216 protein-coding genes and 1 CRISPR repeat array (2 of these 217 cut by a window edge) are annotated in these 222,822 nt (G+C 69.8%); of the genes, 120 read left to right on the top strand and 96 right to left on the bottom strand.

The genetic code is table 11. The features are described 5' to 3' along the window. Positions 1-168, top strand: partial view of a hypothetical protein gene (locus tag ABEA67_RS02485; protein WP_345460378.1) — the 3' portion only. The gene continues 252 nt to the left of window position 1, outside the view; 168 of the gene's 420 nt are visible here — the last part of the coding sequence; the start codon falls outside the window, past its left edge; the stop codon is at positions 166-168. A gap of 10 nt (positions 169-178) precedes the next feature. Here ABEA67_RS02485 and ABEA67_RS02490 read toward each other — a convergent pair whose 3' ends face one another. The 3 genes from ABEA67_RS02490 to ABEA67_RS02500 form a co-directional block, all read right to left on the bottom strand. Then, positions 179-1,114 carry a DMT family transporter gene (locus tag ABEA67_RS02490; RefSeq protein ID WP_345460381.1) on the bottom strand — a complete coding sequence of 312 codons (936 nt, stop codon included), beginning with the start codon at positions 1,112-1,114 and terminating at the stop codon, positions 179-181. 87 nt (positions 1,115-1,201) lie between these two features. Then, entirely contained in the window at positions 1,202-1,705 is a 504-nt protein-coding gene (locus ABEA67_RS02495; RefSeq protein WP_345460383.1) for a pyridoxamine 5'-phosphate oxidase family protein, read from the bottom strand. 65 nt (positions 1,706-1,770) lie between these two features. Beyond that, positions 1,771-3,030 (bottom strand): MFS transporter, encoded by a 1,260-nt coding sequence (locus ABEA67_RS02500; protein ID WP_345460385.1) that lies wholly within the window; start codon positions 3,028-3,030, stop codon positions 1,771-1,773. A gap of 101 nt (positions 3,031-3,131) precedes the next feature. Between ABEA67_RS02500 and ABEA67_RS02505 the strand changes: the two genes are divergently transcribed. After that, positions 3,132-3,434, top strand: coding sequence for a hypothetical protein (locus ABEA67_RS02505; protein WP_345460387.1), 303 nt, complete (start codon positions 3,132-3,134; stop codon positions 3,432-3,434). Positions 3,435-3,511: 77 nt separating this feature from the next. On the opposite strand, the gene ABEA67_RS02510 is transcribed toward ABEA67_RS02505, so the two are convergent. The 5 genes from ABEA67_RS02510 to ABEA67_RS02530 all read right to left on the bottom strand — a co-directional run bounded on the left by ABEA67_RS02510 (position 3,512) and on the right by ABEA67_RS02530 (position 8,147). Next, positions 3,512-3,796, bottom strand: coding sequence for a MarR family transcriptional regulator (locus ABEA67_RS02510; RefSeq protein WP_345460389.1), 285 nt, complete (start codon positions 3,794-3,796; stop codon positions 3,512-3,514). Positions 3,797-3,809: 13 nt separating this feature from the next. Next, the gene (feoB, locus tag ABEA67_RS02515) at positions 3,810-6,047 is read right to left on the bottom strand and encodes a ferrous iron transport protein B (protein WP_345460391.1); all 2,238 of its coding nucleotides are present in this window, start codon (positions 6,045-6,047) and stop codon (positions 3,810-3,812) included. Further along, positions 6,044-6,274: a FeoA family protein gene (locus tag ABEA67_RS02520; RefSeq protein ID WP_345460393.1), complete on the bottom strand. Its 231-nt coding sequence runs from the start codon at positions 6,272-6,274 to the stop codon at positions 6,044-6,046. Before ABEA67_RS02520 ends, feoB begins: the two co-directional genes overlap by 4 nt. A gap of 168 nt (positions 6,275-6,442) precedes the next feature. Then, entirely contained in the window at positions 6,443-7,198 is a 756-nt protein-coding gene (locus tag ABEA67_RS02525; protein ID WP_345460395.1) for an RluA family pseudouridine synthase, read from the bottom strand. A 34-nt stretch (positions 7,199-7,232) separates the two neighbouring features. Further along, entirely contained in the window at positions 7,233-8,147 is a 915-nt protein-coding gene (locus ABEA67_RS02530; protein ID WP_345460396.1) for a complex I NDUFA9 subunit family protein, read from the bottom strand. Positions 8,148-8,267: 120 nt separating this feature from the next. On the opposite strand from ABEA67_RS02530, the gene ABEA67_RS02535 reads away from it, so the two are divergent. Further along, on the top strand, positions 8,268-10,556 hold the full coding sequence (locus tag ABEA67_RS02535) for an endonuclease MutS2 (protein ID WP_345460398.1): 2,289 nt from the start codon (positions 8,268-8,270) through the stop codon (positions 10,554-10,556). 122 nt (positions 10,557-10,678) lie between these two features. Then, positions 10,679-11,647: a hypothetical protein gene (locus ABEA67_RS02540; RefSeq protein ID WP_345460400.1), complete on the top strand. Its 969-nt coding sequence runs from the start codon at positions 10,679-10,681 to the stop codon at positions 11,645-11,647. Between the two features lie 549 nt (positions 11,648-12,196). Here the strand turns inward: ABEA67_RS02540 and ABEA67_RS02545 are convergent. Continuing rightward, the gene (locus ABEA67_RS02545; protein ID WP_345460402.1) at positions 12,197-12,379 is read right to left on the bottom strand and encodes a hypothetical protein; all 183 of its coding nucleotides are present in this window, start codon (positions 12,377-12,379) and stop codon (positions 12,197-12,199) included. A 68-nt stretch (positions 12,380-12,447) separates the two neighbouring features. On the opposite strand from ABEA67_RS02545, the gene ABEA67_RS02550 reads away from it, so the two are divergent. From ABEA67_RS02550 to ABEA67_RS02660, 23 genes are all read left to right on the top strand, one after another. Beyond that, the gene (locus ABEA67_RS02550) at positions 12,448-13,569 is read left to right on the top strand and encodes an MFS transporter (protein WP_345460404.1); all 1,122 of its coding nucleotides are present in this window, start codon (positions 12,448-12,450) and stop codon (positions 13,567-13,569) included. A 156-nt stretch (positions 13,570-13,725) separates the two neighbouring features. Continuing rightward, positions 13,726-14,214: a GreA/GreB family elongation factor gene (locus ABEA67_RS02555; protein ID WP_345460407.1), complete on the top strand. Its 489-nt coding sequence runs from the start codon at positions 13,726-13,728 to the stop codon at positions 14,212-14,214. A 94-nt stretch (positions 14,215-14,308) separates the two neighbouring features. Beyond that, positions 14,309-15,862: a lysine--tRNA ligase gene (gene lysS / locus ABEA67_RS02560; protein WP_345460410.1), complete on the top strand. Its 1,554-nt coding sequence runs from the start codon at positions 14,309-14,311 to the stop codon at positions 15,860-15,862. Positions 15,863-16,054: 192 nt separating this feature from the next. Further along, positions 16,055-17,398 (top strand): ROK family transcriptional regulator, encoded by a 1,344-nt coding sequence (locus ABEA67_RS02565; protein WP_345460413.1) that lies wholly within the window; start codon positions 16,055-16,057, stop codon positions 17,396-17,398. Beyond that, on the top strand, positions 17,395-18,630 hold the full coding sequence (locus ABEA67_RS02570; protein WP_345460416.1) for an ABC transporter substrate-binding protein: 1,236 nt from the start codon (positions 17,395-17,397) through the stop codon (positions 18,628-18,630). The genes ABEA67_RS02565 and ABEA67_RS02570 overlap by 4 nt, the downstream gene beginning before the upstream one ends. Before the next feature lie 126 nt (positions 18,631-18,756). Then, complete coding sequence (locus tag ABEA67_RS02575) at positions 18,757-19,848, top strand: carbohydrate ABC transporter permease (protein WP_345460419.1); 1,092 nt, start codon at positions 18,757-18,759, stop codon at positions 19,846-19,848. 55 nt (positions 19,849-19,903) lie between these two features. Next, positions 19,904-20,770, top strand: a complete 867-nt coding sequence (locus ABEA67_RS02580; protein WP_345460422.1) for a carbohydrate ABC transporter permease — start codon at positions 19,904-19,906, stop codon at positions 20,768-20,770. Positions 20,771-21,003: 233 nt separating this feature from the next. Next, a complete protein-coding gene (locus ABEA67_RS02585) occupies positions 21,004-22,170 on the top strand; it encodes a sensor histidine kinase (protein ID WP_345460425.1) in 1,167 nt (388 codons plus the stop codon). 103 nt (positions 22,171-22,273) lie between these two features. Continuing rightward, positions 22,274-22,673: direct repeats of the CRISPR family, unit length 37 nt; unit sequence GTTTCAATCCTCAGCCCACCCGAAGGCGGGCTGCAAC. Between the two features lie 353 nt (positions 22,674-23,026). After that, positions 23,027-23,362, top strand: a complete 336-nt coding sequence (locus ABEA67_RS02590) for an NADH-quinone oxidoreductase subunit A (RefSeq protein WP_345461776.1) — start codon at positions 23,027-23,029, stop codon at positions 23,360-23,362. A gap of 118 nt (positions 23,363-23,480) precedes the next feature. After that, entirely contained in the window at positions 23,481-24,017 is a 537-nt protein-coding gene (locus ABEA67_RS02595) for a NuoB/complex I 20 kDa subunit family protein (protein WP_345460428.1), read from the top strand. An 11-nt stretch (positions 24,018-24,028) separates the two neighbouring features. Beyond that, on the top strand, positions 24,029-24,658 hold the full coding sequence (locus ABEA67_RS02600) for an NADH-quinone oxidoreductase subunit C (protein ID WP_345461779.1): 630 nt from the start codon (positions 24,029-24,031) through the stop codon (positions 24,656-24,658). Between the two features lie 96 nt (positions 24,659-24,754). After that, positions 24,755-25,966 (top strand): NADH dehydrogenase (quinone) subunit D, encoded by a 1,212-nt coding sequence (gene nuoD / locus ABEA67_RS02605; protein ID WP_345460431.1) that lies wholly within the window; start codon positions 24,755-24,757, stop codon positions 25,964-25,966. After that, complete coding sequence (locus ABEA67_RS02610; RefSeq protein ID WP_345460434.1) at positions 25,963-26,427, top strand: hypothetical protein; 465 nt, start codon at positions 25,963-25,965, stop codon at positions 26,425-26,427. The genes nuoD and ABEA67_RS02610 overlap by 4 nt, the downstream gene beginning before the upstream one ends. Positions 26,428-26,429: 2 nt before the next feature. Then, positions 26,430-27,044, top strand: a complete 615-nt coding sequence (nuoE, locus tag ABEA67_RS02615) for an NADH-quinone oxidoreductase subunit NuoE (protein ID WP_345460437.1) — start codon at positions 26,430-26,432, stop codon at positions 27,042-27,044. Then, entirely contained in the window at positions 27,041-28,381 is a 1,341-nt protein-coding gene (gene nuoF / locus ABEA67_RS02620; RefSeq protein ID WP_345460440.1) for an NADH-quinone oxidoreductase subunit NuoF, read from the top strand. The genes nuoE and nuoF overlap by 4 nt, the downstream gene beginning before the upstream one ends. Before the next feature lie 109 nt (positions 28,382-28,490). After that, positions 28,491-30,671: an NADH-quinone oxidoreductase subunit NuoG gene (gene nuoG / locus ABEA67_RS02625; RefSeq protein WP_345460443.1), complete on the top strand. Its 2,181-nt coding sequence runs from the start codon at positions 28,491-28,493 to the stop codon at positions 30,669-30,671. 102 nt (positions 30,672-30,773) lie between these two features. Continuing rightward, positions 30,774-31,940: an NADH-quinone oxidoreductase subunit NuoH gene (gene nuoH, locus ABEA67_RS02630; protein ID WP_345460446.1), complete on the top strand. Its 1,167-nt coding sequence runs from the start codon at positions 30,774-30,776 to the stop codon at positions 31,938-31,940. Between the two features lie 141 nt (positions 31,941-32,081). Next, entirely contained in the window at positions 32,082-32,621 is a 540-nt protein-coding gene (nuoI, locus tag ABEA67_RS02635; protein ID WP_345460449.1) for an NADH-quinone oxidoreductase subunit NuoI, read from the top strand. A gap of 118 nt (positions 32,622-32,739) precedes the next feature. After that, positions 32,740-33,333 carry an NADH-quinone oxidoreductase subunit J gene (locus ABEA67_RS02640; protein WP_345460452.1) on the top strand — a complete coding sequence of 198 codons (594 nt, stop codon included), beginning with the start codon at positions 32,740-32,742 and terminating at the stop codon, positions 33,331-33,333. Next, entirely contained in the window at positions 33,333-33,635 is a 303-nt protein-coding gene (gene nuoK / locus ABEA67_RS02645; protein WP_129119405.1) for an NADH-quinone oxidoreductase subunit NuoK, read from the top strand. Before ABEA67_RS02640 ends, nuoK begins: the two co-directional genes overlap by 1 nt. Positions 33,636-33,642: 7 nt before the next feature. Beyond that, positions 33,643-35,577 carry an NADH-quinone oxidoreductase subunit L gene (gene nuoL, locus ABEA67_RS02650; protein ID WP_345460455.1) on the top strand — a complete coding sequence of 645 codons (1,935 nt, stop codon included), beginning with the start codon at positions 33,643-33,645 and terminating at the stop codon, positions 35,575-35,577. Between the two features lie 106 nt (positions 35,578-35,683). Continuing rightward, positions 35,684-37,108, top strand: a complete 1,425-nt coding sequence (locus ABEA67_RS02655; protein ID WP_345460458.1) for an NADH-quinone oxidoreductase subunit M — start codon at positions 35,684-35,686, stop codon at positions 37,106-37,108. Further along, positions 37,109-38,557, top strand: a complete 1,449-nt coding sequence (locus tag ABEA67_RS02660; protein WP_345460461.1) for an NADH-quinone oxidoreductase subunit N — start codon at positions 37,109-37,111, stop codon at positions 38,555-38,557. An 87-nt stretch (positions 38,558-38,644) separates the two neighbouring features. On the opposite strand, the gene ABEA67_RS02665 is transcribed toward ABEA67_RS02660, so the two are convergent. Together ABEA67_RS02665 and ABEA67_RS02670 are read right to left on the bottom strand one after the other, a co-directional pair. Beyond that, positions 38,645-40,102: a CHASE2 domain-containing protein gene (locus tag ABEA67_RS02665; RefSeq protein WP_345460463.1), complete on the bottom strand. Its 1,458-nt coding sequence runs from the start codon at positions 40,100-40,102 to the stop codon at positions 38,645-38,647. After that, on the bottom strand, positions 40,086-41,630 hold the full coding sequence (locus tag ABEA67_RS02670) for a FecR family protein (RefSeq protein ID WP_345460465.1): 1,545 nt from the start codon (positions 41,628-41,630) through the stop codon (positions 40,086-40,088). The genes ABEA67_RS02665 and ABEA67_RS02670 overlap by 17 nt, the downstream gene beginning before the upstream one ends. Before the next feature lie 68 nt (positions 41,631-41,698). On the opposite strand from ABEA67_RS02670, the gene abc-f reads away from it, so the two are divergent. Both abc-f and ABEA67_RS02680 read left to right on the top strand, forming a co-directional pair. Continuing rightward, positions 41,699-43,579 carry a ribosomal protection-like ABC-F family protein gene (gene abc-f / locus ABEA67_RS02675; RefSeq protein ID WP_345460468.1) on the top strand — a complete coding sequence of 627 codons (1,881 nt, stop codon included), beginning with the start codon at positions 41,699-41,701 and terminating at the stop codon, positions 43,577-43,579. 34 nt (positions 43,580-43,613) lie between these two features. Then, the gene (locus ABEA67_RS02680; RefSeq protein WP_345460471.1) at positions 43,614-44,192 is read left to right on the top strand and encodes a hypothetical protein; all 579 of its coding nucleotides are present in this window, start codon (positions 43,614-43,616) and stop codon (positions 44,190-44,192) included. 188 nt (positions 44,193-44,380) lie between these two features. Here ABEA67_RS02680 and ABEA67_RS02685 read toward each other — a convergent pair whose 3' ends face one another. The 5 genes from ABEA67_RS02685 to ABEA67_RS02705 form a co-directional block, all read right to left on the bottom strand. Then, the gene (locus ABEA67_RS02685) at positions 44,381-45,727 is read right to left on the bottom strand and encodes an erythromycin esterase family protein (RefSeq protein ID WP_345460474.1); all 1,347 of its coding nucleotides are present in this window, start codon (positions 45,725-45,727) and stop codon (positions 44,381-44,383) included. Positions 45,728-45,731: 4 nt separating this feature from the next. Next, positions 45,732-46,394 carry a phosphoribosyltransferase gene (locus ABEA67_RS02690; protein WP_345460477.1) on the bottom strand — a complete coding sequence of 221 codons (663 nt, stop codon included), beginning with the start codon at positions 46,392-46,394 and terminating at the stop codon, positions 45,732-45,734. A 95-nt stretch (positions 46,395-46,489) separates the two neighbouring features. Next, a complete protein-coding gene (locus ABEA67_RS02695) occupies positions 46,490-47,161 on the bottom strand; it encodes a nucleoside/nucleotide kinase family protein (protein WP_345460480.1) in 672 nt (223 codons plus the stop codon). Further along, positions 47,158-48,393: a toxic anion resistance protein gene (locus ABEA67_RS02700; protein WP_345460482.1), complete on the bottom strand. Its 1,236-nt coding sequence runs from the start codon at positions 48,391-48,393 to the stop codon at positions 47,158-47,160. Before ABEA67_RS02700 ends, ABEA67_RS02695 begins: the two co-directional genes overlap by 4 nt. Before the next feature lie 358 nt (positions 48,394-48,751). Then, entirely contained in the window at positions 48,752-49,363 is a 612-nt protein-coding gene (locus ABEA67_RS02705; protein ID WP_345460484.1) for a flagellar hook assembly protein FlgD, read from the bottom strand. Positions 49,364-49,447: 84 nt separating this feature from the next. Between ABEA67_RS02705 and gatC the strand changes: the two genes are divergently transcribed. From gatC to ABEA67_RS02730, 5 genes are all read left to right on the top strand, one after another. After that, positions 49,448-49,738 (top strand): Asp-tRNA(Asn)/Glu-tRNA(Gln) amidotransferase subunit GatC, encoded by a 291-nt coding sequence (gene gatC, locus ABEA67_RS02710; protein WP_345461782.1) that lies wholly within the window; start codon positions 49,448-49,450, stop codon positions 49,736-49,738. Between the two features lie 70 nt (positions 49,739-49,808). After that, positions 49,809-51,086, top strand: coding sequence for a serine--tRNA ligase (serS, locus tag ABEA67_RS02715; protein WP_345460486.1), 1,278 nt, complete (start codon positions 49,809-49,811; stop codon positions 51,084-51,086). A 524-nt stretch (positions 51,087-51,610) separates the two neighbouring features. After that, the gene (locus ABEA67_RS02720; RefSeq protein ID WP_345460489.1) at positions 51,611-53,554 is read left to right on the top strand and encodes an endonuclease; all 1,944 of its coding nucleotides are present in this window, start codon (positions 51,611-51,613) and stop codon (positions 53,552-53,554) included. A gap of 60 nt (positions 53,555-53,614) precedes the next feature. Beyond that, entirely contained in the window at positions 53,615-54,361 is a 747-nt protein-coding gene (locus ABEA67_RS02725; protein ID WP_345460492.1) for a hypothetical protein, read from the top strand. A gap of 115 nt (positions 54,362-54,476) precedes the next feature. Further along, positions 54,477-54,881, top strand: coding sequence for a hypothetical protein (locus ABEA67_RS02730; RefSeq protein WP_345460495.1), 405 nt, complete (start codon positions 54,477-54,479; stop codon positions 54,879-54,881). Between the two features lie 24 nt (positions 54,882-54,905). Here ABEA67_RS02730 and ABEA67_RS02735 read toward each other — a convergent pair whose 3' ends face one another. Continuing rightward, positions 54,906-55,202 carry a hypothetical protein gene (locus tag ABEA67_RS02735; RefSeq protein ID WP_345460497.1) on the bottom strand — a complete coding sequence of 99 codons (297 nt, stop codon included), beginning with the start codon at positions 55,200-55,202 and terminating at the stop codon, positions 54,906-54,908. A 510-nt stretch (positions 55,203-55,712) separates the two neighbouring features. Here ABEA67_RS02735 and ABEA67_RS02740 point away from each other — a divergent pair. From ABEA67_RS02740 to ABEA67_RS02770, 7 genes are all read left to right on the top strand, one after another. After that, positions 55,713-56,237, top strand: a complete 525-nt coding sequence (locus tag ABEA67_RS02740) for a hypothetical protein (protein ID WP_345460500.1) — start codon at positions 55,713-55,715, stop codon at positions 56,235-56,237. A gap of 10 nt (positions 56,238-56,247) precedes the next feature. Beyond that, positions 56,248-56,871, top strand: coding sequence for a ComF family protein (locus ABEA67_RS02745; RefSeq protein ID WP_345461786.1), 624 nt, complete (start codon positions 56,248-56,250; stop codon positions 56,869-56,871). Positions 56,872-56,942: 71 nt separating this feature from the next. Further along, on the top strand, positions 56,943-57,461 hold the full coding sequence (locus ABEA67_RS02750) for a hypothetical protein (protein WP_345460503.1): 519 nt from the start codon (positions 56,943-56,945) through the stop codon (positions 57,459-57,461). A gap of 214 nt (positions 57,462-57,675) precedes the next feature. Beyond that, positions 57,676-59,457, top strand: coding sequence for a translational GTPase TypA (gene typA, locus ABEA67_RS02755; RefSeq protein WP_345460506.1), 1,782 nt, complete (start codon positions 57,676-57,678; stop codon positions 59,455-59,457). A 189-nt stretch (positions 59,458-59,646) separates the two neighbouring features. Beyond that, positions 59,647-60,594, top strand: coding sequence for a hypothetical protein (locus tag ABEA67_RS02760; RefSeq protein ID WP_345460509.1), 948 nt, complete (start codon positions 59,647-59,649; stop codon positions 60,592-60,594). 92 nt (positions 60,595-60,686) lie between these two features. Beyond that, positions 60,687-61,205 carry a hypothetical protein gene (locus tag ABEA67_RS02765; RefSeq protein ID WP_345460512.1) on the top strand — a complete coding sequence of 173 codons (519 nt, stop codon included), beginning with the start codon at positions 60,687-60,689 and terminating at the stop codon, positions 61,203-61,205. A 277-nt stretch (positions 61,206-61,482) separates the two neighbouring features. Further along, a complete protein-coding gene (locus ABEA67_RS02770) occupies positions 61,483-61,680 on the top strand; it encodes a DUF1540 domain-containing protein (protein ID WP_345460515.1) in 198 nt (65 codons plus the stop codon). A gap of 112 nt (positions 61,681-61,792) precedes the next feature. On the opposite strand, the gene mntE is transcribed toward ABEA67_RS02770, so the two are convergent. Together mntE and ABEA67_RS02780 are read right to left on the bottom strand one after the other, a co-directional pair. Beyond that, positions 61,793-62,680, bottom strand: a complete 888-nt coding sequence (gene mntE, locus ABEA67_RS02775; RefSeq protein WP_345460518.1) for a manganese efflux transporter MntE — start codon at positions 62,678-62,680, stop codon at positions 61,793-61,795. Between the two features lie 59 nt (positions 62,681-62,739). Continuing rightward, entirely contained in the window at positions 62,740-63,192 is a 453-nt protein-coding gene (locus tag ABEA67_RS02780; protein ID WP_345460521.1) for a hypothetical protein, read from the bottom strand. A gap of 88 nt (positions 63,193-63,280) precedes the next feature. Here ABEA67_RS02780 and ABEA67_RS02785 point away from each other — a divergent pair, with 88 nt between their 5' ends. Beyond that, positions 63,281-65,515 carry an ATP-dependent helicase gene (locus tag ABEA67_RS02785; protein WP_345460524.1) on the top strand — a complete coding sequence of 745 codons (2,235 nt, stop codon included), beginning with the start codon at positions 63,281-63,283 and terminating at the stop codon, positions 65,513-65,515. A gap of 22 nt (positions 65,516-65,537) precedes the next feature. Here the strand turns inward: ABEA67_RS02785 and ABEA67_RS02790 are convergent, their stop codons facing one another. From ABEA67_RS02790 to ABEA67_RS02815, 6 genes are all read right to left on the bottom strand, one after another. After that, on the bottom strand, positions 65,538-65,999 hold the full coding sequence (locus ABEA67_RS02790; protein ID WP_345460527.1) for an NUDIX domain-containing protein: 462 nt from the start codon (positions 65,997-65,999) through the stop codon (positions 65,538-65,540). Positions 66,000-66,059: 60 nt separating this feature from the next. After that, positions 66,060-66,521, bottom strand: coding sequence for an NUDIX domain-containing protein (locus ABEA67_RS02795; protein WP_345460530.1), 462 nt, complete (start codon positions 66,519-66,521; stop codon positions 66,060-66,062). Then, entirely contained in the window at positions 66,518-67,963 is a 1,446-nt protein-coding gene (locus tag ABEA67_RS02800; protein ID WP_345460533.1) for a hypothetical protein, read from the bottom strand. Before ABEA67_RS02800 ends, ABEA67_RS02795 begins: the two co-directional genes overlap by 4 nt. Positions 67,964-68,023: 60 nt before the next feature. Beyond that, positions 68,024-69,136 carry a vWA domain-containing protein gene (locus ABEA67_RS02805; RefSeq protein WP_345460536.1) on the bottom strand — a complete coding sequence of 371 codons (1,113 nt, stop codon included), beginning with the start codon at positions 69,134-69,136 and terminating at the stop codon, positions 68,024-68,026. Positions 69,137-69,221: 85 nt separating this feature from the next. Continuing rightward, complete coding sequence (locus tag ABEA67_RS02810; RefSeq protein ID WP_345460539.1) at positions 69,222-70,247, bottom strand: ATP-binding protein; 1,026 nt, start codon at positions 70,245-70,247, stop codon at positions 69,222-69,224. Positions 70,248-70,272: 25 nt separating this feature from the next. Then, a complete protein-coding gene (locus ABEA67_RS02815; RefSeq protein ID WP_345460542.1) occupies positions 70,273-70,737 on the bottom strand; it encodes a DUF2726 domain-containing protein in 465 nt (154 codons plus the stop codon). A 360-nt stretch (positions 70,738-71,097) separates the two neighbouring features. On the opposite strand from ABEA67_RS02815, the gene ABEA67_RS02820 reads away from it, so the two are divergent. The 3 genes from ABEA67_RS02820 (at position 71,098) to ABEA67_RS02830 (ending at position 76,357) form a co-directional block, all read left to right on the top strand. After that, the gene (locus tag ABEA67_RS02820) at positions 71,098-74,154 is read left to right on the top strand and encodes a heterodisulfide reductase-related iron-sulfur binding cluster (RefSeq protein ID WP_345460545.1); all 3,057 of its coding nucleotides are present in this window, start codon (positions 71,098-71,100) and stop codon (positions 74,152-74,154) included. Between the two features lie 118 nt (positions 74,155-74,272). Next, on the top strand, positions 74,273-75,124 hold the full coding sequence (locus tag ABEA67_RS02825; RefSeq protein ID WP_345460548.1) for a DegV family protein: 852 nt from the start codon (positions 74,273-74,275) through the stop codon (positions 75,122-75,124). Continuing rightward, positions 75,125-76,357: a serine hydrolase gene (locus tag ABEA67_RS02830; RefSeq protein WP_345460551.1), complete on the top strand. Its 1,233-nt coding sequence runs from the start codon at positions 75,125-75,127 to the stop codon at positions 76,355-76,357. It abuts the gene before it with no gap. 9 nt (positions 76,358-76,366) lie between these two features. On the opposite strand, the gene ABEA67_RS02835 is transcribed toward ABEA67_RS02830, so the two are convergent. Then, complete coding sequence (locus ABEA67_RS02835; protein WP_345460554.1) at positions 76,367-77,383, bottom strand: DHH family phosphoesterase; 1,017 nt, start codon at positions 77,381-77,383, stop codon at positions 76,367-76,369. 275 nt (positions 77,384-77,658) lie between these two features. On the opposite strand from ABEA67_RS02835, the gene ABEA67_RS02840 reads away from it, so the two are divergent. From ABEA67_RS02840 to ABEA67_RS02855, 4 genes are all read left to right on the top strand, one after another. Next, positions 77,659-78,327, top strand: a complete 669-nt coding sequence (locus ABEA67_RS02840) for a hypothetical protein (protein WP_345460557.1) — start codon at positions 77,659-77,661, stop codon at positions 78,325-78,327. 45 nt (positions 78,328-78,372) lie between these two features. Then, positions 78,373-79,005 (top strand): HAD family hydrolase, encoded by a 633-nt coding sequence (locus ABEA67_RS02845; protein WP_425557143.1) that lies wholly within the window; start codon positions 78,373-78,375, stop codon positions 79,003-79,005. A gap of 155 nt (positions 79,006-79,160) precedes the next feature. After that, positions 79,161-79,937: a TIGR00282 family metallophosphoesterase gene (locus ABEA67_RS02850; RefSeq protein ID WP_345460563.1), complete on the top strand. Its 777-nt coding sequence runs from the start codon at positions 79,161-79,163 to the stop codon at positions 79,935-79,937. A gap of 15 nt (positions 79,938-79,952) precedes the next feature. Next, positions 79,953-82,448, top strand: coding sequence for a phosphoenolpyruvate carboxylase (locus ABEA67_RS02855; RefSeq protein ID WP_345460566.1), 2,496 nt, complete (start codon positions 79,953-79,955; stop codon positions 82,446-82,448). Here ABEA67_RS02855 and ABEA67_RS02860 read toward each other — a convergent pair whose 3' ends face one another. After that, positions 82,449-82,997 carry an inorganic diphosphatase gene (locus ABEA67_RS02860; RefSeq protein WP_345460569.1) on the bottom strand — a complete coding sequence of 183 codons (549 nt, stop codon included), beginning with the start codon at positions 82,995-82,997 and terminating at the stop codon, positions 82,449-82,451. A gap of 105 nt (positions 82,998-83,102) precedes the next feature. On the opposite strand from ABEA67_RS02860, the gene ABEA67_RS02865 reads away from it, so the two are divergent. The 6 genes from ABEA67_RS02865 to miaB all read left to right on the top strand — a co-directional run bounded on the left by ABEA67_RS02865 (position 83,103) and on the right by miaB (position 90,643). After that, entirely contained in the window at positions 83,103-84,557 is a 1,455-nt protein-coding gene (locus ABEA67_RS02865; protein ID WP_345460572.1) for an alpha-amylase family glycosyl hydrolase, read from the top strand. A gap of 218 nt (positions 84,558-84,775) precedes the next feature. Beyond that, positions 84,776-86,401 (top strand): chloride channel protein, encoded by a 1,626-nt coding sequence (locus ABEA67_RS02870; RefSeq protein WP_345460575.1) that lies wholly within the window; start codon positions 84,776-84,778, stop codon positions 86,399-86,401. A gap of 23 nt (positions 86,402-86,424) precedes the next feature. Then, positions 86,425-87,624, top strand: a complete 1,200-nt coding sequence (locus ABEA67_RS02875) for an amidase (protein WP_345460578.1) — start codon at positions 86,425-86,427, stop codon at positions 87,622-87,624. A gap of 146 nt (positions 87,625-87,770) precedes the next feature. Then, entirely contained in the window at positions 87,771-88,574 is an 804-nt protein-coding gene (locus tag ABEA67_RS02880) for a hypothetical protein (RefSeq protein WP_345460581.1), read from the top strand. 119 nt (positions 88,575-88,693) lie between these two features. Further along, positions 88,694-89,185, top strand: coding sequence for a hypothetical protein (locus ABEA67_RS02885; protein ID WP_345460584.1), 492 nt, complete (start codon positions 88,694-88,696; stop codon positions 89,183-89,185). Between the two features lie 78 nt (positions 89,186-89,263). After that, positions 89,264-90,643 (top strand): tRNA (N6-isopentenyl adenosine(37)-C2)-methylthiotransferase MiaB, encoded by a 1,380-nt coding sequence (miaB, locus tag ABEA67_RS02890; protein WP_345460587.1) that lies wholly within the window; start codon positions 89,264-89,266, stop codon positions 90,641-90,643. Positions 90,644-90,840: 197 nt separating this feature from the next. Here miaB and ABEA67_RS02895 read toward each other — a convergent pair whose 3' ends face one another. The 9 genes from ABEA67_RS02895 to ABEA67_RS02935 form a co-directional block, all read right to left on the bottom strand. After that, positions 90,841-91,413 carry a cob(I)yrinic acid a,c-diamide adenosyltransferase gene (locus tag ABEA67_RS02895; RefSeq protein WP_345460590.1) on the bottom strand — a complete coding sequence of 191 codons (573 nt, stop codon included), beginning with the start codon at positions 91,411-91,413 and terminating at the stop codon, positions 90,841-90,843. Positions 91,414-91,496: 83 nt separating this feature from the next. Next, complete coding sequence (gene malQ / locus ABEA67_RS02900; protein ID WP_345460593.1) at positions 91,497-93,002, bottom strand: 4-alpha-glucanotransferase; 1,506 nt, start codon at positions 93,000-93,002, stop codon at positions 91,497-91,499. Positions 93,003-93,228: 226 nt separating this feature from the next. Further along, positions 93,229-93,699, bottom strand: coding sequence for a transcription elongation factor GreA (locus tag ABEA67_RS02905; RefSeq protein ID WP_345460596.1), 471 nt, complete (start codon positions 93,697-93,699; stop codon positions 93,229-93,231). A gap of 188 nt (positions 93,700-93,887) precedes the next feature. Further along, positions 93,888-94,964 carry a type IV pilus twitching motility protein PilT gene (locus tag ABEA67_RS02910; RefSeq protein WP_345460599.1) on the bottom strand — a complete coding sequence of 359 codons (1,077 nt, stop codon included), beginning with the start codon at positions 94,962-94,964 and terminating at the stop codon, positions 93,888-93,890. Beyond that, the gene (panC, locus tag ABEA67_RS02915; protein WP_425557144.1) at positions 94,961-95,845 is read right to left on the bottom strand and encodes a pantoate--beta-alanine ligase; all 885 of its coding nucleotides are present in this window, start codon (positions 95,843-95,845) and stop codon (positions 94,961-94,963) included. Before panC ends, ABEA67_RS02910 begins: the two co-directional genes overlap by 4 nt. Then, the gene (locus ABEA67_RS02920) at positions 95,842-96,210 is read right to left on the bottom strand and encodes a phage holin family protein (protein ID WP_345460602.1); all 369 of its coding nucleotides are present in this window, start codon (positions 96,208-96,210) and stop codon (positions 95,842-95,844) included. The genes panC and ABEA67_RS02920 overlap by 4 nt, the downstream gene beginning before the upstream one ends. 412 nt (positions 96,211-96,622) lie before the next feature. Further along, positions 96,623-98,239 carry an alpha-amylase family glycosyl hydrolase gene (locus ABEA67_RS02925; protein ID WP_345460605.1) on the bottom strand — a complete coding sequence of 539 codons (1,617 nt, stop codon included), beginning with the start codon at positions 98,237-98,239 and terminating at the stop codon, positions 96,623-96,625. A 97-nt stretch (positions 98,240-98,336) separates the two neighbouring features. Continuing rightward, complete coding sequence (locus ABEA67_RS02930) at positions 98,337-98,696, bottom strand: hypothetical protein (RefSeq protein WP_345460608.1); 360 nt, start codon at positions 98,694-98,696, stop codon at positions 98,337-98,339. 51 nt (positions 98,697-98,747) lie between these two features. Then, positions 98,748-99,353, bottom strand: coding sequence for a septum site-determining protein MinC (locus ABEA67_RS02935; RefSeq protein ID WP_345461791.1), 606 nt, complete (start codon positions 99,351-99,353; stop codon positions 98,748-98,750). A gap of 85 nt (positions 99,354-99,438) precedes the next feature. On the opposite strand from ABEA67_RS02935, the gene ABEA67_RS02940 reads away from it, so the two are divergent. Both ABEA67_RS02940 and ABEA67_RS02945 read left to right on the top strand, forming a co-directional pair. Further along, positions 99,439-99,825 carry a S1 RNA-binding domain-containing protein gene (locus ABEA67_RS02940; RefSeq protein ID WP_345460611.1) on the top strand — a complete coding sequence of 129 codons (387 nt, stop codon included), beginning with the start codon at positions 99,439-99,441 and terminating at the stop codon, positions 99,823-99,825. A gap of 147 nt (positions 99,826-99,972) precedes the next feature. Then, positions 99,973-101,244 (top strand): S1C family serine protease, encoded by a 1,272-nt coding sequence (locus ABEA67_RS02945; RefSeq protein ID WP_345460613.1) that lies wholly within the window; start codon positions 99,973-99,975, stop codon positions 101,242-101,244. Between the two features lie 574 nt (positions 101,245-101,818). Here the strand turns inward: ABEA67_RS02945 and ABEA67_RS02950 are convergent. Continuing rightward, positions 101,819-102,097 carry a hypothetical protein gene (locus ABEA67_RS02950; RefSeq protein ID WP_345460616.1) on the bottom strand — a complete coding sequence of 93 codons (279 nt, stop codon included), beginning with the start codon at positions 102,095-102,097 and terminating at the stop codon, positions 101,819-101,821. A gap of 96 nt (positions 102,098-102,193) precedes the next feature. On the opposite strand from ABEA67_RS02950, the gene ABEA67_RS02955 reads away from it, so the two are divergent. Further along, complete coding sequence (locus ABEA67_RS02955) at positions 102,194-103,150, top strand: PH domain-containing protein (protein ID WP_345460619.1); 957 nt, start codon at positions 102,194-102,196, stop codon at positions 103,148-103,150. After that, positions 103,110-103,889: an aminoglycoside phosphotransferase family protein gene (locus tag ABEA67_RS02960; RefSeq protein WP_345460623.1), complete on the top strand. Its 780-nt coding sequence runs from the start codon at positions 103,110-103,112 to the stop codon at positions 103,887-103,889. Before ABEA67_RS02955 ends, ABEA67_RS02960 begins: the two co-directional genes overlap by 41 nt. Here the strand turns inward: ABEA67_RS02960 and ABEA67_RS02965 are convergent. Then, complete coding sequence (locus tag ABEA67_RS02965; RefSeq protein WP_345460625.1) at positions 103,886-104,689, bottom strand: [LysW]-aminoadipate kinase; 804 nt, start codon at positions 104,687-104,689, stop codon at positions 103,886-103,888. The genes ABEA67_RS02960 and ABEA67_RS02965 overlap by 4 nt on opposite strands. A gap of 102 nt (positions 104,690-104,791) precedes the next feature. Between ABEA67_RS02965 and ABEA67_RS02970 the strand changes: the two genes are divergently transcribed. Then, on the top strand, positions 104,792-105,385 hold the full coding sequence (locus tag ABEA67_RS02970) for an AAA family ATPase (protein ID WP_345460627.1): 594 nt from the start codon (positions 104,792-104,794) through the stop codon (positions 105,383-105,385). Positions 105,386-105,389: 4 nt separating this feature from the next. Here the strand turns inward: ABEA67_RS02970 and ABEA67_RS02975 are convergent, their stop codons facing one another. The 4 genes from ABEA67_RS02975 to ABEA67_RS02990 all read right to left on the bottom strand — a co-directional run bounded on the left by ABEA67_RS02975 (position 105,390) and on the right by ABEA67_RS02990 (position 108,143). Further along, positions 105,390-106,583: an MFS transporter gene (locus ABEA67_RS02975; protein ID WP_345460630.1), complete on the bottom strand. Its 1,194-nt coding sequence runs from the start codon at positions 106,581-106,583 to the stop codon at positions 105,390-105,392. Between the two features lie 260 nt (positions 106,584-106,843). Next, on the bottom strand, positions 106,844-107,155 hold the full coding sequence (locus tag ABEA67_RS02980) for a GNAT family N-acetyltransferase (protein WP_345460633.1): 312 nt from the start codon (positions 107,153-107,155) through the stop codon (positions 106,844-106,846). Continuing rightward, positions 107,152-107,721, bottom strand: a complete 570-nt coding sequence (gene yjjX / locus ABEA67_RS02985; protein WP_345460636.1) for an inosine/xanthosine triphosphatase — start codon at positions 107,719-107,721, stop codon at positions 107,152-107,154. The genes ABEA67_RS02980 and yjjX overlap by 4 nt, the downstream gene beginning before the upstream one ends. Positions 107,722-107,732: 11 nt before the next feature. Beyond that, positions 107,733-108,143, bottom strand: a complete 411-nt coding sequence (locus ABEA67_RS02990; RefSeq protein WP_345460639.1) for a damage-inducible protein DinB — start codon at positions 108,141-108,143, stop codon at positions 107,733-107,735. Positions 108,144-108,478: 335 nt separating this feature from the next. On the opposite strand from ABEA67_RS02990, the gene ABEA67_RS02995 reads away from it, so the two are divergent. The 5 genes from ABEA67_RS02995 to ABEA67_RS03015 all read left to right on the top strand — a co-directional run bounded on the left by ABEA67_RS02995 (position 108,479) and on the right by ABEA67_RS03015 (position 113,736). Next, complete coding sequence (locus tag ABEA67_RS02995; protein ID WP_345460642.1) at positions 108,479-108,925, top strand: response regulator; 447 nt, start codon at positions 108,479-108,481, stop codon at positions 108,923-108,925. 87 nt (positions 108,926-109,012) lie between these two features. Further along, positions 109,013-110,383 carry an MFS transporter gene (locus ABEA67_RS03000; protein ID WP_345460645.1) on the top strand — a complete coding sequence of 457 codons (1,371 nt, stop codon included), beginning with the start codon at positions 109,013-109,015 and terminating at the stop codon, positions 110,381-110,383. Then, on the top strand, positions 110,380-111,825 hold the full coding sequence (locus ABEA67_RS03005; RefSeq protein ID WP_345460648.1) for a nicotinate phosphoribosyltransferase: 1,446 nt from the start codon (positions 110,380-110,382) through the stop codon (positions 111,823-111,825). The genes ABEA67_RS03000 and ABEA67_RS03005 overlap by 4 nt, the downstream gene beginning before the upstream one ends. Beyond that, entirely contained in the window at positions 111,822-112,769 is a 948-nt protein-coding gene (locus ABEA67_RS03010) for an adenylyltransferase/cytidyltransferase family protein (protein WP_345460651.1), read from the top strand. The genes ABEA67_RS03005 and ABEA67_RS03010 overlap by 4 nt, the downstream gene beginning before the upstream one ends. A 43-nt stretch (positions 112,770-112,812) precedes the next feature. Next, a complete protein-coding gene (locus tag ABEA67_RS03015; RefSeq protein ID WP_345460654.1) occupies positions 112,813-113,736 on the top strand; it encodes a ferritin-like domain-containing protein in 924 nt (307 codons plus the stop codon). 70 nt (positions 113,737-113,806) lie between these two features. Here the strand turns inward: ABEA67_RS03015 and meaB are convergent, their stop codons facing one another. After that, on the bottom strand, positions 113,807-114,754 hold the full coding sequence (gene meaB, locus ABEA67_RS03020) for a methylmalonyl Co-A mutase-associated GTPase MeaB (protein ID WP_345460657.1): 948 nt from the start codon (positions 114,752-114,754) through the stop codon (positions 113,807-113,809). 97 nt (positions 114,755-114,851) lie between these two features. On the opposite strand from meaB, the gene ABEA67_RS03025 reads away from it, so the two are divergent. The 3 genes from ABEA67_RS03025 to ABEA67_RS03035 all read left to right on the top strand — a co-directional run bounded on the left by ABEA67_RS03025 (position 114,852) and on the right by ABEA67_RS03035 (position 118,159). Continuing rightward, complete coding sequence (locus ABEA67_RS03025) at positions 114,852-116,273, top strand: aldehyde dehydrogenase family protein (RefSeq protein ID WP_345460660.1); 1,422 nt, start codon at positions 114,852-114,854, stop codon at positions 116,271-116,273. A 328-nt stretch (positions 116,274-116,601) separates the two neighbouring features. Continuing rightward, positions 116,602-117,300 carry a GntR family transcriptional regulator gene (locus ABEA67_RS03030; protein WP_345460663.1) on the top strand — a complete coding sequence of 233 codons (699 nt, stop codon included), beginning with the start codon at positions 116,602-116,604 and terminating at the stop codon, positions 117,298-117,300. Beyond that, on the top strand, positions 117,293-118,159 hold the full coding sequence (locus ABEA67_RS03035) for a sterol desaturase family protein (RefSeq protein ID WP_345460666.1): 867 nt from the start codon (positions 117,293-117,295) through the stop codon (positions 118,157-118,159). The genes ABEA67_RS03030 and ABEA67_RS03035 overlap by 8 nt, the downstream gene beginning before the upstream one ends. Before the next feature lie 10 nt (positions 118,160-118,169). Here ABEA67_RS03035 and ABEA67_RS03040 read toward each other — a convergent pair whose 3' ends face one another. From ABEA67_RS03040 to scpA, 4 genes are all read right to left on the bottom strand, one after another. Beyond that, positions 118,170-118,463 (bottom strand): hypothetical protein, encoded by a 294-nt coding sequence (locus ABEA67_RS03040; protein WP_345460669.1) that lies wholly within the window; start codon positions 118,461-118,463, stop codon positions 118,170-118,172. A 36-nt stretch (positions 118,464-118,499) separates the two neighbouring features. After that, positions 118,500-118,700 carry a hypothetical protein gene (locus ABEA67_RS03045; protein ID WP_345460672.1) on the bottom strand — a complete coding sequence of 67 codons (201 nt, stop codon included), beginning with the start codon at positions 118,698-118,700 and terminating at the stop codon, positions 118,500-118,502. Positions 118,701-118,835: 135 nt separating this feature from the next. Further along, positions 118,836-119,342: a hypothetical protein gene (locus ABEA67_RS03050; RefSeq protein WP_345460675.1), complete on the bottom strand. Its 507-nt coding sequence runs from the start codon at positions 119,340-119,342 to the stop codon at positions 118,836-118,838. A 57-nt stretch (positions 119,343-119,399) separates the two neighbouring features. After that, on the bottom strand, positions 119,400-121,547 hold the full coding sequence (scpA, locus tag ABEA67_RS03055) for a methylmalonyl-CoA mutase (protein ID WP_345460678.1): 2,148 nt from the start codon (positions 121,545-121,547) through the stop codon (positions 119,400-119,402). Between the two features lie 369 nt (positions 121,548-121,916). Here scpA and rpe point away from each other — a divergent pair, with 369 nt between their 5' ends. Together rpe and ABEA67_RS03065 are read left to right on the top strand one after the other, a co-directional pair. Next, positions 121,917-122,606 carry a ribulose-phosphate 3-epimerase gene (rpe, locus tag ABEA67_RS03060; protein ID WP_345460681.1) on the top strand — a complete coding sequence of 230 codons (690 nt, stop codon included), beginning with the start codon at positions 121,917-121,919 and terminating at the stop codon, positions 122,604-122,606. Beyond that, entirely contained in the window at positions 122,603-123,328 is a 726-nt protein-coding gene (locus ABEA67_RS03065; protein WP_345460683.1) for a 2-phosphosulfolactate phosphatase, read from the top strand. The genes rpe and ABEA67_RS03065 overlap by 4 nt, the downstream gene beginning before the upstream one ends. A 40-nt stretch (positions 123,329-123,368) precedes the next feature. Here the strand turns inward: ABEA67_RS03065 and ABEA67_RS03070 are convergent, their stop codons facing one another. After that, complete coding sequence (locus ABEA67_RS03070) at positions 123,369-123,716, bottom strand: VOC family protein (RefSeq protein ID WP_345460685.1); 348 nt, start codon at positions 123,714-123,716, stop codon at positions 123,369-123,371. Positions 123,717-123,817: 101 nt separating this feature from the next. On the opposite strand from ABEA67_RS03070, the gene nspC reads away from it, so the two are divergent. Then, a complete protein-coding gene (nspC, locus tag ABEA67_RS03075) occupies positions 123,818-125,047 on the top strand; it encodes a carboxynorspermidine decarboxylase (RefSeq protein WP_345460688.1) in 1,230 nt (409 codons plus the stop codon). A gap of 321 nt (positions 125,048-125,368) precedes the next feature. Here nspC and ABEA67_RS03080 read toward each other — a convergent pair whose 3' ends face one another. Further along, the gene (locus ABEA67_RS03080) at positions 125,369-126,643 is read right to left on the bottom strand and encodes a DUF4384 domain-containing protein (RefSeq protein WP_345460691.1); all 1,275 of its coding nucleotides are present in this window, start codon (positions 126,641-126,643) and stop codon (positions 125,369-125,371) included. A gap of 213 nt (positions 126,644-126,856) precedes the next feature. Here ABEA67_RS03080 and ABEA67_RS03085 point away from each other — a divergent pair, with 213 nt between their 5' ends. After that, the gene (locus ABEA67_RS03085) at positions 126,857-127,246 is read left to right on the top strand and encodes a hypothetical protein (protein WP_345460694.1); all 390 of its coding nucleotides are present in this window, start codon (positions 126,857-126,859) and stop codon (positions 127,244-127,246) included. 89 nt (positions 127,247-127,335) lie between these two features. Beyond that, complete coding sequence (locus ABEA67_RS03090) at positions 127,336-128,292, top strand: alpha/beta hydrolase (protein WP_345460697.1); 957 nt, start codon at positions 127,336-127,338, stop codon at positions 128,290-128,292. Between the two features lie 13 nt (positions 128,293-128,305). Here the strand turns inward: ABEA67_RS03090 and ABEA67_RS03095 are convergent, their stop codons facing one another. Next, positions 128,306-129,076 carry a DUF554 family protein gene (locus tag ABEA67_RS03095; RefSeq protein ID WP_345460700.1) on the bottom strand — a complete coding sequence of 257 codons (771 nt, stop codon included), beginning with the start codon at positions 129,074-129,076 and terminating at the stop codon, positions 128,306-128,308. A 342-nt stretch (positions 129,077-129,418) separates the two neighbouring features. Beyond that, positions 129,419-130,375, bottom strand: a complete 957-nt coding sequence (locus ABEA67_RS03100) for a leishmanolysin-related zinc metalloendopeptidase (RefSeq protein WP_345460703.1) — start codon at positions 130,373-130,375, stop codon at positions 129,419-129,421. A 454-nt stretch (positions 130,376-130,829) separates the two neighbouring features. Here ABEA67_RS03100 and ABEA67_RS03105 point away from each other — a divergent pair, with 454 nt between their 5' ends. Together ABEA67_RS03105 and ABEA67_RS03110 are read left to right on the top strand one after the other, a co-directional pair. Continuing rightward, positions 130,830-131,033: a helix-turn-helix domain-containing protein gene (locus ABEA67_RS03105; RefSeq protein WP_345460706.1), complete on the top strand. Its 204-nt coding sequence runs from the start codon at positions 130,830-130,832 to the stop codon at positions 131,031-131,033. A gap of 31 nt (positions 131,034-131,064) precedes the next feature. Next, positions 131,065-131,784: a serine/threonine-protein kinase gene (locus ABEA67_RS03110; protein WP_345460709.1), complete on the top strand. Its 720-nt coding sequence runs from the start codon at positions 131,065-131,067 to the stop codon at positions 131,782-131,784. Here the strand turns inward: ABEA67_RS03110 and ABEA67_RS03115 are convergent. Together ABEA67_RS03115 and ABEA67_RS03120 are read right to left on the bottom strand one after the other, a co-directional pair. Then, a complete protein-coding gene (locus ABEA67_RS03115) occupies positions 131,776-132,843 on the bottom strand; it encodes a phosphotransferase enzyme family protein (RefSeq protein WP_345460712.1) in 1,068 nt (355 codons plus the stop codon). The two genes, ABEA67_RS03110 and ABEA67_RS03115, sit on opposite strands and share 9 nt — an antisense overlap. Then, positions 132,840-132,965 (bottom strand): hypothetical protein, encoded by a 126-nt coding sequence (locus tag ABEA67_RS03120; RefSeq protein WP_345460715.1) that lies wholly within the window; start codon positions 132,963-132,965, stop codon positions 132,840-132,842. Before ABEA67_RS03120 ends, ABEA67_RS03115 begins: the two co-directional genes overlap by 4 nt. 63 nt (positions 132,966-133,028) lie before the next feature. Here ABEA67_RS03120 and ABEA67_RS03125 point away from each other — a divergent pair, with 63 nt between their 5' ends. Further along, complete coding sequence (locus tag ABEA67_RS03125) at positions 133,029-134,015, top strand: ion channel (RefSeq protein ID WP_345460718.1); 987 nt, start codon at positions 133,029-133,031, stop codon at positions 134,013-134,015. 167 nt (positions 134,016-134,182) lie between these two features. On the opposite strand, the gene ABEA67_RS03130 is transcribed toward ABEA67_RS03125, so the two are convergent. Both ABEA67_RS03130 and ABEA67_RS03135 read right to left on the bottom strand, forming a co-directional pair. After that, a complete protein-coding gene (locus ABEA67_RS03130) occupies positions 134,183-134,914 on the bottom strand; it encodes a DivIVA domain-containing protein (protein ID WP_345460721.1) in 732 nt (243 codons plus the stop codon). After that, positions 134,911-135,585, bottom strand: a complete 675-nt coding sequence (locus ABEA67_RS03135) for a YggS family pyridoxal phosphate enzyme (protein WP_345460723.1) — start codon at positions 135,583-135,585, stop codon at positions 134,911-134,913. Before ABEA67_RS03135 ends, ABEA67_RS03130 begins: the two co-directional genes overlap by 4 nt. A 314-nt stretch (positions 135,586-135,899) precedes the next feature. Here ABEA67_RS03135 and ABEA67_RS03140 point away from each other — a divergent pair, with 314 nt between their 5' ends. The 5 genes from ABEA67_RS03140 to ABEA67_RS03160 all read left to right on the top strand — a co-directional run bounded on the left by ABEA67_RS03140 (position 135,900) and on the right by ABEA67_RS03160 (position 143,183). Further along, complete coding sequence (locus ABEA67_RS03140) at positions 135,900-138,431, top strand: BamA/OMP85 family outer membrane protein (RefSeq protein WP_345460726.1); 2,532 nt, start codon at positions 135,900-135,902, stop codon at positions 138,429-138,431. Between the two features lie 457 nt (positions 138,432-138,888). Continuing rightward, positions 138,889-140,439 carry an Rqc2 family fibronectin-binding protein gene (locus ABEA67_RS03145; protein ID WP_345460729.1) on the top strand — a complete coding sequence of 517 codons (1,551 nt, stop codon included), beginning with the start codon at positions 138,889-138,891 and terminating at the stop codon, positions 140,437-140,439. Positions 140,440-140,597: 158 nt separating this feature from the next. Next, positions 140,598-140,960 (top strand): aspartate 1-decarboxylase, encoded by a 363-nt coding sequence (panD, locus tag ABEA67_RS03150; RefSeq protein ID WP_345460732.1) that lies wholly within the window; start codon positions 140,598-140,600, stop codon positions 140,958-140,960. A gap of 293 nt (positions 140,961-141,253) precedes the next feature. Further along, a complete protein-coding gene (locus ABEA67_RS03155) occupies positions 141,254-142,618 on the top strand; it encodes an HD-GYP domain-containing protein (RefSeq protein ID WP_345460735.1) in 1,365 nt (454 codons plus the stop codon). Position 142,619: 1 nt separating this feature from the next. After that, positions 142,620-143,183 (top strand): type I phosphoribosyltransferase, encoded by a 564-nt coding sequence (locus tag ABEA67_RS03160; protein WP_345460738.1) that lies wholly within the window; start codon positions 142,620-142,622, stop codon positions 143,181-143,183. Here ABEA67_RS03160 and ABEA67_RS03165 read toward each other — a convergent pair whose 3' ends face one another. Next, complete coding sequence (locus ABEA67_RS03165; RefSeq protein ID WP_345460741.1) at positions 143,184-144,092, bottom strand: carbohydrate kinase family protein; 909 nt, start codon at positions 144,090-144,092, stop codon at positions 143,184-143,186. Positions 144,093-144,209: 117 nt separating this feature from the next. Between ABEA67_RS03165 and ABEA67_RS03170 the strand changes: the two genes are divergently transcribed. From ABEA67_RS03170 to ABEA67_RS03190, 5 genes are all read left to right on the top strand, one after another. Then, a complete protein-coding gene (locus tag ABEA67_RS03170) occupies positions 144,210-145,124 on the top strand; it encodes a histone deacetylase family protein (protein WP_345460744.1) in 915 nt (304 codons plus the stop codon). 131 nt (positions 145,125-145,255) lie between these two features. Further along, complete coding sequence (locus tag ABEA67_RS03175; RefSeq protein ID WP_345460747.1) at positions 145,256-145,888, top strand: Crp/Fnr family transcriptional regulator; 633 nt, start codon at positions 145,256-145,258, stop codon at positions 145,886-145,888. 72 nt (positions 145,889-145,960) lie between these two features. After that, entirely contained in the window at positions 145,961-146,995 is a 1,035-nt protein-coding gene (locus tag ABEA67_RS03180) for a DNA double-strand break repair nuclease NurA (protein ID WP_345460750.1), read from the top strand. A gap of 41 nt (positions 146,996-147,036) precedes the next feature. Next, positions 147,037-148,812, top strand: a complete 1,776-nt coding sequence (locus ABEA67_RS03185; RefSeq protein ID WP_345461794.1) for an ATP-binding protein — start codon at positions 147,037-147,039, stop codon at positions 148,810-148,812. 2 nt (positions 148,813-148,814) lie between these two features. Next, entirely contained in the window at positions 148,815-149,297 is a 483-nt protein-coding gene (locus ABEA67_RS03190) for an AAA family ATPase (protein ID WP_345460753.1), read from the top strand. Between the two features lie 25 nt (positions 149,298-149,322). On the opposite strand, the gene pdxR is transcribed toward ABEA67_RS03190, so the two are convergent. Next, positions 149,323-150,786 (bottom strand): MocR-like pyridoxine biosynthesis transcription factor PdxR, encoded by a 1,464-nt coding sequence (pdxR, locus tag ABEA67_RS03195; RefSeq protein ID WP_345460756.1) that lies wholly within the window; start codon positions 150,784-150,786, stop codon positions 149,323-149,325. Positions 150,787-150,803: 17 nt separating this feature from the next. Here pdxR and ABEA67_RS03200 point away from each other — a divergent pair, with 17 nt between their 5' ends. The 7 genes from ABEA67_RS03200 to ABEA67_RS03230 all read left to right on the top strand — a co-directional run bounded on the left by ABEA67_RS03200 (position 150,804) and on the right by ABEA67_RS03230 (position 156,384). Then, positions 150,804-151,247 carry a carboxymuconolactone decarboxylase family protein gene (locus ABEA67_RS03200; protein ID WP_345460759.1) on the top strand — a complete coding sequence of 148 codons (444 nt, stop codon included), beginning with the start codon at positions 150,804-150,806 and terminating at the stop codon, positions 151,245-151,247. Further along, the gene (locus ABEA67_RS03205; RefSeq protein WP_345460762.1) at positions 151,244-151,600 is read left to right on the top strand and encodes a cupin domain-containing protein; all 357 of its coding nucleotides are present in this window, start codon (positions 151,244-151,246) and stop codon (positions 151,598-151,600) included. The genes ABEA67_RS03200 and ABEA67_RS03205 overlap by 4 nt, the downstream gene beginning before the upstream one ends. Then, positions 151,597-152,043 carry a GNAT family N-acetyltransferase gene (locus ABEA67_RS03210; RefSeq protein WP_345460765.1) on the top strand — a complete coding sequence of 149 codons (447 nt, stop codon included), beginning with the start codon at positions 151,597-151,599 and terminating at the stop codon, positions 152,041-152,043. The genes ABEA67_RS03205 and ABEA67_RS03210 overlap by 4 nt, the downstream gene beginning before the upstream one ends. Then, complete coding sequence (locus tag ABEA67_RS03215; RefSeq protein ID WP_345460768.1) at positions 152,040-152,654, top strand: pyridoxamine 5'-phosphate oxidase family protein; 615 nt, start codon at positions 152,040-152,042, stop codon at positions 152,652-152,654. The genes ABEA67_RS03210 and ABEA67_RS03215 overlap by 4 nt, the downstream gene beginning before the upstream one ends. Further along, the gene (locus ABEA67_RS03220; RefSeq protein ID WP_345460771.1) at positions 152,651-153,526 is read left to right on the top strand and encodes a DMT family transporter; all 876 of its coding nucleotides are present in this window, start codon (positions 152,651-152,653) and stop codon (positions 153,524-153,526) included. Before ABEA67_RS03215 ends, ABEA67_RS03220 begins: the two co-directional genes overlap by 4 nt. A gap of 77 nt (positions 153,527-153,603) precedes the next feature. Beyond that, positions 153,604-154,845, top strand: coding sequence for an aspartate aminotransferase family protein (locus ABEA67_RS03225; protein ID WP_345460774.1), 1,242 nt, complete (start codon positions 153,604-153,606; stop codon positions 154,843-154,845). A gap of 135 nt (positions 154,846-154,980) precedes the next feature. Next, entirely contained in the window at positions 154,981-156,384 is a 1,404-nt protein-coding gene (locus tag ABEA67_RS03230; RefSeq protein ID WP_345460777.1) for an MATE family efflux transporter, read from the top strand. A 49-nt stretch (positions 156,385-156,433) separates the two neighbouring features. Here ABEA67_RS03230 and ABEA67_RS03235 read toward each other — a convergent pair whose 3' ends face one another. From ABEA67_RS03235 to ABEA67_RS03265, 7 genes are all read right to left on the bottom strand, one after another. Then, positions 156,434-157,177: an ABC transporter ATP-binding protein gene (locus tag ABEA67_RS03235; protein ID WP_345460780.1), complete on the bottom strand. Its 744-nt coding sequence runs from the start codon at positions 157,175-157,177 to the stop codon at positions 156,434-156,436. Next, positions 157,174-158,007: an ABC transporter permease gene (locus ABEA67_RS03240; RefSeq protein ID WP_345460783.1), complete on the bottom strand. Its 834-nt coding sequence runs from the start codon at positions 158,005-158,007 to the stop codon at positions 157,174-157,176. The genes ABEA67_RS03235 and ABEA67_RS03240 overlap by 4 nt, the downstream gene beginning before the upstream one ends. Positions 158,008-158,011: 4 nt before the next feature. Then, complete coding sequence (locus ABEA67_RS03245; protein WP_345460786.1) at positions 158,012-158,974, bottom strand: ABC transporter substrate-binding protein; 963 nt, start codon at positions 158,972-158,974, stop codon at positions 158,012-158,014. 89 nt (positions 158,975-159,063) lie between these two features. Then, on the bottom strand, positions 159,064-160,236 hold the full coding sequence (gene sat / locus ABEA67_RS03250; RefSeq protein WP_345460789.1) for a sulfate adenylyltransferase: 1,173 nt from the start codon (positions 160,234-160,236) through the stop codon (positions 159,064-159,066). Between the two features lie 291 nt (positions 160,237-160,527). Beyond that, positions 160,528-161,307, bottom strand: a complete 780-nt coding sequence (locus ABEA67_RS03255) for a phosphoadenylyl-sulfate reductase (protein ID WP_345460792.1) — start codon at positions 161,305-161,307, stop codon at positions 160,528-160,530. Then, the gene (cysC, locus tag ABEA67_RS03260) at positions 161,304-161,849 is read right to left on the bottom strand and encodes an adenylyl-sulfate kinase (RefSeq protein ID WP_345460796.1); all 546 of its coding nucleotides are present in this window, start codon (positions 161,847-161,849) and stop codon (positions 161,304-161,306) included. The genes ABEA67_RS03255 and cysC overlap by 4 nt, the downstream gene beginning before the upstream one ends. Next, entirely contained in the window at positions 161,846-163,420 is a 1,575-nt protein-coding gene (locus ABEA67_RS03265) for a nitrite/sulfite reductase (RefSeq protein WP_345460799.1), read from the bottom strand. Before ABEA67_RS03265 ends, cysC begins: the two co-directional genes overlap by 4 nt. Before the next feature lie 233 nt (positions 163,421-163,653). Between ABEA67_RS03265 and ABEA67_RS03270 the strand changes: the two genes are divergently transcribed. Continuing rightward, positions 163,654-164,481, top strand: coding sequence for a hypothetical protein (locus tag ABEA67_RS03270; RefSeq protein WP_345460802.1), 828 nt, complete (start codon positions 163,654-163,656; stop codon positions 164,479-164,481). 20 nt (positions 164,482-164,501) lie between these two features. Here ABEA67_RS03270 and ABEA67_RS03275 read toward each other — a convergent pair whose 3' ends face one another. Beyond that, positions 164,502-164,969 (bottom strand): Rrf2 family transcriptional regulator, encoded by a 468-nt coding sequence (locus ABEA67_RS03275; protein WP_345460805.1) that lies wholly within the window; start codon positions 164,967-164,969, stop codon positions 164,502-164,504. A gap of 82 nt (positions 164,970-165,051) precedes the next feature. Then, positions 165,052-165,906 (bottom strand): DUF1028 domain-containing protein, encoded by an 855-nt coding sequence (locus ABEA67_RS03280; RefSeq protein ID WP_345460808.1) that lies wholly within the window; start codon positions 165,904-165,906, stop codon positions 165,052-165,054. Between the two features lie 87 nt (positions 165,907-165,993). Between ABEA67_RS03280 and ABEA67_RS03285 the strand changes: the two genes are divergently transcribed. Further along, the gene (locus ABEA67_RS03285; protein ID WP_345460811.1) at positions 165,994-166,725 is read left to right on the top strand and encodes a 3-keto-5-aminohexanoate cleavage protein; all 732 of its coding nucleotides are present in this window, start codon (positions 165,994-165,996) and stop codon (positions 166,723-166,725) included. Then, positions 166,725-167,540 carry an orotidine-5'-phosphate decarboxylase gene (gene pyrF, locus ABEA67_RS03290; RefSeq protein ID WP_345461797.1) on the top strand — a complete coding sequence of 272 codons (816 nt, stop codon included), beginning with the start codon at positions 166,725-166,727 and terminating at the stop codon, positions 167,538-167,540. Before ABEA67_RS03285 ends, pyrF begins: the two co-directional genes overlap by 1 nt. A 194-nt stretch (positions 167,541-167,734) precedes the next feature. On the opposite strand, the gene ABEA67_RS03295 is transcribed toward pyrF, so the two are convergent. Together ABEA67_RS03295 and ABEA67_RS03300 are read right to left on the bottom strand one after the other, a co-directional pair. Continuing rightward, a complete protein-coding gene (locus ABEA67_RS03295) occupies positions 167,735-168,199 on the bottom strand; it encodes a MarR family winged helix-turn-helix transcriptional regulator (protein WP_345460814.1) in 465 nt (154 codons plus the stop codon). 13 nt (positions 168,200-168,212) lie between these two features. Then, positions 168,213-168,488 carry a transporter suffix domain-containing protein gene (locus tag ABEA67_RS03300; RefSeq protein ID WP_345460817.1) on the bottom strand — a complete coding sequence of 92 codons (276 nt, stop codon included), beginning with the start codon at positions 168,486-168,488 and terminating at the stop codon, positions 168,213-168,215. A gap of 107 nt (positions 168,489-168,595) precedes the next feature. Between ABEA67_RS03300 and ABEA67_RS03305 the strand changes: the two genes are divergently transcribed. After that, positions 168,596-169,051: a DIP1984 family protein gene (locus tag ABEA67_RS03305; RefSeq protein WP_345460820.1), complete on the top strand. Its 456-nt coding sequence runs from the start codon at positions 168,596-168,598 to the stop codon at positions 169,049-169,051. A gap of 501 nt (positions 169,052-169,552) precedes the next feature. On the opposite strand, the gene ABEA67_RS03310 is transcribed toward ABEA67_RS03305, so the two are convergent. Next, positions 169,553-170,830, bottom strand: coding sequence for a replication-associated recombination protein A (locus ABEA67_RS03310; RefSeq protein WP_345460823.1), 1,278 nt, complete (start codon positions 170,828-170,830; stop codon positions 169,553-169,555). A gap of 97 nt (positions 170,831-170,927) precedes the next feature. Here ABEA67_RS03310 and ABEA67_RS03315 point away from each other — a divergent pair, with 97 nt between their 5' ends. From ABEA67_RS03315 to ABEA67_RS03325, 3 genes are all read left to right on the top strand, one after another. Then, complete coding sequence (locus tag ABEA67_RS03315; protein WP_345460826.1) at positions 170,928-171,602, top strand: DUF1345 domain-containing protein; 675 nt, start codon at positions 170,928-170,930, stop codon at positions 171,600-171,602. A 70-nt stretch (positions 171,603-171,672) separates the two neighbouring features. Beyond that, positions 171,673-172,911, top strand: coding sequence for a hypothetical protein (locus ABEA67_RS03320; RefSeq protein WP_345460829.1), 1,239 nt, complete (start codon positions 171,673-171,675; stop codon positions 172,909-172,911). Between the two features lie 17 nt (positions 172,912-172,928). Then, positions 172,929-173,195: a hypothetical protein gene (locus ABEA67_RS03325; RefSeq protein WP_345460832.1), complete on the top strand. Its 267-nt coding sequence runs from the start codon at positions 172,929-172,931 to the stop codon at positions 173,193-173,195. A 60-nt stretch (positions 173,196-173,255) separates the two neighbouring features. Here the strand turns inward: ABEA67_RS03325 and ABEA67_RS03330 are convergent, their stop codons facing one another. From ABEA67_RS03330 to ABEA67_RS03340, 3 genes are read right to left on the bottom strand one after another with little or no spacing between them, the layout of a single operon-like run. Continuing rightward, positions 173,256-174,689, bottom strand: coding sequence for a phytoene desaturase family protein (locus tag ABEA67_RS03330; protein ID WP_345460835.1), 1,434 nt, complete (start codon positions 174,687-174,689; stop codon positions 173,256-173,258). 49 nt (positions 174,690-174,738) lie between these two features. Next, entirely contained in the window at positions 174,739-175,917 is a 1,179-nt protein-coding gene (locus tag ABEA67_RS03335; protein ID WP_345460837.1) for a M28 family peptidase, read from the bottom strand. A 54-nt stretch (positions 175,918-175,971) separates the two neighbouring features. After that, on the bottom strand, positions 175,972-176,640 hold the full coding sequence (locus tag ABEA67_RS03340) for a hypothetical protein (protein WP_345460840.1): 669 nt from the start codon (positions 176,638-176,640) through the stop codon (positions 175,972-175,974). 52 nt (positions 176,641-176,692) lie between these two features. On the opposite strand from ABEA67_RS03340, the gene ABEA67_RS03345 reads away from it, so the two are divergent. The 5 genes from ABEA67_RS03345 (at position 176,693) to ABEA67_RS03365 (ending at position 181,436) form a co-directional block, all read left to right on the top strand. Continuing rightward, positions 176,693-178,645: a protein kinase domain-containing protein gene (locus tag ABEA67_RS03345; protein WP_345460843.1), complete on the top strand. Its 1,953-nt coding sequence runs from the start codon at positions 176,693-176,695 to the stop codon at positions 178,643-178,645. A 126-nt stretch (positions 178,646-178,771) separates the two neighbouring features. Then, on the top strand, positions 178,772-179,098 hold the full coding sequence (locus tag ABEA67_RS03350) for a Sec-independent protein translocase subunit TatA/TatB (protein ID WP_345460846.1): 327 nt from the start codon (positions 178,772-178,774) through the stop codon (positions 179,096-179,098). 125 nt (positions 179,099-179,223) lie between these two features. After that, positions 179,224-180,486, top strand: a complete 1,263-nt coding sequence (locus ABEA67_RS03355; protein WP_345460849.1) for a DUF4127 family protein — start codon at positions 179,224-179,226, stop codon at positions 180,484-180,486. 231 nt (positions 180,487-180,717) lie between these two features. After that, complete coding sequence (locus ABEA67_RS03360; protein ID WP_345460852.1) at positions 180,718-180,912, top strand: hypothetical protein; 195 nt, start codon at positions 180,718-180,720, stop codon at positions 180,910-180,912. Between the two features lie 20 nt (positions 180,913-180,932). Next, complete coding sequence (locus tag ABEA67_RS03365) at positions 180,933-181,436, top strand: hypothetical protein (protein ID WP_345460855.1); 504 nt, start codon at positions 180,933-180,935, stop codon at positions 181,434-181,436. Here the strand turns inward: ABEA67_RS03365 and ABEA67_RS03370 are convergent. From ABEA67_RS03370 to metG, 5 genes are all read right to left on the bottom strand, one after another. Continuing rightward, entirely contained in the window at positions 181,411-182,265 is an 855-nt protein-coding gene (locus ABEA67_RS03370) for a DMT family transporter (protein ID WP_345460858.1), read from the bottom strand. The genes ABEA67_RS03365 and ABEA67_RS03370 overlap by 26 nt on opposite strands. Beyond that, positions 182,266-183,003: a glucodextranase DOMON-like domain-containing protein gene (locus ABEA67_RS03375; protein WP_345460861.1), complete on the bottom strand. Its 738-nt coding sequence runs from the start codon at positions 183,001-183,003 to the stop codon at positions 182,266-182,268. It abuts the gene before it with no gap. Positions 183,004-183,120: 117 nt separating this feature from the next. Then, positions 183,121-184,446, bottom strand: coding sequence for a gluconeogenesis factor YvcK family protein (locus ABEA67_RS03380; protein WP_345460864.1), 1,326 nt, complete (start codon positions 184,444-184,446; stop codon positions 183,121-183,123). Beyond that, on the bottom strand, positions 184,443-185,300 hold the full coding sequence (gene rapZ, locus ABEA67_RS03385; protein WP_345460867.1) for an RNase adapter RapZ: 858 nt from the start codon (positions 185,298-185,300) through the stop codon (positions 184,443-184,445). The genes ABEA67_RS03380 and rapZ overlap by 4 nt, the downstream gene beginning before the upstream one ends. 111 nt (positions 185,301-185,411) lie before the next feature. After that, complete coding sequence (metG, locus tag ABEA67_RS03390; protein WP_345460870.1) at positions 185,412-187,454, bottom strand: methionine--tRNA ligase; 2,043 nt, start codon at positions 187,452-187,454, stop codon at positions 185,412-185,414. A gap of 408 nt (positions 187,455-187,862) precedes the next feature. On the opposite strand from metG, the gene ABEA67_RS03395 reads away from it, so the two are divergent. Together ABEA67_RS03395 and ABEA67_RS03400 are read left to right on the top strand one after the other, a co-directional pair. Next, a complete protein-coding gene (locus ABEA67_RS03395; protein WP_345460873.1) occupies positions 187,863-188,585 on the top strand; it encodes an SDR family oxidoreductase in 723 nt (240 codons plus the stop codon). 85 nt (positions 188,586-188,670) lie between these two features. After that, on the top strand, positions 188,671-190,011 hold the full coding sequence (locus ABEA67_RS03400) for a nucleotidyltransferase family protein (RefSeq protein WP_345460876.1): 1,341 nt from the start codon (positions 188,671-188,673) through the stop codon (positions 190,009-190,011). Here ABEA67_RS03400 and ABEA67_RS03405 read toward each other — a convergent pair. Further along, on the bottom strand, positions 189,965-190,879 hold the full coding sequence (locus ABEA67_RS03405; protein WP_345460879.1) for a phosphoenolpyruvate carboxykinase (ATP): 915 nt from the start codon (positions 190,877-190,879) through the stop codon (positions 189,965-189,967). The two genes, ABEA67_RS03400 and ABEA67_RS03405, sit on opposite strands and share 47 nt — an antisense overlap. Beyond that, on the bottom strand, positions 190,876-191,127 hold the full coding sequence (locus ABEA67_RS03410) for a PqqD family protein (RefSeq protein ID WP_345460882.1): 252 nt from the start codon (positions 191,125-191,127) through the stop codon (positions 190,876-190,878). The genes ABEA67_RS03405 and ABEA67_RS03410 overlap by 4 nt, the downstream gene beginning before the upstream one ends. A 181-nt stretch (positions 191,128-191,308) precedes the next feature. On the opposite strand from ABEA67_RS03410, the gene ABEA67_RS03415 reads away from it, so the two are divergent. From ABEA67_RS03415 to ABEA67_RS03435, 5 genes are all read left to right on the top strand, one after another. Then, positions 191,309-191,503: a hypothetical protein gene (locus ABEA67_RS03415; protein ID WP_345460885.1), complete on the top strand. Its 195-nt coding sequence runs from the start codon at positions 191,309-191,311 to the stop codon at positions 191,501-191,503. A 13-nt stretch (positions 191,504-191,516) separates the two neighbouring features. Continuing rightward, positions 191,517-194,996, top strand: coding sequence for an ExeM/NucH family extracellular endonuclease (locus ABEA67_RS03420; RefSeq protein WP_345460888.1), 3,480 nt, complete (start codon positions 191,517-191,519; stop codon positions 194,994-194,996). A 78-nt stretch (positions 194,997-195,074) separates the two neighbouring features. Beyond that, on the top strand, positions 195,075-195,419 hold the full coding sequence (locus ABEA67_RS03425; RefSeq protein WP_345460891.1) for an inorganic diphosphatase: 345 nt from the start codon (positions 195,075-195,077) through the stop codon (positions 195,417-195,419). A gap of 9 nt (positions 195,420-195,428) precedes the next feature. Further along, the gene (locus ABEA67_RS03430) at positions 195,429-196,121 is read left to right on the top strand and encodes an SDR family oxidoreductase (protein ID WP_345460894.1); all 693 of its coding nucleotides are present in this window, start codon (positions 195,429-195,431) and stop codon (positions 196,119-196,121) included. Positions 196,122-196,131: 10 nt separating this feature from the next. Then, positions 196,132-197,094, top strand: coding sequence for an NAD(P)/FAD-dependent oxidoreductase (locus tag ABEA67_RS03435; RefSeq protein ID WP_345460897.1), 963 nt, complete (start codon positions 196,132-196,134; stop codon positions 197,092-197,094). A gap of 25 nt (positions 197,095-197,119) precedes the next feature. Here the strand turns inward: ABEA67_RS03435 and trpD are convergent, their stop codons facing one another. From trpD to trpE, 4 genes are read right to left on the bottom strand one after another with little or no spacing between them, the layout of a single operon-like run. Then, positions 197,120-198,190, bottom strand: coding sequence for an anthranilate phosphoribosyltransferase (gene trpD, locus ABEA67_RS03440; protein WP_345460899.1), 1,071 nt, complete (start codon positions 198,188-198,190; stop codon positions 197,120-197,122). Then, the gene (locus ABEA67_RS03445) at positions 198,187-198,840 is read right to left on the bottom strand and encodes an anthranilate synthase component II (protein ID WP_345460901.1); all 654 of its coding nucleotides are present in this window, start codon (positions 198,838-198,840) and stop codon (positions 198,187-198,189) included. Before ABEA67_RS03445 ends, trpD begins: the two co-directional genes overlap by 4 nt. Further along, positions 198,837-199,217, bottom strand: coding sequence for a four helix bundle protein (locus ABEA67_RS03450; RefSeq protein ID WP_345460904.1), 381 nt, complete (start codon positions 199,215-199,217; stop codon positions 198,837-198,839). Before ABEA67_RS03450 ends, ABEA67_RS03445 begins: the two co-directional genes overlap by 4 nt. 21 nt (positions 199,218-199,238) lie before the next feature. Beyond that, the gene (gene trpE / locus ABEA67_RS03455; protein WP_345460907.1) at positions 199,239-200,663 is read right to left on the bottom strand and encodes an anthranilate synthase component I; all 1,425 of its coding nucleotides are present in this window, start codon (positions 200,661-200,663) and stop codon (positions 199,239-199,241) included. 239 nt (positions 200,664-200,902) lie between these two features. Between trpE and ABEA67_RS03460 the strand changes: the two genes are divergently transcribed. Beyond that, positions 200,903-201,550: a class I SAM-dependent methyltransferase gene (locus tag ABEA67_RS03460; protein ID WP_345460910.1), complete on the top strand. Its 648-nt coding sequence runs from the start codon at positions 200,903-200,905 to the stop codon at positions 201,548-201,550. A 15-nt stretch (positions 201,551-201,565) separates the two neighbouring features. Here the strand turns inward: ABEA67_RS03460 and ABEA67_RS03465 are convergent, their stop codons facing one another. The 8 genes from ABEA67_RS03465 to hisB all read right to left on the bottom strand — a co-directional run bounded on the left by ABEA67_RS03465 (position 201,566) and on the right by hisB (position 208,938). After that, complete coding sequence (locus tag ABEA67_RS03465; protein ID WP_345460913.1) at positions 201,566-202,204, bottom strand: PepSY-associated TM helix domain-containing protein; 639 nt, start codon at positions 202,202-202,204, stop codon at positions 201,566-201,568. After that, positions 202,182-202,730, bottom strand: a complete 549-nt coding sequence (locus tag ABEA67_RS03470; RefSeq protein ID WP_345460916.1) for a DUF2271 domain-containing protein — start codon at positions 202,728-202,730, stop codon at positions 202,182-202,184. The genes ABEA67_RS03465 and ABEA67_RS03470 overlap by 23 nt, the downstream gene beginning before the upstream one ends. Positions 202,731-203,363: 633 nt before the next feature. Next, the gene (locus tag ABEA67_RS03475; protein ID WP_345460919.1) at positions 203,364-204,326 is read right to left on the bottom strand and encodes an FAD:protein FMN transferase; all 963 of its coding nucleotides are present in this window, start codon (positions 204,324-204,326) and stop codon (positions 203,364-203,366) included. 2 nt (positions 204,327-204,328) lie between these two features. Next, positions 204,329-204,604 carry a hypothetical protein gene (locus tag ABEA67_RS03480; protein WP_345460922.1) on the bottom strand — a complete coding sequence of 92 codons (276 nt, stop codon included), beginning with the start codon at positions 204,602-204,604 and terminating at the stop codon, positions 204,329-204,331. Continuing rightward, complete coding sequence (locus ABEA67_RS03485) at positions 204,601-206,514, bottom strand: 1,4-alpha-glucan branching enzyme (protein WP_345460925.1); 1,914 nt, start codon at positions 206,512-206,514, stop codon at positions 204,601-204,603. The genes ABEA67_RS03480 and ABEA67_RS03485 overlap by 4 nt, the downstream gene beginning before the upstream one ends. A gap of 100 nt (positions 206,515-206,614) precedes the next feature. Then, positions 206,615-207,670 (bottom strand): sodium:calcium antiporter, encoded by a 1,056-nt coding sequence (locus ABEA67_RS03490; protein WP_345460927.1) that lies wholly within the window; start codon positions 207,668-207,670, stop codon positions 206,615-206,617. Positions 207,671-207,727: 57 nt separating this feature from the next. Beyond that, a complete protein-coding gene (gene hisH, locus ABEA67_RS03495) occupies positions 207,728-208,354 on the bottom strand; it encodes an imidazole glycerol phosphate synthase subunit HisH (protein ID WP_345460930.1) in 627 nt (208 codons plus the stop codon). Then, positions 208,351-208,938 (bottom strand): imidazoleglycerol-phosphate dehydratase HisB, encoded by a 588-nt coding sequence (hisB, locus tag ABEA67_RS03500; protein ID WP_345460933.1) that lies wholly within the window; start codon positions 208,936-208,938, stop codon positions 208,351-208,353. The genes hisH and hisB overlap by 4 nt, the downstream gene beginning before the upstream one ends. A 448-nt stretch (positions 208,939-209,386) precedes the next feature. Between hisB and ABEA67_RS03505 the strand changes: the two genes are divergently transcribed. The 3 genes from ABEA67_RS03505 (at position 209,387) to ddrA (ending at position 212,967) form a co-directional block, all read left to right on the top strand. After that, positions 209,387-210,952 (top strand): S8 family peptidase, encoded by a 1,566-nt coding sequence (locus ABEA67_RS03505; protein WP_345460936.1) that lies wholly within the window; start codon positions 209,387-209,389, stop codon positions 210,950-210,952. 95 nt (positions 210,953-211,047) lie between these two features. Further along, positions 211,048-212,223: a serine protease gene (locus ABEA67_RS03510; RefSeq protein ID WP_425557145.1), complete on the top strand. Its 1,176-nt coding sequence runs from the start codon at positions 211,048-211,050 to the stop codon at positions 212,221-212,223. Between the two features lie 135 nt (positions 212,224-212,358). Continuing rightward, a complete protein-coding gene (gene ddrA, locus ABEA67_RS03520) occupies positions 212,359-212,967 on the top strand; it encodes a single-stranded DNA-binding protein DdrA (RefSeq protein WP_345460939.1) in 609 nt (202 codons plus the stop codon). Between the two features lie 446 nt (positions 212,968-213,413). On the opposite strand, the gene ABEA67_RS03525 is transcribed toward ddrA, so the two are convergent. The 4 genes from ABEA67_RS03525 to ABEA67_RS03540 are packed head-to-tail and all read right to left on the bottom strand — an operon-like array spanning position 213,414 to position 217,598. Then, positions 213,414-213,893, bottom strand: coding sequence for a hypothetical protein (locus ABEA67_RS03525; protein WP_345460942.1), 480 nt, complete (start codon positions 213,891-213,893; stop codon positions 213,414-213,416). Positions 213,894-213,918: 25 nt separating this feature from the next. Beyond that, on the bottom strand, positions 213,919-216,408 hold the full coding sequence (gene hrpB, locus ABEA67_RS03530) for an ATP-dependent helicase HrpB (RefSeq protein WP_345460945.1): 2,490 nt from the start codon (positions 216,406-216,408) through the stop codon (positions 213,919-213,921). A 21-nt stretch (positions 216,409-216,429) separates the two neighbouring features. Beyond that, entirely contained in the window at positions 216,430-217,140 is a 711-nt protein-coding gene (locus ABEA67_RS03535; RefSeq protein WP_345460948.1) for an HAD family hydrolase, read from the bottom strand. Then, complete coding sequence (locus ABEA67_RS03540; RefSeq protein WP_345460951.1) at positions 217,137-217,598, bottom strand: Lrp/AsnC family transcriptional regulator; 462 nt, start codon at positions 217,596-217,598, stop codon at positions 217,137-217,139. Before ABEA67_RS03540 ends, ABEA67_RS03535 begins: the two co-directional genes overlap by 4 nt. Positions 217,599-217,761: 163 nt before the next feature. Between ABEA67_RS03540 and ABEA67_RS03545 the strand changes: the two genes are divergently transcribed. The 3 genes from ABEA67_RS03545 (at position 217,762) to ABEA67_RS03555 (ending at position 221,126) form a co-directional block, all read left to right on the top strand. Continuing rightward, positions 217,762-219,237, top strand: coding sequence for a KamA family radical SAM protein (locus ABEA67_RS03545; RefSeq protein WP_345460954.1), 1,476 nt, complete (start codon positions 217,762-217,764; stop codon positions 219,235-219,237). Between the two features lie 240 nt (positions 219,238-219,477). Then, positions 219,478-219,771 (top strand): hypothetical protein, encoded by a 294-nt coding sequence (locus ABEA67_RS19400; RefSeq protein WP_425557146.1) that lies wholly within the window; start codon positions 219,478-219,480, stop codon positions 219,769-219,771. Continuing rightward, positions 219,768-221,126 carry an acetyl ornithine aminotransferase family protein gene (locus tag ABEA67_RS03555; protein ID WP_345460957.1) on the top strand — a complete coding sequence of 453 codons (1,359 nt, stop codon included), beginning with the start codon at positions 219,768-219,770 and terminating at the stop codon, positions 221,124-221,126. Before ABEA67_RS19400 ends, ABEA67_RS03555 begins: the two co-directional genes overlap by 4 nt. Before the next feature lie 80 nt (positions 221,127-221,206). On the opposite strand, the gene ABEA67_RS03560 is transcribed toward ABEA67_RS03555, so the two are convergent. Further along, positions 221,207-221,665: a peroxiredoxin gene (locus ABEA67_RS03560; protein ID WP_345460960.1), complete on the bottom strand. Its 459-nt coding sequence runs from the start codon at positions 221,663-221,665 to the stop codon at positions 221,207-221,209. A gap of 88 nt (positions 221,666-221,753) precedes the next feature. Here ABEA67_RS03560 and tilS point away from each other — a divergent pair, with 88 nt between their 5' ends. After that, positions 221,754-222,822: the 5' portion of a tRNA lysidine(34) synthetase TilS gene (gene tilS, locus ABEA67_RS03565; RefSeq protein ID WP_345460963.1), read on the top strand. It continues 713 nt past the right edge of the window; 1,069 of the gene's 1,782 nt are visible here — the first part of the coding sequence; its start codon is at positions 221,754-221,756; the stop codon falls past the right edge of the window.

The following is a 222,822-nucleotide window of genomic DNA, read 5'->3' on the forward strand; positions in this document are numbered from 1 at the left end:
CCGTCCGCCCCTCCCGCCAACTTCACCTGGAGCGTCGGTGCGCCGCCTGCTCAGGCCCCGGCGCAGAACGCTGGGCAGAGCGGGAGGAGCGACCCGGAGGCCGAACGCCAGGAGGACCCGGAAGGGGAGGCGAACCAGCCCCTGTTCATCGACATCAAGCTCGACTGAGTGGGTTATGTCAGCGTCCTGCCGCCTCCGCTCGCGCTTCCGCCGCTGAGGAACGGGGCCAGTTGGCGAGCGCCGCTCCGGCCAGGATGACCAGCGCCGCCAGCCATACCCCCGGCGGCAGGCGTTCGTGCAGCACGCCCGCGCTCAGCAGCAGGGCGACGGCGGGGGCCACCGTGTTCCAGACACTCGTTCTGGCGGCCCCCAGCACCCGCGCGCCGTTGGCCCAGGCGACGTAGGCGACAACGTTCGCCCCCAGCGCGCTGAGGATGATGCCGGCCCAGCCCCAGGCGGGCACCGCGCCCGGTGGCGTGAGGTGCGGGAGCGCCCAGACCACATACGGCACGCATCCCAGCGCAAGGCTGAAGGCCACGAAGGGAGTCGCGCCCAGCCGCGCGGTGAGGGGCCGGTTCCAGAGGGTGTACAGCGCCCAGGTGCCCGCCGCCGCGAGAACCCAGGCGAAGCCGCCGGGGGTGACGGCCATGCCCGGTTGCCGCGTGCCCAGGAGCAGCCCCAGCAGGCCCGCAAAGGCCAGCGTCACCCCGCCGATCTGCCGCCCCGTGGCCCGCTGCCCCAGCAATAACCCCAGCGGCACCACCAGCACGGGCACGATGCCGTTCACCAGCCCCGCCACGCCCGCCGGGTTGGCCCGGATAGCCGTCAGAAAACACGCCTGAAACAGGCTGTTGCCCAGCAGCCCCACCAGCGCCACCTGCCCCCAGGTCCGCGCGTCCCAGCGGGGCCAGCCGTGCGCGCGCACACTCAGGCCGACCAGCACGACCCCCGCCAGCACGAAGCGGCCCAGATTGATCGTCTCGGCGTTCAGGTGACCGCGCACCAGCAGCGCCTTGAGCAGCACCACGTTCCCGCCCCACAGGCAGACGGTCAGCATCACCCCGGCCAGCGCGCGTCTCGTCTGGGCCGGGGTGGTGGGGGGTGTGGCAGTCATGGGCGCAAGGATACGCCCTGGCTGGGAGGGGGCAGGGAAAAGGGAGCGCGGGCTGCTCGCCTCACGCTCCCGCCACGTGCCCCGCGCTCAGAGCTTCACGGTGTCGTTGTTGCCCATGTCGGTCGCGGGCTTGCCGGTCACGGCGGCACGGGCCATCTGGAAGAGGGCCTTCATGCGCCCGCTGCCTTCCCAGTATTCGGCCCCCTGCGCCTCGATCTTGATCAGCTGCACGTTGGGGTCGTCGATGCCCTGGGGAAAGTACGCCTTGTAGAAGTCGCTCCACAGTTCTTCCAGCTTGGCGCGGTCCTCCACGAGCTGCGCCGTGCCGCCCACGCTGACGTAGTTGTTCTTGCCGGGGTCCGAGTAGCTGACGTTCACCTGGGGCCGCTCGCCCATGCACTGCACCTGCTCGGTGTCCTTGCCGCCGATGAACCAGATGTCGCCGTCGAACTCGGTCTGCTGGGTGGTCATGGGGTGGGCCTTGAGGTGGCCCTCGGCCGTCGTGACCGTCAGCATGGCGAACTTGACATCCTTGATGATGCTCGCCAGCGTCTTGATGCCTTCCTCGCGGGTCGGTTGCTCGTTGCTCATAAAGTGAGCATTCCACGTTCCCTGCCGCTGCTTCTGGCAGAAGGGGCACCGTCTAAAGGTTCCCGTCAGGTTGCGTGAGCGCGGGTGTGGGCCGTCTCCGGCACGTTGCGCACCAGCACCACGCCTGCCAGAAAGAACAGCGCCGCGATGCCGAAGACCAGCGTGTAGCCCAGATTCCCGCCCTGCGCGTTGCCCCAGTCCAGCAGCGCCCCCTGCGGCGCACTCGAAAGCTGCGGCGCGACAAAGGCCACGTGCCAGATGCCCATGTCGCGGGCGTAGCTGCTCGCGCTGGGCATGGCGTCACTGCCCAGCGCCCAGTCCACACTCGTGAACGCGCCGAAGCCCAGCCCGAAGAACACCGCCAGCGCGAGCGCGACTGGGTAGCTCGGCGCGACCAGCAGCAGCAGCGCGGCCAGGGCCATCGCCGTGCCCGCCACATAGATCACCGGCTTGCGGCCCACCCGGTCACTGACGCGCCCGCCGATCAGCGCCGACACGATGCTGCCCACGATGATGCACAGCAGCATGATGGACGTGCTGGTTCCCGCGTCCCGCTGCCGCAGAACATCCACGTTGTAGTACTGGAGGAAGGGCTGCACGCTGTACTGCCCCAGCGCGAACAGCACCCGCGTCACGAACACCCACAGGAAGGGCTGATACGCGAAGAGCTGCCGCCAGGAGAGGGTGGGGCCTCCGCTGGCCTGGGTCGGCGTGTCCACCGACGCGGGCACGCCCCGCAGCGTGATCAGCGCGGGGACCGCCAGCATCAGCGCAATCAGCACAAAGGACACCAGCACCGGCAGTTTCAGCAGGCCCACCACAAAGGCCGCAACCGCCCCCAGCAGTTGCCCGACCGCCTGAAGCAGCCCCATCACGCCGCTGTAGCGTCCGCGCTCCTCCGGGGCCACGAGCTGCGGAATCAGCGCGCTGTAGGGCGCAGTGGCGTAATTGTTCCCGAACTGCACCAGCAGGAAGCCCAGCACGTACACCCAGAACCCACCCATGCCCCCCAGTGTCGAGGCCGCGAAGGCCATCACGGCCAGGCCGGCCAGGTTCACGCCCAGGCCCAGGCGGATATACGGCAGCCGCCGCCCGGTGCGGTCACTGCGCGCCCCGATGATGGGCGGCAGCACCAGCGCCATCACCGCGCCGACGGCCGTCAGCACGCCCAGATACGTGCCTTTCTGTTCCTGGCCCACGAAATGCACGACGTTGGCAGGCATCAGGATCAGCAGCAGCAGCAGCCAGTGAAAGGCCGTGCCGAACCAGAACGCCGACAGAACCCACGGGTTGACGCGCGGGGCCGCAGAGGAGAGGGTGGTCATGTGCGGCGAGTATAAGCCCCTCCTTTACCCCCTCTTTACGCGCCCCCCAGCCTGTGGCGAGAACAGCAGTTCGGGTGGGGGCGCTCACGCAGACTGCCCGCATGACCGCACGCCTGAACCTGCAAGACGCCCTGACCGCCTTTCGCGCCGCCTTCACCTACGAGCACCCGGAAGGCATCACCATCACCCCCCAGGTGGAGGACGGAAAGTTGCGCGTCGAGGTCCGCGCGCCCGACGTGAACACCACGCGCGGCTTCGACGTGGTGGCCGAGCCGCTGGAGTCCGAGGAGCGTGACGCCGCGCAACTGGGCGAGGACATCGCCCGCGTCGTGGAGCAGGAACTGATGTACGGGCAGCTTCCCGCCGTGGGCGAGGACGGGGCCTACCGGCGCATCGTGGTGTGAAGACAGAGGGAAGGGGGCGGGCCTGTTCATTCGGTCCGCCCCCTTCGTTTGTCCCGTCAGCCCCGTGGCTGTGGCCCTCAGCCCAGCCGCTTCAGGTACGCCTCGCCCCGTGTGGTCAGCCGCAGCAGGTGCAGCGGCGCGGCCTCGCCGCCGGCATTGCGGCACATGCTCTTGAGGGCGCAGGGGCCGCAGGCACAGCCTTCCGTCTGGGGCGCGGCCTCCTGCACGTAGCCGCCGGCCTGGAGAGTCCGCAGCATCCCCGCGAGCGCGGCCTCACTGCTGCCCAGCGTGCGTGCCAGTTCGGCGGGGGTGCGTGGCTCGCCCGCCACCGCGCCCAGAATGGCGGCCAGGGGGGCGGTCACAGCAGCCCCCTCATCACAGCAGTCTCTGGGCCAGTTGGTACACCAGGAACGCGGCCACCCAGGCGGTCGCCAACTGGTACGCCACCGTCGTCCAGGCCACCCGCCGCCCGTGTTCCTGCGCGAGCGCGCCCACGGTGGCGATGCAGGGCGTGTACAGCAGCACGAACACCAGATAGGCCAGGGCACCGGCCGGGGTAAAGGCCCGCGCGAGGGCGGCGGCCAGCGGCGTTTTCGCGTCGGCGCTGGTGTCGGCCCCCAGGCTGGGCAGCGCCAGGACCGTCGGGATGGCCGAGACGCTGGCCTTGATGGCGTCCCAGGTGGCCGTCAGCGCCTGCCCTGCGCCCGCGAGCAGGCCCAGCGGCTGGGGCGCGGCGGCCTGCTCGCCCAGGTAAATCTGCCCCAGCGTGCCCACCACGACCTCCTTGGCAATGAAGCCGGGCACCAGCGCCCCGGTCGCCTGCCAGTTGCCGAAGCCCAGCGGCGCGAAGACGGGCAATGCGGCCTCGCTCACCCGCCCGAAGAGGCTGTCCTGCGGGGGCACCGTGGCGAACTTGCCCCCGGCCACGGCCGGGAGCGCCAGCAGCAGCCACACCACCGCGACGGTCGCCAGCACGGTCGTCCGGGCGCGCCTCGCAAAGCTCGCGGTGCGCCGCCAGGCGTGCTTCCACAGCACCTTCCAGGCCGGGAAGCGGTAGGGCGGCAGCTCCAGCAGCACCCCGCCCCCCTCGGCGGGCAGCGAGGTCCGGCGCAGCAGCAGCGCGAACGCAAAGGCCACCCCCATGCCCAACACGTACAGCGCCCACACGATCCAGCTCCCGTGGCGCGGGAACAGCGCGGCGGCGAACACCACGTACACTGGCAACCGCGCCGAGCAGCTCATGAAGGGCAGAATCATGCTGACCAGCACACGGTCGCTGCGGCGCTCCAGCGTGCGGGTGGCATACACGGCGGGCACGTTGCACCCGAAGCCCAGAATCAGCGGGATAAAGGCCCGCCCGTCCAGCCCGATGCCGCGCATGGCCCGGTCCATCAGGAAGGCGGCGCGCGCCATGTAGCCGCTGTCTTCCAGAAAGCTCATGGCGAGGTACAGCACCAGCAGCGTGGGCAGGAAGCTCAGCACCGTCCCCACGCCGGGGATGATGGCCCCCACCACCAGGTCGCGGGCCAGCGGGAACCAGCCCAGCGCGGCCGTGGCCCACCCGCTCACCGTGTCTTGCAGCGGTCCCCCGATCAGGTCCACGAAGGGCGAGGCCACGCTGAAGGTCAGGCGGAACACCAGCAGCACCAGCGCCAGGAACAGCGGAATGCCCAGCAGCGGGTGCAGCGCCAGCCGGTCCAGCCGCTCGCTCAGCGTCCGCCGCGCCTCCGCCTGCGGAACGGCCACCCGCGCCAGGTCCCCCGCGCGGGCGTAGCGCGCCTCCGCAATCTCGATCAGCGCGTCCACGCCGCCGGTGTCCAGCGCGGCCAGATGCGCGTCCGCCGCGTCCAGCAGGGCCGCATGTCCGGTGGCGGCCAGCCGTCCGCGCACGCTGGGGTCGCCCTCCAGCAGCGCCAGCGCGAGGTAACGGTGCGCGTGGGGCGGCAGGGTGGGAAGGTCGGCCATGCGTGCGGTGAGGTCGTTCGCGGCGGCCTCGACCGCCTCCGGGTAGCGCACGCCGATGCCCAGCGTGGCCCCCCCGAGCGCCAGGTCGAGCAGCCTTCCCGTGCCGTCACCCCGGCTCGCCACCGTCTCTGCCACCGGCACGCCCAGCGCCCGCGAGAGGGCCGCTGCGTCCACCGTCAGGCCCTTGTCGCGTGCCTCGTCCACCAGGTTCAGCGCGACCGCCAGCGGCACCCGGAAGTCCAGCAGTTGCAGCGTGAGGTAGAGGTTGCGCTCCAGATTCCCCGCGTCCAGCACGTTGATGACGGCGTCGGGGGCCTCGTCCAGCAGGGCCGTGCGGGTGATCAGTTCCTCCGGCGTGTGGGGGCTGAGCGAGTACGCGCCGGGGAGGTCGAGCAGGTGGACCGAGCGCCCCGCGTGCGTCAGCCGCGCCTCGCGCTTCTCCACCGTCACGCCCGACCAGTTGCCGACCTTGAGCCGGGTGCCCGCCACCGCGTTGATCAGGGTGGTCTTGCCGACGTTGGGGTTGCCGACGACCACCACGCGGGGTTCGCGGGCCGCACGCAGCTTTTCCAGGGTGGCGGCGCAGGCGGCCTCGTCGGGCAGGTGCAGGCCCGGCGGGGGCGAGGCGGGCGGGGGCAGCACCGTCATGCCCGCACCCGGATGCCGCGCAGGTCGTCCGCGCGCAGGGCCAGGTCCGTCCCGTTCACGCGCACCTCCACCGGGTCGCCCATCGGGGCGCGGCGCACCACGGCCACCCGCGCCCCCCGCACGAAGCCCAGTTCCAGCAGCCGCCGCCGCAACGGGTGCCGGGGGTCCAGCGTCACCACATGCGCCGCCTCGCCCGGCTTCAGTTCATTCAAGGTCCGCTCGTCCATCTCGCCCCCTATACCCGACCAGTCTAATCAGCATTGTGGGAAAGGCAAGGGTAGAAGAAGGCGGAAGGCGGAAGGCGGAAGGCGGAAGGCGGAAGGCGGAAGGCGGAAGGCGGAAGGCGGAAGGCGGAAGGCGGAAGGCGGAAGGGCCGTGAAGCCTTTCACTAACTCCTAACCCCTAACTCCTAACCCCTTCCAGAACGCCTGCAAATCCGGCGCGAGCGGCACCTCCGCCGCGAACTGGGCACCCGCCCAGGGAAAGGCGATGCGGGCCGCATGTAGCGCCTGCCGGGGCAGCAGCAGCCGTGCGGTGAGTTCGGGCGTCTGGCCGGTCTGCATGAAGTCTAAAAAGGCCTCGGGGTCGCGCCCGTAGATCTTGTCGCCCACCATCGGCAGGCCCAGGTGCGAGAGGTGTGCGCGAATCTGGTGCAGGCGGCCCGAGCGGGGGGCGGCCTCCAGTAGCGTGAAGCCTCCCCGCCGTTCCACCACCCGGAAGTCGGTCACGGCGGGTCGCCCGTCCGGCACCACCGCCTGCCGGATGACGACCCGGTTTGCCCCACCCAGCCCCAGGTCCCCCAGCGGCGCGTCCAGCGTGTGCCGCTCCCAGCCCGGCGAGCCATGCACGACGGCGAGGTACGTCTTGCCCACCAGATGCTCCTTGAACAGGGTAAAGAACCGGCGGGCGGCGTCCGCGTCGCGCGAGAGCAGTTGCGTGCCGCTCGTCTCGCGGTCGAGGCGGTGGGGCGGCGCGAGGCCAGCTTCCCCCGTCTCCGCCTGCATAAAGGTCAGGATATCCGGCACGTCCACCCGTGCCCGCACCGGATGCGTGAGCCACAGCGCGGGCTTGTGGACCACGTAGAAGTCGGGATGCTCCACCACGACGCGCGGCTTCTCGGTGGGCGGCAGGAGGGGAGCGCGGGCGGTCACGGGAGGCAGGGTAGCAGGGGAGGGGACATCCGGCTTAACGCCTCCTCGCCGCCTCCACAATTTGCGGCAGCCTCTCGGGCAGGCGGTGCATGGGCAGGTCGAACACTGTCCGCGCGGGTTCGTTGGGCGCGGTATTGCCCGCCTTGAGCATCGCGTACTGGTCGCGGGTGATGGGCGGATGCGGGAGGACCTGCATCAGCGGCACGGCCAGATTCATCAGCGCGAGGGGCACCGGCATCACGGGCCGGTGCTGCCCCAGCGCCGCCTGCTCCTGGTCGAGCAGCTCGCGGAAGGTGTACTCCTCCGGGCCGGTCAGGGCGTAGGTCTGCCCGGCCGTCTCCGGCCTGTCCAGCGCCCCGGCAAAGGCCAGCGCCACATCCTCCACGCTGACCGGGCGAAAGGGAAAGGAGCCGTCGCCAATCTGCGGCACGACGGGCGCGGCCGTGACGAGTTCGCGCAGCACCCGCCCGAAGAAGTCGTCGCCCACCCCGAACACCAGACTGGGCCGGAAGATGGTCCAGGCCAGCCCGCTTTCCCGCACCAGGCGCTCGGCCTCGCCCTTGGTGGCGCTGTAGCGGCTGGCGCTTTGCTCGTCCGCGCCCAGGGCGCTCATGTGCAGGTAGCGGGCGCGGCGCGGGGTGGCGGCCAGCACGTGGCGGGTGCCCTCCACATGGACCCGCCCGAAGGTCTGTGCCCCCTCCTCCTGGATGATGCCCACCAGGTGAATCACCGCGTCCGGGTCGGCCTCGCCCACCGCGCGCAGCACGCTGCCGGGGTCGGTCACGTCCAGCGGGAGGCCCCGCGCCCCCGGCAGCGCCTCGCCCCCCCGCGACCCGGCGAAGACGGTGTGCCCCCGCCCCACCAGTCCCTGCACGATGGAACGTCCGACAAAACCCGTTGCTCCCGTGACGAGGACGCGGTGGGGACCTGTTCCGGAAATGGCAGTCATACCCTATTGCCCTACATTTCGGGGGGCGGGACCGTAAGCGGGCGTGCAGCTTTCCCAACCTTCCCTAAGCCACCCGGCGCACGTTCACCGGGCGGGTGCGTTGTTATCCTCCTGGCTGACATGCCGTTCGCCCCCCGTGCCCTGACTGCCCTCGATTTTCCCCGTATCCGTGACGCCCTCGCGGAGCGCAGCGCCACGTCGCTGGGCGTCGAGCGGGCGCGGGCGCTGCTGCCCTCCGACGACGCGGAGCGCATTGCCCGCGAACTGGACGAGGTGGAGGACGCCCTTTTCGGCGTGAGCCTCAGCCTGGGCGGCATCCAGGACATCCGCGAGCTGCACGCGCGCGCGCAGGAGGGCCGGGTGCTGTCCGGCCAGGAACTGCTGAACGCCGCCTATTCCCTCGACGGCGCTATGACGGTCCGGCGGGCCATCAACGCCAACTCGCGCGGGCCGCTGCGGGAGGTGGCGCTGGGCCTGGGCGACCACAGCGAACTGGTGCGCCGGGTGCTGGGGTCGCTGGACCGTGACGGGGCGGTGCGCGACGACGCCAGTCCCCGTCTGCGCGACCTGCGCAAGCGTATCGAGCCGCTGCGGGGCCGCATCCGCGAGAAACTGGCCGCGACGCTCGAACGCTGGGCGGACGTGCTTCAGGAACACATCGTCACCATCCGCCGCGACCGCTACGTGCTGCCGGTGCAGGCCAGCCGGGTGGGGCAGGTGCAGGGCATCATCGTGGACGCCTCCGCGACCGGGCAGACGTATTTCGTCGAACCCGCCGCCGTCACGCAGCTCAACAACGAACTCACCCGCCTGATTCTGGACGAGGAGGCCGAGGTCCGGCGCATCCTCACCGAACTGTCGGGCCTGCTGGCCGCCGATGTGGACGTGCCGATGACCCTCGCCACGCTGGGCGAACTCGACCTGATTGCCGCCAAGGCCCGCCTCGCCCGCGACTGGCGGCTCAACCGGCCCCAGCCCGCCAGCGACCACACCTACGACCTGCGGGAAGCCCGCCACCCCCTGATTGAAAATCCGGTGCCCAACGACATCGAGCTGGGCGCAACCAAGCTGCTGCTGATCACCGGGCCGAACATGGGCGGCAAGACGGCCACCCTCAAGACGCTGGGCCTCGCGGTGCTGATGCACCAGTGCGGGCTGTACGTGGCGGCGGCCTCCGCCCGGCTGCCGGTGGTCCGCGACGTGCTGGTGGACATCGGGGACGAGCAGAGCATTGAGGCGAGCCTGTCCACCTTCGCCTCGCACCTCAAGCACCTGCGCTTCGTGCTGCGCCACGCCGCGCCCGACACGCTGGTCCTGATCGACGAGCTGGGCAGCGGCACCGACCCCGCCGAGGGGGCCGCGCTGGCGCAATCCCTCATCGAGACGCTGCTGGCGCAGGACGCGCGGGGCATCATCACCTCGCACCTCTCGCCCCTCAAGCTGTTCGCGCTGGAGACGCCCGGCCTCCGGAACGCCAGCATGGGCTTCGACGTGGCGACCCTCGCTCCCACCTACCACCTCCAGGTGGGGCAGCCGGGCCGCTCCTACGCGCTGGCGATTGCCCGGCGCATGGGCCTGCCCCAGAATGTGCTGTCGCGCGCCGAGGACCTGCTCGGCCCCGACGCCGGCCTGATGGAGCGGATGCTGGAGGGCCTGGAACGCGAACGCGCCGACCTCGCCACCGAGCTGGAGGAGGCCTCGACCGCCCGGCGCGAGGCGGAGGCCGAACTGGCCCGCGTCCGCCAGGAACGCGAGACGCTGGAGCAGAGGCGGGGGGAGATGCTGGCCGAGGCCGCGCAGAAGGCCGAGAGCCTGTACGCCGAGGCCATCGAGCGCGTCCGCAGCCTGCGCGCCCGCGCCCAGGAGGACAGCGCCCGCCCCCGCGTGATGCAGGAGCTGCGCGAACTGCGCTCGGCGGCGCAAAAGGCCAGGCCCGCGCCCCCCGCCCCCCGCGAGGAGCGCGGCGACCCCATCCGGGTGGGCAGCAGGGTGGACGTGCCCGCCTACGGCGCGACCGGCCAGGTGCTGGAACTGCGCGGCGACGACCTGGTGGTGCAGCTCGGCGTGATGAAGGTCGGCGTCAAGCGCCGCGACGTGCGGCTGAAACAGGAACCCAAAGCGCCGGCCCCGCGCCCCAGCTTTGCCGGGACCCGGCCCAGCACCTTCCAGAACGAATTGCAACTGCGCGGCCTGGGTGTGGAGGAGGCCGTCGAGGAACTGCGGACCGCCATCACCGAGGCGCAGGCGCTCAGGGAAACGCCCCTGCGGGTGGTCCACGGCAAGGGCCAGGGCGTGCTGCGCCGGCTCCTGCGCGACTACCTCAAGACCGACAAGCGCGTCGAATCCTTCCACGACGCTGAAGCCAACCAGGGCGGCCACGGCGTGACCATCGTGAATGTGCGCACCTGAGCGCAGGTTGTGATCTTCAATTATCGCACTGCCTGATGCCCGCGTCAGAAACCTGTCCAGAACACTTTCATCAAAGTGACCCGGCAGGCGGGCAAGATGCTGGGGTGTCGAACCGAACCCACATGACCATGAAGATTGGGGCCGCAGCCCTGGTGCTCAGCGCCCCCGCAGGGGCGGCGGCCCAGGACACGGCGGCTCCGGCTCCGCTCTTCCGGCTCCCCCCCAACTACATCTCGCGCTTCGGTGGGACCGAGACGCTGGCTGACAGTGCCACGGGCTTCGGCGTCCGCGGCTTCCCGCTGCCCTTTACGCAGGACATCCGGCTGAACCTCGCCAAACGGCCCAACTATTGGGAGTACGCCCTCTCGACTCGCCTGAACGACACGACCTTCGCGGCCGGTGTGTTCGACAACGGTGCGGCAGCGAAGGCAGGCATTCCCCGCCTGGACGTGAACCACGACCCCTGGAAGGGCGTGCAGTACCGCGGGCTGGTACAGGGCAACGGGGCCTCTTCCCGGTTCACGGGCGGTTACGCCTTTACCGCCTTTCAGGACCGGGTGCGTGTGTTGAACAACGTGGGTGTGGCATATCAGGGTACGGCTGTTGCGCCTTACACCCAGACCGAGGTGTATGGAAACTATGGCCGGTCGTTCGGCAAGGTGAACGCCAGCATCAACAGCACAGGGCGCGTGTTTACCCTTCCAGTGCAAAAGGAAGTGCAGGGCAGTATCGACGTGACGGTGGCCGGCAACGTCTCGCCGGTGGAAGGGTTGACCCTGGAGGCCTCGCACCTCGAACGTTTTACAGCGGGTAAGATCACCACGATTCCTGATCTGAACCTGGCCCGCTACTACGAGACGAACGCGGCCATCACCTACCGCCTGCCCGTATCCGAGCCTAATCAGTTCGGCGTGGGCGCGGTGCGTACCCGTCTGACCAACAACTCCGACAAGTACACCTACTGGCGCAACGATGTGCTGTTCCGTGCTGGGAACTTGCCCGTCCTGATTGGACCCAGCGTCGGCTATCAGTGGTCGCCCGCCGGAACACCCAACCAGGTGCTCTTCGGCGTGTCGATCCTGGGCAAATGAGTTTTTAAACCGGCTGCTCCCCTAGACCTGCATGGGGACTGGTTGAGCTGGTGGGGCGGACAGGGACGTATGGGGTTCCTGTCCGCCCCACTGCTTTGGAGTGTTCGTTAGGGCGGCGCTCCGTTGCGTTGCCGCATGTCTGAGACTGATTCCGATTGAAGGGTGTTGAAAACACCCGGAAATCCGACCAGAGGGAGAAGGAACAAGAGCGGATTTCGGGAGATGGATGAACAGGCGGTGCCCTCCCGACTGTTCAGGAATTGGACGGAATCCGTATGAGAGCCTGTTTTAAAAGGTTGGCGGATGCCCTCATTTCGCCGTAGAACACGAGCTTTTTGCTCCTCCCTCCTTGCGGGGGAGGCTGGGACTGGTACAGCTCCACAGGAGAGGGGGAACGGGCATGCCCTCCCAGCGCACTCCGCCTGTAATGGAGACCCTTCTAAAACACGCTCTCAGGCGTCCATTCCACTGCACGTGCCCTTTATGCGCCCCGCCCTAAATTCCGGATTGCCGTGGAAAGGCTTTTCTTAAGCCTACGCAGTTTGGTGACTACGCCAGCAGGTCTACGCCAGCCTGACCCCCCTCCGGCTGCGTCGCCGGTTCGCCGTCATCCACCGGAACGCCCTGCCTGGGCAGGTCGGTGGCCTGTGGAACGTTCCCCTCGGGGTGCTGCTGCTCCTGCTCGTCTGCGCGGCGGTGTTCGGCGTCGGCGTAAGGGTCAGGGCGGGTCATGCCGCAGGGTAGGGGAGGGGGGAGTCACTGCGGGAGCGGTTGTCTGGCTGTGCTAGGCTCCCTGGCCGATGGGTGCTCCTCCTGCCGCCGCTTCGCGCCTGACGCCCACCATGCTGGCACCGGGGGCCGTCGCCTTTCTGACGCTGGGGGTGCTCCAGGCGATGTACGGGGCGGCCTTTCCGCTGTTCCAGGCCCGCTACGGCGTGGGCCTCGGGGTGGTGGGCTGGGTGGCGAGCGCGCATTTTCTGGGTTCGGCGGTCGCGCCGCCCCTGGCCGGCGTGGCCCTGATGCGCGTCAGTGTCCGCGCGGTGGTGATGGTGAGCGTGCTGGTGCTGGCCGCCGGGGTAACGGTGGTCGCCCTGGCTCCCACCTGGCCCGCGGCGGTGGGCGGGGCGCTGGTGGGGGGCCTCGGGCTGGGCGGGGTCAGTGCGGCCCTGAACGCCGCCTATGCCAGCCTGGGGACGCGGGCGGTGAACCTGGTCAATGCGGTCTTCGGGCTGGGCAGCATCCTGTCGCCGCTGCTGGTGCTGTCGCTGGGACCTGCCTCGCTGGCCTGGCCGTTTCTGGCCGTGGCGGGGCTGGCCCTGGGTACCCTGCTGGCAGCGCGGGTCTGGGGGGTCCCCGGGTTGCGTCCCCCGGACCGGGCTGCGGCTCCCGTACAGCCCGGCTTAGGCTTCGTGCTGTTTGCCCTGCTGATCGGTCTGTACGTGGGGCTGGAGGTCGGTTTCGGCGCGTGGCTGGCGCGGCATCTGGAGGCGCTGGGCACGGCCCGCCCTGCCCTGGTGCTGAGCGGGTACTGGGCGGGCCTGACTGCCGGGCGCGTCCTGACCGGACTGCTGGGGGGGCGTGTTCGTCCGCCCGCGCTGGTGCTGGGCGCGGCGCTGCTCGCGGCGCTGGCCGCCCTGGCCGCGACCCGGCCCCTGCTCGCGCCGGGAGCCTATGTGGTGGCCGGGCTGGCCCTCGGCCCCATCTTCGGGACCACGCTGGCCTGGATGACGCGCAGCCTCCCCGCGCGGTGGGTGCCCTACCTGCTGGTGTCGGGGTCGGTCGGGGGCATTCTCGCGCCCGCCGCGCTGGGCCTGCTGGTCGCCCGCAGCGGGACGGGCAGCATTCCCCTGGCCCTGGCCGGGCTGGCGCTGCTTCTGACGGGCGTGGTGGGCCTCACGGCCCGCGTGACGCGACAGCGCTGATGCGGCTTGAGACGGAGGCTGTCCAGATGGACCTGTCACTTTTCCGTTGCCCCTGAAACGGGCGTGTGGCAGAATGCTCACCGATTCTCAGAAATCCGTTCCTCTTGTTCCCGCACTCCCCAGACCCACAGGGCAGACCCACAGCGGAGGTCAGAAGTGGCACAGGCGACCCGGCAAGTCAGACTCACGCGCGAGGGCTTCGAGCGCCTTCAGCGCATGCTTACGCAGGAGCAGGCCCGCCTGCTGGAAGCGACCCGCATCCTGCAAGAACAGATGGAAACCAGCGCCGATTACGAGGACACCGGCCTGGAAGACGCCAAGCGCGAGAAACTGGGCATCGAGGCCCGCATCGAGGAACTCGAAGACACCCTGGCCCGCGCCACCCTGATCGAGGAGCATGAGAACGACGGCCGCGTCGAACTCGGCGCGGTGGTCACCCTGAACAACGAGACGACCAAAAAGGCCATGCGCGTGCAGGTCGTCAGCGCCCCCGAGGCGACCGTCCTGGGCGGCAGCCTCCCCCGCATCAGCGAGGAAAGCCCCGTCGGCCGGCAACTGATGGGCCGCAAGAAGGACGAAACCTTCGTCGTGAACCTGGAAAACGGCAAACAGGTGAAGTACCGGGTGCAGGACATCGAGTATTAGGGCGGGAGGCAGAAGGCAGATGGCAGAAGGCTTTGGACCCTTTGCCATCTGCCTTCTGCCCTCGGCCTTGCGCCTCCCCCCTATACTTCCCCCCATGTCTGGCGACCACACCCCCGACGACCGCCGCGCGGGCCTGCACGAGCAGACCGTCAGCCGCCTGAACAACCAGGACGCGCTGCGCGAGGCGGGTTTCGAGACGCATCCCTACAGCTACCCGCAGACGCACCACGCCCGCGACGTGCTGGCCGCCCATCCCGACGCCGAGCCGGGGCAGGAGTGGCCCGAGGAAACCTACGCGCTGGCGGGCCGCGTCACGCTGATGCGGCACATGGGCAAGGCCGCCTTTGCCGACCTGACCGACGAGGACGGGCGCATCCAGCTCCACTTCAGCAAGCAGGACACCGAGCAGTTCGACGCTTCCAAAAAGATTGACCTGGGCGACATCATCGGCGTGACAGGCTTTCCGTTTGTCACGCGGACCGGGCAGCTCACCCTGCGCGTGAAGTCGTGGCAGCCGCTGGTCAAGAGCCTGCACCCCCTGCCCAGCAAGTTCCACGGCCTGCAAGACGAGGAGTTGCGTGCCCGCCGCCGCTACCTGGACCTGATGGTGACGGAGGGCGCGCGGCAGAAGTTCCAGGCGCGCAGCCGCATCATCCGCTACATCAGGAACGAGCTGGACGCGCGGGGCTTCATGGAGGTGGAGGGGCCGACCCTCCAGGTGACGGCGGGCGGCGCGGAGGCCCGGCCCTTCATGACGCACCACAACGCGCTCTCGCACGACTTCAAGCTGCGGATCAGCCTGGAGCTGTACCTCAAGCGGCTGCTGGTTGGCGGCTTCGAGCGCCTCTACGAGATCGGGCGCGTGTACCGCAACGAGGGCATCGACCGCACCCACAACCCCGAGTTCACCATGCTGGAACTGTACTGGGCCTACGTGGACTACTCGGACATCGCCCGGCTGGTCGAGGATCTGCTCAGCGGGCTGGCGCAGGAGCTGCACGGCTCGTACCACTTTGACTATGGGGGCGAAACGCTGGACTTCACGCCGCCCTTCGCGCGGGTGGACTACGTGGGGGCGCTGCGCGAACATGTGCCGGGGCTGGACTTTGACCCCCTGGACCTGGATCGCCTGCGCGAGTTCAGCGACGCCCGTTTCCCTCAGTGGAAGGACGTGCCCGCCTACAAGCTGCTCGACAAGCTGTTCGGGGAGTTCGTGGAGCCGCTGCTCACCAATCCGACCTTCGTGATGGACCACCCGGCGGTGATCAGCCCGCTCGCCAAGGCCCACCGCACCCGCCCCGGCCTCACCGAGCGCTTCGAGGTGTTCTGCTCGGGCTTTGAGCTGGCGAACGCCTTTTCGGAGCTGAACGACGCCTTCGACCAGCGTGACCGCTTCGAGGCACAGTCCGCCCGCCGTGACGCCGGGGACGACGAGGCCCACGCCCAGGATGAGGACTTCCTGCTGGCCCTGGAATACGGCATGCCGCCCGCCGGGGGCCTGGGCATCGGCATCGACCGCCTCGCCATGCTGCTCACGGGCAGCGACTCCATCCGCGACGTGCTGCTGTTTCCGCTGCTGCGCCCCGAGGGCCAGGGCCGGGCCGAAGCCGGGGAGGAACCCGGCGCGGAGCCGTCCGGCGAGGGTTGAGCGTCACGGTTGACCGGGCCGGAGGGGAAGACCTTCCGGCCCGCTTCATGGGTGGCTTCCTGACCGGGGGAGTTAATTAGTTCATTTGACAAACAAAATTGGCGAGGCGCACCATGAGGGCCTCAATCAGGTTTCCCCGTCCGCCGCTGGCGGCTTTTCCCCGGTCCCTTCCCGCTTTCCGGAGTTGGTGTGATGTCTTCTGCTGCCCTGCCTGACACCCTGGACCTGGCCGCGATTCGCGCGCGCCATACGCTGCTGCTGCTGAACCGGCTGTGGCAGGGCGACCGGGCGCGGGTGGACCTGGCGCGGGAGCTGGGGCTGTCGCGCAGCGCCATCAGCTCCATCGTGACCGAGCTGCTGGAGGCAGGCCTGGTGCAGGAGGTGGGGCCGCGGCTCAGCGGGTGCGCCGGGGGCCAGGGCAGCGGGGGCAAGAGCGGGAGCGGGCAGGTGGGCCGCCGCGCCACCCTGCTGGCCCTGAATGCCCGCGCCGCGGCCCTGCTGGCCGTGGACCTGGGGGCCAGCCACGCGCGGGTCGACCTGCTGGACCTGCGCTGCACCACGCTGGCGAGCCGCACTGCCCAACACGACATCCTGCGCGGCCCGGCGGCCACCTACGCGCTGCTCTCACGCCTCGCGCGGGCCGTGCTGGCCGAGGCAGGGGTGCCCCGCGAGCAGGTGGCGGGCGTCGGCGCGGGCGTACCCGGCCCGGTGGATCACGCTACCGGCTGCGTGGTGCAGCCCCCCAACATGCCCGGCTGGGACGGCGAGAACGTGATGGCGGGGCTGGAGGAGGCCCTCGGCCTGCCCACCCGCGTGGACAACGATGCGAACCTGGGGGCGCTGGCCGAGACGCGCTTCGGTGCCCACCGGGGGGCCTCGGATCTCATCTATGTGAAGGCCGCGACGGGCATCGGGGCGGGCGTGTTGCTGGGGGGGCGGCTGCACCGGGGCGTGCGGGGCGGCGCGGGCGAGATCGGGCACATCAGCATCAACGAGCAGGGGCCGGTGGGCCGCAGCGGCAATCCCGGCAGTCTGGAAAGCTACGCGGCGGCGCAGGTGCTGGTCGAGACGGCCAGAACGCGCCGCGCCGCGGGCACGCCCTCCACGCTCCCCGACCCCCTCACGCTCGCGGACCTGCTGGCCCACGCGGGCACGGACCCCCTCGCCCGCGCGGTCTGGGCCGAGGCGGGGCATCACCTCGGCGTGGCGATCAGCACCGCGCTGAACCTCTTTAACCCCAGCGCCGTCGTGATCGGCGGGCGGCTGGCGCAGGCGGGCGAGGTATTTCTGCACCCCCTGCGCGAGAGTGCGCTCAGCCGCACCATGCGGATCAACGCGGGCGGTACCCGCATCGACCTCAGCACGCTGGGTGCGGACGCTGGGGTGCTGGGCGCGGGCGCGATGCTGCTCGACCACCTCTTCACGCCGCTCGGCCTGCGCCACCTCTACCGGGTCGCCGGGTCGGGCCGGGGGCCACCACAGACCCCGTCCGCCGCCCCGCTCCCGCTTCCCCACTCCCCCGGAGGAACCCTATGAAAAAAGCTCTTCTTATCGCCGCCGCCCTCGCCGTCACGTCCACCGCCGCCGCCGCGGGCAGGCTCGAAATCTTTTCCTGGTGGTCGGGCGACGAAGGTCCCGCCCTCGACGCCCTGGTCAAGCTCTACAAGCAGAAGTACCCCAGCGTGAACGTGGTCAACGCCACCGTCGCGGGCGGCGCGGGCACCAACGCCAAGGCGGTCCTCAAGACCCGCATGCTGGGCGGCACGCCCCCCGATTCCTTCCAGGTTCACGCCGGGCAGGAACTGATCGGCACCTGGGTGGTGGCGAACCGCATGGAAGACCTCAGCAGCCTCTTCAAGTCCGAGGGCTGGAACAAGGCGCTGCCGCAGGACGTGATCGACCTGATCTCCAGCAAGGGCGGCATCTGGAGCGTGCCCGTCAACGTCCACCGCAGCAACGTTATGTGGTACAACCCCGCCAAGCTCAAGGCCTGGGGCGTGACCCCGCCCAAAACCTGGACCGAGTTCCTGACCACCTGCTCCAAGCTCAAGGCCAAGGGTGTGACCGCGCCGCTGGTCGTCGGTGAGAACTGGACCCAGCAGCACCTCTGGGAAAACGTGATGATCGGGACGCTGGGGCCGCAGGGCTGGAAGGACCTGTGGGCCGGGAAGCTCAAGTTCACCGACCCGCGCGTCTTGCAGGGCTTCACCAACTTCGGCAAGGTGATGGACTGCGCCAACAAGGACGCCAGCGGCCTGAGCTGGCAGCAGGCCTCCGACCGCATCGCGGACGGCACCAGCGCCTTCAACATCATGGGCGACTGGGCGGCCGGGTACTTCACCACCACCAAGAAGCTCAAGCCCAACACCGGCTTCGGCTGGACCACCACGCCCGGCACCAGCGGCACCTTCGTGATGCTGGCCGACTCCTTCGGGCTGCCCAAGGGGGCCAAGGACCGCGCCGAGGCGATCAACTGGCTCAAACTGCTGGGGAGCCGAGCTGGGCAGGACACCTTCAACCCCCTCAAGGGCAGCATCGCCGCCCGCACCGACTCCGACCTGAGCAAGTACAACACCTACAGCAAGAGCGCCGCCGCCGACTGGAAGAAGAACAAGATCGTGGGCAGCATGGTCCACGGCGCAGTCGCTCCCGAGAGCTTCACGAGTGCGTTCGGGGCCATCATCGACCAGTTCGTCGCCAGCAAGAACGCGCAGGGCGCTGCCGCCGCCGCACAGCAGCTCGCGGACCGCGCGGGCATCGGCAAGTAAGAGCCGGGACGTGGTGCGCGGTAGGCGGTACGCGGTGCAGGTTCCCGCGCACTGCGTACCGCGCACCGCTGACCAGAAAGGAGGTGACCCCACCTGAAACGCCTCTCCCGTGACCGCTTATGGTCCATGCTGGTGCTGCTGCCCAGCATCCTGCTGCTGGCCGTGTTCGTCTACGGCTTTATTGGGCGCACCGTGTACGTCAGTCTGACCGACTGGGGCAACGACCCCGCGCAGGCGCTGGCGACCAACCCCATCATCCGCTGGGTGGGCCTCGCCAACTATCAGGACCTCTTTACCGGTTTCCTGCAACTGCGCTTCCGGCAGGAACTGGTCAACACCATCTTCTTCACGCTGTTCTTCATCCTGGGCTGCCTGGGGCTGGGGCTGGGCCTGGCGCTGATCCTCGACCGTAACCCGAAGGGCGAGGGGCTGTGGCGCACCATCTTCCTGTTCCCGATGAGCCTGAGTTTTATCGTGACCGGCACCATCTGGCGCTGGATGCTGCAACCGCAGGGGGGCCTGAACCAGTTCCCCACGGTGCTGGGGTTGCCTGCCGGGTCCTTCGGCTGGCTGAGCAGTACGGGTGCCATCTGGAAGTTCGACTGGAACAAGCTGCCGCTGCTGACGGCGGGTGTCGTCGCGCTGGTGCTGGTGTGGGTGGCGGTGCGCGCGGCCCGTGCCGGGGACCGCACCCGGACCATCGTTGCCGGGCTGTGCGCCGCGCTGCTGCTGGGCTGGGCACTGTTCGTCGGGCCGAACGTCAAGCTGCTGCCCGCGCCGGAACCGCACGGCTTCAACCTCGCCCTGATCGGCATCATCCTCGCCGCCGTGTGGCAGATGAGCGGCTACACGATGGCGCTGTATCTGGCCGGGCTGCGCGGCATTCCCGAGGAACTGCGCGAGGCAGCGCGGGTGGACGGCGCGAACGACTTCGGCATGTACCGCCACGTCATCTTCCCGCTGCTGGCCCCCATCACGCTCAGCGCGATGATCATCCTGGGGCACATCAGCCTCAAGATCTTCGACCTGGTGTACGCGATGGCCGGGCCGGACAACACCTACACCAGCGTGCCCGCGCTGAACATGTACCTCACCTCCTTCCGCCAGAACCAGTTCGCGCTGGGTGCGGCGATCGGCACCATCCTGCTGATTCTGGTGGCGTTCGTGATCGTGCCGTACCTCAGCAGCGCGTTCCGCGGTGAGGAGGGCCACGCATGAAGCGGGGCGCAGAAGGCAGCAGGCAGAGGGCAGAAGGCCCGGGGGAGGCCCGTCCATGACCACCACCGTTCCCGCCTCCACCGTGCAGCCCGCCCCCGCCTCCCGCAAGACGGGCCTGGGCCGGATTGGTCTGTACGTCTTGCTGGTGATCGCCGCGCTGTTTTTCCTGCTGCCGATCTACCTGCTGGTAGCGACGGCCCTCAAGACGCCGGACGCCATCAATCTGGCGACGACCTGGCAGTGGCCGCGCGCCCTGAACTGGGCCAGCTTCGCGGATGCCTGGGCCAAGATCGGCGGCAACGTCGGCAACAGCCTGTTTCTGGCCGTCGTGTCCACCATCCTGGCCGCATTTCTGGGGTCGCTGAACGGCTACGCGCTGTCCAAGTGGCAGTTTCGCGGTGCGAACATCCTCTTCGCGCTGATGCTGTTCGGGATGTTCATTCCCTATCAGGCGGTGCTGATTCCGCTGTTCCAGTTCGTCAAGTCGCTGGGGCTGTACGGCAGCATCTGGGGACTGATCCTGGCGCACGTCGTGTACGGCCTGCCGATTACCACCCTGATCTTCCGCAACTACTACGCCGAGGTGCCCGACGCGCTGGTGGAGGCCGCCACGATTGACGGCGCGGGCTTCTGGAGCATTTACCGCCAGGTGATCCTGCCGCTGAGCGTGCCCGCCTTCGTGGTGGTGGTGATCTGGGAGTTCACGCAGGTCTGGAACGAGTTCCTGTTCGCGGCCACGCTGACCAACACCACCTCGCAGCCCGTCACCTACGCGCTGTCGCAACTGGCGGGCGGGCAGGCGGTGAGCTGGAACCTGCCGATGGCGGGCGCGATTCTGGCGGCGCTGCCCACCCTGCTGGTGTACATCCTGCTGGGGCGCTACTTCGTGCGCGGCCTGCTGGCCGGGAGCGTCAAGGGGTAGGAGAGGAGACCGCTACATTCTTTCCGGCGCGCCGCCTGGGTTCGGGGGCGCGCTTTTTGCTGCCGTTGCAGGGTGACACGAATTCCGGTGGAGCAGGTATGCCCTCCCTGCGAAACCCGGCTGCAAGGAGCAGGAACAAGGACGGCTTCCGGAACGGCTGGGGCCGGAGTCCCTATGATGTGGCATATCTGACGTCCCGGACTGGGCGGCGACAGTAGACTGCTCGGCACCTCATGCCCAGTGCCGACTTTCAGGTGGCTCCTTCCCCAGTGGTATTCGTGGTGTCCCACGACCGCGCGCGGGCCGACCTGCTCGCGCCCGCCCTGGGGCAGGCCCAGGTCCACGCCATCCCCGACGCCGAGACGTTGCTGCGCGAGGCCCACGTCCATCCGCCCGCGGTGGCGCTGCTGTATGCCGATACGCGCGGCGTGCCGCTGGCCGAGGTGCTGCCGCTGCTGCGTCAGCGCGCCGAGCTGGCGGGCACCCAGTGGATCGGGGTGGGCAGCGCGGGGCTGGGGGCGCTGCTCGCGGCGGGCGCGGACGCCCTGGTCAGCGACGCCACGGCCCCGGATGCCCTGGCCCTCCAGGTGCGCAACCTGCTGACCCGTGCCGGGCAACACCGCGAGCTGGAGGGCCGGATTGCCCAGCTTCAGCGCCGCCTGGACGACTGGGAGCACGAGGAGCGCGTGCGCGACCAGCTCGTGCATATGCTCGTCCACGACCTCAAAAATCCCATCGCCGCCGTGATGGGCCTGCTGGAAGTGGTCGGGGACGACGACCGTGTGCCCGACGACAGCCGCGAACTGGTCAAGGTCGCCCGAGACGAGACGCAGCACCTGCTGCACCTCGCCGTCAACATGCTTGATGTCCGCAAGATTCAGGCGGGCAAGATGAACCTGCGTCCCGAACTGGTCTTCAGCCCGATGTTCGAGGAGGTGATCGAGCAGGCGCGCGGCGACGTGGGCAGCGGCCTGCGCGAGCGCCACATGCGGGTGGAGGTCGCCCCCGGCCTCAGCCCCACCCGCGCCGACCCCGAGATCCTGCGCCGCGTGCTGGCCAACCTCATCAGCAACGCCATGAAGCACACCACCACCGGCGGCGTGATTCAGGTCAAGGTCTGGCAGGAGGGTGACGAAACGCGCGTCCTGGTCTGTGACGATGGCGAGGGCATTCCCGCCGAGGACCTGCCCAACCTGTTCGCCGCCTTCGAGCAGTCCCGCCTGACCCTGCATGGCCGCTTCGATACCGGCATGGGCCTGGCCTTTTGCAAGCTGGCCGTCGAGGAACACGGTGGCCACATCTGGGCCGAGTCCGAACGGGGCCGGGGGTCGACCTTCACCTTCACCCTCCCCCTGGCCCAGGACAGCGACGAGGAAGATTTCGTCGAGCTGCTGAGTTAGGGAAGGGGGAGGTAGACCAGGGGCCGCTGTATCTGCTGCGTTAGCCCACCCGAAGGCGGGCTGCAGCCGAACCGAGTCGGCAGGACACCGCACCAAGACCGGTGTTTCAATCCTCAGCCCACCCAAAGGCAGGCTGCAACCCAGGCCCTCGTCGCCGGTCAGGCGGAAAGTGCGGTTTCAATCCTCAGCCCACCCGAAGGCGGGCTGCAACCCAGGCGCGGTTCTTGTCCTCCGCCTCGACGTCCTGTTTCAATCCTCAGCCCACCCGAAGGCGGGCTGCAACGCAAGCGGCCCATCTGTCAGGGGGATGACAGCAGAGGTCATGTTTCAATCCTCAGCCCACCCGAAGGCGGGCTGCAACGGAGCATGTTCGGGTCGGCGTGCCAGCGGGCGTTTCAATCCTCAGCCCACCCGAAGGCGGGCTGCAACGAAACTGACGCCCGAGCGCCGCAATGCCAGGGCCGGTGTTTCAATCCTCAGCCCACCCGAAGGCGGGCTGCAACAGTAGTGTTGCTTTTTTGCGTTGAGAGCGCAACTTTCCTGCCCGGAAGCGCGAACGTACCCGCAGATGGAGGACCACTCCAGCGCCCTCCCCGCTCGCGGATGGGTTTGCTGGCGCTGCACCTCTCTTTTGGGGGAGCGCGAACCCCCCAGGGTTCCGGCGCTGCGTGACGTTCGCGCTCCCCCAAACGCTTTTCCGTGCTAGAACTGTGGCGTACCACAAGTCGGTTGCAGATTCGGTTCGTCAGGCCCGCATCTCTTTTTTTCACTGCTTTCGTGCGTTTTTTCACAAGCTGTGTCAGAAAGAGGCGAGGGCAGAAGGGAGACTCCCATCGAGTACGCGAATTTCGTGATCATGCTGCTGGTCGCGCTGGGCATCGGGGTGCTGGCGGTCGTCGCCAGTGCGCTGCTAGGGCCGAAAAAGGCCACGCGCGCCAAGCTGATGGCCTACGAGAGCGGCAACGACCCCGAGGGCGGTGGCGTGGGCACCGGCCAACGCTTCCCGGTGCATTTCTACCTGGTCGCCATGCTGTTCATCGTCTTCGACATCGAGACGGCCTTTTTCTACCCCCTCGCGGTGGCGTACCAGAAGCTGGTGCCCTTCGCCTTCTGGGAAGCGGTGACGTTCGTGGGGCTACTGCTGGTGGGGTACTTCTACATCCTGAAAAAAGGGGTGCTGGAATGGGCGTGAGGGATGCAGAAAGCAGAAGGCGGAAGGCTGATGGCCGAGGAACTTTTTGCCTTCTGCCATCAGCCTTCCGCCCTCTGCAACAACTGGACTTGCAAAGCCGCGAAGCGGAGGCTTGCACATGGCCCTGAAGGAACTCTTCGACCGCGACTGGCAGGAACTCGAATCCGAGGGGGTCCTCTTCAGCAGTCTGGAAAAGCTGGTGGCGTGGGGGCGCAGCAACAGCCTGTGGCCCGCGACCTTCGGGCTGGCGTGCTGCGCCATCGAGATGATGAGCAGCACCGATGGGCGCAACGACCTCAGCCGCTTCGGCTCGGAGGTGTTCCGCGCCTCGCCGCGGCAGGCAGACGTGATGATCGTGGCCGGGCGGCTTTCCAAGAAGATGGCCCCGATCATGCGCCGGGTCTACGACCAGATGCCCGATCCCAAGTGGGTGATCAGCATGGGGGCCTGCGCGAGTTCGGGCGGCATGTTCAACAACTACGCCATCGTGCAGAACGTGGACCATGTGGTGCCGGTGGACGTGTTCGTGCCCGGTTGCCCGCCCCGCCCCGAAGCCCTGATCTACGCCGTGATGCAGCTTCAGAAAAAGGTGCGCGGCGAGGCCTACGACGAACGCAGCCAGGAACTCCCGATGGTGGAGGCGTGGACAAGGTGACGGGGACAGAGATGCCGGAACAGATCGTCGTCACCACGGCGGCGGGGACGGGCCGGGACGCGACCGCGCTGATGGCCGAACTCGGCCTGACCGCGGAGGGCGGCACCGAACCCACCGCCGCCCTCCCCCCCGAGCGGCTGCGCGAGGTGGCGCTGGCCCTCAAGGAACGCGGCTTCATGCTGATGGACACGGTGGGCGTGGATTACGGGGCCTACCCGGAGCGTCGGCCCGCCCGCTTCGCCGTCCTGCACAACGTCTACCACCCCGAGGACCACCGCCGCCTCTTCCTGCGGGTCTGGCTGGACGACGGGCAGCCGCTGGACAGCCTGTATCCCGTGTGGCGGGCGGCGAATTACCTGGAGCGCGAGGTGTACGACCTGCTGGGCGTGGAGTTCGTGGACCACCCCGACCTCCGCAAGATTCTGACGCCCGACGACCTCGAAGGCCACCCCCTGCGCAAGGATTTCCCCATCGGGGAGTCGCCCACGATGTTCCGCGAGGGCCGCTTTATCGACCCCGCCGCCTTCCGCGCAGGCCTCAGCGGCCAGAACGCGGGCCTGACCGGCTGGCGCGGCGAACTGCGCCGGGGCCAGGGCGAGGACCGCGTGCCGCCGGTGATGCCGGAAGGGGGGCCGAAGTGAGAAGGACAGGAGGTGGGGCGCAGTGCGCGGTGCGCAGAAAGGTTCTTTCACCGCGTCCTGCGTCCCGCGTACCGCGCACCCCCCGGAGGTCCCCCCATGACCGCTGAACCCCTCACTCCCCCGGCCGGCGGTGCCCTGCTGCACACCGAAATCATGAGCCTGAACGTGGGGCCGCAGCATCCCTCCACGCACGGCGTGCTGCGGCTGGTGGTGGACATGGACGGCGAGTACGTCCGCCGGGTCACGCCGCACATGGGCTACCTGCACACGGGGTTCGAGAAGACCTTCGAGCACCGGACCTACCACCAGGGCGTGACCTACGCGCCGCGCACCGATTACCTGCACTGCTTCGGCCACGAACTCGCCTACGTGCTGAGCGTGGAAAAGCTCCTCTCGGCCGAGGTGCCGGAGCGGGCCACCACCATCCGCGTGATTCTGCACGAGCTGGGGCGCATCCACTCCCATCTGGTGTTTGTCGGAACGGGCCTGCTTGACCTCGGCGCGCTGACGCCCTTCTTCTACGCCTTCCGTGAAAAGGAGGCGTTGCAGGACCTGTTCGAGGCGGTATGTGGCTACCGGATGAATCAGGGCTACTTCCGGGTGGGCGGCCTCGCGCGCGATGTCCCGGAAGACTGGCCCGCCCGCGTCGCCGCCTTCCTCGACCCCTTCGAGCGTGGCGTGGACGAGTACGAGACGCTGTTTGCCAGGAACCCGATTTTCCTCGACCGGGCGACCGGCGTCGGCGTGATTCCGCGTGATGTGGCGATTGACCTGGGGCTGACCGGGCCGAACCTGCGGGCCTCCGGCGTGCCCCTCGACAACCGCAAGGCGAACCCCTACTGCGGCTACGAGACCTACGATTTCGAGGTGCCCTACTCCACGGCTGGAGACAGTCTGGCCCGCTTCCAGCTCCGACTGATGGAGTTCCGGGAGAGCGCGAAGATTGTCCGGCAGGCACTGAAGCGCCTCACGCCCGGCCCCATCAAGGACCCCAACCGCAAGATTTCGCTGCCGCCGCGCCCCGAACTCGAAACCAGCATGGAGGCGGTCATCCACCACTTCAAGCTGGTGACGGAGGGCTTTCACCCGCCTGTAGGCGAGGTCTACGTGCCCACCGAATCGGCCCGCGGCGAGGTCGGCTACTACATCGTGTCGGACGGCGGCTCGATGCCCTACCGCGTCAAGATTCGCGCGCCCAGCTTCGTGAACCTGCAAGCCCTGGAGTACGCCTGCGTGGGCGCGCAGTTCGCGGACCTGATCACGATTCTGGCGACGATTGACCCGGTGCTGGGGGATGTGGATAGGTGAGCCATCTCAGTGTCACGGGTTCGGACGTGAGGCGTGATTTGCTTTCTGATCTCCTCTTGGGAGGCGTGCCTGGAGTGGTGCTCCTGTGCTACTCCGCCGCAGTCGTGAGCGGCAGCTTCGTGGTGTTGGGGCAAGCGCCGTTGAAGGGCTGGGGCTGGGCTGCGCTGATGTTCCTGGCCGGAACGCTGGGCATACTCGCCTGCCTTTCGCTCCTCGCCGTGCTGCTGCGGTTTGCTCAGGGGACCCAGGCATCGCTCAAGCCCCGAATGGCCGCCTCCTTGCGCTGGGGTTTGGTGATGGGCATGGTCCTGGCCGCTGCTGTGATCCTCCTGCTCGTGTTCGACCTCTTCCAAAGGGAAACGGGCGTGGACGGCACCACGGCGCTGATCTGCGCGTTGTTTCTCGCTCCCGCTGTGGTTGCGGCCAAGTACATCCGGGTACTTCAAAAGGTTGGAGGCTAGGCTTGACCTACTTCGCAGACAAACAACTCCTCGTCACCGACATCTTCAGCCGCTACCCTGCCACTCCGCAGGGCCGCCGCTCGGCGCTGATGCCGCTGCTGCGGGAAGTGCAGGACGCGCTGGGGTACGTGTCGGAAGCGCACATGGCCGAAATTGCCAGGCTGTGCGGCACGACCGCCACCGAGGTCCGCTCCGTCATGAGCTTCTATTCCACCTACCATACGCTGCCGACCGGGCGGTACCACCTCCAGGTCTGCTCGACGCTGATGTGCGCGCTGGCGGGCAGTGATGAGCTGTGGGACCACCTCGTCTCGGTGCTGGACGTGCAGCCGGGCGAGGTGACGGCGGACGGACGCTTCAGCGTGCAGAAGGTGGAATGCCTCGGCTCCTGCGGGACGGCCCCGGTAGTGCAACTGAACGACGAGGGCTATTACGAGCAGGTCACCCGGACGAAGTGTGACCGCCTGCTTGCCGCCATGCGCGCCGATGCCCCGCCCCCACCCGACAACCCCGTCCCTGTCACCGTGCGGGAAGACGGGCGGCAGATGACGGCCAAGGGGGAGCGGGTCGGGGCCAGCATCCACGACCTCGCCCCACTCGCCGGAGGTGAAGCGTGACCGTCGCGGAACCCGCCCCCAAACCCATCACCAGCGGCAAGGACCCCCGCTTTGCCCCCACCCTCTACGCCCACGTCGGGCAGCCGGAAAGCTGGACGCTCGACTACTACCAGCGTCACGGGGGGTATCAGGCGGTGCGCCGGGCCTTTGCGATGGGACCGGACGCCGTCATCGAGGAAGTCAAGAAATCGGGCCTGCGCGGGCGCGGCGGCGCGGGCTTCGCCACCGGGCTGAAGTGGTCCTTCATGCCGCTGAACGACGGCAAGCAGCACTACATCATCTGCAACGCCGACGAGTCCGAGCCGGGCAGCTTCAAGGACCGCTATCTGCTGTCGGAAGACCCGCACCAGCTCATTGAGGGGATGCTGATCGGCGGCTACGCCATGCGTGCCTCGGTGGGCTACATCTACATTCGCGGAGAGTACGTCCACGCCGCCGAGCGGGTGTGGGCCGCCATCCACGAGGCGCGGGCGGCGGGCCTCCTCGGCAAGAACGTGCTGGGCAGCGGCTTCGACTTCGACCTGCAAGTCCACCGGGGGGCCGGGGCGTACATCTGCGGCGAGGAAACCGCGCTGATGAACTCCCTGGAAGGGCTGCGCGCCAACCCGCGCCTCAAGCCGCCCTTTCCCGCCGCCGCCGGGCTGTACGGGATGCCCACCACCATCAACAACGTCGAAACCTTCTGCGCGGCCACCCAAATCCTGAAGTACGGCGCGGACTGGCACGCCCGCATGGGCACCGAGAAGAGCAAGGGCATGAAGCTCTTCCAGATTTCCGGCCCGGTGCGCCGCCCCGGCGTGTACGAACTCCCGCTGGGCACCACCTTCCGCGAACTCATCTACGACTGGGCAGGCGGCCCGCTGGAGGACATCAAGGCCGTCATTCCCGGCGGCTCCAGTTGCCCGATGCTCCCCTGGGACGACAAGACGCTGGACACGCCGATGGACTACGAGAGCGTGGCCGCCGCTGGCTCCATGCTCGGCACGGGCGGCGTCACCCTGGTTCCCCGCGCCGACTGCATCGTGAACGTCACCTGGAATTTGGTGCGCTTCTACGGGCACGAGTCCTGCGGCAAATGCACGCCCTGCCGCGAGGGCATCAGCGGCTGGATGGTGCGGATGTACGAGAAGCTCGTGCGCGGCCACGGTCAGCCCAGCGACGTGCAACTGATCCTCGACATGAGCGACAACATCGGCGGCCGGAGCTTCTGCGCCCTCGCGGACGCCTGCCTGGGGCCGGTGCTGAGCAGCATCAAGCTCTTCCGCGAGGAATACGACGTGCTGGCGCAGACCGGGCAGGCGATGTATTCGGCGCGGTCGCGGTGGAGGGAGTCGTAATGCAGATGGCAGAAAGCAGATGGCAGATGGTGAAGGGAGCTGAAGCAAAGGCGTTCATGGCCTTCTGCCTTCTGCCTTCGGCCATCTGCGCCCGCCCCAAGGAGCAACCATGAAAGTCGTTGTCGACGGCATCCCCCTCGACCTCCCGGCGGGCACCAGCGGCATCGACGCCGTGTTCGCCGCCGGGCGGGACGTGCCGTATTTCTGCGCGCACAGTTACCTCTCGCCGGTGGGCGCGTGCCGGATGTGCCTGGTGGAATCCGGCTCGCCGCGCAAGGGCAAGGACGGGAACTTCGAACTGGACGAGAGCGGCCAGCCCAAAATTTTCTGGTTCCCCAAGCCGATGGCGGCCTGCACGATGCAGGCGACCGACGGGATGCATATCCGCACCGCCAAGACCTCGGACGTGGTGGCGAAGGCGCAGGCGGGCATGATGGAGTTCACCCTCCTGAACCACCCGCTCGACTGCCCCACCTGCGACAAGGGCGGCGCGTGCGAGCTGCAAGACCGCGCCTTCGAGTACGGCTACGGCGCGAGCCGCTTCGGCTTCGACCGCCGCCACGCCGACAAGCATTACCCGCTCTCCGACTTCGTGATTCTCGACCAGGAGCGCTGCATCCACTGCAAACGCTGCGTGCGTTACTTCGAGGAAGTGCCGGGCCAGGAGGTGCTGGACTTCATCGAGCGCGGCGGCCACACCTTTATCGACACGGAGGAAGGTGGCCTGCCCACCGGCTTCCAGGGCAACATCACCGACATCTGTCCGGTGGGGGCGCTGCTGGACAACGTGGCCCGCTTCCGGGGCCGCAACTGGGAATACGACCACACGCCGACGACCTGCACCCTCTGCCCGGTCGGTTGCTCGATTACGGCCGACGCGCGCAATGGACGCCTGGAGCGCGTCGTCGCCCGCGAGAACCGCGAGGTGAACGAGGTCTGGATTTGCGACGCGGGCCGCTTCGGGCACGTCTTCGCCTCGGAGGACCGTCTGACCGTGCCGCTGGTGCGCGTGGACGGCGAATTGCGGCCTAGTGACTGGGACGGGGCCATTCTCGCCATCCGCCGCGGCCTGACCGGAATGAACCCAGCCGACCTCGCCCTGTACCTGAATGCCGACAGCACGCTGGAGGAGGGGGCGGCGCTGGAGACCCTCGCGGGGCTGACGGACACACCCTCGGTGGACCACTGGCCGCGCTACGCGGCGAACGTGGAGACGACTGCCACCCTGACGGACGTGGCGACTGCCGACGCTGTCATTGTGCTGGGCGCGGACCTGGGCGAGGAAGCCCCGGTGCTGGAACTGCGCGTGCTGGAGATGCTGCGCGGTGGCATCCTCCCGCCCGAGTTCCCGCACGGCACCGCGATTGCCGACCTGCGCCTGGTGGAACGCCCCACCCGCCACCCCGAACGCCTCGCGGTCATCGGTGGCGAGTCGCGGCTCTCGGCCCATGCCGGAATGCGCGTCTCCGCCAACGGGCACAACGCCCTCGCCCGGCTGATGAGGCCCGACACCGACGACCTGCGCGCGGCGGCAAAGCTCCTTGCGGAAGTGAAGAAGCCGGTGCTGATTCTCGGCGCGGACGTGCTGAACACCGTCACGCGGGAGTTCACCGCGCAACTGGCCGACCTCGTGACCCGGACCGGCGCGAAAGTGCTGCCCATCTCCGCCGGGCCGAACAGCAAGGGGCTGGCGCACCTGAACCTCGTCCCGCGCGCCGGAGGCCTCGGCTATGACCGGCTGGAGGAGGCACGGGCGGCGTTCATCTCGCGGCTGGACCCCGCCACTCACGGTCTGCCAGGGCGCGCACGCGGCTTCACCATCGTCCACGACACGCACCTGACTGCTACGGCGCGGCTGGCCGATGTGGTCCTCCCCGCCGTCACCAACTACGAGAAGCGTGGGACGACCGTGAACCTCGAAGGCCGCCTCCTCCCGCTGCGGCAGGCGGCGCTGAGCGCGGGCGAGGGGGCCGACCTGATCCGCACGCTGACCGCGCTGGCCGAGGCGCTGGGCGTCCGCACCCGCATCCGCGGTCTGAAGTCGGCGCAGGCCCTCCTGGCGGACCGCCTGGGCGTAGACCTGACCGACCTGCCGGAGAGCGGCGTCATTCGCCCGCTAGGCGTGACGTTCACGGCCCCCGCCCTGCCACACACTCCGCAACTCTGGAAGGAGCGGATGCACGCCAACCCCGAGCGGCGCGGCAGCCGCGTGCCCGACCGCGCGGACCGCATCGCCACCTGGCAACTGACGGGACAGGACGGGGCACTGCCGGTGGGGGGGGACGACTGATGGGGGAGCGGTCAGCTTTCAGCCGTCAGCCATCAGCCAGGGAACGGGCCTTCTGCCTTCTGCCTTCTGCCACCTGCCTTCTGCCCTCCGAAGGAGTCCCCCATGCCTGACTGGCTCGCCCAGCTTCTCATTACCCTGCTCAAGGCCGTGCTGGTGGCCTTTGCGCTGCTGACGACCTTCGCGTACATGACCCTGATCGAGCGGCGGTTGCTGGCGCGGATGCAGATTCGCGTGGGGCCGAATCGCGTGGGGCCGGGTGGCCTGCTGCAACCGCTGGCGGACGCCATCAAGAGCATCTTCAAGGAGGACCTCAGCGTCACCCTGGCCGACAAGCTGGTGTACACGCTCGCGCCGATTGTCGCCATCGGCATGGCGCTGACGGCCTTTGGGGGGATTCCCGCTGGGCCGCCCCGCAGCCTGTTCGGGACCGACCCCTGGGTGTACCAGCTCGACGCGGGCATTCTTGCGCTGCTGGCGCTGACCAGCATGGGCGTCTACGGCATCTTTCTAGGCGGCTGGGCGTCGGGCAGCAAGTACCCGATTCTGGGCGGCCTCCGTTCCAGCGCGCAGATGATCAGTTACGAACTCGGCATGGGCCTGAGCGTCCTGGGCCTGCTGATGCTGGTGGGCAGCACGTCCTTCGTCCGCCTCGTGGAGTGGCAAGCCGCGAACGGGTGGTTGATTCTCTTTCAGGTGCTGGGCTTCGCGCTGTTTCTGGTCAGCTCCTTTGCCGAAACCAACCGCACGCCCTTCGACCTGCCCGAGGCCGAACAGGAACTCGTGGCCGGGTACCTGACCGAGTATTCCGCGATCAAGTGGGCGCTGTTTCAGATGGCCGAGTACGTGAACATGATCACCGCCTCCGCCATCATGGCGACCCTCTTTTTCGGTGGCTACCGGGGGCCGGTGTTCCTGGACGGTCTGATTCCCGGCATCTCCGGCTGGCCGATTATCTGGCTAGTCGTGAAAATCGCCTTCTTCCTGTTCCTGTTCATCTGGGTGCGCGCCACACTGCCCCGCCTGCGCTACGACCAACTCATGCGCTTCGGCTGGAAGCTGGTGCTGCCCGTCGCCCTCGCCAACACGCTAATGACCGCCGCCTTCCTCGCCTTCGGGCGCGGCGTGGGCCTGTGGCTGCTGGCCCTGCTGAGCCTCGCCGGACTGCTCCTCCTCTTCGCCCTGAGCGACCGCGTGCGCGCCCTGTGGAACACGCCCACGCAGCGCCGGGAAGCGGAAGGCGCGCGGGTTCGCCCGCTGGGGGGCGACTGATGGGGCGCAGCGACGGTCTGGACACGCAGTTTTCATTCAGGGCAGCCAGCGACCAGCAGCCAGCTTCCAGCCAGCGTGGGCTTTGGCCTTTGTCTGCTGTCTGCTGGCGGCTGGAAGCTGGCGGCTCCCCCGGAGGTTCACATGGGCGTTCTTGACATCGCCAAGGGCATGGGCGTCACCCTCGGCAAGCTCTTTCAGAAGCCGGTGACGGTCAGTTACCCGGAGCAGCGCGCGACGCTCCAGCCACGGTTTCGCGGGCGGCACGTCCTGACCCGCCATCCGGGGACCGGGCTGGAAAAGTGCATCGGCTGCTCGCTGTGCGCCGCCGTCTGCCCCGCCTACGCCATCTACGTGGAGGCCGCCGAGAACGACCCGCTGAACCCCACGAGTCCCGGCGAACGCTACGCGAAGGTCTACGAGATCAACATGCTGCGCTGCATCTTCTGCGGCCTGTGCGAGGAAGCCTGCCCGACCGGCGCGGTGGTCCTGGGCAACGAGTTCGAGATGGCCGACTACCGCTACCGCGACTTCGTGTACGGCAAGGAAGACATGCTCGTGAGCGTGGAAGGCTCCCTGCCCCAGCGCCGCGAGGCCGCCCGCACCGGCAAACCCGTCCGCCTCGGCTTCCAGGTGCCCCAGGGACCGAGGCCGGAACTGGAGGGGGTGGAGTACCCGAGATGAAGAGGCAGATGGCAGAAGGCCGATGGCAGAGGGCACCCCGCGCACCGCGCACCGCGTCCCGCCTCCCACAACCCACAACCCACAGCCCACAACCCACACCCACCCTACGGGTGCGCCCATGATCGCCTTCATCCTCCTGGGTGCCCTCGCGCTGGTCGGCGCGGTCATCACCGTCGCGGCGCGGAATGCGGTTCATGCGGCGCTGGGGCTGGTGGGCACGCTGCTGAGCGTGGCGGGGCTGTTTGCCAGCCTGAATGCGGGGTTTCTGGCGGCGACGCAGGTGATCGTGTACGCCGGGGCGATCATGGTGCTGTTCCTGTTCGTGATCATGCTGCTGAACGCGAACCAGCCGGTGCGCGGGCGTGACCCAGTGCCGTTCGTGCGGGAGCTGGCGGGTATCGGCGGGGTGGTGCTGGCGGGGGCTTTTGCGGTGCTGGCCTTCACCTACCGCGACCCGCGCTCGCTGGCGGAGGGGGCGGCGGCGTTGCGGGGCGGCAACGCGGGGCCGGTCGGGGAGGTGCTGCTGACGCGCTTCCTGCTGCCCTTCGAGGCGGTCAGCATCCTGCTGCTGGTGGCGATTGTGGGGGCCATTGCGCTGGTGCAGCGGCCCGTGCCGCAGCCCGACGGCGTGACGGATGCGGAGGGCGCGGCGCTGCCCACCTCGCCGGACCTCCAGACCGAAACCCTGGTGCCGGAAAGGGGGCGTGCCTGATGGCCCCCACCGCCTACTACGTCGCCCTGTCGGGCCTGCTCTTTGCCATCGGCATGATCGGCGTGCTGACGCGGCGCACCGCGATCATGATTTTCCTGTCGGTGGAGCTGATGCTCAACGCGGCGAACCTCGCGCTGGTGGCCTTTGCCCGCGCCTGGGGCGACCTGACCGCGCAGACCGCCGTCTTTATCGTGATGACGCTGGCCGCCGCCGAGGTGGCGATTGGCCTCGCCATCATCGTGTCCATCTTCCGCAAGCGCGAGACCACCAACGTGGACGACCTCGCCACCCTGAAAGGCTGAGTGGCGCGTGCCCCTGTACCTGCTCCCCCTCTTTCCGCTGCTCGGTTTCGCGCTGCTGATGCTGTTCCCGCGCCTGTTTCCCGGCCGGTCGGCGGGCTGGCTGGGGTCGGCCACGGTGCTGGCGAGCTTCGTCGTCGCCGTGCTGCGGTATCTCGGCCAGACGCAAACGCCCGCCCACGAGGTGCTGTGGACCTGGCTGCCCAACATGGCGCTCAACGCCAACCTCGCCGTCGGCTTCTACCTCGACCAGCTCAGCGCCCTGATGGCCCTGATCATCACCGGCGTGGGCTTCCTGATTCACCTCTATTCCATCAGCTACATGGGCCATGACCCCAAGTTCGCGCGCTTCTTCGCGTTCCTGAACTTCTTCGTGGCGATGATGCTGATCCTGGTGCTGGCCGACTCCTATCCCCTCATGTTCGTGGGGTGGGAAGGCGTGGGTATGGCCTCCTACCTGCTGATCGGCTTCTGGTTCAGCGGGCGCAACTCGGAGGCGTCCAACCGGGACCTCCGCGAGGCCAGCGACCGCGAGGGTGTCGCCAACTCCAACGCCGCCCGCAAGGCCTTCATCATGAACCGTATCGGGGACCTGGGGTTCATGCTGGGGATGTTCCTGCTGTACAAGCTGTACGGCACGCTGGTGATTCCCGAACTGGCCGGGCGGGTGGCGGGCGCGCAGGTGGCCCAGGCGGGCATTGAGCTGGCCTGCCTGTTCCTGCTGGTGGGCGCGGTGGGCAAGAGCGGCCAGCTTCCCCTGACGACCTGGCTGCCGGACGCGATGGCTGGCCCCACCCCTGTCTCAGCCCTCATCCACGCGGCCACGATGGTCACGGCGGGCGTGTATCTGATTGCCCGCAGCCACTTCCTGTACGACCTCGCGCCGACGGCCTCGACGTGGGTGGCTTGGGTGGGTGGCCTCACCGCGCTCTACGGGGCGCTGTCGGCCCTCAACCAGCACGACATCAAGAAAATCCTGGCGTATTCCACCGTCTCGCAGCTCGGGTACATGTTCATGGCGGTGGGCCTGCACGCCTACTCGGCGGGCGTGTTCCACCTGCTGACCCACGCCTTCTTCAAGGCGCTGCTGTTCCTGTCGGCGGGGGCCGTGATTCACGCCCTGCACGAGGAACAGGACGTGCGCGCGATGGGCGGGATGCGGAAGTTCATGCCCTTCACGCACGTGGCGGCGTTGATGGGCGTCCTCGCCATCTCGGGCATTCCCATCTGGAGCGGCTTTTTCAGCAAGGACGCGATCCTGGCCGCCGCCTTCACCGCTGACCCGCTGCTGTACGTGGTGGGACTGGGCGTGGCGCTGCTGACCGCCTTCTACATGGGCCGCTGGTACTTCCTGGTCTGGCGCGGCCCGTACCGTGGTGGAGCTGGCCGCGGCCACGTCGCCCACCCCCACGAGGCCGACGGGCTGATGAAGGTGCCGCTGGGCATCCTCGCCGCACTTGCCACCCTCGCCGGATTCCTGAATATCCCGGCCTTCCTGGGGGGCGGGCACGCTTTCGACACCTACCTGGGCCGCGCGATTCCCCTGCATCCGCACGAGATTCCGGTGGCGACCGAGTGGCTGCTGACCGCGCTGGCGGTCCTGGCGGGCGTCGGCGGCCTGCTGTGGGCGCTGGCCGAGCATCGCCGCCGCGCCCTGGCGAATGGGCCGCTGGGGCAGGCCAGCAGCAACGCGCTCTACCTCGACCGCGTGTACGACGGCCTGTTCAGCTTTCCCAGCCGCGCCATCGCGGAAGGGCTGGACGCGGTGGACCGGGGCGTGGACAGCACCCTGGGCGGAATTGCCCGCAACAGCGCCGCGCCCGGAGGCCTCTTTGCCCTCTGGCAGAGCGGCTTCGTGCGCGCTTATGCGGTGTCAATGCTGCTGGGAACGGCGCTGATTATCGGGTACTGGGCGCTGAAGACGATTGGGGGGGGTGGGTTGTGAGGGGGGCGCGGTACGCGGGACGCGGTGCGCGGGATGACGCCCCGGCTCTGCGCTCTTCTCTGGACCGTTTGACCGTCAGACCGTTCGACCTGCCCGGAGGGCACGCATGATTCACCTGATGATTTTCCTGCCCCTCCTGGGCAGCCTGCTGCTGCTCGCCACGCCGAAACGCTGGCGGGAGGAGGTCGCGGGGTTTGTCGCGGCGCTGACGCTGGGCCTCGGCCTGCTGATCTGGCGGGGGGGCGGGGCGGAGCTGTTCAGCGTGAACTGGGTGCCCGCGCTGGGCGTGACGTACTCGGTGGCGCTGGATGGCGTGAGCCTGACGCTGGCGCTGGTGACGGCCTTCATGTCCTTTATCGCGGTACTGTACGCCGCGCGGCGGGTGGAGAACCCCGGCACGATGCTCTCGCTGGTGCTGGCAATGGAGACGGGGCTGCTGGGCATCTTCGCGGCGCGCGACCTGGTGCTGTTCTACGTGTTCTTCGAGGACGCGCTGCTGCCCGCCCTGCTGATGTTGGCGATCTACGGCAAGCCGAACCGGATGCGCGCGCTGGTGAAGTTCGCCGCCTACACGCTGTTCGGCAGCCTGCTGATGCTGCTGTCCATCATCGGCGTGAAGTATTACGGGGGCAGCCCCACCTTCGCGCTGGCGGACCTGGTGCAGTACCCGGTGCGGGGCGCGTCGCAGACCTGGCTCTATCTGGGCTTCCTGGCGGCGATGGCGGTCAAGCTGCCGCTGTGGCCGCTGCACGCCTGGCTGCCCGACTTTCACGAGCAGAACCACGACAGCGGCGTGCCGGACGTGATGGGCACGCTCTACAAGGTGGGCGGCTACGGCCTCTTCCAGTTCGCGCTGCCCCTCTTTCCCGACGCCAGCCTGGAATTGCGCCCGATCCTGATGGGCCTGGCGGCCTTCACCGCCCTGTACGCGGCCTGGATCGCCTTCCGGCAGACGGACTGGAAACGGCTGCTGGCCTACGCGGGCCTCTCGCATATGGGCTTCGTGGCGCTGGGGGTGTTCAGCCTGAACGAGACGGCGACCATCGGGGCGATGTACCTGCTGGCCTTCCAGAATGTGTACACGGGCGCGCTGTTCCTGGCGGTCGGGATGTTGCAGGAGCGGGTCGGCAGTGTCCACACGCGCGTGGGCGGCGTGATGACGCAGGCGGGCGCGCTGGGCGGGATGACGCTGGCGCTGTGGTTCGCCTCGATCGCGGTGCCGGGGCTGGCCGGGTTCGTGGGCGAGTTCAGTGTGCTGCTGGGCGCGTATCAGGTGCAGCCGTGGCTGACCTTTGTCGCGGGTCTGTCCACCATCGCCGCGGCCGCCTATGCCCTGACCGCCTTCCAAACGACCTTCTGGCAGGGGCGGCCGCTGGGCGGGGTCCGGGTGGCCGACCTGCGGCACACCGAGTGGCTGGTGCTGGGGCTGCCGCTGGCGGTCGCCCTCTTCTTCGGGGTGTACTCGGCCCCGGCCCTGAACCTGATCCAGCCCGCCGTGCGCGGTGTTCTCGCGGCCCTGGGGGGAAGTTGAATGCTGACCGTTCCTGAAGTCCACCTCGCGCCCATGCTGCCCATCCTGATCGTGCTGGCCGGGGCACTCGCCAGTACCGTGCTGGGCTTTTACCTGCCCCGCCGGGCGCTTACCATCATCAATCTGGTGCTGCTGGTGCTGAGCGGCGTCAGCATGGGCACGCTCTGGAACAGCGGCGCGACGGCCTTCGGCGGGTCGCTGCAAGCCGACAACGCCGCGATTCTGCTGGGGCTGACCATCCTGATCGGCAGCGCGATGACGCTGCTGGTGAGCCTGGACACCGCCTACCGCGCCCGCGTCAGCTTTCCGGAGTTCGACGCGATGCTGATGTACGCGATCACCGGCACGCTGCTGATCGCCTTTTCCGGCGACCTGATCACCCTGCTGATCGGCCTGGAGGTCATGAGCCTCAGCGGGTACGTCCTCGCCACCTTGCAGGAGTCGCGCCCGGCGGAGGAATCGGGCCTGAAATACTTCCTGCTGGGGGCGGCGGGCAGCGCCATCCTGATCTACGGCATCGCCTTCGTGTACGGCGCGACCGGCAGCCTGAACTACGCCGAAATCGCCGCCCGAACGGCGGGCCTCACGCCGGGGAACCTCGGCGTGCTGGTCGGCGGGGCGCTGCTGATGCTGGCGGGCTTCGCGTTCAAGGTCGCGCTGGCCCCGTTCCACCAGTGGACGCCGGACGTGTACAGCGGCGCACCCACCAGCGTGAGCCTCTTTCTGAGCACGGTCGTGAAGGTGGCCGCCTTTGCCGGAATGCTGCGCGTGTTCGGCGGGGCGCTCCAGAACGCGCCGGGCTGGGCGGCCGTCCTCCAGATTCTGATCGCCGTGACGCTGATCGTCGGGAACGCCGCCGCGCTGTTCCAGACCAACTTCAAGCGAATGCTGGCGTACTCGGCGGTCGCCCACACCGGCTTCCTGGCCCTGACGCTGCTGGGTACGCCGGGCGTGGGCGGCGCGGCGCTGGCGTACTATCTGCTGATCTACACGCTGATGACCGCCGCCGCCCTCGCCATCGTCGCGGCGTTGCAACGCAGCGAGAGGGGCATGGAGATCAGCGACCTGCGCGGCCTGTACTACCGCCACCCGGCCTACGCGGTCGCGCTCGCGGCGTGCCTGGCCTCGCTGGCGGGGCTGCCGCCCTTCGCGGGCTTCTTCGGCAAGTACCTGGCGTTTCAGGCGGCGCTCCAGAGCGGGTACGTGTGGCTCAGTGTCCTCGCCGCCCTCGCCAGCGTCGCCGCGCTGGTGTACTACCTGCGCCCCGCCATGCTGATGTTCATGCCCGACCGCACCCCCGCCCGCGAGTACGCCCACGGCGAGCGCACCGCCACCACCTTCACGGTCGCGCTGGGTATCATCGGCGTGACGGTGCTGGGCATCCTGCCCAACCTCTGGTACGGCTGGGTGGCGAATCCGGCGATCTGGGGGACACTGGCGGGGAGGTAGGGGGGAAGCTCTCAGCCCTCAGCCCTCAGCCGTCAGCGAGATGCTGGCGGCTCCTTTTCGTCTTGCTGAAAGCTGATGGCTCCCCCCCTAGCCCCCTTGTTCCTGCTGGTACTTCCGGCGGTACCGGCTGCGGCTGGCGGCCTCGACCAGTTCGGTGGGGGTGCGGACCTCGGGGCTGGTGGCCGCGCCGCCGACGCTGGCGCGCAGGGGCAGGTCGCGGTAGCTGAAGTCTTCCAGGGTCTGCTGCACGCCCTCGGTCAGCGCGTCGAGGTCGCGGGGGCCGGTGTTGTCCAGCAGGACGGCGAACTCGTCGGGTCCCCAGCGGAAGACCATGTCGCCCCGGCGCTTGTGGAGCTGGAGACGGGCGGCCAGCGCGCGCAGCACCTCGTCCCCGGCGGCGCGGCCATAGGTTTCGTTCACCCGGCGAAAACCGCTGAGGTCCACCAGCAGCAGGCCGATGGGGCGGCCCTCGCGGCCCGGCCAGCGGTGTTCGACGGCGCGGGTAAAGGCCAGGCGGTTGCCGAAGCCGGTCAGGGGATCGCGGGTGCCCAGGTTGCGCAGGGTCCACCAGCGTTCCAGGGCCACCAGCGCGGTGCTCAGTATCGCGGCCAGCGAGACGGTCATGCCCGGAAACATCACGTTGACCAGCCACAGTGGCACCGCGAGGGCCAGCGCCGCGAGCGCAATCACGAAGCCCCACAGCCCGCGCACCAGCACCGCCAGCACCGCGACCGTCACGCACAGCAGCAGCGTGAGCCACAGCGGCAGCCGCAGCAGCGGCGGGGCTAGCAGGGTGGAGACGGCGCGGGCGTGCAGCAAAACAGCGGGCGTGGCCTCACCCGCCGCGTCACGCCGGGGGGGCTGGGGCAGGCTCTCGGCGGTCAGGCCGATCAGCACGACCCGTCCCTGGAGGTCCCCGAAGCGCACGTTGCCGTTCACCACGTCCCGGAAGGGAATCACCGACAGGTGGGCCGGGTCACTGCGAAAGAGGCGCAGCAGGCGCGGCGTGGTGTCCAGCGGAACGGGCTGCCCCGCACTCACCGCGAGCTGCCGCGCGAAGCTGGGCCGCAGCCTGCCCCCCTCCGGGTAGGCGGTCTGGAAGGTGCGTACCGTGCCGCCCGGTCCGGCATCGAGCGTGCTGACGCCCAGCGGCGCGCGCCAGCCCGCCGGCAGGCTCGGCCGCTCGCCGGGCCGGACGGCCAGCACCACGTTGGGCTGCGAGAAGACCTCCGCCAGCCCCGCCTCGTTCTGGGCCAGGTCACCCAGGCGCAGGTCCAGGCCGATGGTCTGCACCCCGGCCTCGTCCAGGGTCCGCAGGGCCTGGCTGTACAGGTCGCGCGGCCACCCGCTCAGCCGGCCGTAGTCGCGCAGCGAGGCGTCGTCGATGCCGACCACCACCACCCGTGGGTCGGGCGGGCTGGGCAGGGCGCGGTTGAGGGTGTCCCACAACCGGCCGTTGTCCGGCAGCAGCAGTGCCAGCCCCACCGCGAGCAGCGCCGCCGCCGGAACCGTGTAGCGCGTGAGCCGCTCAGGGGAGGACCGCATGGGCCTCGTTTCCCGCGGCGTCCCGCACCGTCAGGCGCACGGGCGTGCCGGGAGCGGGGGCGGGCAGGGGAAACTGGAAGGTGCCGCTGCCCCCCGTCAGCGCCACGGTGCGGCTGAAGCTCTCGCCGCCCAGGTCCACGGTCACGCCGACGGAAGCCCGGTCCGTCCCGGCCTCCTCGTCCCGCACGGTCCCGCTGACGGTCAGCAGGCTCCCGGCCTGTTCGGCCCCCAGGTCCGACAGCACGGGTGGCGTGCGGTCCAGCGTCACCCGCAGCGTCCGCGTGCGCACCTGGCCGCGCCACTCGGCCCGCACCACGACGGTGTGGGGACCCTCGGTCAGTCCGGGGGCCGTGTCCAGCCGGAAGCGTCCGCCCCCCAGGGAGGTCAGCGGGAAGCTGCGCCGTCCCATCTGGGCCGTCACGCGGGCGGCGGGCAGGCTGACCGCGCTCAGGGTCAGGTCGCGCAGGGGGAGCGTCACCGGGTCCACCACCAGGGTGAGGGGCTGCGCGCGCTCGGCGTCGAGAGCCGGGTTGGAAGGGCCGGGCGTGCCGGCCAGCACGGCTCCCGCCGTCCCCGTCTGCCCGCCGAAGACCCGCACCAGCCGCCCCGCCTCCACCTGGAACACGCTGCCCCGCGCGGCCGTGCTGCCGATGGCGGGGCTGGCCGGGGCCGCCTGGGTGCTGGACACCACGTTCCAGGCGCTGCCGCGCGTGAGTTGCAGGGTGGTTTCCGGGCCGCGGGCGGTGCGTTCGTTGCCGCGCACGGTCAGCTCGCTCTGGGCCTGGAGCCGCAGATACCCGCCGCCGGAAAAGCCGACCTCCGCCCAGGCCCCGCCCCCGGTGGTCAGCCGCTCGCCGGTTTGCAGCACCTCGCCCACCCCGGCGATCTTGCGGGTTCCCCCGCTGGCGACATACACCGGGCCGCGCGTGGCCTGCACCGTCGCACTGCCCGGCCCGGTAAACGCTGCGGCGTACCACGGGTCCGTCTCGGCAAAGGGCGTGACCTGCCCGGTTTTCAGCGCCACCTGCTGCCCGGCCCCCAGCCGCACGACCCGCGATCCCAGCGCGAGGCGGGCGCTGCCCCCTAGCAGGGCCACCCGCCGCGTCCCGTCCGCCAGGTCCACCCGCGCCTGCGCCCCCCGCTCCAGCACCAGGTGGTTGCCCAGGACATGCACCCCGACCGGCCCTCCCAGCAGAAACTGGCCGCCCCGCAGGTCCGCCTCGCCCTGGCTGACCCGCAGTTGCGATCCGGGGCCGACCAGCAGGGTTCCCGACCGGCCCCCCGCCGTACTCGCCAGCCACGCGCGTCCCCCCGGCGTCCCGCTGGCCGTGCGCAGGCCCAGCCGGACCGGCGTGCTGCCACTCACCGCCCGCCACGTGCCGCTGCTGTCCTGCACCTCCACCCGGCCCAGAGCCTGCTGCACGGTGAGCGGTGCGCCCTGTGCCCCGGCCAGCAGGCCCGAACCCAGCAGCAGGGCCGCGAGAGCCGGACGCAGGGGGAGCGCGGGGAAGCGGGCGTCGGCTCTCATCCCCCCCAGTCTACAAAATGAGCTGGCCCTGTCGTGGGAGAAGGCGGGCAGAACGTATACTGCGGGGCGTGCTTGTCGCCGTTCAGGACGTTACCAAGGAGTACGGACCGCTCACCGTCCTGTCGGACCTCACCTTTGCCGTGCAACCCGGCGACCGTGTCGGGCTGGTCGGCCGCAACGGGGCAGGCAAGAGTACGCTGCTGGGGCTGCTGACCGGCGAGGTGCTGCCGGACGGCGGAACGGTGCGCCGCGCCCCCGGTGTCCGTGCCCGCGCGCTGAGGCAGGACCCCACCTTCCCCGCAGGTGCGACCGTGGACAGCGTGCTGGACGCCGCCTTCCACGACCTCGACGCGCTGGAGGCCGAACTCGCGGCGGCGGCCGAGGCGATGGGCAGCGGCACCCCCGAGAGCGTGCTGCACCACGAGGAAGTGCTGGAACACTACGTGCGCCGCGGCGGCTTCGAGCGCCGCAGCCGCAAGGAGGCCGTGACGCTGGCCTTCGGCTTCCGGGGCCGCGAGCAGGACCCTGTCGCGGGCCTCTCGGGCGGCGAGCGCACCCGCCTGGGCCTGGCCGCGCTGCTCGTCGAGAACCCTGACGTGCTGCTGCTCGACGAGCCGACCAACCACCTCGACATCGTGATGGTGGAGTGGCTGGAAGGCTTCCTGAGCCGCTATCCCGGCGCGGTGCTGGTCATCAGCCACGACCGCGCCTTTCTGGACGCCGTGACGAACGAGACGGCCTACCTGCGCGGAGGCGGCCTGAGCGTCTACAAGGGCGGCTACACCACCTTCCGCGAGACGCTCGACGCCGAACTCGAACAGCAGGCCGCCCGTGCCGAGCAGGACGCCAAGCAAATTGCCAGCCTGCAAGCCAGCGCCGACCGCATGAAGGTCTGGGGCCTGGGCATGAGCAAGCTCGCCCGCCGGGCCAAGGCCATGCAGGCCCGCGTGGACCGGATGCAGGCCCGCGCGACCGCCGCCCCCCCACCCGAGGAACGCACCACCCGTATCACCTTCCATGCCCCCGAGAGCGGCGACGTGGTGCTGGACGCCCGGCACCTCACCAAGACGCTCGCCGGGCGGACCCTCTTCCGTGACGTGAACGTGCAACTGCGCCGGGGCGACCGGGTGGCGATCATCGGGCGCAACGGGGCGGGGAAGACCACGCTGCTGCGTGCCCTGCTGGGCCTGATTCCCAGCGATGACCCCCGCGCCCGCGTGCTCACCGGGGCGCGCGTCAGCGTGGGCTACTACGACCAGGCCCTGCGTGGCGTGGACCCCGCTGAAACCCTCTACGACGTGGCGCGCGAGTACGTGCAGAAGGACCACGAGGCCCACACCCTGCTGGGCACCTTCATGTTCCCCTTCGACCAGCACGACAAGCCCGCCCGCATCCTCTCGGGCGGCGAGCGCGCCCGCCTCGCGCTGCTCAAGCTCGCGCAGGAGGATCACAACCTGCTGGTGCTGGACGAGCCGACCAACCACCTCGACATGGAGATGGTGGAGGCGCTGGAAGACGCGCTGGGTCACTACACCGGCACCCTGCTGATGGTCAGCCACGACCGCGCCTTTATCGAGGGCCTGGCCGACCGCATCTGGCTGATCGAGGACGGCCAGTTCTACGAGTATCCCGGCTGGGAGGACTACAAGGCCAAACACCGCCCCGCGCCGCCGGAAGAGGTGAAGGCCGAGGCCAAACCTGCCCCGAAACCCGCCGCCCCCAAGGGCAAGGGCCTGTGGCATCTCAAGCGCGAGGTGGAGGCCATCGAGGCCGACATTGCCCGCCTGGAGGCCGAACTCATGGACGCCCAGGTGGCCCTCGCCAGCGCCGCGCCCGACGCCGATTTCGTGACGCTGGGCCAGGCGGCGCATGACCTCGAAGCGCAACTCACGGCAAAGATGGAAGCCTGGGGCGAGAAACAGGCCGAGGTGGAGGCGCGGGGGGGGTAAGCGGGGGGTCAGCGCGTCCCGGCTATCCTGAGGAATGCGTCCCCTCATGAGCGTGCTGGCCGGGCTGCTGGCTGCGGTACCCACCCAGGCGCAGGCGAACTCTTACCTCGCCCCCCGGCCGCTGCTGGTCGGGTCGGACTATGGCTCCTACGGGTTCAAGCTGCTGCCGCGCGGTGTGGACGAGAGCCGGGCCTCGGCGCGGGAAAGCTGGGGCGAACTTGTGCAGCTTCAGCCGGATGGTACCCTCAAGACCCTCTGGAAACGGCGGCTGGTCAATACCCCCGCCCGCGTGTACCTCAGCCCCCGCGGGCAGGTGGTCACCCTGGACAACCACGCTGGCTATGGCCGCCCCCGTCACGCCGTGGTGATCTACGACCTTCAGGGGCGGGTCACGGCGGACCTGAACTTCGCGGAGGTGGTGCCGAACGCTGCCGACTGCCGCGCCTGTGGCTCCATGGACGGCCCTTTCCTGAGCTGGGGTTATCAGCCCAAATGGGTCTTCTACGGGAACGACGTGCATCTGGCCCTGCGGGACGATAGGGGACAGGGACCGACCATCAACCTCGTCACCGGGAAACTCAAGACGCTCTGGAACGGCGGGCCTCGTCCCTGAGGGTGTGTTTTAAAAGGGTCCCCATTACAGGCGGAGTGCGTTGGGAGGGCCTGCCCGTTCCCCCCTCTCCTGCGGAGTTGTACCAGTCCCAGCCTCCCCCACAAGGAAGAGCAAAAAGCTCGTGTTCTACGGCGAAATGAGGGCATCCGCCAAACTTTTAAAACAGGCTCTGAGGGTGTGAAAGAGCCTCACTCCCCCGTCGGGAAGGTGTCGGGCACCTCTCCCTCCTGCTCATTCCCCGCCGTTCCGTCCAGCGGCACCACCGCGCTCGTCTCGTCGAAGTAGAGCAGGGCGTCGTACATGTCGCTCAGGCGGGTGTGGACGTAGTGGCTCCAGCGCTCGGTTTCCGGGCGGTAGATGACGCCGATGAAGCGTTGCAGACGCTCGTCGCGCAGGCCATCCGTCCCGGCGTTCTGCCCTCGCAGGTCGAGCCAGAAGTCACCCCCTCCGACCTCGTGCAACAGGTCCTCGACGCTGCCGGGGAGGCCGGGGCGCACGCGCTTGGTGCGGGCGGGTTCGTCCCAGTCGTCCGAGGCGGTGACAGTGCCGTGGTGTGTGCTCTGGCCGATGATGAACGTCTCCTCCGGCCAGCGCTCGCGCACGAGCTGCCCCACATTGAGTTCGCCGCGCAGCCAGCCCATCTCGCTGGCGCGGGCGTCCCCCAGGTGCGAGTTGTGTTCCCAGACCACGATTTTCTGCGGGCGGCCCTGGCTCTCGCCGTGCCCGGCCAGAGCTTCGAGCGTCTCGGCCATATGAGAATCGCGGATATTCCAGGACTCGTCGCGGCCCCGGAACATCGACCGGTAGTAATTCTCGGCGTTCTTCGCCAGGCGCGCGTTCTGCTCGGCGTAGAAGCGTTCGTCCTCGCCCAGCGGCCCCTGGCTCAATTCCGCCTCGCGCCGCTGGAGTTCGAGGAGCTGCTGCACGGCGGCGTCCTCGCAGGGTTCCCGGCGGCCGTATTCGGTGGCGTAGCCGTAGGCCTGCGGGTTTTCCCCGAACTGGTCGAAGCAGGCGTAGCGCTTCCTGGCCCGCTGCGCTGCCTCCGGGTCCACCTCTTCCAGATACTCGACCACCGCGTTCATCGAGCGGTGCAGGCTGTAGAGGTCCACGCCGTAGAACCCCGCCGGGGCGTCCGGATGCCGCTCGTTGTGGTCGCGCAGCCACTCCACGAACCCCTGCACGTCCTCGTTGCGCCACATCCACTTCGGGAAGCGCTGGAAATCGCGCAAGGCTTCCAGGGCACTCTCGTCCTCGCCCTGGCCGCGCACGTAGCGGTTCACGCGGTAGGCGTCGGGCCAGTCGGCCTCCACTGCGACCGCCGTGAAGCCCTTTTCCTCGATCAGCCGCCGGGTCAGCCGTGCCCGCTCGCGGTAGAACTCGTGGGTGCCGTGCGAGGCCTCGCCGATCAGCACGAAGCGTGCGTCCCCGATGCGGTCCAGCAGTTCGTCGTAGTCGCTCGATGCCCCGGTCAGGGGGCGGGCCGCCTCACGCAGGGCCTGAAGAAGGGCAGCTTCGGGGTGGGTACGCTGGGTCATGGTTTCACTCCTTCTCTGAAGGTGAGGCGGCGCGCGTCAGTGCCTCGCGCACCTCCTCGTCGCTGGTCTGGTGAAAGTCGCGGTAGAACTGGCCCACCGCCACGAAGTCCGGCGGGGTGAGGAGGCACACCACCTCGTCGGCCTCCGAGCGCAGCGCGCGGCAGACCTCGGGCGGGGCGACCGGCACGGCGACCACCACGCGGGTGGGGGAGAGGGTGCGCAGCGCCTTCAGTCCCGCCCGCAATGTCGCTCCGGTGGCGATGCCGTCGTCCACCAGCAGCACCGTGCGGCCCTGGATGAGGGCGGGCGTGCGCCCCTCGCGGTAGGCGCGTTCGCGGCGGGCGAGTTCGGCCTGTTCGCGCTCCTCAACGGCGGCGATGGCCTGGGGCGATACCCCTGCGCGGCGCACCACATCCTCGTTCAGGACGCGCACGCCGCCCGAGGCGATGGCCCCCATCGCCACCTCCTCGTACCCCGGCACGCCGAGCTTGCGGACCAGGAACACGTCCAGGGGTGCGCCGAGGGCCATGGCCACCTCGCAGGCGACGGGTACGCCGCCGCGCGGGAGGGCCAGCACGGTGGTGTCGGGCCAGGCGTGCAGGGCAAGGAGCCGGGATGCGAGCTGCCGTCCGGCGTCCCGGCGGTCGAGAAAGCGGCCTTTGGGCATGGGGAACCTCGCCCCGATTGTCGTCGCCCCTGCCGGACGCTGCCAGCCGGATGCGCTTCATGGCCTGTTGGCGGGGCGCTCATGCCCTGCTCTATTCAGGTTAAGGTCGCGGCCCGGACCACGAACGGCGCATCCAGGTCGCCCTGGTCCACCACCACGCCCGCGTGTTCCCACGGCTGCGCCTCGCGGAAGTACAGGCGATTCCCCTCCACGTAGCGGCGGTTGGACTCTGCACGCGGGTCGGGGGAACCGTAGCCCGGCCCCCGCGCCGCCCCACGGGGCACGGAAATCTCGAAGTCCACCTGCAGGAAAATGGAGTCGTCCCACACGTCCCGCAGTTCCGGGCGGTGCAGAAACAGCCCGTCGAGAAGCAGGAGGCTGCCTTCTGCGGCGGTCTGCTCCGGGGTCTCCAGCGGGGCGTCGGCGGTGTGGTCGAAGATGGCCGTCCGGTAGCGCCGCGAGCCACCCGGCCCCAGCGGGTCCAGCAGCGCCGCCCGCAGGCCCGGATAATCGTAGGAATCGCGGTAGAAGCCTTCCGGCGAGGTGCGGCCCCGCCGGTAGCGCACGGCTCGGGGCGCATGAAAGCCGTCCACGGACGCGCGGATGACCGTCCGCCCCCGCGCCCACAGCACCTCCGCGAGTTCGTCGGCAAAGGTCGTCTTGCCTGCGCCGTCCACACCGTCGACGGCCACGCGCAGCATCGGGCGGGCAGGTTGGGCCTCCAGCCGGTCGGCGAGGGCGTGCAGCAGGGCGGCCCGGCGGTTCAAAGCTTCAGGTCCCCCTTTTCCGTCACGTTCAGCCCCTGCGCCACCTCGCGCGAGGCGCTTTGCCGCTCGCGGTCGAGGTACGTCTGGGCGTGACCCACCTCACGGTCGAGGACCTGAATGGTGTCCCTGAAGCGGTCGAGGGCCTGGGTGCGGTAGGTGCTGATGGCGTCGAGCGCGCCGTACACCTCGCGGAAGGCGGCCTGGATAACCTGCGGGTCCACCGTCGCGCTGCCCGCCTGCTTCTGGATCTCGGTGGACTGCTGGCGCAGCAGGCTGGCGGTCGAACCGATCATGCGCCCGGTCGTGTCGTTGAGCGCGGTGACCTGTCCCAGCACCGCCTGCTGGGTGCCGAGGGCCTGTGCGACCATGATGGCGGTTCGCAGCGCGCTGACGGTGGTGGTGGTGGCCCGGTCCACGCCCTTGATCAGTTCGAGGTTGTTGCGCCGCACCAGGTCCAGCGCGAGGTAGCCCTGAATCCCCACTGCCAGTTGCGTCAGCAGGTCGGTCACGCGCTGGCGCACGGCAAAGAGGAGTTCCTCGCGGACGAGGCGGGCCTTTTCGGGGTCGCTCTGTTCCAGTGTGGCGAGCCGCCCCGTCAGCGCGTCGTCCACCGCCTTGCCGACGTGGGCATACTGCCGCAGCTTCTGCATCGTCTCCCAGAGGTGGACCTTTTCCGTCTCGATGCTGGCGTTGTCGCGCCGCAACTCGTCCTGGGAGCGGTAGAGCGTCTCCAGGATGGCGTTCAGGTGGCTCTGGGCGCTCTGGTAGCGGTCCAAAGCGTTCTGCGCCTTGCGGCCCCCCGGCAACTTGCCGAAAAAGCCGCGCACGGTCGGCGTGCGGCTGGGGTCGAGGTCCTCCACCGTGCGGCGCAGGTCGGTCAGGCCCTTCAGGATGTCGCTGCCCTCGGCCAGTGCCCCGGCTCTGGTCGTCCGCAGCGGGCGCTCCAGCATCCGGCTCGACACCTGCGCCGCCGCGCGCTGCTCGGGCACGCCCAGGTTATGCACGGCGTCCAGCTTGCGCTTGAACTCGGGGCTGTGTGTTCCCGCGTGCAGCACGTCCTCCACGAAGGCGCGGGCCAGCGTGTCCAGCCGCGCGCGGTCCTCCTCCGAGAGGGGCACCATATCCGGCGCGTCCTGCGCGGGGACGGCGGGGACGGCCTCGGGCGCGTGCAGCAGCGAGTCGGGCGGCGTGAGGGGACCAGATTTGGGGGAGCTGGGCTTGTCGGCGCTCATGTCCCACAGTACGCGCCGCGTGGGTGAGAGGTTGCACGCTAGGGCGGCGCTCAGAAAGGTTCGGCAACCTTTCTGAGCCGAACGGAGTGATACGGATTCCGTCCAATTCCTGAACAGTCGGGAGGGCACCGCCTGTTCATCCATCTCCCGAAATCCGCCCTTGTTCCTTCTCCCTCTGGTCGGATTTCCGGGTGTTTTCAACACCCTTCAATCGGAATCAGTATGAGAAACCGTGATGAGGGTGGCGCGCAGTGGAGTGGCCGCCCAGGACTCGCGGCAACGGAACGGAGCGCCGCCCTGGGACCACAAAAGCGCCCCCTCACCGCCGGACAGAGGAGGGCCTGTCTGCCGCCGGGGGTCAGCGCAGCGTGACCTGCACGGCAGGGGGCCGGATGCTGACCTGACGGTCCCAGAAGGCCGCGCGCAGCGTATAGGTGCCCGCGGGCAGCGGGTTGCCGCTCGCGTCCTTGCCGTCCCAGCGCAGGGTCAGCACGTTCCCCGTCTCGCCCGGAGCCACGTCGGTGATCACCAGTTGCATGGTGCAGACGGTGTTGTTCACCACGGGCCGCACGATGTTTCCGGCGGCGTTCAATACCTCGAACTTCAGATCACATGCGCCGTGTTCGAGGTGAATCGGCGTCTGCCCGGTGTTGGTGAGTTGCAGCGTCCATTCGCCCGTCGTTCCCCTGGTCAGCGTGGCGGGGCCGCGCAGGGCCGCCTGGTGCGCCTGTCCCAGCGCGGGACCGACGGGCAGGCTGGAGGGGGCGGGGCTGGGAGTGGTGCTGGGGACGGTGGTGGGCGGGGTGACGGGTGCGGTGGGTGTCACGGGTGCGGGGGCAGGCAGGGCCGGTGCGGGAGCGGGGGCGGGCGTCGCCGCACCGGGGGGCAGGGCCGGGATGTCGTTCACACCGATGGCACCGGCCAGGCTGCCCCAGGTCAGGGCCAGCGTCAGCAACAGTCTGGAAGTCATGCCCCAGCGTCTCCCGCCGCCGCTGACCGTGTATGAGTCTGCCTTCAGGCCACCCGTATACTCCCTTTCATGATGAATCCCGTCATGATCGACGAGGCCCAGGTCGAACATCTCGCGCGCCTCGCGCGGCTGGAACTTACCCCGGAGGAGCGGGAGGCCATGCGCTCGGACCTCAACAGCATCCTGGGCTACTTCGAGCAGCTCAGCGCCGTGGACACGGAGGGCGTGGAGGAGATGCAGCGCCCGGTGGACCTCGTGAACGTGCTGCGGGACGACCTGCCCGGCGAGGCGTTTACCCCCGCCGTCGTCGCTGCCCTCGCCCCCGAGATGCAAGGCGGCTTTGTGCGCGTGCCCCGCACGGTGGAGGCCGACTGATGGCTGGCCTGAAGCTCAGGGGCGGCCCCTCGCTTTTCTTGCAGACGGCTGACCGTCTCTGGAGGCTGTGATGCTCGACCTCAAATTTATCCGTGAGAACGCGGGGTCCGTGAAGCACGCCATCGAGGTCAAGGGCGTGAATCTCGACCTCGACGAGCTGCTGCGCCTCGACCGCGAGCTGGTGGCCCTCAAGCAGCGCGTGGAGGCGATGCAGACCGAGCGCAACGCGAACGCGAAGCTGGTCCCGAAGGCCACCCCCGAGGAACGCCCCCACCTGCTCCAGAAGGGCAAGGACCTGGCCGAGGAACTCAAGGGCCTGGAGCCGCAACTCCGTGCCCACGAGGACCAGCTCCGGCAACTGCTGCTGCGCGTGCCCAACATCCCGCACCCCAGCGTGCCGGTCGGCCAGGACGACTCCGAGAACGTCGAACTGCGCCGCGAGGGGAAGCTGCCCGAGTTTTCCTTCCCGCCCCTCGACCATGTGGAACTCCTCGAACGCCAGGGCTGGGCCGACCCCGAGCGTGTGGCGCGCGTTTCGGGCAGCCGCTCCTACCTGCTCAAGGGCGACGCGGTGCTGCTGGAGATGGCCGTGCTGATGTTCACGATGGACTTTCTGCGCGGGCGCGGCCTCACGCCGCTGAGCACCACCGCGCTGGTGCGCCCCGAAACCCTGGTCGCCTCGGGTCACTTTCCCGGCGGCGAGGATCAGGTCTACAAGATCGAGGGCGACGAGCTGATGCTGGCGGGCACGGCCGAGGTTCCGGTCAACAGCCTGTACGCGGGCGAGCAGCTCCAGAGCGACCAGTTGCCGCTGGCCTACGCCGCCATCAGCGCCGCCTTCCGCAGCGAGGCGGGGTCGGCGGGGCGGGACGTGCGGGGCCTCATCCGCGTCCACGAGTTCCGCAAGGTCGAGCAGTACGTGCTGACCCACGCCGACGAGGCCGAGGCGCTGCGCTGGTTCGGCGTGATTCTGGAGAACGCTGAGGCGCTGCTGCGGGCGCTGGAGCTGCCCTACCGCGTGGTCCAGAACTGCACCGGCGACATGGGCGCGGGCAAGGTGCTGATGTACGACATCGAAACCTGGGTGCCCAGCGAACAGGTCTACCGCGAGACACACTCCTGCTCCTACCTGGGCGACTGGCAGGCCCGCCGCACCGGCCTGCGCTACCGCGACGAGGGGGGCAAACTGGTCTACGCCCACACCCTCAACAACACGGGCATCGCCGCCCCGCGCATCCTGGTGCCCCTCCTCGAAAACCACCAGCAGGCCGACGGAACCATCCGGGTGCCGGAGGCGCTGCGGCCCTACCTGGGCGGGCGCGAGGTGCTGGGCGTGCCGGTGCGGTAGCCCCATCTGGCGTGCCCTGGAACCATGCTGGGGCACGCCGGATGGGGCTAGAATCAGGGTGTCCCGTAAGGGACGGGGCGCATGACAACCGGGGAGAGCGAGGGGGAACAACGAACGGAGCGTGGAAGCGCCCGGATCGTGACTCCGGGCGCTTCGGAAAGGGGGTGGTACGTGGAGACTAACCATCGTAAGCGTACCAAAAAACCCCGCCGGAAGCCACTGAAGCCTGCTGAAATTGCCGCGATTCTCGTGGCGCTCGGTGCGGTTCTCAGTGGCCTGGCGGCCCTTATTCAAGCCCTGAGATAAGCCCTCTCGCCGCCCCGGTTGCGCCTACTTTACTTGCTTTCAAAGGGTCGGGCTACGTTGCCTGGCCCTTTTTTCTGTAGTTTGTTCCACACGAACGGGCGCTGGTGTTGGCTCCCGCGGGGGGTGCGGGCAGTCCCGCTGCCTGGCTGGGCCACCGGGTGGACGTGACTAAAGCTTTCCGCCGTTACCCTCCTCACCCTGGCCCGTTAGCCTGACGCATGGACATTCCGCGTGAGGTGCTGGCACAGACGCAGGCCCGCTTCGTCCGCCGCGACCCGGAGCGGGGGCAGTGCCAGGCCCGGCTGGACGCGGGGGGACCACTTGCTGCCGACTCGCAGGCGCGGGTGGAGGCCCGCCTGACCCGTCTGGGTGTGCCCCTGGCCGATGCGCGGGCCATCACCGAGGGGCAGGCGGATGCCCTGACCGTCGCCGCCCGCCTCCCCGAGGACACCCGGCTCCCGCTAGAGCGCGTCATCGGCGCGAACGACCTCTTGGGGGTGGCGTACCTGGACCTGGCGCGGTCGGCCTCGCGGGCGGTCGGACGCATCGTGCTGAAAGACGGGCGGGGGCGCACCCTGGGCTACGGCACCGGCTGGCTGTGCGGTCCCCACACCATCCTGACGAACCATCACGTGCTGGAGGACGCGGGTGCCGCGCGCACGTCCGTCATCGAATTCAACTACGAGCTGCGGGCCGACGGCACCCTGCGCGACCGGGTGACGCTCAGCCTCGACCCCGACGCCCTCTTTCTGACCTCCGCGCCGCTGGACTACTCGCTGGTGGCGGTGCGGGGCGACACCTCCGCCTTCGGCTGGCTGCCCCTCTTCGGCACCACTGGCAAGGTGCTGGTGGGCGAGGCCCTGAGCATCATCCAGCACCCCAGCGGCGAGCCGAAGCAGGTGGCGCTGCGCGAGAACCGGCTGGTGGACCTGCTGCCCGACTTCCTGCATTACGAGACGGACACCGCGCCCGGCTCCAGCGGCAGCCCCGTGTTCAACGACACCTGGGAGGTGGTGGCGCTGCACCACAGCGGTGTGCCCCGCACCGACGCCCAGGGCCGCACCCTGCGCCGTGACGGACAGCCCCTCCAGCCCGGCGACCCCGACACCCTGATCGACTGGCTCGCCAACGAGGGTGTGCGCATCAGCCGCATCGTGGAGGACCTGCGCGCCAGGCCGGATGCTGCCGGAAATGCCCTGGTCGCGGAGGTGCTGGCCGCCAACCGCCCGCCCGTGGTGGGCACGCCCGAAATACGGAGTGGGGCCGAGGCCGCCCGCGTGCTGGACCTGGGCGCTGTCACTGTGGGTGCGGACGGCGTAGCGAGCCTGCCCGTGACCCTGCGGCTGCGGGTGGGTGGGGGAGAGGCGGGACCCCCTGTCCCGGTTCCGCCACCTGTCCGGCCCTACCTCGACCCGCAGGATGCCGAACACGCGGCGGCCTACTACGCGGGCCTCCCGGAAGGCGGCACCCCGCAGGCCCGCTTCCTGGCCCTGTCGGAACTCGTGACGCGCACCCATGTCCGCACGCCCGGCTACGACCCGGCGGACGAGCTGTACCCCTGGGTGGACCTTTGGCCGGACGGGAAGCTGCGCAGCCTCTATTCGGCCCGCGAACACACCCCGCAGGAACTGATCGCTGCCGACCGCGCCGCGCAGGAACGCCGCACTGCCCTCGCCGCCCGCGAGAGCCTCAGCGTGGAGGCGCTCGAAGAGGCGCTCCTGTACAACTGCGAACACGTGGTGCCGCAGTCGTGGTTCGGCAAGCGCGAGCCGATGCGCGGCGACCTGCACCACCTCTTCGCCTGCGAGCCGGGGTGCAATTCCTTCCGGGGCAACACGCCCTACTTCGACTTCCCCGACTACGGGGAGGCCCTGCGCAGCGACTGCGGGCGGCGCGACCCCGGCGAGTTCGAACCCGCGCACGGCAAGGGGGCGGCGTCCCGCGCCACCCTCTATTTCCTGCTGCGTTATCCCGGCGTGGTCCGGCAGTACGGCGAGCGGCACCTGCAAACCCTGCTCGCCTGGCACGCGGCCGACCCGCCCGCCGACTGGGAGCGGCACCGCAACGCGGCCATCTTCGCCCGCCAGGGCAACCGCAATCCCCTGATCGACCATCCGGAGTGGGCGGCAGAGGTGGCCTGGGGCGAGGGGCTGGGGCGCTAGGAAGGAAAAGACACCGCAAATTCTGCCCTGCCCGCCGTTCCCACCTGTTAACGTGCGGGCATGAAGCGTGTGTTGATGCTGGGCATCGCGGCCCTCGGCCTGGTGGGCTGTCAGCAGTCGCCGCGGCCCACGACGACCGAGTTGCCCCCCCTGCGCCAGAGCTTTCTGGGCGAGGCCCTGAACCTGTCGGGCACGGCGTCAGACTGGCCCGCCGGGCAAACAGCTGAGATTCGCCTGGAGCAGCAGGCCGTGGGGATGGTCGGGGAGGACGGGCACTTCAGCGTTATGGCCGAGGTGGTCCCCTCATATACCCGGCCCGCGGTGGAGGCGCTGCTGCCCCTCCCGACGTTCGCGGAACAGGAAACCTGTGCGCCTGGAACATTCGCCACGTCGGATGCGGCGGCCCGCGTCTCCTGGTCCGCCGACCTGCTGCTGTTTCCGAGCGCGCCCAGGAGCCTCGCGCCGCAGCTCTCGCCGGTGCCGCCGTTCCCCGCGCTGCGGCGCTCCCCGGAAGGGGGCCTGAGCTGGGACTGGGATAAGCCTCACCCCCTCCTGGTCTACTCGGACCGTGACGTGCGGCTCAGCGGCTGGAAGGTCTGCACCGGAAAGTACGGGACGACCTGGCACGCCCCCGGCACCTGGCAGCAGACGTTTCTGGTCAACGTGCAACTTCGCCGCGGCTGGAACGACGTGACCATGACGCGCAGGGAAGTGGGGAAGGAAACCTATACCCTGACCGTCGAGGGAAGTGACCCCGGGTCGCCCGTCCCCTGGCGGTACAACGGGGTGCCATTCTCCCGGCCCTGACCCGACTTTCCCCCTTCTCGCTCTGCCCGGATGGAATCACGGCGTGAACGATTCCATCGGAGGCGGTATCACCTCCACCGCTTGACGCCCGCCTTCTGCGCGCTACCCTCCTGTTATGGCGACCCCTCCCACCTCTGCCCGCACCGACAAGGGGGTGCGCGGCTTCGACCTCGACCTGCACGTCACCTTTGCCCGCCCCCTTTCCCGCGACGCGGCTCTGGGCGTGCTGCGCGCCGCTGAGGGCTTCACGGTGGACCTGTATGCGCCGCACGGCGACCTGGGTGCGTCCGTCCCCTCCGCCCGGCTGACCGGGCCGTTGCGCGACCCGGAGGCGGTGCGCGCCGTTCTGACCGCCTGGCTCCAGGGCGAGGCGCGGGCGGTGGAAGTCGGCCTGCACGGCTTTCTGCGCTCCTCCACCGGGCAGACCGACTGGGTGCCCTGGCGGCGCAACCTGGTGTTGCCCCGCGCGGACGTTCACCGCGTCGCCTTCGAGGAAGGCGTGAAGTACGTGCTGGAATAAGCTGTGCTGGCGCGCGGGATGGCGTCAGGCGCTGAGCGGCAGCACCAGCGCCCGCGCCTTGACCGTTCCCTCCGCCTGCGGGCGCAGCACCAGGACATGCAGGCGCACGTCGGGGCGCAGCAGATACGGGAGGCAGCCGTGGGTCAGGGCCAGCAGCGCCCGGCGGGCCTGGGCCTCCGCGTCGTCGCCGTGAGGGAGGCCACGCAGCACCAGCACGGCCCGCTCGCCGCTGGGGTTGGTCCAGACGTCCACCGTGCTGAGCCGGTCCACGCCCCGGTGGTCGCGGTATTCGAAGGGATGGGCCTGTCTGAGGAGCTGCATTCCTCTTCACTCTCCTGGCGCGGGGGGGCGGAGTCAGGCCACGGGTGCCTCGCCCCGGCCTGGCTGAACTGTCATTACGTCGCTCAGCCTACGGGGCGAACATGAGGCCTTTGTCCCGTCGCCCAGCCGAACGGCGCAACGTCCCCTAGGGCGGTGCTCTGTTACGTTGCCGCGTGTCCTAGGCAGCAACTCCACTTCACGCCGCCCTTACCACGGCTTCTCACTTCGTCCGGCCCAGCAAGGTTCGACAACCTCAGGCAGGCTTTTATCTCAACTGGGTTCAGGACGCCTCTGGCAGAGAAGAGTCGATTCGCTGATGCCTTCACGTGTTCGCTCTTTTGACCCTCTCCCGCAGGGGGAGAGGGCGTTGCGAAGCAACGGGTGAGGGGGCGTGTGACCCGCCAGGCCCCTCACTCCGGGCCAAGGAAGCCCTCGCCTCCGGTTGAGATAAAAGCCTGCGACAACCTTTCGGAGCGCCGCCCTGGGGGTCATGCCCTCTAGAATGGCGGGATGAGCGCGGAGGGCGTGGGGGAGATGCTGCGGGAGTTCCAGGGGTATGTCCTGGCCTACCGCCTGCGCGCGGCGGTGGGTGGGCGTGTCCGGCCACCGGGGGAGCGGCTGAGTGTCGCGGAGTACGCGGCGCGGCGGCTCGAACGCCAGGACCTCGCCCGGCGGCTGGTCCGCGAGGGCCTGGACCCCCGGCTGTTTCAGCGGCTGGAGGCCCTGTCGGACGAACTGATGTTCGGCTTCTGGCTGAACCCCGCCGAGGTCGCGGCCTTTCTGCGCGCGGCGCTGCGCCAGGGCGGACACGCGGCCCTGGGCGACCCGGCGGCCTTTGCCGCGCTGCTGACCCCCAGCGAGCAGGCGCGGCTGGGCGACCTGGGCGTGCGGCTGGTGTGCGCCCACCACCTCACCTGCCTGTCGCTGGCCGCCCCCCTGCTCGACCCCGACGCCCTGGCGGACGTGTGGCAGCGTGTGGAGGCGACCACGCCGCCCCTGTTCGTCGACGAACTCGCACTGGCTGGGGAGGTCTAGCGTGCCCGCCGTGCCCGACCTGTTGCGGGCGCTGCTGCCGCGCCGCTGTCCCGGCTGCAACCGGCAGCTCGGGCGGGAGGCGGGCCTGTGTGCCTCCTGCCGCGCCGGGCTGATCCCCCGCCTGGAGGCCCACTCGCCCCTGTCGGCCCGTTCCGCCCCGCACCTCGTCACGCTGGGGCCGTACCGGGGCGTGTCCCGGCGCGCGGTGCATGCCCTGAAGTTCGGCGGCGCGCGTGACCTGGCCGGAGTGCTGGGTGGGGCACTGGCCGCCGGGGTTCCAGCCGCGTGGCAGGTCGGAGCGGTGGTCCCCGTGCCGCTGCATTCCCGGCGCGAGCGGGAACGGGGGTTCAACCAGGCGGCGCTGCTGGCCCAGGCGGTCGCGGCGGCCCTGGCGGTGCCCTGTGTCCCGGCCCTGCGCCGCACCCGCGCCACCGCGCAGCAGGCCCGGCTGCACGCCCACGAGCGGACGGCGAACCTCGCCGGGGCCTTCCAGGCCGACGCCCGGCGTCTGCCCCCCGGCCCAGTCCTGCTGGTCGATGATGTGATGAGCACCGGCAGTACCTTAAAGGCCTGCCGGGACGCGCTTCAGGCGGCGGGGGTGGGTCAGGTATACGTGGCCGTCGTCGCGCGCTGAGGGGCTGGCCTGATGTGGGGCTGATGCTCGGCGTTGGGGCAGACTCATCCCGCTGCGGTACGGTAGGGGTCATGAAGGCTTTCCTGCCCATTTCCCTCGGCGCGGCCCTGCTGGGCGGTGCGCTGTCCGGCACCGCGGGCGCACAGACGCTGGTGCCCTTCAAGGATGCCCGCCTGCCCTTTACCGTCAGCCTGCCCAAGGGCTGGCTCGGCGTGAAGTTCGACGACGGGGCGAGTGGCGTGAGCCTGGTGTCCTCCAAGCAGCCGCCCGCCGCCATGATCCGGCTGCTGTTCATGCCCAAGAACGGCAAGCCCGCCGACGTGAACGCCGAGTTCCGCAACTTCGAGGCGGGGGTCAAGCAGACTGGCGGCACCCTCACCCAGCTCAGCAGCAAGGCCGCGCGCTACGGCGGCGTGGGCGGCACCGAGCGCGAGTACAGCCTGACCCACCCCAAGGGCAAGCTGCGCCTGCGCATCTGGTTCGGCAACGGGGCCAGGAACCTCTACTCCTTCCAGATCACCGATACCCCCGAACGCTACGCCGCCAGCAGCGCCCTGTTCAGCAAGGTGCTGGCGAGCGTGCGCTTCTAACCACCCGCCCGCCTCGGCTCCGGCAGTGTGACAGGCCCCTGACGCGGGGGCCGCCTCATCTGTTAGAATCTTTTTTTGGGTGTCCCGCCCACGCCAGCCCTTCCGACGAGATGGTCCGAAGAAGAGCCGTGCGGCGGGCTTTTTCGTGCCTACGAGAGCAGAAGGCCAAAGGCTGAAGGCTGAAGGCTAACCGCTCCAAGTTAAGGGAGCAGATATGGAATACCGCAACATCGCCATCATCGCGCACGTCGACCACGGCAAGACCACGCTGGTGGACGGCCTGCTGAAGCAGACGCTGGAACTCAAGCACGGCGAGGAAATCGCCGAGCGCGCGATGGACAGCAACGACCTCGAACGCGAGCGTGGCATCACCATTCTCGCCAAGAACACGGCCGTGGAGTACAAGGGCGTCAAGATCAACATCGTGGACACGCCCGGACACGCCGACTTCGGCGGCGAGGTGGAGCGCGTGCTGGGCATGGTGGACGGCGCGCTGGTGCTGGTGGACGCGGCCGAAGGTCCCATGCCCCAGACCCGCTTCGTGCTGCGCAAGGCACTCGAACTGGGCCTCAAGCCCATCGTGGTGATTAACAAGATCGACCGCCAAGACGCCCGCCCGGAGGAAGTCGTCAACCTCACCTTCGACCTGATGGCCGAACTGGGCGCGAACGACGATCAGCTCGACTTCCCGATCCTGTACGCCATCGCGCGTGAGGGCAAGGCCTTCCGCGACCTGGACAACCCCCAGGACGACATGCACGAGCTGTTCGACATGGTGCTCGAACACATCCCCGCCCCCAAGGTGGACCTGGACGCGCCCTTCCAGATGCTCGTGACCAACCTGGACTACTCCGAGTACCTGGGCCGCATCGTGCTGGGGCGGGTGCAGCGCGGCAAGGTGAAAAAGGGCGAGTTCGTGCAACTGATCCACAAGGACGGCACGATGACCAAAACCCGCGTGGTGCAGCCCTTCACGCACCTGGGCCTGCGCCGCATCGAGGTGGACGAGGTCGGGGCCGGGGACATCGTGGCGCTCGCGGGCATCGAGGACGCGCAGATCGGGGAAACGGTGGCCGATCTGGCCGACCCCGAGGCGCTGCCCATCATCACCGTGGACGAGCCGACCGTCTCCATGCTGTTTCAGCCCAACACCAGCCCCTTCGCGGGCAAGGAGGGCAAGTACGTCACCTCCCGCCACCTCAACGACCGCCTCAAGCGCGAGGTGATGACCAACGTGTCGCTGAAGGTCGAGGAAGTCCGCCCGGACGAGTTCATCGTGTCGGGCCGCGGCGAGCTGCACCTCAGCATCCTGCTGGAAACCATGCGCCGCGAGGGCTACGAGGTGCAGGTGGGCAGCCCCCAGGTGATTGTGCGTGAGATCGACGGCGTCAAGCACGAACCGGTCGAGCACCTCGTCATCGACGTGCCCGAGCAGCATTCCAGCACCGTGATCGGCGTGCTGGGCGCGCGCAAGGGCCAGATGGTGAACATGGAGCCGCAGGGCAGCCGCGTGCGCGTGGAGTTCAAGATTCCCAGCCGCGCCCTGTTCGGCTTCCGCACCCAGTTCCTGTCCATGACGCAGGGCGAGGGCATCATGAGCCACATCTTCGACGGCTACGCGCCCTGGGCCGGCGAACTCAAGACTCGCCAGAACGGCTCGCTGGTCAGCATGGAAGACGGCGTGGCCTTCGCCTACTCCATCTTCAAGCTGCAAGACCGCGGCTCCTTTTTCATCGACGCCGGGCAGGACGTGTACGTGGGCATGATTGTGGGCGAGAACGCCCGCGAGCAGGACATGAACGTCAACGTCTGCAAGAACAAGAAGCTCACCAACGTCCGCTCGGCGGGGGCCGACGAGGCCCTGACCCTGGTTCCGCCCAAGCGCCTCTCGCTCGAAGACGCGCTGGAATACATCGCGGACGACGAGCTGGTGGAGCTGACGCCGCAGAGCATCCGCCTGCGCAAGAAGGTGCTGAACCCGAGCTTCAGGAAGTAATCGCCGCCCGCAGGGCCGAGCTAAGCGAGAAGCGAGGAGACCCCCAGGCCGCCCTGGGGGTCTTTTTACTCATGAAAAAGCAGGGGCTGGGGCGAAATGCTCTGGCCCCCTTCGCTTTGTGGGGAACTCTGGCCGGCCGGGAAGCGTAACGTGGGGCATGTCTGAGGGAATACCGGGGGGAAAGAGGCCGTGTTAGGTGCGCTGGGTTGGGTGGTGCAGCCGCTGGCCGCTCTGGCGCTGGCCTTTTATGCCTCGGTGATCTTCGGGCGGCGGGGCCGGGAGTGGCAGCCGGTGGCGCTGGCGGCGGGGCTGCTGGTCCTGCTGGCGGTGCTGGGGGCGGGCTGGGTCGTTCATCCGGCGGCGGGGATGCTGCTGGGGTTTTTCGGCACGCAGGCCTTTCACCGCTGGCGGGCGCACTGGCCCGCGCTGCTGGTGGGCCTCGTCGCGGGCGTGTTCTTCATGGCGCTGGACGCCGGGTGGCTGCTGATCCCGCTGGCCGTGATGGGCATGATCTGGCTGTTGACCGCCGCTTTTGCCTGGATGGGTGAAAAGAATGCCGCTCCCCTCGGCCCGCCGCCCTCCCTCCCGTCCCTCCCCGAACAGGCGGGTGGGTTGCCGGTGGGCGATTTCGGTTCCCGCGCCGGGAAGGTGGCCACCAGGGAAGCCCGCCGCGAGGCCCGCAGGCAGGCCAGGGCCAGGCTGGAAACGCCGCCCCCCGCGCCCCCGCCTGCCGCCCCCGACCTCTTCGGCACGTTTCTTCACGACGAGCGTCTGCCGGGGGAGGCCCGCGCGCAGCTTGCCGCCCTGAACCTGCGGACCCGCGAGGCCCTGGCCGCCCTGGACCGGCTGGGCCAATCGGGCAGCGAGGCCGCGTATCTGGCCCGCGCCGTGCGTGACGAGTACGCGCCCACCGCTGTCCAGGCCTACCTCAAGCTGCCGCCCACGCTCGCGGGGACCGCGCCCCTTCAGGACGGCAAGACGGGCCGCGACCTGCTGCGCGAACAGCTCGATATTCTGCTGAACGCCGTGCAGGACATCCTGGCGAACACGGCCCGGACCGGCGGCCAGGACCTGCTGACCCACCAGCGGTTTCTGGAAGACCGCTTCCGCAAGGCCAGGGGCGACTTGGAGGTGTAGCCGCCGAGCCTGGCCTGCTTGCCTGGACAAACAGGGCAGCCGTCCTGTTTTCTCGGCTTGATTTCTCTATCCTGAGTCCAGGACTCGGGATTATGACCAGAACCTTCACTGCTCCCGCCACTCAGGCGCATACCCACACCGACCCCCGCACCCGCTCGCTGCTGCTGGCCGCCGAGGCCGTGCTGGCGCACCTGCACCCGCGAGCACCGCTGCGACTGGAGCAGGTGACCCTGGAAGGTGGCGTGGCCTTCGCGGCCCAGCTGCATCCCCAGGCGCTCGCCACCAACCGCGCGCTGCTGGAGGAAGTGGTGCTGGTGGCCCTCGCTGGGGCGGCGGCGGCGCGGCTGCTGGGCGTATCTCTGCCGGAAGGCGCAGGGAGCCGGGATGCCCGTGCCCTGCTCGCATCGGCCCTCACGCAGCCCGAGGAGGCCGAGGTGCAGGACGCCTACCTGACCGTGCTGGAGGCGCGCGCCCGCGCTGCCCTGCGCCACCACTGGGCGGAAGTGGAAGTCGTCGCGGCGGGCCTGCGCGAGCAGGGCACCCTGGGCGCACAGGCCGTCGCGCACCGGGTGGCCTGCGCCCAGGGCATCCGCAGCACCTTGATGAACTGATACGGATTCCGGTTGAACAGTGATGCCATAACTGGGAAACCCGACTGGAAGGACTCGCAGAGCTGCGCAGCAGAGAAGGAAAAGGACGGATTCCAGAATGGAGTGAGCCTTCGGCGTTTTCCCGAAGGAGAACGGCTGGGGCCGGAATCCGTATGACACCCCTGCGACAAAGAAAGGCAAGCGGAGAAGTCAGATTTGTAGGCCAATCTTCATTTAGGGGGTGCTGTTACGGTTGCTTCTGCCGCTTCGGCGCACGCTGCCCGCAGGAGGCCACACCATGAACGACACCCGCAACAACCAGCAGAGCAGCATCGTGGGGCGCTGTGACGCCACCAGCTGCCGTTACAACGAGCAGCACGAGTGCCACGCCGGGCAGATCGAGGTCGCCATGAGCGGCCAGATGGCGCAGTGCCTGACCTACACCCCCGAGGAAGGCATGGGCGACAGCCAGCGCCCCAGCCAGAGCACCCACTAAGACCGCAAGGCGGGAAGGCGGCCAGGAGAGCAATTCTGGCCGTCTCCCCGACTTTTTCTATATGACCACACCCCCTCTGGCTACCCCTGCTGACAGCTGAACGCTGAACGCTCTACAACACCAGCACCCCGTGATGCTTGGCCTTGTCCTGCGGCTCGACGTGGATGGTCACGCTTGCGCCGGGCAGTTCGGACTGGATGGCGTCTTCCAGGCGGTCGCAGATGGCGTGGGCCTCCTGCACGCTCATGGTGCCCGGCACGACGAGGTGGAACTCGACAAAGGTCATGCTGCCCGCGTGCCGGGTGCGGAGGTCGTGCATTTCCAGCGCGCCCTCGGCGTGTTCGCTCATCACCTGGCGAATGCGGATCTCGGTCACCGGATCCACCCCCGCATCCATCAGGCCGCCCACGCTCTCGCGCATCAGGCCCCAGCCGCTCCAGAGGATGTTCACCGCCACCAGCAGCGCGAGCAGCGGGTCCAGCCAGTGCAGCCCGGTGAGGCCCGCCAGCAGCACCCCCACCAGCACGCCGACGCTCGTCACCACGTCCGTCAGGATGTGTTTGCCGTCGGCCAGCAGCGCCGGGGAGCGCGCCGCCCGACCTTCCCGCAGCAGCACCCCGGCCCACAGCGCGTTCAGCACCCCCGCGCCCAGGTTCACCAGCAGCCCGGCAGGGGCCGCGTCCACCGCGCGGGGGTGTTGCAGGGCCGGAATCGCCTCCCGCGCGATACTGACGGCCGCCAGCACGATCAGCACCCCCTCGGCCACGGCGCTGAAGTATTCCGCCTTGCTGTGGCCGTAGGGATGATTGGCGTCGGCGGGGCGGGCCGCCACCCGCAGGGCGATCAGGGCGGTCAGTGCCGCCGCCACGTTGATGATGCTTTCCAGCGCGTCCGAGTACAGCGCCACGCTTCCGGTCAGCAGGTAGGCCAGGAACTTGAGGCCCAGCACGACGGCGGCCACCACCACGCTGCCCAGGGCAATCTTCGTCGTGCGGTTCATCCGGCGAGGCTAACAGGGTTAGGCGCGGCGAAAGGCGGCACCGGGCGGGGGACAGCAGATCACGCCGGGGGCAGGGCCACGTGCCATTCTGCCTTGAGCTGCCCATCCTCGATGTTCAGCACGGTCAGCGCGGAATTGCCGATGCTGTTCAGAGTGGCGTTGGCCCGGACCGTCTGGCCGGTCTTCATGCAGGTGAAGGTGGAATCCAGGCCGCCCAGGTTGACGTGCGTCGTGTTGAGCAGCTCGTACCGCCCAGCCTGCCGCAGGAGCGCGGCCCGGCCTTGCAGGTCGACGGGGACAAACGACGCAGCAGAGCTGTCCGTGGGCAGATACCTGAGGACCTTCTCCGGGTTGCCGCTGACCCAGACTAAGGCCGCCTCGTTCCACTTCACCTCGCCGCAGGCTGCCAGAACGTCGGCGCTGACCGTCACACTGACAATCTGAACGACGGTCATGGGTTGATTGCAACTGGCGAGGGGCGCGAGGAGCAGCAGAGGGAGAAGGCGGCGCATATGCGAAGGTAACACTGCTCATGCTCCCAGTCTGCCCAACAGGTGTGGGTTACGTCCTCAACATAACCCCACCTGCTAGACTCCCTGGGTGACTTCTGTGCCGGACCTGCCCGAATCCTCCCTGCTTTCCCAGCTCAACCCCAACCAGGCGCAGGCGGCCGACCACTACACCGGCCCCGCTCTCGTCATCGCGGGGGCGGGCAGCGGCAAGACGCGCACGCTGGTCTACCGCATCGCGCACCTGATCGGGCACTACGGCGTGGACCCGGGCGAGATTCTGGCCGTCACCTTTACCAACAAGGCCGCCGCCGAGATGCGCGAGCGGGCCAAACATCTCGTCAGCGGGGCGGACCGGCTGTGGATGAGTACCTTCCACAGCGCGGGCGTCCGCATCCTGCGGGCGTATGGCGAGCACATCGGATTGAGGCGCGGCTTCGTCATCTACGACGACGACGACCAGATGGACATCCTCAAGGAGATCATGGGGTCCATTCCCGGCATCGGCCCAGACACCAATCCCCGCGTGCTGCGCGGCATTCTCGACCGCGCCAAGAGCAACCTGCTGACGCCCGCCGACCTGGACCGCAACCCCGAGCCGTTCATCAGCGGCCTGCCGCGCGAGGCCGCCGCCGAGGTCTACCGCCGCTACGAGGCGCGCAAGAAGGGGCAAAACGCAATTGATTTCGGGGATTTGATTACCGAAACCGTGCGGCTCTTTAAGGAAGTGCCCGCCGTCCTTGACCGCGTGCAGGACCGCGCGAAGTTCATCCATGTGGACGAGTATCAGGACACGAACAAGGCCCAGTATGAATTGACGCGACTGCTGGCAAGTAGAGACAGGAACTTGCTTGTGGTGGGAGACCCTGATCAGTCGATATATCGCTTTCGCGGTGCTGACATCCAGAACATCCTCGACTTTCAAAAAGATTACCCCGACGCCAAAGTCTACATGCTGGAACACAACTACCGCTCCAGCGCCCGCGTGCTGACCATTGCCAACAAGCTGATTGAAAACAACGCCGAGCGTCTGGACAAGACCCTCAGGGCCGTGAAGGAAGACGGCCACCCGGTCCTGTTCCACCGCGCGACCGACCACCGCGCGGAGGGCGATTTCGTCGCGGAGTGGCTGACGCGCCTGCACGGCGAGGGCCTGAAGTTCGCGGACATGGCCGTGCTGTACCGCACCAACGCCCAGTCCCGCGTGATTGAAGAATCGCTGCGCCGCGTGCAGATTCCGGCCAAGATCGTCGGCGGCGTGGGCTTCTATGACCGGCGCGAGATCAAGGACGTGCTGGCCTATGCCCGCCTCGCCATCAACCCCGACGACGACGTGGCCCTGCGCCGCATCATCGGGCGGCCCCGCCGCGGCATCGGGGACACGGCGCTGGAGCGGCTGATGGAGTGGGCGCGGGTGAACGGCACGTCCATCCTGACCGCCTGCGCCAACGCCCAGGAGCTGAACATCCTCGACCGGGGCGCGCAGAAGCCGGTCGAGTTTGCCGGGCTGATGCACGCCATGAGCGAGGCCGCCGACAACTACGAACCGGCGCAGTTCCTGCGGTTCGTCATCGAAACCAGCGGCTACCTCGACCTGCTGCGCCAGGAAGGCCAGGAGGGGCAGGTGCGGATGGAGAACCTCGAAGAACTCGTGAGCGCCGCCGAGGAATGGTCGCAGACGAACGAGGGCACCATCGGGGACTTTCTCGACGACGCCGCGCTGCTTTCCAGCGTGGACGACATGCGCGCCAAGCAGGAAAACAAGGACGTGCCCGAAGACGCCGTGACCCTGATGACGCTGCACAACGCCAAGGGGCTGGAGTTCCCGGTGGTGTTCATCGTGGGCACCGAAGAGGGCCTGCTGCCCAGCCGCAATGCCCTGATCGAGCCGGGCGGCATCGAGGAGGAGCGCCGCCTCTTCTATGTGGGCATCACGCGCGCGATGGAGCGCCTGTTCCTGACGGCCGCGCAGAACCGGATGCAGTACGGCAAGACCAACGCCACCGAGGACAGCCGGTTTCTGGAGGAAATCGAGGGCGGCTTCGACGCGGTGGACCCCTACGGGCAGGTCATCGACTACCGCCAGAAGACCTGGAAGGACTACCGCCCGACTGTTCCCACCCGCCCCAGCGCCGTCAAGAACACCAGCCCCATGACCGAAGGCATGGCCTACCGGGGCGGCGAGAAGGTCACGCACCCGAAGTTCGGGGAGGGGCAGGTGCTGGCGGTGGCGGGCGTGGGCGAACGGCAGGAGGTGACGGTGCATTTCGCCTCGGCGGGCACCAAGAAACTGCTGGTGAAGTTCGCCAACCTAACGAAGGTTTGAGGGAGCGGCCAGGCGAGGACCCTCAGCCCCGCTCCACCAGGTGCCGCACCTCGCCCGTTCCCGTCCTCAGGAACTGCGTCAGGGCGAGCGGGTACACGGGCCGGGTCACCACCTCGGCCAGCGGAATCCAGTCATAGAAATAGTCGGCATTGTCCAGCACGGTAAAGCGCCCGTCCGGGAGTTCGGGCGGCGCGTCCATGCGGAAGTAGAAGCCGAGTTCATGCTGCCGCTTGTGGGGCGGGCCGAAGAAGTTCTCCAGCACGCCCACCAGCCGCAGCGGTCCGGGCTGGACGCCCGTTTCCTCCAGCCATTCACGGGCCGCGCAGGTGGTGATGTCCTCGTCCGTTGAAAGCGCCCCGCCGGGCAGGAACCAGAAGCCCAGCCCCTCCGCCGTGTTCGCCAGCAGCCGCTCACCCCTCACGCAGAGAATGGCGACGCGCACGCTGAACTTGAGGCCACCGAGGGGCAGGCGAATGTCGGTCATGGGGGCAGTCTGCCGGGTGGGGCAGGCCGGGGCGTCGGCCTTTTGGCGGAGGGCGGCCCGTCACTCCCGGTTGACGATGTGCCGCACGCTGCCTGCGGGCACGTCCAGCAGGTCGCGCACCGGCAGCGGCACGACGCGCCTTTCCCGCACCTCGGCCAGCGGGAGCCAGAGGCAGGTGACGTTGGGATTGTCCCTGACCGTGAAAGAGGTTGGGGGCAAGTCCGCCGGGGCCTCCATCTGGTAGAAGAACTCCAGGGCATGCCAGCGCCTGCCGGAGAGGGAAAAGAAGTTCTCGACCACCCCCACCAGACGCAGCGGCCCGGCGGGGAGGCCTGTTTCCTCGGTCCATTCACGGGCGGCACTTTCGGGCGTGGCCTCGTCAATGGTGACGGCCCCGCCGGGCAGATACAGGAAGTCCACGTCTTTTTCGGCATTGACCAGCAAATGACCGTCCCGCAGGCAGACAATCACCGCGCGGGTGCAGAAGATGAAGTCACCGATGGGCAGCCGAAGGTCAGTCATTTCCTGACGCTCGCAGGTTCGGGGCCGGGGGGCATCCGCCAACTGGCCGAGGCCGCCACCTCCGCCCGCACGCTCCCGTCCGGGTCGTGGCGGAGCTGTTCGCGCAACTCTTCCGGCAGGTCGTCCCGTCCGGCCACCGCCAGCCGCACGCCCTCGTCGGGGTCAGTGGCGAGAGCCGGGAGTAGACTCGCCGGGAGGTCACGCTGGCGGGCGGCGGCGCGGCGTACCCCGGCGTTCGGGTCGGCGGCCAGGGCAGCCACCACTCCCTCCCCCGGCGCTGCGGCATAGGCGACCGCGCGGCGCACCTCTGCTTCCGGGTCGGCGGCGAGGCGGGCCAGCCTCTCCGGGCCGAGGTCGGGCCGCACGGCGAGGATGGTGCGGACAGCGGTGTCGGGGTCGGTCAGCAGCAGGTCCAGCACGGCGGGCGTGAGGCCCTCGGCGCTGGCGACGTGCAGGCGGATGTCCTGCTCGGGGGCGCGGGCCAGGGCCAGCACTGCGCCTTCCGGCAGGTCGTTGCGGTCCAGCAGGGCGCGGCGCACCGTTTCCGACTCGTCGCGGGCCAGGCGGGCGAGCAGTTCGGGGCGGGCGTCGGGGCGGCGGGCCAGGGCCGCGCGGACCTCGGGGTCGGCGTCATGTTCGGCCTGCTCCAGCCAGGTGGCGGGCACGGTCCAGGCTTGCAGGGCCGCGCTCCGCACGGGCGGCTGCTCGTGGGCGGCCAGCCACTCGCGCACATTGCGGGGCAGGTCCACCCGCCGCGCCAGGGTCGCCAGCACGTCCGCGTCCCCGTCGGCGGCCAGGGTGAGCATGCAGTCCAGCGGCAGGTCGAGCCGCCGCGCCACGCTGGCCCGGACTGTGCCGTGCGCGTCACCTGCCAGCGTCCGCAGCACGTCGCCGGGCAGGTCGGTGCGGGCGGCGACGGCCTTGCGCACGTCGTAGTCGTCGTCGGCGGCGAGCTGGCGCACCAGAGGCTCGGGGAGGTCGGCGCGGCCCGCCACCGCCTCGCGCACCTGCCATCCGGCGTCCTGCCCGAGCGCCTCCACCCGCTGCGCGCTCAGGTCGGGTCGCGCCGCCAGCGCCGCCCGCACGCCGTAGTCCTCGTGCCGCGCCGCCCCGTCCAGCACCCACCCCGGCACGTCCGGCAGGGCCAGCAGGGCCGTGACGCCCTCGGCCGGGAACACGCCCAGCAACCCTGGCCGGGCCAGGCGCATCAGCGGGAGGCCGGGGTTGTCCAGCACCTCGCGGGGGAACATCGGGGCGAGCGTGCCCAGCACCTCTGGCGGCGTGTTCGGGTGCCGCGCTGCGAGTGCCCGCACGCGGCTGTCGGGGTGCGCACTCAGGCCCGCGAGCATGTCCGCCGTCGTCCGCGCCGCGCCCGCCACCTCCAGCGCCCGGTCCACACCCAGGGCGGTGAGGGTCCGGGGGTCGAGTTCCGAGAAGGTCATGGGGGCAATATCGCAGATGGCGGATGGCAGAAGGCAAAAGGCGGATGGCAGAAAGCGGCCTCATTCCCCCAGGCGCAGCACGTCCCCGAAGGGAAAGCCCTCGTCCTCTAGCCCGCCGGGGGGCACCACCCAGAGGGTCGGCATTCCGGGGGCTTTTTCGGGAAAGTCCCCGTAGCCGTCCGTCAGGTAAATCAGCACGTCGGGTTCGTGCGTGTCGGCCAGCCCGAAGATGGGGCGGAAGTCGGTGCCGCCGCCACCCACGGGCGCGGGAATCGCGTCGCCGGGGCGCAGGTCGTAGGGGCCGTAGGCTTCCGTGTCCGCGTAGTAGAGGATGGCCTTCACATGCGGGTAGGCGCCCAACACGCCCTGCACCTCGCCCACGAGGGCACGCACGGCCTGGTCGTCCACGCTGCCGGACGTGTCCACCGCGACCAGTGCCGTCAGCGACTCGTCGTCCAGCGCCTCCAGATAGAGGCCGCGCCCCACGAAACGGCGGTCGAAGCCGCCGAAATCCACCGGCGTCCGCGCCAGGAAGCGCCACAGTTGCGCGCGCCAGTCCAGCCGGGCGGGGGAGAGGCGGGCCAGTTCGCGGTGCGCGCCGAGCGGGTCGTCGCCCTTGCCGCCGCTCATCGCGTCCACGCTGCGCGCCTGGGCGAGGGCCTGCTGCCACTGCCGCGCGGCCTGCGGCCCCGATTTGCTGCCCTTCGGCGGGGCGTCGGAGGGGGGGCCGTCCAGCAGGTCCTCCCCGGCCTCGTCGCCTTCCCCCTCGGCCTGCCCCTCCAGCGCGGTATAGACCTCCTCCACGCTGAGTTTTTCCAGATGCTCGTCGCGCCCGTTCTGGGGAGGGGTGGGCAGGCCCGCCGCCGCGACCATCCCGTTCACAATCAGGTCGGCGGCCCGGTTCCAGCGTTTCTTCTCGCGTGGCCCTCGCCGCTGCACATGCGAGAGCGCCGCGTGCAGCACCTCATGCAGCAAGAGGCCGTCCAGCACGTCGGGCGGCAGGCTGGCCGCCACCTCCGGATTCACGTATACTCGCTCGCCGTCCGTGCCCACCGCCAGCACCTCCCGCGAGGGCACGAACTCCGCGTGCAGCAGCAGCGTGGCGAAAAAGGCCGACTTGCCGCGCAAGCGCAGCCGCGAGCCGGAGATGAGGTGGTGGAAGTCGGGGGTCATGCGCGCCTCCGGCGCGGGAGGCGGGAGGCGGTACGCGGTGCGCGGGACAAAAACACTGCGTACCACGTACCGCGCACCGCGTACCTCATGCCCCCTCCGCCAGCGCCAACGTCCCCTGCACCAGTCCCGCCAGCCGCTCGTCGCGCCCCAGCAGCCCGGCGAGTTCGCCCAGTTGCCCGATGGCCTGGAACTTGCTGACCAGGGTGGCGACGTACAGTTGCAGCCATTCCGGCCCGGCGGCGTCCGCGAGCCAGGTAAAGGCGTGGAAGGCCTCGTCGGCATCGGCGGCGCGGGCGGCGAGGCCCACCACGGCGGCGTACCGCACGCTGGGTTCGTCGGGGAGTCTCAGGCCGGTGCCCTGGCCGCGCAGCACCAGGCCCAGGTCGGGGAGTTGCTCGTACAGGCGCACGAAGGCGCTGAACTCGGCCCCGGCAGCCTCACCGATGGCGGGAGCCACGTCCAGCCCGGCGCGGTGGAGGTGCGAGGCCATCTCCCAGGCGCGGGGGCTGGGCCAGGCGGGTTGCGCGGGGTCGAGGTGGTGCAGCAGTTCCGGGCGGAAGGTGAGGAAGGCGATGACGTGTTCGTGCAGGCCGCGCCCCAGGGCATACGCCCGCCAACTGTCGAAGTCGGGCCGCACGGTCAGGTGCAGGAAGCGGTTGGCGAGCGGCGCGGGCATGTCGAACACGCTGGCGCGGTCCTCCTTGCGGTTCCCGGCGGCCCAGACAAACCAGCCCTCCGGCAGTTCGTAGCTGCCCACCTTGCGGTCGAGGATCAGTTGCTGCGCCATCCCCTGCATGGTGGGCGGGGCCATGTTCACCTCGTCCAGAAAGAGGATGCCGTGGCCGCCCCGGGGCAGGAACTCCGGCGGATACCACCGGCTTACGCCGCTGCCCTGGCCGTCCGCCTCCGGCACCGGCAGGCCGCGCAGGTCGGTGGGCGCGAGCTGCGAGAGGCGCACGTCCACGAAGTCCAGGCCGTGCTTGCGCGCCACCTGCGCCACCACGCTGCTCTTGCCCACGCCGGGCGGCCCCCAGATCATCGTGGAGAGCTTGAGTTCCCCGTTCACCAGGGCTTCGAGGTACGTTTGCAGTTCGGCGGGGGTGAGGCTCACAGGCAGAGGGTAGCGCGTGGGGCGGTCAGCGGCGGAGGGCGGGCAGGTCCGCTTGCAACAGGGGGCCGAGTTCCGCCGCCGTATACGTCCGTGAGGGCAGGCGCACCAGCTTCAGCCCCGCCGAACGGAAGGCCACGTCCTTCACCGCGTCGCGGTGCTGCTGTTTCTCGTTCTGGTGCGAGCGGCCATCGAGTTCCAGGGCGAGAACCGGGCGGTAGGCCGCCGCGCTGTCCACGATCAGGAAGTCCACGTGCTTGTCGCGCAGCCGGGCATAGACCGCCCCGCGTTGCGTGTCCGCCGTGATTTTGAAGAGGTCGTTCAGGCGCACGTTCGGGAACACGCGGTAGGGCGTGGGCGCGAGCACCTTTTCCAGCGTCCCGAAAAAGGCGTTCTCGTCGCGGCTGAAGAAATACCGCTTGACCTCCAGCGGGAGGGTGTCGGGCACGGTGGCTTGGGGAGGTTCGGCCGTGGGGGCGGCTTTTTCCCTCATCCCGAACAGACTGGCGAGGCAACCGAGGGGCATAGGGCGGTGCCCAGAAAGGTTCGACAACCTTTCTGGGCCGAACGAAGTGAGAAACCGTGATAAGGGCGGCGTGAAGTGGAGTTGCTGCCCAGGACACGCGGCAACTTAACGGAGCGCCGCCCTAGGCCTGAGCTTACCGGGCTGTCCCACGCGGCGTGACCGCAAAGTGGCGGCGCGGCCCGCTCCCCTGGCCCCTCCCCCGCGTACACTGAGACACCTTCCGAGTGCCCCGCCGCTGCCCGCTATACTTTGACCGAGTTCAAATTTCCGGGTTCGACGGACTGGTTCAAAAAAGTGTTGCCCCACGCCTAATCCGAGGAGACGCTCTTGCTGCCGCTGATTCACAAAATCCTGTTCTTCGTGTTCGCCCTGATCGCCGGAGGGTTCGGCCTGTGGGGCTTTTACCGCCTGTATCTGCGGATTCGCCGTGGCGCACCTGCCTCCGAGGTTCGCTGGAACGAGCTGGGGTCGCGCCTGTGGTACGCCGTCAAGACCTCGCTGACGCAGGAGCGCACCTTCCGCCGCCGCCCGGTCATCAGCGTGCTGCACGCCTTCATCTTCTACGGCTTCGTGTACTACATCGCCGTGAACCTGGTGGACGGGCTGGAAGGGTACTTCCACTTCACCATCCTGTCCACGAATCCGCTGGGCGCGTTGTACAACATCCTGGCCGACCTCCTGAGCTTCCTGGTGCTGGTCGGCGTGATCGGGCTGGTCATCCGCCGCCTCTTCACCACCAGCAAGCGCGACTTCCGCTTCACGGAAAAGACGCTGCTGCACCCGCTCGTCAAGCAGGGCTACATCAAGCGCGACAGCCTGATCGTCTCCGCCTTCATCACCTTCCACGTGGGCAGCCGCATCCTGGGCCAGGGCGCGAAGATGGTGCAGGAGGCGCGCGAGTTCGGGCATTACGATGCCTTTCAGCCCGTGTCCAGCGCCATCGGCGGCACGCTATTCGGCGGGCTGAGCGACCAGGCGCTGGAGGGCTGGCGCATCTTCGGCTTCTGGGGGGCGCTGGGCAGTGTGCTGGCGTTCCTGGCGTACTTCCCCTTCACCAAGCACATCCACATCTTCATGACGCCGGTCAACTATGCGCTCAAGCGCCCCGTCGGCACGGGCGTCCTCCCCCCCATGAAGGGGCTGGAGGAGGCGATGGAGGCCGAGGACCCCAAGCTGGGCGTGGAAAAGCTCGAAGACCTCGAATGGCCCCGCCTGCTGGACGCCTACGCCTGCATCCAGTGCAACCGCTGCCAGGACGTGTGCCCGGCGAACGCGACCGGCAAGGCGCTCTCGCCCGCCGCGCTGGAAATCAACAAGCGCATGGAACTCAACGTGATTGGCGCGCACCCCAGCCCCTTCACGCTGAAGCCCGCGCCCTTCGAGAGCGGCGCGAGTACCGCCCATCCCCTCCTCGAATACGCCATCAACGAGGAATCGGTCTGGGCCTGCACGACCTGCGGCGCGTGTATGCAGGTGTGCCCCGTGCAGGACGAGCAGATGCTCGACATCATCGACATCCGCCGCCATCAGGTGATGGTCGCGGGTGAGTTCCCGCCGCAGCTTCAGACGGCCTTCCGCGGCATGGAGCGCGCCAGCAACCCCTGGGGCATCTCCAGAGACAAGCGCATGGAGTGGGCCGAGGGGCTGAAGGTGCCCACCATCGACGAGAACCCCGAACCCGACGTCATCTACTGGGTGGGTTGCGCGGCCAGTTACGACCCCGGCGCGCAGAAGGTGGCCCGGTCCTTCGTGCAACTGCTCGATAAGGCCGGGGTCAATTACGCGGTTCTCGGCAAGAAGGAAGCCTGCACCGGCGACAGCGCCCGCCGCGCCGGGAACGAGTTCCTGTACCAGACGCTTGCCGCCGAGAACGTGGAGACGCTCAACACCGTGCGGCCCAAACTGATCGTTGCCACCTGCCCGCACTGCATGAACATGATCGGCAACGAGTACAAGCAGCTCGGCGGGCACTACCAGACCATCCACCACACCGAGTACCTGGAGACGCTGGTGGCGGCGGGCCGGTTGCCCCTCGCGCAGCTTCAGGACGACGTGACCTACCACGACCCCTGCTACCTGGGCCGCCACAACGGCGTCTACGACGCGCCGCGCGCCCTGATTACCCAGATGGCGGGCGAGGTGCTGGAGCTGGAGCGCAGCCGCGACAATTCGTTTTGCTGCGGCGCGGGCGGCGCGCAGTTCTGGAAGGAGGAGGAAGAAGGCCGCGAGCGCGTCAGCGACAACCGCTTCCGCGAGATTCAGACCCGCCTGGACGCGGCGGCCGACAACGTGCGCGCCTATGAAAGCGGCGAACCCCAGAAGGTGCTGGCAGTAGGTTGCCCCTTCTGCAAGTCGATGATGAACTCGACGCCCGAAAAGGCGAAGCGCGACGACATCGTGGTGAAGGACGTGGCCGAGCTGATGCTCGAAAGCGTGCAGCGCGCGACCGGGGAATGGGTGGCCCCCACCGCCGCCCCCGAAAACACCCTGGAGGAGTCGCCCGAGCCGGTGGTGCCCAACACCGAGCTGCCGATGGACCGCACCGGGGCCGCGCCGTCGGCCGGTTCGCCCGTGACCGGCGTGACGAACGCTGACGTGATTAACGCGCAGCCCGGCAGCCCGGTGAATAACCCGGACACCGACCCGGAACCGCAGGCCGCCGCGCCCAGCCCGGTCACGTCCAGCTCTGCCGATTCGTCGCCGCGCAGGGCGTGGAAGCCGAAGGGGGAAGCGGCCAGCGACCAGCCGCCCGCCGCCAGCGAGACGCCCGCCTCCGACGCTGCTCCGGCGCGGAAAGCCTGGAAGCCGAAGGCTGGCAGCGATGACGTGAGCGCCGCGCCCGTGGCCGAGGCTCCCGCTGCTCCGGCGGAACCGGCGGAAGGTGCCGCGCCTGCCTGCAAGGCCTGGAAACCGAAAGCCAGCGCCGACGACGTGAGTGCCGTGCCGGTGACGGAAGCCGTCAGCGGTCAGCCGTCAGCGGTCAGCGGGACGGACGCGGCCCCGGCTGCTCCTGCCCGCAAAGCCTGGAAGCCCAAAAGCGAAGATTCCGCGACTGCTGCACCAGAACAGGCCCCCGCCGAACCTCAGCCTGCCGGCGAGCGGAAGAAGTGGGCACCGAAGGGGAGCGGCACGGCGGCGGAGGCGACGCCTGCCCCCAGTGCAACCCCGGAAGCCCCGGCCGCTCCTGCCGAGGTCAGCGTGGCTGAAGCTGCCCCCATATCAGGCGAGCGCCCCAGATGGCAGCCGAAGGCCAGGGCAGCGGCTCCCACCCCCGAGTCTGCCGAAGCTGTGGCCCCCGCACTTGCGGAGGAAGAGAGCCAGGCCGCAACCCCCGAGCCGGGCGAGGGCGGCCGCAAGAAGTGGGTCCCCAAGAAGAAAGACTGAGCGCCCCTGGCTCGCATGGAACGCCGTCCGCTGGGGCGGCGTTCTTTCTTCAGGCTGGTCGCTGGCGGCTGGAAGCTGGCCGCCCCATCCCCAGACGACCCGCGTTAAGATGGCGTTCATGACCATCGCCATCGTCACGGACTCCACGAGCGACCTCGGCCCCGGGTTGCTCGCGCAATACGCGATTCGCAGTGTGCCGCTGTACGTGCTGTTCGACGGCAAGATGCACAAAGACGGCATCGACATCACGCCCGCTGACCTGTTCCGGGGCCTCAAGGAGGGCAAGAAGACGCCCAGCACCTCCCAGCCCAGCCCGGCGGAGTTCGCCGCCGTCTATAGCGAGGCGCTGGAAACGGCCGATCAGGTGCTCAGCGTGCATATCAGCGGGCAACTGTCGGGGACGGTGGGCAGCGCGCGGCTGGCGGCGCAGGACTTCGGGGGCCGGGTGACGGTGGTCGACAGCCGCTCGGTCAGTATGGGACTGGGGATGCAGGCCCTGCGCGCCGCTCAGCGGGCCGCCGAGGGCCGCAGCGTGCCCGAGATCGTGGCCGAACTGGAGCGGGTGTCGCAGCAGGCCGATATCCGCTTCACCGTGGACACGCTGGATTTCCTGAAGATCAACGGGCGGATTGGTGGGGCGGCGGCGCTGCTGGGCGGCCTGTTGAACATCAAGCCGATCCTGGTCGTGAAAGACGGGCGGGTCGAGTCGGGCGGGCGCGTGCGCGGGCACAAGAAGGCGATGCAGGACATCGTGGACCATGTCCGCAAGTACGTGGAGGCGCATGCGCAGAGCGGGACGCGGGTGGCCTTCCTGTCCACCGTGGGCGGCGAGGAGTACCTGCGCGAGGTGCGCGCGGGCCTGAGCGGCGTGCCCTTCGAGGACCTGGGGGACCACCAGCTCGGGGCCGTGGTCGCCACGCACGCGGGGCCGGGGACCGTCGGCGCGACGCTGGAACCCGTCACGGTCTGAATGGGGTCTCCTCCTCCTGCCCTGCGGAACAAGGGCCGGTATTTCCTCGCGGCGCTGGCGCTGGCGGGGGGCCTGTGGGCCTGTCGCCGCCCGGAGACGGTGCCGGCCACCGCGGCGGCACCCGTCCCCCCGACCCCGACCACCCCGGCTCCGGCCACTGCGTCGCCGCCCGCCTCCCGGGCCGCCGCCCAGCCGCTGCCGTCGGGCTGCCTCGCCCAAGCCCCCGCCGCCCAGCCTGCCCCGCCGCCGCCCCAGCCCCTCAGTGGGCGGCTGGGCCTGTGGGTGGCGGAGGTGGACCCGGCCACCCTGCGGCCCCTGCGCGCCGTGGCGACCCATCCCGACGAGGTGTTTCCGCTGGCGAGCACCTACAAGCAGGCGGTGCTGTGGGCGGTGCTGCGGCAGTTCGACGCGGGGGCGCTGCTGCCCACGGAGCGCTTCGACGTGACCCGCGAGAACCAGAGCCTGGGGGATTACCCCTATGACGACACGAACGTCAAGGACCTGACCATCCGCATGATCCAGCACAGCGACAACACCGCGACCGACATCCTGCACCGGCGAGTGGGGCTGAAGGCGGTGCAGGCGCTGGCCGACGACCTGGGCCTGTGCCACACCCGCCTGATTCTGCCCACCAAGGCGTGGTGGGTGGCCGAGGCGGGCCTGTCGGACACCTTCAACGGCACGCACCTCTGGGAGACGGCCACCGGCGAGGACCGCGAGCGCCTGGCCGCCGCCATCGACGCCGACGCGCAGAAGTACCGCTTCGACTACCTCCAGCGCCGCCTCGACGCCTATTTCGAGGGGGACGCCGACCCGGCGAACGACCTGCGGGTGCACAACCTCAGCACCCCCTACGAGTTCGCCACCCTGCTGGCGCACGAGTACCTGCGCCCCGGCCTGAGTCCGCGCGCCCTGAAGTGGCAGCACGAGGTCGCCGCCCTGGGCTTCGGCCGCTCGGCGCTGAGGGCGGAGGCCGCCCACAACGTCGCCGCCTTCTACGGCAAGGGGGGCAACGGCTGGCGCATCCTGACCTACACCGGCTACTTCCAGACGAAGGACGGCCGCCACGTCGTCTACGCCTTCATGCAGCACGGCTCGGACCAGACCTACACCATGCCGAACACCCGCCGGGCCTTCGCCTGGATCAACGCGGGCGTGGATGCCCTGCTGGGCGAGCAGAAGCCCGCGCCGACGGAAGGGAAGGCCCCGGCCGTCCGGCCCGCTGTGCCGTAAGGGTGACGTTCAGCCAGCCGTGGCCGCCGCGTCCGCGCGGGCGAGTTCGGCGGTGATGGCCTCGTCCAGCCGGGCGCGCACCTCGGGGTAGGGGAGGGTCAGCGAGGCCCCCGCGGCCGGGACGTGCCCGCCCCCGCCCAGCGCCACGGCGATATTCTGCGCGCTCACCCCGTCCCGCGAGCGCAGGGAGAGCTTGACCCGGTCCCCGTAGTCCTTGACCATCACGGCGAGGACCGATCCCTCGGCCCCGCGCAGCAGGCTCACGTAGGATTCCACGTCCTCCCAGGAGGCCCCGGTCCGCTCCAGCATGGAGGCGTCCACCCGGGCCAGCACCACCCGGCCCCCGTGCAGGAATTCCAGCGTGTTCAGCACCTCGCGCAGCAGCGTGTAGTAGCTGCGGGGGCGCTGGCCGAGCTGGTCGTTGAGCCAGCCCAGCCGTGCCCCGCAGGCCCGCAGGCGGGCGGCGACCTCGAAGGTCCGCGGCGTCACGCTGTCGAAGCGGAAGGAGCCGGTGTCGGTGTTCAGGCCCAGCATCAGCGGTGTGGCGATGGCCTCCGACCAGGGCACCCCCAGCGCGTCCACCACGTCGGCCACCATCATCGCGGTGGCGGGCTGGCCGGGGTCCACCACCAGGGCGGCGGCGCGGCGGGCGTTGGTGCCGTGGTGATCCACGTTCACCACCTCGCCCGTGAAGGTGCTCAGGTCGGCCCCTGCCACCCGCGCGGGGTCGTTGTTGTCCACGTCCAGCACGGCGGCCAGGGCACCGGCGGGCCACGCCGTGAGCGGCGCGCTCAGCTCGCCCTCTTTCGGCAGGAAGCGCAGGTAGCGCGGCGCGTCCAGCGGGGCCACCACCGTCTTGCCCAGCGCCCGCAGCGCCCGCGTCAGCCCCAGCACGCTGCCCAGCGCGTCCCCGTCCGGGTTCTCGTGCGAGAGGACCACGATGGGGCCGGGGTGCATCTTCAGTTTCGCCGCGACGGCCGCGACATCCTGGGCGTAGTGGGGGGCGGCCTCGTTGATGCCGGTCATGGGGCCGAGTATACGGGGAGGGTCAGAAAGCGGCGTCAGGGGAAGTGAGACGAAATTGCGTTGATTCCCTGGAATCAACCGGGCAGAGCAAGTGGCAAAAAGGACGGGATGGCGGCGATGGACCAAGAGCGGGTGAGCCTACGTTTCTCCTGGCAAGAAAGGTAAGGGGCCGCCCCTGAGCCTGTGGCCCCTGGAGAACCTTCGGTGCCGTCCCGGATGTTCTGGAATCAGAGCCATCCCGTGTGAGAACCCGCCCCCGCGCTATGCTGCCGGGCGTGCCGACACGTCTGGACCTGGCCGCCCTGACCGCCGACGAGCTTCAGGCGCTGCTCGGCGAGGGGGCCGCCCAGGGCTGGCTGCCGGAGGTGAGCCGCGCCCGCCTGGAGGGCCGGCCCCTCGCCGGGCCAGTCCTGCACCCTACCCTGACCTTCGAGGCCCTGGAGGAACGCCCCTGGGGAGCCACCCCGGAGCAGGCCCGCACCCTGGCCGCGCTGGACGGCGAGTTGCGGGCGGCGGGGGCCGAACCGCTGGGCGTGTTCTACGTGCCGCTGCTGAGCGAGCTGCGCCACCAGCGCGCCTCCCTGTTCGCGCCGGAGGTGGCCGCCGCGCTGCGCTGGAGCGAGACGCCGGATTCGCCGCGCGCCGCCCGTCCCCTGGTGCAGGCCGTGACCTGGCTGCGTGACCGGGCCAGCGGCGTGGCCTGCGTGTTCAGCACGACCGCCGACGCGCGGCCCGCCCCGGCCCTCAGCGAGGAGGTGGATGTGCGCGTCCTCCCCGGCGCTGGTCCCGCCGAACTGCTCGCCGCGCACCGGGCCGCCACGGCGCGCCACGGGCGGGGCGGGCGGGTGGCGGGGCTGGAGGGCTGGGTGCGCGCCTGGCAGGAACTGCACGCGCTGAACGTGGCCGCCTGGACCCGGCGGGGCCTGCTGCTCGACGAGGACTAGTCACGCCCCGCTGACCCGGTTCGGCCCTGCGCCAGAATGCCCCGCATGACCCCTTCCCCCCGGCCCGCGCCCCGTCACGTCGCCTTCGACTGGGGCGGCGTGTTTACGGTCGGCACCTTCGACGGGCGCAGCACGCAGAACATGGCCGACCGCAGCGGCGTTCCGGTGGCCCGGGTGCGCGAGAGCTACTTCCGGCACGTGCGGCAACTGGAGGTCGGGGAATGGACCCTGCCGCAGTTCTGGGACGTGATGCAGGCCGAGACGGGCATCACCCTGCCCTACGCCGACTTCGAGGCGCTGTACCTGAGCAGCATCCATGACAACCTGCCGATGTACGCCACGCTGGAGTGTCTGCCCGCCGGAGTCCGGGTGGGCCTGCTGAGCAACAACTACCCGGTCGTCAGCGACCACCTGCGCCGCGACCCCCGCTTCGCCCGCTTCGACGCCCTGGTCTTCAGCAACGAACTGCGCCAGAAAAAACCCCACCCCGACGCCTTTGCCGCGCTGGCGGAGGCAATGGGCGTGCCCGCCCCCCAGGTCGCCTTCGTGGACGACGTGCAGGAGAATATCGAGGCGGCGCGGTTGGCGGGCTTCCACGGCCTGCTCTACCACCACGAGCGCCATGCCGAGTTCGAGCGCGAGCTGGGGGCGTGGCTGGGGGTGCCCGTCGGCGCTTGAGGGTGTGAGGAGAGGTTGACAGCCCCGCGACAGCCTTCCAGGAAGGCCCGGCTTCGACTGCCGCCACGATCCGTTCCCGCAGGTCAAGCCCGTATCCCCGCCCCCCGACAATTCCCCGCATGGTCTCATTCTGAGAACTGCTCTAAGGTTGGGCCATGCTTCGCGTGCTGTTTGTGGGAGACGTGTACGGCCAGCCGGGCCGCCGGGTGCTGAGTGCCCATCTGCCGACCCTCCGCCCGGATTTCGATTTCATCATCGTGAACGGCGAGAACGCTGCCGGGGGCTTCGGCCTGCATCGGGAGGCCGCCGAGGCCATCCTCAAGGCGGGGGCCGACTGCATCACGCTGGGCAACCACGCCTGGCACCACAAGGACGTGTACGCGCTGATGCTCGACGAGGCCCTCTATCCCCTGGTGCGGCCCCTGAACGTCTCCGACCCCGGCACGCCGGGCATGGGGTGGCGGACCTTCGAGGTCGGCGGAGAGCGGCTCACGGTGGTGAACGTGCTGGGCCGCGTCTTCATGGAGGCGGTCGCCAATCCCTTTCTGGCGCTGGACGAGCTGCTCTTGCGGCCTGACCTGGGCAGCGTCTTTGTGGACCTGCACGCCGAGGCCACCAGCGAGAAGGCGGCGCTGGCGTGGCATCTGGACGGGCGGGTGGCCGCCGTCATCGGGACGCACACGCACGTGCCCACCGCCGACACCCGGATTCTGCCCGGTGGCACCGCCTTCCAGACCGACGCGGGCTTTACCGGCCCCACGAACAGCATCATCGGGGCGGACCCCGCCGCGCCCATCCAGAAGTTCCTGACCGAGCGCCCCCACCGCTTCGCCGTCGCGGGCGGCCCGGCGGAGCTGAACGGCGTGATTGTCCAGATAGAGGGAGGGAAGGCGCTGAGCATTGAGCGTTACCGTTACGTCGAGGAGGCCTGAAATGGGGCGAGCAACGTGGGGCTGAGCAGTGACGTGAACGTGCTGGGGCGCACGCTGGGGCAGGTGCTGCGCGAGCAGGAGGGCGAGGCCTTTTTCGAGCTGGTCGAGCGGGTGCGGGCGCTGGTGCGCGAGGTGCGGGCCGGGGGCGACGACACCGAGCTGCGCGCCCTCCTGGCCGGGCTGGACGCGCGGGACGCGGGAAACCTGGCGCGCGCCTTCACCTGGTACTTCCAACTCGTCAACCTGGCCGAGGAGTACGAGCGGGTGCGCGTGCTGTCGGGGACGCGGGGCGTGCGCCCGCAAAGCATCGAGCAAGCCCTCACCGAGCTGAAGGCCCAGGGGGTGACGGCGGGGGAGGCGGGGGCGCTGCTCGCCCGGCTGGACCTGGGCCTCACCTTCACCGCCCACCCCACCGAGATGCGCCGCCGCACCGTCCGCAACCACCTCGTGGAGGTGGCCCACGACATCCCGCACCTGGACGGCGAGGGGCTGGAGCGGGTGGCCGCGCACGTGGAGGCGCTGTGGCACACGCCCGAGCTGCGCCGCCTCAAGCCCACCGTGCAGGACGAGGTGAAGGGCGGCCTGAGCTACGTCGCCTCCATCGCACAGGCCCTCCCCGAGTTGCAGCGCGACCTCACGCGGGCCTTCCGGCAGGTCTACGGTCAGGAGACGGACGCCCGGCTGCCCCTCAGCTTCAGCTCGTGGATGGGCGGTGACCGCGACGGCAACCCCTTCGTGACGCCGGAGGCCACGCGGGAGGCGCTGGCCCTGCACCGCGAACGGGCGCGCGAGCTGCTGCTGGCTGCACTGCGTCAGGCCTACACCGACCTCAGCCAGGCGGGGCTGGAGGGCGAGGCGGACGGCGAGGCGGGCCAGGAACCCTATCGGCGCGAGCTGCGCGACCTGCACAACGCCATCCGCGACGGGCAGCCGGTGGACCTGGTGCCCCGGCTGGAGGCGCTGAAGGTCCGCCTGGAGGAGGACGGGCAGCACCGCACGGCCGACCTGCTCCTCACGCCGCTGCTGACGGTGGCGCGGGTGTTCGGGCAGCACCTCGTCAGCCTGGACCTCCGCGAACACAGCGCGCAGACGGGGGCGGCGGTTGCGCGCCTGCTGGCCGAGGCGGGCGTGGAGCCGGACTACCTGAACCTCCCCGAACACGCCCGGCAGGACGTGCTGACCCGCGAGCTGCGCTCCCGCCGCCCGCTGTGGCCCGCCGGGGAAGCCCTGCCGGAGGAGCTGGAAACCGCCATCGGCCCCATCCGCGAGGTGCAGGCGGCCACCCGCCTTGCCGGTCCGCGGGCCTTTGGGCGCTACGTCATCAGCATGAGCGAGAGCGTCAGCGACGTGCTGGAGCCGCTCCTGCTGGCCCGTGAGGTGGGCTTCCGTATCCTGCCGGTGCCGCTGTTCGAGACACTGGACGACCTGACCCGCGCCCCCCAGATCGTGTGGGAGCTGCTGAGCGTGCCCGAGTACCGCGCCCTGCTGGGCGAGGGCGTGCAGGAAATCATGCTGGGCTACAGCGACTCCAACAAGGACGCGGGCTTCCTGGCCGCCAACTGGGCGCTGCACGAGGCCCAGCGCAACATCAGCGACGTGTGCCGCCGCGCGGGGGTCCGGTGGCGCTTCTTCCACGGGCGCGGCACGTCCATCGGGCGGGGCGGCGGCCCGGCCTCGCGGGCGATTCTGGGTCAGCCCGCCGGGACCATCGACGCGGGCCTGCGCATCACCGAGCAGGGCGAGGCGCTGGCGGACAAGTACAGCCACCCGGTGCTGGCGCGGCGCAATCTGGAACAGGCCCTCTACGGCCTGCTGCTGGCCGCTGCCCGCCCCGCTGGGAACCCGCCCGCCGAGTGGACCTCCGCCATGACCCGCGCGGCCCAGGCGAGTGCGGCGGCCTACCGCGCCCTGGTCCACGACCCGGATTTCCTGCCCTTCTTCGAGGCCGTCACGCCCATCCACGAGATTGCTCGCCTGAACATCGCCTCGCGGCCGGTGCGCCGCCCCGGTGCGCCCACCCTGACCAACCTGCGCGCCATTCCCTGGGTGATGAGCTGGACGCAGAACCGCGCCAACCTTCCCGGCTGGTATGGCCTGGCCGAGGGCCTCAAGGAAATCGGCCCCGACCTCGCCCGCCAGATGTACCGCGAGTGGCCCTTTTTCCGCACGGTGCTGGACAACGCCCAGATGAGCCTCGCCAAGAGTGACTTCCTGATCTTCGCGGAATATCTGCGCCTCTCGGGCGAGCACCGCCTGGCCGGGCAGCTCCGGGCCGCCTACGACGAGACGGTGCGGCTGGTGCAGGAGGCCGTGGGCGCGGAGTTGCTGGAGGGCGAACCCCGCTTGCGCGAGAGCATCAAGCTGCGCAACCCCTACATCGACCCGATTCACCGCATTCAGGTTGAGCTGCTCCAGCGCGCCCGCAGCACTGAGGAGGGGCTGGACGAGTACGAGCGGCCCCTGCTGCTCAGCCTCCAGGGCATCGCGGCGGGGGTGCGGAACACGGGGTAGTTACTGACCTGCCTGTCCCCGCCGCAGGGCCTCGCTGCCTTCCCGCACGAGCTGCGCCGCGCGGTTGGGGCCACGCACGGCGAGCACCTCGAAGCCCTTGCCCTTGGCGGCGTTGTAGTTGACGAAAAACTGCTGGAGCTGCTCGACCACGCGGCCGGGCAGCCCGTCCACGTCCCTGACCTGCTCGTACAGGTGCGATGTCTCGGCCACCGCGAGCAGGCGGTCATTGCGCACCGTCTGGCCCTTCTCGGTCTGCTCGGCCTCCATTACTCCCAGCAGGCGCACCTGCATCAGGCAGCCCGCGAAGGTCGGCTCATCCGTGAGGACCAGCACGTCCAGCGGGTCGCCGTCCTCGCCCAGCGTCGAGGGCACGAAGCCGAAATCCAGCGGAAAGGTCATGCCCTCGGCCAGCAGGCCGCCCAGCTCGAACAGCCCCGACTCCGGGTCGTAGTCGAACTTGCTGCGCTTGCCCTTGGGCGTCTCCACAATCGCGCGGCAGGTCTTTTTCTCGGCGTCGAGCCGGTGCGGAAGCTTCGTCAGGTCAGGCATGGCGGGATGGTAGCGGGGGTGGGGGGGCGGGGGGCAGATGGAAAAGCTTAAGCTCCAGCGGCAGAAGCTCTCTGCTCCCGTCCCTCTACCCTTAGCATGTCTCTCATGCGCCGCCTCCCTCTCCTGGCCGCCCTGCTTACCTCACTGGCGGGTGCGCAGACCCCGCCGCCTCTGCCGTCCTTCGAGGGACAGGTCATCTATCAGGTGATGCCTGACCGGTTCGCGGATGGCGATAAGGCTAACGACATGGGCGTCAACCGCTCGGACCCACGCGCCTGGCACGGTGGCGACCTGGTGGGCCTGACGGCGAGGCTGCCCTACATCCAGAGGCTGGGGGCAACGGCCGTATGGCTCACGCCGATTTACCGGCAGCAGACGGCCAATTCCTTCGACACTTCGCCCTATCATGGCTACTGGCCCGCCGATTTCCGCGATGTGGACCCGCACTTCGGGACGCTGGCCGACTTCGGCGGCTTCGTGAAGGCGGCGCACGGGGCGGGGATGCGCGTGGTGCTCGATCAGGTCATCAACCACTACGGCTACGAGGCGGCGGCGGTGAAGGAGCATCCGGGCTGGTTCAATAGTCACGCCCAGTGTGATGCCAGCAGGAACAAGGACGTGGATTGCCCCCTCGCGGGCCTGCCGGACCTGCGGCAGTCGAACCCGGAGGTGCGGGCGCTGCTGCTGAGCAATGCCGACTTCTGGCGCGGGCAGGGCGTGGACGCCTTCCGCTACGACGCCATCAAGCACGTGGAGGGGCCGTTCCTGAAAGAACTGCTCGCCCGTGACCGCGCCGCCGGAACCTGGACCCTGGGCGAGTGGTACGGCGCAGACACCGGGACGGTCGCGGACTGGCAGCGGGCGGGTTTCGACAGCCTGTTCCTGTTCAGCCTGCAAGGAGCGATGGCCCAGAGCATCATGGGCGGGCAGGGTCTGGGCCGGGTGGCGGCGGTGCTGGACCGGCAAAAGGAACTGCCCCGGCCCGGCGAGGTGGCGCTGTTCCTCGACAACCACGACATCGCACGCTTCGCCCAGGGGTCGCTGTTCGAGGACCAGGCGCAGGCCCGCACCCGCTACGCCCTGCGCGCCCTGATGACCCTGAAGGGCGTGCCGGTCCTCTGGCAGGGCACCGAAATCGCCATGCGCGGCGGCCCCGACCCCGACAACCGCCGCGACATGCGCTTCGAGGAAGGGTGGACGCCCGCCGAAAAGGCCGTCTTCGACGCTGCCCGTGACGCCATCGCCGTGCGCAAGGCCAGCCGTGCGCTGAGCGTGGGCAGCCAGACGCTGCTGCCCGTTCCCACCCCCCTGCAAGACGACCTCCTGCTGCTGACCCGCGAGGCCGGGGGCGAGCGGGTACTGGTCGCCTGGCACAACGGCCGGGCCAGAAAGACCTACAGCGTGCGCCTCGGCACCCTGGGCCTGAAAGCGGATGCCCAGGCCCTCACCCGCAGCCTGTTTGCTGGGCAGGACGCCAAGCTCAGCGTGAGCGGGGGCTGGCTACACCTGAGCCTGCCTGCGGGGGACGTGGCGGTGTTTGAAGTAGGGGTTAGGCGTTAGGTGTCAGGGGGTAGGGAGAAATGCTTTAGCACAAGCTTCTTTCCCTAGGGCGGCGTGCAGTGGAGTGGACGCCTGAGACATGCGGCAACGCAACGGAGCGCCGCCCTTTTTGCGCTTCTCGCTTCGCTCGGATAGGTTGCCAAAAAGCGGCAACCTTTCTGCGCCCGCCCTAACCCCTAACCCCTCACGCCTGACCCCTCCTGCTACCATGCTTCCCGATGCGTTCTCCGCTGCCCCGTGCCGTCCTGACCCGCCTGGAAACCGGACGGCTGGTGGTGCTGAGCGTGCTGCTGGGGGCGCTGGTGGGCGGGCTGTGCATCCTGCTGCGGCTGGCGCTGGAGGCGCTGCTGCGGCTGGGCGTGCAGGTGACGGGCTACACCCCCCCCGGCACCCCCGGCGAGGGCGGGCTGCTGATGGCCTTTGGCGACGCGCTGCCCTGGGGCCTGCTGGCCCTGCCGGTGGTGGGGGCGGCGTATGCCTGGCTGCTCCCGGCGGAGGCAGGCGACCCCCTCACGCAACTGGTACGCGGCTACCACGCGCGGGGGCAGTGGCCGGGTGTGGCGGTGCAGCTGCGGACACTGGTGGGGACGGTGCTGGGGTACGTGACCGGGCTGCTGGTGGGCCGCGACGCGCCCTTCACGCTGCTGGGGCAGCTGGGCACGCGGCTGCTGGGGCAGGCCACCCGGCTCGACGCCGTGGAAACCCGCGCCCTCACGCTGGCGGGGGCGGCGGCGGGGCTGGGGGCGGTGCTGCATGCGCCGCTTGCTGCCGCCGTCCTGATCGCGGAGGTGCTGTACCGCCGCTTCGAGTTCGAGTTCGAGGTGCTGATGCCCTGCGTGCTGGCCGCCGTGACCGGCTACGCCGTGTACGGGGCGGCCTTCGGGTTCGAGCCGCTGTTCAGCGTGCAGGTGTTGCAGATGCCGGGGCTGGCGCAGTTCCCGGCCTTCCTGGGCGTGGTCCTGGCGGTCACGCTGGCGGGCTGGGCGTCCCTGCTGGCCTGCCGGGTGCTGCCCCAGACCTGGACCTCCGGCTCTTGGCGTCCGCTGCTGGGCGGCGCGTTCGGGCTGCTGACCGCTGCCGCAGCGCTGTGGAGCACCCCCGCCGTGCTGGGCGACGGCGCGGGTTGGACGCAACTGGGCCTGTCGGGGTTCCTGGGGCCGGAAGCCGTGGGCTACGGCGCGTGGCGCTGGCTGCTGCTGGCGCTGGGGGCGCGGCTGGCCTTTGGCGGGGGCGTGCTGCCGTCGGTGGGGGTGGGCAGCCTGCTGGGCACCGGGCTGGGCACGCTGCTGGGCCTGGACCCGGCGGTCACGGCCCTGATGGGCGGCGTGGCCTTTCTGACCGTCACGCTGAACGTGCCCGTCGCGGCGGCGCTGCTGGCGGTCGCCTGGGGCGGGGACGCGCTGCTGCCCGCCGCCCTGCTCACGGCGGGGCTGGCCCATGTCCTGAGCGGCGAGTCCGGGCTGTTGCCCGCCCAGGTCCGCTCGCGCGCGGCGAGTGCCGTCCCTGCCGGGCCGCCCCTGCTGCCGGACGGCATCCGCTTCGTGCCCCGGCGCGCCCCGGCCACGCCCCTGCACGCGCCCGCCGAGGGGGGCGAGAATGCCCTCCCGACCCTGACCGCCGAACAGGAACTCTACCGCCGCGGCGTGCCCCCCGGTTGGCTGGGCGCGCGGCTGGCGGTCCTGGCCCTGCCGCCCGGCGTGGAGGTGGTGGGCATCGTCCGCGACGGCACCGTGCGCCTGCCCCGCCCCGAACTGCGCCTCACCGCCGACGATGAACTGGTCTTCCTGGCGCGGCCTGAGGCGTACGCCGCGCTGGAAGGCGTGCTGCGCCTGCCGGTGGGGTAGGGGAGACACGTTACCGTGGGGCCATGACTGCTGGCGACTCACCCACCTTCCCGCCCTTCCCGGACCCGCAGCGTGCCTGGGCCTACCTCCCGGCGACTCCCCTCGCCGGGGCGGCGGGCGGACCCCTTGGCGGCCTGACCTTCAGCGTGAAGGACCTGTTCGGCGTACCGGGTTGGCCGCTGCACGCCAGCACCCGTGCCCCGGTGCCCGACCCCGGTCCCAGCGTGCTCGTCCGCCGACTGCTGGCGCTGGGGGCCAGCGCCGTCGGCAAGACCCATCTGCACGAAATCGCGCTGGGCATCACGGGCATGAACGGCTTTGGGGGAACGGCGCATCCCTTCCTGCCGGGGCGCGTTCCGGGCGGCAGCAGCAGCGGTGCGGGTGTCAGCGTGGCGCTGGGGCAGGTGGCCGGAAGAAAGGTGGATTTCGCCCTGGGCACCGACACGGGCGGCAGCATCCGCGTGCCGGCGGCGTGGTGCGGCGTGGTGGGCTACAAACCGACAAAGGGCCACCCGGCCTGGAGTACAGAAGGGGTGCTGCCCCTCTCCGGCACCTGCGACCACGCCGGACCCCTCGCGCGCGACGTGGCGACGGTGGTGCGTGTGCAGGAGGCGTTGACCGGACAGGCGGTGGAGCGGCAGGCATGGCAGGGCGTCCGGGTGGGCCTCTGGCTCCCCGAGGGCTGGGTCACGGAGCCGGTGCGCGAGGCTGTCCTGGCCTTTGCCGCTCGCCTGACAGAACGGGGCGCATCGGTGGAGGCCGTCACCTTCCCGGAAGTGCTGGACGCCTACTCGCCCATCGTGCTGAGCGAGGCGGCGCGGGTTCACGCCGGGGCGCTGCGGCGGGAGGACCCCGGCTTTCTGCCCTTCACCCTCGCCTCGCTGCGGCAGGGGCAGGCGCTCACGGAGGCGGAGGTGGCGGCCGCGTTCGAGCGCCGCGCCGCCTACCGTGCCCTGCTCGACGACCTGCTCTCCCGCTTCGACGTGCTGCTCGCCCCCACCGTCCCCACCCCACCGCCCCTGGTCGGGCAGGACGAGGTGGACCTGCCGGAGGGCCGCCTCCCCCTGCGCCGCGCCACGTTGCGCCTCAACACCCCCTTCAGCCTGCTGGGTGCGCCCACCGTCGCCCTGCCCACGTCCGTCCCCTTCGTGGGCGTGCAACTCGTGGGCCGCCACGGCGAGGACGACCGCCTGCTGGGCCTAGCGCTGGGGCTGGAGGGGTAATACGGATTCCGTCTGTTGCGTTTACCCATCGGAAAAGAGCCGATTTGCAAACTCCACGCCCGGAACCCGTTTTTCTCCCACTCGCTCTGCTCGGATGGAATCACTGCGTCAACGATTCCATCGGGGTCCGTATTAAGGTGGGGGCCATGAAGACCCTTGTCCTGGCCGGTCTGCTCTTGCTCTCGTCCGCGCAGGCCGAGGTCCTGAAGTGGGGCAATCTCACCGTGACGGTCACGCCCCGCCCGGAAGGGAACTACGACGCCGAGGCGCAGGCGGTCGTGAAGAACGGCAGCCGCACCGTCCTGACCGTCCGGGGGTGGAATGTGGCCGCGGAACTGCAACCGCTGCGGCCCGGCGGCCTGCCGGAACTGGTGTTGACCACCTTCTCCGGCGGGGCGCACTGCTGCTCGGTGAACTACGTGTTCACCCAGGACGGGGGCCGGGTGGAGAACCTCGCGATCCTGGACAGCGGCAACTACGGGGTGCAGTTCGCGGACCTGAACGGCGACGGCACGAAGGAACTGCTGTTCGCCAGCGACAGCCTCGCCTACTACGACTGGTCCTACGCCGCGAGTCCGGCCCTCCGCACGGTCCTGGGCTGGGACGGCGTGCGCTTGGCCGACCGCACCCGCGCCTACGCCTACGTCCCCGCCCAGGAGGCGGCCCGCAACCTCCGCGACCTGTTGGGCACGCTGGGTCAGCCTGACGCCTTTCCCGACGACCTGAAAGCGCGGCTGGGCGGCTACTACGCCAACATGATTCTCGCCGGACAGGGCGTGCAGGCCGAAGCCGTGCTGAGGGCGCAGGTGTTCCCGAAATCCCCCGCCCTGCACGACTGGTTCCGCCAGAACCGCACCGGCCTCATCGACGCCACCTACGCCCAGCCCGAGGGCCGCGTGCGGGCGGTCAACAGCACCACTTACCCGCTGAAGGACCCGAACGAACCCTAGCGGGGGCAGGCAGCGGCCAGCAAGCAGAGGCTGAAGCCTGGGAAAGCTGGCCGCTGGAAGCTGGATGCTGGCCGCCCCCACGTCAGACACTCTTCATGAGTGCTGCTTAAGCTGCGCCCATGCGCCTGAACGTCCTTCCGCGCCTGCTGGCCGCCGCTGCTTTACTGCCCGCCCTGACCGGCTGCGCCTTTGGGGCGTATATCGCCGGCAATACGCCGCTGGAACGGGCCGTCAACGGCACCTATGAGGGTGTCGGTGTGGGGGGTACGGGCCGGGTGCCCTACCGCCTGATTCTGAGTGTGCAGGAGCGGGAAGGCCGGGCCAGCGGCGTTATCACCAACCTGGAAAGCCGCAAGGCCTACGCCCTCAGCGGCAAGTTCCAGCGGGTGGGGGCGGGCGGCAGCCTCGACGTGAACCTCTTCGAGAACGGCGACAAGCTGCGCGGCACCCTGCGCGCCGAGATTGCCGGGACCAAACTCAGCGGAACGCTGCGAACTGTCCTGCTGGGCAAGGAGTTGCTGGGCTACGTCGTGAATCTGGAAAAGCAGGTGCCGGGTGCGTCCCCCACCCCCGCCAACGTGCCCCTCTCCCCGGCACCGACCACGCCCTGAACGCTAGAATCTCCCCCGCCCGCCTCATGCGGCGTGAAAGGCCCCGGAATCCCTCCGTCAGGCCAGGGGAGAAGACAGATGAAGGCACACCTCATAACCTACGGCTGCCAGATGAACGAGTACGACACCCATCTGGTCGAGTCCCAACTCGTGAGTTTCGGCGCGGACATCGTGTCCAGCGTGGACGAGGCCGACTTCGTGCTGGTGAACACCTGCGCGGTGCGCGGCAAACCCGTGGACAAGGTCCGCTCACTGCTGGGCGACCTGCGCAAGCAGAAGGCGCAGCGCCCGCTGGTGGTCGGCATGATGGGCTGCCTCGCCCAACTGGAAGAAGGCCAGCAGATCGCCCGCAAGTTCGAGGTGGACGTGCTGCTCGGTCCCGGCAGCCTGCTCGACATCGGTAAGGCGCTGGAGGCGAACGAACGTTTCTGGGGCCTGCAATTCAAGGACGAGCTGCACGGGCACATCCCCCCGCCCCCACAGGGCAAGCTGCAAGCGCACCTCACCATCATGCGCGGCTGCGACCACCACTGCACCTACTGCATCGTGCCCACCACGCGCGGCCCACAGGTCAGCCGCCACCCCGACGACATCCTGCGCGAGCTGGACATGCAACTTGCCGCCGGGGTGCAGGAGGTCACGCTGCTGGGGCAGAACGTGAACGCCTACGGGGTGGACCAGGGCGCGCGGCTGGCCGGGTATCCCTCCTTTGCCGACCTGCTGCGGCTGGTGGGCCGCTCGGGTGTGCGCCGCATCAAGTTCACCACCAGCCACCCCATGAATTTCACGGAGGACGTGGCCGCCGCGATGGCCGAGACGCCCGCGGTGTGCGAATACGTGCACCTGCCCGTGCAGAGTGGCTCCAGCCGCGTGCTGCGCCGCATGGCCCGCGAGTACACCCGCGAGAAGTACCTGGGCCACATCGCGGACATCAAGCGGCACATGCCGAACGTGGTGCTGGCGACCGACATCATCGTGGGCTTTCCCGGCGAGACGGAGGAGGACTTCCAGGAAACGCTCAGCCTCTACGACGAGGTCGGCTACGACAGCGCCTACATGTTCATCTACTCGCCGCGCCCCGGCACGCCCAGCTACAAGCACTTCACGGACCTGCCGCGCGAACTCAAGACCGAACGCCTCCAGCGCCTGATTGTGCGGCAGAAGGAGTGGAGCGCCCGCAAGAACGCCGCCCAGGTCGGCACCGTTCAGGAACTCCTGCTGCGCGGCGATGCCCACGACACCGGCTTCCTGGAAGGCCACACGCGCGGCAACCACCCCACCGTCGTGCCCAAGGCCCTCGGCGCGAGCGGCCCCGGCATCTACCACGCCCGCATCGAACACGCCACGCCGCACATGCTGTATGGCCGCCTGATCAGCACGGACGGTCAGGATTTGCCTGAGCTGCCCCGGTTCAACCCCGAGGCGGCGGCCCTGAGCAGCCCCTTGCAGATGGTGTAGAGGCAGAAGGCGGAAGGCAAATGGCAGAAGGCCGGGGCAGTTCTATAGGGCGGTGCCCAGAAAGGTTGCCGAACCTTTCTGGGCCGAACGAAGTGAGCAACCGTGATAAGGGCGGCGTGAAGTGAAGTTGCGGCCCAGGACACGCGGCAACGGAACGGAGCGCCGCCCTAAGCTCCGGCCCTCTGTTGCTCGTTCGCCTATCTTCGCTTCTTCACCGTCCACGCCTGCTCGTTCATGCCCGCCGCCTGGTTCGCTGCCCGCGCCATCACGAACAGCAGGTCGGACACGCGGTTGAGGTAAATCTGTACGTGTTCCCCCACCTCCTCCTCGGCGGCGAGGCGAATCACCTCCCGCTCGGCGCGGCGGGCGACGGTGCGGGCGACATGCAGGGCGGCGGCGGTGGGCGTGCCACCGGGATGTACGAAGCCGGTGAAGGGCGGCGCGCCTTCCTGATAGCGGTCGATCATCGCTTCCAGAAAGGCGGCGTCCTCCGCGTCGATGCGGCTGAGATTTTTCGCGTAGGGGCTGTCCTGCCGGGTGGCGAGGTCGGCCCCCAGGTCGAAGAGGGCGTTCTGGAGGTACTCCAGGTCGCTGTCCAGCGCGGCGTCGGGCTGCGCCTCGCGCGCGTTATGCGCCCGCGCCAGCCCCAGCACACTGTTCAGTTCGTCCACCGTGCCGTACGCCTCGACCCGCGCGTGCGCCTTGCTGACCCGGTCCGCGCCGTACAGGCCGGTGGAGCCTTTGTCGCCTGTTCTGGTGTAGAGCTTCATGGGGGGAGGATAGTACGCGGGGAGCGGTGCGCGGGATAAAGAGCGGCCTTCCCTGCGTACCGCGCACCGCGTCCTGCCTCCCTTTACACCCTCCCCGCCTCCGCCGTCACCCCCCGCAGCCTCTCCGCCAGGTCCGGGCGCAGGTCCGCCGCGAGATACCGCCAGGTCCAGTTCTGGGGGCCGGTGGTGCCGGGGAGGTTCATGCGGGCCTCGCTGCCCAGGTTGAGCACGTCCTGGAGGGGCACGACGGCGAGGTTGGCGCGGCTTTCCTGCGCCATCCCGAGCAGTTGCCACGCGAAGGTGTCCTCGTTGGGGTCGCTGTGGGTGTAGACGCGGAAGTTATGTTTTTCCATCTCGTCGGCGTGCTGCCACCAGCCGCGCGAGGTGTCGTTGTCGTGGGTGCCGGTGTAGACCACCTGATTGACCCTGAGATTGTGCGGCAGGAAGTCGTTCACGCTGAAGTCGCCGCCGCCGAACGCGAATTGCAGCACGGCCATGCCCGGCAGCTCGAAGTCGTCGCGCAGTTTCTCCACGTCGGGTGTGATGACGCCCAGATCCTCAGCGATGATGGGCATCTGGCCCAGCGCCTGCTGCACGGCCTCCAGCATCGCGTGTCCCGGCGCGGGCACCCAGCGCCCGTGAATGGCCGTCTCGGCCGGAAAGGGAATCTCCCAGTACGCCGCGAAGCCCCGGAAGTGGTCGATACGGATGAGGTCGTACAGCTTGAGGCTGCCGCGAAAGCGCTCCACCCACCAGCGGAAGCCGTCGCGTTCCATCACGTCCCAGCGGTAGAGGGGATTGCCCCACAGTTGCCCCGTCTCGCTGAAGTAGTCCGGCGGCACGCCCGCGACCACGGTGGGCTGGCCCTGGTCGTCGAAATAGAACTGCTCGCGGTTCGCCCAGGCGTCGCTGGAATCCATCGCCACGAAAATGGGGATGTCTCCAATCACCTGCACGCCGCGTTCCCGCGCGTACTCGCGCAGCGCCCGCCACTGCCGGAAGAACAGGAACTGGATGAACTTCACGCGCTCGCTGGGGGCGGCGAGGCGTTCACGCGCGGCGGCCAGCACCTCCGGCACGCGGTCGCGGCTGCCGGGGTCCCAGGCGTTCCAGGGCAGGCCCCCGTGCGCCGCCTTGAGGGCCATGAACAGCGCGTAGTCGTCCAGCCAGGCGGCTTCCTCGGCCTTGAACGCCTCGAATTCAGGCTCCAGCGCCGGGGCGTCCCCGAAGGCGAAATGGGCATAGGCCCGCTCCAGCATCTGGTTGCGCCATACGTACTGCTGCCCGAAGTCCACCCGCCCCGGTTCGAAGCCCGGCAGCGCCGCGAAGTCGCTGTCCTGCAAGAGGCCCTCCTCGCGCAGGGTCGTCAGGTCGATCAGGTAGGGATTGCCCGCAAAGGCGCTGAAGGCCTGGTAGGGGCTGTCGCCGTACCCGGTCGGCCCGAGGGGCATCACCTGCCAGTACGTCTGGCCGGCCAGCGCCAGCCAGTCCACGAAATGCCGGGCATTCTGGCCGAGTTCCCCGATTCCGTACGGACCGGGAAGGCTGGTGGGATGCAGCAGCACGCCGCTGGAACGTTTGATCATCATGGAGAATCCTCCGGTGGCGGGGGCGGGAAGCGGGCTGGAAGTGATTCCAGCGAGAATGGTGGCATTGTACCGGGCGGGGGAGGGGTGGCTATGAGCCAGGAGCTTTGAGCCATGAACAGGCACAGGGAAGCCTCAGCGGTTGCCGTGGCCCTCTGGCGCGGACTCCGTACGGCAGCAGGGGGGCGGAGCCTGCGCCCCGCCCCCTCTGTGCCCCCCTCTGCGGGCTTTACTCGTAGGTGACTTCCAGCACCTCGAACTTGGCCGTGCCGCGCGGAAGCTGCACGGTCACGGTCTGGCCGGGGCGCTTGCCGCTCAGCGCCTGACCCATGGGGCTGGCGTCGCTGATCTTGCCCTTCAGGACATCGACCTCGTAGGTGCCGACCAGCTCGAAGCGGTGTTCCTTGCCCTTCTCGTCGCGGACCAGCACCCTGGCCCCCAGGCCCACGCCGCCGGTGGCGTCTTCCTCGATGATCATGGCGCGTTCGAGCTGGTCTTCGAGTTCGATGATGCGCGCCTCGTTCTCGCTCTGCTGCATCCGGGCCTCGTCGTAGGCGGCACTCTCGCGCAGGTCGCCGTCGGCGATGGCGGACCCCATGTACTCGCTGATCTGCTCCCGGCGTTCGGTTTTCAGGTAGTTCAGGGTTTCCCGCAGCTTGTCGTAGCCCCGCTGCGTCATGGTGATGCGTGCTTTGGTCATGGCGGCCCAGTATAGGGCGGGGTTCAGAAAGGTTGCCACACCTTTCTGGGCCGGGCGGCGAAGCGGAGGGAGCAACCGGGATGAGTCGGCGTGCTGTGGAATTGCCCCCCCAGCAACGCGGCAGGGGCACGCAGCGCCGCCCTGGGCCAGCCGTCTGTTTCCCCCCTCCGCCCAGGCTCGTGTTCGGTTCAGTCGGCCAGACCCGCGCGCGTGACCATCAGCTTCAGCTCGTGGGGGCTGGTGGCGGCGTTCTGGGCCTCTTCCAGCGTGATCAGGTGGTGGCGGTAGAGCTGGACGAGGTGCTGGTCGAAGGTCTGCATGCCGCGAATGTTGTCCTCGATCAGGGCGTCCTTGATCAGCGGGGTCTTCTGCTCGTCGCGGATGTAGTCCTGCACCAGCGGCGTGTTGAGCATCACCTCGGTGCCCAGCACCCGGCCCAGGCCGTCGGCGCGGCGCAGCAGGCGCTGGCTGAGGATGCCCACCAGCGACTCGGCCAGTTGCATACGAATCTGCGGGCGCTCGTGGGGCGGAAAGAAGTCGAGAATGCGGCCGATGCTCCGCACGGCGTCCTGGGTGTGCAGCGTGCTGAGGATCAGGTGACCGGTCTGGGCGGCGGTGAGGGCCGCCTCCACCGTTTCCTTGTCGCGCATCTCACCGAGCATGATCACGTCGGGGTCCTGGCGCAGGGCAAAGCGCAGCGCGGTGCGGAAGTCGCGGGTGTCCGTGCCGACCTCGCGCTGCACCACCAGACTCTTGGCGTTGCGGTGCAGAAACTCGATGGGGTCCTCGATGGTGATGATGTTGTAGGCGTAGGTGCGGTTGATGTGGTCGATCATGGCCGCCAGCGTGGTGCTCTTGCCGCTGCCGGTGGGGCCGGTGATCAGCACCAGGCCGCGCGAGGCCCCCGCGAAGCCGCGCAGCACGTCGGCGGGCAGGCCCAGCGTCTCGAAGCCCGGAATGGTGTTGATGACGCTCCTCACCACGATCCCGACCGCGCCGCGCTGCCGGAACACGTTGCAGCGGAAGCGCCCCAGGCCCGCCACGCTGTACGCCAGGTCCAGCTCGTTGCTGTACTCGAACTCCTCCCACTGCTCCTGGGGCAGGAGCGACCGCGCCAGCGCCGCCGTCTGCTCGGGCGTGAGCGGCTGCATTCCGCAGGGGAGCAGGCGACCGTCAATGCGGCACATCGGGGGGCTGCCCACCTGGAGGTGCATGTCCGAGGCGCGGCGGGCCACCATCTCGCGCAGCAGTTCGTCGAGGGTCACGCCCCCTCGCCCTCCGTCTCCAGGGGTTCCGGCCAGAGGGGCATGTTGTCGATCAGCCGGACGCCGAACATCCGGGCGGCCACCAGCACGCGCGTCATGGGATCATTCTCCACACGTTCTCTTTCCTGCATGTCACCGCCCACGACCGCGAGGTAATCGGGCTGCACCTCCGGCTCGCGCGCCAGCACGTCCAGCCCCGCCTGCCGCAGCCGCGCCGTATCGCGTTCGCCGCCCGCCGCCGCCGCCTGCACCGCCCGCAGCGCCCGCGAGAGGACCACCGCCCGCGCCTGCTGCTCGGGCGTCAGGTAGCTGTTGCGGCTGCTGAGGGCCAGCCCCGACGCCTCGCGGATGGTGGGCACGCCCACGACCTCCACGGGCACGTTCAGGTCGCGGACCATCCGCCGCACCACCGCCAGCTGCTGCCAGTCCTTTTCCCCGAAGTAGGCCCGCTCCGGCCCCACGATGTTCAGCAGCTTGAGCACCACCGTCGCCACGCCGTCGAAGTGGCCGGGCCGCGACTGTCCCTCCAGCGGGGCCGACACGCCGCCCACCGACACGTTGGTCGCGTAGCCGTCCGGGTACATCGCCGCCACGTCGGGGTGAAACAGCAGGTCGGCCCCCGCCGCCCCCGCCAGCGCCAGGTCGCGTTCCAGGTCGCGGGGGTAGCGGCCGAGGTCCTCGCCCTGCCCGAACTGCCGCGGGTTCACGAATACGCTCACCACGACCACGTCGCACTCGGCGCGGGCCTGCCGGATCAGCGTGGCGTGGCCCTCGTGCAGGTAGCCCATTGTGGGCACCAGGCCGACGCGCTCCGGCCCTGCCAGCACCGCGCGAATCTCGGCCACCGTCGTGAGGATGTGCGGCGTCTTGCCTGCCGTCAACGCCGTTCCCCGTCCAGGCCCAGCGCGCCCACCACGGCGTCCAGCAGCCAACTGATGACCGTCAGGATCAGCGCCCCCACGATGGCGGCCCCGAAGCCCGCCACGTTCAGCGCCGTGACGCTCGCCACCAGCCACAGCACCACGCCGTTCACGACGAGGGTAAAGAGGCCCAGCGTCAGCAGATTCACCGGCAGGCTCAGCAGCAGCAGCACGGGCCGGATCAGCGCGTTCACGATGCCCAGCACCAGCGCCGCCAGCAGCACGCTCACCGTGCCCGCACCAGGCGCGAACGAGACACCCGCATACACCCGCGTCAGCAGGTACAGCGCCAGCGCGTTGACCAGGAGCCGAATCAGAAAGCCCATGTGCAGAGGATAAGCCGGGCGGGGGTGGGGGAGGCAGCGGTCAGCCGTCAGCGGTGAGCCATCAGCAGAGGAGAGCAGGCGTTCTGGCCTCCCCTGTCTTTTCAAACTTTGGAGCGGATGCTCAGGTTCCACGCTTCAAGCGGGCTGTCAGGCTTGAAGCCGCCTGGCGGGCTGGGCAGAGCGACCAGGGGGAAACCGGGGCGAAGCCTGGCAGGCCCAGAACCGCCAGGAACCCCTGCCTGGCGCAGCGCCGCTCCCCCTCCACCAAGAGGAGAGACACGTCAGCAAGCCTGGCGTAGGCGCGCGAGCCGTTCCGCGCGGCGGAGACGTCCTCCTGTGGGGGTAGGGGGGCGGGGGCAAACCGCAGCCAGATGCCCGGCCCCCAGACAACATCACCCCCGACCCGATAGCCTTACCGCCCCCGCACAATCCGCGCCTCGTTCGGCCGCAGGTCCGACCCGGCGGCAGGCGTGTCCTGAAGACTGCTGAGCAGCGTCTCGCCCCCGGCCACCTCGCCCACCTCCCGCGTCTCCCCGCCGAAGTTCAACAGCACGACCAGCCGCTCGTCCCCCAGGGTGCGCTCGAAGGCGAACACGTCCGCGTGGCCGGTATCCAGGGAGCGGTAGTCACCGCCCAGCAGGGCCGGATGCTCGCGCCGCAGCGCCGTCAACGCGCGGAAGTAGTTCAGGTCGCTGTGCGGGTCCCCCTCCTGCGCCTGCACGTTCACGCGGTCGGCGTCGTCAGCCAGCGGCAGCCAGGGCGTGACGCCCGCCGGGGCGAAGCCCGCATTGGGGCCGCTGTCCCACTGCATCGGCGTGCGCTCGGGGTCGCGGCCCGCGCTGGGGGTGCCCGGCTGCTGAAGGCCCGCCGGGTCCACCAGCCTGTCCGGCGGAACCGGGACGTTCTCCATGCCGATCTCGTCGCCGTAGTAGGCGGTGGGGGTGCCGCGCAGGGTCAGCAGCAGGGTCTGCGCGGTCCGGTACTGGTCTGCGCCCACCCGCGACTTGAAGCGGGGTTGGTCGTGGTTGCCCAGCACCCAGTTCGGCCAGCTCTGCGCGGCCCGGCACGCCGCGTCGTACCCGTCCACGAAGGCGCGCACCTGGGCAGCGTCCCACCCCAGCAGAATCAGGTGGAAGTTGAAGGGCAGATGCACCATCGGCTCTGCGGGCGTGCCCGCGTAGGGCAGCAGTTGCGCGACCGGCAGGTAGATCTCGCCCACCATCATGCGGTCGTGTTCGGGGGTGGAGAACTCGTCCAGCACGCCCCGCAGCTCGCGGATGTAGGCGTGCGTCTCGGGCTGGTCCTGGGTGTAGATGTGTTGCAGGCTGGCGTGCTCGATCTGACCGGGCTGCCATTCGGGGTTTTCCGGTTCGTCGCGGAACCCCTCGTCCTCGGCCAGCAGCCAGATCACGTCCACCCGGAAGCCGTCCACGCCCCGCCGCATCCAGAAGCGCAGCACGTCCGCCATCGCCGCGCGCACCTCACTGTTGCGCCAGTTCAGGTCCGGCTGCCCCGGCAGGAACTGGTGCAGGTAGTACTGCCCGCTGGCCTCGTCCAGCGTCCAGGCCGGGCCGCCGAAGAACGACTTCCAGTTGTTGGGCACGCCTCCATCCGGCGCGGGGTCGCGCCACACGTACCAGTCGCGCTTGGGGCTGCCTTTGCCCGCGAGCGCCTCCTGAAACCAGGGGTGGTCGGAGGAGGTGTGGTTGGGCACGTAGTCCAGCATCACCTTCAGCCCCAGGCCGTGTGCCTCCGCCACCAGCGCGTCGAAGTCCTCCAGATTGCCGAAGAGGGGGTCGATATCGCAGTAGTCCGCCACGTCGTACCCGAAGTCGCGCATCGGGCTGGTGAAGATGGGCGAGAGCCATACCGCCTCCACGCCCAGGCTCGCCACGTAGGGCAGCCGCCCCGTGATGCCGCGCAGGTCGCCCACCCCGTCCCCGGAGGCGTCCTGAAACGACCGGGGATAAATCTGGTAGATGATGCCGCGCTGCCACCATTTCAGTTCGCCGGAGAGAGGCTGCGTCATGGCACAGAGCGTAGCAGGAAACGGGGCACGACTGAAACGATTCAGACAGTTGGAAGACGGGGTGAGGGCGCGGCTGGGGGAAGGCCTCAGGAAGGCCTCAGCCCAGCGGCTCCAGCTCGACCTGCCGCCCACCGCCTGCCCGCCAGGTGTTCAGGTCGTGCAGGCCCTCGTCGCTCAGGTCGGCGGTGGCGGTGCCGCCCGCCTGCACCGTCCAGCCCCGCCGATCCGCCTCGCCGGGGAGGCCGCGCAGGTGGTAGCGGCCCGGCGTGACCTGGCCCGAGAGCCGCAGCGTGACGACGTGCGGGTAATACTCACGCTCGAAGCGGCGGCGCAGGCGTTCTTCCCGGCCGTGCTCGATGCCCGAAATCCCGAAAAACATGAAAAAGGACCCGAAGTCCACCGGCAGGCCGGGGCGCTTGCGGCGGAGGGTCAGACCCGTGATTTCCGTCGGCGTCATACCCCCAGGGTAGGCCCTGGCTTATGGGCATGGGTCCCGAAGGGTGGCGGGCTAGCGGTGCGCCTCGATCACGATGGTGCCGCCCTGCAAGCGGGCGAGTTCGGCGTCGCCCGGCCCCTCCAGCTTTTTCATGGTGCTGAGGCTGCTGCCCTCGGGGGCGCGGGCCACAGCGTCCCCGATGCGGATCTGCGCGCTGGCGATGGGCCGCGCCCACACGATGGCGTCGGCGTTGCCCCCGTAGCCCGCGTGGACCACGCCGCGCAGCGCGCCCATCACGATCACGTCGCCGCCCGCCACCACCTCTGCGCCGGGATTCACGTCGCCCAGAATCACCACGCTGCCGCGGTACTCGCCCCGGAAGCCCGCCCGCACGCCGTGGGGAAGAATCACGGTGCGGGCGCTGCCTTCCTCCTCACCTGCCGCCGGACCGGTCACCGTCACGCGCGGCGCGCGGACACGGCCGGGGGTGCCCCCCGCCGAGCGCACCGCCGCCAGCGCGGCCTCCAGCGCGGCGGGGTCGGTGTCGCCCTGCACCTCCAGCGTCACGTTCGCGCCGAGCAGTTCGGCGCGCGGGGCCAGGGCCTGCGAAACGCTGGTGGCCGTGTCGCCCGGTTCGAGAAGGAGGTTCATGCCGCCGAGCGTGCCGCGAAGCTTCATCATCTTCATGTTACCCCGGCTCATGCCGCATACGCAGGCCGCGCGTGATATAGAATGTGATTTATGCTGATGCAGGAGGGCACCCTTGGTGCAGCTTGATCCCGGCGCGGTCGTTGAGGGCCGCGTCACGCGCGTGACCGATTTCGGCGCGTTCATCCAATTTGAGAACGGCGAGACCGGCCTGGTGCATATCTCGCAGATCGCGCACTCCTTTGTGCGGAACATCCACGACCACGTCCGCGAGGGCGAGAACGTGGAGGTCAAGGTGCTGGGCCGCGACGAGCGGGGCCGCCTCGACCTTTCCATCAAGGAGTTGCTGGAAGAACCGGAAGAGGTGCCGCGCCCGCGCGCCATCGGTCGCCAGAGTCCGCAGTTCGAGGCCAAGCTCCGCTCCTTCATGCGGGACGCCAAGGAGCGCACCAGCAGCGGCGGCGGCAAGAAAGGCCCGGCCACCACCAAGCGCAAGAAGTAACCCAGCGCAAGAAGTACCTCTTTACCCAAAATCCAATCCAGCATCCGGCCCCTGCCCCGAGCGGCGGGGGTCTTGTCGTGCTGGCGGCTGGAAGCTGGCCGCTTCTTTTTTAACCGCCGCGTAACCGGGGTGCGGCAGACTTCCGGCATGAACAGGAATCTTTCCCTGCTGGCCCTGTCCGGAACGCTCGCGCTGGGTGCCTTTGCGGGCTTTGAACTCTCCGAGCGGTCCAGCGCGCAGGTGACCGGCACCGCGCCTGCCGTGACCGCCCAGGCGGCCCCCACCACACCCGCCGTCAATGCCTTCGACTCGGGCCGCGCCCGCACCGAGTCCGAGGCGAACACCGTGCAGGTCGTCAAGGACCGTCAGGCTGGCCTGGTCTATATCAGCGTGACCGAGCAGGCGGGCGGCAGCGAACAGGCCCAGCTTCGCCAGCAGCTTCAGGACCAGTTCGGGTTCGGCTTACCGGAAGGGGACCAGGGCGGCGTGCAGATGGGCACCGGCAGCGGCTTTTTCGTGAACACGCGCGGCGACATCATCACGAACAACCACGTGGTGGAGGGAGCCAGCGAGATCACCATCCGCCTGCACGGCAGCAAACAGACCTACAAGGCGAAGGTGATCGGCCGCGCCCCCGACTTCGATCTGGCGCTTATCCGCGCCGAGGGGCTGCCGCAGGGGGCCATCACGCCGATTCCGCTGGGCGACTCCTCACGGCTCGACGTGGGCCTCAAGGCGATTGCGATGGGCGCACCCTTCGGGCTGGATTTCAGCGTTTCCGAGGGCATCATCAGCAGCCTGGAGCGCACCGTGCCGGTCGGGACCAAGGAAGTCAACCAGAACGTGATTCAGACCGACGCGGCCATCAATCCCGGCAACAGCGGCGGCCCGCTGCTGAACAGCGCCGGGCAGGTGATCGGCGTGAACACCCAGATTCTGACCGGCGGCAGCGGCCAGAGCGCGGGCTTGGGCTTCGCCATCCCGGTGAACACCGTCAAGCACCTGCTGCCGCAGCTTCAGGCCGGTGGTGAGCTTCGCACGCCCACCCTGGGCATCGGGTTCACCGACCTCAGCGCCGTGCCGCAGGACGAGCGCCAGAAGCTGAACCTCCCCGCCACGGGTGCCCTGGTGCAGCAGGTCTACCCCGGCAGCCCCGCCGCCCAGGCCGGACTCAGGGGCGGCACCCAGACCGCCGCGCAGGCCGGAAGCGGGCAGGGGCAGAACGCGCAGATCGCCACGGGTGGCGACATCATCACCGCCGTGGACGGCCAGCCCATCAGCGAGGGCGACGACCTGCGCCGCGCCGTCATCGGCAAGCGCATCGGGGACACCCTGCGCCTCACCGTGCAGCGGAACGGGCAGACCCGCGACGTGACGGTGAACCTCCAGGCGTTCAACATCCCGAACAGCCAGCAGTAAGAGCCGGGCAGGTGGGGGCCGGATGCGAAAAGACGTGCCCGGCCCCTCTCATACGGTTTCCGTCCAATCTGTTATCGAAATCAGGAAAGCGCCGATTCGATAACTCCCTTCCCGGCAACCGTTGTGTTCCTCCTCGCTCTGCTTTGCAGTCGTCGTGAACGGACGCCCCTGGGGACGCCACTCCTCAGCTTTGCAAGTCCGCTCGGATTGAACAGTTACAAAAACTGTTCAACCGGAATTCGTATCAAACACAAACCCCAGCCGGGTGGCCGGGGTTGCCTGTGGGCGGGTCTGGACGCGGCGGGCACGCACGAGAGGCTTTAGCTCAGGTGAGGAGGTGAATCAGTTCAACCAGCAGCTTGAGCATGGTCAGGATGGCTGTCATGAGCAGCACCCATTCCATGATTCGCTTCGGTTGAACCGGTTTCCGTTTCCTGGTAGGCTTCTTGTGAGTCAAGAGAGCACCACCTTTCCGGGCATCCGCTGCGCTAACAGCAGGTGCCCTTTCCTCTTGTCGAGGTGTGGCCTCTCTCGCTCCCGCTTGTCATGTAGCCCGCCCGCAGGCCCCTTCAGCTTACCCGAACAGCGGCCCCAGGTCCGTCAGCACGCCGGTCGCTTGCGGCTCCCGGAACTCGTACCCGCCGAACACCTCCTGAAAGGTGGCGCGCGTGAGCAGGCGTGTCTGCCCGCTTGGTCCGGTCGCCTGTACCTCCTCGCCCCTTGCGGTCAGGCGGTAGATGCCGACCTCGTGCAGCCGCGTCTTTTTGCCGCGGCCCTGCCGGGTGCAGGCGATCACGGCGAACTCGCGCCCGCCGCGTGCGGAGAGAAAGGCGAGCAGGTCGGCGGGCAGCATGGGGAAGGGAGGATAGCGCAGGCGGTCACGCCCGTGCCCCTTCCCCTGCGCTGACAGGGTGGTCAGCCTCGCCGCTGGCCCGGTACAGTGACCGGGATGCCCGAGTCTGCCCCGCGCGAGATTCCCACCGCGACTGTGCCCCCGCCGCGCTGGTGGCCGTGGGTGCGGTGGTTGCTGGCGGCCGTCCTCCTGGCCGTGCTGGGCCTGCTCCTGCTGCCGGGCGTGCTGCGGCGTCCGGTCTACGAGGTGCGGGGTGGGGAGATTCTTGCCCGCTCGGTCGCCTCCAGCCGGGTCATTCCGGCAGGAACGGGAGTGGTGCAGGTGGAGGTGCGGCGCGTGCGGAAAACGGTCGGGTCCGATGCGCCGGGCTACGTGGTCGGGCGCTTCGAGGTGGCGCGGTTCGGGGAGGCCGACCTGTACACCGACGGGTCAAACCCGGCGCTGGTCTTCCTTACGCGGCCCCGTGTCACGGTCCTGACGCCCGCCGACCCGGACGCGCTCCTGCAAACGTGGCGGGCGGGGGAGGCCGGCACCTTCTTCCCGGCCCGGCCCCCGTCGGCCCTGTTCGCCGGGCTGGTAGGGCTGCTCCTGCTGGGGCCGCTGGCGCTTCTGCTGCGCCGGCCTCGGCTGCGGTACACCCTGCTTCCCGGCGTGCTGGTCGCGCAAAGTAGCCTGCACACGCAGCGGTTTCCGCTGGACCGGACAAGCGCCGAACTGACCCGCGAGGGCCTGGGGGTGCGGCTCTTCGGAACGGCGGTGCCGGGCTACCTGACCGGGACGTTCTCGCTGGGGCGGGCCGGGGCGGCCGGGTGCAGGCCATCGCCACGACCTCCCGGCCCACGGAGGCAGTGCTGCTCACGCTGGACGGAACCACCTATTACCTCACGCCCGCCGACCCGCGGGAAATGCTGGCACTGTTTGGCCCGTCGTCGTTCCCGCCAACGCCGCGTTGACCCGCTCTCTGGGGTAGGGAGAGTGCCGCCTGCACGGTGGGGTCTGTTACCCTCGGCAGATGCTGGAAGTGGGCGAGTCTATCGGCTGGAATCACGGTGAGGCGCAGGTGTACGCCGCCCGCTGGAAGGGCCGTCCTGCCGTGCTGAAGCGGCATGCCAAGCGGCACAAGTACGCCCGCGAAATCTACGGGTATTTCACCTGGCCTGGCTTCCTGCCCCGCCTCCTGTTCGCCGATGCCGAGCGGCTGGAACTTGTGCTGGAGCGGGTCGAGGGCGAATGTGCGCTGGCGTTGCTCCAGACGGAGGAGATGTACCGGGCGGCGGGGGCGGCGCTGAGGCGGCTGCACGACGCCGCGCCGCTGCCGCTCGCCTTCGACGACGGCCGGGCTGACCTGAGGCGGCTGGTCGAGAGCTTCATTCCCCGCGCGGCTGGGCTGCTCGACGAAGGGCAGGTGAGCCGGGTCGAGGGGATGACGAGAGAACTGCTGGCCGCCCCCTTCCCGCCCACGGTCCTGCGCCACGGGGACTACACGGCCCGCAACTGGCTCTGGGACGGAGCGCGGCTGACGGTCATCGACACGGAACATGCCCGCCCCGGCCCGGCAGTGCTGGACATCGCCAAGCTGGACAACAAGGTCCTGTGGCAACGTCCCGAACTGCGGCGGGCCTTTCAGCAGGGCTACGGGCGCGAGTGGAGCGCGGGGGAACAGCATTTCCTGCATGTGATCCGGCATTTCGATGCGCTGACCCTGGCCGTCTGGTGCCACGAACACCAGGACCGGGCGGGCTTCGAGCAGATGCGTGACGCTCTGGCGAGACTGTTGAGCCAGGCCCGCTAACTCACCACCGTCCCCGCCCCTGCCAGCGCCGCGCTGATCGGCTCTCCCGCGCGGGCGTCCCCGAAGATGACCCGCCTCACGCCGCCCTGCACGGCCTCGGCGGCTCCCAGCACCTTCTTCTTCATCCGGTCCTGGGCGAACTCCAGGTAGCTCTCCACATCGTTTGCGGGGATGGCGGGAATCAAGCTGCCCTCGTCGGGGTAGGCGCGCAGCAGGCCCGGCACGTTGGAGAGCAGCAGCAGCGCGTCGGCCCCCAGCGCCACGGCCAGCGCAGCGGCGGCCCGGTCGCCATCCACGTTGATGGCGACGCCCTCGTAACTCGCGGCGGGCGGGGTCAGCACCGGCAGATAGCCCGCGTTCAGCAGCAGGTTCACGAGGTCCGCGTTCACCCGCTCGACGGTGCCGGTGTGATCGCCACGCAGCACCTTGACCTTGCCGTTTTCCACGGCGCGCACGCTGTCCTTGTGGCGGCCCTCGAAAATCCGGCCGTCCAGCCCCGACAGGCCGACCGCGTTCACGCTGAGGCGTTGCAACCGCTCGACTATCCCCTTGTTCATCTTGCCGCAGTACACCATCTCGAAGATTTCCAGCGTCTCGCGGTCGGTGAAGCGCGACGTGTACCCGCTGGGGCTGGTCACGAAGCGCGGCGGGTGCCCCAGCGCCTCGGCCACCCGGTTCGTCTCGCCGCTGCCGCCATGCACCAGCACGAACCGCTGCCCGCCCTGCCACAGCGCGGCGAGGTCGGCGCACACCGCGTCGTAATCAATCCCGGCGCTTCCGCCCACCTTGACGACAATCATGGGCTGAAGGTAGCACATGGCAGGAGAAAAGGGAGAAGAGTTGTCACATGAAAAGGAATACCCCGAAAATACGAGGTGCTGGGGTCCACGCTAGTGTGGGCCATGACCTCGTCCCCGGCGATTCTTTGGATCAACGGCCCCTTCGGCGTGGGCAAGACGCATACGGCCCATGCCCTGCACGCGCGGGTGCCGGGCAGCTTCCTGTTCGACCCGGAGGAACTCGGCTTCACGCTGCGCCGCCTCACGCCGCCAGGGAGGCAGGAGCCCGACTTCCAGCAGCATCCTCTCTGGGTCCCCTTCGTGCTGGAGGCGCTGGCAGAAGCGGCCTCGCGCGCAGATGGGCCGGTCATCGTCCCCATGACGGTGACGGATGTGGAACGGCACGAGGCTCTGCTCAAGGGGCTGCGTGAACGCGGGCTGACCGCCCACCACTTTACGCTGCTCGCTCCGCCCGCCGTGATTCATGCCCGGCTGCGGCGGCGTCTGGAGGGCCGTCACTCCTGGGCCGGGGCGCAGGTCGAGGACCGGCTGCGCGAACTCGCCGGGCCGCGGTTTGCCGTTCACCTGAACACCTATGGGCGCACCGTGGACGCTGTGGCCGAAGAAATCGGCGCGCGGGCAGGGCTGGACCTCTCTCCCTCCTCCGAACCCCGGTTCCGGCGCTGGTGGAGAGTCACCTGGGCACATCGGCGCTGAGCGGTCAATCCGCTGCCACGACCCGCCGCGCCGTCAGCCCCCACCCCAGCACCAGCAGCCCCACGCCGACCAGAGTGGCGAAGACCGCCGCTGCGGCGAAGGCGTGGCTCACGTCCGCCCCGTGGACGAAGGGCTGCGCCAGCAGGGGCGACAGGAACTGTCCCAGGAAGATGCTGGCCGACAGCCCGCTCATCACCCGCCCGCGCGCGTGGGCCGGGGCCAGGGCCGCCAGGAAGGTGTTCAGGTTGGGCGTGACCAGCCCCGCGCCCGCCCCACCGATGATCAGGCCCGGCACCACCCCTCCCGCGCCGGTGGCCCGGCTCACGACCGTCCAGCCGACGGCCAGCGCCAGCAGGCTGAACCCCGCCGTGAGAACCGGCGCGCGTGTGCCGCCCCGGCGGGAAAACCACAGCGCGGCCAGTGCCCCCGACAGGGTGCTGATGCCCATCACGAAACCCACCTGCGCTGGGGCCACCCCCAGCCCCTCCAGCCGGTAGGGAAGCTGCGTGGGCATCAGGTAGAAGACCAGCATGTACGCCAGCGCCACCGCGTAGGCCAGCGCGACCGGACGCCACGGGATACGTTCCGCCGCCGTTTGAGCCGTGCGCTCGCCCGCCGTTTCCCCACGTGGGAGCCGCAGCGCCAGCGGCACAATCAGCAGGGCCGCCAGGTACACCGCGAAGGGTGCCCGCCAGCCCACGCTCGCCAGCAACCCGCCCAGCGGCAGGAAAATCACCCCGCCCAGGCTGGTGAAGGCACTCTGCAACCCCAGAAACCGCGCGCGTTCCTGCCCGGCAAAGAGGTCCGCCACCAGCGCCGACCCCGCCGTCATGGTCGCGCCCACCGCCAGCCCCAGCAGCACCCGCCCCAGCATCAGCGTCCAGAGGTTGGGGGCATACAGGCCACTGGAGCCGGCCAGGGCATAGAGCAGCATGGCGACCACCAGCACGGGCCGCCGCCCGCTCCGGTCGGTGAGGTACCCGCTGAGGGGCGCACTGATGGCGATGGCGAGGCCCACCACCGTGACCGTCAGGCGCACCAACACGTCGGCATTCGGCAGCCCCGAGAAGTGCGCCTGCATGGCGGGCAGCGAGGGCGCGATGGTGGCCCCGCTCATGATGGTCAGGGTCGCGGTGAGCAGCAGGGTCACGCGCGTGATCCCCGGCACTGGGCGGGCAGGCGAGGTGGGAACCGTCATGCCCCGAGCCTGCGCCCAGAGCGGTCGGGAACGCAAATGTCTGTTTCCCGGCCAGGAACAGCGCGCCCGGGGTTCGTCTTGCACGCAGCCGGGGTGGGGCGAAGACGAGGGACGCGCGCATGAACAAGTCAGCCCATACCGCTTGCTGAAAGGCGAAAGCCACCCCTGGGTCTCCGGCCACTGGAAAACATCCGGTGCTCCTGCTGGAGGCGCTGGCCGGATGTTCTTTCATCAGGGCAAGCTGGTCCTACAGTTTGGTCTTACAGCCCGAACACGCCCCGCTGGTCCGGCTGCACCAGCTCCGTGTACTCGGGGTGTTCGCGGATGTAGGCGGCGACGAACTGGCACATCGGCACGACCTGGCGGCCCTGCGCGCGGGCGTCGTCGAGAGCGGCCTGGACAAGCTGCGAGCCGAGGCCCTGGCCCTCATGGCCCTCCTCGACCTCGGTGTGGGTGAACATCAGGGCATCGCCCGCCGGGCGGTACTCGGCGAACCCCACCACCCGCCCGCCCTGCTTGATCTCGTAGCGGCGTTCGGCCTCGTTGTTGGTCACCTGCGCGTCCTGGGTCATGCTCCAGGGTATAGCCCCGCGCTGCCCGGCACGCTGTCTCTTAAGGGAGTCGCAGCCAGCGCCACCGCCTGCCGCCACACGTCGGCCCGCGTGACCAGTCCGCCCGTCAGTGCCCCCACGCTGCCCGCCCCCCGTTTGATACCGCTGGTGCCCAGCACCTCGTCCATCACCGGGCCGAGTTCCTCGCCCGCGCGCACCCGTGCGGCGACCAGGGGGGGCAGGCGCAGGTCCGCCGTGCGGGACACCTCCAGCCGCACCTGGCCCGCCCGGCGACAGGCCACGGCGACGATGCCGAACAGCCAGCCGTCCGCGCCGCTGAAGGTGACGCCCCCTTCCAGGCCTACCCCCCAGCCTTCCCCGTCCTCCAGCGTGGCGAGCGCCGCCCGTGCCCGGTTGACCGCGCCCTCACGGGTCTGGGCCTCCCCGATAGGCTGGTCGGGGACGCCGCTGGGCACCGCCACGCCCTCCACACCAGCCCCCGGCCACCACGCCCCGAACACGTCGCGGACGGGCTGGATCTTGGCCGGGTTCAGGCTGCCAACCCGCACCAGAGGGGCTTCCTTCACTGAGACTGCCTTCACTGGGGCCACGCGCCCAGCACCCGGCGCAGCAGTGCGACCTGGCCCCAGTGGTAGGCGTTGTGGGCGGCCAGATCGGTCAGCACCTCCCGCGTCCGCTCGGAGGGCGCGGAGGCCAGGGCGCGCGCCTCGGCCAGCCCCAGACGCAGTTCCGTCAGGCAGGCCTCGAAGGCAGCGGGGGTATTCAGGCCCGGCCAGATGTCGAGTTCCTCCGGCCAGGTTTCGCGCTGCCCGGAGGCGAGGTTCAGGCTGGCCCGCTGCGTCACCGCGAGGTGGGCCAGCAGAGCCGCGAGCGTGTAGGGCACCCCGGTCACGGACCGCGCCGCCGTCTCGAAGGTCAGGCCGTCCAGCAGGGTTTCCGGGGCGGGAAAGATCGCGCCGCCACCCAGGGCCGCTTGCAGCATGTTCATGGGCAGCAGCCTAGAACATTTGTCAAAAAGAGACCTTCTTCCCCACCGAGCGGGCGGGCAGGCTTGCTGGGGCGAGTCCGTTCTGCCCAAGACAGCGAGCGCAATAAAGAGAGCGTTTGGGACTTGCAAAGCTGCGAAGCAGAGTTGGGGAGGCGTTGGACGTGTCCTTCTTCCAACGGCGTCATTCGGACAAATGCTCCAGAGCAAGGGGCGGGCGCGGGGCCGGGACAATCCCAAGAGAGCCTCAAGGGACCGTTGTGGGCGGCTGAAGTGCCCTTTCAGACGTCCGTCAACCTCTCCCCCCACACTGGAGAGCAGCACGACGGGAGAGACCGATGTTCATGCCAGAAGCCACGCCAATCGAAATTCTGCTCGTCGAGGACAGCGAGCCGGATATCATGCTGACCGAGGAAGCCTTTGCTGCTGCCGGCATCACCAACCGCCTGCACGTCACCCGTGACGGCGTGGAGGCCCTCGCGTTCCTGCGCCAGCAGGAGGAGTACGCGGAGGCCCCCCGCCCCGACGTGATCCTGCTCGACATCAACATGCCGCGCATGAACGGCCTGGAAGTCCTGGCCGAACTCAAGCGCGACCCCCTGCTGATGACCATTCCCGTGATCGTCCTGACCACCAGCCAGGCCGACGAGGACATCCTGCGCTCCTATCAGGCCCACGCGGCGAGCTACGTGGTCAAGCCCATCGACTTCACGCACTTCTACCAGGCCATTCAGGCCCTGGGCCGCTACATGCTCAGCGTGGTGCGCCTGCCGCCACCGGCCTGAAGCCAGCCACATCCAGAGAGGGGCCACCTGCTTTCCTGCCCAGGTGGCCTCTCCTTTGTGCCGTCCGTCACGTACACTCGCAGCGTCATGACCGCTCTGCCTCAGAAGACCCCCCTCCCCCTCGACGACGCGATGGACCGGCTGGGCCTCGGTCCCTTCCAGTGGCGGCTGCTGGCGATCTGCGGGCTGACCTGGGCCGCCGACGCGATGGAGGTGCTCCTCATGGGCTTCGCGCTGCCGGGCATCAGCGCCGCGTTCGGGCTGGCGCGGGGGTCGGCGGACGCCACATGGCTGCTCACCGCCACCTTTGCCGGGATGCTGGTGGGCGCGGTGTTCTGGGGCTGGCTGGCCGACCGCATCGGGCGGCGCGCGGTCTTTCTGACCACCGTATCGCTGGGGGTGGTGTTCGGCCTGTGCGGGGCCTTCGCGCCGGGGGTCGCCTGGCTCATCGTCGCCCGGTTCCTGACCGGCTTCGCCATCGGCGGAACGCTGCCGGTGGACTACGCGATGATGGCCGAGTTCGTGCCCACCGCGTGGCGGGGCCGCTTTTTGGTGTACCTGGAAAGCTTCTGGGCGCTGGGGACGGTGGTGGTGGCCGCGCTGGCGTGGTGGCTCAGCACCCTGCTGGAACCCGCCGAGGCGTGGCGCTGGCTGCTGGGCCTGGCCGCCGTGCCCGGCGTGATTGGCCTGCTGGCCCGCCTGGGCATTCCCGACTCGCCGCGCTCGCTGCTGGTGCGCGGGCAGGAGGCGCAGGCGCGGGGGGCGCTGTTGCGGGTGGCGCGGGCGAACGGCACCACCCTGCCCGACGCGCCGCTGCTTGCGCCCCCGCCTGCCCTGCGGGTGACGCCCGCCGCGCTGTTCCAGCGGGTGCTGCGCCGCCGGACTGTGCTGCTCGCCTTGGTGTGGTTCGGCCTCAGCCTGGGGTACTACGGCATCTTCTCGTGGCTGCCCTCGTTCCTGCGGGCGCAGGGGCTGGAGCTGGGCGCGGTGTACCGCACCACGCTGCTGCTGGCGCTGGCGCAGATTCCGGGCTACGTGCTGGCCGCCTACCTGGTGGAGAAGGTGGGGCGGCGGGCCACGCTGGTGGGCTACCTGGCCGTCAGTGCGGTAGGGGCCTACCTCTTCCTGCTGGCGGGGACGCCGGGGGCGGTACTGGTCACGTCGGCGCTGCTGTCGTTCGCGCTGCTGGGGGCCTGGGGCGCGCTGTACGCCTACACGCCTGAACTCTTCCCCACGCCGCTGCGCACGACGGGCATGGGCTTCGTGAGCGGCATGGCCCGGCTCGCCAGCGTGCTGTCGCCCAGCCTGGGGGCGCTGCTGCTGACCGGGAGGCTGGGGGTGGCGCTGACCCTCTTCGCGGCCTGTTTCGCCGTCGCGGCCGCCTGCGCCTGGGGCATCGGCGTGGAGACGCGCGGGCAGCGGCTGCCGGAGGCCGTGCTGCCGGAGAATGGCGCATGACTTCCGCCCCCTCTGCCCTCTTCACCGACCTCTACCAGCTCACCATGATGCAGGGCTACCACGCCTACGGCCTGCACACGGAGGAGGCCGTCTTCGACCTGTACTTCCGCAAGCAGCCCTTCGGGGGAGGCTTTGCCGTGTGGGCGGGGCTGGAACCCGCGCTGGCGATGCTCGAAACCCTGCGCTTCACCGAGGAAGACCTCGCCTACCTGGGCACGCTGGGCCTCTTCCGCCCCGACTTCCTGGAGGCCCTGCGGGGGTGGAGGTTCAGCGGGCGTGTCACGGCCTTCCGCGAGGGCAGCGTGGTGTTTGCCCACGAGCCGCTGCTGACCGTCACCGCGCCGCTGTGGGAGGCGCAACTCGTCGAGACGGCGCTGCTGAACACGCTGAACTTTCAGACGCTGGTGGCGACGAAGGCCACCCGCTGCGTCCTGGCGGCGGAGGCCAGCCCTTTTGGGGGCCAGATTGTCGAGTTCGGGGCGCGGCGGGCGCAGGGGCCGGACGGGGCGCTGAGCGCGGCGCGGGCGGCCTATGTGGGCGGCGCGGTGGGCACCAGCAACGTGGAGGCCGGGCGCAGATACGGCCTGCCCCTGACCGGCACGCACGCCCACGCCTGGGTCGAGAGCTTCCCCGACGAACTCGCGGCCTTCCGCGCCTACGCCGAGCTGTACCCCGACAGCACCACGCTGCTGCTCGACACGGTGGACACCCTGCGCAGCGGCCTCCCCAACGCGCTCACGGTGGCCCGCGAACTGCGTGCGGCGGGACATGAACTGCGCGGCGTGCGGCTCGACAGCGGCGACCTCGCCTACCTGTCCCGCCGGATTCGCGCCGCGCTCGACGAGGCCGGGTTCCCCAACGTGAAGATCGTGGCGAGCAACGACCTGTCCGAGTCGGTCATCGCCTCCGTCATCGCGGAGGGGGGACGCATCGACGTGTACGGCGTGGGCACGCAGCTCGCCACAGCGGGCGGCGAGGGCGGCGGGGCGCTGGGGGGTGTGTTCAAGCTCGCGCAGCTGGGCGGCATCCCCCGCATGAAGCTGACCGGCGACCCCGCCAAGTTCAGCCTCCCCGGCGTGAAGCACGTGTGGCGGGCCGTGAACGACCAGGGCGAACTGGTCTTCGACGCGCTGACGCTGGGCGACGCCCCCCGCACCGGCGACCGCCTCAGCGCCCCCACCAACCCCCTGCGCGCCTCGCGCGTGCCCGGTGGCCTGGCCTGGGAGGACGCGCGGCAGGTGGTGATGGAAGGCGGCCAGCGTACGGGTGAGCCGGAGACGTTGCAGGCGGCCCAGGCCCGCGCCCGCGCCGACCTCGCCCGCCTGCCCGCCGGAACCCGCCGCGCCCTCAACCCCCACCTCTACCGCGTGGGCCTGGGGGAGGACGTGGCCGGGCTGCGCGACCGGGTGGCCGAGGGGCTGCGGGTCCACGCCGAGGCATGACCGCGCCCGCCGCCGTCTTCGTGGGCCGCTTCCAGCCGCCCCACCGCGCCCACGTGGCGACGGTGCTGTACGCGCTGGAGCAGGCCGGGCGCGTCCTGGTCCTGCTGGGGAGCGCGAACCTGGCCCGCTCCGTCCGCAACCCCTTCAGTGCCCCCGAGCGGGCAGCGATGTTCGGCGCGGCGCTGCGGGAGGCCGGGGTGCGGCGCGGCCGCGTGACCTTCCGCCCCCTCCCCGACCGCTTCGACGCGGAGCTGTGGGCGGCGGACGTGCGCGCCGCCGCCGCAGAAGTCTTCGGCCCGGAAACGCCCATCCTGCTCGTCGGCTTCGAAAAGGACGCCTCCACCGCCTACCTGCGCTGGTTCCCCGGCTGGGAGCGTCTGCCCGTGCCGCTGGTACCCGGCCTGAACGCCACCGACCTGCGCGCGGCGTTCCTGACTGGGCGGCCCCTCCCGGACAGCGTGCCGGGGGCGGTGCGGCCCTTCCTGGCCCGCTTTGCCCTCACCCCCGCCTATGCCCGCCTCCGGGCCGAGTGGCAGGCGGTGGAGGCCGCCCGCGCTGGCCTGCCCCCCGGCGTCCACCTGCATGAGGAACGCTGGCTGCACCTGCGGGAGGAGGCGGTCTGGCTGCATACCCGCCGGAGCGCCATCGGAAACGGCCTGTGGGAACTGCCCGGCCGCGTGCTGCCGCCCGGTGAGTCGCCTGCCTTCCCCGCCCACGCCGTGTTCGACCACCCCGCCCGCGCCCTGGTCGCGCCGACCGCCGCGCACGTCTGGCTGGGGCCGCCGCCCGCCGCCTTTCCCGCGCGGCCTGTGCCCCTGGCCCGCGCGCTGGCCCTGCCCCGGCGCTTCTTTGAAGACCACCACGTGATGCTGACCCGGCTGCTGGGGGGGGTAAGCGGGGGAGGGCCTGATCCAAAGCCCGGCGTTCCGCATACAGCCGGTTGAAGCTGCCCGTGATTCACAGCAGGCATTCACCGGAGGAACCATCATGAGTGACGACCAGAACACGACCGCCCCATCCGCCCCCACCCCCTCCGACGGGGGCCGCCGCGCCGCCCTCGCCACCCTCGGCAAGTTCGGGCTGGGGGCCGCTGCCTTCGGCCTCGCCGGAACCGGCGCGCTGGCCGCCCCCGCCCGGAACATCGACGCGGACGTGCTGAATTTCGCGCTGAACCTGGAATACCTGGAGGCCGCGTTCTACCTGGCCGCCGTGGGCCGTGTGAACGAGCTGCGCGCGATTGGCGGCGGCGCGGCCATTCGCCTCCCCGCCAGCCTGGACCAGGCGCGCGGGATGCAGTTCAAGGACAGCAACGTCGAGGCCCTGGCCCGCGACATCGCGGAGGATGAGTTCCAGCACGTGAAGTTCCTGCATGGTGCGCTGGGCAAGGCCGCCGCGCCGCGTCCGGTGCTGGACCTTTCCGCGGCCTTTGACGCCGCTGGGCGGGCCGCCAGCGGGGGCGCAATCAAGGGCTTCAACCCCTACGCGAACGACCTGTTCTTCCTGCACGGCGCGTTCATCTTCGAGGATGTGGGCGTCACGGCGTACAACGGCGCGGCCACCCTCATCACCAACCCCGCCTACCTCCAGGCCGCGGCGGGCATCCTGGCAGTGGAGGCGTACCACGGCGGGGCCATCCGCGCCATGTTGTACCAGCAGCGCCAGGTGAGTGCGGCGGCCGGGCTGTACGTCGGGCAGGTCGTGCAGGCCATCAGCAACCTGCGTGCCAAGGTCGGCGGCGGCAAGGATGCGGGCCTCACCGACGCCCGCGGCAACGCCGTCTTCGCGCCCAGCGACATGCACGGCGTGGCCTACCCGCGCACCACCCGCGAGGTCCTGAACATCGTGTACCTCGCGCCTGGCGCGCATATGGGCGGGTTCTACCCGAACGGGCTGAACGGTAGCATCAAGTAAAGTTGCCGGCGGCCAGCTTCCAGCCGCCAGCACAGGAAGGCCGCTCCGCTGTGGGTCGGCCTTTTTCGTGTTACGGGGTAGGGGAAAGGAGCGCCCGGACGCCCTGCACCGGCGTGAGGGTTCCCGCCAACACCTCCGCGCGGAGTGCCCGCAGCTTCTCCCCGTCCACCCCGGCCTGAAATGCGCGCCACGCCGCCTCGCGCAGCAGCTCGTCGAACCACACGGCGGTCTGGGCGCGGCGCTTGGTGGGAACGTCCACCGCCTGCCGGTACGCCCCCACCGCCTCCCACACCTGCCCGATGCCCTCGCCCGTCAGTGCCGAGGCTTGCAGGGCGCGGGGCCGCCACGGTGCACCCTTCGGCGTCAGCAGCTTGAGGGCCATCGTGAGTTCAGTTTGTGCCCGCGTTGCGGCCTTCGGGTCCGTGTCCGCCTTGTTCACCACGCACAGGTCGCTCATTTCCATGATGCCGCGCTTGATGCCCTGAAGCTCATCCCCGGCATTGGGCAGCGTCAGCAGCACGAAGAGGTCGGTCATGGCGGCCACCTGTGTCTCCGACTGGCCCACCCCGACCGTCTCCACCAGCAGCACGTCGTACCCGGCGGCCTCGCAGAGCGTGATGGCCTCGCGGGTGCGCCGCGCCACCCCGCCCAGTGTGCCCCCGCTGGGGCTGGGGCGGATGTAGGCGTTCGGATGCACGGTCAGCCGGGGCATCCGCGTCTTGTCGCCCATGATGCTGCCGCCGGTGCGCGCGCTGGAGGGGTCCACCGCCAGCACGGCGACCCGGTGCCCGGCGTCCGCCAGATACGTCCCCAGCGCCTCGATAAAGGTGCTTTTGCCCACGCCCGGCACACCCGTCAGGCCCACCCGGACCGACTTCCCGGCGTGGGGCAGCACCTCGGCCAGCAGCGCCTGCGCCTCCGCTTCGTGGTCGGGGCGGGTGGATTCGGTCAGGGTGATGGCGCGGGCGAGGGCGCGTCGGTTGCCCGTGAGGAGGGGAGGGGCGAGGGGATGAGGCATAGGAAAGGCGATGCGGCAGCGCACCTCCGGCCAGCTTAGCGCCCTGATGGTGTAGACTGCCCCCATTCCAACTGGTCAGACCACTTGCGGAGGGCTTATGAATGAAGCCGGTATCCAGGCCATCTTCGAGGCGCAGCAGGCCCACCGCCTGCGGATGGCGCAGACGGGAGCGGCCGAGCGGCAGGCCATCCTGCGCCGCCTGCGGGACGCCATCCAGCGGCACCGGGTCCGGCTGGCGGAGGCGCTCGCCCTGGATCTGGGCAAGAGCCGCGCCGAGGCGGAAATCACCGAGCTGCATCCCGTAGTGGGGGAGCTGAACCACGCCGTGGCCCACCTGCCGCGCTGGATGCGGCCCCGCTCCGTCGCAACGCCCGCCACGCTGCTCGGCTCGCGCAGCTGGGTGGTGCCAGAGGCGCGCGGCGTGACGCTGATTCTCAGCCCCTGGAACTACCCGGTGAACCTCGCCCTCGCGCCGCTGGTCGCCAGCCTCGCGGCAGGGAACACCGTCATCCTCAAGCCCAGTGAGAAGGCCCCTGCCACAGCCCGCGCGCTGCGGGAGTTGCTGGAGGAGGTCTTCGAACCATACCTCGTTGCCGTGGTGGAGGGTGGGGCGGATGTGGCGGAGGCGCTGACCCGGTTGCCCTTCGACCATATCTTCTTTACCGGGAGCGGCGACATCGGCCGCCGGGTGATGGAAGCTGCCGCGCGGAACCTTACGCCGGTCACGCTGGAACTGGGCGGCAAGAGTCCGGCCATTCTCGGGCACGGGGCCGACCTGGGGCTGGCCGCCGAGCGCATCGGCTGGGGCAAGTTCCTGAACGCCGGGCAGACCTGCGTGGCCCCCGACTACGTGCTGGTGCCCCAGGAGCAGCATGACGGGTTCGTGGAACGGCTGCGGGAGGTGGTCGCGCGCCGCTATGGGTCCGGTCCCGACACGCTGAAAGATTTTGGGCGCTTGGTGGACGCTGCCAGCGTGCATCGCCTGGAGCGCCTGACTGGCGAGAGCGTACGGGCTGGGGCGCGCGTGGTGTTCGGCGGCCAGTTCGACGCGGCGCAGCGCCTCATCTCGCCCACCCTGGTCACGAACGTCACCCCGGAGATGCCGCTGATGCGGGAGGAACTCTTCGGTCCAGTCCTGCCCATCCTGCCCTACCGCGACCTGGCAGACGCGCTGGCCCTGGTGCGGCGGCTGGACACGCCGCTGGCCCTCTACGCTTTCACCCGCGACCCTGGGGAAGCCGAGCAGGTGCGCCGCGAGACGCGCAGCGGCGGCCTGGTGGTCAACGGGACGGTCGTTCACCTCACCAATCCCAACCTTCCCTTCGGCGGCATCGGCCCCAGCGGCATGGGCAGCTACCACGGCGAGTACGGCTTCCGCGCCTTCAGCCACGAGCGCGCCGTGCTGCACGAGGCCGCCCTCAGCCCCACCCGCCTGAGTTACCCCCCCTACGGCCGCCCCGCCCCACGCTTCACCACCTGGCTGCTGCGTCAGATGGAGCGCACGCTGCCTTCGGGGTAGGGAGGCGAGCGGCCAGCTTTCAGCGGCCAGCCGTCAGCTTGGGTTGGATGCGGTTCAGTGGACGAGTGCGTATGGGAGGGCCTTTTCGCTCCTCCCCCTTGAGGGGGGAGGTTGTGACTGGTACAGCTCCGTAGGAGAGGGGGCGAGCGGGCAGAGCATTGAGAGGCCAGGGGGAAAGAATCCGGTCCCCTTTTCGGGTGGCGTTACGAGGACAGCCTCCGGCTGTCACCCCTCTCCCCGGCCTCTCCCGCAAGGGGGCAGGGAGAAAAAGAAAAAACCTATTCTTTCTGGTCAGACCTCTGACCTCTTCAAAAAAGGAGCTTCCCCCATGACCCTGCCCCGCCGCCCTGCCCTCCACGCCGAGGAGATTCTGCTGGCCCGCCTGCTGGACGGCCACTATCCGCCCGGTACAGCGCTGCCCGCCGAGCGTGAACTGGCCGCCGAACTGGGTGTGACCCGTCCCACGCTGCGCGAGGCCCTGCAACGCCTGGCCCGCGATGGCCTGCTGGACATCCGCCAGGGCAAACCCACCCTGGCCCGCGACCCGCGCGAGGGCGGCCTGAGTGTCCTGGCCCACCTGGCCGCACGCGGTGGGCTGGACGGCCTGATTCCCGACCTGCTGGACCTGCGCGCCGCACTGCTGCCCCACTGGACCGCCGCTGCCGTGGCGTGCCCGGCGACCGCTGCCGAACTGGCCGACCTGCTGGCCGGGATTCCACGGGAAGAGACGCCCGCCGTCTGGGCTTCCTTCGACTGGCAGGTGCAGAGTGCGGTGGTCCGGCTCAGCGGCAATGCCCTGGCCCCGATGCTGCTGGGCAGTTTCCGCGGCGTGTTCGCATCGGCGGGCGAGGTCTACTTTGCCGCTCCCGAGCGCCGCGACCGCTCGCGCCGGTACTACGCCCAACTGCGGGAGGCCGCGCGGCGGGGAGACGCCGATGAAGCCGCCCACCTCGCCCGTGAGGTCGCCGCTGACAGCCTCAAGCTCTGGGGGCAGGCACAGGAGGGCAAGGAGGCCCCCCGTGTTTGACTTGATTCAGAAGGCCGTCCCCTTCTTCATCCTCTCACTGGTGCTGGAGTGGGCCGCCTACTTCTTCCTGCGCGAGAAGGACGGGGCGGGGGGGCACGCCTCCCCCGGTTACGGCACGGCGGACACCCTCACCAGCCTGAGCATGGGCATCGGGAACGTGCTGGTGAATGTGGTGTGGAAGGGCGTGGTCGTGACCATCTACGCGGCGCTCTACACCCTCACGCCGCTGCGGATTCCCAGTGATGCGTGGTGGGCCTGGGTGCTGCTGTTCTTTCTGGACGACTTCGCCTACTACTGGTTCCACCGCGTCAGCCACGAGGTCCGGCTGTTCTGGGCATCGCACGTCGTCCACCACTCCAGCCAGCACTACAACTTCTCCACGGCGCTGCGTCAGACCTGGGTGCCGATGACGGCGCTGCCCTTCTGGCTCCTGCTGCCGTTGCTGGGCTTCGAGCCGTGGATGGTGCTGCTGGCGCAGAGCTGGAACCTGCTGTACCAGTTCTTCGTCCACACCGAGCGCGTCGGGCGGCTGCATCCCTGGGTCGAAGCCATCTTCAATACCCCCAGCCACCACCGCGCACACCACGGCAGCAACCCGCTGTATCTGGACCGCAACTATGCGGGCATCCTGATCGTCTGGGACCGGCTGCTGCGAACCTTCCAGCCCGAAACCGAGCGGGTCCGCTACGGCCTAGTCCACAACATCCACACCCACAACCCCGTGACCGTCGCCTTCCACGAGTTCGCCGCCCTGTGGCAGGACGTGCGTTCGGCCCGGACCTGGCGCGACCGTCTGGGCTATCTGTTCGGCCCGCCCGGCTGGAAGCCCGCGCGTGCAGCGGGGGCGGAGCGGGGCTGAGGAGGAAAGGTCAGAGGGGGCGGCCCCGGTCATCCCGGCAGGGGGAGGCGAGGGCGAATTCCCAGGCGGGATTGATGGCAAGTTCACGCTGGCGCAGAACCGGGTTGAGGGGGTGTCCGAAGTTCGGCCCCCTCGCATCAATGTAGAAAAGCTGCGCGTTCTGGTCGAGGTAAATCATGCGCTGGCTCAGGCTGCCTGCCTCTCTGAGTATGGTCTTGATGCTACGCAGCACGCCCCGGTCGTCGTAATAGAAGACATCGGTCCGGGTGCGGCCGCCTGAAACCGTGCGGATGAGGTAACGCACTGGTGTCATCGTGGTCGTGCCCTTGAACTGCGCGAGCTATTTGGTGAGCCTGCCGCCGCACTCGGCCTTCATGGCCGTCTGGATGGTGGCCCCCGGCTTGCCCAGCATCCGTTCGGTCCGGGAACGCACCTGGTCGATAGCGGCAATGGCCGCCTGGCGCTGTGCTTCTTCGGCAGTGTCCCCAGCAGGATTGCCCGGGAGAACCCCCGCCAGGGCTGCGCCCAGCAGGGCGACCATGAGGACAGAGCCTCATCTCAGCAGCGGGGGCGTCAGAAGCCGCCTGGGGCCAGGGCGCATGTCCTGCACGATAGCAAGGAAGCCGCCCCAGCCCAGTCAGCCTTCGATGTTGGGGGACGTGCGCCCGGTTCTCCCTCAGGCTGGGCAGCGGCCCAGGCGCAGCGCCCCCAGGTTCAGGCCGGACAGTTCGCGCAGGTCGGCGCTCCAGCCAGGGCGGCGCATCCCGGCCTCGTTCAGCAGCCGCCCACGGGCGTCGTACTCCGCCGTCAGGTTGTACAGCGGGCCGGGGTAGCCCGAAGCGCTGCCCGTTGCCAGCCGCAGGTGTCCCGCCGCGTCGTAGTAGCCGGTGAACTGCGCGCTGTTGTCGGGTATCTGCCGCTCGTAGCGCACCAGCCGGGGCGTCCCTTTCGCGTCCACCAGCACGCTGAGCTGCGGACGCCCGAAGCGGTCCATGCAGTTTGCAGCCACCCGCAGGGGCCGCAGTTGGCCGCTCCGCTCCAGCAGGCGTACCTGCGCCGTCTCGCGCGCGACCTGCACGCGGGCCTGCTGGAGGGCGGTGAACTGGCGTGCCGGAGTGTTCTGCGCCAGCGCCAGGGGAGCCGTCAGGAAACTGAGGGCAAGGGCCGCAGCCAGGGACTTCATGCCCCCTTGTAACACGTGGGGCAAGGAGGCAAGGCTCACTCTTCTTTTATGCCAGTTTCACGGCGTGAGGGGCAATTCCTGCTGGCGTTCCCGCAGCAGGCCCAGCACCTCGCGCGCCGAGTGCAGAATCGGCGTGCCGGGGCCGAAGATGCCCGCCACCCCCGCCGCCCTCAGCGCCGCGTAATCCTGCTGCGGAATCACGCCGCCCGCCACCACCAGAATATTGCCCGCGCCCTCTGCCCGCAGCGCCTCGACGAGTTGCGGAATCAGCGTCTTGTGCCCGGCGGCCTGACTGCTCACGCCGATGACGTGAACATCGTTCTCGACGGCCTGCCGCGCGGCCTCCTCTGGCGTCTGGAAGAGGGGACCCACGTCCACGTCGAAACCCAGGTCGGCAAAGCCCGTCGCAATCACCTTCGCGCCCCGGTCGTGCCCGTCCTGGCCCATCTTCACGACCAGGATGCGGGGGCGGCGGCCTTCGGCCTCGGCAAAGGCCTCAATCTCGTTCTGAAGGGCCGCGAAGCCCTCGTCGCCGTCATAGCCCTGGGCGTAGACGCCCGATAAGGTGCGGACCTCTGCCCGGTGACGGCCCCACACCCGCTCCAGCGCGTCGCTGACCTCGCCCACGGTGGCGCGGGCGCGCATGGCGTCCACGCTCAGGGCCAGCAGGTTGCCCTCGCCGGTGCGGGCGGCCTCCTCCAGCGCGTCGAGGGCACGGGCCACCGCTTCCGGGTCGCGCCCCGCCTTCACGCGGCCCAGGCGGGCGAGCTGCGACCCGCGCACCGCCACGTTGTCGATGTCCAGCACCTCCACCGGCGTTTCCTCGGTGGTGCGGTATTTGTTCACCCCGACAATCACGTCCTCGCCGCGGTCGATGCGGGCCTGCTTGCGCGCGGCGGATTCCTCGATGCGCAGCTTGGGCACGCCGCTCTCGATGGCCTTCGCCATGCCGCCCAGTTCCTCCACCTCGCGCATCAGCTCGCGGGCCTTTTCGGCCAGGTCGAAGGTCAGGCGTTCCATCAGGTACGAGCCGCCCCAGGGGTCCACGATCTGCGGGATGCCCGTCTCCTCCTGAATCACCAGCTGGGTGTTGCGCGCCACGCGGGCGCTGAAATCGGTGGGCAGGCCGATGGCCTCGTCGAAGGCGTTGGTGTGCAGGCTCTGTGTGCCGCCGAAGACCGCCGCCATCGCCTCAATCGTCGTGCGGATGATGTTGTTGTAGGGGTCCTGCTCGGTCAGCGACCAGCCGGAGGTCTGGCAGTGGGTCCGCAGGGCGCGGCTCATGGGGTTCTTCGGCCCGAACTGCGCCATGATTTCGTCCCACAGCAGGCGGGCGGCGCGCAGCTTTGCCACTTCCGTGTAGAAGTTCATCCCGATGGCGAAGAAGAAGCTCAGCCGGGGCGCGAACTCGTCCACGCTCAGGCCCTTCGCCAGTGCCGCCCGTACATATTCCAGCCCGTCGGCCAGCGTGTAGGCCAGCTCCAGCGCCGCGTTCGCCCCCGCCTCTTGGAGGTGGTAGCCGCTGATGGAGATGGAGTTGAACTTCGGCATCTCCCGCGCGGTGAAGGCGATGATGTCCGCGACAATCCGCATGGACGGTTCCGGCGGATAGATGTAGGTGTTCCGCACCATGAACTCTTTGAGGATGTCGTTCTGGATGGTGCCGGAAAGCTGCGCGCGCGGCACGCCCTGCTCCTCGCCCGCCACGATGAAGGCGGCCAGCACGGGCAGCACCGCGCCGTTCATGGTCATGCTGACCGACATTTCCCCCAGCGGAATCCCGTCGAAGAGAATCTTCATGTCCTCGACGCTGTCAATCGCCACCCCCGCCTTGCCCACGTCGCCCACCACGCGCGGGTGGTTGGAGTCGTAGCCCCGGTGCGTGGCGAGGTCGAAGGCGACCGACAAGCCCTTTTGCCCCGCCGCCAGATTCCGGCGGTAGAAGGCGTTCGAGGCCTCGGCGGTCGAGAAGCCCGCGTACTGGCGGATGGTCCAGGGGCGGGCGGCGTACATGGTGGCGCGGGGGCCGCGCGTGAAGGGCGGCAGGCCGGGCAGGGTGTCCGAGCTTTCGGGCAGGTCGGCGGACGTGTACAGGGCCTTGAGGGTGAGGCCCTCCGGCGTCACGTGGTTCAGCGTCTCGGGGTCCGCGCCGCGCAGGTCTTTCTGCGCCAGCGCCTTCCACGCGGAGAGGTCAGGTGGGGTCATGGCAGTTCCTCCGTCTGTGTGCATGATGCCACGTGGCGAACAAACGGACGTTAGGGCGGGGCGCAGAAAGGTTGCCGTTTTTTGGCAACCTTTCCGAGCAAAGCGAGAAGCGCAAAAAGGGCGGCGCGCAGTGGAGTGGACGCCTGAGACTGATTCCGATTGAAGGGTGTTGAAAACACCCAGAAATCCGACCAGAGGGAGAAGGAACAAGGGCGGATTTCGGGAGATGGATGAACAGGCGGTGCCCTCCCGACTGTTCAGGAATTGGACGGAATCCGTATGAAACATGCGGCAACGCAACGGAGCGCCGTCCTAGGCAGGCCAGGGCGCGTTCGGCCCGGCAGAAATGAGAATGTTAAACTGCCGCTCGTGACCTCCGACCCAGCCGCCCCCGCTGCCTCCCCGGCAAGGCGTGTGAAGCTCGCCCCCAGCCTCCTCTCCTGCGATTTCACCCAGTTGGGGGCGGAGCTGGAGCGGATTGCCGATGCCGATTATGTCCATGTCGACGTGATGGACGGCCTCTTCGTGCCCAACATCTCCTTCGGGATGCCGATTCTGGCCGCCGCCCGCCGCGCCAGCCCCCTCTTCATGGACGTTCACCTGATGATTGAACGGCCCGAACGCTACCTGCGCGAGTTCGCGGAGGCGGGGGCGGACGGCATGACGGTGCATGTGGAGGCCACGCCGCACATTCACCGCGCGGTCGGCATGATTCACGAACTGGGCAAGCGGGCGGGCGTGTCCCTCAACCCCGGCACGCCGCTGGAGGCGGTGCGGCCCGTGCTGGGCGACGTGGACCTCGTGCTGGTGATGAGCGTGAACCCCGGTTTCGGCGGCCAGAAGTTCATTCCCCAGGGTGTGGAGCGCGTCCGCACCCTGCGCCGCTGGCTGGACGAGCTGGGGAGTGAGGCCGAGCTGGAGGTGGACGGCGGCGTGACGCCCGCCAATGCCCGCCTGCTGGCGGATGCGGGGGCGACGGTGCTGGTGGCGGGCAGCAGTGTCTTCGGGCCGGACGGTCCCCACGCCGGGCTGAGGCGGTTGCGGGAGGCGCTGGCTTGAGATTGCGTGTGGACCTCCTCCCGCACGGCAACTACCCCGACGTGGTGCTGGTCATCGACGTGCTGCGCGCCACCACCACCGCCGTCGCGTACCTCGAACGGGGCGCGGAGGCCCTCCTGCTCACCGCCACGCCGGAAGTCGCGCTGGGGCTGCGCGGCGAGGCCCCGGAGGGGGGGCTGTTGCTGGGTGGGGAACGCGGCGGGCTGCCCATTCCCGGCTTCGACTTCGGCAACAGCCCGGTGGAGGCCGCCGCGCAGAACTTCACGGGCCGGGTGGTGGTGATGAACACCACCAACGGCACCGGGGCCGCCCACACCGCCGCGCAGACCGGCAAGCACGTCCTGCTCGCCGCCCTCACCAACGCCCACGCCGCCGCCCGCCGTGCCCGCGCCCTGGCGACCGAGGAAATCGCCATCGTCTGCGCCGGAACCGACGCACATGTCGGCCTGGAGGACGTGTACGCCGCCGGGGTGCTGGCCGAGTACCTGCTGGCGATGGGCGAGTTTTCCATCGACGACGGCACCCGCATCGCCCTCACCGTGCGCCGCAACGCGGGCAACCCCATCGAGGCCCTGGGCAGCAGCGGCCACGGCCAGCACCTCGTCAGCCTGGGCCTGGGCGATGACGTGCGCTACGCCGCGCAGGTGAGTACCAGCACGCTGGTGCCTATTCTCGACGCCGCACAGGAGACACCGGAGGCGCTGCGGTTCGTGGCGGTATGAGACGGGCTTATGGCGCGTGGCCTGTCGCTTGTAGAGATGGCTACTCGCCCTTCCCAATCACGCAGAAGCGGTTGCCGTCCGGGTCAGCCAGGACCACATAGTCCGCGCCCGGCTCATACTGCCAGTCCACACGCTCGGCTCCCAGGGCCAGCAGCCGCTCCACTTCCGCCTCCCGGTCCCCGGCGTACAGGTCGAGGTGATGCCGCTTCGCCTTCTGGGAGGTGACGAGCTTCAGCGCCAGTTGCACACCGTGGCCTTCACGCGGAACCAGCACGGCCCAGTCGTCGTCCGGCTCGTCGCGCAGCCGGTAGTTCAGCGCCTGGGTCCAGAACGTGATGGCCCGGGGAAGGTCCTGCACGCCCCACACGATGGAACCGATTCGCAACATGGGGTCAGTATGGCCCGTCCTTCTGCGGCCTGCCGCTTTGACACTAACGCCTCATCCCTAATTCCTAACTCCTAACGCCTTTCCCCGTTACCCTGTCCCCCATGACCGTCTCTGACCTGCACCTCCCCGCCGTGACCCCCACGGACTCGATTGACTGGAAGGCCATCCCCAGCCCCGCCTTTGTCCTCGACGAGTCGCGTCTGCGCCGTAACCTCGCCCTGATTTCCCACGTGCAGCGCGAGAGCGGCGCGCAGATTATCGTGGCCTTCAAAGGCTTTGCGATGTGGAGCGTCTTTGGGCTGCTGCGCGGGTACGGCATCACCGGGGCGACCGCCAGCAGCCTGAACGAGGCGATTCTGGCGAAGGAGGAGATGCGCGGCGAGGTCCACGTCTACGCGCCCGCCTACAGCGAGGAGGACTTCCCGCGCATCCTCGAACTGGCCGACCATCTGGTGTTCAATTCCTTCGCGCAGTGGGAACGCTTCCGGCCGCAGGTGGAGGCCGCCCGCGCCGTCGGGAAGGAACTGCACGTCGGCCTCCGCGTCAACCCCGAATACGCCGAGGTCGAGACGGACCTCTACAACCCTGCCGGGCCGTTCTCGCGCCTGGGCGTGACGCGCCGCGAGTTCCGCGAGGACATGCTGGACGGCATCGACGGCCTGCACTTCCACACCCTCTGCGAAAAGGACAGCGACACGCTGGAGCGCACGCTGGAAGTCGTCGAACGCAACTTCGGGGAGTTCCTGCCCCGCATGAAGTGGGTCAATTTCGGCGGCGGCCACCTGATGACCCGCCAGGGCTACGACATCGAACTCCTGATTCGGGTGGTGCGTCAGTTCCGCGAGAAGTGGGGCGTCCACGTGATTCTGGAACCCGGCAGCGCCTTCGGCTGGCAGACCGGCTGGCTGGTGAGCAGCGTGCTGGACATCGTTCACAACGTCAAGGACATCGCCGTCCTCGACATCTCCGTCAGCGCCCACATGCCCGACGTGCTGGAGATGCCCTACCGTCCCCGCATCCTGGGTGCACGTGACCCTGGGGAGGGCCAGGAGACCCACCGCGAGGCCCACGACCACGCCCCCGGCGACTTCCCCTACATCATCGGTGGCACGACCTGCCTCGCCGGGGACGTGGTGGGCGAGTACGTGTTCGACCACCCGCTGAACCTCGGGGACCGGGTGGTCTTCGACGACATGATTCACTACACGATGGTCAAGACGACCTTTTTCAACGGCGTGAAGCACCCCGACATCGGCATCCTGCACCTTGACGGTACGTATGAGCGCGTGAAGGTGTTCGGGTACGAGGAGTTCAAGGCGAAGCTGAGTTGAGGCTCTGAGCGTGAGGGGCCATGAGCCGTGAGCTATGAGCTATGAAAAAGACGGCTCACGCCAACAGCGGAAGCTCTCCTGGTGTCCGTTCATAACTCAAAGCTCATCGCTCAACCAGACGAGTGCCCCAACCACTTCCGGCTGGGGCACTCGTCTGCTGGTTTCCCGTTTGGATGAAAGAGGTGAAGAGGGTTGCGCGAAAAGGTGGGAGTCACCACCTGGCCGCGCGCCGATTCACACCCGGCCCGTGCGGGACGCGGGAAGGTTCAGGCCGGGGGTGGGGCGGGGAAAAGCCAGTCACCCCCGGCGCGGGAAGTTCATTTACTTGCGGTACACCTTGACCACGCCGTTGACGGTCCGCAGGGTCCCGCCCTCGAAGTCGGCGGCCCAGGCCCCGTTCAGCAGGTACTGGTCGCGGGTGGGGAAGCCCAGGAAGGAGCCGCTGCCGCCCAGGCCCTGGTAGGTCTTGAGCACCTGCCCGGTGAGCCAGAAGGTGCCGTATTTCTCGGTCCCGTACAGCGCCCCGTTCTGGAAGAAGCCGTAGAGGCCGCTGGTGCCGAAGCTGTTGCGGGGAATGACCTTCTCGTCGCCTGCGGCCCAGCCCAGGCGGGAGGGCGGACGGGTCGCGCCGTTCTCGGCCCGCGCCAGGGCAAGGTAACGCTCCAGCAGGCGGCCGTGGACGGCGTAGGCGCGGCTGCTGCCGTTGGCGTGGAGCAGCACGGCGTCCCCGTAGGCCGCCACGCCCCGGAACTTTTGCCACAGGCCGTCGCCCCAGGCGCTCGCGTAGCTGATGGCCTCGCCCAGGGACTCCGGCCCCTTGAGGCGGTCGTAGGCCTGCACCATCGCCTGGTCGAAGTCGCCGCTCTGTTTCTCGCCGGGCTGAATGCGCGTGACAGGTTGGGTCGGCGCGGGCTGGGCGGGGGTGGGCTGCGGCTGGGGTGCGGGCGGGGTGGGCTGCCCCGGCGTCACGGTCACGGTGCCGCTCGCGCTGTCCTGGTTACCGCCATTGCCCCCCTGGCCCACGCGGAAAGTCGCCATGTCCGTCACCCAAGCGTCGGCGGGGAGGGGGTTCACCACGATGCTCAGGGCGCGGGCCAGGTTCTCCTGCCCCTTCACCTTCACCTCCGCGAAGCCCTGGTCCCCGGCAAAGCGCGCGATGTCGTCGATGTTCAGCGGTTTGGTGCTGGCGAGGGCGAGCAGCTTGTCTTGCCCGTTCGGGCCGCCGACAGTCAGGGTGTACTTCGCACCGTCCGCCGGGAAGACCCGCGTCACCCCCGCCTGCACGAAGTTGCTCTCCTCGTAGTTGTTGGGGAAGAAGAGGTCGATGACGCCGTTCGCATTCACGTTGAACAGGTACACGTAGGCGTCCTGGTTCGTCTTCAGGCCGATACTGATGTTCTCGCCCTTGCGGTAGACCGGGTTGCCGCGCCCGCTGGCGTCCTTGTTCACCCAGACCTGCACGTCCATCTTCGTCTCGACCGGGTTGACGATGATGCTCTGGGCGGTAATCTTGGCCGAACCCGCGCCCGCCGTGCCCGCGGCGCTCAGGCCCAGCAGGGCCGTCATGGTCAGTATGCCTTTCAGGTTGGTCTGCATCTGCTCTTCCTCCTTGTGGATGCAGGCAAGGTAAGCCGCGAAGCTGACTGGGCACTGATAGCTGGCTCTGCAAAAGGCCGTCCTGCACGAGCATGAACGTCTCTTCAAGCTCCCTGCCGCCCAGGTGGGTGAAGGGTGAGGCCAGCCTGACCGTGGGGTGATGCTCCGGGGGTGGCCTGCTGGGGCAGGTGCTCTGCCGCTTACTCTGAAGGGATGAAACGCCTGCTGCTTTCCCTCACCCTGACGGTCCTTTCCCAGGGTGCCCAGGCCACTGCCGCCGACCCCTGGCCGAACAGCCCGGCGCTGGTCCGGCTCTTTGTGTTGCCCTCGGGCCGCGCCGACGCCGAGCGCCTGACCCGGACGCTGGCGCTCACGCCTGCCCAGATCGCGGAGCTGCGCCGCCTGGCCCGCAGCGAGGCAGCCTACGGCGAGGCCGGGCGGCACGTCATCGGGCGGCAGGAGGCTGCGCGCTTGAATGCCCGCATCGCCGCCATGCGGGTGGAAAAGGACCGCAAGGTGCGCGCCCTGCTGGGCACGAAGTACCCGGCCTTCCGTGACTGGCTGCGCGGGTGGTGGGCCGGAAGGGTGAGGGCGGCGCGGTAGGCCAGAACCGGTACGGGAGGGGGAAGGGACCGTGTTACGCTCGCCTGACCTGTGGGCGGCTCCGGTCCCCACCGCACAAGGAGAGCCTCATGCGAACCCTGCTGGCCCTGACCGCTGCCCTGACCCTCACGCCCGCGCTGGCGGCCAGCCGGGAGGTGACACTGGACGTGCCCGGCGCGCGCCTCGCCGCCACCCTCCAGATGCCGGACGGCCCGCAGCACGTCCGCCCGCCCGTGGTCCTCATCGTCGCGGGGAGTGGTCCCACCAACCGCAACGGGGACAATCCCCTGAGCGGGCCGGGAGGTACCTACCGCAAGCTGGCCCAGAATCTGGCCGCCCGCGGCATCGCCTCCCTGCGCTACGACAAGCGTGGCATCGGCGCGAGTACGCTGGCCGACCCGCGCGAGGAGGCGCAGACCTTCGACGACCTCGTGAACGATGCCCGCGCGTGGCTGGCCTGGCTGGGGCAGCAGCCGGACCTCGGTCCCGTGGGCGTGGTGGGCCACAGCGAGGGCGGGCTGATTGCCCTGGCCGCGCTCCAGCAGGCCACTCCCGCCCGTGCCCTGGTGCTGCTGGCGGCCCCCGGCGAGGACATTGGCACCACCATCCGCCGCCAGCTCGCGCAGAATCCGGCCAACCCGCCCGCGCTGGTGCAGGAGGGGAACACGATTCTGGACGCCCTGGCGCGTGGGGAGACGGTCACGAACGTCTCGCCGGTCCTCGCGCCCCTCTTCCGGCCCAGTGTGCAGCCTTACCTCCGCAGCAGCCTGAAGTACGACCCGCAGCGGCTGATTGCCGCCGTGAACGTGCCCACCCTGATCGTGCAGGGGGACCGCGACCTGCAAGTACGCCCCGAGGACGCCCGCCTGCTGGCCGCCGCGCAGCCCGCCGCCCGCACGTTCCTCGCCCCCGGCGTGAACCATGTTCTCGTGCCCGCGCCGCTGGACCCGGTGGGGAATCTCTCCACCTACGCGAATGCCCAGCTTCCCCTGGAGCGGGGCCTGCTCACGGCGGTCGTGGACTTCCTGAGGTCGGAGCTGCGCTGAGGGGCCGACCGCCCTACAGCCTCCCCGCCACCCACAGCGCCAGCGGCCCCAGCAGCAGCGCGGGCAGCAGGCTGCCGACACGCACCCGGCGGTCTTCCCAGCCCAGGCCGCCCAGCATCAGGTTCCACGCGATGCCCACAATCATCAGGCCGCCGATGCCCGTGACCAGCAGAACGTAGGGGTTGGTCTTCAGCACGCCCGGATCGGCCCCGCCCAGCAGCCCCGCCGCGAACGCGCCCGCCGCCAGGCTGACACCTCCTTGCAGCACCAGTACCGTCAGCGCACTGAAGCCCACGCCGATGCCGTAGGCCCCGGCCAGCGCCAGCGCCGCGATGCCGTCCAGGGTGCTTTTCAGGACGTAGGTGGAGGAATCCCCGGTCAGCCCGTTTTGCAGCCCGCCCACAATCGTCATCGGGCCGATGCAGAAGAGCAGGCTGGCCGCGACGAAGCCCTCCGTGAAGCGGCCCCCGCCCCGGAAGCGTCGCCGCAGCGTCTCGCCCAGGCGGCCCAGCCCTTCCTCGATCCCCAGCGCCTCCCCGACCACCGCACCCAGGGCCAGCGCCACCAGCGCCAGGATCACGCCGGGAATCGTCCCGCCCGACACGCGGTTCAGGTTCCCCGCCATATCCAGCGCGATAAACAGCGTGACCAGCGAGAGCGTTTGCAGCAGCGTGCGCTGGGTGCGCTCCGGCAACCGCGCGCCCAGCGTGAGGCCCAGCAGTGTCCCCAGCAGGACGGTGGCGACATTGATCAGGGTGCCGGACAGTTGCGCGAGCAGGCTCATTGGCTTTTACCCTAGAGCATTTGTCCGAATTACGCCGTTGGAGGAAAAACGCCTCCAACGGCTCCATTCTCCCAAACGCTCTCCTTATTTCACTCGCTTCGCTCGGTCAAAAAGTAAGGTCTCTTTTTGACAAATGCTTTAGAACATTCGGCGGCGCACACGTCGGGGCAGGAGTGGAGAGGGGGCGACCAGCAGCCAGCAACTTCCCGACCGCTCGCTGCCTTTGCCCAGGTCCCGTCATCCGCAGCGGCATGAAGGCTGGGTGCTGGAAGCTGGCCGCTCCACACGAAGCCGCCCCCGCACGAGGCAGGGGCGGCCGGAGGAAGCCGGAGGGGCGCGGCGTTATTCGGTGCGGTACTTGGGCGTGATGATCTGCTCGTGGGTGCCCAGGTCCAGCCCCTCGCCGACGGCCAGCGAGGACGTGCTGGGCACCGTGTAGGCGTCGGCGGCAGTGTAGTTCACCGCGTAGCCCATGTCCTGGAGGGAACCGACGCTCATACGCGACAGGGGGTTGAACACGCCGCTGTTGAGGTAGCCGGTCATCAGCTCGGTCTTGAAGGTGGTCTCGCGCCAGTGGGCACCCGCCGTGCCCTGGCCGCCCTGGTTCTCGACCGGCACCGTGGAGAGCGTGCCGCCCGCCGCGCGGTACTCGCGCACGCCGTTGGTGCCCTTGTAGATCGGGTTGGTGGTGCCCACGCCGCTGACCAGGCCGAACTGCGACCACAGCGACCCGATGCCCAGCGAGTGTCCCAGCTCGTGCACGGCGATGTCGGCCAGCTGGCTGCTGAACTGCGAGAGGTCGGCGGTGTCGAACACCAGGGTCGAGTAGGTGGTCAGGCCGCTGGCGCTGCGGACGCTGCAAGGTCCGCTCTGGGCCAGGATGCCGCCGGGGCCGTCGATGTCGGTGTTCCCGGTAAACACCAGGATGTCGTCGATGGTGCCGCTGTAGGCCGCGTTGCTGCCGCAGGCCCCGGCGGGAATGTTCACGGTGACGCTGGGCAGGCCCTGGGTGATCACCTTCTGCCAGCGGCTCGCGGCGGCGTTCATGGCGTTGACCACGCTGGTCGAGCTGCCGGACGCGAACTTGAGGGTGATGTTGTAGGTTTCCGTGGCCTGCTCCTGAAGCCCGCTGGCCTTGGCGTAGGGGTCCACCGGCAGCGAGGCGATACCGGACGTGGGCGCTGTTGCGCTGGGCTGCTCGGGGGCTGCCGCGTTGGCGGGCGCGCTGCTGTTGGTGCCGCAGGACGCCAGCAGGGCGGTCAGGGCGAGGGTGGCGGCGGTCAGGGTGAATCGGGTCATGGGAGCCTCCTGGGCAGTTGAGAACGGGGTTTGAGACGTGGGCTGTTCCTCGGGAACGTCACCCGTCATAGGGGTGTGGGAGTGACGGCCTTGGCAGGAACATCAGGAACGTGCACAGGCTAGAGCGGCAGGTGTGATGGGCTGGAACAGGCCAAAAAAGGCCGTCCTGGCGCTGCTTGCGCACTTTCGGGCCGGCATGGCTCGCTGGAGGTGCTCTCCGGGGGACTTCTGTCCCATCACAGGTGGGGAGCCTGCTCCTGACCTGACCTTTATTCTTGACCCCCTCTTGACAGTGGGCGTGGTACCCTCCCTGCAAGTTGACCGACCTGACTGCCTCCGCGCTGCCTCTCCCGCCCCTGGGTGGTGGGGGCGCGGGTGGGCCGCTGGCCGGTTACCATTCAGAACGTCGTCGGGGCTGCCTTCGGGTGGCCCCGCGTGCTTTTCGGAGGTTCCCTTGACGCTCACCGAACAGTTCCAGACGCTCCCGAAGCTCCTGAAAGTCCGCGAGGTGGCGGACTTCACCGGCACCCACGAACGCACCGTCCGCCGCTGGATCCGCGACGGCCGCCTGGCTGCCGTCGAACATCCCAGCGGGCTGCGGGTGCCCCGGCGCTCGCTGTGGCGCTTCCTGGGTCTGGATTTTGGCCTGAGCGCCTGACCCCGAGCACCTGGGGGCTATCCTGGGGCCGATGCCCGAGCACCCGCAGGAGGCCCGCCCCGTGACCCTCGCCGCCGTGCGGGAGGCCCTGGACCGGGGGGACGAACGGGCAGCCCTTGCCGCCCTGCATCTCCTGTCGCCGCTCCCGGACGAACAGAAAGAGGCGGCAGGGCTGGCCCTTCACCTGGGGCAGCCCACCCTGACGCTTCGCTGGGTGGGTGACCCCCTCACACTTGCGGCGGCGCACCTGCGGCTGGGGCAACCCGGCGCGGCCCGCAGCGTGCTGGACGGCCAGCCGGACGCCGCCCGCCCCGCGTTGCTGCGTGCCCGCGCGGCCTGGCAGGCTGGGCAGCCGGCCGCGCTGGACCTGGCCCGGCATGCCCTCACCCTGGCCCGCGCGGAAGGGGACGCCGGGGCGCTGGTGGCCGCCGCGACCCTGCTGGGAGAGCAACGACTCGGCACGGATGCGAAAGCCGCCCTCCGCACCCTGGCCGAGGGGCTGAAGGTCGCGGAACTCACCGGGCAGGAGGCCGACGCGCACCTGCTGGCCGTTCTCGCCCGGGCGCAGGCGGCGCTGGGCAGCCGGGACAAGGCGGGGCGCACCGCGGCCAAGGCGCTGGCCCGCAGCCTGCCGCGCAGCCCGGCCCGCGTGGCCGCACTGCTGGCCCTGGGCCGCGAGGAGGAAGCCCGCGCGGAAGCGGCGGCAGGCGAACTGGGGAAAGTGTGGTGGAAGCTGCCTGCGTCAACGTAGGCCGCTGGCCGCCCAGGCCACCTGGAACGGCACGTAGGGTGGCGGGGCGATAGAGCATTTGTCAAAAAGAGACCTTCTTTTTGACCGAGCGAAGCGAGTGAAATAAGGAGAGCGTTTGGGAGAATGGAGCCGTTGGAGGCGTTTTTCCTCCAACGGCGTAATTCGGACAAATGCTCTAAAGCGGCGTGGGCCGGGGTTGCCCTCCCTGTACACGCTCTCGTAGGTCCAGACGTTGCGTTCCTGCAAGGTGGCGTAGAGGGCCGCGCCGTCCGCCAGTTCGTCTTCCGGCAGGGGAAGGCGTTGCCGGTAGCCCCCCAGAAACGCGCCGGACAGGGCCGCGTCCAGCCTCAGGCTGAGGTGCAGGCAGCGCACGACCTCCCAGGCGCGGGGGGCTAGGCGGGTCTGTTCCCAGTCGATCAGGGCTGCGGGCCACCCGGCCCCGAAGAACACGTTTCCGTCGTGGTAATCCCCGTGCAGGAAGCGCGGCGGGAAGGCGGGGAGGGGGTCCGGCAGGGCCGAGGCCCGCAGGTGCGCCAGCCGCTGCCGGGTCCGTTCCAGCGCCCAGCCGTCCACCTCGTCCGGCTGTGGGAGGGCCAGGAGGATGGCCTGAATCTGCTCCAGCCGTTCCCGCGTGTGTTCCAGGCCAGCCGCACGCAGCGGCGGCACCCCGAACGGCACGCGGGTGGGCAGGCGATCATGCACGTCGGCCAGGAAGGAGCCGAGGGCCTGCGCGTGCGCGGGGGTCAGGGCAGCGCGCGGCACAGGCGCACCCGCGGCGACCGGAAACAGGGCGGCCAGATGCGTTCCCATCTGTGCCACTGTCCCGCCCCCACGGGCGGCGAGGGGAACGGGCGTCGGCAGGCCCGCCCGCGCCGCGACCGCGATGGCCGCGTGTTCGCGCTCGGCCCGTTCCCGGTCGGGGCTGCGGTACACCCGCAGATGAAGCGGCCCTGTGTCCGTCATGACCCGGAAGGCCCCGTTGATGCTCCCGCCGCCCAGGGGGTGCATCGTCTGGACCCCTCCCACGTCCCAGACTCCCATGAGTTCTTCGGGGGTCATCCCGGCACCCCCTCCAGCGCCCGCAACCCGCAAATCACGAGGCCAGCCGCACGGGCAGGGGAGATGGGCCGCGCATAAAGGCGGGGGCCTGGAGGCGGCAGGGCGTCTTCGGGCAGGAGCATGGGCACAGGCTAGAGCAGGCCCGCGCGGGGGAGCGGGGCACGTCCTCTGCCAGAATGCCCCGCATGCTGCGTTCCCTGCTGTGGGTGCCCGGAGCGTTCCTGATTGTCACCGTGCTGTTCGACCTGCTCGCCAGCAGTATGCAGACCGGTGAGGGGCACCTCTCGCGCCTGATTCACCGCCCCCTGTATGCCGTAATGCAGGGCGCGGCCCGGCTGCTGGGACGGCGCATCCTGGCCTGGAACGGCATCGTGATGGTGGTCAGCACGCTGCTGGCCTGGGTCCTGCTGTCGTGGCTGGGCTGGGCGCTGGTGTTCTGGGGGGGGCCGGGGTCCCTCGTCGGGGCCTCGACCGGCACGCCCGCCGACCTGTGGGACGTGCTGTATTTCGTGGGCTACACCATGTCCACCCTGGGTCTGGGCGACCTGAAGCCGGTCTACACCGGATGGCGCTTGCTGACCGATCTGACCGCCCTCGACGGCTTTGTCCTGATCACGTTCGCCATCTCGTTTATCGTGCCGGTCGCCCAGACGCAGGCGGGGCAACGCGGCCTGGCGCTGCGGATTCACCGTCTGGGAGGCAGCGCGCAGGGCCTGGTCGTCACCGCCTGGCACGACCACGTCAACGGAACGCAGGGCCTGGTGGACGACCTGGCCGCCAGCCTCAACGCCCTGGATGCCCAGCTCAAGAACACGCCCGGCCTGTACCGCTTTCATGAACGCCAGCCCGAGGAATCGATCGACCTGGCCCTCCCGGCCCTCGACGAGGCCCTGAGCCTTATCGAATACGCGCTGGACGCCCCACCCCCCAAGGGCCTGCGGGCCGTGCGCGCCTCCCTCTCCAGCCTGCTGTCCACGTACTGCCGGGTGCATCTGCGGGTCCCGGCCCAGGCACCGCCCCTGCCCGACCTCGCCCCCCTGCGCGCCGCCGGGCTGCCCCTGCGCCCGGACGCGGAGGTCCAGGCGGCCTTTGCCACGCTGGAAGCTCGCCGCCGCACCCTGCGCAGCATGGCCGAACGCGCCGGATTCGCCTGGTCGGACGTGGAAGCCTGAGCGCCTGCGGCGTTCCCCTCCCTTGCGGAGCTGTACCCGTCCCAGGCTCCCCCGCAAGGGAACTCGCAGAGCTGCTGGCAGAGGGTTCTACGGCTGGACGAGAGAGCCAGCCAAGCTCTTGAAGCCGGCTCGCCGGGCAGGTGGGTCCCGGCGGGCCGCGCCTCCGGTCACACGAACTGCTGCTCCTCGACACGGGTGGGGGCGTCCAGGGGCAGGGCCGCGCCTGCGCCGGGCAGCGACAGGTCGTCGCCGGCGGGCAGGTGGCGGGCGCTGAGTTCGGTAAAGGACTGCATCAGGGCGCGGTACTGGCTGACGAACTGGGTGTATTCGGCCCGGACCACGCTCAGGCGGGCGGTGAGGTCCGCGTGCCGCTCGTTGAAGGCGCGGTCGAGGTACACCGTGCGCTCGGCGTGGGCGCGGTCGCGCTCCAGGGTGAGCTGGTGGTGGTCGCGTTCGAGGTCGGCGAAGCGGCCCCGGAAGGCGGCCTCCAGCTCCTGCATCCGCACCTGATGCTGGGCCTCGAGTTCGGCCATCCGCGCCTCGGCGTCGCGGTCGAGCACCTCGCGGCGGCTCTGCGCCTGCTCGATCATCAGCTCGCACTGGCGGGTCGCGTTCTCGCGCAGGTCGTGGCCGATGCGCTCGGCGGCCACCACCGCGCGGCGAATCTCGTCCTCGGCCTGGCGGCGCTCGTCGAGTTCGCGTTCGAGGTCCGCCAGGCGGGCGCGCAGGTCCTGCCGTTCGCGCAGCAGGGCCTCGACCTGATCGGCCACCTGCCCCAAAAAGGCGCGGACGCCGGCGCGGTCGTACCCGCCGGGGCGGCCCGGAAACTGGCGGTGGCCGATGTCCAGCGGCGTGAGGGACGAATGGGTGGGGGCCTGCTCTGTGGGGGTCTGGCTCATGTGAAGAGACTCCTTCCGACGCGCACCAGGGTCGCGCCACTCTCGACGGCGAGGGGGTAATCGTTGCTCATGCCCATGCTGAGTTCGGCCAGGCCCAGGTCGTGGGCACGCCGGGCGGTGTCCACAAAGACGCGCCGGGCCGCCTCCGCGTCACCCTCGGGAGCCATCACCATCAGCCCCCGCACCGTCAGACCTGTTTGCATCACCTCAGCGTAGACGTTGCGGAGGTCCTGCGGGTGAATGCCGTGCTTCTGCGCCTCGCCGTTGTGCAGTTGCAGCAGCACGTCGGGCGCGCGGCCCCACTTCGCGGCGGCGTCGGCCAGCGCCCGCGCCTGCCGCACCTCCTCCAGCCCGTGGATGAGGCTCACCGGGCGCATGTACTTGACCTTGTTCAGTTGCAGTGGGCCGATGTAGTGCCACTCGACCTCCGGGAGCTGTGCCCCAGCAAGGTGCTCCTCAGCCAGCTGGGCCGCCTTGTCACGCAGTTCCTGGGCGCGGCCCTCGCCCAGCGGGAAGCCGCCCGGCTGAAGGTCCGTATGGGCCAGCACCTGCTCGCGGATGGCCTCCAGGTCCTGCCCCTTGGTGACGGCCACCAGCCGGGCACTGCCGGGGGCGCGGCCCGCCCGCTGCTCGGCGGCGCGGATGCCGGCCAGCACGTCCGGCAGGCTCACTTGACCTGTTCCCTTCCGGCAGACGCCGCCGGCCTTGACCGCCCGCTCATCTCCCGCCTCTCCCGCTGTGCATCACGCCGGGCATTGTGGCCTGTCCAGGCTCCCGGCTCAAGTCGGGCACGGCATGAGGCCAGGGCAGGGCCAGAGGTGGAGGCCGCGTCAACATTCCTTCACCCTTCTCAGGACCTGAGCAGGAAAGGTGAGACAGGGCACTTGCCAGGGGCGGCCCCGCCGGTCTGATGGCCCGGACGGCACTGTCAGAACCGTCAGAACGTTGCGGGAAGCTTCCGCACCTGTGCCACACTAGGAGACGCATGCGACACCCCCACACCCTCGCCCTGACCCTTTTCCTCGCGGCACCGGTCGCCCTTGCGCAGCAGGCCGGGACCGTGCAGGACGTGGTGGTCAACGGCACCAGCGATCTGCTGACCAACTATCTCAAGGCCACCCTGAACGTGCAGCCCGGCACCGCGCTTTCCAGCGTGAACCTGCGGCAGGTCGAACAGGAGGTGCTGGCGACCGGCTACTTCAAGACCGCCACCGCCGAACTGCGCACCCTGGGCGGGCGCGACACTCTGGTGATCACGGTGGCCCCCAACCCCACCATCAGCACGGTGGACGCGACCGGCCTGACCTTCCTGCCCGCCGACGCCTTTAAAAAGAGCATCGCCGAACTGCTGAACATCGCGCCCGGAGCCACGCTCAACACCCAGCGCCTCGATCAGGCCAGGGAGGCCCTGGCGCAGAACTACCGCGCCGAGGGCTTTCCCTTCCTGCCCAGCATCAGCGCGACCACCAAGACCAACAAAGATGGCACCGTCGGCGTGAGCTTCGTGGTCGACGAGACGGCCCCGCTGCGGCGCGTGGAGGTCGAGGGCGTGAGCCTGCTGCCCGCCCAGACGGTCACCAACATCTTCAAGCCCCTCTACGACGCCAAGAAGTTCACGGTGCCCGCCTACTACAACGCGGTGCAGCAGCTCCAGCAGGCCTACGACGCCGCCGGGTACGTTCAGAGCGGCGTAAACACGCAGGGCACCACCCTGGAAAACGGCGTGCTGAAGGTGCGCGTCGTGGAGGGCCGCGCCGCCAGCGTGAACTTCGACGGGATTGACGCCGCGGGCGTGACCCTCCAGACCAGGGCGGGCCAGCCCCTCTCGGTCGAGCGGCTGCGTGCCGACGTGCGCGCCCTGTCCAACAAGACGGGGATGCCGGTGGGCTTCGCGCTTCAGGCCGACCCCCAGAACCCCGGTCAGGTCGCCGTGTACTTCGGCGCGGCGGACGTGAAGAGCGGACCGGTCAAGCAGATTGTCTTCAAGGGCAACACCAAGGTGCCGAGCGCCACCCTCGCGGCGGCCATCAAGACCAAGGTCGGGGACGTGTACTCGCCGCAGCTCGCGCAGGAAGACTTCCTGGCCGTGCGCGACGCCTACCGCAAGGCGGGCTATGAAATCAGCACCCGCGACGCCATCGCCTTTAACGAGGGCACCCTCACCTTCAATGTCCGCGAGGTGCGCCTGACAGGCTACGAACTCCAGTGGCAGGGCAAGCACAACACCAAAGACCGCGTGGTTCTGCGCGAGCTGCCCGCCGCCGGGGGCCTGTTCAACCTGACCGACCTGCGCGCCGGGCTGGCCCGCGTGAGCCGCCTGGGCTACGTGCAGGTGGTCGGGGAGAACGTCCGCAGCGACCCGCAGAACCCCGAGAACGTGACCTACGTGCTGACGGTTGCGGAGAGCAACCAGGGCATTCCGATCAGCCTGGGCCTCCAGTACGACAGCATGACGGGCTTTGCCGGGGACGTGGCCTACAGCAACCCCAACGCCTTTGGCCTGGGCCACAACTTCGCAGTCAGCGCGGGCGCGCAGCAAAACGATGCCGGGCAGAACCTGGTCGGGAACGTGTCCTACACGGTGCCCTGGCTGGACCTGAACTTCCTGGACTTCCGCACCAACCCCACCAGCCTCAGCGCCAACGTGGGCACGGCGGTGGCGGGCAACCTCGCCGTGATGGACAAGAGCAGCGGGACCGCCGTGGACACGGGCCGCCAGTACACGGTACGCACCAGCGGCTTCAGCGTGCGCGCCGGGCGCAACATCACCCAGAACCTGTCGGCCTCGCTGGGCACCGGCTTCAGCTACCGCACCTACTTCCTGGAGCCGCTCAAGAACGACGAGAAGAGCAGCTACACCGACGAGCAGGCGGGGGCGCTGCTGACGCCGACCACCCGCACCACCAGCTTTAGCGGCAGCCTGAACTACGACACCACCGACAACCCCGAGTTTCCCAGCCGCGGCGTGCGCGCCAACACCGACGCCTCGTACAACTTCGGCGCTTCGGGCAGCACCCCGGTCGGCTGGACCGACGTGCAGGGCGGCGTCAGCACCTACCTGGGCCTGGGCCGCACCCTCGACAAGGGCCTGGGCGTCCAGACCCGCCAGCAGGCCATCGCCGTGCGCGCCAACGCCGGGACCATCGGCGGCACTGCGCCCAGTGGCACCGGTTACTCCGTGGGCGGCGGCAGCACCCCGGCGGCGGCCTACCAGATTCGCGGCCTGGAGAACAACCAGCTGTTCGGCACCAACTACTTCACCGCCAGCGCCGAGTACCGCTACGACTTCAACCTCACCAACTCCTTTACCCAGGGGCTGTACGGTGTGGTCTTCGCGGACGCGGGCGACGCCTGGAACAGCGGCGAAAACTTCAGCCTGAACTACGGCGTGGGCGCGGGCGTGCAGCTTAACCTGGGCCTGGGCGGCGCGCGCCTTCCCAGCCTGCGCTTCGACTACGGCTACAGCCCCCAGAACGGCACCGGCAAGTTCTACTTCCGCATCGGGCAGTTCTTCTAAAGCGGGCGGAAAGGGGAGAGGTGGGCTTCCTGCGGGGGCCTGCCTCTTTTTTGGCTCGCGGGCTGAGCTAGAATCACGGTGTCCCACTACGGGACGGGGTGCATGACAACCGGGAGGGGAGGCGCAACACGGGATAACGCGAAAGCACCCGGAGTTGCGTTCCGGGTGCGGAAAGGAGGTGAATCCTTATGCCTAAACATCGTAAGGATACACCCAAGCGCCCGCGAAAGCCAGTGAAGATGAGTGAGGTCGCCGTGATCATTGCGGCGCTCGGCACTTTCCTCACCGGCCTGGCGGCGCTCCTGCACGCCCTGAAGTAAGCCTCTCTCCCCCGGTTGTTCCCCTTCTTTCAGACCCACTTTCCGCCCAGGTTCGGGCGGTTTTTTGTTTCCCTCCTGCGCACCCGCTACCATGCCCGGATGAACTGCGACCGACTGCCCCCCCCCGAGGACCGCGCATGGAAGGGCTGATGCTGGCGCGGGTGCTGCGTGATCTCGCGCCGCACCTGCCCGCCCGCACGCTGGGCTGGGTCTTTCCCGACGAGACGACCGCCGCGCTGCTGCTCGACGGGGTGGGCAACCTGGTGCTGAGCTACCGCCCGCCGCAGCCGGTGGTGTTCGTGTCGCGCGAGCGGCTGCGCGGTGACCCGCACAATCCCTTTCAGCGCTTCGTGGCGAACCGGGTGCGCGGCGACCTGGTGGGGGCCGAGCAGCTCAAGCTCGACCGGGTGTTCATGCTGCACTTCGCGGGTGAGACGGGGTTCGTGGACCAGCCCCCCACCCGGCTCCTGTTCGAGGTGACGGGCCGCAACGCGAACGTGCTGGTCTTGGAGGAGGGCGAAGGCTCCCAGGGCCGCATCCTCCAGGCCGCCCGCGAGATCACCGGCAGCCGCAACCGCTTCCGCACGGTGCGCAGCGGCGGGGTCTACACGCCGCCGCCACCCTATGAAAAGCTCGACCCCCGCACCCTGACGGAAGAGGATGCCCAGACCCTGGCTTCCCTCCCCATCGGCCGGTGGCGTGAGCGGCTGGACGGGCTGGGGCCGCTGCTGGGCGCTGAACTGGCCCGCCGCGCGGAGCTGGCCCCGTCCGAGGCCCCCGCCGAACGCTGGCCGCAGGCGCTCGCCGCCCTGCGCTCGCTGGTCACGGACCCCACTGTCAGCGAGGGCGTGATGCACGAGGGCGCGCGTGAGGCCGCCCGTCAGGAAAAGGCCGCGCAACTCCGCAAGGCGTTGCGGGAGCCGCTGGAAAAGCGCCTGACCCTCCTCCAGAACCAGCTCGGGGACGTGACCCGTGCCGAGGCGGGGCTGGACGCGGCGGCCCAGGACCGCACCGAGGCCGACCTGCTGATGGCCTATGCGCATAGCGTCCCGCCCGGCGCGGCCTCCGCGTCGCTGCCCGCCTTCGACGGCAGCGGGGAGGTGCCGGTCGCCCTGGACCCGCAGCTCAGCGCCGTGCAGAACGCCGAGAAACGCTATACCCGCGCCCGTCGCCGTGAGGACGTGTACGAGCGCCTGGCCGAGCGCGAGGGCAGCCTGCTCACCGAACTGGCCGAGGCCCAGGAGCGCCTGGATCAGCTCGACGCCGCCCGTCTGGAAGACCTCGAAGCCCTGACCGCGACCCTCCAGGCCGAGCGGCCCGAGAAAAGCCCCTACGGGATGCGCTTCACCACCCCCGGTGGCTTCGAGGCGCTGGTGGGCCGCAACAATAAGGAAAACGCTGCGCTCACGCACCGGCTGGGGCGCAGCCTGGACTACTGGTTTCACGCCCAGGGCTATCCCGGCAGCCATGTCCTCGTGCGCAGCGGGGGGCGTGACCTGGCCCTGCCTGACATTCTGTATGCCGCGCAGCTCGCCGCCGCCCACAGCAAGGCGCGCGGCAGCAGCAATGTCCCGGTGGACTACACCCGCATCAAGCATGTCTGGCGGCCCAAAGGCTCCCCTGCTGGACAGGTGCATTACACCGACCAGAAGACGGTGTTCGTGGACGGGGTGCTGCCGGAGGGGTAGGAGGCTGTGAGCCGTGAGCTATGGGCCATGAGAAAGATGGCTCACGCCAAAAGCGGAAGCGTCCGGGTGCCCGTTCATGGCTCACCGCTCATAGCTCATGGCCCAATCAAGCTCTCCGTCACCTCCCCCCACCTCCCGGCCGCGTAGAATCCGTGGCTGTGGAACGCATCATGTTCAGGGCCAAGATTCACCGCGCGACCGTCACACAGGCGGACCTCGACTACGTCGGGAGCGTCACCATCGATCAGGATCTGCTGGACGCGGCCGACATCCTGGTCAATGAGCGCGTGGACATCTACAACATCACCAACGGCAACCGCCTGAGCACGTATGCCCTCAGCGGGCCGCGGGGCAGCGGCGTGATCGGTATCAACGGGGCCGCCGCCCACCTGATGCGCCCCGGCGATATGGTCATCATCGCCGCCTACGGCAACTTCAGCGAGGAGGAAGCCCACACCCTGGAGCCGCGCGTGGTGCTGGTGGACGCCAAGAACCGGATCATGGACCTCCAGCCGGCCTGAGCGCCGGGGCAGGTCAACGGGCGGCGGGGAAAGCGTCACGCCATTTTCCCCGCCGCCTATGCATTTATTTACCCTGCTACTTAACGCCCTTCACATCATATTTTCATCAGAAAAGGTTCTTAGAAGACAGCAGCTCCTCAAGCGAAGTCCAGTTCCTTTCCAGGCAGCGAACCGGAAAGCAGTAAGAAGTCTGTCAGTTTTTCATTGTAGGAGCGCCGCAACGTTGCTGGCCGCCTCGCAACAATTAAGGCCGCTCTCTTTAGAAAGCCTTCATTTGGTGCTAGACTCCCCCTGTGTTCCGACTGCCCATCTGGTCATCTCTGTGTGTGGTTCTGGGGATAGGCGCGCTCGGCTACGCCGCCTGGGCTGGGCAGCAGGGGCTGCTGGCAGGAGCGGCCCTGCTCCTGGCGGTTGTCACGGCTGCGCCGGGGGGGGTGCTGCGCTGGCTGGCACTGGTCGCGTACCCGGCAGCGTTTATCGCGGCGCTGGCGCTGCACCGGGGGCAGGCGGTGCCGGGGCTGCCGGAGTTGCTGGGCGCGCTGCTGGTGCTGGGCATGCTGGGAGTGCTGGTGCTGCGGGGGCAGGCGGCGGGGGCCGAACTCGCCTGGGCGCGGCGGACCATGCAGGCCCTCCAAATTGGCAGCGAGCGGCTGGGTGAGGCCCGCGACGAGGGGGGCATCGTGAAGGCGGGGGTGGACATTCTCGCCCGGCTGAATGTTGCGCCGCACCTGGCCTTTGTGGCCTACCGGCAGGGCACGCCCCGGATTCTGGGGGCGCGGGGGGCCTTCGAGTGGTACCTGGGCCAGCCCATCCAGCCCACCGACGACGACAGCCGCAGCGTGCAGGCCGACCACTGGGTCGCCGAGGAGGTGCTGCTGCTGCTCAAGCGCGAGGACCGGCCTCACCACCACGTGGTGCCGGTATATGACCGCGCCGAGCGGCATCTGGGCCTGCTGATTCTGGCGCGGGCCGACCGGCCCTTCGCGGAGGAGGAGACGGCGGTGGTCGCGGCCTTTGCGCGGGTGCTGGGCGCGCAACTCGGGCAGTGGCAGGCCATCCGTGACCTGCACGACGCCAACGACCTCACCCTGCGCTCGCTGGGCGCGGCCCTGGAGCACCGCGACGACGACACCGGCGGCCATACCCAGCGGGTGGTGGACATCAGCGTGCAGGTCGCCCGGCGGCTGGGCTGGGACGAGGAGCGCGTCAAGGCGCTGCGCTGGGGCGCGTACCTGCACGATCTGGGCAAGCTCGCCATTCCCGACCGGGTGCTGCACAAGGTCGGCCCGCTGGACGCGGCGGAGCGCCGGATCATCCAGAGCCACACGACCGTCGGGTACGACATGCTCCAGGACCTGCACTTCCTGCCCGCCGAGACACTCGACCTGGTGCGCTACCACCACGAGCGCTGGGACGGCAGCGGCTATCCGGTGGGGCTGCGCGGCCAGAACATCCCCGACGCCGCGCGGCTCTTTGCCATCGTGGACGTGTACGACGCCCTGACCAATGCCCGCCCCTACAAGCCCGCCTGGCCCCGCGAGCAGGCCCTCACCGAGATTCGCCTCCAGGCCGGACGGCAGTTCGACCCCCAGTATGTCGAGGCCTTCCTGCGCCTGATGGCCGAGGCCCGTCCTGACGACGTGTCGCTGGTGCGCTGAGATGGCCTCGGAAACGCCCGACTGGCTGCCTCCCCTGCGCCGCGCGGGCCATACCGCCTTTCGCAATGGCCTGCACGGCGACGGCTGGCTGGAAAAGGGGGAGGTCATGCGCGACCCTGTGCGGCTGGACCGCCTCGCCTCCCGGCAGGCGGCACAGCTTGCCGCGGCCTTTCCCGGCGCGACCCTGCTGGCCGGGGCCAGCCAGTGCGGCGCGGTCCTCGCCACCTTCGTGGCGCGGCACCTCGCCCTGCCGGTCGCCTTCCTGAACGTGGAGGGAGAAGGCGCGGCCTTTCACCGGATGCACCTGCCCGCACCGGGCGAGCGGGCCGTGCTGATAGACGACCTCGTCTGCACCGGCAACGATGCCCGCCGTCTGGTGCGTGGCCTGCGGGAGCATGGCCTGGAGGTACTGGGGCTGAGCGCCTGGCTGATTCGCCCGGAAGCGACCCTGCCGGACGTGGCGGCGGTCGCCCTCGCGCCGCACCCCTTCCGCACTTTCGCGCCCGAGGGCTGCCCCCTCTGCGCGGCGGGGGAACCCCTGGACTGGACGGGCGTTCGGGAGTAATCAGCCCGGCAACGCCGCCAGGTCTTCCGGGGTAGGCGCATAGGCACCGGGGCGGGCACAGGCGGCAGCGGCGGCCCGCAGCCCCAGCCGCAGGTGCTCGGTCCACAGCGCGTCGGGGTGCTGGGTCGCGCTGACGAGCAGGCCCGCGCACAGCGCGTCCCCCGCCCCCACGGTGTCGGCCACCGGTACCTGCGTGGCAGGCAGCTCCACCCGGCCCGCCGATTGGTACAGGGTCGCCCCCCGCGCCCCGCGCGTGATCACGATGGGGCAGCGGGCGTTCAGGCCCCGCAGGTGCCGCAGCGCGTCCGCCTCGGAGAGTGCCGGGAAGAAGAAGCGCAGGTCCTCGTCGCTGAGTTTCAGCAGGTCGGCGCGGCGGGTGACGGCCTCGAACACGGCCGGGTAGTCCGGGTGGCGGTGCGTGCTGCGGGCGTTGGGGTCGAAGCTGAGCTTCACGCCCGCCGCCCGCGCTGTTTCAATCAGCGCCAGCAGCCGGTCTGCCAGCGGCCAGCGGCTGAGGCTGATACCGCCCACGTGCAGCCAGCGGGCCGCCTGGGTCCAGCCTTGCGGCAGCCGCGCCGGGTCGAAGTGCAGGTCGGCGCTGTTCTCGCCCAGAAAGCGGTAGGCGGGAGGGTCGAGCCGGTAGACCACCGCCAGCAGCGTGGGCTGGGGCGAGCGCTGGAGAAAGCGCAGGTCCAGCCCCGCCGCCTCGCTCGCCCGCCACAGGTCCTCCCCGAAGTTGTCCTCTCCCACGGCCCCCGCGAAGGCCGTGGGCACCCCCAGCCGCGCACACGCCCGCGCCACGTTCCAGCCCGCCCCGCCCGGATGCGCGTGCCAGATGTTCTCCCCGGCGGTCACGAGGTCAGTCAGCGCCTCCCCGGCGCTCACGATCAGGGGCAGCGGCGTGGTCATGTCCGACAGAGTAAGGGAGAGCCGTTGCAGGGGCACGGACTGTGCAGGTCTGGGCTGTTCAACCTTTGAGTGACCTCGCCCGCTCTCCTGCCCCGCCGCCTGCGCCAGACTGCACCCGTGACCGACCCCGCCTCCTTCCGCCACCCCTTCCGGGCCTATACGCCTGCCGCGTACACCTTCCCGCTGCCGGAAGGCCACCGCTTTCCGGCCTACAAATACGCGGGGGTCGCCCAGCGCCTGACGGGGCGGCTGCCCATGCTGGACACTCCGGCGCTGCGCTGGGCCGACGCCGCGCGCGTGCATGACCCCGCGTGGCTGCGGCGCTGGCGGCGCGGGGAGGTCACGGCGAGTGAGGAACGCGCCTTCGGGCTGCCCTGGAGTCCGGGGGTGGTCGAGCGTGCCCGCCGCGCGGCGGGTGGCAGCCTCGCGGCCCTGCACGACGCGCTCGCGCACGGCTGGGGCGCGAATCTGGCGGGCGGCACGCACCACGCCTTCCGCGACCGTGCCGAGGGCTTTTGCCTGGTCAACGACGCGGCCATCCTCACCCACCTGGCGCTGGAGGAGGGCCTGGCGCGCCGGGTGGCGGTCCTCGACCTCGACGTGCATCAGGGCAACGGCACGGCGGCGCTGCTGGCGGGCGAGACGCGGGCCTTCACGCTCAGCATTCACGGCGAGCGCAACTACCCCTTTCGCAAGGAGACGAGCGGCCTGGACATCGGCCTGCCCGACGGCGTGACCGACGCCGAGTACCTGGAGGTGCTGCGGGCGCAGGCGCTTCCTGCGCTGGAGGCCTTCCGCCCGGAGTTGCTGCTGTACCTGGCCGGGGCGGACGTGCTAGCCGGGGACCGCTTCGGGCGCTTCGCGTTGACGCTGGACGGCGTGCGCGAACGCAACCGCGCCGCGCTGTCCTGGGCGCGGGGTGCCGGGGTGCCGGTGGTCACGATGATGGCGGGCGGGTACAACCGCGACCACACGCTGACCGTCGCGGCCCATGCCAGCGTCGTGGAGGACGGCCTGGAGGTGTTCGGCTGAGGGCAAAGCTCAGGCTTGCGCGGCCCTTCACAAAGTGCCCGCCGTACGCTTGAACCTTGAACAGGGCTTGTACAGTCCGGACAGCTTCGACCCCGCCCGCCTCCCCTCCACCTCCCCTTCAGGAGCGCGTCATGACCCTGCACACCCGCCCGATTCCCACACCTGACCTCTCCCGCCGTTCGCTGCGGCGCGGCGAGACGCTCTACTACGCGGGCGACCCGGCCCCCAGCCTCTACCGGCTGGAAAGCGGCCTGCTGCGCGCGGTGCGCCTGACCCCCCAGGGCCGCACCCTGACCGTGCGCCACATCCGGCCCGGCGACGTGTTCGGGGAAGAAACCCTGCACCGGACGGTGCGCGGCCACCAGGTCACGGCCCTGACCGACGCGGCCCTCACGGCCCTGCACCCGCAGCACCTGAGCCAGGCCGAGCTGTGGGACATCACCCTCAGCCTCAGCACCCAGCTTCAGCGCATGATGACCGACGGCGTGCATATCCAGGACGGCGAACTGCGCGAGCGCATCGCCCGCTACCTGCTGAACCTGGCGGATAGCAGCCTGGGCGGGGCGCACCGCGACGGCACCCGCTATGTCCGCGCCACCCACGAGCTGATCGCCGAGGGCACCGGGGCCACCCGCGAGAGCGTCTCCAAGCTGATCGGCGAGATGCGCGACGACGGCCTGCTGACCCCCGCCTACCGCTGCCTCACGCTGACGGACGAGGCGGGGCTGCGGGCGCTGGCTGGGGTTGTGGGTCGTGGGCTGTAGGTTGTAGGCAGCAGGAGCAGGAGCCTGCGCCAACGCCTCCCACAGCCCACAACCCACCTCCCACAACCTAGAATGCCCCCCATGCGCATCCGTCTTGACCCCTGGCCCGTGGATATCGAGGGCGGCCAACTGGGCCTGCAACGGTTCGAGGGCGAGCTGATCGATCTGGAGACGCTGCGCTGGGCGGCCATCGCGCCGCGGCCCATCCCGCCCCGGCTGGGCACGGTGCATGTGGTGGACGGCAAGCGGCGCATGGAATCGCGCGTCTTTATCGAGGACGAGCAGGGCGAGGCGGGAATGGGCGGCTTCGGGGCCTACGTGGTGGGGGCGGTGGACCTCTGCCCCCACGGCACGCGGCCCGCCACGCTGACTGACGTGAAGGCGCAGCGCCTCCTGGCCCACGCGCCGGGGCTGCGGGTAGACCCCTACCGCCTCTCGCCGCGCGACCCGCACACCGGGCGATTGGAATACCACCCGGTGGCCGCCGACAGCAGCGACCCCCTCGCGCCCCTGCACAAGTTGCAACAGGCGATGCTGGCCGCCGAACAGCACCTTTCGCACGGCCTCGCCACCCCGGTCCCCTTCGACGAGACGGACCCGCGCGAGGCGCTGACCTCGCTGACGTTGCAGGACGGCACCCTGAGAAGTCAGAACCTGGGGGGGGCGGTGGTGGGCTACGTCAAGACGATGCAGACCCAGTATCTGCCGCCCGACCGGGCCGGCCTGCTGTCCGAGCTGAAGCCCGGCGAGCGGACGCCCATCATGCACATGAAATACGCCAACGGTCAGTACACCCGCTTCATCTGGTACGTGCGGCTGTGCGAGGCGGCCTTTTATCAGCACCCCATGTCGGGCGTGATGCGGCTGGAGATGTACGCGCCCGAGGAACCCGACTTCCTGCCGCCCATCGTGCGGGAGGTGGCGGCCATCAGCGGCACGCTGCTGTGCCGCCTCGCCAGCAAGGCACACAAGGACCCCCGCGCCCCCCAGAACCTGATTCCCACCGCCGCCCTGGAAAGTGCGATGACCCGCGCGATGGGCAGCGCCGACCTCGTGACCCGCCGCCTGCGCGCCCACATTGCCCGCGAGCTGGGGGTGGTGGCGTGACGGCTGTGCCGGGTGACGCCGTGCCCGGCGAGCGCCTCGGCATGGTGCTGGGCACCGAGGACGCCACGCCCGTCACCTTCTGGTTCGCCGTGCTGCCCGGCGCGAGCGTGCAGATGGACGACCTGGTGGCGGTCCGCACGCTCAAGCCGGACGGCCAGCCGGTCCACTTCTACGGCATCGTGGACCACGTCCGCACCCGGCACGAGGGCGTGACCTTCGACAGCGACGTGGCCGACGTGGTGGCGGGCCTGCTTCCCGCCTCCGTGAGCTACGCGGCCCGCGTGCTGGTGACGCGGGTGGACCCCGAGGATTTCATCCCGCCCCAGCCCGGCGACGAGGTGCGGCACGCGCGCGGCGACGACCTGCGCCTGGCGCTGAGCGCCGACAAGATGGACCACGCCTTTGCGGGTGGGCTGCTGGCCGACGGGCAGGTGCTGCCGGTCAACTACCAGTTCGTGAACGGCGAGAGCGGCGGCCACATCAACATCAGCGGGATTTCCGGTGTGGCGACCAAGACGAGTTATGCCCTTTTCCTGCTGCACTCCATCTTCCGGGGCGGCGTGCTGGCGCAGCGGCGCGAGGGCCACAACACCCGCGCGCTGATTTTCAACGTGAAGGGCGAGGACCTCCTCTTTCTGGACAAGCCCAACGCGAAGGTCCAGAAGAAGGAAGGGGACGTGCGGGCGCGCAAGGGCTGGCCGGAAGGCCGTTACGACCGCCTGGGCCTGCCCGTCGAGCCGTTCCGCGACGTGCAATTCCTCGCACCCCCGAAAGCCGGGGCGGGCGACGTGATTGTGCCCGACGTGGAGCAGCGTTCCGAGGGCGTCACCCCCTTCGTGTTCAGCCTGCGCGAGTTCTGCCAGAAGCGGATGCTTCCCTACGTCTTTTCCGACGCGGGCAGCAGCCTCAACATCGGCTTCGTCATCGGCAACATGGAGGAGAAGCTGGCGCGGCTGGCCGCCGGGGACGACGCGCCCTACCTCACCGTCGAGGACTGGCAGCCCGACACCGAGGTGCTGCTGGAGGAGGACCTGCGCTTCGACGACATGGGCAAGACGCGCATCGAGACCTTCGCGCAGCTCATCTCGTACCTCGAATACAAGCTGCTGGAACAGAACGACGGCGAGGGCGACCCCAGGTGGGTGCTGAAGCAGAACCAGGGCACCCTGCGCGCCTTTGTCCGCCGCCTGCGCGGGGTGCAGAAGCATCTCGCGCCGCTGGTGCGCGGCGACCTGACGCCGGGGCAGGCCGCGAAGTACCGCCCCAATCTGCTGGCGAGTGGCGTGCAGACCAGTGTGGTGGACATCCACAAGCTGGGGGCGCACGCGCAGAGCTTCGTGGTGGGCGTGCTGCTGCGCGACCTCTTCGAGCACAAGGAACGCTACGGGCGGCAGGACACCGTGTTTGTCGTGCTGGACGAGCTGAACAAGTACGCGCCGCGTGAGGGCGACAGCCCCATCAAGGACGTGCTGCTGGACATCGCGGAACGTGGGCGCAGCCTCGGCATCATCCTGATTGGGGCGCAGCAGACGGCCTCGGAGGTCGAGCGGCGTATCGTCTCCAACGCGGCGATTCGGGTGGTGGGCCGCCTGGACCTCGCGGAGGCCGAGCGGCCCGAGTACCGCTTCCTGCCGCAGAGCTTCCGCGCCCGCGCGGGCATCCTCCAGCCGGGGACCATGCTGGTGAGCCAGCCGGACGTGCCCAACCCGGTCCTCGTCAACTATCCCTTTCCCGCCTGGGCCACCCGCCGCGACGAGGTGGCCGAGCCGGTGGGGCAGCAGGCGGAGGACGACGGCAAGGACTGGCTGGGGCTGTAGGCGTGCCGAACGTCCTCATCACCGGCATGTCCGGGACGGGCAAGACCACCGTTCTCGAACAGTTGCGCTCGCGGGGCTGCGAGACGGTGGACACCGACGCGGACGGCTGGTGCGAGTGGGGCACGCTCCCCGGCGAGGCGGACGCGGGCTGGCTCTGGCGCGAGGACCCCATGCGCGAGCTGCTGGCCCGCCCGCGTTCGGTGCCGCTGTTCGTCGGTGGGTGCGTCGCCAACCAGGGGAAGTTCTACCCGCAGTTCGACCACATTGTGCTGCTGAGTGCCCCCTGGGAGGTTATGCGCGAACGGTTGCGGCAGCGCACAGGCAACCCCTACGGCAAATCTGACGCCGAGCAGGCCGAGATTCTGCACCACCTGCGCGAGGTCGAGCCGCTGCTGCGGGCCGGGGCGGACGTGGAACTCGATTCCTCCCGCCATACCGTTGACGAACTGGTGGGCGCTCTGCTGGCGCTGGACACGGTCGGGTGAGGCGTGGGGCTGGAGCCTGCCCCGCTCACCGTCCGGCCCTGACCGCCTCCACGATTTCCCGCGCTCCCCGCTCGATTTCGGCCACCGTCAGGCCGCCGTAGCCCAGGAGCAGGGCATTGGGCACGGTGCCGGCGAAGGTGTAGCCCTCCAGGGTGGAAACGTGGACGCCGCGCCGGGCGAGGCGGGCGGCCACCCCTGCGGCGGGCAACGCGGACGGCAGGTGCAGGCAGGCGTGCAGCCCCGCCTCGATACCGCCCAGCACGACCTCCGGCGCGAGCGGCGCGAGGGCGCGCGCCAGGGCCGCCTGCTGCTGCCCGTGCCAGCGGCGGGCGCGGCGCACGTGCCGGTCGAGGTGCCCGCCCCGCAGAAAGTGCGTCAGTGCCGCCTGCGTGACCCGGTTGTGCCCGCTGTCTGCCAGGGCGCGGGCGCGTACCAGGGCGGGCATCAGCGCGGGCGGCGCGACGAGGAAACCCGTCCGCACCGCGGGCGTGAGCAGTTTGCTGAGGGTGCCTAGATACAGCACCCGGCCCTCCGCCCCCTCCAGACTCGCCAGCGGCGGCAGGGGGGGTGCGCCGTACCGGAACTCGCCGTCGTAGTCGTCCTCCACCACCAGGGCGTCGTGCTGGCGTGCCCAGCGCAGCAGCGCGAGCCGCCGGGGCAGCGTCATGCGGACCCCCAGCGGGTACTGGTGGCTGGGCGTGACCACCACCAGCCGCGCCGGGGGCAGTCCTTCCGTGACCAGGCCGCCCTCGTCCACGGGTACCGGCAGCACCTCCAGCCCGGCGTCTTGCAGCGCCTGCCACGCCGCGCGGTAGCCGGGGTTCTCCACCAGCGCGCGGCTGCCGGGCGGAAGCAGGCGGGCCACCAGCCCCAGGGCGCTGAGGCTGCCCGCCGTGACCAGCAGCCGGGCCGGGTCGGCGCGCAGCCCCCGTGCCCGGCCCACGAAGGCGGCGAGGGCGGCGCGCAGGTCCGGCTCGCCCGCCGGGTCGCCGTAATCCCCATCGGGAACGTCGTGGGCGGCCGTGGCCCAGGCTGCCCGCCAGGCGCGCAGGTCCAGCACGTGTGTCCCCGCTACCCCGGCCCGGAAGTGCAGGCCCGGCCCGGCGGCGGGAGGGTCCACCGGCGCGGGACCGGGCAGGGTCAGCCAGGCGGGGAGGTCCGCCGCGCTGGGGGTGGCCTCTCCCGCCACGCCCGCCGCCACACGGGTCCCGCTGCCGGGCCGGGCTTCGAGCGTGCCGTCGAGCAGCAGCGCCTCGAACGCCGCCGTGACCACGCCGCGCGTCACGCCCAGCGCCGCCGCGAGGGAGCGCGAGCCGGGCAGCGCCGTTCCCGCCGGGAGGGTTCCTGCCAGCGCCGCCGCCCGCACCTGGGCGGCCAGTTGCGCGTGCAGCGGGTCGGGGGCGGCGCGGTCCAGCGTGAGGGGCAGCGGGAAGGTATCGAGTGGACTGCCTATCCGTGCGAATTCCGGCCCTGTCGTGGGGTCCAGCATGGCCTTAGTGTAGGCGTATGAGTAGACCACGCCTGCCGTACCGAACGCTTGCCCCGAAGGTCTTTGACGCCCTGCTGGCCCTGGAACAACAGGTGCAGGGCCTGAACCTCGACGCGCCCCTGCTCGAACTCGTCAAGGTGCGGGCCAGCCAGCTCAACGGCTGCGGCTTTTGCCTGGATATGCACAGCCGGGACGCGCTGAAGGTCGGCGTGCCGCAGCGGCAACTGCTGGTCCTGGCCGCCTGGCGCGAGGCGGGCGACCTGTTCACGCCCCGCGAGCGGGCACTCCTGGCGTTCACGGAGGCGGTGACGCTCCTCTCCCAGGCCGGTGTGCCGGACGCCCTGCTGGAAGAGCTACGTGCCCACTTCACGGACGCCGAAATCGTGAGCTGGACCCTGGCCGTCATCACCATCAACGCCTGGAACCGGATGGGCGTGGTCGCCGGGCTGCACCCCGCATGAGGTCGGGCGTCGCTCTGGCCGAGGCCCGCGCCTTTGCCCCCGTCCCCGGCTTCGCGGAGGTGTTCCGGCGCGGCACACTGAGCGTGGAACTGTACCGCCCGCGCGGGCACGACCCGCAGACGCCCCACGCCCAGGACGAGCTGTACGTGGTCGTCACCGGTTCGGGCACCTACCGCTGCGCGGGTGAGGCGCGCGGGTTCGGGCCGGGGGATGTGCTGTTCGCCCCGGCCGGTGCCGAACACCGCTTCGAGACGTTCACGGATGACCTGGAAGTCTGGGTGGTTTTTTACGGCCCGGAGGGCGGCGAGCGGCCCGGCGAGCGGACGGTGCTGGGGCGGGAGGCGCGCGAATGACCGACCTGCGCCCGATTCCTGCCGAGGCTGCGGCGCTGGCCCTGCCCGCCCTGCACGAGTTGCGCTCCGGCGTACCCGCGACGGCCAACGCGGAGGCCCTCGCCGCCTATCTGCGTTCGGTCGGGGCCGAGGGCTACCGTCTGGTCGGGGCCTTCGAGCCGGACCGTTCCGAGGCCGTCGCGGTGGCGGGCTACCGCACCTTCACGATGCTCGCTTTTGGCCGGGCGCTGTACGTGGACGACCTCTCCACCCTGCCGGAGGCGCGGGGGCGGGGGCACGCGCGGGCGCTGCTGCGCTGGCTGGAGGCCGAGGCGCGGCGGCTCGGCTGCGACAGCTTCCACCTCGACTCCGGGGTGGGGGAGAGCCGCTGGGCCGCGCACCGCCTGTACCTCTCCGCGGGCCTGAACATCACCTGCCACCACTTCGAGAAGGAGCTGACATGACCGACTTTTACGACCCCCGGCAGCGTGACCCCGCGCTCAGTCGCCGCCCGCAGAACCGCCGTGACGACGCCTGGATACGCGCGCTGCTGGCCCGCCTCCAGATGGGTCGGGTGGCGACCGTGTGGCAGGGCGAGGACGGTGAGGCGTTCCCGTTCATCACGCCGCTGGCCTTCGCGTACCGCCCCGAGACGCACGACCTCGTGTACCACACCAATGTGGTGGGGCGGCTGCGGGCCAACACCGCGCAGGGTCACCCCGCCACCTTCGAGGCGTCCGAGATCGGGGCGCTGCTGCCCAGCAACGACCCCCTGGAACTGACCGTGCAGTACCGCAGCGTCGTCGCCTTCGGCACGGCGCGCCTGCTGAGCGACCCGGACGAGGTCCGCGAAGCCTTGCGGGTTCTCTCCGAGCGGCTGTTTCCGGGGCTGACGGTCGGACGCGAGACGCGGCCCATCTCGGACGCCGACCTGGCGCGCACCAGCGTCTATTCGCTCGCCGTCGAACGCTGGAGCGGCAAGGAGAACTGGGCGGAGGCTGCGGCGCAGACCACAGACTGGCCCGCGCTGCCGCCCCACCTGGGGCAGCCCCGGCCCCTGCTGGAAGGGCCATGACCCGCAGCGACGTTTTCCAGATGCTGCTGCTGTCGGCCGTGTGGGGGGTGTCCTTCCTGCTGATCCGGGTGGCGGGGGAGGCGTTCCCGCCGCTGTGGGTGGCGCTGCTGCGCTCGCTGTTCGGGGTGCTGGTGCTGGGACTGGCCCTGCGGCTGGGCGGGCACCGCCTGCCGCCGCTGCGGCTGTGGAGGCCGCTGCTGCTGGTGGCGCTGCTGAATAACGTCGTGCCCTGGACCTTTTTCGCCTGGGGCGAACAGACGGTGTCCAGCAACATCGCCGCCGTCCTGAACGCGACGACGCCGCTGTTCAGCCTGCTGATCGGCCTGGGGCTGCGGGACACGTCCCTGGGCACGCGGCTGCTGCTGGGGGTGCTGCTGGGCTTCGGCGGGGTGGGCCTGACGGTGCTGGGCGGCGTTCACGGGGGTCACGCGACCCTGTTCGGTGTGCTGATCATCACGGCCGCCAGCGTGAGCTACGCCGTGGCGACGGCGGTCGCCAAGCGGACCCTGGGTGGCCTGAACCCCATCGGGCTGGCGACCACGCAGCTCGGCCTGTCCACGCTGATGTTGCTCCCACTGGCCCTGGCGGGCGCGCCCCCCGCGCGGGTGGATTTTGCCGCCTGGGCCGCCATGCTGGTGCTGGGGGTGTTCGGCAGCGGCCTGGCCTACCTGCTGTATTACGGGCTGCTGGCGCGCGTCTCGGCCACGCAGGTGCTGGCCGTGACCTACGTCCTGCCCGTCTGGGGTCTGTTCTGGGCGGCGGTGGCCGGGGAACGCCCCTCCTGGCTGTCGGCGGTCGGGGTGGCCGTGGTGCTGGCCGGGCTGCTGCTGATGAACGCCCCCCCGCGCCGTTCCCGGCCCGCCCACGCCTGACGCACAGGCTGGACACCCCCGCCACTTTTCCCATCCTGACCCCCTACACTGGAACTGGATTTCGAGGAGGTTTTCGCATGACCACAACCAACACCAGCAAGTGGCTCGACGCCGAGATACGCTACGATTCGGGCGTCTACAACAAGCATCAGGTCGTGATGGTCCGCGGCCAGGGCGCGACCGTTTGGGACGAGCAGGGCCGCGCCTACATCGACTGCGTGGCCGGGTACGGCGTGGCGAACCTGGGCCACAGCCACCCCGACGTGGTGAAGGCCATCCAGGAGCAGGCCGCCCGCCTGATCGTGATGCCCCAGAGCGTGCCCAACGACAAACGCGCCGAGTTCCTGACCGAACTGGTGGGCGTGCTGCCGCAGGGCCTGGAACGCATCTTCCTGTGCAACAGCGGCACCGAGGCGATGGAGGCCGCCAAGAAGTTCGCCATCACCGCCACGGGCCGCTCGCGCTTCGTGAGCATGAAGCGCGGCTTCTCCGGCCGATCGCTGGGCGCGCTGGCCTTTACCTGGGAACCCAAGTACCGCGAGCCGTTCGGGGAGGCGGTCGACAACCGGCACGTGGACTTCGTGTCCTACAGCAATATCGACGAGCTGCGCGCGGCGGTCACCGACCAGACCGCCGCCGTCATCCTGGAACCCGTGCAGGGCGAGGGCGGCGTGCGGCCCGCGTCTCCCGAGTTCATCCGGGCGGCGCGCGAGATCACCCGCGAGAAGGGCGCGCTGCTGATCCTCGACGAGATTCAGACCGGCTTCTGCCGCACCGGCAAGATGTTCGCCTCCGAGCATTTCGGCGTGGTGCCCGACGGCATGACCCTCGCCAAGGCCATGGCGGGCGGCGTGCCCATCGGGGCCTTTGCCATGACCGCCGAGGTCGCGGACCGGATGCCTGCGGGCGGCCACGGCACCACCTTCGGCGGAAACCCGCTGGCGATGGCCGCCGGGATTGCCGCCATCCGCGCCTTCAAGAACGAGAACATGGCCGAGCAGGCCCGTGAGAAGGGGGCCTACTTCATGGAGCGGCTGCGTGCCATCGGGTCCCCCAAGATCCGCGAGGTGCGCGGCCTGGGCCTGATGATCGGCGTGGAACTCAAGGAAAAGAGCGCCCCCTACATCTCGGCCCTCGAACACGATGAGGGGGTCCTGGCCCTGGCCGCCACGCCGCTGGTCGTGCGTTTCCTGCCGCCGATCACCATCAGCCGCGAGCAGATCGACCAGGTGGTCGCCGCCTTCGAGCGCGTGCTGGAGCGGGTGAATCCCCGTGCGGTTCCGACTCAGGAGGTGCGGGAGGACAAGCAGACGGAATAGCGCGAGAGGCAGAAGGCAGATGGCAGAAGGCCAGGGGAGCTTTCGCCTTCTGCCTTCCGCCTTTTGCCATCTGCCCCTTCCCCTCCGTCATTCGGCTGACGTTCCCGTCCGGCGGGAGGTGTACCCTGACACGTTATGTCTGCTGTCCCCGCCCCCGTATCTGAATCGATTCAAGCCCACTCGCCCACGCGGGAAATCGCGGCCATCGCCGTTCCCGTCAGCCTGGAGATGGTGCTGCAACTGGTGCTGACCTTCGTGAACCAGGTGGTCGTGGGGACGCTGGGAGCGGTGGCAGTCGCGGCGGTGGGGCTGGCGGGCAGCGTGAGTTTCCTGTTCTTCGTGACGCTGGGGGCGCTCGGCTCGGGCACCAGCATCCTGGTCGCGCGGCGGGCCGGGGCGGGAGACCGGGCGGGCGTGAACGGCACGCTGACGGTCGCGCTGGCGCTCAGCGTGCTGCTGGCGGGGCTGGCGACGGTGCCGATCATCCTGGGGGCCGGGAACCTGCTGCGGCTGGCGGGCGGCGCGCCCGAGGTGACGGCCACGGCGCTGCCGTACCTGCGGGTCAGCATGCTGTCGCTGGTGCCGGGTGTGGTGGGCTGGATTCTCAGCGGCGCGCTGCGGTCGCTGGGCCATGCCCGCACACCGATGGTCGCCACCATGATCACGGTCGTGGTGGAGAGCCTCGCGGCCCTGGGGCTGGTGTTCGGCGTCGGCCCCCTGCCGGAACTGGGGGTGGTCGGGGCGGCGTGGGCGCTGGTGCTCGCGCAGACGCTCAAGGCCCTGCTGCTGGCCGCGCTGGTGTACGGCCCACGCCATCTGGCCGCCTTCTCGCTGCCCGCGTCCGGCACCCGGCGGGCGGTGGCGACGCCCCTCCTCACCCTGTCGGCCCCCATCGCCCTGACCGAGTTCCTGTGGAGCCTGGGCGGCTTCATCTACGCCGCCGTCTTTGCGCGGGTGGGCACCCAGGCGCTGGCCGCCAGCCAGATTGTCGCCACGCTGGAGGGCATCTTCATCGTGGGGTCCTTTGGCCTGATGAGTGCCACCACCGTGCTGGTCGGGCGGGCGCTGGGCGCGGGCGACGGTCCCGGCGCGCAGGCCTGGCTGGGCCGCGTGGGGCGCGCCGGGCTGCGGACCGGCCTGGGCTTCGGCCTGCTGTTCGCCCTCAGCGCGCTGCTGCTGCCGCTGCTGTTTCCCGCTGTGGGCGCGGACGTACGAGCCGTCGCCTTCTGGGGCATCCTGATCAACGCCGCCACGCAGGTGATCAAGGTCCGCAACATGATCCTGGGGGGCGGCGTGCTGCCCAGCGTCGGGGACGGCAAGGGCGTGATTACGGGCGATGTGGTCGGCGCGTTCGTGGTGGGTCTGCCGCTGGCCCTCTTTCTCGGGTTGCACACGCCGCTGGGCGTCTGGGGCGTCTTCCTGGCCCGCGTGGCGGACGAACTCGCCAAGGTCGCCATCTTCGAGTGGCGGCGGCGGCGGGTGAACTGGGTGGCGCTGGCGGCGGCGCAGCGCGGGCCGGAGGTGGCGGTGGGGCACTGATGAGAGCAGAAGGCAGATGGCTAGGGCCTGTTCGCCATCTGCCTTCTGCCTATCCCTCCAGCGTTTCCCGCAGCCGCGCCACGTTCAGTTCCCGCGCGGCCCCGTCCAGCACCATCTCGCCGCCGCGCAGGGCGACCACGCGCTGCCCCAGTGCCAGGGCCTCTTCGAGGTTGTGGGTGACAAAGACCACCGTGACCTTCTGGGACCACCAGATGCTCAGCAACTCGTCCGAGAGGACCGTGCGGGTGCGATCGTCCAGTGCGCTGAACGGCTCGTCGAGGAGCAGCAGCCGGGGCCGCACCGCCAGCGCGCGGGCGAGGCTGACGCGCTGGCGCTGGCCGCCCGAGAGTTCATGCACGCGGCGGGGGCCATAGCCGCCCAGCCCCACCAGACGCAGGGTGTCCTCCACGCGGGTGTCGCGCTCGGCGCGGGGGAGGCGCTGGCGCTCCAGGCCGAAGGCGACGTTGCCCGCCACGGTGCGCCAGGGAAACAGCGCCGCCTCCTGCTGCACCAGCGTCAGGCGCGGGTCGGGGCCGCGCACGGGCGTGTCGCCCAGGCGAATCTGGCCCGCCTGGGGTCGCAGGAAGCCCGCCAGCAGCGAGAGCAGCGTGCTCTTGCCGCTGCCCGAGGGGCCGACCACGCACAGGAACTCGCCCGCGTCCACCCGCAGGTCCAGGGGGCCGACGCCTGCGTGGCCGCGCCCGTAGCGGTACGTCACGCCGTCCAGCGTCAGGCGGATGCCTTGGGTGGCGGCGCTGGCGTCGGCGGTGGGGCGGGTCATCGTGGCCGTCATTGTTGCACCTCCAGGCCGTAATCGCGGCGCACCCGGCCTTCCAGCGCCCGCAGCCCCGCGTCGAACAGGCCGCCGATGGTCCCGATGATCAGGATGGTGGCAATCACCAGCGCCATGTTCGCGGTGTTGCGCCCCACCTCCAGTTGTGCGCCCAGGCTGGCGCTCGCGCTGACCAGCAGCTCGCCGCCGACCAGGGCACGCCACGCGAAGCTCCAAGCGGTGCGCAGACCGGTCAGGATGCTGGGAACGGCGCTGGGAAGCAGCACTCCCGTGGTGAGGCCCAGGCCCCGTGCCCCCAGCGTCCGCCCCGCGATCCGCAGCGCCGGGGGCACGTTCATCAGCGCGCCCGACACCGCCAGCGCGACCGGGATGAAGCCTTCCAGAATCACCACGAACAACACCGCGCGCTCGTTCAGGCCGAAGAACAGGATGGCGAAGGGCACAAAGGCGATGGAGGGCACGCTCTGAATCCCCGTGAGGTACGCGCCCAGCGTGTCCCGCAGGGGCCGCCACGCGCCCATCAGCAGGCCGATGACGCCGCCGAGCAGCACCGCGAGGCCGTAGCCCAGCAGCACCCGGCGCAAGCTGTTGCCAATCGCCGCGAGCAGCTTGCCGTCCTGCGGCCCGCTCCCCCACAGTCCGTAGCTGATTTCGGTCCAGACCTCCCGGGGGCCGGGGAAGACATAGGGCGGGTAGAGCTTGAGCACGTCGGTCACGAGCCACCACAGGGCCAGCAGCAGCGTGAGGCCGCCGAGCTGCCACAGCAGCCGCCCCCAGCGGGACGGGCGGCGGACGGTGGGGGCGGTGTCCAGGGGAGAGGTGATCGTCATGGGTTCACTTCTTCAGCAGACTTGGGCTGAGAAAGGCCTTGAGGTCCGGCACGTTGCGCGCGTACCCGGCTTCCACGTTCAGGGCCGCGTACTCGTTCAGGGCGTTCAGGTCGAGGCCCGTGGTGAAGCGCGTGCGGGTAAAGGCCCGTTGCAGCACGCGCGGGTCGAGCTTCTGCCCGGTCAGCCGCGCGAGCTGGTTGTTGATGGCGGTCTGCGCGGCAGCGGGCTTCTTGTTGATAAACGCCACCGCGTCCGCATGGGCCTTTAAAAAGGCCGTCACCAGCGTCGGGTTCGCCTGGGCGAACTTCGTGTTCACGATCAGGAGGGTGGTGGGGTACTGGCCCCCGCGCCACACGGTCTTCTCGCTGCCGATCAGGCGGTGGCCCTGCGCCTCCAGCGCCGCGCCCCAGGGTTCGGGCACCAGCGCGGCGTCCACCCGGTTCGCGGCGAAGGCGGCCGGCACATCGGCGGGCGGGATGGGCGTCACGTTGACGTTGCCGCCGTCCGTCTGCGCCTTGAGGCCCTGTTCCCCCAGGAGGTGGCGCAGGCTGATGTCCTGCGTGTTGCCCAGGCTGGGCACGGCGACCCGTTTTCCTGCCAGGTCCTTGTAGGTCTTGATGGGGCTGTCCCGGCGGGCGACCAGCACGGCCCCCGCCTCACTTGCGCCCGCCACCATCTGGAGGGGCATCCCGCGCGTCGCCGCGTTGATGGCCGGGCCGGGGCCGACATAGGCGAGGTCGAGCTGCCCCGCCGCGAAGGCTTCCATCAGGGTCGTGCCGGAGACGAAGGACCTGGCGTCCAGTTTCACGTTCCCCAGCGCCTTCTGGAAGGTGCCCCGTTCCAGCCCCACCAGGGCGGGCGCGTGCGTGAGGTTGGGGAAGTAGCCCAGGCGGACGGTTGCGGCGCTCTGTGCGTGGGCGGAGGTGGCAAGCAGGGCGGCGGTCAACAGGGTCAGGATTCGGGTCATTCGTCCCTCTTGTTAGAGTGAGGCCGGTGGATTGAGAATAGTGAACACGGTTCCAGTGAGGCCCGTGCAAGGCCCGGATGGGGGCAAACTTAACTCTGGCGGGCGTACGCCCCCCGCAGCACCTCGGCCACCTCGGGCCGGGTGAACTCGGCGGGCAGGTTCTCCCCGGCGCGCAGCTTCTCGCGGACCTTCGTGCCGCTGAGGACCAGGTGATGCTCGCTGCCGTGCGGGCAGGTGCGCGGGCTGACGAGCTGGCCGCACGCCCCGCAGTAGTAGGTGTGCTCGAACTTCAGAATCCGGATGCCCAGTTCCTCAGGGGTATATGCCGAGAAGATCTCCTGCGCGTCGTAGGTGCCGTAGTAGCTGCCGACGCCCGCGTGGTCGCGCCCCACGATGAAGTGCGTCACGCCGTAGTTGCGCCGCGACAGGGCGTGCAGGATGGCCTCGCGCGGCCCGGCGTAGCGCATCGCGGCAGGGTACACGCTCAGCAGCGTGCGGGACTGCGGGTAGTACTTCTCCAGCAGCACCTCGTAGGCCTGCACGCGGGTGGCGGCGGGCACGTCGTCGCCCTTGGTCTGCCCCACCAGCGGGTGCAGCAGCAGGCCGTCCACCAGTTCCAGCGTGACCTTGTGCAGGTACTCGTGCGCGCGGTGAATCGGGTTGCGCGTCTGGAAGGCGACGCTGGTGCGCCAGCCGCGCGCCTCGATCACCTCGCGCACCTCGGCGGGCGTACGGTGGTGGCGGGGGAAGTTTCCGCGCGGCACCTCGAACAGCGTCACCGGCCCGGCCAGGTTCACGTCGCCCTGGGCATAGAGCGCGGCCACGCCGGGGTGCGCCGGGTCCTCGGTGCGGTAGACCTCGCGCGCTTCCAGGCTCTTGCGTGCTTCAAACCGTTCCTGCACGTCCAGCGTTCCGACCGGCTCGCCGCCCCGCGTCAGCACCACGCGGCCCACGTACTGCGCCGCCTCTTCCCGGCCCACCGGCAGCGTGATCGGAATGCTCCAGGGCGTGCCGTCCGAGAGGCGCAGATGCTCGATGACGCTCAGGTAATCGGCCTCGCCCAGAAAGCCGGTCAGCGGCGAGTACGCGCCGGTCGCCAGCATCTCCAGGTCGGCAGACGCGCGGTCACTCAGTTCCAGCCGGGGCAGGCCCCGCAGTTCCGCCGCGTCGAGGTCCTGTCCGGGGCGCTGGACCCGGTTCACGAGCGTGCCCCCGAGGGGCGTGGGCAGGCTGATGGGGGAGGGGGTGGGGAGAGTCGTCATGGGGAAACCTCGTTAGAAAGAAGGAGCGGGTGAGAAAGAAGCAGTGGATGAAGTTGGTCAACTTTTGGGGCTAGGCTCTGAGCTAGGGCGGGGCGCAGAAAGGTTGCCGCCTTTTGGCAACCTTGCCGAGCGAAGCGGGTAACGCAAAAAGGGCGGCGCGCAGTGGAGTGGACGCCTGAGACTTGCGGCAACGCAACGGAGCGCCGTCCTATGAGCGGTGAGCTATGAAAAAGAGGGCGGATACCAGAGCAGAAGCTTCCAGGTGCCCGTTCATAGCCCATAGCTCAAGGCTCACAGCCTGTTTTCCCCCGCCCACAGCCCGCATTCGGTCTTGCCCTTTCCGGCCCAGCGGCCCGCGCGGGCGTCCTCGCCGGGGCGGACGGCGCGGGTGCAGGTCCAGCAGCCGATGCTCAGGAAGCCGTCCCAGTACAGCGGGTTGACGGGCAGGTCGTGGTCGCGGGCGTAGGCTTCCAGCCGCTCGCGGGTCCAGTGGGCCAGGGGGTTGATCTTGACGCGCGCCCCGCCCGCCTCGACAAAGGGGATGTCGGCGCGGGTGGTGGCCTGGTCACGGCTGCGGGCGTTGAGCAGCGCGGAGGGGGCCTTTTCGCGCAGGTGCGTCTGGAGGGGCGCGACCTTGCGGACGGCGCAGCAGGCGTCGGGGTCGCTGGCGTACAGGTCGGGCGGCGTCTGCCCGTCTTCCGGGTGCGCGCCCGCATTCAGCGTCACGAAGGTCATCTCGGGATACCGCGCCGCGAGGCGGTCACGGGTCGCCAGCGTTTCGGGGAAGTGGTAGCCGGTGTCCACGAACACCACCTCGCCCCGGTAGCCCGCCCGCGCCGCGAGGTCGAGCAGCACCACGCCGTTCAGGTTGAAGGCACTCGGCATCAGCAGGTCGGGGTGCGCTTTGATCGCCCAGCGAATCACGTCGAGCGGGTCGGTGTCGGGGGTGAAGGCGGGGCCGGCCAGGTCGGGGTGCCCGGCGGCCTCACGGGGGGCGCGCGGCTCGGTGGTCAGCGGCACGCCGCCTTCTTCCGGCGTGCGGACCTCTGGCCGGTTTTCCAGCGCGGTCATGCCCCGAACCCCAGATGGTCGAGCAACTCCTGCACCCCTTCCTCGACGCTGATGCGGTCGGTCCGCAGGTGCAGGTCGGGGTGCTCCGGGGCCTCGTAGGGGTCCGAGACGCCGGTGAAGTGCGGAATCTCTCCCGCCAGTGCCTTGAGGTACAGGCCCTTCACGTCGCGCTCGGTCACGACTTCCAGCGGGGCGTCCACGAAGACCTCGGTGGGGTTGGGCAGGCCGGCCAGCACCTCGCGGCGCGTCTCGGCGTAGGGGCTGATGGCGCTGACGAGGACGGTCACGCCGTGCCGCGCGAGCAGGCCCGCCACGAAGGCGATGCGGCGCACGTTGGTGTCGCGGTCCGCCTTCGTGAAGCCCAGGCCCTTGCTGAGGTTCTCGCGCACGGCGTCGCCGTCGAGCAGCTCCGTCGCCACGCCCCGCGCCTTCAGCTCCTCATACAGGGCGCTCGCCAGGGTGCTTTTGCCCGCGCCGGACAGGCCGGTGAACCACACCACGCGGCCCGTACCCACCCCAGGACGGTTCAGGGTCGCGGTCATGCGGGCACGACCTCCAGACCTGGCTCCCGGTCGGGGGCGAGGATGGCGTCGGGCGCGAAGCGCGTGTGCCCCACCCGGTCGGCGTATTCCACGAAGCTCTCGCCGGGGAGCTTGCCCGCCCGGAAGTCGGAGAGGACGGCTTCCGTGTACTCGTTCAGGCGCACGGCGGGCACGAAGCCCTTGAGTTTGGTCCCGGTGCGCTGCGCCTGCCCGATGCTCCCGGCCAGGTTGACCTGATAGACCTCCTCCTCGCCGCCGCGCAGGGCACCCATGAAGCCCAGGTCAGCCACCTGATAGCGGGTGCAGGCGTTCGAGCAGCCCGTCAGGTTGATGGTGAAGGGTACGTCCAGGTCCGCGAACTGCGCCTCGATATGCTCGACCAGATTCGCGGTGCGGGCCTTGGTCTCGGTCAGCGCCAGGCGGCAGAACTGCGTGCCGGTGCAGGCGATGGTGGTGCCGCGCAGCGTGGTGCGGGGCGCGAGGTCGATGGCTTCCAGTTCCGCCGTCAGCTCGGCCACGTCCTCCGAACGCACATGCGGAATCATCATGTTCTGGAAGGCGGTGGTGCGCAGCACGCCCTGGCCGTAGCGGTCGGCCAGGTCCGCCAGCCGTCGCGCCTTGTAGGGGTCGATGCGGCCCACCGTCGTGGCGATAACCACGTAGTTCAGGCCGTCACGCTGGGGCTGCACGCCCAGCACGTCGTTGCCCCCGAAGCGGGCGACCGGGGCGGGCGGGCCGTCGCGCAGGGGGCGGCCCAGGTACTGCGTTTCCACGAGTTCGCGGAACTTCTGCGCGCCGATGTCCTTGATCAGGAACTTCAGGCGGCTCTTCTTACGGCTCACGCGGTAGCCGTGGTCACGGTAGGCGGCGGCGATGGCCTGCCCGACCTCCACCACTTCCTCGGGCCGGATGAACACGCCCAGCCGCTCGGCGAGGTGCGCCAGTGCGCCCAGGCCGCCGCCCACCCACACGTCGAAACCGACCTCGCCGTCTACCTCGTGCGCCAGGAAGCCGATGTCGTTGATCAGGTGGATGCCTTCCAGCTCGGGCGTGCCCGTCAGGCTGATCTTGAACTTGCGTGGCAGGTCCTGAAAGTCGGGGTTACCGCTGAGGGTTCCTTCCATCGCCGCCGCAATTGGGCGTACGTCGATCACCTCGCGGGCGTCCAGCCCGGCCAGCGGCGAGGCGATGACCGCGCGCACGGTGTCACCGCAGGCCCCCTTGGTGTGCAGGCCGACCGGTTCCAGCCGCTCGAAAATCTCGGGGACGTTCTCGATGCGCAGCCAGTGGAACTGGAAGGCCTGGCGGTCGGTCACGTCCAGAAAGCCGCGCCCGTAGTCTTCCGAGATGCCCGCCACCACGCGCAGCGTGTCCGAGGAAAACTCGGCGGTGGGCACCTTCACACGCATCATCAGGTAGCCGTCTTCCTGGGGGCGCTGCGGGTACACGCCCGCCCACTTCAGCAGGTCGATGTGGTCAGGATTGACGAACCCCTGCGCCGCGTACTGTGGCAGGAGGTCGAAAATCTGGAACGGCGGAATCTCTTTTTTCAGGGCTTCGAGGTCGCTCATGGGGTGACTCCGTGGTGGGATGAGGTAGCGAGGGGCGGCGGGGCGGTCAGCGGCAGCGACATCGCCGGGACGCGGCCAGCCGGGGCATTCGCGGGGGAAGGGGAACGGGCCACAGCATCATTGACAAAAAAGGTAATCTTTTATGGCCGATAAAACAAGTCAACAATTCCGGGTTGTCTCGACGGGTGCGCGGAGGAGGAGAAGACCCCATCAAACAGGCCAGAATGGGAGGCATGAAGCCCTGGCTGCTGCCCCTGCTCGTCTCGCCCCCGTTCGTCTTGTCCGTCGCGCTCGCGGGTGGGGCACAGCCGCCCGCCCTGCCGAAGCTGGGCCTGAACGCCGCGACCATGGGGCGGGTGGCCGACATTCAAACCGTGCCGCGTGTGCCCCGTGCGGATGGGCCATCCTTCTTCTTTCCCACCCACGTCCGCGCCATTCTCAACAGGCCGGGCCAGCACTGGCGGCCTCAGTACGATACGGACCTGCCGCAGGCCTACGTCGCCATTTACCCGGTGGCCGGACTCCTCGCGCAGTACCCGGAGCGGGGCGAACCCTGGAATGTGCGCACGCAGATCGACACCCTGAAGGCCCTGAACAGCGGGAGCCTCAAGCCGGGCGAGGTCGGCGCGTGGGGGTTGCCGTATCTGCCCCTCTGGAACGCGCATCAGGTGACGGCGGGGGCAGTGCGGACACTGGAGACGCCTGCGCTGAAGGGCATCCGTTACCTGACCTTGTACTCCCAGGAGGGCGGCGTGCGCTTCCCGCGCGAGGCCATCTTCTCTACCTTCCAGGGCCTCAGCCGCGACGGGCGCTTTTACATCACGGTGCAGGTCCCGTACGCCCCCGCCAGCCTCCCCACCCGCGCCGAACTGGAGCGCACCCGAACCTTTGAGATAGCGCCCTATCCCGGCCAGAGCAGTGGTCCCGTTGCCGACGCCTGGCGGAAAAAGGTGGACGCCTACAACCTTGACCTGAAACGCAAGCTGAACGCCGAAGACAACGCGCCAGCCCTGCGAACCCTTGACGCCCTCGTCCGCTCCATCCGCCTCACTCACCCCTGATTCCTAACCCCTCACCCCTCCTACGCATTCGGCTTCAGCAGGTGTCCCAGACAGTGCCCGTAGCTCACGCCCTGGCGCGCATCTATCACCAGGTCTTCCACGCTGAATTCCTGCAACACGGCGAGCATCGCGTCGCGCATCCGGGTGTAGACGGTGGCGCGGGCGTGGCAGCGGTCTTCTTCCACGCACGGCTCATGCCAGTTGAGGCTGATGCACGAGAGGGGCGCGACGGGGCCGTCGATAGCGCGCACCACCTCGCACAGGGAGATGAGCCGGGGTTTGCGGCTCAGGGCGTACCCGCCGCCGATGCCCTTCTTGCTCTTGACGATGCCCCTGGCCGTCAGGGCCGCCAGAATCCGCACCAGGTAGGGACGGTGAACGCCCGTCGCCGCGCTGATTTCCTCGCTGGCGACCCAGCGCGTCAGGTCCTGTGTGCCCAGGTAGCCCAGGGCCTGGAAGGCGTAGACGTCGGTGGCCGAAAGCCGCATGGCAGGAGGCTACCAGCTTCCAGCCGCCAGCCGCCAGCAGGAAGGCGCTTTTGCCGGGTGCTGGCGGCTGGTCGCTGGTCGCTCAATTCCCGAACCGCCCCCGCAGATAGTCCAGCGCCACCGGGTCGAAGCGCCCGCCCGGCACCCAGCGTTCCTCCAGATTCTCGGTGCCGTACAGCGCCCAGGCCGCCGCCTCGGTGTCGGGGTCCCAGGGGCCGGCGGGGAGGGAGGTCGCGTAGTCCTCGTAGATCAGGAGGGCGCGCAGCCATTCCAGCTCTTCTTGGGTCAGTTCGCGCGTGGCCTGGGGCCGCCCGAACAGCAGGTCGTGGAGGCCCAGCAGCCGCTCCAGTTCGGCGCAGGGGTCCGGGTGGTCGTCGGCCCGCAGGTTCACCCAGTCGTCGGTGAGGCCGCCGTAGCCGCGTCCCGGCCCCACGCACAGCAGCGCCGCCGACTGCCGCCCGCGCCGGTCCCCGCCCGCCGCGTCCCCGGCCCGCAGTGCCGAGAGCAGCCGGTGGGGGAGCGGCTGTCCCTCTGCCGCCTCCCACGCCTCCAGCATCGCAGCGACCACCTCCGGCCCGGTCAGGATGTTGCCCTGAATCGCTACGTTGTCCCGCACTACCCCGCCCGCCCAGGCATGACAGCCCTCGCCTGTGAAGGTTGTGCTGCGCCCGTCCGCCCCCACGAGGCCGAACTGCCGCTGCCGGATGTCGGCGTCCCCGGCCTGGAACTGCGCGGCCACCTCCTGCGGCCCCAGCCCCGCAGCCAGCAGGCGCAGTCCGTCCGGCCCGAAGTTGGGGTTCACGTAGCTCTGCGTGGCGACCGCCCCCACCCCCGCCCGCGCAAAGGGCACCAGCGCCCCTACCGCCAGAAACTTGCTCGCCACCGCCACGCCCAGGTCGCCGCTCACGGGGTCACGGCCCACGATGGAAAAGGTCATGGGAGGAGGCTACCAGTCGCCAGCGGCCAGCATGAATAAAGGCCTTTGCTGGAGGCTGGCCGCTGGAAGCTGATAGCTTCTTCCCCAATGCCCCCCCTGCCGCTGCTGCAAGCGTGCCTGAACGGGAACCGCCCGGCACGAAGTCACCCGGCCCTGCCCAGCACTCCGGCGGAACTGGCGCGGGAGGCGCGGGCCAGTGTGGCGGCGGGTGCGGGTGCACTGCACCTGCATCCCCGCGACGCGGAGAGCCGGGAGTCGCTGGCCCCGGAGGTGGTCGCGGCGGCCCTGAGTGCCGTGAGGTCGGCCTGTCCCGGCGTTCCGATCGGCATCTCCAGCGGGTTCTGGATTCTGGCGGACGTGGAGGCACAACTCGCCGCCGCCCGCGCCTGGACCGTGCGCCCGGACTTCGTGTCGGTGAACTGGCATGAACCCCACGCCATTCCGCTGGCGGAGACGTTGCTGGTGCTGAACATCGGGATAGAGGCCGGGGTCTGGACTGCGGAGGCCGCCCTTGCATTTCTGTCCTGGCCCGGACGGGACAGAGCGCTGAGGGTGCTGGTGGAACTTCCCGACCGCGAGGACGTTCTTTCCGACGCCGCCGACATCCTGGCACTGCTGGACCGGGCCGGGGCTGCCGCTCCCCGCCTGCTGCATGGGGAGGGCCGGAGTGCCTGGCCCCTGCTGCGCGAGGCGGGTCGCCGGGGCCTGGCCTCCCGCATCGGCCTGGAAGACACCCTCACCCTGCCGGACGGCACCTTTGCCCGGGACAATGCCGACCTCGTGAGGGCTGCCCGCGCCGTGTTAGCCTCCCCCGGATGATGCCGTTTGCCGCTGCCGTCACCGACCGCACCCGCCGCCTCCAGACCCGGCTGTGTGTGGGCCTGGACCCCCGCGCCAGCGCCTACCGCGACCTCGCGCACCTGCGCACGCACACGCTGGACGTGCTGGAGGCGACCTCCCCTTACGCGGCCTGCGTCAAGCCGCAACTGGCCTTTTTCGAGGCGCTGGGCTTACCGGGGTTCACGCTGCTGGAGGAGGTCTGCGCCGCCGCTCGCACGCTGGGCCTGCCGGTCATTCTGGACGGCAAGCGCGGCGATATCGGCAGCACGGCGGAAGCCTACGCGCGGGGCTGGCTGACGGGAACGCACGCGGGGGACGCGCTGACGGTGAATCCCTTCCTGGGGTTCGGGACCCTCACGCCCTTCGTGGAGGCGGCGCGGGCGAATGGCGGCGGCCTCTTCGTCCTCGTGAAGACCAGCAATCCAGACCAGGCGGACCTCCAGGGCCAGGGGGTCAGCGAGCGCGTGGCGGTGGAGGTGGCCCGCCTGAACGCCGAGGAGGAGGGCCAGGACCAGGCCAACACCTACGCCAGTGTCGGCGCAGTGGTGGGCGCGACCCACCCGCAGGACCTCGCCACCTTCCGCGCGCTGATGCCGCGGGCGCTGCTGCTGCTGCCGGGGCTGGGGGCACAGGGGGCGACGGCGGCGGAACTCGCCCCGGCTTTCCATGCGGGCGGCGCGGGTGCCCTCGCCAGCGCCAGCCGCGCCGTGCAGTACGCGGACGGGCTGGACGTGGCGGCGAGCCGGGAGGCGGCGCGGCGGCTCAGGGACGAGTTGAATGCGGTGATGCCCTGAAGCAGTGGGCGTAGAGACTCCGGTGCCGTTGGCGGAGTCTGGGGGAGGCTGAGTCAGTCGAGTGTTTGGCGGGCCAGATCGAAAGCCCAACCCGCCGACAACACGCCTCTTTTCGACTTCGCCAACGGCACCGTTTCCCTGACGGCTCCCCGGGCTGGGCGAGGACCTCCTGGCCTTTGCCGGGGGCTGGCTCATCAACTGTTTGCGGGGATCTGAAACACGCTGCCCAGTTTTTCCAGCGAGCCAACGATTTCCTGCAAATCGGCCAGCGAGAGCTGCTTGAGGTAGGCATCCGCGAGGTACTGTTCGTACTGCCGGAGCACCCGCTGGTACTCCAGCCCCCGTGGCCGGAGTTGAAAGAGGGAAACCCGCTTATCGTGGGGACTCTTCTCGCGAATAAAGTAATCTTCCTGCTCCAGCCGCGTGAGGTGCTGGCTGATGGCTCCCTTGGACACACCCAGGCTGTCGGCCAGTTCCTTGGGCGTGATCCTGGGGTTCCGCACAATCTGCCCCAGGACGACGTGCTGCTGGCCTGTCAGCGCGAACTGGTCGTAGTCGTAGCGCGGCGCGTCCCGCTCAGTGGCGACCCACAGGTCAATGATGAGCTGGTTGATGCGTCCGGCCAGAACCTGCGCCTGCGCTGTGTCGGGAGCTTGCATAGCGGTCATTCTTTCAGAGCTGCCCCGGTTTCCGTTTTTTGAAGCCTAGGCGCTGCCCAAGCTGCTGGACGACTTCCTTGCCCACACCCGCCGTTCCCAGCAGTCCAAAGATTTCAGCTGCCAGGACGGTGGTGCCGATGACGCCCGCCTTGGTCGCGGCGTCCAGGGAAAGGCTCAGTGTAACCAGGATGCTCAGGTAAAGCAGGGCGCACACCGCCAACGCCACGAGTCCGAGCTTGAATCTGAGCGGACGGCCACGGAGCGGAAAGCTCTTGGGGATCTCTTTCATGCGTTTAGTTTAGATACCTAAACTATTTGTGTCAAGGGTGGCCTCCCTGCACGCCTTTTCAGGTCATCGCCGTCAGGGTTTCCTCCCAAATGCCCTAACCTGCCCCCATGAAACTCGCCGAGGCCCTGATTGACCGCGCCGACCTGCAAAAGCGGGCGGCGCAACTGGAAGTGCGCATTCTGGCGAACATGCAGGTGCAGGAAGGCGACCTCCCCGCCGAGGACCCCCTGCTGCTGCTGAACGAGTTCCTGACCGTCACAGCGGCGCTGGAAAGTCTCTTGCCCCGCATCCACCGCGCCAACCTGACGACCACGCTGGAAGGCGGCCTCACCCTGACCGAGGCCCTGACGCGCCGCGACATGCTCGACCTGCGCCTCCGCGTGCTGCGCGGCATGGCCGAGGCCGCCACCCTCAAGCAGACGCGCTACAGCAACAGCGAGGTGAGGATGGTCGCGGTGGTCCCTGCCCGCGACCTCCAGAAGCAGGTGGACGTCCTCGCCCAGGAGCGCCGCGAACTGGACACCCGCATTCAGCAGACCAACTGGTTGACCGACCTGTCGTGAGGAGCGCAGAGTGCCAGATGACCTAAAATGACGGCGGGGGCGCGCGCAGCGGGCGAGGGCCACACCCACGGCGGGTTCAAGCCGTACACCTCCTTGTAGAGCGCGGGGCAGCTCACTTCCTCACACCTCTTGCCCAGCACCCCGCACCCTTCACCGGGCACGTTTCACCCTTCACGACCAGGCCCTGACGCACGCCGCGCCCCCGGAGCGCCACTTCCCCCGCTGGAGGTGGCGCTCTCCTGCGCGGGGAGTCTAAAGGTCTAACCGTCTGCTACGGATTCCGTCCAATTCCTGAACAGTCGGGAGAGCACCGCCTGTTCATCCATCTCCCGAAATCCGCCCTTGTTCCTTCTCCCTTTGGTCGGATTTCCGGGTGTTTTCAACACCCTTCAATCGGAATCCGTCTGACCGCGAAAAAGCAGCCCACAACCAATGTTTCTGGCCGTTAGACAGTTGGACCTTCAGACCTTTAGACACCTCCCGCCGTCTTCCGCAGAAGGTCTATTCCTGCCCCTCCCCGTGCGCCGCCTGCAACTTCCGCCACCGCTCGGCCACCCGCGCCTCCCAGCCCTCGCCGGTCGGTTCGTAGAGGTCGAGGCTCACACCGTCGGGCAGGTAGTTCTGCGCGAAACTGCCTTCGGGGTCGTCGAAGTAGTAGGCGTAGCCCTGGCCGTACCCCTGCGCGCGCATCAGCGAGGTGGGGGCGTTGCGGAGGTGAACCGGCACGGGCAAAGTCTCGCCCTCCTGCACGGCCTTCCGGACCTTTTTCCACGCGACATACACGCTGTTGCTCTTGGGCGCGAGGGCGAGATACACCACCGCCTGCGCGAGCGCGAGTTCGCCTTCCGGGCTGCCCAGGAACTCCATCGCGTCGCGCGCGGCGATGCACAGCCGCAGCGCCTGCGGGTCCGCCAGGCCGATGTCCTCCGACGCCATCCGCACGATGCGGCGGGCGACGTAGTGGGCGTCCGCGCCGCCTTCCAGCATTCGTGCCAGCCAGTACAGCGAGGCGTCCACGTGCGACCCACGCACACTCTTGTGCAGGGCGGAAATCAGGTTGTAGAAGTCCTCGCCGTTCTTGTCCATCGCCGGGAGGTGCCGCCCGAAGGCCTCTGTGACCGCTTCCGGCGTGACTGGATTGGTGAGGGTGGCAGCCACCTCCAGCGTCCCCAGCGCCCGCCGCGCGTCCCCCTCGGCCAGCCGCGCGAGCAGGTCGAGCGCCTCGTCGGAGGCCGTGACGCCCGGCAGCCCGCGCGGGTCGGTCAGCGCCCGGTCCAGCAGGCTGCGCACCTCCTCCTGCGTCAGGGCCTCCAGCACCAGCGTCCGCGCCCGCGAGCGCAGCGCCGGGTTCACCTCGAAACTGGGGTTCTCGGTGGTCGCGCCGATCAGGGTCAGCAGGCCGGATTCGACGTGGGGCAGGAGGGCGTCCTGCTGCGCCTTGTTGAAGCGGTGAATCTCGTCCAGAAAGAGGATGGTGCGCTGGCCCCGGCCCCGCAGCCGCTCGGCTTCCGTGACTGCCTCGCGCACGTCCTTCACGCCCGCCGACACCGCCGACAGCGGGATGAAATGCGCCCCGACCTCCGCCGCGATGAGGCGTGCCAGCGTCGTCTTGCCCACGCCCGGCGGTCCCCACAAAATCAGCGAGCCGAGGCGTCCGCTTTGCAGCAGGCGCGTCAGCGGCCTGCCCGGCCCCAGCAGGTGTGACTGGCCCACCACCTCGGCCACGGTGCGCGGGCGCAGGCGTTCGGGCAGGGGGGCGGGCGGGTCGAACAGGGTCACGGGAGGCAGGATAGCGGCCGCTGGGTACTCGGCCAGGGGCCTTGGGCACGCTCCGGGGGCTAGACGGGCGGCTGACAAGGCTGACGATAATGGACAGATGCAGGTCAACCCCTGGGGCCAGTACGAACGCAGCGCGCTGTGGAGCGCGGCGCTGTGGGCCGCCTACATTTCTTTGCACGCCCTGCCCCCGGTGCTGCGGATCATGACGGCGCTGAACGTGGCCAACGGGCTGTACCTGCTGCTGACCTGGTGGGCGGTGCAGCGCAGCACGGCGCCGGTGCTGCGGCAGTGGGCCACCCGGCCGTTTCCCCGGCTGCTGGAAGCCCGTCCCTGGCTGGATTTCTGGCTGCTCGGCGGGCGCACGGGCCTGTCGTTCGTGTTGAGCGCTAGTCTGCTGGGCTTTCTGGTGGCGGCGGGCTTCCTGCCGGCCCGCGCGAACTTCGAGCTGTCGGCGGTGCAGGAGGCGTGGCTGGTGGGCCTCTGCCTGCTGGCGGTCGCCACCGCGTGGCTGATGGCCCACCTGGCCTACGCCCTGCACTACGCCTTCCTGTATTACCGCCAGCCGGGCCGCCCCCTGACCTTTCCGCAAGACGACGTACCGGACTTGATGGACTTCGCGTATTTCGCCTTCACGGTGGGCACGACCTTCGCCAGTTCGGACGTGGAGGTCACCAGCAAGCTGGTGCGGCGCACGGTGCTGGGGCACATGCTGTTCGCCTTCGTGTTCAATACGGCGATCCTGGCGCTGACCCTGCAATTCTCGACGGGCTGACCGCTGCCTGGGCGTCCCGCAGCGCACACGCGGTGGCGCCAGTCTCGGCGGGCCGGTCTATCCTGCCCCCATGACCCCTGCGCCCGACCCCGCCGAACGCTACATCCGCCTCGCCCACGCCCTCGACGCGCACTCGGAAGGCTTTATCGACGGGTACGGCGGCCCCCAGGACTGGGCCGACCGGACGCGGCGCGACCCCGCCGAGCTGCGCGCGGAGGCGCAAGCCCTGCTGGACGAGGTTTCGGGGGTGGAGGACGAGGCGCGGCGGGCCTTCCTGACCGTGCAGGTGCGGGCGATGCACACCCTGGCGCGGCGGCTCGCGGGCGAGACGCTGCCCTACGCCGACGAGGTGCGCGGCCTGTACGACATCGACCCCGTGCGGGCGGACACGGCCGATCTGGAGGCGGCGCTGGGGGCGCTGGACGCGGCGCTGCCCGGCTCCGGTTCCCTGAACGAGCGGGAGGAAGCGCTGCGGTCACGGGTGGTCCTGCTCAAAGACGACATCCTGCGGGTGGCCCAGCCCATTCTCTCCACGCTGCGCGAGCGGACGCGCGAACGCTTCGGCCTGCCGGAGGGCGAGGACTTCTCTATCGGGCTGGTCAGCGATAAGCCCTGGACCGGCTACAACTGGCCGCTGGGCAACCTGAGAAGCCGCATCGACCTCAACACCGACCTGCCCCTGCTGCTGCCCGACCTTCCCGACCTGCTGGCGCACGAGGGCTACCCCGGTCACCACACCGAACACGCGACCAAGGAGGCGCGGCTGGTGCGGGAGCGCGGCTGGCTGGAACACGGGATTCAACTCATCAACGCCCCCGAATGCGTGGTGAGCGAGGGCATCGCCGTGAACGCCCGCGCCGCCGTGATGAGCCGCGAGGAACTGGAAGCGTGGCTGACGGGCGAGCTGGTGGGGATGGCCGGGCTGGACCCCGACGACGTGCGGGCGTACCTGGCCGCCAGCCGCGCCCGCGAGGGCCTGAAGAGCGTCAGCGGCACGGCGGCCCTGATGCTGCACGAAGACGGCGCACCGGAAGCCGAGGTGCTGGCCTTCCTGCGGCGCTACGCCGTGGTCAGCGAGGACCGCGCCCGCCAGAGCCTGCGCTTCATCTCGCAGCCGAACTTCCGGGCGTACATCTTCACGTATAGCGTGGGTGGCGACCTCGTGTTTCAATCCTCAGCACCTTTTGATGCTGTAGACCCCAAGGGTCAAACTGGGGGCCGTAAGGAAGCTGGCATGATGACCTTCGCCCGCCTGCTGCGAGAACCCGTCACGCCCGGCCAGCTCCGGGAGGCTGTCCCCACGGCCTGAACGGGCACAATAGCCCCATGGACTTTCAGACCCAGGTGGAACACGAGGGCTTTCCCGCCGGAGCGCAGGTCACGACCGCAGGCGAACCCACGGGCCGCGTCTTCCGCGTGACGCAGGGAGAGGGTGCCCTCGAAATCCTGCTCACGGACGACGCCGTCAAAATCTACGGCGAGGGGCCGACCCGCGCGATGGTCCTCCAGCGCCTGCGCGAGGCCGCCGAGGCTGGGTTGCCGCCGCGGGAAGCCGGGGGCGGGTGCGTGCGGCAGGTGTTTCTGGGGGACTGAGGGGAGGCAGTGCGCGGTACGCGGTCTGTTTCCTCCCGCGCACTGCGTCCCGCGCACCGCCTACTTCCCAAACACGTCCCCCAGCACCGCCCGCGCCGCCCAGTAGCCGCTCATGCCGTGGATGCCGCCGCCTGGGGGTGTGGCACTGCTGCACAGGTACACGCCGGGGGCGGGGGTGCGGTACGGGGTCGCCGTGGGCACGGGGCGGGCGAGCAGGCCCCACAGGTCGCCCTGGCCGCCGTTCACGTCGCCGCCCTGAAAGACCGGGCTGAAGGCCTGAAGCTGCCGCGCGTTCGTCGTGGTACGGGCCAGCACGAGGTCGCGGAAGCCGGGGGCGGCGCGTTCCAGCTGGGCTTCGATGGCAGTGGCGTAGGTGTCGGGCGTACCGGGCGGCACGTGGGCGTAGGCCCAGAGGGTGTGGTGTCCTGGGGGCGCACGGCTGGGGTCGAAGGGCGTGTGCTGGGCGGCCAGCACGTAGGGCCGCTCCGGGGCCACTCCCCGCGCCACGCCCGCCTCGGCCCCAGTGATGGCCTCCAGCGTGCCGCCGAGATGCACCGTTCCAGCCCGCCTGAGCGCGGGGTCGCGCCAGGGCACGGGGCCACTTAGCGCGTAGTCGAGCTTCAGCAGGCCGGGGCCGTAGCGGTAGCGGCGCAGCCAGGCGCGGTAGGCGGGCGTCACCCGGTCCCCCAGCAGGTCTAGCAGCACGCCGGGGCTGGAATCTACCAGCACAGCGCGGGCGGCGGGCAGGTCGCGCCGTGAGCGCACCTCCACCCCCGTCTCAACCTCGCCGTCCAGGAATAGCAGGTAGGCGGCCAGCGCGTCCGCAAGCGCCTGCGCCCCACCGCGGGGAAAGGGCCAGCCGACCGTGTGCGCGAGGGTGCCCAGCAGCAGCGCCGCCGCGCCCGTTCCCGGCGTCCCCAGCGGCAGGTTGGCATGGGCGGCCAGCCCCCCCCACACCGCCCGCGCCTCCGGCGTTTTCAGCAGGTGTGCCGTCAGTGTAGCCGGTGGCACCCCCCGCAGCCCGAAGCGAGCCAGTGTCAGTGGGTGCCGGGGCAGGCGCGGAAGCGGCTTCAACACGTCGTCCAGCAGGCCGCACCAGCCCGCTACCAGGGGGCCGAAGAGGGCCTGCCATGCCCCGGCATCTTCCCCGAAGCTCTGCGCGGTCGCCTCCAGGTCACGCTCGACCACCACGCCCGTGCCGTCCTCCAGCACGTGCCCGTAAGGAGCATCCGGCTGCACCCAGTCCAGCCCGAAGGCGTGCAGGGGCCACTCGCGGAAGGCGGGCGAGGCGAACCCCAGCGGATGAATCGCGCTGCCCACGTCGTGAATGAAGCCGGGCAGGGTGAGGGGGGCGCTGCTCAGGCCCCCGCCTACCCGCGCGTGGCGCTCCAGCACCCGCACCCGCAGCCCCGCCCGCGCAAGCGTGATGGCGGCGGCCAGCCCGTTCGGCCCTGCCCCGACGACGACGGCATCCAGCGGGCGCGGGGAAGTCATGGATGCAGGGTAGCGTCAGCCCTGGGGAAGTCCGTCAGAACGCCCGCCGTCACTTTCCGGCAGAAACGGCACCCAGCACCGCGTCCGCCGCCCTCAGGGCCGTGTCTACCGTTCCCCGAATCAGTGCCGGGTCCGCCAGCGTATCCCCCGGCTGGTGGTAGTGCTCGTCCAGCCCCCGGTGGAAGAACAGGACCGGCACACCCGCGCGGGCAAAGGAGGCGTGATCGCTGTCCCCGCCCGCCGGGAAGGTCCCCAGCGTCGGCGTTCCCTGCCGCGCGGTGTCTACCAGGGCGCTGTCTCCGCCCACCGCGAGGGGTGCGGCGTTCACGCCCACCATGTCGAAGTTGAACATGGCCTTCAGGTGTTGCACCAGGCCGGGATTCTCCTTCACGAATACCCGCGAGCCGCGCAGGCCATCTTCCTCCCCGTCGAACAGCACGAAGAAACTGTGGGCGGCGAGGGGCGTATTCGCTGCCCGGCGGGCTAGTTCCAGCACGGCCACACTGCCGGAGAGGTTGTCGTTCGCGCCCGGTGCCCCCGTGACGGAATCGAGGTGCCCCCCGAACAGCACGTCGGGTTGCGTCACGCCCGGCCGCGAGGCCACCACGTTCACGCCGCGCACCTCGCCCTCGCGCACGCGCACCCACAACGTGACGGGCTGTCCTTCCCGCAGGGCCGCGCCGTCCTCACGTGTGACGGCCAGCACCGGCAACTCCACCCGCTCGCCCAGGGTGCCGTGCAGTTCCCCCGGCCCATTGTTCACCACGATCAGCCCTGCCGCGCCCGCCGCGAGGGCATTCCGGGCTTTCTGGAGGAAGGGAATCTGGCCGCGCTGCACCACCGCGACCCTGCCGCGCACGTCCACCCCGCGGAAGTCCTCGGGCGTGCCCACGCCGGGCACGAGGACCACGGGCGCGCTCACCTCGCCGCCCGCGGTGCCCTGGAGGGCCAGGCCCGCGAGGAGGCGCTCGCCCACCCGCACGTCCGAGCCGAGGTCGTCGAAGCGGGGGTAGGTGAAGGCTTCCCGCCGGGTGGTGTACCCCAGCGTGCGGAACTGCTCCTCGAAGTAGCTGCGGGCCTGCTCGTTGGCCGCGCTGCCGGTCACGCGGGGGCCGAACTTCAGGACGGTCGTCAGGTCGTTCTCGACGGCCGCCAGGGCAAAGGAACCCAGGGTGAGGGCACCCGCGACCAGCGCGCCCAGCACAGCGCGCACGTTTGGTTGACGCATGGTGCCATCAGAGCATGAACGGGCATGAGTTGCACGCGGCCCCCGGAAAGCCGCTCAGAGTCCTGGGTGCGCCTGGAGAAATGCCTTCATCCCCCCGACGATCTGTTCCAGGTTGCCCACCGAGGCCAGCGCGTCGCCCGTGTTCTCGAACACGTGGTCGGCCCCTTCCAGAACGAGAAGGGTTGCTCCCGCTGCGGCGAGTTCGTCCAGCCAGTCCTTCCGGTAATGGGGGTCTGCGGTGCCGATCACGACCAGGGAGTGAGAGGCCTGCTGCCTGATGCTCTCCCGCACCTCCGGGTACTGGAGCAGCGGCGTGAGCCAGACCAGGCTGGTCTGGGGCGGCAACGGTTCCCCGCTCAGCAGCAGGTGCAGGCCCAGGGTGCCCAGGGATTTGGCGACGATACACAGCCGCGAGGAATCACGGGCGGCCCTCGCCGCGGCCAGAGCGCCGGCCACGTCTGCTCCCAGCCAGGCGAGCGCCTCCTCGTCGGAAGCATTTTTGAAGGTCTCGCTGTTGTAGCGGGTTTCCAGGCCGAACGTATCAAAGCCCAGCTCGTCCAGCAGCAGAGCAGAGTAACGCAGGCCCGGATGCGCGAGACCGTAACCCATGCCCGGCAGGAGCAGACCCAGCCCCGCTGGCTTATCTGCCTGTCTCCGGTAGCGGTACTCCAGCGGTTCGTTCCGGTAGCCACGAACATCAAGCTCGGCACGTTGTGAGGGCATACTGAAATGGTACGGCACGCACGTTCCCGCCCCCGGCGCTACACTCCCTGCGATGGAGGCTGGCGCGACCCTCAACGACCGCTACGTGCTGCGCGCCCTGCTGGGCGAGGGCGGCAGCGCGAAGGTCTACCGCGCAGGTGACCTGCGGCTCGACCGCGAGGTGGCCGTCAAGGTGCTGCACCCCCACCTCCCCGACGGCGACCGCGCCCGCTTTCTGCGCGAGGTGCGGACGCTGGCCCGCCTGACGCACCCCGGCGTGGTGCCGGTGCTGGACCTGGGCGAGGCGCAGGACGCGGGGGGAGCCGCGCGCGTGTTCTTCACGATGCCGCTGCTGACGGGCGGCCCGGTGACGGCCCTCGGCCCGCTGGAGGACGCGCCGGGGCCGCTGGCGCACTTCCTGACGGCGGCGGCCTTCGCCTCGCGCGCGCTGGGGCATGTCCATGCCCAGGGCATCGTCCACCGGGACCTGACACCGGGCAACATCCTGCTGGACGACGCGCGGATGCCGCGCATCATGGATTTCGGGCTGGTGGCCCTCAGCGAGCATTCGCGCCACCTCACCCGCAGCGGCGTCACGCTGGGCACGCCCGCCTACATGGCCCCCGAACAGGCGCGCGGGGTGGGCGTGGGGCCGCGCAGTGACCTCTACGCGCTGGGGGCGGTGCTGTACCGGGTGGCCTGCGGCTCGCCGCCCTTCGTGGGCGACAGCGACCAGAGCGTGCTGTTCCAGCATGTCTACGAGCAGGTACCCGACCCCCGCGACCTGAATCCCGCCGTGCCCGACGCGGTGGCGCGGGTGCTGCTGGCCCTGCTTGCCAAGAAGCCCGAGGACCGCCCCGAAAGCGGCGAGGCCGCCGCGCACCTGTGGGCACTCGCGCGGCGCGACGTGTGGGTGAGGCACGCGCGCGGTCAGTACCGGGGGGGCCGCGCCCGCACCGGCGAACACCCCGACGGCCCCGCCCGTGCAGAGACGCTCGGCGAGGCCTGGAGTGTGCCCCTCCCCGGCGAGGTGACGTGGCCCGCCGCCGTCGTGGGCGAGGGCGACCTGCTGGCGGTCGGCACGCGCGGCGGGCAACTGGTGCTGATGCACGCCTCCGGGCGGCCCTACGCGACCTACGCCGCCCGCGACGAGGTGACGGCCCCGGCGACTTTCCTGGACGGCCACATCTTGTACGGGGCCTGGGACGGCACCCTGCGCCGCGTGCGGCTCGCGGACGGGCAGGAAGCGTGGCGGCACCAGGCCCGCGCCGAGTTCACGGGTGCGCCGACCCTCTGGGCGGGCCGCGTGCTGGCCGCCAGCCGCGACGGGCACCTGCACGCGCTGGACGCCCGCACCGGCGAACTCGCCTGGGCCTACCGCGCGGGCGGCCCGGTCGCCGCCTCCCCGGTGGTCTGGGCGGGGGCGGCCCTGCTGTGCGACGAGAACGGCTGGCTGCACGCGCTGGATGCCCGCAGCGGCACGCCCCTCTGGAAGGTGGAGGTGGGCACCGTCCACGCCACCCCCGCCCTGATTCCGACCGCGCCGGGACAGGCCACCCTGATCGTCCCCACCTGGCCCGGCGAGGTCCACGCCCTGAGCCTGAGTGCCGCGTCCGGCCGCGTGCAGCTCGCCTCGCCCGACCCCACCCTCTGGACCTACGACATCGAGGACGAAATCTGGGCCGCGCCTGCCGTGACTCAAGGGGCCGTCACGCACGGGCTGGTCGTGGTGGCCGGGTGGGGCGGCACCGTGCGCGCCCTGCGCCTGGAGGACGGCGAGGACGTGTGGTCGCACACCCTGGAAGGCCGCGTCACCGCCAGCCCCGTCCTGAGTGCCGGGCTGGTCTTCCTCGCGTCGGAGGCGGGCGAGCTGGCCGCGCTGGACGTGCAGACCGGGGCCGTGCGCTGGAGCCGGCGCGAGCGCGAGGGCGTGCAGGCGACGCCGCTGGCCGCTGCCGGGGCGCTCTACGTGGCCTTTATGAACGGGACGCTGCGGGCGTACCGGGAGGGGCCGCCGCCCTCCTGACTCTTCTGGCCTCCTGACCCTTTCAGTACTTCTCATGCCGGCCTGACGTTTGGCTGAGGGCGCAGGGTCTACACTCTGGGCAGGACGCCGCTTCTCAGGCTCCGTCCATCCCACGGAGGTCCACACATGCCCAACATCGGTGCTCCCGAACTTTTTGTCATCCTGATCGTCGCGCTGCTCGTGTTCGGCCCCAAGAAGCTGCCCGAGATGGGCAAGAGCCTGGGCGCGGGCATCCGCGAATTCCGCAAGAGTACCCAGGGCCTCAAGGAGGAACTGGAAGGCAGCCTGCGCGAGACGCCCGCCCAGGCCGCGCCTCCCGCCCAGACGGTGGTCGCCCAGGCCGTCGTGCCGCCGATTGCCCAGGCCCAGGCCGCGACCCCGGTGGCTCCCCAGGCCGTCATCCCCCAGACGGTCACGCCCGCTGCGGCCACCGACGACGTGCAGCGTTCCTGAGAGCTGTTCGCCCTACCCCGCACCCTGAGGGAACCTCCCCGCGTGGTGCGGGGTTTTTGCGGGCGGCCCGGCCTCTACACGCTCTGCTCGGCTGCCGCTCACCTGCCGCCTCTAGGCTGCCGGGTATGAGGCGTCTTTTCCCGCTGCTGTCCGCGCTGCTGCTCGCCCCGCCGGTGGGCGCGCAGATTCTCGTGCCGCTCGACTCGCGCCCGGCGACGCGGGTGCTTCCGGCCCTGATAGCGGGGGTGGACGGCGGTCAGGTGGAGGTGCCCCCCGCCGACCTCTTGGGCAACGCGGAGCGTGGGGCCGACCCGGCGGCGCTGGCGGCCTGGCTGAATGCCCAACCCACCGACCAGCCGCTGGTGGTCGCGCTGGATGCCTTTGCCTACGGGGGCCTGGTGCAGTCGCGCAGCAGCCCGCTGACCGCGCCGCAGGCCCTGGCCCGCCTCCAGCCCGTCCGGGACTGGCAGGCCCGGACGCATCAGCCGGTTTACGCCTTCATCACCCTGCCGCGCGAACCCGACGCCACCGACCGGGCGCGGAACCTGGCCGTGGTGCGCGAGATGCTGAACTGGGCGCGGGACGGGGTGTTCAAGGAACTGCACGTCACCTGGGACGACGCCCTCCCCGGCAGCCCCGCCCCGGCAGAGGGTGCGGCGCTGGCAAAGGAGGCCCCCGCCAACGTGCGCGTCTACCCCGGGGCCGACGAGGTGCTGAGCTTGCTGGTGGCCCGCGCCGAGGCCCCGGCCGAGCGCACCGTGCGCGTGGAGTACAGCGACCCGGCGAAGGCGCGTGCCGTTATCAAGTACGAGGGCATCCCCCTGACGCAGAGCGCGGCGAACCATGCCCAGGCCAGCAGCTTCCGTGTGGTGGATTCCGGCCCGGCCGACCTCACGCTGTACGTGTACAACGGCGGCGATCCGCGCCAGGCGGCCCTGCGGGTCAGTGCCCTGCTGCGGCGCGGCCCGGTCGCCGTCGCGGACGTGGCGCAGGTGAACCTGGGCAACACGCGGCTGTGGTCCGACCTCGCCACCCTGCGCCAGCATGCCAATCTGCGTGCGCTGGCTGCCTGGGGCACGCCCGGCAACAACCTGGGCACCGCGCTGGCCCACGCCCGCCTCTCGCTGGAGGGGGCCGACCCGCTGCGCCAGGACGCCCTGCTCGCCCGCGAGTACGCCAACGACGTGATCTACAGCGCCGAGGTGCGCGCTGCCCTTCGCCAGGCCATTCCCGAGGCCGAGCTGAACACCCCGGAGGGCCAGGCCAGGCTGCTGGCCCTCGCCCGCGATTATTTCCCCCTGCGCGTCGGCCTGACCTACCGCCTGGAGGATGCCTCGCTGCCCTGGGGCCGCTCCTTCGAATGGGACTTCGACCTGGAGGGGCATTGAAGACGGAAGGGGCGGCGGGTGAGCCTGGCCCCGTCCTGTCTGGCCCCGTCCTCCCCTGAATGCATGTTTGAAAAGGGTCCTCAGGACAGGCGGGGTGCGCCGGGAGGGCGTGCCCTTTTCCCCCTCTCCCCTTGCTGCGCAAGGCCCTCTCCCGCCAGGGGAGAGGGTCAAAAAAAGCAGCCATCTCTACGACAAATGCTCTAAAAGAGGCTCTGAATGCCACACTGGAGCGTGGACGCTTTTCCACTGCTCCTCGTCCTGTCCCCGCTGGGGTGGGTGCTGCTGGCCCTGCTTGTGGTGGGCGTAGCCCTGGTGGTCCTGACGTTTCTGATTCCGCGCCGCTTCTGGGGCCTCCTGCTGCTGGTCGGTTGTCCCGTGCTGCTGTGTGGGCCGGTCGTGGTGGCCGGGCTGCTGGGGAGGTCGTAAGGGTGTGGGGGTGGCGGTGGTTGGTCCTGCTGCTCAGCGTGGGCTTTCCCGTGTGGGCGTTCGCGCACTCCTCGTTCGGTCTTCCGGGGAAGTGGCTGGGGAGTCTGGGAAGCGTTCTGCTGGGCCTGTGGGTGATGCGGCGGACCCGGCACCGCCCCTTGCTGGCGGCGAGTGCCGTGCTGGTTTCGGCGCAGGCGGTCTCGCTCGCCCTCTGGGTCGGGGGCGGGCTGCTGTGGTTCAACCCGGCGGACGGCCTGCCGCGTCTGGTCCGGCGTCTGGACGCGGTGCAGCTTCAGGGCCGCTGGCAGCGGGCGGACGGCCAGGTCTACCTCCTGAGTGGGCGGCGTCTGTGCGCCGTGCAGGAACCCGTGTTCTGCTTCGAGCTGAAGGACGACGGGGGCGGCCTGGCCCTGCCGCTCGACGACATGTGGCTGGGGCTGCGGGCCTACCGGCTGTGGAACACCGAGTATTTGCGTGCGGACCTCTTCGGGCTGAACTTTACCCGTCCCGCCCCCCCACGCTGAGCAGCAGCGCTGCCCCAACCACCAGCGCCGCCCCCAGCAGCGCGGTGGGGGAGAGGCGCTCCCCGAACAGCAGGGCGGCCAGGCCCGCCGCCACCACCGGCTCCAGGCTGGCAATCACGCTGGCGCGGGTGGCGGGCAGCCGCTTCAGGCCCGCGCTGTAGGCGAGGTAGGCCAGGTAGGTACTCAGCACCGCGATGCCCACCAGGCTCCCCCACGCGGCGGTCGTCTTGGCGCTGAAGCTCACGAAGGGCAGCAGCCCCAGTGCCCCCACCGGCAGCGCGACGGCGTAGAGGGCGGTGGGCGCGTAGCGCGCGAAGAAGGTCTTGCCGTACAGGTAGTACAGGCTGTAGGTGAATCCGGCGGTTAGGCCCCAGCCCAGTGCCGCCACCGTCACGTTCACGCCCTGGCCCCCGCCCAGGCTGATGAGGGCGATGCCCCCCAGGGTTCCGGCAACCGCCAGCCCCTCGCGCACGCCCAGCCGCTCGCGCAGCAGCGCCCAGCCCAGCAGCGCCACGAAGGCCGGCGCGGTGTACAGCAGCACGCTGGCGAGGCTCGCGCCGCCCGCCCGCACCGCCAGTTGGTAGGCCCCGTAAAAGACGCTGACGCCCACCACGCCAAAGGCCACCGTCAGCCACAGGTCACGCCCGCGGGGCAGGGGCGCACGGGTCAGGGCGGCGTGCAGCGCGAACAGGCCCCCGCCCAGCGCCGCCCGCCAGAAGGCCACCTCCAGCGGCCCCACACCGGCCGCCTGCGCGTTCTTGCCCAGGATGCCCAGCAGGCCCCACAGCACGGCGGCCAGCAGAATCAGCAGGGGGGCGGGCACCCTCACTCAGTCGCCCCGCCGCCACACCCGCACGGTGGCCGCCACCACCAGCAGCAGGCCCAGCCCCCCCAGTCCCACCAGCACCAGCGTGCGCGTGTCGCGCGTGCGGCCGACCGGGGCGAGCGTGCCTTGCGTGTAGGGGGCGGGGTCGCCGGAGGGCGACAGCACATCCACCGGCACCGGCGCGTCGGCGCGGCCTGCCTGGAGGGCGGTGGGGCCGGGCGTGGTCACGGGCCGCAGCACCCCGTCGGGCGTGAGGGGCGAGTACACGCTGCTGGTGACCCAGTAGGCGTACTCACCGGGGGGAACCGCCGCGTCTATCACCAGGCTGGTCCCCTCTACCCGCATGGTGGGGTCGGGTAGGCGGACGGGTGCGCCCCCGCCTTCCGGCACCCGCTCCAGCGTGCTGCCCGAACCCGTCACGCGCAGGTGGTATTCCCAGCCGCCGCCCGTGGTGTTCAACCGCAGCCCGTCCAGCGTGCGCTGCCCCCCCAGTCCGCCCCCCACGAAAATGTCCGTCACGCCTGCCGAGAAGCCGCCCGGCGCACCCCAGGGATTCTCGATGCGGCCCAGCCCCACCACGAAGCGCATCCCGCCCCCCTGCGGCCTGGCCTGGAAGGAGCGCAGGTCCAGCGCGTCGGCGCTCATGGCCGGGCGGGTGGGCAGGATGTAGCCGCCGTCTCCGCGCGCGTCCCCCGCAGGATCGGAAAAGGACAGGAGCGCGGCGGTGAGAAGCGTCAGCACGCGCGCCAGCATAGCGGCTGACTGCCGGGGGGTGAACAGGGGAGGGGGAGGGGCCAGCTTCCGGCGGCTGTGAGCAGAGGGCGCAACCTCACCCCCGCTCGCTCACCCCTTACTCGCTCATGCCGCCGAGCGGGTGCGCGCAATCAGCGAGAGCAGGGCCTGGGCCAGGGCCGCCGGGTCGTGGCGGGCGATGTCGCCGGGCTGGAGGAGGGGGGCACTGCGGACCCGCCCGCGCAGGTCGCGGCTGGCCCCTTGCAGGTTCAGCACCTGCGCGCCTTCCAGGGCGTAGCGGGCCTGCACGCGGGGCGGCACAGGCGTGCTGTTGAGCAGCACCCAGTCGGGGGCGCGGCCCAGGTGGGTGGTGATGGCGGTCACGTGGTCTTCCAGGCTCAGGCCGGTGGTCTCGCCGGGTTCGGTCATCAGGCTGGCGACATAGACGAGCGGCACGCCCGAGTCGCGGACCGCCTGCGCGATACCCGGCACCAGCAGCGCGGGGAGGATGCTGGTAAACAGGCTGCCCGGCCCCAGCACAATCAGTTCGGCGTCCCGCAGGGCGTCGAGCACGGCAGGCAGGGCGGGGAGGTCCGGCGGTTCCAGCCGCACGTCCTGGACGCGGGCGGTGCCCACCTGCTGCGCCAGTCCGCTCTCGCCGCGCACCTCGCGCCCGTCCGAGAGCCGCGCGACCAGGGTGGCGGGCATGGTGGTGGCCGGAAAGACCTGCCCGCGCACCCGCAGTACCTCGTGCACGTCACGCATCGCGCCTTGCAGGCCGCCCTGTTCCTCGCTGAGGGTGGCGAGCAGCAGGTTGCCGAAGGTGTGGCCCTCCAGCCCCTCGCCGCGCCCGAAACGGTGCAGCAGCAGCCGGGCGAGCACCGGGCTGTCCGAGAGGGCCGCGTAGCAGTCGGTGAGGTCGCCGGGCGCGATCATGTCCAGCGATTCGCGCAGCCGCCCGCTGGAGCCGCCGTCGTCCGCGACGGTCACGACGGCGGTGATGTTGCCGGTGTGCGCCTTCAGCCCCGAGAGCAGGTTCGATAGGCCGGTGCCGCCCCCCACCGCCACGATGCGCGGCCCGCGCGACAGGGCGCGGTGGGAATAGATCAGGTCCACCGCCGTTTCCGGGGCCGTGCCGGTCGAGCGCAGCAGCGAGCGGTTCAGCATCACGATGCTCAGGAACGCCCCCGCCAGCGAGAGCGCCATCACGGCCATGCCCGCCGCGTACAGCGGCAGGAAGTTGCTGCCCGTCAGCGCATTGAGCCACAGAATCCAGCGGGTCGCCACGAAATGCAGCGGTCCCGTCCAGGTGAAGTGCAGAAACCCCACCGCGCCCACGAAGGTGCAGACGATGAACAGCAGCAGCCAGCGCTTCACGCCCATGCCCGGCGTGAGCCACATCCTGGCCCGGCGGCGTGCCCGCGCGGCCTCGCTGCGGGGCAGCTCGCTCATCCGCCCGCCTCCAGCGGCCCGTCGCCGGGTGGAATGTCGCGGTGGTCGGTGATCTGTGCCCCCAGGTCGGCCAGGTCCTGCGCCAGCCGGGCCGCGACGGCCACCGAGCGGTGCTGCCCGCCCGTGCAGCCAATCGCCACCGTGTAGCCCCGCCGCCCCGAGTCCCGCGCGCGCCCCGCCGCCGACCGCACGAAATCGCGCACCTCCCCGTAGAACCGCTCCGAGGCCCCGTCCTGAAAGACGTAGCGGGCCACGTCGGCCTCCAGCCCGGTGCGGGGGCGCAGCGCCGGGTCGTAGTAGGGGTTGGGCAGCGAGCGCACGTCGATCACCAGATCCGCGTCGCGCGGGGGGGCGTGCTTGAAGCCGAAGCTCAGCAGCCGCAGGTGAAAGTCCTGCTCCAGCCGCAGCGTCTGAAGCACCTTCTGCGAGAGGTCCGCCGCGCTGAGGTTCGTCGTGTCGATCACGATGTCGGCCAGCGCCCGCAGCGGGGCCAGCAGCTCGCGCTCGCGCACGAAGTCCACCAGCAGCGTCTCGCCCAGCGGATGCTCGCGCCGCGTCAGGTTGTAGCGCCGCAGCAGCACCTCCGAGTCGGCCTCCAGAAACAGCACCCGCAGGTCCTCGCGGCGGCGCGAGAGCCGCACGTAGCTGTCTTCCAGCGCCCCCAGAAAGTCCCGCGTGCGCGCGTCGGTGCTGACCGCCACCCGCTCCAGTCCGCGCGCCTGCGCCAGGTCGTGCATCGCGCCCCACAGCTCCGGCGGCAGGTTGTCGGTGGTAAAGAAGCCCGCGTCCTCCAGCGTGCGCAGCACGGTACTCTTTCCACTCCCCGACAGGCCCGAGACGATGACGAACGGCATGGGGGCAGTGTAGCGGGAGGGGCGGGGGGAGGCGGGACGCAGGAGGCAGTACGCAGGACGCGGTACGCGGGAAAGGCGCTGCCCCACCGCGTACCGCGCACCACGTCCCGCTTACCTCACCTTCGTGCCGCTGGGCAGCTCCAGCCGCGTCCCCACTAGGTCGAGGTTGCCCTGGTCGTCCTCGGCGGCCAGAATCATGCCCTGGGACTCGATGCCGCGCAGCTTCGCGGGCTTGAGGTTCGCCACCAGCACCACCTTGCGGCCCACCAGGTCCTCGGGCGCGAACCACTTGCGGATGCCGCTCACCACCGTGCGCGTCTCGTCACCCAGCCGCACCGTGAGTTTCAGCAGCTTGTCGGCCTTTTCCACTGCCTCGGCGGCGACCACTTCCGCGATGCGGAGGTCCAGGCGGGCAAAGTCGTCGATGGAGATCAGCGGCTCGGCGGCGGCGGGGGTGGCCGTGGGGGTGGGTGCGGGCTGCTGTCCGGCGGGCTTGACGTCGGGAGTCTGTGTTTCTGGAGTCTGTGTCATGACTTTCTTCTCTTTTCTGGGGGTGGGTCTGGGACTTTCGGTGGCCTCTTTCGGCTCCGGTTTGGGCCATTCCGGTTTGGGGAAGAGGACCGGGCCGCCCACCACGTGCGTTCCGGCGGGCGTGAGGCCCCAGGCCCCGGTCAGGCTGTACGACTGCCTGCCCAGGCCAAGCTGCGCGCGCAGTTCGCGGGCCTTGCCGGGAATCACGGCCTCCAGCGCCACACTCGCTACGCGCAGGCCCTCGGCGGCGGTGTACAGCACCGTATCCAGCCGCCGCGCCGTCTCCTCAGACTTGGCGAGGTTCCAGGGCTGGCTCTCCGCGATGTAGCGGTTCAGGTCGCGCACGAAGTTCATGGCCTCCTCGATCGCCATGTTCACCTTCAGGTCACGCGCCAGCCGCAGCACCTCGCCGGGAAGGGCCAGCGCCGCGGCCTCGATCTCGCGTTCGCGCTCGCCCACCTCCAGCGCCTGCGGCAGCACGCCGCCCCGGTACTTCTGGATCATGCTGACCGTGCGCGAGAGCAGGTTGCCCAGGTCGTTCGCCAGGTCGGAGTTCAGGCGCGACACCAGAATCCCCTCGCCGTAGGGGCTGTCGGCGCTCAGGCTGGCCTCGCGCAGCAGCGTGTAGCGGATGGCGTCTGCGGGGTACTCGCGCACGAGTTGCTCGGGGTCGATGGCGTTGCCGAGGCTCTTGCCCATCTTGCGCCCGTCCTCCGCGAGGATGTGGCTGTGGACCACCAGCTTGCGGTAGACCGGCAGCCCCGCCGCCCGGAGCATGGTCGGCCAGAACACCGCGTGCGGCTTGAGGATGTCCTTGCCGATCACGTGCCACGCCAGACCGATGATGTCCTCGTCCATGCCGCGGCTGACGGGGGCCGACACATAGTTCAGCAGCGCGTCGAACCACACGTAGGTCACATGGTCGGGGTCCCAGGGCAGCTCGATGCCCCACGGCACGCGCGATTTGGGGCGGCTGATGCTCAGCGGCCCGATCGGTTCGCGCAGCATCTCCAGCACCTCGTTGCGGTATCCGGCGGGCTGGATGAAGTCGGGATTGTTCTGGATGTGCTCCAGCAGCCAGGTCTGGTACTTCTCCATGTTGAAGAAGTAGTTGGCCTCGCGGCGCAGTTCGGGCGGGTCCTTGTCGCCGGGAAAGCGGCGGATGCCGTCCGGCCCCTCGACCAGTTCCTTCTCGGTGACGTAGCGTTCCGCGCCGACCGAGTACAGGCCCTCGTACTCCGCGAAGTAGATGTCGCCCGCGTCGTACACGCGCTGGAGAATCTCGGTCACGAAGCGCTTGTGGCGGCCCTCCGTCGTACGGATAAAGTCGTCGTAGCTGATTTCCAGCCGGTCCCACAGGCTTCTGAAAGCGTTGTCGCTGAGATTGTCCGCAAAGGCTTGCGGCGTCACACCCTCCTGCGCGGCGAGCTTCACGATACGCTCGCCATGCTCGTCCGTCCCGGTCAGGAAGGTCACGTCATACCCGGCGAGGCGGTGATAGCGCGCGAGCGCGTCGGCCAGCACTTTCTCGTACACGTGCCCGGCATGGGGTGGTCCGGTCAAGTAGTCAATCGCGGTCGTGATAAAGAACCTGTTCTGTTCGGCTTCAGCCTGTTTCGTCATGCGCGGCCCCCCGCCCGGCCGGTCCCTGATGAGAGGAACGCCGGGCAACTTCCCAAAGATACGGAAAAAATCATCTGCCCCTCAAAAGCACCTGAGACAAGCGGGGCGGGGTGCCCTGCCTCCGCACACCCCGCCCCGCCCCAGCCGCTCAGGCGCGCTGGGGCATTCGCATGGTCACGGCAGCGGTGACGGTCATATTCCGAGTATACGGGCTGATAAGGATTCCGGTTGAGCAGTTATGCAATAACTGCGAAACCCGACTGGAAGGACTCGCAGAGCTGCGTAGCAGAGAAGGAAAAGGACGGATTCCAGAATGGAGCTAGCCTTCGGCGCTTTCCCGAAGGATAACGGCTGGGGCCGGAATCCGTATGACCGGGTGGCCGGGAGAGGGCCTGCTACCCTGCCCCCATGACAGCGACAGGACAGGACACCCCGCTGGCCGGACGGGTCGTCGCCGTGACCGGGGCCAGCAAGGGCATCGGCTGGGCGGTGACGCAGGCGCTGACCGCACGGGGGGCGCGTGTGATCGCGGGCGCGCGTGACGTGAGCGGCCTCAGCCTGGACGGCGCAGAGTTTCACCCCCTGGACGTGACCGACGAGGCGAGCGTGGCCGCCTTCGCGGGAGCGGCGGTGCGGGCCGGGGTGGCCGCCCTGGTGAACAACGCGGGGGTCGGCTCCTTCCAGCCCATCGAGGAGATCACGCTGGCCGAGTATCACCGCGTGATGGACACCAACGTGCTGGGCACGCTGCTGGTCACGCGCGCCCTGATTGGGCACTTCCGCGAGCGGCACGCGCGGGGCGGGGGGTCGCAGGTGGTCAACGTCACCAGCGACGTGTCGGCCCGGACCTTTGCGAACGGCGCACTCTACACCGCCAGCAAGTACGCGCAGCGGGCGCTGACGCAGGCGCTCGCCGCCGAGGGCCAGGGCTACGGCCTGCGCGTGACCGAGATTCGCCCCGGCATGGTGGACACCTTCTTCGCGGGCAGCGTGCAGGGGGCCGAACACAAGGCCGAGTGGCTGCGCCCCGCCGACGTGGCCGACGCCGTGCTGTACGCCCTGACCGCGCCCCCGCACGCCCGCATCGACGAGGTGCTGCTGCACCCGGTCGTGCAGGAGGTGGCGTTCTGAGGCGCGTTGCGAAACATACCGAAGCTGTGAAGATGGCGGCTCCTCTGAAAAAACGCCAGAGGAGCAGGAATTGGAGCCGTTCGGGATGACCCAGCCGTCCGCCTTCCCCGACCCGGTGGTCCTCGTGCGCGCGCTGACCACCGACCCGCCGCAGGTGGGGCCGGAGGACGTGCCGCACCTCCTCGCGGCGGGCCTGGCGGGGGAGGTGCGGGGGCGGCTGCCGGAGGGCGACCCCCTGCGCGGCGCGCTGCGGGCGGGGCCGCTGGCGCTGGGCACTCGTCACGCCCGGCTTCGCGCCGAGCTGCGGCCCCTGCTGGCGGCCTGGGCGGAGGCGGGAATTGGGGCCCTGCTGTTCAAGGGCTTCGCGCTGGCCGAGTTCGAGTACATGACCCCCGGCGAACGCTTCTACGGCGACGTGGACGTGCTGCTGCCCGCCGACCCCGCTGCCGTCACGCGGGCAGTGCACCTGGCCCTGGCGCGCGGCTGGCGCAGCGACGGGCAACACGCCTTTCCGGAGCGCTGGACCCACGAGAGCGCCCACCTGTACAGCCCCGGCGGGCACCTCCGGCTCGACGTTCACCGCTTCGTGGTGGGCTGGACGGCGGGCAGTCAGGCGCGGGTGCGTGCCCTCACACGGGCGGTGTGGGCGGCGGCGCGGCGGGTGGACTGGGAGGGTGTGCCGATCTGGCGGCCCGACCCCCGCGACGCCCTGGTGGTGAATTTGGCCGCGGGCCGCCAGTGGGGGGGCGACCAGGGCGGCCTCAAACCCGCCGATTACGCGGATATGCGGCGCTTGCTGCGACACCCTGACCTCACGGCAGAGGCGCTGGCCGCCCGCGCGCGTGAGCTGGGGGCCGTCCACACCTGGGCCGCCTTCCGGCAGGTGTGCGACCCGGAGCGGGGGCACTTCGCGCTGGGGGAACCCGCAACCCGGCCCGCGCTGCTGCACGCGGTGCGGCGCGACGGCCTGCGACCCGGTCGGCTGCGCTGGCACAACCGCTGGCGGGTGCTGCGCCGTCTCTGGCGCTGGTTGCCCGCCCTGCTGCCCGACGTGCTGGCGGCCGCGTGGGCCGTTCGCGTGGGCGGGGACCCCCGCCACCACCTCGCGCGCTGGACGCCGCCGGGGCCGGGCCGTTCTCTGCCGCTGGCGACGATGGAGGACGTGGTGGAGGGCGTAACCTGGCTCACCCGGCGCTTCTACCCCCGGCAGTCGCAGGTGGGGACCTGCGTGCCGCGCGCCTACGCCACCTACCGCGCGCTGCGTCGCCTGGGGCATCTCGCCGTGTTCGTGAGTGGGGTGGCGCGCGGCCCGGCGGGTGTCCAGGGCCACGCCTGGATCGAGGACCCACACGGCATCCCCGAGGTCTACGGCGAACCCCTCAACCGCCAGCGCTTCCCGGAAGTGTTCCGGTTTCCGGGGGGCTGAGGGCCAGCCGCGCCTGCGCCGCCTCCACCACGTTCTCCCGCGTCACGCCCTGCACCCGCAGGCGGGGCAGCAGCGCCTGGACCCCCCCGGCCGCCGCCTGCCGGGCCGCCGGGGTGAGCGGCACGCCCGTCGCCTCCCATACGGCCCGCACCCGCGCCGCTGCGTCCGGCTGCGGGGGCAGGCCGAAGACCAGCAGCGTGTCCAGCGTGGTCCGGCCCCCCGGCCGGGTCAGGGGCAGCCGGAGCTTGCCGTGCGCGTCCCGGCCCGCGGCCCGCGTCAGCAGGTGCGGCGCGAACCGCCTCACGCTGTCCTCGAAGGCGCGCAGGTGCGTGTCGAGGCCCACGGTCAGGCCGTTCGTGGGCCGCACCCAGGCCTGATCCTCGGCCAGAACCGTGGCCCCTGCCCCGGCCAGCCGCAGGGCCGCCGTGCTCTTGCCCGCGCCGCTGGCCCCGGTCACGGCGACCCCCTGCCCTGACGGCACGGTCAGCACCGCCGCATGCAGCGGCAGCCAGCCCCCGGCCCGGTGCGCCTCCACAAAGGCCAGCACCCAGGCCGCCTCGGTGGGTCGCGCCCCCGCCGTCAGCACCGCGCCCGCGTCCGTCAGGGCCAGGTGCAATTCTCCCTCGCCCAGCCAGGCCTGGTTTCCGGCCAGCCATACGGGCAGCGTTTCGCCAGAGACGGGAACGGCGAGCGGGGCCATGTCCGGCGGGGGAGGAAGGGTGCCCCGCACAATGCGAATCCGCCGCGTCGCCGCGCCTCCGGCCGGCTGGCCCCAGCGGGTCCGGAGCGCCTCCCAGGTGGCCGGGTCCAGGCCAGCGCCGTCCACCTGGGCCTCCAGGCTGAGGAAGGGGGCCAGGTCCCGCGTCACGCCCGGCGCACCACACCCCGCGCCGCAAGGTCCGCGAGGAGCGCCCCGGCATCGGCCTCGGCGCGGGGCAGCTCCACGTCGAAGGCGCGGGCCAGGGCGGCGGCCACGTCCTGCGGGCGGCCGGGCAGGGCCTGCCAGACCACCCGCCCCGGCCCGTTCAGGCTGAACATCAGGCCGCGCGCGGCGTGCATCAGGATCAGTTCGTCGCCCAGGTCGGTCACCAGCACGTCGGGGTCGGCTTCCCACATGCGGCCAGGGTAGCGCGGCGCTGGCCCTTGCCCCGGCACAGCCCGGCTACCACGGCCCCTCTTACCGGGGTGTCACACCTGTAAAAAACTTGACATCCAGCCCTTATACTCGGTTCATCAAGGCGAGCAGTGTGGCCCCCGGTGAGGGGTGATTTCGCCTGATGTCCCCAAGGAGAAAAAGATGTCGCATTCCCCTCTGCCTGAATCCCCGCAGCCGGATATCCAATCTGCTGCCCCGGCCCCGCTGCGTGCGCCCTATACCCCTCCCCGCGTGCAGGACCTGGGAGCCTGGGAAGCCGTCACCCTGGCCTACAGCCTGCCGATCGGTCCCGGCGGCTACCTGCGGCCCGGCCAGTTCGACGACTCCCTCTTCTGAACCCAGGAGTGATATGACCCATCCCAAACGCCTGTTGCTGGTGGGCCTGCTGGCCCTGGCCGCCTGTGGGCAGACCCCCCAGACCGGTAGCCTCCCCACCAATCCTTCCAACCCCACCGCCCCTGCGGCCCCGACCCGCGCGCCCCTGCGCGGTCTGGGCGTCTACGAACTCAGCGTGACCGGGGCCACCACCGCCAGCCCCACCGCCAGCGTGCGCCCGGCGGGCGGCCTGAGTGGCCAGGCCCAGGAGGTCGGCGGCCTGACCTTCGAGCCGCTGTCCTTCGGCACCTTCACCGACGAGCAGAACCGGGTCCGCTACCTGCGCGCCACCTTCCGGGTGACCAACGGCTCGGGCCAGGCCCTGACCGCGCCCGCCTACATTCCCATCGACACCGAGGGGACGAACGCGACGGAGGGGACCACCCCCTTCCGCGACGTGCGTTACTTCGACGGCTCGGACGCCTCGGCACGGGCGCAGGACCTGCGGGTGGATACGCCCCGGCGGCTGAACTCGTCCACCGGGACCATCGAGGCCGATCCGGACGCCACGCCGCTGGTCCCGAACCTGAATACCGGCGACCTCCAGGTGCCCCTGCCCGCGGGGCAGCAGCTCGCGGGCGTGGCGCACCAGGGCTGGCAGGCGGGTGCGGTCACGGCGGGCGGCAGCCAGGTCGTCACCTTTGCCACCCGGATTCCGATGGCGGCCTCCTCCGCGCAGGACCCCTTCGCGTTCCGCATCGTGTTCAGCGTGGCGGACAACCCCGGCACCCTGAACCTGACCAACATCGCGGCGGTGCAGGGCAGTACGCCCAGCGGCGACGCCCCCGTGGCTGTGACGACCGCGCAGACGGTCGAGGGTGTGGTGACCTCGGTCCACACCGCCAACACGGCCGGGAGCCTCAAGGGTTTCTTCCTCCAGGAGGAGGGAATTGACGCCGACGGTGACGCGACCACCAGCGACGGCATCTTCGTGTACTGCAATACCGACTGCCCTGCCGTCACGGCAGGCGACCGCGTGCGGGTGCTCGGCACGCCCACCGAGTTCGGCACGGCCTCGCAGCTCGTGACGAGCAGCGCCAGCGTGACGCGGCTCTCGACCGGTCAGGCCCTGCCCCCCGCGCAGACCGTCAGCCTGCCCCTGCCGGTGAGCGAGCGCGAACGCTACGAGGGCATGCGGCTGACCCTCAGCGGCGTGGTGACCAACAACTCCCCGCTGGGCCGCGGCGCGAGCTTCGACATCGCCGACGCCCGGATTCCCACCTACACCCAGGTGAACCGGCCCAGCGCGGCCGGGCTGGCCGCCTACACGGCGCAGGTGGCCGACCGCACCTTCCGCATCGACGACGGCAGCCGGATGCAGAACCCCGACCCGGTGATCTTTGCGCGCAACGGGCAGCCCCTCAGCGCCAGCAACACGCTGCGCGGCGGCGACCGGGTGCAGGTCACGGGCGTGGTGGGCTACGGCGACGACGGCTGGACCGGCATCGGCAGCGTGGTCACCTACCGCCTCCAGGCCAGCAGCGCCGCCATCACCGGCGACCCGCGCCCCGCCAGCCCCGATGTGGGCGGCACCCTGCGGCTGGGCAGCATGAACGTGCTGAACTTCTTCACGACCATCGACGGGAGCAGCAACGACTGCACGGCGGGCGGCACCGGAACGTCGGGCACGACCACGGGCCTGGAACCGCGCGGCGCGAACACCTGCAACGAGTTCCTGCGCCAGCGCGCCAAGACCGTGCAGGCCATCCGGGGGCTGAACCCCGACGTGCTGGGCATTCTGGAGATGGAAAACGACTTCGTGCGCGGGGCCGGTTCCTCCATCGCCAACCTGGTCAGCGCCCTCAACGACCCGAATACCGGGGGCACGCCCGGCCGCTTCGCCTACGTCGATCCGGGCCGGAACGTGGGCAGCGATGCCATCAGCGTCGCCATGATCTACCAGCCGGGGCGCGTGACCCAGGTGGGCAACCTGGCGATCCTGGACAAGACCTTCGACGCGAGCTACCTCGACTGCAACCGGCCCACGATGGCGCAGACCTTCCAGAGCAACGTGGGCGGCGGGCGCGTAACCGTGTTCATGGCCCACCTCAAGAGCAAGGGCAGTGCCTGCAATGGCGACGGCGATCAGAAGGACGGCCAGGGGGCCAGCAACGCCACCCGCACCGCCGCCGCGAAGGTGCTGACCCGCTGGATGGCGACCAACCCCACCGGCGTGCAGGAAGACGACCGGGTGCTGTTCGGGGACCTGAACGCCTACCGTATGGAGGATCCCATCCTGGCCCTGCTGCGCGGCGCGGACGATACGGCGGGCACCCCCGACGACCTGGTCAGCGAGTTCGGCCCCGAGAGCTACTCCTATCAGTTCGACGGTCAGTGGGGCAGCCTCGACCACGCCATCGCCAGCCCCAGCCTGCACACGCAGGTCACGGGCGCGGCCAAGTGGCACATCAACGCCGACGAACCCACCGTGCTGGACTACAACACCGAGTTCAAGAGCGCCGGGCAACTGGGCAGCCTCTACGCCCCCGACCCCTTCCGCAGCAGCGACCACGATCCGGTGCTGATCGGCGTGAACCTGACCGCGCAGACGCCCATCCAGCCCCCGGCCGCCACGCCCACGGTCGCCATGACGCCGGACACGGCCAACCTGACCGCCACGGTCGGCGGCCCCAGCGTCAGCCAGAGCTTCAGCGCCACGGGCACCCATACCACCGGCGACCTGACCGTGACCGTCACGCCGCAAAACGGCGCACCCAGCCTCGCCACCGCGCCCGCCACGGTGAGCAGCGGCGCAGCCTTCAACGTGACCGTGACGGCTCCCGCAGGCACCGCCCCCGGCACCTACACCTACGAGGTGAAGGCGGCCAGCAGCGGCGCGAGCGACACCAGCACGCTGACGGTGACGGTCCAGGCTCCCGCTTCCGGCCCGGCCTTCGGGAACCTCGTGATCAGCCAGGTGTACGGCGGCGGGGGTAACAACGGTGCGCCCTACCGCAGCGACTTCGTGGAGCTGTTCAACCGGGGCACCCAGCCGATCAGCACCGCCGGGCTGAGCCTGCAATACACCTCGGCGACGGGGACCTTCAGCGCCAACAACCCGGCTCCCTTTGCCCTCCCCGCAGCGACGATCCAGCCCGGGCGGTACTACCTGGTCAAGATGGCGGATGGTGCCAACGCCGCCGCGGCCGCCCTGCCCACGCCCGACGCGGCCGGCACCTTCGCCATGAGCGGTACCGCCGGAAAAATCGCGCTGGTGAACAATGCGGATGTCATCACGAGTGCCGCCGACGCCGACGTGATCGACTTCGTGGGCTTCGGGACGGCCAACGAGCGCGAAGGAGCAGCGACCGCCCCGGCTCCCTCGAACAGCACGTCGGACCTCCGCAAGCTCAGCGGCTGCCAGGACACCAACCAGAACGGGGACGACTTCACCACCGGTGCGCCCGCCCCCCGCAACAGCGCCAGCCCGGTGAACGCCTGCAACGTCCCCTGAGCTGAACCCTCCGCCCTTCCTCCCGCCGGCCCGCCCCGTGGCCCCGGCGGGTTTTTCTGTGGCCTCTATCCTCTCCCCATGAAGCCCGACCTCACGCCCTGGCTGGGGCAGACCGTGCGCGTGGTGGTGGACCGCCCGCTGGGCACCCCTCACCCCCGCTGGCCGGACCTCGTGTACCCCGTCAACTATGGCGAGTTGCCCGGCACCCGGAGTGGCGACGGTCGGCCCATCGACGCCTACCTGCTGGGCTGGGACCGGCCGGTGCGGGAGGCGCAGGGCGTAGTCACGGCGCTCATCGTCCGCGAGGACGACGCGGAAGACAAGCTGGTGGTGGTGCCAGCGGGGACGGGGTGGTCCGGCGGGGAAATCATGAAGGCTGTCTGGTTTCAGGAGCAGTACTTCCGCGTGCGGCTGGTGCGCTAGCGTCACGGCATGACGGATTCGGACAGACCCGTGACCCTGATCACCGGGGCGACGGGCGGCATTGGCGCGGCGCTCGCACGCGCACTGGCGGGCACACACGACCTGATTCTTCAGGGGCGGGACGGGGAGCGGCTCGCGGCCCTCTGCACGGAGGTGGGCGCGGCGGCGCTGCCGCTGGACCTGACCCGGCCGGAAACCTTTGGGGCGGCCCTCGCGGGTCTGGGCCGCGTGACGAACGTGGTGCAGAACGCGGGCGTGGCCGACCTGGGCGCGGTGGCCGACCAGCCGCCCGAGGTCTGGACGCACACCCTCGCCGTGAATGTCGTCGCCCCCGCCGCCCTGACGCGCCTGCTGCTGCCGCGCGTGCGGGAGGAGCGGGGCAGCGTCGTCTTCATCAACAGCGGGGCGGGCCTGCGGGCCAATCCGGGCTGGGCCAGCTACGCCGCCAGCAAGTTTGCCCTCCGGGCACTGGCCGACGCCCTGCGCGAGGAGGAGGCCCCGCAGGGCGTGCGCGTGACCAGCGTCTACCCGGGCCGCACCGCCACGCCGATGCAGCAAAAGGTGCGGGCGCAGGAGGGCGGCGCGTACGACCCGGAAGCCTATGTCACCCCGGAGACGGTGGCCGCGACCGTGCGCTTCGTGCTGGAGGCTCCCCGTGACGCGACCCTGCCGGACGTCAGCGTGCGCCCCGGTCCCCGTTAGGATGCCCCCTATGGAGAATTACGACGCGGTCATCATCGGCGCTGGCCCGGCGGGGCTGAATGCCGCGCTGGTGCTGGGGGGGGCGCGGCGGCGGGTGCTGCTGCTGGACGGCGGGCCGCCCCGCAACGTGCGCGCCACCGCCGCCCACGGGGTCTTTACCCGCGACGGCACACCAGCGGTCACTCTCAAGACCCTGGGCCTGGACGACCTCGCGCCGTACCCGGTCACGGTGCTGCCGCTCGTGGCCCGCGAGGCCCGCGCGCTGGAAGAAGGCTTCGCGGTGCGCCACGACGGCGGCTGGGTGGGTGCCCGGCGGCTGCTGTTCGCCAGCGGGGTGCGCGACGTGCTGCCCAACATTCCCGGCCTGCGCGCCCGCTGGGGCCGCACCGTCCACCACTGCCCCTACTGCGACGGCTGGGAAAACCGCGAGGCGGCACTCGCCGTGCTGGGGTCCCATCAGGAAGGGCACCACCTGGCGCTGAGCGTGCGGGCCTGGTCCAGCAACGTGGTCCTGCTGACCGACGGCCCCGACGAACTGACGGACGAGCAGCGCCGCGACCTGGCGCGGGTGGGCGTGCCCGTCTACACCACGCCCATCCTGCGCCTGGGCGGAAGCGACACCGTGCAGGTGAAGTTCCGGGATGGCGAGCGGGTCACGCTCGACGCCATCTTCCTGAACCCCACCCAGCAGCAGAACAGCACGCTGCCCGCCTCCCTGGGGTGCGAACTCAACGAGAAAAGCCGCGTGGTCGTCAACGAGAACGGCATGACCAGCGTGCGCGGCGTGTGGGCGGCGGGCGACATGACCGGCGCGCCGCAATACGTGATGAGCGCGGCCTCCAGCGGCATGACCGCCGCCGTATCGCTGAACACCACCCTAATTCACGAGAACGTGCGCCGGCTGGGGGCCGCCTTCCACAAGTCCCCGGACGGGGAGGGGGGGCAGCCCCCCAGCGGCGGCGAGGCGTCCTGACCTGCCCAGGGCGGGCGGTCTGTGGTCAGCCCCCTGCCCTCTGCGTATGCGCCGCATACCTGCGCAGCAGCTCCCAGCCCGCCCCGCTCGCCATCACCTCGCGGGCCTGGGCGACGCCCGCCGCGATGCTGGCGGCCTGGCCCGCCGTGCGCAGGGCCGCTCCGGCATTCAGTGCCACGATGTCCCGCTGGGCTGGGGTGCCGCCGCCGGTCAGCAGGGCGCGGGTGATCTCGGCGTTCTCGGCGGGGCTGCCGCCCACGATGGCCTCCCTGGGGTGCAGGCTCACGCCCACGTCCTCGGGGTGCAGGGTGCGGTCGATCACCTCGCCGTCCCGCAGGCCGGTCACGGTGTTCTCGCCGCAGACGGTGAACTCGTCCAGACCGCTGCCGTACACGACCGTCGCCCCCCGCGTGCCCAGCAGGCGCAGCACCTCCGCGAGCATTCGCGTCAACTCGGGCCGGTAGACCCCCACCACCAGATGTGACGCCCCGGCGGGGTTGGCGAGCGGCCCCAGGATGTTGAACACCGTGCGGGCGGCGAGGTCGGCGCGGACGGGGGCCGCGTGGCGCAGGGCGGGGTGGTAGTTGCGCGCGAACATGAACCCGATGCCCAGCTCGTTCACGCCGTCGGCCACCACCTGCGGCGGGGCGTCGAGGTTCACGCCCAGCGCTTCCAGCACGTCGGCACTCCCGGCCCGGCTGCTCGCGGCGCGGTTGCCGTGCTTTGCGACCGGCACCCCCGCCGCCGCCACCACAAAGGCGGTCGTGGTGCTGATGTTGAAGGTATGGGCACCGTCGCCGCCCGTGCCCACCACGTCGAGCAGCACGTCGCGCGGGGCCACCTCCACCCGCACCGCGTTCTCGCGCATGGCCCGCGCGAAGCCCGCGATCTCCTCCGGTGTCTCGCCGCGCACGCGCAGGGCCGCCAGCGCCGCCGCGAGGCGCACGCCGCTCACGTTGCCCTCCATCACCTCGCGCATAAAGGCCGCGGCCTCCGCCTGGGTCAATCGGTCGCCGTTCATCAGGCGGACATGCAGCAGGCGGCCATCGGGGGAAGCGGAAGCGGTCCCGGAAGAGGAAGACGAGGAAAGGGTCATGCGTGGGCCTCCTTCTGCCCCTGATAATCGCGCACCACGTTCAGAAAGTTACGCAGCATCGCCAGGCCGTCCTGGGTGGCGACGCTCTCGGGGTGGAACTGCACGCCGTACACCGGATACTCGCGGTGGCGCAGGGCCATCAGCACCTCCTCCTGTGGGTCGCTCGTCCAGGCCACCGGCACGAGTTCGGGCGGCAGGTCACGCACCAGCAGCGAGTGGTAGCGCGTGACCCGCACCCCGTCCCCCAGCCCCGCGAACAGGCCCGAGCCGTCATGCCGCAGCGCGCTCGTCTTGCCGTGAACCGGTTGCAGGGCACGCTCGACCCGCGCCCCGAACGCCTCCCCGATGCTCTGGTGGCCCAGGCACACCCCCAGCGTCGGATACGTCGGCCCCAGCTCGCGGACGACCTCCACACTCAGGCCCGCCTCGCGCGGCGTGCAGGGACCGGGCGACACGACGATAGCGTCGGGGTTCAGCGCTCGCACCTCGTCCAGCGTGAAGGCGTCGTTGCGCCAGACCGTCAAATCACACCCCAGCTCACCGAGGTACTGGACGAGGTTGTAGGTGAAGGAGTCGTAGTTGTCGATCAGGAGGATGTGGGGGGCGGTACGCGGTGCGCGGTGCGCGGTTGGGGCGGCAAGGTCGGTCATCTTCTGGACTCCTGATATTGAATGAAACGGCTCAAGCGGCGGTTCAATTGTTCCAGTTGGGTCAGCAGCGGCGACGTTGCAGCAGCCTCTGCAAGTGCGAGACGTTCGCTTAAGGCAAGCAGGGTATGCAGTTCGTAGGCGGAGCCGAGCGCGATACGGGTGAACCTTGCCATCTCGGCAGGAGAACCCCGGCCCACACCCTCGGCAAGATTGGCAGGGATAGAGACGGCGGCCCTTCTGGCCTGCGAGGTCAGACCATAAATCTCTGCTTTCGGCCACATGGACGTCAGCCGATAAACACCTTCCACCAGCGCCATCCCTTCCTGCCAGACCTCCAGCGAGGCAACTTTACGCGGCCCACCTTCTTCACCGCGCACCGCGTACCGCCTCCCGCGCCCTCACAACCCCCCCGCCGCCATCTCCGCCGCCCGCATCAACGCCGCCGCCTTGCTCCGCGTCTCCTGCTCCTCGCTGGCCGGGTCGCTGTCGGCCACGATGCCCGCCCCGGCCTGGATATGCAGCCTGCCATTCGCAATCACCATCGTCCGCAGCGTCAGGGCCATGTCGAGGCTGCCGTCGAAGGCGATGTAGCCGAACGCGCCGCCGTAGGGACCCCGCCGCACGGGTTCGAGTTCGTCGATGATTTCCATGGCGCGAATCTTGGGGGCACCACTGACCGTGCCCATCGGGAGGACGCTGGCGAGGGCGTGCAGGGGCGTCTGGCCTGGGCGCAGCTCGCCCGTGACCGTGGAGACGATGTGCATGACGTGGCTGTAGCGCTCCACGCTGAAGGCGTCCCTCACCTGCACGCTGCCGTAGCCGCTCACCCGGCCCAGATCGTTGCGGCCCAGGTCCACCAGCATCAGGTGTTCGGCCCGCTCCTTCTCGTCCGCGAGGAGTTCGGCGGCGAGCTGTTCATCCTCGGCGGGTGTCCCCCCGCGCCGCCGGGTCCCCGCGATGGGGCGGGTCACCACCGTGTGCCCGTCGCTGCGCAGCAGGCTTTCCGGGCTGGAGGCGACCAGCGTCACGTCCCCCAGCGCGAGGTAGCCGAGGTAGGGGCTGGGATTCACGTGCCGCAGCGCCCGGTACAGCGCGAAGGGCTGCACCGTGAGGTCCGCGCTGAAGCGTTGCGAGGGCACCACCTGGAAGATGTCCCCGGCGCGGATGTACTCCAGGCACCGCTCCACTGCGTCCATGAAGCCCTGCGGCGTGAAGTTGCTGGTAAAGGTCGGCGCGGGGGCACTCTCGCGGCCCGGCACCTCGTCCGGCAGGGGGCCGCGCAGGCGGGCGGCCAGCCCCTCCACCACCGCGGCCGCCCGCGCCTGCGTGTCGGCGGCCGCGACCGCGATCAGCCGGTGCTTGAGGTGGTCGTAGATGACCATGCCCTCGGGCGCGATAAACAGGGCGTCGGGGAGGTCCAGCTCGTCGGGATTCCCGTCCGGGAGGCGCTCGTAGGCGCGGATGAGGTCGTAGGCGGCGTAGCCCACCGCGCCCCCAATGAAGGCGGGCAGCCCGGCGGGGAGGGGCGCGGCGCGGGTGGCGGCGTGGTAGAGCCGCGCGAGGGGGTCGGCCTCCGGCCCGTCGAAGTCCCCGAAGGTACCGCTGCTCGTCACCCGCCCGGCGCGGTACGTGAAGCGGCCCTGCTCGCCCACGCCGATAAAGGAGTAGCGGCCCAGCCGCTCGCCCGCCTCCACGCTTTCGAGCAGGAAGCTGACCGGGTGGCCCTGCGCCACCTTCAGGTAGGCGGTGACGGGCGTGTCGAGGTCGGCATTCAGCTCCTGAACGGCGACGGTGAGGGGAGGGCGCAGGGCGGCGGGGGTCATCTGGCTCCTTGTCGGCAAACGATAGAAGAACGCGCCCGGTGGGGTTCCACCTGGGCGCGTCCGGCGTGCTGCAAAAACGGCGCGTCAAGCCCAGGCGAGGCTGGGCCACCACATCATCGCGCCGTTCACGGTCATGCGGCGAGAATAGCGCGCGGTGGGCGGGCGTGCAAAGTCGTTTACACAACCTGGCCGCGTGCCTGCTTGCAGTCTCGGGGGAGCGGGCCTGCCAGCATGGGCGCATGACCGACGACCCCCGGTCCACCCTTCCCGCCGCTGCCTTTCGCCGGATGGACGAGACGCCCGACGAGGCCTTTTATGCCCAGCCGCGCTTCGTCACCCACATTGACGACCCCGCCATTCACGCGGTGACGCAGCTCTACCGCGAGTTCTTGCCGCCGGGCGGGGAGATTCTGGACCTGATGAGTTCCTGGGTCAGCCACCTGCCGCCCGAGGTCGAGTACGCGGGCGTCACGGGGCTGGGCATGAACGCCGCCGAACTCGCGCGCAATCCCCGCCTGACCCGGCGCGTGGTGCAGAACCTCAATGCCGACCCGCACCTGCCCTTCGCGTCCGCCACCTTTGGCGGCTGCGGCCTGTGCGTGTCTATCGACTACCTGACCGACCCCGTGACGGTGCTGCGCGAGGTGGGCCGGGTCCTGAAGCCGGGTGCGCCGGTGGTGATTACTTTTTCCAACCGCTGTTTCCCGACCAAGGCCGTCGCCATCTGGCACGCCCTCGACGATGCCGGGCACCTGGCCCTGGTGCGGGAATGGCTGCGGCAGGCGGGCAACTTCCGCGATACCCAGGGCCTCGACCGCAGCCCGCGCCCCGGCCGCTCCGATCCGCTGTACGCGGTGGTGGGGCGGGCCTTTCACGGGGAAGGCTGAGGGAAAGGCCGGTCGTCAGCCCATCGCCGCGCGCATCAGCAGCAGCACCACGATGCTGGCGGCGACCAGGCTCAGCAGGGCCTTCACCCGCGTCTTTTTCAGGTAGAGCAGGATGGCGAGGCCGGTGAGGGCCACGAAGGCGAGGAATACGCCGCTCAGGTCAATCACCCAGGCCCAGGCGCTTCCCGCATCGCGCCCCCGGTGCAGGTCGTTGAGCACGGCCACCGCGCCCTGGGCGTCGATGTTCAGCGTGTACTTGCCCGTCGCGGTGTCGATAAAGGCGTCGGCGCTGTAGCCGGGGGCCTTGAAGGAGAGGTCGGCCTCGCCCCCTTCCACCCGCGTGTCGCCCACCCGGCCCTGGAGGTGGTACTGCGCGCGCAGCGTTTCCGCGACGGTCAGCCAGTTCACCTGCCCGTTCCGAATCCACCCCGCCGGGAGGGTGCCTATCACCTCGCGCCGGGTCTCGGCGCTGCCAAAGGCCCAGTCGGGATGGTTCAGGGTGATGCCGGTGAGGGCGAAGAACAGTACGGCCAGCAGGCTGATCATGCTGGTGTAGGTGTGCAGCGTCCTCGCCCAGACGTGGGTACGTGCCCTCAGCGAGCGCGGACGCCGCGTGGGGCGCGTTGCAGGCTCAGGCTCTTGCGTAAGAGACACTGGCCGCCTCGATATCGCCGTCCCCCGTCAGGGTCTGCTTGAAGGGGGCCGTGCCCAGCGTGACCTTTTCGCGGACCAGGCTGTAGGGGCCGTGTTCGCGGGCCGCCTCGATGCACACGTAATACGTGCCCTGTGAAGCCAGGCTGCCCCGGTCGGTCTTGCCGTCCCAGGCGAGGGCGTAGGTGCCGGGGTTGCGGGTGGCGCTGCTGACTGTGTCCAGCAGCCCCGCGTTCGCGCGGTACCAGCGGCGCAGGTCGGGAATCCAGCGCGGCCCGCGCCCGGTGGTTTGTGCCCAGACCGTCAGGGTCCGCACGGGGTTGCCCTGGGCATCCTCGATCCACACCGCCACGTAGGGCCGCTTGACCCGCCCGGATGCCTGGGTGGCGACGCTGAAAGTGATGTCGAGCGCCATGCCCTTCGTCCAGGTGGGAGCGGCGGCGGCCTGTGCGGGCAGGAGGCGGTTCAGGCCCAGGGCGGCGGTGGCGAGGGCCAGTTTTCCGAGAAAGGAGCGGCGCGTTTCACTCATGAACGAAAACCTCCGGGGTGTGGGGACTGTGTTGTGCAGGATGGGGAGGGGTCACGCGGGGCGACCTGCCGCGCAGTATCTCCAGCCTGTGTTAAAAATCCGCGAATATGAATTCTGTCCTCCCCGGAGAGTGGAAGCAGGAGGCCCTCCGGGCGGCGGCGGGTGGGCAGGGCGGCAGACTCCGCGCCGTGGAGGGGCACTGGGTGCTGTTTGCTTCAGCTCCCGGAACGAGAGCCGCTGTCCGAGTTCTGCCACCCTGATACGGAATGAAAATGAGTCCTGGGCATCCAGGAGGCGTGTAAGCTATCCGGTCGCCCCCTCTCCCCTTGCGGGGGAGGGGTTGGGGAGGGGGGTGGACGGCAACGCCGTCCCAGCGTGGGAAAGGTCCAGAAAGTTATGAATTTGTCCGCACCACTGATGAGAGCGGCACCTCCCGTGCCTCCTTTCTCGGCTCCGCTGCTTTGCAGGCCCACTCAGTCAACAAGAGGTCTCTTTTTGGCCCATGCTCTAGGGCGGCGCTCCGTTGCGTTGCCGCATGTTTCAGGCGTCCACTCCACTGCGCGCCGCCCTTTTTGCGCTTCTCGCTTCGCTCGGAGAGGTTGCCAAAAGGCGGCAACCTTTCTGCGACCCGCCCTAGGCGCGTTCCGGCCAGCCCTCACTCGCCCGCCGTGCGCCCTCCCACGTGACGATCAGGGCGGCGGCACCGGGCGTGGCCTCCACCAGGGCCAGCCCCTCCGGCACGGGCAGCACGCTCAGGGCGGTGGCGAGGGCATCAGCGGTCTGGCAGTCCGGCGCGATGACGGTCACGCCGGGCACGTGGGTGACCGGCTGCCCGGAGCGTGGGTCGAGCAGGTGCGAATACCACACGCCGCCGATGCGCAGGCCACGCCGCGCGTCCCCGCTGGTGGCGAGCGCCGCGTTCCGCACCCGGACCCGCGCGAGGGGTGGCGCGTCGTCCCGCGCCGTGAAGGGGTCGGCCACCGCGACCGTCAGGCCGTCTCCCCCCAGTGTCCGCAGGTCGCCCCCCACGTTGACCAGAACCGCCTGCACGCCGGGCTGCGCGAAGGCGGCCCCGGCGGCGCGGTCCACGATATGGCCCTTTGCCAGCGCGTTCAGGCCCAGCGGCAGGGGGCCGTGGCGGGTGGCGGTTCCAGCGCCGTGCAGCGTCCAGAGGGGGACATGCAGCCGGGCGACCACCTCCGCCAGGGCGTCCGGGTCGGGCATCCGGTCCTGCGCGGCCGCTTGCTGCCACAGCGCCCCCAGCGCGTCCGCACCGGGATGAAAGGCCCCGCCCGTCCGGATGCGCCACCCGTCCGCCGCGTGCAGGACCTGCCAGAGGTCCGGGCTGACCGGGAGGGCCTCCTCGCACGTGCCCGCCCAGCGCGACAGTTCGCTCTGCGGGTCGAAGCGGTTCAGAATGCGGGTCAGGCGTTCGGTCTCGTCCAGCGCGGCCCGCTCGGCGGCCTCTGCCTGCGCCCGCGTGCCGGCCACCACCTGAAGCTCCAGCTCGGTCCCCAGCATCCGCTCGTACACGCTGCGCAGGCGGAAGGGGGGGCGCAGAAGCCGCCGGAGCCGCGCCAGGGGAGAGGGAGCCACGCTCAGCCCGCGGGTTGGTTCGCGGCCGTCCACATCAGCAGCCCGATCAGGATCAGGTCGAAGGCCCAGGCGGCGGGGCGTTTGAGGGTGGGGTCGCGGCGGGCGCGCAGGAACTGCACCCCCAGGCGGGCGACCAGCAGCAGGGCGATCAGGAACGGGCTGGGCAGCGGCCCCCCCAGCAGCGGCACCAGCAGCAGCAGCGCGACCAGGGCCAGCAGCACCAGGCTGAGAATGGTCAGGGGGTTGGGGCCGGGACGGCGGGGCGCGGGGTCGCTCACCTCCCCTCACTGCGGGGCGTGTCCCCGGCGTGTTCCAGAATCAGCACGCTCATGGGCGGCAGGTTCAGGCGCAGGTGATGGGTCTGCCCGTGCCAGCCCTCCTCCCTGGCCGTCAGGTCGGGCTGCTGGGTGCCGAAGCCGCCGAACTCGCCGTCGTCGGTGGAGAGCAGCACCCGGTACTCGCCGCCCTGGGGCACACTGATGGGGTACGTCTCGCGGTAGACGGGCGTCAGGTTGGCGACCGTCAGGCTCCACGCGCCGCCGCCCTCCGCCCCGGACCGGGGGTCGCGGCGGATGTAGGCGTAGACGCTGTTCTCGGTGTCGTCGGCGCTCACCCAGAGCTGCCCTTCTTCCAGCGTGTCGCCCACGTGCAGGTCGGGGCGCTCGCGGTAGAGGCCGTTCAGGCGGCGCACCAGGTTCATGATGCCCCGGTGGTCCGGCACGTCCGCGAGGTGCCAGGGCAGCGGTTCGTCGTGGTTCCACTCCGTGGGCTGCGCGAACTCCTGGCCCATGAACAGCAGTTTCTTGCCGGGCGTGGTCCACATCATGCCCAGAAAGGCGCGGTATCCGGCCCGCTGCATGTACCAGTCGCCGGGCATCTTCATGACCAGCGATTTCTTGAGGTGAACCACCTCGTCGTGGCTGATCGCCAGGATGTACTTCTCCCCAGTGCGGTACACATTGAAAAAGGTCAGCTTGTGATGGTGGTACCTGCGCCACAGCGGGTCCTGCTCGAAGTAGTACAGCGTGTCGTTCATCCAGCCCATCGCCCACTTGTAATCGAAGCCCAGGCCGAAGGGCGTCGGCGCGGTGACGCCGGGAAAGGCGGTGCTTTCCTCCGCGACCATCACGCAGCCGGGGGCCATGTGATGCACCACCTCGTTCAGCCGCTTCAGAAAGGCAATAGCCTCCAGGTTCTCGCGCCCGCCGTGAACATTTGGCACCCACTCGGTGCGCGAGAAGTCGAGGTACAGCATGGAGGCGACCGCGTCCACCCGCAGGCCGTCGATATGAAAGTCCTGGAGCCATTTGAGCGCTGAGCCGATCAGGAACATTACGACCTCGTTGCGGCCGTAGTCGAAGATGTACGTGTTCCAGTCGAAGTGAAAGCCCTTGCGCGGGTCGGCGTACTCGTACAGCGGCGCGCCGTCGAAGTGGGCCAGGCCCGCCTCGTCGGTAGGGAAGTGCCCCGGCACCCAGTCCAGCAGCACGCCGATGCCCCGCTCGTGCAGGTGGTTGACGAGGTACGCGAAGTCCTCCGGCGCGCCCAGGCGGCTGGTGGGCGCGTAGTAGCCCGTCACCTGATAGCCCCAGGACCCGTCGAAGGGATGTTCCATCACGCCCAGCAGTTCGACGTGCGTGTAGCCCAGGTAAGTCACGTAGTCCGCCAGCCGGTGCGCCAGCTCGCGGTAGTTCAGGAACCAGCCGTCGTCCCCGCGCGCCCAGGAGCCGACATGCACCTCGTAGACACTCATGGGACGGTCGAAGCCGGGCGTCCGCCCCTGCATCCAGGCGTCGTCCGTCCACGTGAAGGGTTGCCGCCAGATGATGCTGGCCGTGCCCGGCCGGACCTCGGTGAAGGTGCCGTAGGGGTCCATCTTGTCCACCGTCTGCCCGTCCGCGCCCGTCACCCGGAACTTGTAGCGCTGACCCTGCTGTGCGGACGGCACAAAGGCCCCCCAGAAGCCGAACTCCAGCCGCTCCATCGGGTGGTCGAAGCCGTTCCAGCCGTTGAAGTCCCCCACCACGCTGACATGCTGGGCATTCGGTGCCCACACGGCAAAGCGCACCCCCTCCACACCGTTCTCGGTGACGGGATGTGCGCCCAGCAGGTGATCCGGGCGCACGAGGTCGGCCGTCACCAGTTTCTGGAGGTGGCCGTGGTCCAGCGGCAGAGGCAGGGAACTCATGGGGGCGAGTGTAGCGGGTGAGGGCGCGCGAAAAGGGTCAGGCATCCAGACCGGAACCGGACATGAAGGAAGAGGGAGGACGGCCAATCAGAACGCCGGCTCAGCGTGCCAGCAGCCAGAGGCCCGCCAGCCCCAGCAGGTACAGGACCAGCACGGCCCAGGAGTCCAGCCCCAGCAGGCCCCACTGCCGGCGCGAGCGGAACACCAGACCGTAGAGGTAGGTGGCCGTCAGCAGCACGCCCAGGGCGGTCAGGTACAGGTCGGTGCGCTGAAGCTGGGGCAACACGGCCTGACCGGACACCAGCGAGGCCAGCAGGAAGAGGACCGGCAAGAAGGCGTTTCCCCCGAACACGTCGCTGACCGCCAGTTCGTAGTCGCCCAGGCGCACGGCGGCCAGGCCGGTCGAGACTTCCGGCAGCGCGGTGGCCGCCGCCAGCACCGTCGCGCCGAAGAGCACCCCGCTCAGGTGCAGGTGCTGGGCCAGCGCGTCACCGCTCAGGGCCAGCACCAGCCCCGCCGCCAGCGTGACGACGGCGGAAGCCGTGAATACGAGGGCGGCGCGGGCCGTGCTGGTGCGTTTCTGCCGGGCCTGCTGCCGCTCGCGGGCCTGCTGCACTTCGGGGCGCTCGGTGGGGGGTGTCCCGGCGGGCTGCCAGGGCAGGCGTCGGCCCCGGCTGATCAGCCACAGCCCCAGGCCCCACAGCAACGTCACCAGCAAGGTTCCGGGTTCCAGGCGGCCCCAGACGGCTGTTTTCGGGAGCTGGGACCCCATGATGACGCCCATTAGGACCGCCGTGACCAGGCTGCCTTCCAGCACCAGGCTGAGCGAGCGGCCCTCGCTGGTCAGCGGCGCGCGGCGGCCCAGCCCGAAGGCGTCGAGCACCACCAGCACCACCGTCTGGACCGCGATGCCGCCCAGGATGTTGCCGATAGCCAGCCCCAGGTGATGTCCCAGGGCCGCGCTGACGGTGATGGCGACTTCCGGCAGGTTGGTCGCCACCGCGAGCAGCACCAGGCCGCCCAGGGCCTCCCCCAGCTTCAGGCGCTCATCCAGAATGTCCGTGGCCCCCGAGAGCCGGATGCCCGCCAGCCACACGGCAGCGGCAGCGAGCGCAAACATCAGGAACAGCAGCGGCACGGGCATCGTCGCAAACATCGGTTTCTCCTGGGGCGTGGTGGCCGGGCCGTGGGCGGCGCATCATTCCAGCACGTGTTATTCCAGCACGTGCCGCCGGAACCGCTCCATGATGGCGAGGCCCACCGCGCCGCTCTTTTCGGGGTGAAACTGCGCGGCGTGGATGTTGCCCCGGCTCAGGGCGGCCCAGAAGGGCACGCCGTACTCGGTGACGGCCCCCGCTTCCACCTCCACCTCCAGCGGCACGTAATACGAATGCACGAAGTAAGCATAGGCCGGGCACGCCAGGTCCCGCAGCAGCGGCGAGTCGCCCACCGGGTCCAGGCTGTTCCAGCCCATCTGCGGCACCTTGCGCTCCGGCACCGGCTCGAACCTGCGGACCGTGCCGGGAACCAGATTCAGGCCGGGCGTGCCGGGCGCTTCCTCGGAGTCGGTGAGGAGCATCTGCATCCCCACGCAGATGCCCAGCAGGGGGGTGCCGCCGCGCGCCGCGTCCAACACCGGGCCGTGAAAGCCGTGCTGGTCGAACGCCTCCATCACCTGCCGGAAGTGGCCCTGGCCGGGCACCACCAGCGCCGGCGCGTGCGGCACGTCGGCGGGGTCGCCGGAGACGCGGACTGTCATCCCGGCCCGTTCCAGGGCGCGGGCGGCGCTGCGGACATTCCCCGCGCCGTAGTCGAGGAGGAGGACTTCGGGGGCCGTCACAGCAGCCCCTTCGTGCTCGCCAGATCGTCCGACGTGATCCGCACCGCGTCACGCAGGGCACGCGCGAGGGCCTTGACGACCGCCTCGATGACGTGGTGCGCCTCGCGGCCCGCCAGCAGGCGCACGTGCAGGGTGATTCCGGCGTGGTTGCACAGCCCGCGCAGGAACTCGCGCAGGTGGTAGTGCGTCATGCCGCCCACGTCCCCCCACACGTCGAGCCTCTCCGGCTCGAAGGCGAGGTGGGCGCGGCCCGAGAGGTCCAGCACCACGTGCGCCAGCGTCTCGTCCATCGGCACGAAGGCGCTGCCGTAGCGTTCGATCCCCCGGCGGTCGCCCAGCGCCTGGTGGAGCGCCTGCCCCAGCGTGATGCCCACATCCTCCACCAGGTGATGCGGCCCCGTGTGCAGGTCGCCGGTGGCCTGCACACCTAGGCCCAGCCGCCCGTGCCGGGCCAGGGCGTCCAGCATATGGTCGAGGAACCCGTGTCCAGTGGCGCTGGTGGCCGAAGCGGGCGAGTCGAGGCTCAGCGTGACGGTGATGTCCGTCTCACTGGTTTTGCGGTGAACAGTGGAAGTGCGGCCCATGACGGCCATGCTAGGGCGAAACAGCCCGGGCCACCGGAAGCATCCCTAGAGCAGGAGAGGCCCGCTGTGGCTCTGGGCCGCCCTCACACCTGCCCGGGAAGATTCAGCACACCTACCCCTGGGGCAGCTTGGAACTGCATCCATAAGCAGGGGAGAGCAAAGCACACACTCTTATCACGACAGTGTCACAGCTCTATCACAAGAAGGACACACCCCTATCACACTCTGCATCTCCCTCAGCAGAGGGAAGCGAAAATGGCAAAAAAGAGGGCTTAAAAGATAGCGTTTGAAAAACTCAGGCTACCTGAAATTGGCAGCCACAAAGAAAAACGACAACTTCGCCCCCTGTCTAGATGTTTCTATGAGGCAAAATTAAAGTGACGTGCTACACCTTCCCCTGTCGGAAAAGTTAAGGCAGGCCACAGGGTCTGACCTCTGGAGGTTCAGGATGAATGCACGTCTTGCGCTCGGTACACTCGGCCTTACGCTTCTGCTCGCCGCCTGCGGACAGCAGGCCCCCACTGCCTCGGCCCCCTCGGCCGGCGGAGAGAACCAGACCGCCCAGCGCGGCACCCGCACCGAGGCCCCGCTGCTGGGGACCGGCAATGCCAACGCCATCCCGGGCCAGTACATCGTGGTCTTCAGTGACGGCGCGGCCAGCACCAACCTCGGAGCGCAGGACGCGGGCGCGCTGGTTCGCTCGCTGGGCCTGGACCCCCAGGGCGTCACCATCCAGCACATCTACGGTCAGGCACTGCACGGCTTCGCGGCCAAGCTGAGCGCGCAGAACCTCAGCACCCTGCGGGCGGACAAGCGCGTGAAGTACATCGAGCAGGACCAGGTTATGCAGGCCACGGCCACGCAGTCGGGCGCGACCTGGGGGCTGGACCGGCTCGACCAGCGTGATCTGCCCCTCAACAGCAGCTACAACTACAGCACCACGGCGAGTGGCGTCACCGCCTACATCATCGACACCGGGATTCGCACCACCCACAGCGACCTGGGCGGCCGGGCCGTGTGGGGCACCAACCAGACGGGCGACGGCCAGAACACCGACTGCAACGGGCACGGCAGCCACGTGTCCGGCACGGTGGGCGGCGGCACCTACGGCGTCGCCAAGGGCGTGAAGCTGGTGGCGGTCAAGGTGCTGGGCTGCGACGGCTCCGGCAGCAACTCGGGCGTGATCGCGGGCATCAACTGGGCGGCCAGCAACCGCAGCGGCCCCGCCGTGGCCAACATGAGCCTGGGCGGCGGTGCCAGCCAGGCCACCGACGACGCGGTGAACGGCGCGGTCAGCAAGGGCCTCGTCATGGTCGTGGCGGCGGGCAACGACAACGTCGACGCCTGCACCAGCAGCCCCGCCCGTGCGGCCAGCGCGATCACCGTCGGCGCGACCGACAGGAACGATGTTCGCAGCACGTTCAGCAACTACGGCTCCTGCGTGGACATCTTCGCGCCCGGTACCAACATCACCAGCATCTGGAACACCAGCGACACGGCCACCAACACGATCAGCGGCACCAGCATGGCGACCCCGCACACGGCCGGTGCCGCCGCCCTGGTCCTGGCTGCCAACCCCTCCTACACGCCCAGCCAGGTGGCCAGTGCCCTGATAAACAACGCCAGCACCGGCAAGATCAGCAGCGTCGGCACCGGCAGCCCCAACCGCCTGCTGTACACCGGCGCGGGCAGCACCACGCCCACGCCCACCCCGACTCCCGGGCAGACCACCTACACCGGCTCGGTGAGCCAGGGCAGCAGCAGCTACAAGCCGGGCAGCAGCGGCTTCAACTATGGCGGCGGCAGCCTCAAGGCCACCCTGAGCGGCCCCAGCGGCACTGACTTCGACCTCTACCTCTCCAGGTGGAACGGCAGCTCCTGGGTGGATGTGGCTGCCAGCGAGGGCGGCACCAGCGCCGAGAGCATCAGCTACAACGCGGCCAGTGGCACCTACCGCTGGGAGGTCTACGCCTACTCCGGCTCCGGCTCCTACACGCTCGTCGAAACCAAGTAACCCCGCTGCGCCCGCCATCCCGAGTCATCAGGATGGCGGGTTCTTTTGTGCCCCTGGCGTCCGCCCCTTCGTTTCCATGACCTGAGGAGAACCCCATGCGTCCACTGCTTGCCCTGACTGTCCTGATCTCCGCCGCTGCCCTGAGTGCCTGCGGCACGACCACCACGCCCGCTGCCACCGACCTGGCCGCGGCACCCGCGCCCGCCCACGGTGCGGCCAAGACCGGCAACGACACGGCGCTCAATCCCCAGATCGTGGGCGGCACCATCAGCGCCCGCGGTGCCCGCCCCTATCAGGTGGCGATGACCGACACGACGGGCTTCCAGTACTGCGGCGGCACGCTGATCTCCGATCAGTGGGTCCTGACGGCCGCGCACTGCGTCAAGGGGACCTCGGCCTCCAGCATCCGCATCCGCGCGGGCGTCAACCGCCTCAGTGACAGCACCCAGGGCCAGACGGTGGGGGTCAGCAGCGTCACCATCCACCCCAACTACCGTGACGCCAACTACGGCTACGATATCGCCCTGCTCAAGCTCAGCACCCGCGTCACCAACAGCTACGCCGCGCCTGCCAAGCTGCCGGGCAACAGCGTGGAGAGCGTGCTGGACGTGAAGGGCAAGTTCGCCGTGGTGAGCGGCTGGGGCCTGACCCAGGGCAACAACAACAGCAGCGCCAGCGACGACCTGCGCGAGGTGAGCATCCCGATCACGCCCAACCCCTCGACCTGCGGCGGCAGCAGCGTTCCCGGCAACACCATCTGCGGCGAGGCCTACCAGGGCAAGGACTCCTGCAACGGCGACAGCGGCGGCCCCCTGGCCCAGAGCTACAACGGCAACTTCTATGTGCTGGGTATCGTCAGCTACGGCCCCTCCGCCTGCACCGGCAGCGGCGTGTATACCCGGGTGAACGGCTACCTGAGCTGGATTCAGCAGGTCAGCGGTATCACGCCCGACGGCGGCACGACTCCCACCCCCGGCACCGGCACCACCTACAGCGGCTCGGTCAGTCAGGGCAGCAGCAACTTCAAGCCGGGCAGCAGCGGCTTCAGCTATGGTGGCGGGACCATTACCGGCAAGCTGAGCGGCCCCAGCGGCACCGACTTCGACCTCTACCTCCAGAAGTACAATGGCAGCTCCTGGGTGGACGTGGCCTCCAGCGAGACCGGCACCAGCGCCGAGAGCGTCAACTATGCAGCGGGAAGCGGCACCTACCGCTGGGAGGTCTACGCCTACTCCGGCTCTGGCAACTACACGCTGGTCGAGACGAAGTAAGCCTACGAGGCGGCACAGCGGGAGGGGCATCCGGCGACGGGTGCCCTTTCTGCTGCCGCTGACGGCAAGACCCGTCCGAAGAGGCCCCTCCCATTCTGTCTTGACCGTAATCGTGTTCTGTTATAAACTAAATCCATGAAGCTGAGCGATGTTCAGAAACGACTCCAGGCCCCGTTTCCCGCTCACCTGGTGGGCTGGAAGCCCCAGGCCTTCACCAAGGACCGCACCCGCGCCCTGCTGCTCGCTTACGTGGATGCCCGCGCCGTGCAGGACCGCCTCGATGCCATCTGCCCCGATGGCTGGAGCTTCGAGCTGGAGGTAATTCAGGGCGCGGCGAACCCCACTGTCAAGGGCCGCCTGACCGTGCTGGGCGTGACCCGCGAGGACATCGGCGAGGCGGGCGGTGACGGCGAGTACGCCACCCTCAAGGCGGCTTCCTCCGACGCCCTGAAGCGCTGCGCGGTGCAGTTCGGCATCGGCCGTTACCTGTACGACCTGCCCAAGCAGTGGGTGGACTGGAACGACCAGAAGCGCGAACCCGTGACCACCCCCGAACTTCCCGAATGGGCGCGTCCCGATCACGAGCGCAGCCCCGGCGGTGCGCACCTCGTGCAGGCGATGGAACAGCTCAAGTATGAGCTGCCCGAGGACCTCGACCTCCAGCGCGAGGTGTACAAGCACCTCAAGGCCGCGCTGGGCAGCCTGCACGCGCCGCAGGGCAGCGACCACGGGCGGGCGGCGTGAACCCGGTCCAGCCCCGGCACCTGACCGCCGTGATGCTGGCCGTGCTGACACTGACGCTGGTGGGCGGGGCACTGGCGAAACTGCTGTAAGCCTTGTGGCTCGTCGCATGTGGAGGAAGGTGGGAGACATTTACTGTGTCTCCCACCTTCCTCTTTTCTCTCCAGGGCGGGGCGCAGAAAGGTTGCCGCTTTTTGGCAACCTTTCCGAGCGAAGCGAGAAGCGCAAAAAGGGCGGCGCGGAGTGGACGCCTGATACGGATTCCGTCCAATTCCTGAACAGTCGGGAGGGCACCGCCTGTTCATCCATCTCCCGAAATCCGCCCTTGTTCCTTCTCCCTCTGGTCGGATTTCCGGGTGTTTTCAACACCCTTCAATCGGAATCAGTATGAAACATGCGGCAACGCAACGGAGCGCCGTCCTAGGCCACACCCCCCGCGCGGTCCTGCCCTACTTGCTGAAGGCGAACAGGTCGTCGTCCATCGCCGCGTACTCGCGGGTCACGAGCATCACGACAGGAGCGCGTCTTCCCTTCTCGGAGACCGCGATGCCGTCCACGGCCAGCAGGCCCTTGAAGAGGCCCGCGTCGATGCGGTAGACGTTGAGTTCCTGCGTCTTGCCCGCCTTGCCCAGCGGCGTCAGGCGGCTGGTCCCCAGGTAGTCCGACGTTTTGAGGCGGGGCAGCGTCACCGTGAAGGCCCAGTGGTTCGTACTGGCATCCGGCATGTACGCGAGGTCGGCAGACTGCGCCTGCAACCCGGCGGGATTCAGCCACAGGCGAGCGACTATCCCGAACATATTCAGGTCCATCATGGGCTTCTGCTGAACCTTGCCCTGGATGTACTTCCAGACGGTGCCCGAAAGGTCCGCCGCGCTCGCCGTCCCCAGCAGGACCAGGGTCATTGCGCCGAGTTGCCAGAATCTTCTCATTCCACCCCAGCATGACATGCCGCGGTCACAGCCGTTTCTTGACGTGGCGCGTGGGGGCATGGGTCCAGGGGTCGTCGGGCCAGGGGTGCTTGGGATAGCGGCCCCGCAGATCCTTGCGAACCTCGAAGTAGGAGCTGTTCCAGAAGGAGCGCAGATCCTGCGTGACCTGCACGGGCCGCCCGGCGGGCGAGAGCAGGTGCAGCAGCACGGGCGTGCGGCCCCCGTTCACCGTGGGCGTGTCGGCCAACCCGAACAGTTCCTGCAACTTCACGGCCAGGATGGGGGGCGACCCGTCCGGCTGGTACTGGAGCCGGACTCGTGACCCGCTGGGCACCGTCAGGTGCGTGGGCGCGAGGTCGTCCAGTCGTCCCGGCAGCGGCCAGGGCAGCAACGCTTGCAGGGCGGGGAGGAGATTCAGCCGCCGCAGGTCCTCGCGGGTGCGGACGCCCTCCAGCGAGGGGCCAAGCCAGTCTGCCAGGTGGGCCAGCAAGCCAGAGTCCGAGAGGTCGGGCCACTCCGTCTCCTCGGGCCGCCAGCAGCGCACGGACTGGACACGGGCGCGCAGGTTCTCCGCCTCGGGGCTGAAGGTGAGGAGGTGCAGGCCCCCCTCGCGGATGGCCCCGGCCAGCGCCTCCACGCGGGCGGCGTGTGGCAGATCGCGCAGGGGGCGGGCCTCCAGCACCAGCGCCCCCACCCGCCTTTCCCGCTGCGCGACCAGGGTGCCGCTGCGGGCGTCCCAGCGCACGCTGCCTTGCCACTCTGCGCGGGCATCCAGCACAGCGGGGTCGAGCGGCGCGGCCAGATAGATGCGGCCCTCGCCCGTCCCGGCGTCCAGGTGGGCCACCGCCAGCGCCGGACTCGCGGCCAGCACGTCCCCCTCCGGCAGCCGCGCCCCCTGCCCCCCGGCCAGCAGAAAGCGGCCCCCGCCTCCCTCCCGCGCCAGCGCCACCCGCTCGGGGTAGGCCAGCGCGACGAGGTGCCCCACCGCGAAGGGGTCGGGCGGCGTGTCCTCGGGACGGAGGTTCAGGAGCTTGCGCCACTGTCGGGACAGCCGTTCCACCCGCTCCAGCACAGCGGCCTCCGCCCGCCCGCGCTCGCCTCGCCGCCAGGCACGCAGGGCCGCCACCCGGTCGGTCAGGTCGGTCCCTGCCCCGGCTCCCAGCGGGTCACGTTCCTCCAGCAGCGCGGCCACGTCGGCGGCGAGCGGCCCCAGGCCGAGGGCCGCGCCGTCATGCAGCAGGTGCGCGAGGCGGGGGTGGGTGGGCAGCTCCAGCAGGGCCGAGCCGCGCGGGGTGATGCGGTGGCCTTCGTCCAGCGCCTCCAGCTCGTGCAGCAGGGCGCGTGCGCTCTGGACGCGGGGGGCGGGCGGCTCGTCGAGCCAGGCGAGCGCGGCGGGGTCGGGTGCGCCCCACCCGGCCAGCTCCAGCGTGAGGGGCGCGAGGTCCGAGTCGAGCACCTCGGGCGGGCGGGCGGCGGGCAGGGCGGCGTGGGTGCGCTCGCTCCAGAGGCGGTAGGCAGTGCCGGGGGCGGTGCGTCCGGCGCGGCCCGCGCGCTGCTCGGCGGCGTCGCGCGTCACGCGGCTCGTGACCATGCGCGTGAGGCCGGTGCCGGGGTCGAAGCGCTGCGTGCGGCTGAGGCCCCCGTCGACCACCACCCGCACCCCTGCCAGCGTCAGCGACGTTTCCGCGATGGAGGTCGCCAGCACCACCCGGCGACGCCCCTGGGGGTCGGGCACCAGCGCCCGCCGTTGCTCCGCAAGGGGGAGGTCGCCGTAGAGGGGCAGCACCAGCGCGTCCGCGCCCGCCAGCGCCCCCAGCGCCCCGCGAATCTCGCGGACGCCCGGCAGGAAGGCCAGGATGTCCCCCTCGGGATGCGTGACCAGCGCCTCGCGCACGGCGCGGGCCACCGCATCCTCCACGCGGCCTGCGGTGTCGGCGGGCAGGTACCGCACGTCCACCGGGTAGGCGCGGCCCTCGCTCTGCACCAGCGGCGCGTCCAGCCGTTCGGGGAGGGCGGGGTCCAGCGTGGCACTCATGATCAGCACGCGCAGGTCTTCGCGCAGCGCCCCCTGCACCTCGCGCAGCAGGGCCAGGGCGAGGTCGGCGTTCAGGGACCTTTCGTGGAACTCGTCCAGAATTACCAGGCCCACGCCGGTCAGCTCGGGGTCGCGTTGCAGGCGGCGGGTGAGGATGCCTTCCGTGACCACCTCGATGCGCGTGCGGGCCGACACCCGCGACTCGAAGCGCACGCGCAGGCCGACCGTGCCGCCGACCTCCTCGTCCAGCCCCTCCGCGAGCCGCGCGGCGACGGCGCGGGCCGCGACCCGGCGGGGTTGCAGCATCACGATGGTCTGGCCCCTCAACCAGGGTTCGTCCAGCAGGGCCAGCGGCAGCGCCGTGCTCTTGCCCGCGCCCGGCGGGGCCTGAAGCACGACCAGCCCCTGCTCCGCGAGCGCCGCGCGCACCTCGGGCAGCACGTCGGTGATGGGGAGGCCAGGGAACTTCACGGGGGGCATGGTAGCAGGAGCGGTCAGCCGTCAGCTTTCAGCGGTCAGCGTGGGCTTTCCGCTCGCCAGCAGCCGCAGCACGTCCCGCAGGTCGCGCAGTACGGCGTCGGGCGTCTCGCCGTTCAGGGCGTGCCCGGTCGGGAGGTACGCTGCCCTCAGGCCCACCTGCTGCGGCCCCCACACGTCGTTGCGCGGCGAGTCGCCCACGAACCAGGCGTCCGCCGCGTCCACGCCGAGGCGGGCGAGGGCGAGGCGGTAGATGGCGGGGTCGGGCTTGCTGAGGCCCACGCCCTTACTGATCACCACGTCGTCGACCAGCGGGGTGAGGCCGGTGCGTTCCAGGCAGGCCGTCTGCGCCTCGACCCAGCCGTTCGTGACCACGCCGATGCGAATCCCCCGCGCCCGCAGTTCCCGCAGAACGTCGTGGGCGTGGGGCATGGGGACGGGGGCGGCCAGGGAATGCTCGCCGAAGTCGGCCAGCAGCACCTCCGGGTCGTGGGGGAGGCCCAGCTCGCGGACCAGCCCCGGCAACACTTCCCGCTTCGGGCGGTAGCCGAAGTTGTCCAGCTCCGTGAAGCGGGCGGCGTACCCGTCGGGCAGGGCGTGGCGTGCCACGTGCCCCGCCAGCCAACCGCGAATGGTGGCGGCGCGGTCGTGCAGCGTGCCGTCGAGGTCGAAAAAGACGGCCCTGGGGGGAGAAGGGCTGGCCTTCCGCCCTCTGCCTTCTGCTATCCGCCTCACTGCGGCGGCAGCAGGGTCTTGCCTTCCAGCGGCGTACTCAGCACGATGCTGGTGTCGCAGGTAAAGCCCATCTGAATCAGGTCGCCCAGCATGGTTTCCAGCGCGCCCACATCCGGCACGGCCACCTTGAGGATGCAGGAGTTGTCGCCCGTGACGCTGTGGCATTCCAGCACGCCGTCATGCCGGGTGGCCCAGCGGACCAGGGTGGGGTCGTTGCGCCCGCTGTCCTGCACACCGATAAAGGCGGTGATGGTGCGCCCCAGCGGCCGGCTGGCGACGCGCACGCCGTAGCCCAGAATCACGCCCGCGTCCTCCAGCCGCCGCACCCGTTCGGTGACGGCGGGGGCCGAGAGGCCGACGCGGCGGCCCAGTTCGCGCATGCTCAGCCGCGAGTCGGTTTGCAGTTCTTCCAGAATGCGGTGATCCAGGGGGTCGAGGTTGCCGCCGTGCTGCTTCATGAACCCATCTTAACAATTGCAAGGTGAGAGGTGGCGTTTGCCAGCTTCGTGTGGGGGCAGAGGAGGTGCGGGGCCGTGCTGCGCGCCTTCCAAACGCACTTTCGGGTCGCCACAATAAAGGGGACAGCACTCACGTTTTCTCTCTCCCCAGGAGGGCCTTCCTATGCCCAGCCCCACGAACCTGCACCCGCAGGCGACCGTCCGGTCCCAGCAGATGCTGCCCCGCAACCACCGCGCCCCCAAGTGGGCAGACGTGCCCGACGAACTCTGGTACGACTGGAAATGGCAGCTCAAGAACCGCATCAACTCCGTCGAGGAACTCGAAGAAGTCATCCGCCTGACCCCCTCCGAGCGGGCGGGTGCGAGCGCCGAGGGCATCTTCCGCCTGGACATCACGCCGTATTTCGCCTCGCTGATGGACCCGGAAGACCCGACCTGCCCGGTGCGCCGTCAGGTGATTCCCACCCACCACGAGCTGGAACCCTTCACCTCGATGATGGAGGACTCGCTGGCGGAGGACAAGCACAGCCCCGTGCCCGGCCTGGTCCACCGCTATCCCGACCGCGTGCTGATGCTGGTCACGACGCAGTGCGCCTCGTACTGCCGCTACTGCACCCGCAGCCGCATCGTGGGCGACCCCACCGAGACCTTCAACCCCGCCGAGTACGAGGCGCAACTGAACTACCTGCGCAACACGCCGCAGGTGCGAGACGTGCTGCTGTCGGGCGGCGACCCCCTCACGCTCGCACCTAAGGTGCTGGGCCGCCTGCTGAGCGAGCTGCGGAAAATCGAGCACATCGAGATCATCCGCATCGGCACCCGCGTTCCGGTGTTCATGCCCATGCGCGTGACGCAGGAACTGTGCGACGTGCTGGCCGAGAACCATCCCCTCTGGATGAACATCCACGTCAACCACCCCAAGGAAATCACGCCGGAGGTGGCGGAGGCCTGCGACCGCCTCACCCGCGCGGGCGTGCCGCTGGGCAACCAGAGCGTGCTGCTGCGCGGCGTGAACGACCACGCGGTGATCATGCAGAAGCTGCTGCGCGAGCTGGTCAAGATTCGTGTGCGGCCCTACTACATCTACCAGTGCGACCTCGTGCACGGCGCGGGCCACCTGCGGACCACCGTCAGCAAGGGTCTGGAAATCATGGAGAGCCTGCGCGGACATACCTCCGGTTACTCCGTGCCGACCTACGTGGTGGACGCGCCCGGTGGCGGCGGCAAGATTCCCGTCGCGCCCAACTACGTGCTGTCGCACTCGCCCGAGAAGCTGATTCTGCGTAACTTCGAGGGCTACATCGCCGCCTATTCCGAGCCGACCGACTACACCGGCCCCGACATGGCCGTGCCCGAGGACTGGCAGCGCAAGGAACCCGGCCAGAGCGGCATCTACGGCCTGATGGAAGGCGAGCGCATCTCCATTGAACCCAAGGAATTCAGCGAGAGCCGCAACCGCCCCGGCGCGACCGTGCACCGCCTCAACAGCCGCGAGGACAAGTGGGCGGCGCATGGCATCGGCGGAAGCACGCCGAATGCTGGTCACATGACGAGCGGCGTGAGCGACACCGCGCCCGACGGCATGGTGCAGACGCCGCAGCCGCTGGAGACTGAGCCGCAGCCGGTGAGCGGGGACTGAGACAAGCTGATTATGGATAGGTACAGCTGGGCGGCATACCATTTTGCAGAGGCGGCGTCAGATGCCGAGTGGATGTGCCTCGCCTGGCTGTATCTGGATAATTTCCATGTTGACCTTGCCCTGTGGATGGCACATCAACGGCGGTGCCCGGAGGCAGTCGCCTTGGCACTCTACTGGTACTCGCACCCATCTGTCTGCGTCAACTACCGGAAACAAGGCCAAGTTCCCTCTTACCACTCGGTGAAGTATGCCGTCTTTGAGACAGTTGAGCGTTACTTCGACACAGGTTTTTACAGCGTGTCAGAACTAGGCTTTGACCCTGCAAAAGATATCAATGAGCCGATTGGAGCACTCGCAGTTCCACTGAACTGGTTGGATTCTCTACCTGAGGGGAATTCAGAAGGTCCACCGCGTCTGAGCCAAGCAATTCCAGGCATAACAGTAGACGCTCGTCGTCTTGCTGCGGAGTGGCTCGAAGGTTTACCGCCTCAGATTGCTGAACAAGTCTTTGATTTGAAGGAGGAGAGAAGATGACCACTGCTACCAAGCCCCGTCAACCCGAACTCAAAACCGCCCTCCCCGGCCCCCAGACCCAGGCCATCATGGCGCGCGACGCCCAGCACCTCTCCACCTCCTACATGCGCCCCTATCCCTTCGTGCCCGACCACGGCGAGGGCGTGTGGCTCACCGACGTGGACGGCAACACGATGCTGGACTTCTTCGCGGGCATCGCCGTCAGCACGACCGGGCACGCGCACCCGCACGTGGTGAAGGCCGTGCAGGAGCAGGTGACGAAGTTTTCCCACGTCTGCCTGACCGACTACCCGCAGGAAATCACCACCAGCCTCGCGGAACGCCTCGTGAAGCACGTCGAGCGCCCCGGCGAGAAGTGGCGCGTGTTCTTCGGCAACTCCGGCGCGGAGGCGGTCGAGGCGGCCATCAAGCTGGCACGCAACCACACCGGGCGCAGCCACGTGATTTCCACGCTGGGTAGCTTTCACGGGCGCACCTACGGCGCGATCACGCTGACGGGCAGCAAGACCAAGTACAAGCGCGGCTTCGGCCCGCTGCTGCCGGGCGTCACCCACGTGCCCTACCCCAACCCCTTCCGCCCGCCGCTGGGCAGCACGCCCGAAACCTGCGGTCAGGCCGTCATCGACCACATCGAATCGCTGTTCCAGACGGTGATTCCTGCCGACGAGGTCGCCGCCATCATCATCGAGCCGATGCAGGGCGAGGGCGGGTACATCGTGCCGCCCGCCGACTTCCTGCCGGGGCTGCGGGCGCTGTGCGACAAGTACGGCATCATGCTGATTTTCGACGAGGTGCAGGCGGGCATGGGCCGCAGCGGGAAGATGTTCTCCTTCCAGCACTTCAACGTGCAACCGGACATCATCACGCTGGCGAAGGGCATCGCCTCGGGCCTGCCCATCAGCGCGATGCTGGCCAAGGAAAGTGTCATGACCTGGCCGGTCGGCTCGCACGGCTCCACCTTCGGCGGCAACCCGGTCGCGGCGGCGGCGGCGCACGCCACCCTCGACCTGCTCGAAGGCGAGGTGCGGCACCCCGGCTGCGGCGAAAGCCTGATGCAGAACGCCTCCGACGTGGGCACCTACATCATGAACGAGCTGCGGAAGATGCAGGCCGAGTTTCCCTTCCTGGGCGACGTGCGCGGCGCGGGCCTCTTTATCGGGATGGAGTTCGTGAAGCCGGATGGCAGCCCCGACGGGAAGCTGCGTGACCGCGCCAGCATGGCGATGTTCGAGAAGGGCCTGCTGAACCTCGACTGCGGCGAGGCCGTCATCCGCATCAGCCCGCCCCTGATCCTCACGCGCGAGGAGGCCGAGACGGGGCTGGGGATTATGCGGGAGGCGCTGGCGGGGCTGTAAGGAGCGGCCAGCTTTCAGCGGCCAGCCGCCAGCAACAACAGGGGCCGTCCTCCGGGTGGGGGCGGCCTCTTTCCTTTTTTTCAGGCGTTCTGCTGGAGCCAGCGCAGCACGTCCGCCGCGTGGGTGGCGGGGTTGACGCTGCGCCAGTAGTGGGCCAGGGTGCCTTGCGGGTCAATCAGGAAGGTCTGACGGGCGGCCATGCCCAGCAGACCGCCCAGGCCGCCCATCACCCCGTAGGTGCGGGCGAGGGTGCGCTCGCCGTCGGGAATCAGCGGGAAACTCAGGGCGCAGGTGTCGCGGAAACTGGCCTGCCGCGCTTCCGTGTCGGTGCTGACGCCGATGACGGCCGCGTTCAGCCGCTCGAACTCGGGCAGGGCGGCCTCGAAGCGCCGCGCCTCCAGCGAGCAGCCGGGCGTGTTGGCACGCGGATAGAAGTACAGCACCACCCACCGCCCGCGCAGGTCCGCGAGCCGCACCCGGCGGCCGTCGTCGCTGCGGGCATCGAAGTCGGGGGCGGGCTGACCGACGCGGGGACTCATGCGGCCCATTGTAGGGAGGGCGGGTATCTGGGGGAACGGGCCGCTTTCCCGTGCTGGCTGCTGGGAGCTGGCCGCTTACAATGCCCCCGTGTCCGACCTCCCCGTGCCTGGCCCGGCCGCTCACCTGCTGCCCCCGCTCGCGCCCTTCGTGGGCCGCGTGGTGGTCGTGGGCGTGTCGGGCGGGGCCGACAGCGTGGCGCTGCTGCGGGCGCTGGTGCTGACGGGGGCGCGGCCGGTCGCGGCGCACCTCGACCATGCGCTGCGCCCGGACTCGGCCGGGGACGCGGCCTGGGTGCGGGACCTCGCGGCGGGGCTGGGCGTGCCCTTCGAGATGGCACGGGTGGACGTGGCGGCCGTCGCGACCCGGCGCGGCTGGAATCTGGAGGACGCCGCCCGCCGCGTCCGCTACGAGTTCCTGAGCCGGGTCGCCCGACAGCACCGCGCCGAGTCCATCCTGACCGCCCACACCCGCCGCGACCAGGCCGAAACGGTTCTGCTGGGGCTGCTGCGCGGCGAGGCGGTCCTGAGTGGCATTCCCCCCGAACGGGGCCGGGTGCGCCGTCCCTGGCTGGACGTGCCCCGCGCGGACGTGGAAGCCTTCCTGCACGGGCTGGGCCAGGACTGGCGCGAGGACCCCACCAACGCCGACCCCGCTCAGACCCGCGCGTGGCTGCGGCTGGACGTGCTGCCCCTCCTGGCCTCCCGCTTTCCCGGCGTGGAGGCGGCCCTGGCCCGCGTCGCTCGCCTGTCGCGCGAGGATGACGCGGTGCTGGGGGACCTCGCCACCCGGCTGACCACGCACGTGTCGCTGGCCTCTCAGCCCCCCGCCGTGCTGCGCCGCCATGTCGCACAGGCCCTCGCGGCGGCGGGCCTCCCGTACCACGCGGGGCAGGTGGACCGCCTCGCCGCCGCACTGGGGGCGGGGGAGACGGCGCATGTCACCCTGCCCGGTGCGCGCAATGTGACGGTGACTGGGGGGCGGCTGTGGCTCGCGCCGCAGGTCTGGCCTGCCCCCGACTTTCCCCTCCCCGCGGGCTGGACCCTCCGTACCCGGCAGCCGGGGGACCGCCTGCGCCTGCCCGGCGGAACACGCAAGCTCAGCGACGTGCTGACCGACGCGAAAGTGCCGCGTGAGGAACGGGACCGCGTGCCCGTGC

The sequence above is a fragment of the Deinococcus carri genome (genome assembly GCF_039545055.1).
GTDB classification, from domain to species: Bacteria; Deinococcota; Deinococci; order Deinococcales; family Deinococcaceae; genus Deinococcus; species Deinococcus carri.

Excerpts from the sequence above, each read along its gene's own strand:
- ABEA67_RS02490 (WP_345460381.1), bottom strand. The coding sequence starts at position 1,114 with ATGACTGCCACACCCCCCACCACCCCGGCCCAGACGAGACGCGCGCTG.
- ABEA67_RS02495 (WP_345460383.1), bottom strand. The coding sequence starts at position 1,705 with ATGAGCAACGAGCAACCGACCCGCGAGGAAGGCATCAAGACGCTGGCG.
- ABEA67_RS02500 (WP_345460385.1), bottom strand. The coding sequence starts at position 3,030 with ATGACCACCCTCTCCTCTGCGGCCCCGCGCGTCAACCCGTGGGTTCTG.
- ABEA67_RS02505 (WP_345460387.1), top strand. The coding sequence starts at position 3,132 with ATGACCGCACGCCTGAACCTGCAAGACGCCCTGACCGCCTTTCGCGCC.
- feoB (WP_345460391.1), bottom strand. The coding sequence starts at position 6,047 with ATGACGGTGCTGCCCCCGCCCGCCTCGCCCCCGCCGGGCCTGCACCTG.
- ABEA67_RS02520 (WP_345460393.1), bottom strand. The coding sequence starts at position 6,274 with ATGGACGAGCGGACCTTGAATGAACTGAAGCCGGGCGAGGCGGCGCAT.
- ABEA67_RS02530 (WP_345460396.1), bottom strand. The coding sequence starts at position 8,147 with ATGACTGCCATTTCCGGAACAGGTCCCCACCGCGTCCTCGTCACGGGA.
- ABEA67_RS02535 (WP_345460398.1), top strand. The coding sequence starts at position 8,268 with ATGCCGTTCGCCCCCCGTGCCCTGACTGCCCTCGATTTTCCCCGTATC.
- ABEA67_RS02540 (WP_345460400.1), top strand. The coding sequence starts at position 10,679 with ATGACCATGAAGATTGGGGCCGCAGCCCTGGTGCTCAGCGCCCCCGCA.
- ABEA67_RS02545 (WP_345460402.1), bottom strand. The coding sequence starts at position 12,379 with ATGACCCGCCCTGACCCTTACGCCGACGCCGAACACCGCCGCGCAGAC.
- ABEA67_RS02550 (WP_345460404.1), top strand. The coding sequence starts at position 12,448 with ATGGGTGCTCCTCCTGCCGCCGCTTCGCGCCTGACGCCCACCATGCTG.
- lysS (WP_345460410.1), top strand. The coding sequence starts at position 14,309 with ATGTCTGGCGACCACACCCCCGACGACCGCCGCGCGGGCCTGCACGAG.
- ABEA67_RS02565 (WP_345460413.1), top strand. The coding sequence starts at position 16,055 with ATGTCTTCTGCTGCCCTGCCTGACACCCTGGACCTGGCCGCGATTCGC.
- ABEA67_RS02570 (WP_345460416.1), top strand. The coding sequence starts at position 17,395 with ATGAAAAAAGCTCTTCTTATCGCCGCCGCCCTCGCCGTCACGTCCACC.
- ABEA67_RS02575 (WP_345460419.1), top strand. The coding sequence starts at position 18,757 with ATGCTGGTGCTGCTGCCCAGCATCCTGCTGCTGGCCGTGTTCGTCTAC.
- ABEA67_RS02580 (WP_345460422.1), top strand. The coding sequence starts at position 19,904 with ATGACCACCACCGTTCCCGCCTCCACCGTGCAGCCCGCCCCCGCCTCC.
- ABEA67_RS02585 (WP_345460425.1), top strand. The coding sequence starts at position 21,004 with ATGCCCAGTGCCGACTTTCAGGTGGCTCCTTCCCCAGTGGTATTCGTG.
- ABEA67_RS02590 (WP_345461776.1), top strand. The coding sequence starts at position 23,027 with ATGCTGCTGGTCGCGCTGGGCATCGGGGTGCTGGCGGTCGTCGCCAGT.
- ABEA67_RS02595 (WP_345460428.1), top strand. The coding sequence starts at position 23,481 with ATGGCCCTGAAGGAACTCTTCGACCGCGACTGGCAGGAACTCGAATCC.
- ABEA67_RS02600 (WP_345461779.1), top strand. The coding sequence starts at position 24,029 with ATGCCGGAACAGATCGTCGTCACCACGGCGGCGGGGACGGGCCGGGAC.
- nuoD (WP_345460431.1), top strand. The coding sequence starts at position 24,755 with ATGACCGCTGAACCCCTCACTCCCCCGGCCGGCGGTGCCCTGCTGCAC.
- nuoG (WP_345460443.1), top strand. The coding sequence starts at position 28,491 with ATGAAAGTCGTTGTCGACGGCATCCCCCTCGACCTCCCGGCGGGCACC.
- nuoH (WP_345460446.1), top strand. The coding sequence starts at position 30,774 with ATGCCTGACTGGCTCGCCCAGCTTCTCATTACCCTGCTCAAGGCCGTG.
- nuoI (WP_345460449.1), top strand. The coding sequence starts at position 32,082 with ATGGGCGTTCTTGACATCGCCAAGGGCATGGGCGTCACCCTCGGCAAG.
- ABEA67_RS02640 (WP_345460452.1), top strand. The coding sequence starts at position 32,740 with ATGATCGCCTTCATCCTCCTGGGTGCCCTCGCGCTGGTCGGCGCGGTC.
- nuoK (WP_129119405.1), top strand. The coding sequence starts at position 33,333 with ATGGCCCCCACCGCCTACTACGTCGCCCTGTCGGGCCTGCTCTTTGCC.
- ABEA67_RS02655 (WP_345460458.1), top strand. The coding sequence starts at position 35,684 with ATGATTCACCTGATGATTTTCCTGCCCCTCCTGGGCAGCCTGCTGCTG.
- ABEA67_RS02660 (WP_345460461.1), top strand. The coding sequence starts at position 37,109 with ATGCTGACCGTTCCTGAAGTCCACCTCGCGCCCATGCTGCCCATCCTG.
- ABEA67_RS02665 (WP_345460463.1), bottom strand. The coding sequence starts at position 40,102 with ATGCGGTCCTCCCCTGAGCGGCTCACGCGCTACACGGTTCCGGCGGCG.
- ABEA67_RS02670 (WP_345460465.1), bottom strand. The coding sequence starts at position 41,630 with ATGAGAGCCGACGCCCGCTTCCCCGCGCTCCCCCTGCGTCCGGCTCTC.
- ABEA67_RS02680 (WP_345460471.1), top strand. The coding sequence starts at position 43,614 with ATGCGTCCCCTCATGAGCGTGCTGGCCGGGCTGCTGGCTGCGGTACCC.
- ABEA67_RS02685 (WP_345460474.1), bottom strand. The coding sequence starts at position 45,727 with ATGACCCAGCGTACCCACCCCGAAGCTGCCCTTCTTCAGGCCCTGCGT.
- ABEA67_RS02690 (WP_345460477.1), bottom strand. The coding sequence starts at position 46,394 with ATGCCCAAAGGCCGCTTTCTCGACCGCCGGGACGCCGGACGGCAGCTC.
- ABEA67_RS02700 (WP_345460482.1), bottom strand. The coding sequence starts at position 48,393 with ATGAGCGCCGACAAGCCCAGCTCCCCCAAATCTGGTCCCCTCACGCCG.
- ABEA67_RS02705 (WP_345460484.1), bottom strand. The coding sequence starts at position 49,363 with ATGACTTCCAGACTGTTGCTGACGCTGGCCCTGACCTGGGGCAGCCTG.
- gatC (WP_345461782.1), top strand. The coding sequence starts at position 49,448 with ATGATCGACGAGGCCCAGGTCGAACATCTCGCGCGCCTCGCGCGGCTG.
- serS (WP_345460486.1), top strand. The coding sequence starts at position 49,809 with ATGCTCGACCTCAAATTTATCCGTGAGAACGCGGGGTCCGTGAAGCAC.
- ABEA67_RS02720 (WP_345460489.1), top strand. The coding sequence starts at position 51,611 with ATGGACATTCCGCGTGAGGTGCTGGCACAGACGCAGGCCCGCTTCGTC.
- ABEA67_RS02725 (WP_345460492.1), top strand. The coding sequence starts at position 53,615 with ATGAAGCGTGTGTTGATGCTGGGCATCGCGGCCCTCGGCCTGGTGGGC.
- ABEA67_RS02730 (WP_345460495.1), top strand. The coding sequence starts at position 54,477 with ATGGCGACCCCTCCCACCTCTGCCCGCACCGACAAGGGGGTGCGCGGC.
- ABEA67_RS02735 (WP_345460497.1), bottom strand. The coding sequence starts at position 55,202 with ATGCAGCTCCTCAGACAGGCCCATCCCTTCGAATACCGCGACCACCGG.
- ABEA67_RS02740 (WP_345460500.1), top strand. The coding sequence starts at position 55,713 with ATGAGCGCGGAGGGCGTGGGGGAGATGCTGCGGGAGTTCCAGGGGTAT.
- ABEA67_RS02750 (WP_345460503.1), top strand. The coding sequence starts at position 56,943 with ATGAAGGCTTTCCTGCCCATTTCCCTCGGCGCGGCCCTGCTGGGCGGT.
- typA (WP_345460506.1), top strand. The coding sequence starts at position 57,676 with ATGGAATACCGCAACATCGCCATCATCGCGCACGTCGACCACGGCAAG.
- ABEA67_RS02765 (WP_345460512.1), top strand. The coding sequence starts at position 60,687 with ATGACCAGAACCTTCACTGCTCCCGCCACTCAGGCGCATACCCACACC.
- ABEA67_RS02770 (WP_345460515.1), top strand. The coding sequence starts at position 61,483 with ATGAACGACACCCGCAACAACCAGCAGAGCAGCATCGTGGGGCGCTGT.
- mntE (WP_345460518.1), bottom strand. The coding sequence starts at position 62,680 with ATGAACCGCACGACGAAGATTGCCCTGGGCAGCGTGGTGGTGGCCGCC.
- ABEA67_RS02780 (WP_345460521.1), bottom strand. The coding sequence starts at position 63,192 with ATGCGCCGCCTTCTCCCTCTGCTGCTCCTCGCGCCCCTCGCCAGTTGC.
- ABEA67_RS02790 (WP_345460527.1), bottom strand. The coding sequence starts at position 65,999 with ATGACCGACATTCGCCTGCCCCTCGGTGGCCTCAAGTTCAGCGTGCGC.
- ABEA67_RS02795 (WP_345460530.1), bottom strand. The coding sequence starts at position 66,521 with ATGACTGACCTTCGGCTGCCCATCGGTGACTTCATCTTCTGCACCCGC.
- ABEA67_RS02800 (WP_345460533.1), bottom strand. The coding sequence starts at position 67,963 with ATGACCTTCTCGGAACTCGACCCCCGGACCCTCACCGCCCTGGGTGTG.
- ABEA67_RS02805 (WP_345460536.1), bottom strand. The coding sequence starts at position 69,136 with ATGACCCCCGACTTCCACCACCTCATCTCCGGCTCGCGGCTGCGCTTG.
- ABEA67_RS02815 (WP_345460542.1), bottom strand. The coding sequence starts at position 70,737 with ATGAGGGAAAAAGCCGCCCCCACGGCCGAACCTCCCCAAGCCACCGTG.
- ABEA67_RS02825 (WP_345460548.1), top strand. The coding sequence starts at position 74,273 with ATGACCATCGCCATCGTCACGGACTCCACGAGCGACCTCGGCCCCGGG.
- ABEA67_RS02830 (WP_345460551.1), top strand. The coding sequence starts at position 75,125 with ATGGGGTCTCCTCCTCCTGCCCTGCGGAACAAGGGCCGGTATTTCCTC.
- ABEA67_RS02835 (WP_345460554.1), bottom strand. The coding sequence starts at position 77,383 with ATGACCGGCATCAACGAGGCCGCCCCCCACTACGCCCAGGATGTCGCG.
- ABEA67_RS02845 (WP_425557143.1), top strand. The coding sequence starts at position 78,373 with ATGACCCCTTCCCCCCGGCCCGCGCCCCGTCACGTCGCCTTCGACTGG.
- ABEA67_RS02850 (WP_345460563.1), top strand. The coding sequence starts at position 79,161 with ATGCTTCGCGTGCTGTTTGTGGGAGACGTGTACGGCCAGCCGGGCCGC.
- ABEA67_RS02860 (WP_345460569.1), bottom strand. The coding sequence starts at position 82,997 with ATGCCTGACCTGACGAAGCTTCCGCACCGGCTCGACGCCGAGAAAAAG.
- ABEA67_RS02865 (WP_345460572.1), top strand. The coding sequence starts at position 83,103 with ATGCGCCGCCTCCCTCTCCTGGCCGCCCTGCTTACCTCACTGGCGGGT.
- ABEA67_RS02870 (WP_345460575.1), top strand. The coding sequence starts at position 84,776 with ATGCGTTCTCCGCTGCCCCGTGCCGTCCTGACCCGCCTGGAAACCGGA.
- ABEA67_RS02875 (WP_345460578.1), top strand. The coding sequence starts at position 86,425 with ATGACTGCTGGCGACTCACCCACCTTCCCGCCCTTCCCGGACCCGCAG.
- ABEA67_RS02880 (WP_345460581.1), top strand. The coding sequence starts at position 87,771 with ATGAAGACCCTTGTCCTGGCCGGTCTGCTCTTGCTCTCGTCCGCGCAG.
- ABEA67_RS02885 (WP_345460584.1), top strand. The coding sequence starts at position 88,694 with ATGCGCCTGAACGTCCTTCCGCGCCTGCTGGCCGCCGCTGCTTTACTG.
- miaB (WP_345460587.1), top strand. The coding sequence starts at position 89,264 with ATGAAGGCACACCTCATAACCTACGGCTGCCAGATGAACGAGTACGAC.
- ABEA67_RS02895 (WP_345460590.1), bottom strand. The coding sequence starts at position 91,413 with ATGAAGCTCTACACCAGAACAGGCGACAAAGGCTCCACCGGCCTGTAC.
- malQ (WP_345460593.1), bottom strand. The coding sequence starts at position 93,002 with ATGATGATCAAACGTTCCAGCGGCGTGCTGCTGCATCCCACCAGCCTT.
- ABEA67_RS02905 (WP_345460596.1), bottom strand. The coding sequence starts at position 93,699 with ATGACCAAAGCACGCATCACCATGACGCAGCGGGGCTACGACAAGCTG.
- ABEA67_RS02920 (WP_345460602.1), bottom strand. The coding sequence starts at position 96,210 with ATGGGCTTTCTGATTCGGCTCCTGGTCAACGCGCTGGCGCTGTACCTG.
- ABEA67_RS02925 (WP_345460605.1), bottom strand. The coding sequence starts at position 98,239 with ATGACGCAGCCTCTCTCCGGCGAACTGAAATGGTGGCAGCGCGGCATC.
- ABEA67_RS02930 (WP_345460608.1), bottom strand. The coding sequence starts at position 98,696 with ATGACGCCGACGGAAATCACGGGTCTGACCCTCCGCCGCAAGCGCCCC.
- ABEA67_RS02935 (WP_345461791.1), bottom strand. The coding sequence starts at position 99,353 with ATGAAGCTTCGCGGCACGCTCGGCGGCATGAACCTCCTTCTCGAACCG.
- ABEA67_RS02945 (WP_345460613.1), top strand. The coding sequence starts at position 99,973 with ATGAACAGGAATCTTTCCCTGCTGGCCCTGTCCGGAACGCTCGCGCTG.
- ABEA67_RS02950 (WP_345460616.1), bottom strand. The coding sequence starts at position 102,097 with ATGCTGCCCGCCGACCTGCTCGCCTTTCTCTCCGCACGCGGCGGGCGC.
- ABEA67_RS02955 (WP_345460619.1), top strand. The coding sequence starts at position 102,194 with ATGCCCGAGTCTGCCCCGCGCGAGATTCCCACCGCGACTGTGCCCCCG.
- ABEA67_RS02960 (WP_345460623.1), top strand. The coding sequence starts at position 103,110 with ATGCTGGAAGTGGGCGAGTCTATCGGCTGGAATCACGGTGAGGCGCAG.
- ABEA67_RS02965 (WP_345460625.1), bottom strand. The coding sequence starts at position 104,689 with ATGATTGTCGTCAAGGTGGGCGGAAGCGCCGGGATTGATTACGACGCG.
- ABEA67_RS02970 (WP_345460627.1), top strand. The coding sequence starts at position 104,792 with ATGACCTCGTCCCCGGCGATTCTTTGGATCAACGGCCCCTTCGGCGTG.
- ABEA67_RS02975 (WP_345460630.1), bottom strand. The coding sequence starts at position 106,583 with ATGACGGTTCCCACCTCGCCTGCCCGCCCAGTGCCGGGGATCACGCGC.
- ABEA67_RS02980 (WP_345460633.1), bottom strand. The coding sequence starts at position 107,155 with ATGACCCAGGACGCGCAGGTGACCAACAACGAGGCCGAACGCCGCTAC.
- ABEA67_RS02990 (WP_345460639.1), bottom strand. The coding sequence starts at position 108,143 with ATGAACATGCTGCAAGCGGCCCTGGGTGGCGGCGCGATCTTTCCCGCC.
- ABEA67_RS02995 (WP_345460642.1), top strand. The coding sequence starts at position 108,479 with ATGTTCATGCCAGAAGCCACGCCAATCGAAATTCTGCTCGTCGAGGAC.
- ABEA67_RS03000 (WP_345460645.1), top strand. The coding sequence starts at position 109,013 with ATGACCGCTCTGCCTCAGAAGACCCCCCTCCCCCTCGACGACGCGATG.
- ABEA67_RS03005 (WP_345460648.1), top strand. The coding sequence starts at position 110,380 with ATGACTTCCGCCCCCTCTGCCCTCTTCACCGACCTCTACCAGCTCACC.
- ABEA67_RS03010 (WP_345460651.1), top strand. The coding sequence starts at position 111,822 with ATGACCGCGCCCGCCGCCGTCTTCGTGGGCCGCTTCCAGCCGCCCCAC.
- ABEA67_RS03015 (WP_345460654.1), top strand. The coding sequence starts at position 112,813 with ATGAGTGACGACCAGAACACGACCGCCCCATCCGCCCCCACCCCCTCC.
- meaB (WP_345460657.1), bottom strand. The coding sequence starts at position 114,754 with ATGCCTCATCCCCTCGCCCCTCCCCTCCTCACGGGCAACCGACGCGCC.
- ABEA67_RS03025 (WP_345460660.1), top strand. The coding sequence starts at position 114,852 with ATGAATGAAGCCGGTATCCAGGCCATCTTCGAGGCGCAGCAGGCCCAC.
- ABEA67_RS03030 (WP_345460663.1), top strand. The coding sequence starts at position 116,602 with ATGACCCTGCCCCGCCGCCCTGCCCTCCACGCCGAGGAGATTCTGCTG.
- ABEA67_RS03045 (WP_345460672.1), bottom strand. The coding sequence starts at position 118,700 with ATGGTCGCCCTGCTGGGCGCAGCCCTGGCGGGGGTTCTCCCGGGCAAT.
- ABEA67_RS03050 (WP_345460675.1), bottom strand. The coding sequence starts at position 119,342 with ATGAAGTCCCTGGCTGCGGCCCTTGCCCTCAGTTTCCTGACGGCTCCC.
- scpA (WP_345460678.1), bottom strand. The coding sequence starts at position 121,547 with ATGACCCCACCTGACCTCTCCGCGTGGAAGGCGCTGGCGCAGAAAGAC.
- ABEA67_RS03070 (WP_345460685.1), bottom strand. The coding sequence starts at position 123,716 with ATGTTGCGAATCGGTTCCATCGTGTGGGGCGTGCAGGACCTTCCCCGG.
- nspC (WP_345460688.1), top strand. The coding sequence starts at position 123,818 with ATGACCGTCTCTGACCTGCACCTCCCCGCCGTGACCCCCACGGACTCG.
- ABEA67_RS03080 (WP_345460691.1), bottom strand. The coding sequence starts at position 126,643 with ATGCAGACCAACCTGAAAGGCATACTGACCATGACGGCCCTGCTGGGC.
- ABEA67_RS03085 (WP_345460694.1), top strand. The coding sequence starts at position 126,857 with ATGAAACGCCTGCTGCTTTCCCTCACCCTGACGGTCCTTTCCCAGGGT.
- ABEA67_RS03090 (WP_345460697.1), top strand. The coding sequence starts at position 127,336 with ATGCGAACCCTGCTGGCCCTGACCGCTGCCCTGACCCTCACGCCCGCG.
- ABEA67_RS03095 (WP_345460700.1), bottom strand. The coding sequence starts at position 129,076 with ATGAGCCTGCTCGCGCAACTGTCCGGCACCCTGATCAATGTCGCCACC.
- ABEA67_RS03100 (WP_345460703.1), bottom strand. The coding sequence starts at position 130,375 with ATGACCCGATTCACCCTGACCGCCGCCACCCTCGCCCTGACCGCCCTG.
- ABEA67_RS03110 (WP_345460709.1), top strand. The coding sequence starts at position 131,065 with ATGCCCGAGCACCCGCAGGAGGCCCGCCCCGTGACCCTCGCCGCCGTG.
- ABEA67_RS03115 (WP_345460712.1), bottom strand. The coding sequence starts at position 132,843 with ATGACCCCCGAAGAACTCATGGGAGTCTGGGACGTGGGAGGGGTCCAG.
- ABEA67_RS03120 (WP_345460715.1), bottom strand. The coding sequence starts at position 132,965 with ATGCTCCTGCCCGAAGACGCCCTGCCGCCTCCAGGCCCCCGCCTTTAT.
- ABEA67_RS03125 (WP_345460718.1), top strand. The coding sequence starts at position 133,029 with ATGCTGCGTTCCCTGCTGTGGGTGCCCGGAGCGTTCCTGATTGTCACC.
- ABEA67_RS03130 (WP_345460721.1), bottom strand. The coding sequence starts at position 134,914 with ATGAGCCAGACCCCCACAGAGCAGGCCCCCACCCATTCGTCCCTCACG.
- ABEA67_RS03140 (WP_345460726.1), top strand. The coding sequence starts at position 135,900 with ATGCGACACCCCCACACCCTCGCCCTGACCCTTTTCCTCGCGGCACCG.
- ABEA67_RS03145 (WP_345460729.1), top strand. The coding sequence starts at position 138,889 with ATGGAAGGGCTGATGCTGGCGCGGGTGCTGCGTGATCTCGCGCCGCAC.
- ABEA67_RS03160 (WP_345460738.1), top strand. The coding sequence starts at position 142,620 with ATGGCCTCGGAAACGCCCGACTGGCTGCCTCCCCTGCGCCGCGCGGGC.
- ABEA67_RS03165 (WP_345460741.1), bottom strand. The coding sequence starts at position 144,092 with ATGACCACGCCGCTGCCCCTGATCGTGAGCGCCGGGGAGGCGCTGACT.
- ABEA67_RS03175 (WP_345460747.1), top strand. The coding sequence starts at position 145,256 with ATGACCCTGCACACCCGCCCGATTCCCACACCTGACCTCTCCCGCCGT.
- ABEA67_RS03180 (WP_345460750.1), top strand. The coding sequence starts at position 145,961 with ATGCCCCCCATGCGCATCCGTCTTGACCCCTGGCCCGTGGATATCGAG.
- ABEA67_RS03185 (WP_345461794.1), top strand. The coding sequence starts at position 147,037 with ATGGTGCTGGGCACCGAGGACGCCACGCCCGTCACCTTCTGGTTCGCC.
- pdxR (WP_345460756.1), bottom strand. The coding sequence starts at position 150,786 with ATGCTGGACCCCACGACAGGGCCGGAATTCGCACGGATAGGCAGTCCA.
- ABEA67_RS03200 (WP_345460759.1), top strand. The coding sequence starts at position 150,804 with ATGAGTAGACCACGCCTGCCGTACCGAACGCTTGCCCCGAAGGTCTTT.
- ABEA67_RS03205 (WP_345460762.1), top strand. The coding sequence starts at position 151,244 with ATGAGGTCGGGCGTCGCTCTGGCCGAGGCCCGCGCCTTTGCCCCCGTC.
- ABEA67_RS03210 (WP_345460765.1), top strand. The coding sequence starts at position 151,597 with ATGACCGACCTGCGCCCGATTCCTGCCGAGGCTGCGGCGCTGGCCCTG.
- ABEA67_RS03215 (WP_345460768.1), top strand. The coding sequence starts at position 152,040 with ATGACCGACTTTTACGACCCCCGGCAGCGTGACCCCGCGCTCAGTCGC.
- ABEA67_RS03220 (WP_345460771.1), top strand. The coding sequence starts at position 152,651 with ATGACCCGCAGCGACGTTTTCCAGATGCTGCTGCTGTCGGCCGTGTGG.
- ABEA67_RS03225 (WP_345460774.1), top strand. The coding sequence starts at position 153,604 with ATGACCACAACCAACACCAGCAAGTGGCTCGACGCCGAGATACGCTAC.
- ABEA67_RS03230 (WP_345460777.1), top strand. The coding sequence starts at position 154,981 with ATGTCTGCTGTCCCCGCCCCCGTATCTGAATCGATTCAAGCCCACTCG.
- ABEA67_RS03235 (WP_345460780.1), bottom strand. The coding sequence starts at position 157,177 with ATGACGGCCACGATGACCCGCCCCACCGCCGACGCCAGCGCCGCCACC.
- ABEA67_RS03240 (WP_345460783.1), bottom strand. The coding sequence starts at position 158,007 with ATGACGATCACCTCTCCCCTGGACACCGCCCCCACCGTCCGCCGCCCG.
- ABEA67_RS03245 (WP_345460786.1), bottom strand. The coding sequence starts at position 158,974 with ATGACCCGAATCCTGACCCTGTTGACCGCCGCCCTGCTTGCCACCTCC.
- sat (WP_345460789.1), bottom strand. The coding sequence starts at position 160,236 with ATGACGACTCTCCCCACCCCCTCCCCCATCAGCCTGCCCACGCCCCTC.
- ABEA67_RS03255 (WP_345460792.1), bottom strand. The coding sequence starts at position 161,307 with ATGACCGCGCTGGAAAACCGGCCAGAGGTCCGCACGCCGGAAGAAGGC.
- cysC (WP_345460796.1), bottom strand. The coding sequence starts at position 161,849 with ATGACCGCGACCCTGAACCGTCCTGGGGTGGGTACGGGCCGCGTGGTG.
- ABEA67_RS03265 (WP_345460799.1), bottom strand. The coding sequence starts at position 163,420 with ATGAGCGACCTCGAAGCCCTGAAAAAAGAGATTCCGCCGTTCCAGATT.
- ABEA67_RS03270 (WP_345460802.1), top strand. The coding sequence starts at position 163,654 with ATGAAGCCCTGGCTGCTGCCCCTGCTCGTCTCGCCCCCGTTCGTCTTG.
- ABEA67_RS03275 (WP_345460805.1), bottom strand. The coding sequence starts at position 164,969 with ATGCGGCTTTCGGCCACCGACGTCTACGCCTTCCAGGCCCTGGGCTAC.
- ABEA67_RS03280 (WP_345460808.1), bottom strand. The coding sequence starts at position 165,906 with ATGACCTTTTCCATCGTGGGCCGTGACCCCGTGAGCGGCGACCTGGGC.
- ABEA67_RS03285 (WP_345460811.1), top strand. The coding sequence starts at position 165,994 with ATGCCCCCCCTGCCGCTGCTGCAAGCGTGCCTGAACGGGAACCGCCCG.
- pyrF (WP_345461797.1), top strand. The coding sequence starts at position 166,725 with ATGCCGTTTGCCGCTGCCGTCACCGACCGCACCCGCCGCCTCCAGACC.
- ABEA67_RS03295 (WP_345460814.1), bottom strand. The coding sequence starts at position 168,199 with ATGCAAGCTCCCGACACAGCGCAGGCGCAGGTTCTGGCCGGACGCATC.
- ABEA67_RS03300 (WP_345460817.1), bottom strand. The coding sequence starts at position 168,488 with ATGAAAGAGATCCCCAAGAGCTTTCCGCTCCGTGGCCGTCCGCTCAGA.
- ABEA67_RS03305 (WP_345460820.1), top strand. The coding sequence starts at position 168,596 with ATGAAACTCGCCGAGGCCCTGATTGACCGCGCCGACCTGCAAAAGCGG.
- ABEA67_RS03315 (WP_345460826.1), top strand. The coding sequence starts at position 170,928 with ATGCAGGTCAACCCCTGGGGCCAGTACGAACGCAGCGCGCTGTGGAGC.
- ABEA67_RS03320 (WP_345460829.1), top strand. The coding sequence starts at position 171,673 with ATGACCCCTGCGCCCGACCCCGCCGAACGCTACATCCGCCTCGCCCAC.
- ABEA67_RS03325 (WP_345460832.1), top strand. The coding sequence starts at position 172,929 with ATGGACTTTCAGACCCAGGTGGAACACGAGGGCTTTCCCGCCGGAGCG.
- ABEA67_RS03330 (WP_345460835.1), bottom strand. The coding sequence starts at position 174,689 with ATGACTTCCCCGCGCCCGCTGGATGCCGTCGTCGTCGGGGCAGGGCCG.
- ABEA67_RS03335 (WP_345460837.1), bottom strand. The coding sequence starts at position 175,917 with ATGCGTCAACCAAACGTGCGCGCTGTGCTGGGCGCGCTGGTCGCGGGT.
- ABEA67_RS03340 (WP_345460840.1), bottom strand. The coding sequence starts at position 176,640 with ATGCCCTCACAACGTGCCGAGCTTGATGTTCGTGGCTACCGGAACGAA.
- ABEA67_RS03345 (WP_345460843.1), top strand. The coding sequence starts at position 176,693 with ATGGAGGCTGGCGCGACCCTCAACGACCGCTACGTGCTGCGCGCCCTG.
- ABEA67_RS03350 (WP_345460846.1), top strand. The coding sequence starts at position 178,772 with ATGCCCAACATCGGTGCTCCCGAACTTTTTGTCATCCTGATCGTCGCG.
- ABEA67_RS03355 (WP_345460849.1), top strand. The coding sequence starts at position 179,224 with ATGAGGCGTCTTTTCCCGCTGCTGTCCGCGCTGCTGCTCGCCCCGCCG.
- ABEA67_RS03380 (WP_345460864.1), bottom strand. The coding sequence starts at position 184,446 with ATGAGCGAGCTGCCCCGCAGCGAGGCCGCGCGGGCACGCCGCCGGGCC.
- rapZ (WP_345460867.1), bottom strand. The coding sequence starts at position 185,300 with ATGCCGTTCGTCATCGTCTCGGGCCTGTCGGGGAGTGGAAAGAGTACC.
- metG (WP_345460870.1), bottom strand. The coding sequence starts at position 187,454 with ATGACGAAACAGGCTGAAGCCGAACAGAACAGGTTCTTTATCACGACC.
- ABEA67_RS03395 (WP_345460873.1), top strand. The coding sequence starts at position 187,863 with ATGACAGCGACAGGACAGGACACCCCGCTGGCCGGACGGGTCGTCGCC.
- ABEA67_RS03400 (WP_345460876.1), top strand. The coding sequence starts at position 188,671 with ATGACCCAGCCGTCCGCCTTCCCCGACCCGGTGGTCCTCGTGCGCGCG.
- ABEA67_RS03410 (WP_345460882.1), bottom strand. The coding sequence starts at position 191,127 with ATGTGGGAAGCCGACCCCGACGTGCTGGTGACCGACCTGGGCGACGAA.
- ABEA67_RS03415 (WP_345460885.1), top strand. The coding sequence starts at position 191,309 with ATGTCGCATTCCCCTCTGCCTGAATCCCCGCAGCCGGATATCCAATCT.
- ABEA67_RS03420 (WP_345460888.1), top strand. The coding sequence starts at position 191,517 with ATGACCCATCCCAAACGCCTGTTGCTGGTGGGCCTGCTGGCCCTGGCC.
- ABEA67_RS03425 (WP_345460891.1), top strand. The coding sequence starts at position 195,075 with ATGAAGCCCGACCTCACGCCCTGGCTGGGGCAGACCGTGCGCGTGGTG.
- ABEA67_RS03430 (WP_345460894.1), top strand. The coding sequence starts at position 195,429 with ATGACGGATTCGGACAGACCCGTGACCCTGATCACCGGGGCGACGGGC.
- ABEA67_RS03435 (WP_345460897.1), top strand. The coding sequence starts at position 196,132 with ATGGAGAATTACGACGCGGTCATCATCGGCGCTGGCCCGGCGGGGCTG.
- trpD (WP_345460899.1), bottom strand. The coding sequence starts at position 198,190 with ATGACCCTTTCCTCGTCTTCCTCTTCCGGGACCGCTTCCGCTTCCCCC.
- ABEA67_RS03445 (WP_345460901.1), bottom strand. The coding sequence starts at position 198,840 with ATGACCGACCTTGCCGCCCCAACCGCGCACCGCGCACCGCGTACCGCC.
- trpE (WP_345460907.1), bottom strand. The coding sequence starts at position 200,663 with ATGACCCCCGCCGCCCTGCGCCCTCCCCTCACCGTCGCCGTTCAGGAG.
- ABEA67_RS03460 (WP_345460910.1), top strand. The coding sequence starts at position 200,903 with ATGACCGACGACCCCCGGTCCACCCTTCCCGCCGCTGCCTTTCGCCGG.
- ABEA67_RS03470 (WP_345460916.1), bottom strand. The coding sequence starts at position 202,730 with ATGAGTGAAACGCGCCGCTCCTTTCTCGGAAAACTGGCCCTCGCCACC.
- ABEA67_RS03485 (WP_345460925.1), bottom strand. The coding sequence starts at position 206,514 with ATGAGTTCCCTGCCTCTGCCGCTGGACCACGGCCACCTCCAGAAACTG.
- ABEA67_RS03490 (WP_345460927.1), bottom strand. The coding sequence starts at position 207,670 with ATGTTTGCGACGATGCCCGTGCCGCTGCTGTTCCTGATGTTTGCGCTC.
- hisB (WP_345460933.1), bottom strand. The coding sequence starts at position 208,938 with ATGGGCCGCACTTCCACTGTTCACCGCAAAACCAGTGAGACGGACATC.
- ABEA67_RS03505 (WP_345460936.1), top strand. The coding sequence starts at position 209,387 with ATGAATGCACGTCTTGCGCTCGGTACACTCGGCCTTACGCTTCTGCTC.
- ABEA67_RS03510 (WP_425557145.1), top strand. The coding sequence starts at position 211,048 with ATGCGTCCACTGCTTGCCCTGACTGTCCTGATCTCCGCCGCTGCCCTG.
- ddrA (WP_345460939.1), top strand. The coding sequence starts at position 212,359 with ATGAAGCTGAGCGATGTTCAGAAACGACTCCAGGCCCCGTTTCCCGCT.
- ABEA67_RS03525 (WP_345460942.1), bottom strand. The coding sequence starts at position 213,893 with ATGAGAAGATTCTGGCAACTCGGCGCAATGACCCTGGTCCTGCTGGGG.
- hrpB (WP_345460945.1), bottom strand. The coding sequence starts at position 216,408 with ATGCCCCCCGTGAAGTTCCCTGGCCTCCCCATCACCGACGTGCTGCCC.
- ABEA67_RS03540 (WP_345460951.1), bottom strand. The coding sequence starts at position 217,598 with ATGAAGCAGCACGGCGGCAACCTCGACCCCCTGGATCACCGCATTCTG.
- ABEA67_RS03545 (WP_345460954.1), top strand. The coding sequence starts at position 217,762 with ATGCCCAGCCCCACGAACCTGCACCCGCAGGCGACCGTCCGGTCCCAG.
- ABEA67_RS03555 (WP_345460957.1), top strand. The coding sequence starts at position 219,768 with ATGACCACTGCTACCAAGCCCCGTCAACCCGAACTCAAAACCGCCCTC.
- ABEA67_RS03560 (WP_345460960.1), bottom strand. The coding sequence starts at position 221,665 with ATGAGTCCCCGCGTCGGTCAGCCCGCCCCCGACTTCGATGCCCGCAGC.